The 230686-nt window shown below is 60.6% G+C and carries 208 protein-coding genes and 10 tRNA genes (2 of these 218 running past the window's edge); 76 read left to right on the top strand and 142 right to left on the bottom strand.

What is annotated here, in order from left to right; all coding sequences use genetic code 11:
• Both AC07NR_RS02980 and AC07NR_RS02985 read left to right on the top strand, forming a co-directional pair.
• Window positions 1-698, top strand: partial view of a putative RNA methyltransferase gene (locus tag AC07NR_RS02980; RefSeq protein WP_495077766.1) — the 3' portion only. The gene continues 112 nt to the left of window position 1, outside the view; the window shows 698 of its 810 coding nt (coding positions 113-810); its start codon lies off the left edge, out of view; its stop codon occupies window positions 696-698.
• Between the two features lie 76 nt (window positions 699-774).
• Entirely contained in the window at window positions 775-1152 is a 378-nt protein-coding gene (locus AC07NR_RS02985) for a hypothetical protein (protein ID WP_114881564.1), read from the top strand.
• Between the two features lie 57 nt (window positions 1153-1209).
• Here the strand turns inward: AC07NR_RS02985 and AC07NR_RS02990 are convergent, their stop codons facing one another.
• Complete coding sequence (locus AC07NR_RS02990; protein ID WP_007954750.1) at window positions 1210-1419, bottom strand: cold shock domain-containing protein; 210 nt, start codon at window positions 1417-1419, stop codon at window positions 1210-1212.
• A 237-nt stretch (window positions 1420-1656) separates the two neighbouring features.
• Between AC07NR_RS02990 and plsB the strand changes: the two genes are divergently transcribed.
• From plsB to AC07NR_RS03010, 4 genes are all read left to right on the top strand, one after another.
• Window positions 1657-4155 carry a glycerol-3-phosphate 1-O-acyltransferase PlsB gene (gene plsB / locus AC07NR_RS02995; protein ID WP_495077767.1) on the top strand — a complete coding sequence of 833 codons (2499 nt, stop codon included), beginning with the start codon at window positions 1657-1659 and terminating at the stop codon, window positions 4153-4155.
• Between the two features lie 92 nt (window positions 4156-4247).
• Window positions 4248-4934, top strand: a complete 687-nt coding sequence (locus AC07NR_RS03000) for a hypothetical protein (protein ID WP_495077768.1) — start codon at window positions 4248-4250, stop codon at window positions 4932-4934.
• A gap of 45 nt (window positions 4935-4979) precedes the next feature.
• A complete protein-coding gene (locus AC07NR_RS03005) occupies window positions 4980-5378 on the top strand; it encodes a YbaY family lipoprotein (RefSeq protein ID WP_085697316.1) in 399 nt (132 codons plus the stop codon).
• A 25-nt stretch (window positions 5379-5403) separates the two neighbouring features.
• Complete coding sequence (locus AC07NR_RS03010; RefSeq protein ID WP_495077769.1) at window positions 5404-6093, top strand: DUF4197 domain-containing protein; 690 nt, start codon at window positions 5404-5406, stop codon at window positions 6091-6093.
• Here the strand turns inward: AC07NR_RS03010 and AC07NR_RS03015 are convergent.
• From AC07NR_RS03015 to AC07NR_RS03025, 3 genes are all read right to left on the bottom strand, one after another.
• Complete coding sequence (locus tag AC07NR_RS03015) at window positions 6090-7481, bottom strand: Fic family protein (RefSeq protein WP_495077770.1); 1392 nt, start codon at window positions 7479-7481, stop codon at window positions 6090-6092. The genes AC07NR_RS03010 and AC07NR_RS03015 overlap by 4 nt on opposite strands.
• 480 nt (window positions 7482-7961) lie before the next feature.
• The gene (locus AC07NR_RS03020; protein WP_495077771.1) at window positions 7962-11030 is read right to left on the bottom strand and encodes an efflux RND transporter permease subunit; all 3069 of its coding nucleotides are present in this window, start codon (window positions 11028-11030) and stop codon (window positions 7962-7964) included.
• 6 nt (window positions 11031-11036) lie between these two features.
• Window positions 11037-12137: an efflux RND transporter periplasmic adaptor subunit gene (locus AC07NR_RS03025; RefSeq protein WP_248738190.1), complete on the bottom strand. Its 1101-nt coding sequence runs from the start codon at window positions 12135-12137 to the stop codon at window positions 11037-11039.
• 94 nt (window positions 12138-12231) lie between these two features.
• Here AC07NR_RS03025 and AC07NR_RS03030 point away from each other — a divergent pair, with 94 nt between their 5' ends.
• On the top strand, window positions 12232-12867 hold the full coding sequence (locus AC07NR_RS03030) for a TetR/AcrR family transcriptional regulator (RefSeq protein ID WP_114881558.1): 636 nt from the start codon (window positions 12232-12234) through the stop codon (window positions 12865-12867).
• A 45-nt stretch (window positions 12868-12912) separates the two neighbouring features.
• On the opposite strand, the gene AC07NR_RS03035 is transcribed toward AC07NR_RS03030, so the two are convergent.
• Window positions 12913-13695 (bottom strand): class I SAM-dependent methyltransferase, encoded by a 783-nt coding sequence (locus tag AC07NR_RS03035; RefSeq protein WP_114881557.1) that lies wholly within the window; start codon window positions 13693-13695, stop codon window positions 12913-12915.
• Window positions 13696-13788: 93 nt separating this feature from the next.
• Here AC07NR_RS03035 and AC07NR_RS03040 point away from each other — a divergent pair, with 93 nt between their 5' ends.
• A complete protein-coding gene (locus AC07NR_RS03040; protein ID WP_495077772.1) occupies window positions 13789-14403 on the top strand; it encodes an energy transducer TonB in 615 nt (204 codons plus the stop codon).
• Window positions 14404-14415: 12 nt separating this feature from the next.
• Here AC07NR_RS03040 and AC07NR_RS03045 read toward each other — a convergent pair whose 3' ends face one another.
• From AC07NR_RS03045 to ppc, 6 genes are all read right to left on the bottom strand, one after another.
• Window positions 14416-15252: an isocitrate lyase/PEP mutase family protein gene (locus AC07NR_RS03045; RefSeq protein WP_495077773.1), complete on the bottom strand. Its 837-nt coding sequence runs from the start codon at window positions 15250-15252 to the stop codon at window positions 14416-14418.
• Window positions 15253-15281: 29 nt separating this feature from the next.
• Window positions 15282-16142, bottom strand: coding sequence for a DUF72 domain-containing protein (locus tag AC07NR_RS03050; protein WP_432218729.1), 861 nt, complete (start codon window positions 16140-16142; stop codon window positions 15282-15284).
• Window positions 16142-16450 carry a hypothetical protein gene (locus AC07NR_RS03055; RefSeq protein WP_085712814.1) on the bottom strand — a complete coding sequence of 103 codons (309 nt, stop codon included), beginning with the start codon at window positions 16448-16450 and terminating at the stop codon, window positions 16142-16144. Before AC07NR_RS03055 ends, AC07NR_RS03050 begins: the two co-directional genes overlap by 1 nt.
• Window positions 16451-16623: 173 nt before the next feature.
• Window positions 16624-17298, bottom strand: coding sequence for a tRNA (adenosine(37)-N6)-threonylcarbamoyltransferase complex dimerization subunit type 1 TsaB (gene tsaB, locus AC07NR_RS03060; protein ID WP_192552959.1), 675 nt, complete (start codon window positions 17296-17298; stop codon window positions 16624-16626).
• A gap of 93 nt (window positions 17299-17391) precedes the next feature.
• Window positions 17392-18039, bottom strand: a complete 648-nt coding sequence (gene adk / locus AC07NR_RS03065) for an adenylate kinase (RefSeq protein ID WP_085712812.1) — start codon at window positions 18037-18039, stop codon at window positions 17392-17394.
• 300 nt (window positions 18040-18339) lie between these two features.
• Window positions 18340-20970 (bottom strand): phosphoenolpyruvate carboxylase, encoded by a 2631-nt coding sequence (ppc, locus tag AC07NR_RS03070; RefSeq protein WP_495077774.1) that lies wholly within the window; start codon window positions 20968-20970, stop codon window positions 18340-18342.
• 213 nt (window positions 20971-21183) lie between these two features.
• Here ppc and AC07NR_RS03075 point away from each other — a divergent pair, with 213 nt between their 5' ends.
• The 3 genes from AC07NR_RS03075 (at window position 21184) to lptF (ending at window position 23144) form a co-directional block, all read left to right on the top strand.
• Entirely contained in the window at window positions 21184-21528 is a 345-nt protein-coding gene (locus AC07NR_RS03075; RefSeq protein WP_085688799.1) for a pilin assembly protein, read from the top strand.
• Between the two features lie 367 nt (window positions 21529-21895).
• A complete protein-coding gene (locus AC07NR_RS03080) occupies window positions 21896-22300 on the top strand; it encodes a DUF4398 domain-containing protein (RefSeq protein ID WP_085697302.1) in 405 nt (134 codons plus the stop codon).
• Window positions 22301-22355: 55 nt separating this feature from the next.
• Complete coding sequence (gene lptF / locus AC07NR_RS03085) at window positions 22356-23144, top strand: lipotoxin F family OmpA-related lipoprotein LptF (protein WP_085712811.1); 789 nt, start codon at window positions 22356-22358, stop codon at window positions 23142-23144.
• Window positions 23145-23209: 65 nt separating this feature from the next.
• On the opposite strand, the gene AC07NR_RS03090 is transcribed toward lptF, so the two are convergent.
• From AC07NR_RS03090 to AC07NR_RS03155, 14 genes are all read right to left on the bottom strand, one after another.
• A complete protein-coding gene (locus AC07NR_RS03090) occupies window positions 23210-23539 on the bottom strand; it encodes a PA3694 family proteiin (protein ID WP_119427141.1) in 330 nt (109 codons plus the stop codon).
• Window positions 23536-24441 (bottom strand): alpha/beta hydrolase, encoded by a 906-nt coding sequence (locus tag AC07NR_RS03095; protein WP_495077775.1) that lies wholly within the window; start codon window positions 24439-24441, stop codon window positions 23536-23538. Before AC07NR_RS03095 ends, AC07NR_RS03090 begins: the two co-directional genes overlap by 4 nt.
• A gap of 58 nt (window positions 24442-24499) precedes the next feature.
• Window positions 24500-25777 carry a flavohemoglobin expression-modulating QEGLA motif protein gene (locus AC07NR_RS03100; RefSeq protein WP_085712808.1) on the bottom strand — a complete coding sequence of 426 codons (1278 nt, stop codon included), beginning with the start codon at window positions 25775-25777 and terminating at the stop codon, window positions 24500-24502.
• A 33-nt stretch (window positions 25778-25810) separates the two neighbouring features.
• Complete coding sequence (locus AC07NR_RS03105) at window positions 25811-26365, bottom strand: hypothetical protein (RefSeq protein WP_495077776.1); 555 nt, start codon at window positions 26363-26365, stop codon at window positions 25811-25813.
• Between the two features lie 46 nt (window positions 26366-26411).
• Window positions 26412-27116, bottom strand: a complete 705-nt coding sequence (locus tag AC07NR_RS03110; protein WP_011332647.1) for a TetR/AcrR family transcriptional regulator — start codon at window positions 27114-27116, stop codon at window positions 26412-26414.
• Window positions 27117-27234: 118 nt separating this feature from the next.
• Window positions 27235-28734, bottom strand: coding sequence for a lysine--tRNA ligase (gene lysS, locus AC07NR_RS03115; RefSeq protein WP_248738196.1), 1500 nt, complete (start codon window positions 28732-28734; stop codon window positions 27235-27237).
• A gap of 69 nt (window positions 28735-28803) precedes the next feature.
• Window positions 28804-29899, bottom strand: a protein-coding gene (gene prfB / locus AC07NR_RS03120) for a peptide chain release factor 2 (protein WP_102621447.1) whose coding sequence is annotated in 2 segments (ribosomal slippage) — window positions 28804-29826 and window positions 29828-29899 — 1095 coding nt in all. Because the reading frame shifts where the segments join, the coding sequence is not laid out codon by codon here.
• A gap of 106 nt (window positions 29900-30005) precedes the next feature.
• Window positions 30006-31007 carry a response regulator gene (locus AC07NR_RS03125; RefSeq protein WP_085712805.1) on the bottom strand — a complete coding sequence of 334 codons (1002 nt, stop codon included), beginning with the start codon at window positions 31005-31007 and terminating at the stop codon, window positions 30006-30008.
• 48 nt (window positions 31008-31055) lie between these two features.
• Complete coding sequence (locus AC07NR_RS03130; RefSeq protein WP_495077777.1) at window positions 31056-32066, bottom strand: chemotaxis response regulator protein-glutamate methylesterase; 1011 nt, start codon at window positions 32064-32066, stop codon at window positions 31056-31058.
• Window positions 32063-34354, bottom strand: coding sequence for a hybrid sensor histidine kinase/response regulator (locus tag AC07NR_RS03135; protein WP_495077778.1), 2292 nt, complete (start codon window positions 34352-34354; stop codon window positions 32063-32065). Before AC07NR_RS03135 ends, AC07NR_RS03130 begins: the two co-directional genes overlap by 4 nt.
• On the bottom strand, window positions 34351-35034 hold the full coding sequence (locus AC07NR_RS03140) for a chemotaxis protein CheW (RefSeq protein WP_248738199.1): 684 nt from the start codon (window positions 35032-35034) through the stop codon (window positions 34351-34353). The genes AC07NR_RS03135 and AC07NR_RS03140 overlap by 4 nt, the downstream gene beginning before the upstream one ends.
• The gene (locus AC07NR_RS03145; protein WP_495077779.1) at window positions 35031-36308 is read right to left on the bottom strand and encodes a CheR family methyltransferase; all 1278 of its coding nucleotides are present in this window, start codon (window positions 36306-36308) and stop codon (window positions 35031-35033) included. Before AC07NR_RS03145 ends, AC07NR_RS03140 begins: the two co-directional genes overlap by 4 nt.
• Window positions 36305-36841, bottom strand: coding sequence for a chemotaxis protein CheW (locus AC07NR_RS03150; RefSeq protein WP_248738201.1), 537 nt, complete (start codon window positions 36839-36841; stop codon window positions 36305-36307). Before AC07NR_RS03150 ends, AC07NR_RS03145 begins: the two co-directional genes overlap by 4 nt.
• Window positions 36841-38463, bottom strand: coding sequence for a methyl-accepting chemotaxis protein (locus AC07NR_RS03155; RefSeq protein WP_085712799.1), 1623 nt, complete (start codon window positions 38461-38463; stop codon window positions 36841-36843). Before AC07NR_RS03155 ends, AC07NR_RS03150 begins: the two co-directional genes overlap by 1 nt.
• 528 nt (window positions 38464-38991) lie before the next feature.
• Here AC07NR_RS03155 and AC07NR_RS03160 point away from each other — a divergent pair.
• The 8 genes from AC07NR_RS03160 (at window position 38992) to AC07NR_RS03195 (ending at window position 49527) form a co-directional block, all read left to right on the top strand.
• Entirely contained in the window at window positions 38992-39507 is a 516-nt protein-coding gene (locus AC07NR_RS03160; protein WP_007949952.1) for an Hcp family type VI secretion system effector, read from the top strand.
• A gap of 128 nt (window positions 39508-39635) precedes the next feature.
• Window positions 39636-41678, top strand: a complete 2043-nt coding sequence (locus AC07NR_RS03165) for a type VI secretion system Vgr family protein (RefSeq protein WP_495077780.1) — start codon at window positions 39636-39638, stop codon at window positions 41676-41678.
• Window positions 41666-42034, top strand: a complete 369-nt coding sequence (locus AC07NR_RS03170) for a hypothetical protein (protein WP_495077781.1) — start codon at window positions 41666-41668, stop codon at window positions 42032-42034. Before AC07NR_RS03165 ends, AC07NR_RS03170 begins: the two co-directional genes overlap by 13 nt.
• A gap of 24 nt (window positions 42035-42058) precedes the next feature.
• A complete protein-coding gene (locus tag AC07NR_RS03175) occupies window positions 42059-42796 on the top strand; it encodes a DUF4123 domain-containing protein (protein ID WP_423205322.1) in 738 nt (245 codons plus the stop codon).
• A complete protein-coding gene (locus tag AC07NR_RS03180; protein WP_495077782.1) occupies window positions 42796-47451 on the top strand; it encodes a polymorphic toxin type 47 domain-containing protein in 4656 nt (1551 codons plus the stop codon). The genes AC07NR_RS03175 and AC07NR_RS03180 overlap by 1 nt, the downstream gene beginning before the upstream one ends.
• Window positions 47448-47852 (top strand): hypothetical protein, encoded by a 405-nt coding sequence (locus AC07NR_RS03185; protein ID WP_248738883.1) that lies wholly within the window; start codon window positions 47448-47450, stop codon window positions 47850-47852. Before AC07NR_RS03180 ends, AC07NR_RS03185 begins: the two co-directional genes overlap by 4 nt.
• A 135-nt stretch (window positions 47853-47987) precedes the next feature.
• Window positions 47988-48344: a hypothetical protein gene (locus AC07NR_RS03190; protein WP_248738882.1), complete on the top strand. Its 357-nt coding sequence runs from the start codon at window positions 47988-47990 to the stop codon at window positions 48342-48344.
• 157 nt (window positions 48345-48501) lie between these two features.
• On the top strand, window positions 48502-49527 hold the full coding sequence (locus AC07NR_RS03195) for a hypothetical protein (protein WP_248738881.1): 1026 nt from the start codon (window positions 48502-48504) through the stop codon (window positions 49525-49527).
• Between the two features lie 45 nt (window positions 49528-49572).
• Here AC07NR_RS03195 and AC07NR_RS03200 read toward each other — a convergent pair whose 3' ends face one another.
• The gene (locus AC07NR_RS03200) at window positions 49573-50547 is read right to left on the bottom strand and encodes a tetratricopeptide repeat protein (RefSeq protein WP_248738880.1); all 975 of its coding nucleotides are present in this window, start codon (window positions 50545-50547) and stop codon (window positions 49573-49575) included.
• Between the two features lie 55 nt (window positions 50548-50602).
• Window positions 50603-51421, bottom strand: coding sequence for a VanW family protein (locus AC07NR_RS03205; protein ID WP_305835366.1), 819 nt, complete (start codon window positions 51419-51421; stop codon window positions 50603-50605).
• Between the two features lie 243 nt (window positions 51422-51664).
• Here AC07NR_RS03205 and AC07NR_RS03210 point away from each other — a divergent pair, with 243 nt between their 5' ends.
• Entirely contained in the window at window positions 51665-52486 is an 822-nt protein-coding gene (locus tag AC07NR_RS03210; RefSeq protein ID WP_423205320.1) for a glycosyltransferase family 2 protein, read from the top strand.
• A gap of 327 nt (window positions 52487-52813) precedes the next feature.
• Here AC07NR_RS03210 and AC07NR_RS03215 read toward each other — a convergent pair whose 3' ends face one another.
• From AC07NR_RS03215 to AC07NR_RS03235, 5 genes are all read right to left on the bottom strand, one after another.
• Window positions 52814-53392 (bottom strand): hypothetical protein, encoded by a 579-nt coding sequence (locus AC07NR_RS03215; RefSeq protein WP_119429866.1) that lies wholly within the window; start codon window positions 53390-53392, stop codon window positions 52814-52816.
• 105 nt (window positions 53393-53497) lie between these two features.
• Complete coding sequence (locus AC07NR_RS03220) at window positions 53498-54565, bottom strand: lipocalin-like domain-containing protein (protein ID WP_495077783.1); 1068 nt, start codon at window positions 54563-54565, stop codon at window positions 53498-53500.
• Window positions 54555-57026: an FtsX-like permease family protein gene (locus AC07NR_RS03225; protein WP_495077784.1), complete on the bottom strand. Its 2472-nt coding sequence runs from the start codon at window positions 57024-57026 to the stop codon at window positions 54555-54557. Before AC07NR_RS03225 ends, AC07NR_RS03220 begins: the two co-directional genes overlap by 11 nt.
• Window positions 57023-57676: an ABC transporter ATP-binding protein gene (locus AC07NR_RS03230; RefSeq protein WP_495077785.1), complete on the bottom strand. Its 654-nt coding sequence runs from the start codon at window positions 57674-57676 to the stop codon at window positions 57023-57025. Before AC07NR_RS03230 ends, AC07NR_RS03225 begins: the two co-directional genes overlap by 4 nt.
• Window positions 57677-57726: 50 nt before the next feature.
• Entirely contained in the window at window positions 57727-59424 is a 1698-nt protein-coding gene (locus AC07NR_RS03235; RefSeq protein WP_495077786.1) for a sulfatase-like hydrolase/transferase, read from the bottom strand.
• 391 nt (window positions 59425-59815) lie between these two features.
• Here AC07NR_RS03235 and AC07NR_RS03240 point away from each other — a divergent pair, with 391 nt between their 5' ends.
• From AC07NR_RS03240 to AC07NR_RS03320, 17 genes are all read left to right on the top strand, one after another.
• The gene (locus tag AC07NR_RS03240) at window positions 59816-61168 is read left to right on the top strand and encodes a UDP-glucose dehydrogenase family protein (protein ID WP_085712113.1); all 1353 of its coding nucleotides are present in this window, start codon (window positions 59816-59818) and stop codon (window positions 61166-61168) included.
• A complete protein-coding gene (locus AC07NR_RS03245; protein ID WP_495077787.1) occupies window positions 61165-62202 on the top strand; it encodes an NAD-dependent epimerase/dehydratase family protein in 1038 nt (345 codons plus the stop codon). Before AC07NR_RS03240 ends, AC07NR_RS03245 begins: the two co-directional genes overlap by 4 nt.
• A gap of 18 nt (window positions 62203-62220) precedes the next feature.
• On the top strand, window positions 62221-62967 hold the full coding sequence (locus AC07NR_RS03250; RefSeq protein WP_085712111.1) for a sugar transferase: 747 nt from the start codon (window positions 62221-62223) through the stop codon (window positions 62965-62967).
• Window positions 62967-63614, top strand: coding sequence for a CpsD/CapB family tyrosine-protein kinase (locus AC07NR_RS03255; RefSeq protein WP_085712110.1), 648 nt, complete (start codon window positions 62967-62969; stop codon window positions 63612-63614). The genes AC07NR_RS03250 and AC07NR_RS03255 overlap by 1 nt, the downstream gene beginning before the upstream one ends.
• 20 nt (window positions 63615-63634) lie before the next feature.
• Entirely contained in the window at window positions 63635-64660 is a 1026-nt protein-coding gene (locus tag AC07NR_RS03260; RefSeq protein WP_085733202.1) for a polysaccharide biosynthesis/export family protein, read from the top strand.
• A 17-nt stretch (window positions 64661-64677) separates the two neighbouring features.
• A complete protein-coding gene (locus AC07NR_RS03265) occupies window positions 64678-66270 on the top strand; it encodes a GumC family protein (protein ID WP_192553237.1) in 1593 nt (530 codons plus the stop codon).
• The gene (locus AC07NR_RS03270; protein WP_495077942.1) at window positions 66255-67361 is read left to right on the top strand and encodes a glycosyltransferase family 4 protein; all 1107 of its coding nucleotides are present in this window, start codon (window positions 66255-66257) and stop codon (window positions 67359-67361) included. Before AC07NR_RS03265 ends, AC07NR_RS03270 begins: the two co-directional genes overlap by 16 nt.
• The gene (locus AC07NR_RS03275) at window positions 67358-68728 is read left to right on the top strand and encodes an O-antigen ligase family protein (RefSeq protein ID WP_305835351.1); all 1371 of its coding nucleotides are present in this window, start codon (window positions 67358-67360) and stop codon (window positions 68726-68728) included. Before AC07NR_RS03270 ends, AC07NR_RS03275 begins: the two co-directional genes overlap by 4 nt.
• A complete protein-coding gene (locus tag AC07NR_RS03280; protein WP_495077788.1) occupies window positions 68725-69693 on the top strand; it encodes a glycosyltransferase in 969 nt (322 codons plus the stop codon). Before AC07NR_RS03275 ends, AC07NR_RS03280 begins: the two co-directional genes overlap by 4 nt.
• Window positions 69686-70822 carry a glycosyltransferase gene (locus tag AC07NR_RS03285; RefSeq protein ID WP_495077789.1) on the top strand — a complete coding sequence of 379 codons (1137 nt, stop codon included), beginning with the start codon at window positions 69686-69688 and terminating at the stop codon, window positions 70820-70822. Before AC07NR_RS03280 ends, AC07NR_RS03285 begins: the two co-directional genes overlap by 8 nt.
• 13 nt (window positions 70823-70835) lie before the next feature.
• Entirely contained in the window at window positions 70836-71837 is a 1002-nt protein-coding gene (locus tag AC07NR_RS03290; protein WP_423205315.1) for a polysaccharide deacetylase family protein, read from the top strand.
• Window positions 71834-73141, top strand: a complete 1308-nt coding sequence (locus AC07NR_RS03295) for a lipopolysaccharide biosynthesis protein (RefSeq protein ID WP_495077790.1) — start codon at window positions 71834-71836, stop codon at window positions 73139-73141. The genes AC07NR_RS03290 and AC07NR_RS03295 overlap by 4 nt, the downstream gene beginning before the upstream one ends.
• Window positions 73138-75057, top strand: coding sequence for a hypothetical protein (locus AC07NR_RS03300; protein ID WP_495077791.1), 1920 nt, complete (start codon window positions 73138-73140; stop codon window positions 75055-75057). Before AC07NR_RS03295 ends, AC07NR_RS03300 begins: the two co-directional genes overlap by 4 nt.
• Before the next feature lie 71 nt (window positions 75058-75128).
• Complete coding sequence (locus tag AC07NR_RS03305) at window positions 75129-75818, top strand: GNAT family N-acetyltransferase (protein WP_085712100.1); 690 nt, start codon at window positions 75129-75131, stop codon at window positions 75816-75818.
• 4 nt (window positions 75819-75822) lie between these two features.
• Entirely contained in the window at window positions 75823-77010 is a 1188-nt protein-coding gene (locus tag AC07NR_RS03310; protein WP_495077792.1) for a GNAT family N-acetyltransferase, read from the top strand.
• Complete coding sequence (locus AC07NR_RS03315; RefSeq protein ID WP_495077793.1) at window positions 76982-77773, top strand: ChbG/HpnK family deacetylase; 792 nt, start codon at window positions 76982-76984, stop codon at window positions 77771-77773. Before AC07NR_RS03310 ends, AC07NR_RS03315 begins: the two co-directional genes overlap by 29 nt.
• A gap of 115 nt (window positions 77774-77888) precedes the next feature.
• On the top strand, window positions 77889-78581 hold the full coding sequence (locus tag AC07NR_RS03320; protein WP_305835344.1) for a GNAT family N-acetyltransferase: 693 nt from the start codon (window positions 77889-77891) through the stop codon (window positions 78579-78581).
• Window positions 78582-78630: 49 nt separating this feature from the next.
• Here the strand turns inward: AC07NR_RS03320 and AC07NR_RS03325 are convergent, their stop codons facing one another.
• Window positions 78631-79437, bottom strand: coding sequence for a class I SAM-dependent methyltransferase (locus tag AC07NR_RS03325; RefSeq protein ID WP_495077794.1), 807 nt, complete (start codon window positions 79435-79437; stop codon window positions 78631-78633).
• A 137-nt stretch (window positions 79438-79574) separates the two neighbouring features.
• Between AC07NR_RS03325 and AC07NR_RS03330 the strand changes: the two genes are divergently transcribed.
• On the top strand, window positions 79575-79943 hold the full coding sequence (locus tag AC07NR_RS03330; protein WP_495077795.1) for a hypothetical protein: 369 nt from the start codon (window positions 79575-79577) through the stop codon (window positions 79941-79943).
• Here AC07NR_RS03330 and AC07NR_RS03335 read toward each other — a convergent pair.
• The 5 genes from AC07NR_RS03335 to AC07NR_RS03355 all read right to left on the bottom strand — a co-directional run bounded on the left by AC07NR_RS03335 (window position 79934) and on the right by AC07NR_RS03355 (window position 88435).
• Window positions 79934-81364, bottom strand: a complete 1431-nt coding sequence (locus tag AC07NR_RS03335) for a sigma-54-dependent transcriptional regulator (protein WP_119429847.1) — start codon at window positions 81362-81364, stop codon at window positions 79934-79936. The two genes, AC07NR_RS03330 and AC07NR_RS03335, sit on opposite strands and share 10 nt — an antisense overlap.
• Window positions 81333-82826: a sensor histidine kinase gene (locus tag AC07NR_RS03340; protein ID WP_495077796.1), complete on the bottom strand. Its 1494-nt coding sequence runs from the start codon at window positions 82824-82826 to the stop codon at window positions 81333-81335. The genes AC07NR_RS03335 and AC07NR_RS03340 overlap by 32 nt, the downstream gene beginning before the upstream one ends.
• A gap of 106 nt (window positions 82827-82932) precedes the next feature.
• Entirely contained in the window at window positions 82933-84003 is a 1071-nt protein-coding gene (locus AC07NR_RS03345) for an SCO family protein (protein ID WP_495077797.1), read from the bottom strand.
• A gap of 17 nt (window positions 84004-84020) precedes the next feature.
• Window positions 84021-86828, bottom strand: coding sequence for a multicopper oxidase domain-containing protein (locus AC07NR_RS03350; RefSeq protein WP_495077798.1), 2808 nt, complete (start codon window positions 86826-86828; stop codon window positions 84021-84023).
• Window positions 86829-86986: 158 nt separating this feature from the next.
• Window positions 86987-88435: a sensor histidine kinase gene (locus AC07NR_RS03355; RefSeq protein ID WP_423205306.1), complete on the bottom strand. Its 1449-nt coding sequence runs from the start codon at window positions 88433-88435 to the stop codon at window positions 86987-86989.
• Between the two features lie 323 nt (window positions 88436-88758).
• On the opposite strand from AC07NR_RS03355, the gene AC07NR_RS03360 reads away from it, so the two are divergent.
• From AC07NR_RS03360 to AC07NR_RS03385, 6 genes are all read left to right on the top strand, one after another.
• Window positions 88759-90105, top strand: a complete 1347-nt coding sequence (locus AC07NR_RS03360; protein WP_495077799.1) for a hypothetical protein — start codon at window positions 88759-88761, stop codon at window positions 90103-90105.
• A 35-nt stretch (window positions 90106-90140) separates the two neighbouring features.
• A complete protein-coding gene (locus AC07NR_RS03365; protein ID WP_495077800.1) occupies window positions 90141-92375 on the top strand; it encodes an Ig-like domain-containing protein in 2235 nt (744 codons plus the stop codon).
• 69 nt (window positions 92376-92444) lie between these two features.
• A complete protein-coding gene (locus tag AC07NR_RS03370; protein ID WP_248738852.1) occupies window positions 92445-92906 on the top strand; it encodes a curlin in 462 nt (153 codons plus the stop codon).
• Window positions 92907-92932: 26 nt separating this feature from the next.
• Entirely contained in the window at window positions 92933-94384 is a 1452-nt protein-coding gene (locus tag AC07NR_RS03375) for a curlin (protein ID WP_495077801.1), read from the top strand.
• A gap of 270 nt (window positions 94385-94654) precedes the next feature.
• Window positions 94655-94861, top strand: coding sequence for a type II toxin-antitoxin system RelB family antitoxin (gene relB / locus AC07NR_RS03380; RefSeq protein WP_134826193.1), 207 nt, complete (start codon window positions 94655-94657; stop codon window positions 94859-94861).
• On the top strand, window positions 94851-95135 hold the full coding sequence (locus tag AC07NR_RS03385) for a type II toxin-antitoxin system RelE/ParE family toxin (RefSeq protein ID WP_423205300.1): 285 nt from the start codon (window positions 94851-94853) through the stop codon (window positions 95133-95135). Before relB (AC07NR_RS03380) ends, AC07NR_RS03385 begins: the two co-directional genes overlap by 11 nt.
• 73 nt (window positions 95136-95208) lie before the next feature.
• Here the strand turns inward: AC07NR_RS03385 and AC07NR_RS03390 are convergent, their stop codons facing one another.
• The 23 genes from AC07NR_RS03390 to AC07NR_RS03500 all read right to left on the bottom strand — a co-directional run bounded on the left by AC07NR_RS03390 (window position 95209) and on the right by AC07NR_RS03500 (window position 119171).
• The gene (locus AC07NR_RS03390; protein ID WP_495077802.1) at window positions 95209-95427 is read right to left on the bottom strand and encodes a hypothetical protein; all 219 of its coding nucleotides are present in this window, start codon (window positions 95425-95427) and stop codon (window positions 95209-95211) included.
• A 94-nt stretch (window positions 95428-95521) separates the two neighbouring features.
• Complete coding sequence (gene relB, locus AC07NR_RS03395) at window positions 95522-95713, bottom strand: type II toxin-antitoxin system RelB family antitoxin (RefSeq protein WP_495077803.1); 192 nt, start codon at window positions 95711-95713, stop codon at window positions 95522-95524.
• Window positions 95714-95951: 238 nt separating this feature from the next.
• The gene (locus AC07NR_RS03400) at window positions 95952-96335 is read right to left on the bottom strand and encodes a DUF6124 family protein (RefSeq protein ID WP_495077804.1); all 384 of its coding nucleotides are present in this window, start codon (window positions 96333-96335) and stop codon (window positions 95952-95954) included.
• Between the two features lie 773 nt (window positions 96336-97108).
• Window positions 97109-97969: a CsgG/HfaB family protein gene (locus tag AC07NR_RS03405; RefSeq protein ID WP_273537123.1), complete on the bottom strand. Its 861-nt coding sequence runs from the start codon at window positions 97967-97969 to the stop codon at window positions 97109-97111.
• A gap of 29 nt (window positions 97970-97998) precedes the next feature.
• Entirely contained in the window at window positions 97999-98430 is a 432-nt protein-coding gene (locus AC07NR_RS03410; RefSeq protein ID WP_495077805.1) for a curli assembly protein CsgF, read from the bottom strand.
• Window positions 98427-98819, bottom strand: coding sequence for a curli production assembly/transport protein CsgE (gene csgE, locus AC07NR_RS03415; protein ID WP_495077806.1), 393 nt, complete (start codon window positions 98817-98819; stop codon window positions 98427-98429). Before csgE ends, AC07NR_RS03410 begins: the two co-directional genes overlap by 4 nt.
• On the bottom strand, window positions 98816-99367 hold the full coding sequence (locus tag AC07NR_RS03420; RefSeq protein ID WP_495077807.1) for a type II secretion system protein: 552 nt from the start codon (window positions 99365-99367) through the stop codon (window positions 98816-98818). Before AC07NR_RS03420 ends, csgE begins: the two co-directional genes overlap by 4 nt.
• Window positions 99342-99716 (bottom strand): type II secretion system protein, encoded by a 375-nt coding sequence (locus AC07NR_RS03425; protein WP_096821322.1) that lies wholly within the window; start codon window positions 99714-99716, stop codon window positions 99342-99344. Before AC07NR_RS03425 ends, AC07NR_RS03420 begins: the two co-directional genes overlap by 26 nt.
• A 5-nt stretch (window positions 99717-99721) precedes the next feature.
• Window positions 99722-100195, bottom strand: a complete 474-nt coding sequence (locus tag AC07NR_RS03430) for a type II secretion system protein (protein ID WP_085712076.1) — start codon at window positions 100193-100195, stop codon at window positions 99722-99724.
• Window positions 100196-100197: 2 nt separating this feature from the next.
• Complete coding sequence (locus tag AC07NR_RS03435) at window positions 100198-102045, bottom strand: secretin GspD/PilQ domain-containing protein (RefSeq protein ID WP_495077808.1); 1848 nt, start codon at window positions 102043-102045, stop codon at window positions 100198-100200.
• Entirely contained in the window at window positions 102042-102560 is a 519-nt protein-coding gene (locus AC07NR_RS03440; protein WP_495077809.1) for a hypothetical protein, read from the bottom strand. The genes AC07NR_RS03435 and AC07NR_RS03440 overlap by 4 nt, the downstream gene beginning before the upstream one ends.
• A complete protein-coding gene (locus AC07NR_RS03445) occupies window positions 102560-103108 on the bottom strand; it encodes a GspMb/PilO family protein (RefSeq protein ID WP_248738840.1) in 549 nt (182 codons plus the stop codon). Before AC07NR_RS03445 ends, AC07NR_RS03440 begins: the two co-directional genes overlap by 1 nt.
• Window positions 103095-103640: a PilN domain-containing protein gene (locus AC07NR_RS03450; protein WP_248738839.1), complete on the bottom strand. Its 546-nt coding sequence runs from the start codon at window positions 103638-103640 to the stop codon at window positions 103095-103097. Before AC07NR_RS03450 ends, AC07NR_RS03445 begins: the two co-directional genes overlap by 14 nt.
• A gap of 1 nt (window position 103641) precedes the next feature.
• A complete protein-coding gene (locus tag AC07NR_RS03455) occupies window positions 103642-104445 on the bottom strand; it encodes a hypothetical protein (RefSeq protein WP_495077810.1) in 804 nt (267 codons plus the stop codon).
• Window positions 104426-106132: a GspE/PulE family protein gene (locus AC07NR_RS03460; RefSeq protein WP_495077811.1), complete on the bottom strand. Its 1707-nt coding sequence runs from the start codon at window positions 106130-106132 to the stop codon at window positions 104426-104428. The genes AC07NR_RS03455 and AC07NR_RS03460 overlap by 20 nt, the downstream gene beginning before the upstream one ends.
• A gap of 83 nt (window positions 106133-106215) precedes the next feature.
• Window positions 106216-106749, bottom strand: a complete 534-nt coding sequence (locus tag AC07NR_RS03465; protein ID WP_248744534.1) for a response regulator — start codon at window positions 106747-106749, stop codon at window positions 106216-106218.
• A 235-nt stretch (window positions 106750-106984) separates the two neighbouring features.
• Window positions 106985-107746: a SurA N-terminal domain-containing protein gene (locus AC07NR_RS03470; RefSeq protein ID WP_495077812.1), complete on the bottom strand. Its 762-nt coding sequence runs from the start codon at window positions 107744-107746 to the stop codon at window positions 106985-106987.
• A gap of 15 nt (window positions 107747-107761) precedes the next feature.
• Window positions 107762-109312 (bottom strand): ABC transporter substrate-binding protein, encoded by a 1551-nt coding sequence (locus tag AC07NR_RS03475; RefSeq protein WP_495077813.1) that lies wholly within the window; start codon window positions 109310-109312, stop codon window positions 107762-107764.
• A 9-nt stretch (window positions 109313-109321) separates the two neighbouring features.
• Window positions 109322-109942, bottom strand: a complete 621-nt coding sequence (locus AC07NR_RS03480) for an SCO family protein (protein ID WP_495077814.1) — start codon at window positions 109940-109942, stop codon at window positions 109322-109324.
• On the bottom strand, window positions 109939-110589 hold the full coding sequence (locus tag AC07NR_RS03485) for an SCO family protein (protein ID WP_495077815.1): 651 nt from the start codon (window positions 110587-110589) through the stop codon (window positions 109939-109941). Before AC07NR_RS03485 ends, AC07NR_RS03480 begins: the two co-directional genes overlap by 4 nt.
• A gap of 13 nt (window positions 110590-110602) precedes the next feature.
• A complete protein-coding gene (locus tag AC07NR_RS03490; RefSeq protein ID WP_495077816.1) occupies window positions 110603-112510 on the bottom strand; it encodes a YncE family protein in 1908 nt (635 codons plus the stop codon).
• Between the two features lie 27 nt (window positions 112511-112537).
• On the bottom strand, window positions 112538-118357 hold the full coding sequence (gene mnxG / locus AC07NR_RS03495) for a manganese-oxidizing multicopper oxidase MnxG (protein WP_495077817.1): 5820 nt from the start codon (window positions 118355-118357) through the stop codon (window positions 112538-112540).
• 202 nt (window positions 118358-118559) lie between these two features.
• The gene (locus tag AC07NR_RS03500) at window positions 118560-119171 is read right to left on the bottom strand and encodes a lytic transglycosylase domain-containing protein (protein ID WP_305835311.1); all 612 of its coding nucleotides are present in this window, start codon (window positions 119169-119171) and stop codon (window positions 118560-118562) included.
• A gap of 201 nt (window positions 119172-119372) precedes the next feature.
• Here AC07NR_RS03500 and gspG point away from each other — a divergent pair, with 201 nt between their 5' ends.
• The 3 genes from gspG to AC07NR_RS03515 all read left to right on the top strand — a co-directional run bounded on the left by gspG (window position 119373) and on the right by AC07NR_RS03515 (window position 121626).
• A complete protein-coding gene (gene gspG / locus AC07NR_RS03505) occupies window positions 119373-119801 on the top strand; it encodes a type II secretion system major pseudopilin GspG (RefSeq protein ID WP_085712061.1) in 429 nt (142 codons plus the stop codon).
• Window positions 119802-119815: 14 nt separating this feature from the next.
• The gene (locus AC07NR_RS03510; protein WP_495077818.1) at window positions 119816-121003 is read left to right on the top strand and encodes a type II secretion system F family protein; all 1188 of its coding nucleotides are present in this window, start codon (window positions 119816-119818) and stop codon (window positions 121001-121003) included.
• Between the two features lie 77 nt (window positions 121004-121080).
• Complete coding sequence (locus AC07NR_RS03515; protein ID WP_305835309.1) at window positions 121081-121626, top strand: hypothetical protein; 546 nt, start codon at window positions 121081-121083, stop codon at window positions 121624-121626.
• A 128-nt stretch (window positions 121627-121754) separates the two neighbouring features.
• Here the strand turns inward: AC07NR_RS03515 and AC07NR_RS03520 are convergent, their stop codons facing one another.
• Complete coding sequence (locus AC07NR_RS03520; RefSeq protein WP_134826162.1) at window positions 121755-122654, bottom strand: LysR family transcriptional regulator; 900 nt, start codon at window positions 122652-122654, stop codon at window positions 121755-121757.
• 162 nt (window positions 122655-122816) lie between these two features.
• Here AC07NR_RS03520 and AC07NR_RS03525 point away from each other — a divergent pair, with 162 nt between their 5' ends.
• Both AC07NR_RS03525 and AC07NR_RS03530 read left to right on the top strand, forming a co-directional pair.
• Window positions 122817-123833 carry an alpha/beta hydrolase gene (locus AC07NR_RS03525; protein ID WP_085712057.1) on the top strand — a complete coding sequence of 339 codons (1017 nt, stop codon included), beginning with the start codon at window positions 122817-122819 and terminating at the stop codon, window positions 123831-123833.
• Between the two features lie 63 nt (window positions 123834-123896).
• On the top strand, window positions 123897-125324 hold the full coding sequence (locus AC07NR_RS03530) for a mechanosensitive ion channel domain-containing protein (RefSeq protein ID WP_495077819.1): 1428 nt from the start codon (window positions 123897-123899) through the stop codon (window positions 125322-125324).
• 58 nt (window positions 125325-125382) lie between these two features.
• Here the strand turns inward: AC07NR_RS03530 and ycaC (AC07NR_RS03535) are convergent, their stop codons facing one another.
• The 6 genes from ycaC (AC07NR_RS03535) to AC07NR_RS03560 form a co-directional block, all read right to left on the bottom strand.
• Window positions 125383-126009 (bottom strand): isochorismate family cysteine hydrolase YcaC, encoded by a 627-nt coding sequence (ycaC, locus tag AC07NR_RS03535; protein WP_495077820.1) that lies wholly within the window; start codon window positions 126007-126009, stop codon window positions 125383-125385.
• A 66-nt stretch (window positions 126010-126075) separates the two neighbouring features.
• Window positions 126076-127914: an amidohydrolase gene (locus AC07NR_RS03540; RefSeq protein ID WP_085747770.1), complete on the bottom strand. Its 1839-nt coding sequence runs from the start codon at window positions 127912-127914 to the stop codon at window positions 126076-126078.
• 45 nt (window positions 127915-127959) lie between these two features.
• Window positions 127960-128586, bottom strand: a complete 627-nt coding sequence (locus tag AC07NR_RS03545) for an antibiotic biosynthesis monooxygenase (RefSeq protein ID WP_305835305.1) — start codon at window positions 128584-128586, stop codon at window positions 127960-127962.
• Window positions 128579-128995, bottom strand: a complete 417-nt coding sequence (locus AC07NR_RS03550) for a DoxX family protein (protein WP_495077821.1) — start codon at window positions 128993-128995, stop codon at window positions 128579-128581. Before AC07NR_RS03550 ends, AC07NR_RS03545 begins: the two co-directional genes overlap by 8 nt.
• A gap of 184 nt (window positions 128996-129179) precedes the next feature.
• A complete protein-coding gene (locus AC07NR_RS03555; protein ID WP_495077822.1) occupies window positions 129180-130928 on the bottom strand; it encodes a hypothetical protein in 1749 nt (582 codons plus the stop codon).
• Between the two features lie 125 nt (window positions 130929-131053).
• Window positions 131054-131977: a LysR family transcriptional regulator gene (locus AC07NR_RS03560; RefSeq protein WP_248738821.1), complete on the bottom strand. Its 924-nt coding sequence runs from the start codon at window positions 131975-131977 to the stop codon at window positions 131054-131056.
• A gap of 210 nt (window positions 131978-132187) precedes the next feature.
• On the opposite strand from AC07NR_RS03560, the gene AC07NR_RS03565 reads away from it, so the two are divergent.
• On the top strand, window positions 132188-132589 hold the full coding sequence (locus AC07NR_RS03565; protein ID WP_085712050.1) for a helix-turn-helix domain-containing protein: 402 nt from the start codon (window positions 132188-132190) through the stop codon (window positions 132587-132589).
• Window positions 132590-132596: 7 nt separating this feature from the next.
• On the opposite strand, the gene AC07NR_RS03570 is transcribed toward AC07NR_RS03565, so the two are convergent.
• On the bottom strand, window positions 132597-133166 hold the full coding sequence (locus AC07NR_RS03570) for a flavodoxin family protein (protein ID WP_495077823.1): 570 nt from the start codon (window positions 133164-133166) through the stop codon (window positions 132597-132599).
• 333 nt (window positions 133167-133499) lie between these two features.
• Here AC07NR_RS03570 and AC07NR_RS03575 point away from each other — a divergent pair, with 333 nt between their 5' ends.
• Window positions 133500-136286: an ATP-binding protein gene (locus tag AC07NR_RS03575; RefSeq protein WP_495077824.1), complete on the top strand. Its 2787-nt coding sequence runs from the start codon at window positions 133500-133502 to the stop codon at window positions 136284-136286.
• Here AC07NR_RS03575 and AC07NR_RS03580 read toward each other — a convergent pair.
• Both AC07NR_RS03580 and AC07NR_RS03585 read right to left on the bottom strand, forming a co-directional pair.
• Window positions 136248-137720 (bottom strand): ATP-binding protein, encoded by a 1473-nt coding sequence (locus tag AC07NR_RS03580; RefSeq protein WP_495077825.1) that lies wholly within the window; start codon window positions 137718-137720, stop codon window positions 136248-136250. The two genes, AC07NR_RS03575 and AC07NR_RS03580, sit on opposite strands and share 39 nt — an antisense overlap.
• Window positions 137721-137810: 90 nt before the next feature.
• Window positions 137811-138761, bottom strand: a complete 951-nt coding sequence (locus tag AC07NR_RS03585; RefSeq protein WP_495077826.1) for a GlxA family transcriptional regulator — start codon at window positions 138759-138761, stop codon at window positions 137811-137813.
• Window positions 138762-138974: 213 nt separating this feature from the next.
• Between AC07NR_RS03585 and AC07NR_RS03590 the strand changes: the two genes are divergently transcribed.
• Window positions 138975-139697, top strand: coding sequence for a pirin family protein (locus AC07NR_RS03590; RefSeq protein WP_305835296.1), 723 nt, complete (start codon window positions 138975-138977; stop codon window positions 139695-139697).
• A gap of 53 nt (window positions 139698-139750) precedes the next feature.
• Here the strand turns inward: AC07NR_RS03590 and AC07NR_RS03595 are convergent, their stop codons facing one another.
• Both AC07NR_RS03595 and AC07NR_RS03600 read right to left on the bottom strand, forming a co-directional pair.
• Window positions 139751-140437 (bottom strand): hypothetical protein, encoded by a 687-nt coding sequence (locus AC07NR_RS03595; RefSeq protein ID WP_495077827.1) that lies wholly within the window; start codon window positions 140435-140437, stop codon window positions 139751-139753.
• Between the two features lie 249 nt (window positions 140438-140686).
• A complete protein-coding gene (locus AC07NR_RS03600) occupies window positions 140687-141562 on the bottom strand; it encodes a LysR family transcriptional regulator (RefSeq protein ID WP_495077828.1) in 876 nt (291 codons plus the stop codon).
• A gap of 134 nt (window positions 141563-141696) precedes the next feature.
• Here AC07NR_RS03600 and AC07NR_RS03605 point away from each other — a divergent pair, with 134 nt between their 5' ends.
• The 3 genes from AC07NR_RS03605 to AC07NR_RS03615 all read left to right on the top strand — a co-directional run bounded on the left by AC07NR_RS03605 (window position 141697) and on the right by AC07NR_RS03615 (window position 144315).
• Entirely contained in the window at window positions 141697-142695 is a 999-nt protein-coding gene (locus tag AC07NR_RS03605; protein ID WP_495077829.1) for an NAD(P)H-quinone oxidoreductase, read from the top strand.
• 112 nt (window positions 142696-142807) lie between these two features.
• Entirely contained in the window at window positions 142808-143752 is a 945-nt protein-coding gene (locus AC07NR_RS03610; RefSeq protein ID WP_495077830.1) for an alpha/beta hydrolase, read from the top strand.
• Window positions 143753-143901: 149 nt separating this feature from the next.
• Window positions 143902-144315 (top strand): VOC family protein, encoded by a 414-nt coding sequence (locus AC07NR_RS03615; RefSeq protein ID WP_495077831.1) that lies wholly within the window; start codon window positions 143902-143904, stop codon window positions 144313-144315.
• 56 nt (window positions 144316-144371) lie between these two features.
• Here AC07NR_RS03615 and AC07NR_RS03620 read toward each other — a convergent pair whose 3' ends face one another.
• Window positions 144372-144701, bottom strand: coding sequence for a hypothetical protein (locus AC07NR_RS03620; RefSeq protein ID WP_248738811.1), 330 nt, complete (start codon window positions 144699-144701; stop codon window positions 144372-144374).
• A 400-nt stretch (window positions 144702-145101) separates the two neighbouring features.
• Between AC07NR_RS03620 and AC07NR_RS03625 the strand changes: the two genes are divergently transcribed.
• Window positions 145102-146547 (top strand): hypothetical protein, encoded by a 1446-nt coding sequence (locus AC07NR_RS03625; protein ID WP_423205275.1) that lies wholly within the window; start codon window positions 145102-145104, stop codon window positions 146545-146547.
• 410 nt (window positions 146548-146957) lie between these two features.
• Here the strand turns inward: AC07NR_RS03625 and AC07NR_RS03630 are convergent.
• The 9 genes from AC07NR_RS03630 to thrS form a co-directional block, all read right to left on the bottom strand.
• Window positions 146958-147034, bottom strand: a tRNA-Pro gene (locus AC07NR_RS03630).
• An 89-nt stretch (window positions 147035-147123) separates the two neighbouring features.
• Complete coding sequence (locus AC07NR_RS03635; protein WP_003179985.1) at window positions 147124-147480, bottom strand: MerR family transcriptional regulator; 357 nt, start codon at window positions 147478-147480, stop codon at window positions 147124-147126.
• Window positions 147461-147763, bottom strand: a complete 303-nt coding sequence (gene ihfA, locus AC07NR_RS03640) for an integration host factor subunit alpha (RefSeq protein ID WP_002553164.1) — start codon at window positions 147761-147763, stop codon at window positions 147461-147463. Before ihfA ends, AC07NR_RS03635 begins: the two co-directional genes overlap by 20 nt.
• 3 nt (window positions 147764-147766) lie before the next feature.
• Window positions 147767-150145: a phenylalanine--tRNA ligase subunit beta gene (gene pheT / locus AC07NR_RS03645; RefSeq protein ID WP_495077832.1), complete on the bottom strand. Its 2379-nt coding sequence runs from the start codon at window positions 150143-150145 to the stop codon at window positions 147767-147769.
• A 26-nt stretch (window positions 150146-150171) separates the two neighbouring features.
• Window positions 150172-151188, bottom strand: coding sequence for a phenylalanine--tRNA ligase subunit alpha (gene pheS, locus AC07NR_RS03650; protein WP_085732504.1), 1017 nt, complete (start codon window positions 151186-151188; stop codon window positions 150172-150174).
• Between the two features lie 109 nt (window positions 151189-151297).
• Window positions 151298-151654 (bottom strand): 50S ribosomal protein L20, encoded by a 357-nt coding sequence (rplT, locus tag AC07NR_RS03655; protein WP_007913489.1) that lies wholly within the window; start codon window positions 151652-151654, stop codon window positions 151298-151300.
• A 30-nt stretch (window positions 151655-151684) separates the two neighbouring features.
• A complete protein-coding gene (gene rpmI / locus AC07NR_RS03660) occupies window positions 151685-151879 on the bottom strand; it encodes a 50S ribosomal protein L35 (RefSeq protein WP_002553160.1) in 195 nt (64 codons plus the stop codon).
• Window positions 151880-151939: 60 nt separating this feature from the next.
• On the bottom strand, window positions 151940-152491 hold the full coding sequence (gene infC, locus AC07NR_RS03665; RefSeq protein WP_170929631.1) for a translation initiation factor IF-3: 552 nt from the start codon (window positions 152489-152491) through the stop codon (window positions 151940-151942).
• Window positions 152491-154413 (bottom strand): threonine--tRNA ligase, encoded by a 1923-nt coding sequence (thrS, locus tag AC07NR_RS03670; protein WP_495077833.1) that lies wholly within the window; start codon window positions 154411-154413, stop codon window positions 152491-152493. Before thrS ends, infC begins: the two co-directional genes overlap by 1 nt.
• A 371-nt stretch (window positions 154414-154784) precedes the next feature.
• On the opposite strand from thrS, the gene AC07NR_RS03675 reads away from it, so the two are divergent.
• Together AC07NR_RS03675 and AC07NR_RS03680 are read left to right on the top strand one after the other, a co-directional pair.
• Window positions 154785-155084 carry a hypothetical protein gene (locus tag AC07NR_RS03675; RefSeq protein ID WP_495077834.1) on the top strand — a complete coding sequence of 100 codons (300 nt, stop codon included), beginning with the start codon at window positions 154785-154787 and terminating at the stop codon, window positions 155082-155084.
• Between the two features lie 292 nt (window positions 155085-155376).
• Window positions 155377-155589: a cold-shock protein gene (locus AC07NR_RS03680; RefSeq protein ID WP_003179963.1), complete on the top strand. Its 213-nt coding sequence runs from the start codon at window positions 155377-155379 to the stop codon at window positions 155587-155589.
• A gap of 72 nt (window positions 155590-155661) precedes the next feature.
• Here the strand turns inward: AC07NR_RS03680 and AC07NR_RS03685 are convergent, their stop codons facing one another.
• Window positions 155662-155979, bottom strand: coding sequence for an I78 family peptidase inhibitor (locus AC07NR_RS03685; protein WP_134826099.1), 318 nt, complete (start codon window positions 155977-155979; stop codon window positions 155662-155664).
• Between the two features lie 166 nt (window positions 155980-156145).
• Window positions 156146-156451 (bottom strand): hypothetical protein, encoded by a 306-nt coding sequence (locus tag AC07NR_RS03690; protein ID WP_305835286.1) that lies wholly within the window; start codon window positions 156449-156451, stop codon window positions 156146-156148.
• Window positions 156452-156582: 131 nt separating this feature from the next.
• Here AC07NR_RS03690 and AC07NR_RS03695 point away from each other — a divergent pair, with 131 nt between their 5' ends.
• Window positions 156583-156795: a hypothetical protein gene (locus AC07NR_RS03695; protein WP_085712027.1), complete on the top strand. Its 213-nt coding sequence runs from the start codon at window positions 156583-156585 to the stop codon at window positions 156793-156795.
• A gap of 36 nt (window positions 156796-156831) precedes the next feature.
• On the opposite strand, the gene AC07NR_RS03700 is transcribed toward AC07NR_RS03695, so the two are convergent.
• The 8 genes from AC07NR_RS03700 to AC07NR_RS03735 form a co-directional block, all read right to left on the bottom strand.
• On the bottom strand, window positions 156832-157860 hold the full coding sequence (locus tag AC07NR_RS03700) for a nucleoside hydrolase (RefSeq protein ID WP_248738807.1): 1029 nt from the start codon (window positions 157858-157860) through the stop codon (window positions 156832-156834).
• Between the two features lie 46 nt (window positions 157861-157906).
• On the bottom strand, window positions 157907-158311 hold the full coding sequence (gene rbsD / locus AC07NR_RS03705; RefSeq protein WP_248738806.1) for a D-ribose pyranase: 405 nt from the start codon (window positions 158309-158311) through the stop codon (window positions 157907-157909).
• The gene (gene rbsK, locus AC07NR_RS03710) at window positions 158308-159225 is read right to left on the bottom strand and encodes a ribokinase (RefSeq protein WP_495077835.1); all 918 of its coding nucleotides are present in this window, start codon (window positions 159223-159225) and stop codon (window positions 158308-158310) included. The genes rbsD and rbsK overlap by 4 nt, the downstream gene beginning before the upstream one ends.
• A 24-nt stretch (window positions 159226-159249) precedes the next feature.
• Window positions 159250-160269 carry a LacI family DNA-binding transcriptional regulator gene (locus tag AC07NR_RS03715; protein WP_114882125.1) on the bottom strand — a complete coding sequence of 340 codons (1020 nt, stop codon included), beginning with the start codon at window positions 160267-160269 and terminating at the stop codon, window positions 159250-159252.
• A 3-nt stretch (window positions 160270-160272) separates the two neighbouring features.
• Entirely contained in the window at window positions 160273-161250 is a 978-nt protein-coding gene (locus AC07NR_RS03720) for an ABC transporter permease (RefSeq protein ID WP_025111208.1), read from the bottom strand.
• On the bottom strand, window positions 161247-162800 hold the full coding sequence (locus AC07NR_RS03725; protein WP_495077836.1) for a sugar ABC transporter ATP-binding protein: 1554 nt from the start codon (window positions 162798-162800) through the stop codon (window positions 161247-161249). The genes AC07NR_RS03720 and AC07NR_RS03725 overlap by 4 nt, the downstream gene beginning before the upstream one ends.
• A gap of 56 nt (window positions 162801-162856) precedes the next feature.
• Entirely contained in the window at window positions 162857-163816 is a 960-nt protein-coding gene (locus tag AC07NR_RS03730) for a sugar ABC transporter substrate-binding protein (protein ID WP_495077837.1), read from the bottom strand.
• A 200-nt stretch (window positions 163817-164016) separates the two neighbouring features.
• Window positions 164017-164466 (bottom strand): hypothetical protein, encoded by a 450-nt coding sequence (locus tag AC07NR_RS03735; protein WP_085712020.1) that lies wholly within the window; start codon window positions 164464-164466, stop codon window positions 164017-164019.
• Between the two features lie 348 nt (window positions 164467-164814).
• Between AC07NR_RS03735 and AC07NR_RS03740 the strand changes: the two genes are divergently transcribed.
• From AC07NR_RS03740 to AC07NR_RS03750, 3 genes are all read left to right on the top strand, one after another.
• Window positions 164815-165903, top strand: a complete 1089-nt coding sequence (locus AC07NR_RS03740; RefSeq protein WP_248738803.1) for an asparaginase — start codon at window positions 164815-164817, stop codon at window positions 165901-165903.
• Window positions 165904-166083: 180 nt separating this feature from the next.
• Window positions 166084-166374, top strand: coding sequence for a DUF1654 domain-containing protein (locus AC07NR_RS03745; RefSeq protein ID WP_119427440.1), 291 nt, complete (start codon window positions 166084-166086; stop codon window positions 166372-166374).
• Window positions 166375-166378: 4 nt separating this feature from the next.
• Entirely contained in the window at window positions 166379-167068 is a 690-nt protein-coding gene (locus AC07NR_RS03750; RefSeq protein WP_085712017.1) for an endonuclease, read from the top strand.
• Window positions 167069-167122: 54 nt separating this feature from the next.
• Here AC07NR_RS03750 and AC07NR_RS03755 read toward each other — a convergent pair whose 3' ends face one another.
• A complete protein-coding gene (locus AC07NR_RS03755) occupies window positions 167123-168034 on the bottom strand; it encodes a siderophore-interacting protein (protein WP_495077838.1) in 912 nt (303 codons plus the stop codon).
• An 87-nt stretch (window positions 168035-168121) separates the two neighbouring features.
• Window positions 168122-168490: an SPOR domain-containing protein gene (locus AC07NR_RS03760; RefSeq protein WP_423205270.1), complete on the bottom strand. Its 369-nt coding sequence runs from the start codon at window positions 168488-168490 to the stop codon at window positions 168122-168124.
• A gap of 250 nt (window positions 168491-168740) precedes the next feature.
• Here AC07NR_RS03760 and csrA point away from each other — a divergent pair, with 250 nt between their 5' ends.
• Window positions 168741-168935 (top strand): carbon storage regulator CsrA, encoded by a 195-nt coding sequence (gene csrA, locus AC07NR_RS03765; RefSeq protein ID WP_003179932.1) that lies wholly within the window; start codon window positions 168741-168743, stop codon window positions 168933-168935.
• A gap of 216 nt (window positions 168936-169151) precedes the next feature.
• Here csrA and AC07NR_RS03770 read toward each other — a convergent pair whose 3' ends face one another.
• The 3 genes from AC07NR_RS03770 to AC07NR_RS03780 all read right to left on the bottom strand — a co-directional run bounded on the left by AC07NR_RS03770 (window position 169152) and on the right by AC07NR_RS03780 (window position 170522).
• Window positions 169152-169607 (bottom strand): DUF2214 family protein, encoded by a 456-nt coding sequence (locus AC07NR_RS03770; protein ID WP_495077839.1) that lies wholly within the window; start codon window positions 169605-169607, stop codon window positions 169152-169154.
• 318 nt (window positions 169608-169925) lie between these two features.
• On the bottom strand, window positions 169926-170153 hold the full coding sequence (locus tag AC07NR_RS03775) for a hypothetical protein (RefSeq protein ID WP_305835278.1): 228 nt from the start codon (window positions 170151-170153) through the stop codon (window positions 169926-169928).
• Window positions 170154-170445: 292 nt separating this feature from the next.
• A tRNA-Val gene (locus AC07NR_RS03780) sits at window positions 170446-170522 on the bottom strand.
• Window positions 170523-170706: 184 nt separating this feature from the next.
• Here AC07NR_RS03780 and AC07NR_RS03785 point away from each other — a divergent pair.
• Complete coding sequence (locus AC07NR_RS03785; protein ID WP_495077840.1) at window positions 170707-171990, top strand: NAD(P)/FAD-dependent oxidoreductase; 1284 nt, start codon at window positions 170707-170709, stop codon at window positions 171988-171990.
• A gap of 51 nt (window positions 171991-172041) precedes the next feature.
• Here the strand turns inward: AC07NR_RS03785 and AC07NR_RS03790 are convergent, their stop codons facing one another.
• The 23 genes from AC07NR_RS03790 to leuC all read right to left on the bottom strand — a co-directional run bounded on the left by AC07NR_RS03790 (window position 172042) and on the right by leuC (window position 196808).
• The gene (locus AC07NR_RS03790; protein WP_495077841.1) at window positions 172042-173013 is read right to left on the bottom strand and encodes an XdhC family protein; all 972 of its coding nucleotides are present in this window, start codon (window positions 173011-173013) and stop codon (window positions 172042-172044) included.
• Between the two features lie 2 nt (window positions 173014-173015).
• Entirely contained in the window at window positions 173016-174251 is a 1236-nt protein-coding gene (locus AC07NR_RS03795; RefSeq protein WP_495077842.1) for a c-type cytochrome, read from the bottom strand.
• 2 nt (window positions 174252-174253) lie between these two features.
• Window positions 174254-174793 carry a (2Fe-2S)-binding protein gene (locus AC07NR_RS03800; RefSeq protein WP_495077843.1) on the bottom strand — a complete coding sequence of 180 codons (540 nt, stop codon included), beginning with the start codon at window positions 174791-174793 and terminating at the stop codon, window positions 174254-174256.
• Window positions 174786-177617, bottom strand: coding sequence for a xanthine dehydrogenase family protein molybdopterin-binding subunit (locus tag AC07NR_RS03805; protein WP_134826081.1), 2832 nt, complete (start codon window positions 177615-177617; stop codon window positions 174786-174788). The genes AC07NR_RS03800 and AC07NR_RS03805 overlap by 8 nt, the downstream gene beginning before the upstream one ends.
• 410 nt (window positions 177618-178027) lie before the next feature.
• Window positions 178028-178104, bottom strand: a tRNA-Asp gene (locus AC07NR_RS03810).
• A gap of 93 nt (window positions 178105-178197) precedes the next feature.
• A tRNA-Asp gene (locus AC07NR_RS03815) sits at window positions 178198-178274 on the bottom strand.
• A gap of 54 nt (window positions 178275-178328) precedes the next feature.
• Window positions 178329-178404: transfer RNA gene (locus tag AC07NR_RS03820), tRNA-Val, on the bottom strand.
• A gap of 90 nt (window positions 178405-178494) precedes the next feature.
• Window positions 178495-179271, bottom strand: a complete 777-nt coding sequence (locus AC07NR_RS03825; protein ID WP_085712008.1) for an SDR family oxidoreductase — start codon at window positions 179269-179271, stop codon at window positions 178495-178497.
• On the bottom strand, window positions 179268-180479 hold the full coding sequence (locus tag AC07NR_RS03830; protein WP_085712007.1) for an O-succinylhomoserine sulfhydrylase: 1212 nt from the start codon (window positions 180477-180479) through the stop codon (window positions 179268-179270). Before AC07NR_RS03830 ends, AC07NR_RS03825 begins: the two co-directional genes overlap by 4 nt.
• 80 nt (window positions 180480-180559) lie before the next feature.
• Window positions 180560-182065, bottom strand: a complete 1506-nt coding sequence (gene purF / locus AC07NR_RS03835) for an amidophosphoribosyltransferase (protein WP_007956466.1) — start codon at window positions 182063-182065, stop codon at window positions 180560-180562.
• 41 nt (window positions 182066-182106) lie between these two features.
• Entirely contained in the window at window positions 182107-182667 is a 561-nt protein-coding gene (locus AC07NR_RS03840) for a CvpA family protein (RefSeq protein WP_007956464.1), read from the bottom strand.
• A 98-nt stretch (window positions 182668-182765) separates the two neighbouring features.
• Window positions 182766-183428, bottom strand: a complete 663-nt coding sequence (locus AC07NR_RS03845; protein WP_495077844.1) for an SPOR domain-containing protein — start codon at window positions 183426-183428, stop codon at window positions 182766-182768.
• Window positions 183412-184719 carry a bifunctional tetrahydrofolate synthase/dihydrofolate synthase gene (gene folC, locus AC07NR_RS03850; RefSeq protein WP_265811776.1) on the bottom strand — a complete coding sequence of 436 codons (1308 nt, stop codon included), beginning with the start codon at window positions 184717-184719 and terminating at the stop codon, window positions 183412-183414. Before folC ends, AC07NR_RS03845 begins: the two co-directional genes overlap by 17 nt.
• Window positions 184716-185636 (bottom strand): acetyl-CoA carboxylase, carboxyltransferase subunit beta, encoded by a 921-nt coding sequence (gene accD / locus AC07NR_RS03855; protein ID WP_248738792.1) that lies wholly within the window; start codon window positions 185634-185636, stop codon window positions 184716-184718. The genes folC and accD overlap by 4 nt, the downstream gene beginning before the upstream one ends.
• A gap of 191 nt (window positions 185637-185827) precedes the next feature.
• Window positions 185828-186442, bottom strand: a complete 615-nt coding sequence (locus AC07NR_RS03860) for a phosphoribosylanthranilate isomerase (RefSeq protein ID WP_495077845.1) — start codon at window positions 186440-186442, stop codon at window positions 185828-185830.
• Between the two features lie 64 nt (window positions 186443-186506).
• Entirely contained in the window at window positions 186507-187331 is an 825-nt protein-coding gene (gene truA / locus AC07NR_RS03865; RefSeq protein WP_085712002.1) for a tRNA pseudouridine(38-40) synthase TruA, read from the bottom strand.
• A gap of 151 nt (window positions 187332-187482) precedes the next feature.
• Window positions 187483-190146, bottom strand: coding sequence for a motility hub landmark protein FimV (locus tag AC07NR_RS03870; protein ID WP_495077846.1), 2664 nt, complete (start codon window positions 190144-190146; stop codon window positions 187483-187485).
• Window positions 190147-190355: 209 nt separating this feature from the next.
• On the bottom strand, window positions 190356-191366 hold the full coding sequence (locus tag AC07NR_RS03875; protein WP_495077847.1) for an aspartate-semialdehyde dehydrogenase: 1011 nt from the start codon (window positions 191364-191366) through the stop codon (window positions 190356-190358).
• A gap of 112 nt (window positions 191367-191478) precedes the next feature.
• On the bottom strand, window positions 191479-192591 hold the full coding sequence (asd, locus tag AC07NR_RS03880) for an aspartate-semialdehyde dehydrogenase (RefSeq protein ID WP_011333354.1): 1113 nt from the start codon (window positions 192589-192591) through the stop codon (window positions 191479-191481).
• Between the two features lie 66 nt (window positions 192592-192657).
• Window positions 192658-193740: a 3-isopropylmalate dehydrogenase gene (leuB, locus tag AC07NR_RS03885; protein ID WP_248744596.1), complete on the bottom strand. Its 1083-nt coding sequence runs from the start codon at window positions 193738-193740 to the stop codon at window positions 192658-192660.
• Window positions 193741-193809: 69 nt separating this feature from the next.
• On the bottom strand, window positions 193810-194577 hold the full coding sequence (locus AC07NR_RS03890; RefSeq protein ID WP_115077206.1) for a class I SAM-dependent methyltransferase: 768 nt from the start codon (window positions 194575-194577) through the stop codon (window positions 193810-193812).
• A 155-nt stretch (window positions 194578-194732) separates the two neighbouring features.
• Complete coding sequence (gene leuD, locus AC07NR_RS03895; RefSeq protein WP_007956446.1) at window positions 194733-195377, bottom strand: 3-isopropylmalate dehydratase small subunit; 645 nt, start codon at window positions 195375-195377, stop codon at window positions 194733-194735.
• A gap of 12 nt (window positions 195378-195389) precedes the next feature.
• Window positions 195390-196808 carry a 3-isopropylmalate dehydratase large subunit gene (gene leuC, locus AC07NR_RS03900; RefSeq protein WP_085711997.1) on the bottom strand — a complete coding sequence of 473 codons (1419 nt, stop codon included), beginning with the start codon at window positions 196806-196808 and terminating at the stop codon, window positions 195390-195392.
• 140 nt (window positions 196809-196948) lie between these two features.
• Between leuC and AC07NR_RS03905 the strand changes: the two genes are divergently transcribed.
• Window positions 196949-197839 carry a LysR family transcriptional regulator gene (locus AC07NR_RS03905; protein ID WP_085711996.1) on the top strand — a complete coding sequence of 297 codons (891 nt, stop codon included), beginning with the start codon at window positions 196949-196951 and terminating at the stop codon, window positions 197837-197839.
• Between the two features lie 68 nt (window positions 197840-197907).
• A complete protein-coding gene (locus AC07NR_RS03910) occupies window positions 197908-201186 on the top strand; it encodes a PAS domain S-box protein (protein ID WP_085711995.1) in 3279 nt (1092 codons plus the stop codon).
• 46 nt (window positions 201187-201232) lie between these two features.
• On the opposite strand, the gene AC07NR_RS03915 is transcribed toward AC07NR_RS03910, so the two are convergent.
• The 10 genes from AC07NR_RS03915 to gltX all read right to left on the bottom strand — a co-directional run bounded on the left by AC07NR_RS03915 (window position 201233) and on the right by gltX (window position 207083).
• On the bottom strand, window positions 201233-201676 hold the full coding sequence (locus tag AC07NR_RS03915; RefSeq protein ID WP_114882100.1) for an Hsp20 family protein: 444 nt from the start codon (window positions 201674-201676) through the stop codon (window positions 201233-201235).
• A gap of 120 nt (window positions 201677-201796) precedes the next feature.
• Window positions 201797-202756: a tRNA dihydrouridine synthase gene (locus tag AC07NR_RS03920; protein ID WP_495077848.1), complete on the bottom strand. Its 960-nt coding sequence runs from the start codon at window positions 202754-202756 to the stop codon at window positions 201797-201799.
• Between the two features lie 35 nt (window positions 202757-202791).
• A complete protein-coding gene (locus tag AC07NR_RS03925; RefSeq protein WP_495077849.1) occupies window positions 202792-203253 on the bottom strand; it encodes an acyl-CoA thioesterase in 462 nt (153 codons plus the stop codon).
• A 47-nt stretch (window positions 203254-203300) separates the two neighbouring features.
• The gene (locus AC07NR_RS03930; protein WP_085732470.1) at window positions 203301-204134 is read right to left on the bottom strand and encodes an alpha/beta fold hydrolase; all 834 of its coding nucleotides are present in this window, start codon (window positions 204132-204134) and stop codon (window positions 203301-203303) included.
• Window positions 204135-204164: 30 nt separating this feature from the next.
• The gene (locus AC07NR_RS03935) at window positions 204165-204704 is read right to left on the bottom strand and encodes a TetR/AcrR family transcriptional regulator (protein ID WP_007956432.1); all 540 of its coding nucleotides are present in this window, start codon (window positions 204702-204704) and stop codon (window positions 204165-204167) included.
• 181 nt (window positions 204705-204885) lie between these two features.
• Window positions 204886-204961 (bottom strand) — tRNA-Glu (locus AC07NR_RS03940).
• Between the two features lie 78 nt (window positions 204962-205039).
• A tRNA-Ala gene (locus AC07NR_RS03945) sits at window positions 205040-205115 on the bottom strand.
• Between the two features lie 53 nt (window positions 205116-205168).
• Window positions 205169-205244, bottom strand: a tRNA-Glu gene (locus AC07NR_RS03950).
• A gap of 79 nt (window positions 205245-205323) precedes the next feature.
• Window positions 205324-205399 (bottom strand) — tRNA-Ala (locus AC07NR_RS03955).
• Window positions 205400-205601: 202 nt separating this feature from the next.
• Window positions 205602-207083: a glutamate--tRNA ligase gene (gene gltX / locus AC07NR_RS03960; protein ID WP_305835264.1), complete on the bottom strand. Its 1482-nt coding sequence runs from the start codon at window positions 207081-207083 to the stop codon at window positions 205602-205604.
• Between the two features lie 230 nt (window positions 207084-207313).
• Between gltX and AC07NR_RS03965 the strand changes: the two genes are divergently transcribed.
• Both AC07NR_RS03965 and AC07NR_RS03970 read left to right on the top strand, forming a co-directional pair.
• Entirely contained in the window at window positions 207314-208363 is a 1050-nt protein-coding gene (locus AC07NR_RS03965) for an HlyD family secretion protein (protein WP_119427460.1), read from the top strand.
• The gene (locus AC07NR_RS03970) at window positions 208353-209903 is read left to right on the top strand and encodes an MDR family MFS transporter (RefSeq protein WP_495077850.1); all 1551 of its coding nucleotides are present in this window, start codon (window positions 208353-208355) and stop codon (window positions 209901-209903) included. The genes AC07NR_RS03965 and AC07NR_RS03970 overlap by 11 nt, the downstream gene beginning before the upstream one ends.
• Before the next feature lie 41 nt (window positions 209904-209944).
• Here AC07NR_RS03970 and uvrB read toward each other — a convergent pair whose 3' ends face one another.
• A complete protein-coding gene (gene uvrB / locus AC07NR_RS03975; RefSeq protein ID WP_248738786.1) occupies window positions 209945-211960 on the bottom strand; it encodes an excinuclease ABC subunit UvrB in 2016 nt (671 codons plus the stop codon).
• A gap of 336 nt (window positions 211961-212296) precedes the next feature.
• On the opposite strand from uvrB, the gene AC07NR_RS03980 reads away from it, so the two are divergent.
• The 3 genes from AC07NR_RS03980 to AC07NR_RS03990 all read left to right on the top strand — a co-directional run bounded on the left by AC07NR_RS03980 (window position 212297) and on the right by AC07NR_RS03990 (window position 213951).
• Complete coding sequence (locus AC07NR_RS03980) at window positions 212297-213493, top strand: amino acid aminotransferase (RefSeq protein ID WP_495077851.1); 1197 nt, start codon at window positions 212297-212299, stop codon at window positions 213491-213493.
• 111 nt (window positions 213494-213604) lie between these two features.
• Window positions 213605-213805 (top strand): hypothetical protein, encoded by a 201-nt coding sequence (locus AC07NR_RS03985; RefSeq protein WP_065257405.1) that lies wholly within the window; start codon window positions 213605-213607, stop codon window positions 213803-213805.
• Window positions 213806-213875: 70 nt separating this feature from the next.
• A tRNA-Asn gene (locus AC07NR_RS03990) sits at window positions 213876-213951 on the top strand.
• A 123-nt stretch (window positions 213952-214074) separates the two neighbouring features.
• Here AC07NR_RS03990 and AC07NR_RS03995 read toward each other — a convergent pair.
• Window positions 214075-215595, bottom strand: a complete 1521-nt coding sequence (locus AC07NR_RS03995) for a nucleobase:cation symporter-2 family protein (protein ID WP_085711984.1) — start codon at window positions 215593-215595, stop codon at window positions 214075-214077.
• Between the two features lie 254 nt (window positions 215596-215849).
• On the opposite strand from AC07NR_RS03995, the gene AC07NR_RS04000 reads away from it, so the two are divergent.
• The gene (locus AC07NR_RS04000) at window positions 215850-216134 is read left to right on the top strand and encodes a BrnT family toxin (protein WP_495077852.1); all 285 of its coding nucleotides are present in this window, start codon (window positions 215850-215852) and stop codon (window positions 216132-216134) included.
• 3 nt (window positions 216135-216137) lie between these two features.
• A complete protein-coding gene (locus AC07NR_RS04005) occupies window positions 216138-216467 on the top strand; it encodes a BrnA antitoxin family protein (RefSeq protein WP_495077853.1) in 330 nt (109 codons plus the stop codon).
• 3 nt (window positions 216468-216470) lie between these two features.
• On the opposite strand, the gene AC07NR_RS04010 is transcribed toward AC07NR_RS04005, so the two are convergent.
• On the bottom strand, window positions 216471-217298 hold the full coding sequence (locus AC07NR_RS04010) for an arylamine N-acetyltransferase family protein (RefSeq protein WP_248738783.1): 828 nt from the start codon (window positions 217296-217298) through the stop codon (window positions 216471-216473).
• Window positions 217299-217481: 183 nt separating this feature from the next.
• Between AC07NR_RS04010 and AC07NR_RS04015 the strand changes: the two genes are divergently transcribed.
• On the top strand, window positions 217482-218069 hold the full coding sequence (locus AC07NR_RS04015) for a GNAT family N-acetyltransferase (RefSeq protein ID WP_495077854.1): 588 nt from the start codon (window positions 217482-217484) through the stop codon (window positions 218067-218069).
• Between the two features lie 6 nt (window positions 218070-218075).
• On the opposite strand, the gene AC07NR_RS04020 is transcribed toward AC07NR_RS04015, so the two are convergent.
• The 3 genes from AC07NR_RS04020 to AC07NR_RS04030 all read right to left on the bottom strand — a co-directional run bounded on the left by AC07NR_RS04020 (window position 218076) and on the right by AC07NR_RS04030 (window position 221321).
• Entirely contained in the window at window positions 218076-219518 is a 1443-nt protein-coding gene (locus tag AC07NR_RS04020) for a mechanosensitive ion channel family protein (RefSeq protein ID WP_085711979.1), read from the bottom strand.
• A 150-nt stretch (window positions 219519-219668) separates the two neighbouring features.
• On the bottom strand, window positions 219669-220295 hold the full coding sequence (gene ycaC / locus AC07NR_RS04025; RefSeq protein ID WP_096821173.1) for an isochorismate family cysteine hydrolase YcaC: 627 nt from the start codon (window positions 220293-220295) through the stop codon (window positions 219669-219671).
• 159 nt (window positions 220296-220454) lie between these two features.
• Window positions 220455-221321: a pirin family protein gene (locus AC07NR_RS04030; protein WP_495077855.1), complete on the bottom strand. Its 867-nt coding sequence runs from the start codon at window positions 221319-221321 to the stop codon at window positions 220455-220457.
• 104 nt (window positions 221322-221425) lie between these two features.
• Here AC07NR_RS04030 and AC07NR_RS04035 point away from each other — a divergent pair, with 104 nt between their 5' ends.
• Both AC07NR_RS04035 and dkgB read left to right on the top strand, forming a co-directional pair.
• Complete coding sequence (locus AC07NR_RS04035; protein WP_495077856.1) at window positions 221426-222334, top strand: LysR substrate-binding domain-containing protein; 909 nt, start codon at window positions 221426-221428, stop codon at window positions 222332-222334.
• Window positions 222335-222450: 116 nt separating this feature from the next.
• A complete protein-coding gene (gene dkgB, locus AC07NR_RS04040) occupies window positions 222451-223254 on the top strand; it encodes a 2,5-didehydrogluconate reductase DkgB (protein ID WP_305835262.1) in 804 nt (267 codons plus the stop codon).
• A gap of 4 nt (window positions 223255-223258) precedes the next feature.
• Here the strand turns inward: dkgB and AC07NR_RS04045 are convergent, their stop codons facing one another.
• The 5 genes from AC07NR_RS04045 to mgtA all read right to left on the bottom strand — a co-directional run.
• Window positions 223259-226480: an ATP-binding protein gene (locus AC07NR_RS04045; RefSeq protein ID WP_495077857.1), complete on the bottom strand. Its 3222-nt coding sequence runs from the start codon at window positions 226478-226480 to the stop codon at window positions 223259-223261.
• Between the two features lie 11 nt (window positions 226481-226491).
• Complete coding sequence (locus AC07NR_RS04050) at window positions 226492-227118, bottom strand: response regulator transcription factor (protein ID WP_248738777.1); 627 nt, start codon at window positions 227116-227118, stop codon at window positions 226492-226494.
• A 155-nt stretch (window positions 227119-227273) separates the two neighbouring features.
• On the bottom strand, window positions 227274-227693 hold the full coding sequence (locus AC07NR_RS04055; protein WP_248738776.1) for a chemotaxis protein CheY: 420 nt from the start codon (window positions 227691-227693) through the stop codon (window positions 227274-227276).
• A gap of 145 nt (window positions 227694-227838) precedes the next feature.
• Entirely contained in the window at window positions 227839-228555 is a 717-nt protein-coding gene (locus AC07NR_RS04060) for an MgtC/SapB family protein (protein WP_085711975.1), read from the bottom strand.
• A gap of 54 nt (window positions 228556-228609) precedes the next feature.
• Window positions 228610-230686, bottom strand: partial view of a magnesium-translocating P-type ATPase gene (gene mgtA / locus AC07NR_RS04065; RefSeq protein WP_248738775.1) — the 3' portion only. Its footprint extends 623 nt past the window's final position; 2077 of the gene's 2700 nt are visible here — the last part of the coding sequence; the start codon falls outside the window, past its right edge; its stop codon occupies window positions 228610-228612.

Below are 230686 nucleotides of genomic sequence, written 5' to 3' on the forward strand. Positions count from 1 at the left end.
CGGTGCAGCACAAGAACAGCCGCGATCCCGGCGACAACCAGGCGATGGTCGAGGCCCGCCGCGACTTTCTGAACGCCGGGCATTACGCGCCGGTGGCCAAGCGTCTGGCGGAACTGGCGGCCAGTTATGCGCCGGCCCGCTGGGTCGATATCGGTTGTGGCGAGGGCTACTACACCGCGCAGATCGCCGAGGCCTTGCCGGACGCTGACGGTTACGCACTGGACATTTCGAAGGAAGCGGTCAAGCGCGCCTGCAAACGCAATCCTTCGCTGACGTGGTTGATTGCGAGCATGGCCCGTGTGCCATTGGCTTCCGGCAGCTGCCAGTTTCTGGCCAGTGTCTTCAGCCCGCTGGACTGGGAAGAGGCCAAGCGCCTGCTCAGCGTTGGTGGCGGTCTGATGAAAGTCGGCCCGACCAGCGGCCACCTGATGGAACTGCGCGAACGCCTGTACGACGAAGTGCGCGAATACACCGACGACAAGCACCTGGCCCTGGTGCCGGAAGGCATGACGCTGGCCCACAGCGAAACCCTGGAATTCAAGCTGACGCTGGACAAGCCCGAGGATCGCGCCAACCTGCTGGCGATGACGCCCCACGGCTGGCGCGCGAGTGCCGAGCGCCGCGCGGCGGTGATCGAGCAGGCCGAGCCGTTCGTGACCACCGTGTCGATGCGCTACGATTATTTCGTTCTTCAATAACTTTTGGACTCGGGCAAGCAGCCCGGGACCGGCTAAATCCGCGAATGGATTTTTCAGACCCGCAGTGAGGATATCCATGCGCCAACCGGACATCGAGATTTACCTGAAAGACGCCGACGTCGACCACAAGGCCATTTCCGCCTGGCTGGGCGCCGCCCTCGGCCCGTGCAGCGACTGGGTACAGAAAGGTCAGACCTACAAGTGCAAGGCCGGCAATATCCCGGTGACCTGGCTGCCGAAAGCCGTGGGCAAGTGGAACAGCCTGTACCTGGAAAGCGACCAGACGCCATGGGATGACGATATCGCCTGTGCCCGTGCAGCGTTTGCCGCGCTGAACGTCGAAGTGCGCTGCGCGCCGGGGACGTGGATCGAGGAAGAAGGTGAGGAAACGGCGGACCGCTGGATCCGGATCAGCGCCGATGGTGAAGAAGAGATCACCTGGAAAACTGCCTGACGCTGAACACTCCCGCGCTCTGTGCCCCACGGTGGACGCAGAACGCGGGAACGATCGTTACAGGCCTACAACATCCTCAGCCTGCAAGCCCTTCTGCCCTTCCACCACCGCGTATTCAACCTGCTGACCCTCGGTCAGCGAACGGTGGCCTTCGCCGCGGATCGCGCGGTAGTGCACGAACACGTCCACCCCGTCTTCGCGCTGAATGAAGCCGTAGCCCTTGGCATCGTTGAACCACTTCACGTTGCCGGTTTCACGTGTTGCCATCTGTTCATACTCCTTTTTTATTATTGAACAGGCTTTTCGCAGGAAAGCCTTTGCGGAACGTCAGCCTGCGTCCGACGTCCATAAGAGGGCCCCGGCGACAGACCGCCGAGTATATGACAGGCGGCAAAACTCTCAACAGGAGATTACTTCGCCGCTTTTTTGCCGATTTTCCATGAATCCGGCACACTATCGACCGCCCGAGCAAACGCTCGGTTTATCCACTCACGCAGAAGCCGTATGACCCGTTCCCCGTTCCGCCGTCTTGTGTTTGGCACCTTGCGCCGACTGTTGTATCTCTGGGTCCGCTCCGAGACGATCAACCAGTCGTCGTTCACCCTCAACCTCGACCGCAGTCGTCCGGTGTTCTACGTCCTGCAAAACCCATCGCTGACTGATCTGGCGGTGGTCGACACCGAGTGCACCAAGGCCGGTCTGCCGCGCCCGGTGCTGCCGGTGTCAGTGGGTTCGCTGATCGAACCGGCGGCGTTCTTCTATCTGACGCCGGACCCGGACTGGCTCGGCCGTCAGGACAAGCGCGGCGCACCGCCGACCCTGACCCGACTGGTCAGCGCCCTCAGCCAGAATGCCGCCGAGGACGCACAGATCATTCCGGTCAGCGTGTTCTGGGGCCAGTCGCCGGACAGCGAGAACAGCCCGTGGAAACTGCTGTTCGCCGACAGCTGGGCCGTCACCGGGCGCCTGCGTCGGCTGCTGAGCATCATGATTCTGGGTCGCAAGACTCGCGTGCAATTCTCCGCGCCGATCCACCTGCGCGAGCTGATCGAACACAACAAGGGCCACGAGCGCACCGTGCGCATGGCCCAGCGGATCCTGCGGGTGCACTTCCGCAACCTCAAGGCTGCAGTGATCGGCCCGGACATCTCCCACCGCCGCAACCTGGTCAAAGGTCTGCTCAACCAGCCACTGGTCAAGCAAGCGATCCTCGACGAAGCCGAGCGCGAAAACATCTCCCCGGAAAAAGCCAAGGCCCAGGCCCTGCGCTACGGCAACGAAATCGCCTCGGACTACACCTACACCGCGATCCGTTTTCTGGAAGTGGTGCTGAGCTGGTTCTGGAACAAGATCTACGACGGAATCAAGGTCAACCACATCGAAGGCGTGCAGAAGGTCGCCCAGGGTCACGAAGTGATCTACGTGCCGTGCCACCGCAGCCACATCGACTACCTGCTGCTGTCGTACTTGCTGTTTCGCAACGGCCTGACCCCTCCGCACATTGCGGCCGGGATCAACCTCAACATGCCGGTGATCGGCAGTCTGCTGCGTCGTGGCGGCGCGTTCTTCATGCGCCGCACCTTCAAGGGCAATCCGCTGTACACCTCGGTCTTCAACGAATACCTGCACACCCTGTTCACCAAAGGTTTCCCGGTCGAATACTTCGTCGAGGGCGGTCGCTCGCGTACCGGGCGCATGCTGCAACCGAAAACCGGGATGCTCGCGATCACCATGCGCAGCTTCCTGCGCTCGTCGCGGATGCCGATCGTGTTCGTGCCGGTGTACATCGGTTACGAACGCGTACTCGAAGGTCGTACCTACCTCGGCGAACTGCGTGGTGCGAGCAAGAAGAAAGAATCGATCTTCGACATCTTCAAAGTCATCGGCGCGCTCAAGCAGCGCTTCGGCCAGGTGGCGGTGAACTTCGGCGAGCCGATCAAACTGGCAGAATTCCTCGACAGCGAGCAGCCGGGTTGGCGCCAGCAGGAGCTGGGCCCGCAATTCAAACCGGCGTGGCTCAACGAAACCACCAATCGCCTCGGCGAGAAAGTCGCGCAGCATCTCAATGAAGCGGCGGCGATCAACCCGGTGAATCTGGTGGCGCTGGCGCTGCTGTCCACCACTCGTCTGGCACTGGATGACCGGGCCATGGCGCGGGTGCTGGATCTGTATCTGGCGCTGTTGCGCAAGGTCCCGTACTCGCCGCACACCACCCTGCCGGAAGGTGATGGCCGGGTGTTGATCGAACACGTGAAGGACATGGATCTGCTGTCCGAGCAGAACGATGCACTGGGCAAGATTCTGTATCTGGACGAGCAGAATGCCGTCCTGATGACCTACTACCGCAACAACGTGCTGCACATCTTCGCCCTGCCGGCGCTGCTGGCGAGTTTCTTCCAGAGCACTTCGCGCATGAGCCGCGAGCAGATCCTGCGCTACACCCGAGCGCTGTATCCGTATCTGCAGGCGGAGCTGTTCATCCGTTGGAGCCTGGACGAACTGGATGCGGTGATCGATCAGTGGCTGGAGGCTTTCGTCGAACAGGGCCTGCTGCGTTTCGAGAAAGACGTCTACCTGCGCCCGGCGCCGAGCTCACGGCATTTCGTGCTGCTGACCCTGCTGTCGAAGAGCATCGCCCAGACCCTGCAGCGCTTCTACATGACCGTGTCGTTGTTGCTCAACGCCGGCCAGAACACCATCAGCGCCGAAGAACTGGAAGACCTGTGCACAGTCATGGCCCAGCGCCTGTCGATCCTGCATGGCCTGAACGCACCGGAGTTCTTCGACAAGAGCCTGTTCCGCCACTTCATCCAGACGATGCTCGATCTGGATGTGCTGCGTCGTGACGAAGCAGGGAAGTTGAGCTATCACGAACTGCTCGGCGAACTGGCCGAAGGCGCAGCCAAACGGGTGTTGCCGGCGGAGATTCGTTTGTCGATTCGTCAGGTGGCGTTGCATCGCAGTGAAGATGCAGCGGAAACAGCAACGGCTCCAGACATCTGAAACTTGAGGACAACTAACCGGAAGACCGGATCGTTTTCCGGTTAGTTGTTTTATGAATTAATGGGCTCTTTTTAATCGATAAGGAAATCGAGATGAGCCTGTTAAACGAGTCTCTTCAAAACATCACCGTAACGTTTAGCCTTCCAGCAGAATTCAGTGCCCCTCTCGACGGAGATAATGAAACCGTTGTAGACGTTCAAGTGATCAATACCCGGCAACCGTTAAGCATCAAACACTGGAAACATCCCTCCATTGTCGACGGCCAGTGGAATTTCAGTTTTCCCCATCGATATAGCGATGTGAGCATCAAATACCGCGTCACCATCCAGCTGTTTCATAACGGGCAGCCCTTGTTGCTGGAACAGGATCACTTCGTCATTGTTCATCAGGCGCCCCATCGGCAGACGCTGCATCTGAGTCCGATCGGTTACTTGTACGTTGAAGTGCAGGAACCCGAAATGATTCCCCCCGAACAGGCAATCACCATCAGCCTGCATGAAAACGAAAGTCCCGGTGTCGAACTGGCGCGCGTTTCTCACGATGAGGAAACGGCCACTTCGTTTTATCTTGAATATGATCCGGAGCATGTGGTGCCGGGCAAACGCTATGCACTTACCGGCATAGAAAACAGATACCACCAACGGCTTTCTGTATTTCCTGAAGCTATCGAACTTGTACCAGCGACACGTCCGGCCCGATCGCGCCTGTTGCGGGTAATCGATCAGTGGCTGAATGAACCGTTACGTTTGTTCACTGACTCATTATCCAAAATCCGCTAGATTTCCTTGGGCGCCCCTCTGGCGCCCAAGTCTTTTGAGGTCCCCATGAAAAAACTTTCTCTTCTCGCCGCCGCCACCTTGTTGAGCGCCTGCCAGTCCACCACACCGAGCGGTAAAGCGAGCCTGGACGGCGAAGTGTTCTACCTGCAACGCATCGCCCTGCCGCCAAGCGCGACCTTGAGTGTGAGCCTGCAGGACGTTTCGCTGGCCGATGCGCCGGCCGTCGTGCTCGACGAACAGAAAGGCCCGATCAAGGGACAAGTGCCGCTGCCGTTCCATTTGAGCTACGATCCGGCCCAGGTCAAACCCGGCCACCGCTACTCGGTCAGCGCACGCATCGAGGTCAACGGCGAGCTGATGTTCATCACCACCGAAAACCATGCCGTGCAGCTTGATGGCAAGGATCCGCAGCCGCTGAAGATCCGCGTCGACGCCGCCCGCTAACGCTCTTATGAACAAGGAAGCCTTGATGCTCCGCCCTACCCTCCGCTTCGCCGGCCTGTGCGCGGGCCTGATGATCTCCGCCAGCGCCATGGCCCTATCCCTCAGCGACCTGTCGCAAGGCGACGCTACCGGCGGCCTCAAGGACGCCCTGACCCAGGGTGCGCAACTGGCCGTCAAACAACTCGGCACCCCTGGCGGCTTCAGCAATAACCCGGACGTGAAAATCGAACTGCCGGGCAAACTCGGCAAAGTCGCCGGCAAGATGAAAGCGTTCGGCATGGGCGCCCAGGTCGATGAACTGGAAACCGCCATGAACAAGGCCGCGGAAACCGCCGTGACCCAGGCCCAGCCGATCCTGGTCGACGCCGTGAAGAAAATGAGCGTGGCCGACGCCAAAGGCATCCTCAGCGGCGGCAACGACTCCGCCACCCAATACCTGGACAAATCCAGCCGCGAACAAATCCGCGTCAAGTTCCTGCCGATCGTCAAACAGGCGACCGACAAGGTAGGCGTGGCGCAGAAGTACAACTCCTTCGCCGGCCAGGCTGCGACACTGGGCGTGGTCGACGCGAAGAGCGCGAACATCGAAAGCTACGTCACCGAACAAGCGCTGAACGGCCTGTTCGAGATGATCGGCAAACAGGAAGAAACCATCCGCAAAAACCCGGCCGCTGCGGCGACGAGTCTGGCGAAGAAGGTGTTTGGCAGCCTCTAGGCCAACGCTGCACGGGAGCGAGACAACTCGCTCCCGTCCTTCAATACACTGGCTGGACTGCGTAAAAAGAACACCCACTCGCTGCCCATTTTCCTTTTCTCGAAGACCTGCAATTCGACCAGCCCATTCAGGGCCGACATCGCGGTGCTGCAAGAACAACCCAAGTGTTCCCTCACGTTGCTCGCCGTAAACTCCTTCGCCACTCCGCTCTTGGCCACCTGATACAGCGCCCGCTGCCTTGGCGTCAGCCGCTCGAAAAAACCCGACGCCATCAGCCAGCGCTCAAAGTCTTCCGTGTACGCCAGGCTTTTGCGGTAGACATCCGTGAAGCGACTGACCGCACGCTGAATCACCGAACACTGAAACTCGATGAAATACGTCAGATCCAGTTCATCAGCCTCGCTATGCAAATACGACCGCCCGTACTTCACCGGCGCATTGCGCAGCAAAGGACTGATCGCAATGTAGCGAAATGCCGAAAACTCGTGCTTGAACATGAACCAGTAGAACAACGCCCTCGCAACCCGTCCGTTGCCATCGCGAAACGGATGTTCGTAGCCCAGAGAAAAATGCAGCGTGATCGCCTTGATCAACGGGTGCAGGTAGTCCCTTTCTTGAGGTGAACCGAGTGGCTGATTGATCCAGCGTACGAGCCTCTGCAAACGCATCACCAGCCCGATAGCGGGCGGCGGTGTATGCACCGTGTTGCCCTCGCCATCCTGTACCACCACGTCATCGTTCGTCCTGAAAAAACCGGGACTGTATTGCGCGTCATCGATCCCCTCGACACCCACCCGATGCATTGCCGCGATCAAGTCGACGCTCAAGGGTTGGTAACGGTTTTCCCAGGCGAAATTCATCATCCTGTAATTGCCCATGACCATGCGCTCATCCGGCGTGCGCGGCTGCCGTTGATACTTGAGCATGTCCTTGGCAACTCGCGTGGTGGTGGCCGCACCTTCCAACTGGCTGCTGGCGATCACTTCGTCTTCGATCAGATCATTGAGCAAATAACTGAAATGCGACCGTTCGCCAATCTGCCCGGTCATGCATTCCAGCGAAGCGGAAGTCGTCTGCAGATCGACGGCCGAAAGGGTTTTCCGTGCCGAGGGTGTCAGCAAATACTTGCCCCACTGCGGCGGCTCACCCAATGGCAGGAGATTGATGTACTGCGCAGCCCTCGCCCTCTTCACCAGCGCCCAACACAAACGAGCGTCCAGCCCCGGCGCCCAGCGATAGCGCAAATCCTCGAAAGGCAAGTAACGCCCCCGATCATCGAGAGGCTTGAGCAGCGCCAGATAATCCACCAGATACTGCTTGTGCGGCGCCTGCGCCAACAAGTCGAACACCGGATCGGACCGTCCTTTCAATACTGGCGGCTTCTTCACAAAAAACCTCTCGATCACTCAAAAAAACAGAGAACCGAGTACAACACCCCAGACCAGACGGCCTCAATATCAGAAAATTCTGAAAAAGCTGTAAGAGACACCGCAGCCCATAGCCACTCAAACACGATGAGCGTTAGCTCGAGTAAAGCTTTTGACGCGCCGGCCCCATCGGCAGGCTGAGTGGAGGGATTTATCCGGGGGTAGGCGCGAAGCGCCGTTCGACGAAGTCGAACACATCGAGAGGAGGTGCAGCGAAGCAAACCGGAGGCGATGCCCCCGGATGAATCCCGTAACGAAGGAACACCGAGCCAAAGCGAGGTGCCGTACGCCGGGGCCCAGACCTTTGGTTCCTTTGGGGCGTTTGCCAAAGGGACTCGCCGTAAGGGCGAAACCGCCAGCCGCAACACCCGCAGAAACGGATATACACCCAAAACCCAAGAGCCTGGCCGGCCCGAAGGCCGCCACGCTCACCAAACCAAATCAAGCCTCCTTACGCACCCGGAACCAGGCCGCATACAACGCCGGCAAAAACAAAAGCGTCAAAGCCGTAGCCACAATCAACCCCCCCATGATCGCCACTGCCATCGGCCCGAAAAACACACTGCGCGACAACGGAATCATCGCCAGCACCGCCGCCAGCGCGGTCAGCACAATCGGCCGGAACCGCCGCACAGTCGCCTCGATGATCGCCTGCCAGGGCTTGAGCCCCGCCGCGATATCCTGCTCGATCTGATCCACCAGAATCACCGAGTTGCGCATGATCATCCCCGACAGCGCGATCGTCCCGAGCATCGCCACAAACCCGAACGGCTGACGGAACACCAACAGAAACAGCGTCACCCCGATCAACCCCAGCGGCGCCGTCAGAAACACCATCGCCGTACGCGAGAAACTGCGCAGCTGCACCATCAGCAACGTCAGCACCACGACAATGAACATCGGCACACCGGCATTCACCGACTTCTGCCCGCGCTCGGAATCCTCGACGGTGCCGCCGACGTCCAGCAGATAACCGTCAGGCAATTCGGCACGGATCGGATCGAGGGTCGGCTGGATCTGTTTCACCAGCGTTGCCGGTTGCTCCTTGCCATAGATATCGGCCCGCACCGTCACGGTCGGCAGTCGATTGCGATGCCAGATGATGCCTTCCTCGAAGCCATATTCCAGCGTGGCAATCTGCGACAGCGCAACGCTGCGACCGTTGTCGGTAGGCACCGCCAGACTCGGCAGCAGCGACAGTTCGGTACGCTCATGCACGGTGCCGCGCAGGAGGATTTCGATCAACTCGTTGTCTTCGCGGTACTGGCTGACACTGGAACCGGTCAGTGAACTCTGGAGGAATTTCGCCAGGTTCGCCGTGCTCACCCCCAGCGCCCGGGCGCGGTCCTGATCGATGTTCAGGTACACGACCTTGCTCGGTTCTTCCCAGTCCAGATGCACGTTCACCACATGCGGATTCTCGCGCACCTTGGCCGCGACTTTGCGTGCCAATGCGCGGACTTCTTCGATGTGTTCACCGGTGACGCGGAACTGCACCGGATAGCCGACCGGCGGGCCGTTCTCCAGTCGCGTGACCCGCGAGCGCAGGGCCGGGAATTGTTCGTTGAGGGTATCGATCAGCCAGGTGCGCAGGGCTTCCCGTTCCTCGATGGCTTTCGCCAATACCACGAACTGGGCAAAGCTCGCCGCCGGCAGTTGTTGATCCAGCGGCAGATAGAAACGCGGCGAGCCGGTGCCGACGTAGGCCACGTAATTGTCGATGCCGGCGTGATCCTTGAGCATCGCCTCCAGTCGTTTGACCTCGCCGGTGGTGTTGGCCAGCGACGCGCCTTCCGCCAGTTTCAGGTCAACCATCAGTTCCAGCCGGTTGGAGGCCGGGAAGAACTGCTGCGGGACGAACTTGAACAGCATCACCGAGGCGACGAACAGCCCCACCGTCAGCACGATCACTGTCTTGCGCCGACGCACGCACCACTCCACCAGACGTCGAACCCGCTGATAAAACGGTGTGGCATAAGGGTCCGGCTGACCGTCACCACTGCCGTGTTTGGCCGCGTGAATTTTCGCCAGGTCCGGCAGGAGTTTTTCCCCGAGGTACGGCACAAACATCACCGCCGCCACCCATGAAGCGAGCAACGCGATGGTGACGACCTGGAAGATCGAGCGGGTGTATTCACCGGTGCCGGACTGCGCGGTGGCAATCGGCAGGAAGCCTGCGGCGGTGATCAGCGTACCGGTGAGCATCGGGAACGCGGTGCTGGTCCAGGCGTAACTGGCCGCCTTGATCCGGTCAAAGCCCTGCTCCATTTTGATCGCCATCATTTCCACGGCGATGATCGCGTCATCCACCAGCAAGCCCAGCGCCAGCACCAGAGCACCGAGGGAAATCTTGTGCAGCCCGATGCCGAGGTAATACATGCAGGCGAAGGTCATCGCCAGCACCAGCGGAATGGTCAATGCCACCACCATGCCGGTGCGCACGCCAAGGGAGAAGAAGCTCACCAGCAACACGATGGCCAGCGCTTCGACCAACACCTGGACGAACTCGCCGACGCCACTTTTCACCGCCGCCGGCTGATCGGACACCTTGCGCAACTGCATGCCGGCCGGCAGGTTTTTCTGGATGCGGGAGAACTCGACTTCCAGCGCCTTGCCCAGCACCAGAATGTCACCGCCGTCCTTCATCGCCACCGCAAGCCCGATGGCGTCTTCGCCCATGAAGCGCATGCGCGGCGCCGGCGGGTCGTTGAAACCGCGCCGTACATCGGCGACATCCGAGATGCGGAACGTACGATCACCGACCCGGATCGGGAAGTTTCGGATCTCGTCGACTGTCTGAAAATTCCCCGAGACCCGTAGCTGCAATCGTTCGCTGCCGGTTTCGAAGAAGCCGGCGGTGGACACCGCGTTTTGCTCTTCCAGCGCCTGCTGGACTGCCGCCAGCGGCAAGCCGAGGGTGGCGAGTTTGACGTTGGACAGCTCGACCCAGATCTTCTCGTCCTGCAGCCCGAGCAAGTCGACCTTGCCCACGTCCTTGACCCGTTGCAGCTGGATCTGGATGCGGTCGGCGTAATCCTTGAGCACGGCGTAGTCGAAACCGTCGCCGGTCAGGGCGTAGATATTGCCGAACGTGGTGCCGAATTCATCGTTGAAGAATGGCCCCTGAATGCCCGGCGGCAAAGTCTGACGGATATCGCCGACCTTCTTGCGCACCTGATACCAGAGGTCCGGAATCTCGACCGAATGCATCGAGTCGCGGGCGATGAAGGTGACCTGTGATTCACCGGGACGGGAGAACGAAACGATGCGTTCGTACTCGCCGGTTTCCATCAGCTTCTTTTCGATGCGCTCGGTGACCTGGCGCGAGACTTCCTGCGCCGTGGCGCCGGGCCAGCGGGTCTGGATGACCATGGCCTTGAAGGTGAACGGCGGGTCTTCGCTCTGTCCGAGTTTGGTGTAGGACAAGGCGCCGACGATGGCCAGCAAAAGCATCAGGAACAGTACGATCTGGCGATTACGCAGCGCCCATTCGGAAAGGTTGAAGCGCATCGGGACTTACTCCTTGTCCGCCAGATTGACCACACGGTTGGAGCGATCCACGGGACGCACCTGCTGCCCTTCCAGCAGCACATGCACGCCGGCGGCCACGACCCAGTCGCTGGCGTTGAGGCCTTCGAGCACCGGCACGGTTTTCTCGCCGAACGGGCCGATGCGCACGGGCGTCTTTTTCAAGGTGTTGTTGGCGCTGACGACCCAGACGTAGGTCGCGCCGTTTTCGGCGGTCAGGGCCGAGAGTGGCACCGACAGCGGGATCACGTCGGCGGTCTGGACGAACACCCGGGCGCTCTGGCCGAGTTCGACAGGCACGTTGCCGGCGGTGAAGGCGATGCGGGCGGCGAAGGTTCGGGATTTCGGATCGGCCGCTGGCGAGAGCTCACGGATTTTGCCGGCGAAGCGCTGGTTCGGTTGCGTCCACAGCTCCACGGAAACAGGCTGGCCAACCTTGAAGCGGCCGAAGCTTTGCTCCGGGAGGCTGATCAGCACTTCGCGTTCGCCATCGGTGGCGAGGGTGAATACGGTCTGCCCGGCGGCGACCACTTGCCCGACTTCCACCGAACGCTTGGCTACCACGCCATCCTGAGGCGCACGCAGCACGGCGTAACTGGCCTGGTTGGTCGAGACGTTGAATTCGGCTTTGATCTGCTTGAGACGCGCCTCTCCGGAGCGGTAGAGGTTTTCGGCATTGTCGTAGGCCGAGCGGCTGACCATCTGCCGCTCCATCAGGGTCTTGTAGCGGTCACGCTCGGCGCGCACCAGATTCAGATTGGCTTCGGCGGCGGTGACCTGAGCGCGGGTGGCTTCCAGTTGCAGGCGTACGTCCTGCGGGTCGAGTTCGGCCAGGGGTTGATCGGCCTTCACGCGCTGGCCTTCCTCGACCAGTCGTCGGCTGACTTTGCCGCCGATGCGGAACGCCAGATCCGGTTCGTAGCGGGCGCGAACCTCGCCCGGATAACTTTCCATTGCCTGCGCCGAAGGCTCTGGCTGCACCACCATGGCCGGTCGCACGCTGACTGGCGTCACCTCTTCCTTACCACACGCCGACAATAAAAACGCCAGAGTGACTGGCACCGCAAAGGACAACGCATGGCGGAACATGGTGAAGGACCTTTCGCTAAGGAGGCTTGGAATAATTATACTGGCCGGTATGTTATTAATAGCAAACTCACCAGTCCAGTATTAAAAGCGAAGAATGTCGAACAATCTTTCAGCTCCAAACGGCCCCGGCCGCCCGAAGGATCCGGCCAAGCGCCAGGCGATTCTCGAAGCGGCGAAAATCCTGTTCCTGAGTCACGGCTATGCCAACACCAGCATGGACGCGGTGGCCGCCGAGGCTGGCGTGTCGAAGCTGACGGTCTACAGCCATTTCAATGACAAGGAGACGCTGTTTTCCGCCGCCGTCGTGGCCAAATGCGAGGAGCAATTGCCGCCGCTGTTCTTCGAATTGCCGGACGGCATCGCGGTGGAAAATGTGTTGCTGAACATTGCCAGAGGCTTTCACCACCTGATCAACAGCGATGAATCGGTGAACCTGCATCGCCTGATCATGGCGCTGGGCAGTCAGGATCCGAAGCTGTCGCTGATCTTCTTCGAGGCCGGCCCGCAGCGCATGGTGCAAGGCATGGAGCGGCTTCTGCGGCGGATCGATGAGACTGGCGCGCTGCGTATCGACAACCCGCACAACGCCGCCGAACACTTCTTCTGCCTGATCAAGGGCGCGGGGAATTTCCGGTTGCTGTATGGCTGCGGTGAACCACTGACCGGCGAGGCGGCGGAAAGCCATGTGCAGGAAGTGGTCGAGCTGTTCATGCGTGCCTATCGCCCCTGAAAACAAAAATCCCACGCCATGCGTGGGATTTTCTTATGAGCCGGCTCAGGGCTTGAGCGCTTTCTTCGGGTAGATGTCATAGCGGCTGGATTTGCCATCCAGCGCATGGCTCGGCTTCGGCCCTTCGATGCACGGCGCCTTGCGCGGGCGCTTGACCACCACCCGGTGCGTGGCCAGCGCCAACGCGGCTTCCAGCAGGGCCGGTGCATCCGGATCGTCGCCCACCAGCGGGCGGAACAGGCGCATTTCCTTCTTCACCAGTGCGGTTTTCTCACGGTGCGGGAACATCGGGTCGAGGTAGATCACCTGCGGCGGCTCGCCTTCCCAGTTGCGCATCACGTCGATGGAGTTGCCCTTGAGCAGTGTCATCCGCGCCACGATCGGTGCCACGTCGAAATCTTCCGCCGCGCGGGCCAGACCATCCTCCAGCAACGCGCCAATCAATGGCTGGCGCTCGATCAGGCTCATCTCGCAGCCCAGGCTCGCCAGCACGAACGCATCCTTCCCGAGCCCCGCCGTGGCATCCAGCACCCGCGGACGCACGCCTTGGGCGATACCGACCGCCTTGGCGATCATCTGCCCGCTGCCACCGCCGTACAACCGGCGATGGGCCGCGCCGCCCTCGACGAAATCGACCCGCACCGGCCCCGGCGCATCCGGCCCCAGCTGTTGCAGCTGCAAGCCCTGCTCGCCGACCTGCAAGGCAAACTCGCCGTCGGCCACCTGCAACGGCAGATTCAGGCGCTGCGCCCACTGCTCGGCCTGCGCTTCGAACGTCGGGCCGAGGGCTTCGACATGGATGCGGCAGGCCGCAGGTTGCTCAATCATGGAAAACACGCTCAAAAAAGTTAAGGATCGGCAAAAACCGCCGATAACCCAATCAACGCGCATTTTGCCAGAGCTGAGCGTCGACCGAAAAAAATGTCAGGCATTCTTCCCACATCGATCGGCTACATTTCGCCCACAGGCGATTTCAGCCGTCATAACACTCAAGCATTGGGCGGCGTCAGCCACCTGTGGCAGGATTTCTTTGCCCAGGCACTGGCCGAACAATCGAGTGATGTAGTGCCGGCCTGTGGCACTTTCCCACCGGTCGATCTGGAAAGCCCTGAAGAACCGACTATCGGCAGCGAGCTGCACGCCCACATCATCGACCAGCGCGAATGCGATGTAGTGGAAACCCAGGTACGTCCGCCCGAGCCGTTGTTCCTGCCGATTGCCGAAATCGACATGACCCTGGCCGAGCCGTACCCACCGTTCCCGCCGGAAGACATCAAGACTCAGCAAAAGCAGCAGGATTTCGACAGCAGCTGGGTTCGCCCGATCGTGGTCAACAACGGCCAGCCGATTCCGGAGCCGGGCCCTGCCCCGCAGAAAAAGCCGCTGTACCTGCCGATTGCCGAGTTCGACCTGGATCTGCTGCAGCCTTACCCGCCGTTCCCGCCGGAAGAGATCGTCGAGCAGCAGAAAGCCCTGGACTTCGATAACGGCTGGGTACGCCCGATCGTTCAGCAGAACCTGCGTATCGCCGCCTGATTCCGCCCTGCTTCAGCCCTTGAAAAACTGATTGGCCTTCGCGTACGGCATCGAACGCGAGGTGAAACCGAACGTGCCCGACTGCTGGATTTCTTCCGCAGCCCGGAAGAACTCGCCAAACGCCGCCAGCGCCAGCGCCGAACCGGTACTGATGCGCTTCACACCCATTTCCTCCAGTTGCTGCACGGTCAGCTTCAGGCCACCGGACATCAATACGTTGACCGGTTTCGGCGCCACCGCTCGCACCACCGCCAACACCTCTTCAGCCGTCCTCAGACCCGGAGCATAGAGCACGTCGGCGCCCGCTTCGGCGAACGCCTGCAAACGGCGAATGGTGTCGTTGATGTCCGGATTGCCGTGCAGGTAGTTTTCCGCACGGGCCGTCAGGGTGAAGGGAAACGGTAAGGTTCGAACAGTGGCAACGGCGGCTTCGATCCGTGCCACGGCGTGTTCGAAACAGTAGATCGGTGCATCCGGCCGGCCAGTGGCATCTTCGATGGAGCCACCCACGGCGCCCGCCTCGGCGGCGCGCAGCAGGCTTTGCGCCGATTCAGCAGGATCATCGGCAAAACCGTTTTCCAGATCCACCGCCACCGGCAAGTCCGTGGCTGCAGCAATTGCCCGGACGTTGTCCAGAGTCTGTTCAAGCCCCAAAGCGCCATCGGGCTTGCCCTGGGAAAACGCATAACCGGCACTGGTGGTCGCCAGCGCCTGATAACCCAGGCTGGCAAGCATCTTCGCGGAACCGGCATCCCACGGATTGGGAATCACGAAAATCCCGGGACGTTCATGCAGGGCTTTGAAGGCTTCGGCTTTACGGACTTGTTCTTTGCGGGCTTGGGCGTCCATCGGCAGGCTCCTGGGCAGAAAAAACCGCCTCAGAGCAGGCCAAGTTGCTCGGCGGCGGGTTCTCTGTATAGCTCAGGCAGCGATGGCAGGCCAGGCAAACGTTGCATCAGCTGTGCATGGAATCGCTGCGCGAGTTTGGCCGCCAGGATGTTATCGGCGGTATGCAGGAAGATGTACGGCGTGCGGCCCTCTTCGATCCACTCGGCGATTTTCGCCACCCAAGGCACCAGGAACGGGTCGTTGGCTTCAAGCTCGGGATGGCCGATGAAGCGCACCTGCGGGAATTGGGTGAACGCTGCCGGACGGGTCGGCACGCGAGGTTTTTTCGATTGGGCGTGGATCACCGAAGACTCGGTGGACAGGCAACTGAACAACGCGCGCGGATCGAGGCAGATGCGCTCCACGCCGCGATCCAGCAACAGGCGATTGAGCAGGCGTTCACTCTCGCCTTTGGCGAAGAACTGTTCGTGTCGCACTTCCACCGCCAGCGGTCGATCAAACGCGTCGATGAAGGCTGCGAGCTCTGGCAAGCGTTGCGGGGTAAAGCTTTTCGAGAGTTGCAGCCACAGCGGAGACACGCGCTCACCGAGGGGACTGAGTAACTGGATGAAGGTTTCGGCAGCAGTCAGTTGATCGCGCAGGTCACCGCCGTGGCTGATGTCGCCGGGGAATTTGGCGGTGAAACGAAAGTGCTCGGGCATGACCTCGGCCCAACGCGCCACGGTGGCCGGCGAAGGGCTGGCGTAGAAAGTCGTGTTGCCTTCCACGGCGTTGAACACTTGAGAATAGAGACCGAGGAAATCGGAGGTCTTGGCGTCTACCGGATACAGATACTCGCGCCAGGCGTTTTCACTCCAGGACGGGCAACCGAGGTAGTAAGGCAGATCCATCAGATGTACAGGTCGAGGCCCAGCACGTCTGCGTCCCAATCGACAAAACCGGCGGTGCTCAGGTAGCTGGCCAGGGCCATGGCCACGCTTTTCTTCATCGCACGGTGATAAATCATGTCTTGTTGGCGGGCGGGCAGATTGCTCAGGCGTTGCGCAGAGGCCTTGGCGGCGCGGGCAGCCAGTTGCGCTTCGGTGGGGAATTCCAGCTCGCCTTCAATATCCTCGACGGATTCATCCAGCGCCGGATTGCCTTTGCGAGGCTTGCGCTTGATGGGGTAGGAATGAGTGGAAACGCCGTCTATACGCATAAAGTCATGCTCGGTATCGATGATGGCAATTTAGCGGCACCTGACCGACTTAGCAAATCGCCGAGTGATAACTAGAACACATAAAAGACAAAAGGTTTAAAGCGCGGGGTTGGAAACGGACGATTGGCAGGCATTGGCATGACCCTGCGGCGAATGCCACAGGGTCGAAATCATCAGCGGGCTTTCGGCGTGGCGACTTTATCGCGCAGGTAAACCGGCTGGGCGTCGTCGGCCGGAATCGACTCGCCACGTTCCCAGGCGAATCGCGCCAGCGTCAGCAGGTCTTCGGCGTGAGGCAGCATGCCCGCATCGGAACCGCTCAGGTTGACAGCGATGCGCTCGCCGTAGCCCCAACCGGTGCCGGCACCGAACCAGTCGCCAGCCGCATCGTCCGGCAGCGCGGCGACTTCCGGCGGCAGCACCGCTTCGGTGCCGACCAGACGCATCTCGCCTGCCGTCTCGCGATAGCAGCCCCAATACACTTCATCCATGCGTGCATCGATGGCTGCCGCGACCTGGCTCACGCCGTGTTCGCGATAAGCGCGTTGCGCCAGTACCGCGAGGTTCGACACCGGCAACACCGGACGATCCAGCGCGAACGCCAGGCCTTGCACTACGCCGATGGCGATGCGCACACCGGTGAACGCGCCCGGGCCGCGACCGAAGGCAATCGCGTCCACCGCTTGCAGCGTGGTGCCGGCGTCGGCCAGCAATTGCTGGATCATCGGCAGCAGTTTCTGCGCGTGCAGGCGCGGGATCACCTCGTAATGGCTCGTGACCTTGCCGTCATGCAGCAAGGCAACGGAGCAAGCTTCAGTCGCGGTGTCCAGGGCCAGCAAGGTGCTCATCGATGTGTCCGTAAATCAGGTGGGGAAAAGTGCGCCAGTATAAACAACTACGGCCCGCAAGCGGGCCGTGGATGATGCAGCGGATCAGGTTTTTCAGCTCAGCGCTTCAAGAACCTTGGCGGTGATCGCTTCAACCGAACCGACACCCGGGATGTGGCTGTACTTCGGCTTGCCGTTGGCAGCCGACAGCTTTTGGTAGAAGTCCACCAGCGGCTTGGTCTGCGAATGGTAGACCGACAGGCGATGACGCACGGTTTCTTCGGTGTCGTCCTTGCGCTGCACCAGTTCTTCACCGGTGATGTCGTCTTTGCCGGCAATCTTCGGCGGGTTGTAGACGATGTGGTACACGCGGCCGCTGGCCTCGTGAACGCGACGGCCAGCGATGCGCTGAACGATTTCTTCGTCTTCAACGGCGATTTCAACCACGGCATCCAGCTCGACACCGGCAGTCACCAGCGCTTCAGCCTGAGGAATGGTGCGCGGGAAACCGTCGAACAGGAAACCGTTGGCGCAGTCAGCCTGAGCGATGCGGTCTTTTACCAGTGCGATGATCAGGTCATCCGACACCAGGCCGCCGGCATCCATGATGCTCTTGGCCTTGATGCCCAGTTCGGTGCCGGCCTTGACCGCAGCACGCAGCATGTCGCCGGTGGAGATTTGCGGAATGCCGAATTTCTCGGTGATGAACTTAGCCTGAGTACCTTTACCGGCCCCGGGAGCTCCCAGCAGAATGACGCGCATTAGATGTGCTCCTCAATTTTTTTATAAAAAGCTTTTGCAAAACAACGGATTCGCCTCATGGGGCGAAATCCTGGAAATAGGGTCGTGACCGCCCAAACGGCCAGAGGCTGACCAAGATACACAGCAGGCTGCGCCCACACAAGACGCCAAAAGTCGGAGAAACCGGCGCCTGCCGCGACCTTGCGACGCGGTTCCCCAAGTCGCAACCCCATCATTAACTGTCGCTTGCCCGCATTTTTCCCACGTCCGATAAACGGCACCCGAGGTTTGCCCCGGGTGCCCCGCCCCACGCAGAAAACCTTAGCCGGTATTTCGCAAACCGGCGGCAATCCCCGCCACAGACACCAGCAACGCCTGTTCTACCGGGCTGTCCTGCTCGACGTTCGGCTGCCGCGAACGCGCCAGCAGTTCGGCCTGCAATAGATGCAGCGGGTCGAGATAGGTGTTGCGCAGGCGGATGAATTCCAGGGTGTCCGGGCTATGTGCCAGCAGTTGCGACTGACCGGTCAGACCGAGGACCACGGAACATGCCTGCGACAATAGGTCGCGTAAGTGCACACCCAAAGGTAACAAGTCCGACTCAACCAGTCGCTCGTCGTAGGACAGCGCAATGTCGGCGTCGGCCTTGGCCAGGACCATTTCCAGCATGTCGATGCGAGTTCGGAAAAACGGCCACTGCTCGCGCATCTGCCCCAGCAGCTCGCCTTCGCCGCGCTCCAGCGCCTTGCTCAGCGCGGTTTCCCAACCGAGCCACGCTGGCAGCATCAAACGCGTCTGGGTCCAGCCGAAGATCCACGGAATCGCCCGCAGACTTTCGATGCCACCGGCGCGACGCTTGGCCGGACGGCTGCCCAACGGCAAACGTCCCAGCTCCTGCTCGGGTGTCGACTGGCGGAAATACTCGACGAATTGCGGATTTTCCCGCACCACCGCGCGGTAGGCAGCCACACCGTCGGCGGCCAATTCGTCCATCAGATGCCGCCACTCCGGCGTCGGTGGCGGCGGTGGCAGCAAGGTCGCTTCGAGCACCGCAGCCAGATACAGATTGAGATTCTGCTCGGCGATGTCCGGCAGGCCGAATTTGAATCGAATCATTTCCCCCTGCTCGGTGGTGCGGAAGCGTCCGGCCACCGAACCCGGCGGCTGCGACAGAATCGCCGCGTGTGCCGGGCCGCCGCCACGGCCCACGGTGCCACCGCGACCGTGGAACAGCAGCAGTTCGACTTGCTGCTCGCGGCAGATTTCCACCAACCGCTCCTGAGCCCGGTATTGCGCCCAGGCCGCTGCAGTGGTGCCGGCGTCCTTGGCCGAGTCGGAATAACCGATCATCACTTCCTGCGGGCCTTGCAGACGTGCGCGGTAACCCGGCAGCAGCAACAGACGTTCGATCACCGGGCCGGCGTTGTCGAGGTCGGCCAGGGTTTCGAACAGCGGCACTACGCGCATCGGCCGCAGCACACCAGAGTCCTTCAACAGCAGTTGCACCGCGAGGACATCGGAGGCGGCACCGGCCATGGAGATCACATAGGAACCCAGCGAAGCCCCCGGTGCGGCGGCGATTTCCTTGCAGGTGGCGAGCACTTCGGCAGTGTCCGCCGAAGGTTTGAAATGCGCCGGCAGCAGCGGCCGACGGTTTTGCAGTTCGCGGGTCAGGAAGCTGATGCGCTGTTCTTCGTCCCAGTCTTCATAGCGACCGAGGCCGAGGTAATCGGTGATTTCGGTCATGGCCGCGCTGTGTCGCGACGAGTCCTGGCGTACATCGAGGCGCACCAGGAACAGGCCGAAGGTCACGGCACGACGCAGACAATCGAGCAACGGTCCGTCGGCGATCACGCCCATGCCGCACTCGTGCAGCGAGTGGTAGCACAGCTCCAGCGGATCAAGCAGATCGCGATTGTTGTGCAGCACATCGGCCGGTGCCGGGGTGGTTGCGGTCAGCGATGCATGAGCCCAGTTGCGCGTGGCGCGCAGGCGTTCGCGCAATTGCTTGAGCACCGCGCGATAGGGTTCGGCGCTGTCGCCGGCCTTGGCCTTGAGCGCCTCGCTGGCCTGCTGCATCGACAGTTCGGCGGCCAGGTGATCGACATCACGCAGGTAAAGATCCGCCGCCATCCAGCGCGCCAGCAGCAATACTTCGCGAGTCACCGCAGCGGTGACATTCGGGTTGCCGTCGCGGTCGCCGCCCATCCACGAAGCGAAGCGGATCGGCGCGGCTTCCAGCGGCAATCGCAGGCCTGTGGCCGCAAACAGTGCCTGATCGGCCTTGCGCATATGGTTGGGAATCGCCTGCCACAGCGAGTGTTCGATCACCGCAAAACCCCACTTGGCTTCGTCCACCGGGGTCGGTCGGGTGCGGCGGATTTCTTCGGTGTGCCAGGCTTCGGCGATCAGGCGTTGCAGGGTGTTGTGGATCTGCTCGCGCTCGGCGCTGGTCAGGTCTCGGTGATCCTGAGCGGCCAGTTGCGCAGCAATCGCGTCGTACTTCTGGATCAGCGTGCGCCGGGCCACTTCGGTCGGGTGCGCGGTCAGCACCAGTTCGATTTCCAGTCGTGACAATTGCCGGGCGAGGGAGTCCGCGCTGTGCCCTTCTTCACGCAGTCGGGCGAGCAATTCCGGCAGCACCCGGGATTCGAACGGCGCGGCCTGCGACTCTTCGCGGCGATGAATGAGCTGGTACTGCTCGGCGATGTTCGCCAGGTTGAGAAACTGGTTGAACGCCCGCGCCACCGGGAGCAATTCGTCTTCGCTCAACTGATTGAGGCTGGCGCTGAGTTCGGCGTCCATCGAGCCGCGTCGGTCGGCCTTGGCGCCCTTGCGAATCTGCTCGATCTTGTCGAGAAACGCCTCGCCGTACTGGTCACGGATGGTGTTGCCCAACAGCTCACCGAGCAGGTGAACGTCTTCGCGCAAGCGTGCATCAATATCGGTCATCAGCATCTCTCCAGCAGTAATCGGTGACGGATCGCAAGTGAGTGGATGAACAGAGAGTGCCGCTCTGCAACGCTTCTTACAAGCAGACGACGAAGGGACTTTAAACCTTGCGCCCTGAAGCTAGTCTCAACAGTAAGCCCCACAACGGCTGCCGCCGCCTGACGGCGGACACTCACCCAGACCTGCCACGAGCAGGTACGACATGAGGTCATCATGAAAATCCGTGAACTCGCCCAGCATTGGGAAGAAACCGCCAAGGGTCGCCTGACCGACACCGGCTACACGATTCATCTGGATGTGGAGGCCGCCGCGCGCCTGGCGGCGATTGCCGAGATGTACCCCAAACGGCATGCCGAAGAACTGCTCGGCGAATTGATCGGCGCGGCGCTTGAAGAGTTCGAGGCGAGCCTGCCGTATGTGAAAGGCTCGACCGTGGTTGCCACCGATGAAGAAGGCGATCCGCTGTATGAAGACGTCGGCCCGACACCGCGTTTTCTCGCGTTGTCGCGGCGGCATCTACACGATTTGTCGACCGCAGCCGGCAAGCAAAAACACTGACACAACATAAATCGAAACGTGGGAGCGAGCTTGCTCGCGAAAGCGGTTTGTCAGGCACTGTAGTGGTGACTGATCCGACGCTATCGCGAGCAAGCTCGCTCCCACATTGACTGTATTCAAATTCAAAAATCACACGCCTTATTACCCCCGCGCGTACCACTCTCCCCCGCCAAAGTTCCCGGTTTAGAGCCCTGTCCATTCGGTCAGAATATTTTTTGGCGATGAGCCATCTTTTCTGAACTTTTAAAAAAAGCCTTCGGTCGGAACAGGTAACCACGCCTGGAACGAGCGTTTCAAAACGCACTTGCACATGACGGTTGCGGCTCCGCTACCAGGATGGATTTCGAAGCTTCCAAGGAGTTAACCAATGGAGTTGAAGACCATGAAGACCCAAACCTCGTTCTCCCACCTGCGCGGTCTGAAACTGGCCGCCCTGGCCATCGGCACCAGCTTCGTGCTGGCCGGTTGCGCCGGCAATCCACCGACCGAGCAATACGCGGTGACTCAATCGGCCGTGAACAGCGCGGTCAGCGCCGGCGGTACCGAGTTCGCCGCCGTGGAAATGAAGCAGGCGCAGGACAAGCTCAAACAAGCCGAAATCGCCATGCACGACAAAAAGTATGACGAGGCTCGCACGCTGGCCGAGCAAGCCGAGTGGGATGCCCGTGTTGCCGAACGCAAGGCTCAGGCGATGAAAGCCGAACAGGCTGTAAAGGATTCCCAGAAAGGTGTTCAGGAACTGCGTCAGGAAAGTCAGCGCACCGTGCAGTAAGCGCGCATCCCGACCGCAAGGCTGAATCTCTTATCGATAGAAAGGACGAACGATTATGCGTAAACAACTGATGATCCCCGCTCTCCTGGCCGCAAGCGTTGCCCTGGCTGCCTGCTCGACGCCGCCGAACCCGAACCTGGAACAGGCCCGCACCAACTACGCCGGCCTGCAGGCCAACCCGCAGGCGAGCAAAGTGGCGGCACTGGAAACCAAGGACGCCAGCGATTACCTGGACAAGGCTGACAAGGCCTATCTGGACAAGGAAAACGCGGCCAAGGTCGACCAACTGGCCTACCTGACCAACCAGCGCGTGGAAGTGGCCAAGCAGACCATCGCCCTGCGCACCGCTGAAAACAACCTGAAGAACGCCGCTGCCCAACGTGCCCAGGCGCGTCTGGATGCCCGCGATCAGCAGATCAAACAGCTGCAGGACAGCCTCAACGCCAAGCAGACCGATCGCGGTACGCTGGTGACTTTCGGTGACGTGCTGTTCGCCACCAACAAGGCCGACCTGAAATCCAGCGGTCTGGTGAACATCAACAAACTGGCGCAATTCCTCCAGGAAAACCCGGACCGCAAGGTGATCGTCGAGGGCTACACCGACAGCACCGGCGCCGCTTCGTACAACCAGTCGCTGTCCGAGCGTCGTGCAACCTCGGTGCAGGTTGCGCTGATCAAGATGGGCGTCGATCCGTCGCGCATCGTGGTACAGGGCTACGGCAAGGAATACCCGGTCGCGGATAACGGCAGCGTCTCGGGCCGTGCGATGAACCGTCGGGTGGAAGTGACCATTTCCAACGACAACCAGCCGGTGATGCCGCGCTCGGCAGTCAGCTCGAACTAAGCCCCACGCCGCAACGAAAAAGCCCCGCCTGAGTTGATCAGGCGGGGCTTTTATTTGTCCCGGGTTTACTCTTCCAGTTTCTGCGGGGTTTCCTGCCCCATGCAGCGCACAGCCTTTTTCTGCGCGTTGATCAGCACCCCGGTCAGGCCTTTCTGTTCGGTGTCGAACAGCACCAGCACGCCATCGATGCACTGCGCCACTTGCGGCGCCGGGTCCAGAGAGACCTTGTAGTCTTCGCCGGGAATGGTCTTGAGCATGGTGAATTCGTTGAGCAGCAACGCATCCTCGGGTTTGGCGAAGTGCAGGTAGCCGTAGTACCACAGGGCGCCGACGGTGCCGAGGATGCTGCAGATACCGGTGATGATCAGCGGGATGGCGTTGCGTTCTTCACTCATTGCGGACTCTCGTTTTCGGAATTCGGAGGTTGCGGGTAATTCGGGACTTCGCCGAGGCGGCGCAGGCCGTTGAAATGCTCGGGATCGTCGAGGTAACGCAGCATGACCTGGCGCCACACCGGATCTCCGAAGGTCTGCACATGGCCACCGCGAGTCAATTGCAGGACCCGGGGCGGCGGCGCAGCTTGATACAGGCGGATGCCGTTGGAAAGAGGCACCAGCGGATCGTCGATGCTGTGGAAGATCAGTTTCGGTACGCCTTTGAGCTGCGGCATCGAGTTGATCGCGCTGTCGCTGTCGGGCACCAGCCACGACAGCGGTACCTGGAATGGCCAGGTCATCCACGATGTGCTGAGGGCGTATTGACCGACGCTGCGGTAACTGGCCGGAACCCCGTCGAGCACAAAGGCCTTGAGCCGTTTTTGTCTTTCCGGATGTTGCACCAGCCAATGCACCGCCATCGAGCCGCCGAGACTCTGGCCGAGCAGGATCAGCGGTTTGCCTTTGACTTCCGGCGCGTTGTCCAGCCAGGCAAATGCGGCGTCGATGTCCTGATAGATCGCCGGCAGGCTCGGCTTGCCTTCGGACAGTCCGTAACCGCGATAGTCCACCAACAGCACCTGATAGCCGTTTTTCGGCAACCACCAACTGCCGCCCAGGTGCATCGGCAGGTTGCCGCCGTTACCGTGCAGGTGCAGCACCGTGCCTTTGACCTCGACACCGGGTTTCGCCGGTAGCCACCAGGCGTTCAGCTTGAGGCCGTCGGCGGTGGTCAGGGTGACGGTGCGGTATTCGAGTTTGGCCTTTTCCGGGGTGAATATCTGGCCCGGCTCGGGGTAGAACAGCAAAGAGCTGCAACCGCCGAGGGTCACGAGCAGGCAGAGGATGCCGAGGATTCTCATCCGGTGAAACCTCGCAAGGTTTGGATTCCCGCGCTCAGCGCGGGAATGATCAATGGGCCTACAGGATGTTGGAGTAATCGGCCTCGATCCGGTCCAGACTCAAGTGATTGAGGAAGTTGGAGAAGCACATCCACGCCGACAACGCATTCATGTCACGGAACTGGTCCGGCAGGTACTTCGGCGGCACCACCAGGCCTTCATCCACCAGTTGCCGCAGGGTTCGCATGTCCTCCAGCGTGGTCTTGCCGCAGAACAACAGCGGGACCTGCTCGAGCTTGCCCTTGCGCACGGCCAACTGAATGTAGTTGTAAACCATGATGAAGCCCTTGAGGTAGGACAAGTCTTTGGTGAATGGCAGACCGGTCGGCGTCGATCCACGGAAAACCCGACTGGCGTTGCCGTAGCTTTCCGCCATCTCGAAGCCCTGCTCGCGGAAGAACTCGAAAATCTGCAGGAAGTCCGCGCCCTCCTCCACCATATGAATGGCGCGAGTGCGGTTGGTCAGCTTGCGCAGGCGGCTCGGGTAGGAGGCGAAGGTGATGATTTCCATCAGGATCGCCAGGCCTTCCTGAGTCACGGTCGACGAGGGCGGGCCCTTGGACAGGAAGGTGCAGATCGGCTGGTTCAAACCGTTGAGCGTGGTGCCGACGTGCACCAGACCTTCGTGGACTTCCAGCGCGCGCACGTCGCGGTCGTTGAACATCGCGTCGGTGCGGATCTTGATGTAGTCGGCGCCCGCCGCCGCGTCGGCGACGATGCCGTCGGACTCGAACACGCGGATGGTTTCCTCGGCCTCGCCGAACACCTTGTTCAGGCGGGTCTGCAGCAAGTGCACGGCGTCCTTGGCGGTGAGGATCTTCGGTTCGTCCTTCAGGTCGCCACGGCCGTCGATGTTGTTCAGGTAGTCCGACATCATCAGGCCGAGGTCGGCCAGGGTCGGGTCACCGGCGTGAAACGCATCGGACGCAGCGCCATACAGTTCCTGGGAAATCAGGCCGAAATCTTCGGTGCCGCGCGCTTCGAGCATGCGCACCACCATCCGGTATTCCTTGCACATGCGCCGCATGATCTGGCCGACCGGGTTGAACTGTCCGAGCTGGCGGGTGATGTCCCGTTCGATGTTCTGGAACTCCAGCTTGACCTTGCTCGAATCGAAGGACAGCGGCCGGTTGAGGTAGTAGTCGCGATCCACCGCCGGCAATTCCTTGCCCTTGGCCTTGAGGAAACCCTTGCGGATGTTCTCGTCCCACTTGACTGCGTCAAGGACGCGAATCGGCGTCTGCGCCAGCACAATGCGATCGGACAGCGTGCGTATCGTCTGCTGGTAATCGTCCACCCGAAACTCCTGTAGAAAACGTGACGAACTGAATTATTTGGCCTTGGCCTGATGCTGGTAGCGCGCCGCTTCGACGAAAACGTCCGAGTTGGCCGGGTCGTCGAGGTAAGCAAAGACCTTTTCCAGCGGACTGTCGACTTGCACGCCCTGACCGTCATCGGTCGGGAAGCCCTGGCCGTCGAGGCTTTTCTGCGCAATGGCCTGGTTGATCTGATCGAGATCGAGGTTGTAAATCACCAGTTCATGTTTGTCGGTGATCTCGAAACCGGCGATGGTGAAGTGCCCGCCATATTGCGCCGGCACCTTCGCCGACAGGTACCAGCGGTTGCCATGACGCGACACGGTGAACGGGTAGGCTTCCCGCTCATGGGGACGGGCCTTGAACCAGGTGACCGCCTGATAGCGGTCATTGCCCAGGCGCGTGAGTTCCAGGTTCATCGGCTCGCCCCAGGCATTGGTGCTCGCCCATTCGCCGAGCAGGCCTCTGGGCGCCGGCTCACGGGCGGGCAGCGGATCCTTGAAGGTCACCAGACAACCGCTGAGCAGCAGGAACGACAGCGCGATCAACGCGCCACGCCAGGCTTTCATTCAACACTCCCTATGAACCGAACTCGCCACCGGACCTGTGGGAGCGTTACACCGACGCAAGCACCAGATGCATATAGCGCGTCAGAATGCCGAGCATGTCCTCTTCGGCCAAAGGCTCGGCGTCGTTGAGCAGGCCCTGATATTCCATCCGTCCGATAATCGCCGTCAACACCTTGGCATCCTGCTGCGGCTCGCGGGAGCCCAGCACCTGGAACAACTGGCAGGTGCCCTGCAACAGAATCTGCTGATGGGAACGCACCAGTTCCGCCAGACGCGGATTGAGCAACGCCTCCTGGCGGAACGCCTGTTCGGCCATCAAATGCTCGCGGCGGTTGACCAGTTGCCGGTGCACGTAGTCGGCCATCAGCCGGGCAATGTCATCCGCCAGTTGCGAACGCGACTCCGGGCTGCCGTCGCCGCTGACAACCATTTCCCGCAGCAAACCTTCGTTGTTGATCCACAGCTTGGCCATGTAGGCCGCGCTGCGTTCGACGTATTGGGCAAAGGTATCGGTGAGCAGGTCATCGATGTCCTTGAAGTAATAGGTGGTGGCCGACAACGGCACACCGGCCTCGGCCGCCACCGCACGATGGCGCACGGCGCGCACGCCGTCGCGCACGACAATGCGCATCGCCGCATCGAGAATGTCCTGCCGACGCTGCTCGCTGCCCTGTCGGCTGGCCTTGCGGCCCTGGTACTGAACACTTTCAGCGACCGCAGTGGCGATACCCGCTGCACCCTCTTGAGCCATTGCACCGATCACGACAGGACTTCCTCTGTTGTTTTTTTCAAAAGTAACCATTTGATACGTTTGTACCAGACAGGCAATAAAAAGCCGCCCATTTCAGGCGGCTTTTTTATTGAAACACTTACGCTTGCGGCCGCATGTGCGGGAACAGGATCACGTCGCGGATCGACGGCGAGTTGGTCAGCAACATCACCAGACGGTCGATACCGATACCTTCACCGGCCGTTGGCGGCATGCCGTACTCCAGCGCGCGAACGAAGTCGGCGTCGTAGTGCATGGCTTCGTCGTCGCCGGCGTCCTTGTCGGCCACCTGCGCCATGAAGCGCTCGGCCTGGTCTTCCGCGTCGTTCAGCTCGGAGTAGGCGTTGGCGATTTCACGGCCGCCGATGAACAGCTCGAAACGGTCGGTGACGTTCGGGTTGTCGTCGTTGCGACGGGCCAGCGGCGACACTTCGAACGGGTACTGGGTAATGAAGTGCGGCTGTTCCAGCTTGTGCTCGACCAGCTCTTCGAAAATCATCACCTGCAGCTTGCCCAGACCTTCAAAGCCCAGCACCTTGGCGCCGGCCTTCTTGGCGATGTCGCGAGCCTTGTCGATGTCGTTCAGGTCATCGGCGGTCAGCTCAGGGTTGTACTTGAGGATCGAGTCGAACACCGACAGGCGCACGAACGGCTCGCCGAAGTGGAACACCTTGTCGCCGTACGGCACGTCGGTGCTGCCCAGAACCAGCTGCGCCAGTTCGCGGAACAGTTCTTCGGTCAGGTCCATGTTGTCTTCGTAGTCGGCGTAAGCCTGGTAGAACTCCAACATGGTGAATTCAGGGTTGTGACGAGTCGAAACGCCTTCGTTACGGAAGTTGCGGTTGATCTCGAACACTTTTTCGAAGCCACCAACCACCAGACGCTTCAGGTACAGCTCCGGCGCGATACGCAGGAACATTTCCATGTCCAGCGCGTTGTGGTGGGTTTCGAACGGCTTGGCCGCAGCGCCGCCAGGAATGGTCTGCAGCATCGGCGTTTCGACTTCGAGGAAGTCGCGCTTCATCAGGAAGCTGCGGATGTGCGCGATCACTTGCGAACGCACGCGGAAGGTCTGGCGCACGTCTTCGTTGACGATCAGGTCAACGTAGCGCTGACGGTAGCGCTGTTCGGTGTCGGTCAGGCCGTGGTGCTTGTCCGGCAGCGGGCGCAGGGATTTGGTCAGCAGGCGCACGCTGGTCATCTCGACGTACAGGTCGCCCTTGCCGGAACGGGCCAGGGTGCCTTCGGCGGCGATGATGTCGCCCATGTCCCAGGTTTTCACCGCGGCCAGGGTTTCTTCGGACAGGGTCTTGCGGTTGACGTAGACCTGGATGCGACCGGTCATGTCCTGGATCACCATGAACGAGCCACGGTTGAGCATGATGCGACCTGCAACCTTGACCGGGATCGCAGCCTCTGCCAGCTCTTCCTTGGTCTTGTCCGCGTACTGTTTCTGCAGTGCTTCGCAGTAGTTGTCGCGGCGGAAGTCGTTCGGGAAGGCATTGCCCTTGGCGCGCTCGGCAGCAAGCTTTTCCTTGCGCAGGGCGATCAGGGAGTTTTCTTCCTGTTGCAGGGCCTGGTCGAGTTGTTGGTCGCTCATGTCTTTAAATATTCCATCACAGGTTCGTTGCCCCCGCCGATGGCGGGGGACTTGAGGTCGGGTGAAAGCTTACAGCCCCGATTTCAGGCTGGCTTCCAGGTATTCGTCGATATCGCCGTCGAGCACCTTGTCGCAGTCGCTGCGTTCAATGTTGGTACGCAGATCCTTGATCCGCGAGGCATCGAGCACGTACGAACGGATCTGGTGACCCCAGCCGATGTCCGACTTGGTATCTTCCAGCGCCTGGGACGCCGCGTTGCGCTTCTGCATTTCCTGCTCGTACAACTTGGCCCGCAGCATTTTCATGGCGGTGTCCTTGTTGGCGTGCTGGGAACGTTCGTTCTGGCAGCTGACCACGGTGTTGGTCGGTACGTGGGTGATACGTACGGCCGAGTCGGTGGTGTTTACGTGCTGACCACCGGCACCGGAGGAACGATAGGTGTCGATCCGCAGGTCTGCCGGGTTGATTTCGATTTCCACCTTGTCATCGATCTCTGGCGAGACGAAAACAGCGGAGAACGAGGTGTGGCGACGGTTGCCGGAATCGAACGGGCTCTTGCGCACCAGACGGTGCACGCCGATCTCGGTACGCAGCCAGCCAAAGGCGTATTCGCCCTTGATGTGCACGGTGGCACCCTTGATCCCGGCGACTTCACCGGCCGACAGCTCCATGATGGTCGCGTCGAAACCGCGTTTGTCGGCCCAGCGCAGGTACATGCGCAGCAGGATGTTGGCCCAGTCCTGGGCTTCGGTGCCGCCGGAACCGGCCTGGATGTCCAGGTAGGCGTTGTTCGGGTCCATCTCGTGGCTGAACATACGGCGGAATTCGAGCTTGGACAGGGACTCTTCGAGACCTTGAAGGACTTCGACGACGTCGTTGACCGCGCCCTCGTCGTTCTCTTCAACGGCCATGTCCAGCAGCTCGCGGCAATCGGCCAGGCCACCGTTCAGTTCGTCGAGGGTGTCGACGATCTGCGCCAGCGCAGCGCGCTCGCGGCCCAGTTCCTGGGCGTATTCAGGTTTGTTCCAGACTGCAGGATCTTCAAGCTCGCGATTGACTTCGATCAGACGCTCATGCTTTTGATCGTAGTCAAAGATACCCCCGAATAGTTTCGGAGCGCTCGGACAGGTCCTTGATGGTGTTCAGGATCGGGTTGATTTCCATGACGGGCAGCACTCGTTGGCGAACTTTTGAAAGCCGGCGAGTATAACGTAATCAAGCTGTCACGGCAGCCCGTCTGGCGGCTCTCGACGCGAATGAACCCGATGGTTCACTCGATCCCCACCTGGTTGCGCCCGTTGTTCTTCGCCAGATACAGGCCACGGTCCGCCGCCGAGATCAGCAACCGGCAGTCGCTGCCCGCCTCCGGCACCATGGTCGCCAGGCCGATGCTGATGGTCAGGCTCGCCCCTTCGGCCGGCGCATTGTGCGGAATCTTCAGCGCCGCCACAGTCTGACGCAGCTTCTCCGCTACCAGCCGCGCCCCGCCCGGCGAGGTGTTGGGCAGCACGAGCGCAAATTCTTCGCCGCCATAACGCGCCGGCAGATCGGACGGCCGGGCGCTGGCCTCGCGGATCGCCGTGGCGACCTTGCGCAGGGCCTCGTCGCCTTCGACGTGGCCGAAGGTGTCGTTGTAGGACTTGAAGTAATCGACGTCGATCATCAGCAACGACAACTGACTCTGGTCACGTAGCGAGCGGCGCCATTCCAGCTCCAGGTACTCGTCGAAATGCCGGCGGTTGGACAGCCCGGTCAGGCCATCGGAGTTCATCAGGCGTTGCAGCACCAGGTTGGTGTCGAGCAATTGCTGCTGGCTGACCCGCAAGGCGCGATAGGCCGCGTCCCGTTGCAGCAGGGTCATGTAGGAGCGCGAGTGATAACGGATGCGCGCCACCAGTTCGATGTTGTCCGGCAGTTTCACCAGGTAATCGTTGGCCCCGGCGGAAAACGCCGCGCTCTTGATCAGCGGATCTTCCTTGGTCGACAGCACGATGATCGGAATGTCCTTGGTCGCCGGGTGATTGCGGTATTCGCGCACCAGGCTCAGGCCGTCGAGGCCGGGCATCACCAGATCCTGCAGGATCACGGTCGGCTTGATCCGCACGGCGTGGGCCACGGCCTGATGCGGGTCGGAGCAGAAGTGAAAGTCGATGTTCTCTTCATTCGACAGCCCGCGGCGCACGGCTTCGCCGATCATCGCCTGATCGTCCACCAACAACACCATGGCGGCGTTCTCGTCGGTTTTGATGTCATCGATCTGTAAGTCATTCATGGGCGGTCACCTGAGTGCTGCGGGGGCCTGGATTGCGGAGTAATGCGTTCATTTGGGGAAAATCTCCAGCAATCGTGGCGCTATCTTTTCCAGTGGACGGATTTCTACGGCTGCATCGATGGCCGCGGCGGCCTTGGGCATGCCGTACACCGCACTGCTTTGCTGATCCTGCGCGATGGTCAGGTAACCCTGTTGGCGCATGAGCTTAAGCCCTTGAGCCCCGTCGCGTCCCATCCCGGTCAATAAAACCCCTACTGCGTCACCGTTCCAGTAATTGGCGACGCTTTCGAAAAACACGTCGATCGAGGGGCGGTAGATCTCGTTGACCGGCTCGGCGGTGTAAGCCAACGTGCCGTTCTTGAGCAACCGGATGTGATGGTTGGTGCCGGCCAGCAACACCGCGCCGGCCTGCGGCGGCTCGCCCTCCCGGGCCAGACGCACGTCGAGGCCGCTGGCGCTGGCCAGCCATTCGGCCATGCCGGCGGCGAACACCTGATCGACATGCTGCACCAGCACGATGGCCGCAGAAAAGTTGCGTGGCAGGCCTTTGAGCAAGACCTCCAGCGCCGCCGGCCCACCGGCTGACGAGCCGATCGCCACCAGCCGCTGGCACGACCCGGAACTGCGCGGCGTTGTCTGGGCCGGGCGGGCGCGAGCGGTTTTCTCGCCGATCAGCCAGCCGATATTCAGAATCTTGCGCAACAGTGGCGCGGCCGCCTGCTGGGCATTGCCGGCGCCGAGGGCCGGGGTGTCGACCACGTCCAGCGCACCATGGCCCATGGCTTCGAACACCCGGTGCACGTTCTGCTGGCGGTCGACGGTGACGATGACAATCGCGCAGGGGCTCTCGGCCATGATGCGGCGGGTGGCCTCGACGCCATCCATCACCGGCATGATCAGGTCCATCAGGATCAGGTCCGGGGTGTTCTCCGCGCACAGGCGCACCGCTTCGGCGCCGTTGTTGGCGATCCACACCACCTGATGCGCCGGCTCGAAGGCCAGCGCCCGGCGCAGGGCCTCCACCGCCAGGGGCATGTCGTTGACGATTGCGATCTTCATGCCCGCGCTCCTCCGATGAGCTCAACCACTGCGTCGAGCAGGGCATCGTCATGAAAACTGGCCTTTGCCAGATAATAGTCCGCCCCGGCATCCAGTCCACGGCGACGATCTTCTTCGCGATCCTTGTAGGACACCACCATCACCGGCAGCGATTGCAGGCGATTGTCGCGGCGCAGCAGCGTCACCAGTTCAATGCCGTCCATGCGTGGCATGTCGATGTCGGTGATCAGCAGATCGAAATCCTCGGAGCGCAAGGCGTTCCAGCCGTCCATGCCGTCTACCGCGACAGCGACGTCATAGCCGCGATTAAGCAGCAGCTTGCGTTGCAGTTCGCGCACGGTGAGCGAATCATCGACCACCAGAATCCGTTTGCGCGCGGCTTCTGCGGCCTGATTGCCATGGCGGGCGATGCGTTCCAGACGCCCGGTGTTCAGCAACTTGTCCACCGAGCGCAGCATGTCTTCGACGTCGACGATCAACACCACCGAACCATCGTCGAGCAAGGCCCCGGCGGAAATGTCCTGTACCTTGCCCAGCCGCTCGTCCAGCGGCAGCACCACCAGCGTGCGCTCGCCGATGAAGCGTTCAACCGCAACGCCGTAGATCGCATCGCGCTCGCGGATCACCACGACCTTGAGCGTGTCGCCGCTGTTCTGGCTCGCCGGGCGCTGCAGCAACTGACTGGCCGCAACCAGCCCCACATGCCGGCCCTCGTGCCAGAAGTGCTGGCGCCCTTCGACCTGCACGATGTCGTCCGGCGCCAGATCGCACATGCGCTCGATGTGCGCCAGCGGGAACGCGTAGGCCTCGTCGCCGACTTCCACCACCAGACTGCGCACCACCGACAGGGTCAGCGGTACCTCGAGATGGAAGCGACTGCCCTCACCCGCCGTCTGTTCCAGCACCACCGCACCGCGCAACTGGCGGACCATGTGCTGAACGGCATCGAGGCCGACGCCCCGACCGGACACCTCGGTGACCTTGTCCCGCAGACTGAAACCCGGCAGGAACAGGAACGTCAGCAGTTCTTCTTCGCTCAACTGAGCGGCGGTTTCCGCCGGCGACAACTGGCGTTCGACGATGCTGCGGCGGACTTTTTCCAGATCCACACCGTTGCCGTCATCACTCAACTCCAGCACCAGCAGTCCGGCCTGGTGTGAGGCACGCAGTCGGATCAGCCCTTCCTCGGGCTTGCCTTTTAGCAGACGTTCTTCCGGTGTTTCGATGCCGTGATCGACCGCGTTACGCAGCAGATGGGTCAGCGGCGCTTCGAGTTTCTCCAGTACATCGCGATCGACCTGGGTTTTCTCGCCCTCGATCTCCAGCCGCACCTGTTTGCCGAGGCTGCGACCGAGGTCGCGCACCATCCGCACCTGGCCGGACAGCACATCGGCGAATGGCCGCATGCGGCAGGCCAGCGCGGTGTCGTAGAGCACTTGCGCGCGCTGACTCGCTTGCCAGGCAAACTCGTCGAGTTCGGCGTTTTTCTCCGCCAGCAATTGTTGGGATTCCGCGAGCAGTCGCCGCGCATCTTCCAGCGCCTCTTGAGCTTCGAGGCTCAGGGCATGCTCCTTGAGATGCACGTTGAGACTTTCCAGCGCCCGCAGGCCGTTGTTCTGCATGCGTTTGAGGCGCTGCATCGTGGCCAGGTGCGGTTTGAGACGCTGGGTTTCCACCAGGGATTTGCTCGACAGATCGAGCAGGCTGTTCAGGCGTTCGGCGGTGACCCGCAGCACCCGCTCGCCACCTTCTGTGGTGCGTTTGCTCTTGCGCGGCGCAGGCTCCGGCTCGGCCACCTCGACGGGGATTTCAACGGGCGTTGGCTCAACCACTGGCGGCTGAAGCTGCAACTCGGCCATCGGTGGTGCGCTCGGAGCGGTGGCCACCACGGCCGGCGCCGCCGGATCGAGCAAACCGCCCATCAATGCTACGTAAGCCTCGATGTCCGCGGGTTGCGGACCATTGGCCGGGGTGGCGATGCGCATCAGCAAATCGGTGCCCTGCAACAGCGCGTCGATATGCTCCGGGCGCAGGAACAGCCGCCCTTCCTGCGCACTGACCAGACAATCTTCCATTACGTGAGCAACGCTGACGCCGCTGTCGATGCCGACAATCCGCGCCGCGCCTTTCAACGAGTGTGCCGCCCGCATGCACGACTCAAGCTGATCGGCCTGGGTCGGATTGCGTTCCAGCGCCAGCAGCCCGGCACTCAGGACCTGGGTCTGGGCTTCGGCTTCGAGGCTGAACAGCTCCAGCAGGGAGGCGTCGCGCATTTGCTCGGGGGTCATGTGAGGCTCCGGGACACGGCGGACAACAGCTGTTCTTCATCCAGCCAACGCAGGCTGCGACCTTTGAAAGGCAACACGCCTCGGGTGTATTTGGCACTGGCCTGCGCCCCGGAACGCGACGCGGCATCGAGAATTCGTTCGTCGATGGCGTGAATTCCGTCGACTTCGTCCACCGGCACCACCACCGGCCCGCCCTGGGCCGCGATGATCAGCATGCGCGGCATGATCCGCGCGCCGGTCGCCGGGGCGGCGTTACCGTCAAGATCGAGCAGTTCGACCAGCGACAGGCACGCCACCAGCGCCCCGCGCACGTTCGCCACGCCGAGCAAGGCCCGGGAGCGCTGGTGCGGCAAGGAGTGAATCGCCTGCAACGGTGCGACTTCCACCAGACTGCGAGTGGCCAGTCCGAGCCATTCCTCGCCAAGACGGAACATCAGCAGCGAACGGGTTTTCAGCTCGGTTTCAACCTGGCTCGCCACCGGATCGCGCTCGTCCTGCTGCAACGCATAACGGTCGAGCAGGCGCGTGGCGGCGGCGGAATACACCGAGCAATTGCGGCAATGAATGTGTTCTTCCAGCAGCGGGCAAGACTTGTCGCCGTGGATGCCGATGCGGTTCCAGCAATCGTCGATGGCCCGGGCGTCTTCGTGGGTGACGTTCAAGGTGTCGGACGGGATCATCGTTTACGCTCACTGTCGGCGGTGCGGCCGCTGCGGGCGGCGCGCTCCTGCAATCGTCTGGCACCGGCCGTGTCACCCTGGGCCTGCAGCAGCGCGGCCAGGTGCATCAGGGCTTCGGGGTGTTGCGGTTCGAGGTACAAGGCTTTGCGATAGTAGCTCTGGGCTTCGAGAGCAGAACCGGCGACATCACTGAGCAGCCCGAGCCAGTAGAACACCTGAGCCACCGGCTCATGACTGCGCAAATACTGTTCGCACGCGGCCCGGGCCTCGGCGCTTTTGCCTTCATTGGCCAGGGCGGCAATGTTGGCCAGCAGGGTCGCCGCGTCGGGATTCGTGCTTTTGGCGGTGGCGGGCAACGGCGTCACAGCGGCAAACGGACGATTGCGCACCGGCGGCGGTGGCGTGCTGCGCACCGGTTGGCGCACGGGTAACGGGGACGGGAGAGCGACCGGCATCGGCAGCGGTTCGGGCTGCGGATCGCTGTGGCGACTGAACGCGAAAGACTGCGGAATCCCGATCGAGCGCATGCCCAGCCGCCCGAGCAGACTGCCCTCGGCGGGGCCGATAAACAGCACGCCGTCGACATGGGTCAGGCGCTTGAGCACGGCGAATACCTGCTGCTGGGTCGGCTGATCGAAATAGATCAACAGGTTGCGGCAGAACACGAAATCGAACGGTGGTTCGTTGACCAGCAATGACGGATCGAGCACGTTGCCGACCTGCAGGCGGACTTGCTCGCGGACGATTTCATTCACCCGATAACCTTCGTTCTCGGCGAAAAAATGCCGCTCGCGAAAGTCCAGTTCCTGGCCGCGAAACGAGTTCTTGCCGTACAACGCCCGCCGCGCCTTCTCCACCGACAGGGGGCTGACATCCATGCCGTCGACCTTGAACTGATGGGGCTTGAGGCCCGCATCGAGCAACGCCATGGCAATCGAATAGGGTTCTTCACCGGTGGAGCACGGCAGGCTGAGAATGCGCAGCGCCCGCATGTTGTTCAGCTCGGCCAGGCGTTTGCGCGCCAGTTTGCCCAGGGTGGCGAAGGATTCCGGGTAACGGAAAAACCAGGTCTCCGGGACGATTACCGCCTCGATCAACGCCTGCTGTTCGTCCCGCGAGCCTTGCAGCGTTTGCCAATATTCATCGGCCGTGACCATTTGCGCCAGGATGATGCGCTGGCGCACCGCCCGCTCGATGATTGCCGGCCCTACCGAAGCGACGTCGAGCCCGATGCGTTCCTTGAGGAAATCGAAGAAGCGCTGGTCACTGCTCATGGCAGATCCTCAAGCCGCGCCGGATCCAGCGGCGGCGTCGGGAACAGCAGCGGGCGCACCGTATCGTCGAGCAAATCGTTGACCCGCACCCATTGCACCAGGCCCCGGGCGTCTTCACGCACCGGACCGAGGTACGGCGCCTGACGATTGTCGAGGCCGTAGGGCTGGAATTCATCCGGGTTGCAACGCAGGGTGTCGGTGGCCTGTTCGAGGATCAGCCCGAGCCATTGCGAGGGTTGTGAATCGTCGGCGCGGTAATGCACCAGCACCAGTCGCGTGCTGGTGCGCGCTTCGGCAGGCTGGCCGAACGTCAGGGCGCTGAGGTCGATCACCGGCACCACCGAACCGCGATAGGCGAACACCCCCGCCACCCAGTGCGGCGCCCGGGCAATCGGCTTCAGCGGCAGGCGCGGCAGCACTTCCGCCACCTCCGTGGCACGCAGAGCGTAGCGTTCGTTGCCGATGCGAAACAGCAGGAACAACGTCTGCTTCGCCACCGGTGCAGCGCTGCGTTTGGCGATGATTTCGCTCATCAGACTTTGAATCGCGAAACGCCGCTGCGCAGGCCCACGGCCACCTGGCTCAGTTCGTCGATGGCGAAACTGGCCTGACGCAACGACTCGACGGTCTGGCTGCTGGCATCACCCAGCTGCACCAGCGCGTGGTTGATCTGCTCGGCACCGGTAGCCTGGGCCTGCATGCCTTCGTTGACCATCAACACCCGCGGCGCCAGCGCCTGCACCTGATGGATGATCTGCGACAGCTGCTCGCCGACCTGCTGCACCTCAGCCATGCCGCGACGCACTTCCTCGGAGAACTTGTCCATGCCCATCACCCCGGCGGACACCGCCGACTGGATCTCGCGGACCATCTGTTCGATGTCATACGTGGCAACAGCGGTCTGATCCGCCAGACGCCGCACTTCGGTGGCGACCACGGCAAAACCGCGACCGTATTCGCCGGCCTTCTCCGCTTCGATCGCGGCGTTCAGGGACAACAGGTTGGTCTGGTCAGCGACCTTGACGATGGTCACGACGACCTGATTGATGTTGCCGGCCTTCTCGTTGAGGATCGCCAGTTTGGCGTTGACCAGATCCGCCGCGCCCATCACCGAGTGCATGGTGTCTTCCATGCGTGCCAGGCCTTGCTGCCCGGAACCGGCGAGCACCGAAGCCTGATCGGCAGCGGTGGAGACTTCGGTCATGGTGCGCACCAGGTCACGGGAGGTCGCCGCAATCTCGCGGGACGTCGCACCGATTTCGGTGGTGGTGGCGGCGGTTTCTGTGGCGGTAGCCTGCTGTTGTTTGGAGGTGGCGGCGATCTCGGTCACCGACGTGGTGACCTGCACCGACGAGCGCTGGGCCTGAGACACCAGCGAGGTGAGCTCGGTCATCATGTCGTTGAAGCCGGTTTCCACGGCGTTGAATTCGTCCTTGCGGCCCAGGTTCAGGCGCGAACTCAGATCGCCGGTGCGCATGGTGTCGAGAATCCGCACGAGCAGGTTCATCGGGGCCATGATCGCGCGCATCAGCAGAAGACCGCACAGACCGGCGGCCAGCACGGCCACCAGCAGGGAGATGCCCATGCTGACTTTCGCCGCCGCGACCGCGTCGTCGATGTTGTTCATGGCTTCATCGGCAACGGCCTTGTTTTCGCGAATGATGTCGTTGAGTTTCATGCGGCCGGCCGTCCAGGCCGGGGTCAGTTGTTCATTGAACAACTTCGCGGCCGCGTCCTCCTGGTTGCGCACATGCAGGTCGAGCACCTGCGCCTGAATCTTGTTGTAGTTGAGCACGTCCTGCTTGAACACGGTGTACTCGGCCCGGTCCTCGGCAGTGGTGACGGTGCTTTCGTAGTTGCCCATCTGCTCGTTGAGACGCGCTTCGAAAGACTTGAAGTCCGCCGCGTCTTCGGCACTGATGCCCTGGCCTTTTTTCAGGCCCAGCAACTCCTGGGTCTGCAGATAGCTGTCGACCCAGGCACTGCGAATCATCGAGCTGAAATACACCCCCGGCACCGCGTCCTGACGCACGCTCTGTTCGCCGGCTTCGATCTTCAACAACCGTGAATACGAGACGACCACCATCAACAGCATGATGGCGATAATCACCGCAAAGCTCGCCAAAATGCGTTGGCGCAACGTCCAGTTCTTCACAGTCAGTCCTCGGGGCCAGATCGAAATTGCGGGGGAGTATAGCTGAGGGCGGTGTTTCATTTATAAGACGGTTTGCCGCGCTCGCGCCGCCCGAGCGTAAACGTGACGGGCTCTGGATAAGGACTTTCAAGGAATCGCAGGGCAACGTGCCAGTGGCGCAATGGCAAAAAGGGGCGATGGATTGGCCATTTCTGCAACGGAGAGGTCTGGCACCGACATAGCCATGTGCCATGGTGCGCAACTTCTTGCGCACTTGTTTCGCAAAATCGCCGCTTGATTCCTCTACAGCCCCCGGGTTCCGTCGCCTGTAGCCAAGTGCGCAACTTCTTGCACACCACTGCGCAAGAAGTTGCGCACTTTTGGCCTTAAATTGGCATGAAACATCTTGAAACATGCACTAAACAGCAGTTTCACCCCCGTATCACGGAGACTTTGGAAAACCTGGCACGGTCCTTGATATAGCTTTGGCACCCACCGGGCGATTTCGCCTCCCGGGCACCCTAACTTTATCCGCAAGGAGCACCTCCCATGGCAACACCAGCGTACATGTCGGTTACCGGCGAAAAACAAGGCCTGATCACTGCCGGCGCCTTCACCGCCGACTCCGTTGGCAACACCTATCAGGAAGGCCACGAAGACCAGGTCATGGTTCAGGCTTTCACCCACGACGTGATCATCCCGCGTGACCCGCAATCCGGTCAGCCAACCGGTCAGCGCGTGCACAAGCCAGTCGTGATCACCAAGGTCTACGACAAGGCTTCGCCTCTGCTGCAAGCAGCACTGACTTCCGGCGAGCGCATGAGCGAAATCGTTATCCAGTGGTACCGCACTTCGGCTCAAGGCACCCAAGAGCACTACTACACCACCAAACTGGAAGACGCGATCATCGTCGCCATCAACAACAAAATGCACAACTGCCAGGATCCAGGCAACGCGCACTTCACCCACCTGGAAGAAGTGCAGTTCACCTACCGCAAAATCACCTGGACCCACGAAGTATCCGGTACTTCGGGTTCCGATGACTGGCGTGCTCCAGTCGTTTAATTACGGCTGATCGTTTCAAGCATCGGCCAGCTCTGCTGGTCGATGTTGTTTACGCCCCTCCAGAATTTCGCGCGCGCTGACCGGTCTTGCGGTCGACGGGCGCCGCTGTACAGCACGAGGAACAAGGGATGTTCGCGCCGGCCAATGAAACCCACTTTGCCCTGACCATCGAAGGGCTTTCCGCCGATTTCCAGGTGTTTACCCTCACCGGTCGGGAAGCCATCAGCCAGCCGTTTGCCTTCGAGGTGGAGCTGGTCAGTGAGCAGCCGTCGCTGGACCTCGAAACCCTGCTGCACAAGCCGGCCTTCCTGCAGCTGTCGCCCGACGGCAGCGGCATCCACGGCCTGATCGACCGCGCCGCGCAGGGCGATTCCGGCAAGCGCCTGACGCGCTACTCCGTGACCCTGCGCCCGCAGCTTTCGTACCTGGCGCACCGGATCAACCAGCGGATCTTCCAGAACCTCAGCGTGCCGAAAATCATCGGCAAGGTCCTCGAAGAACACGGCATCCAGGGCAACGCCTACGAATTCCAGACCGGTTCGATCTACCCCGAGCGTATCTACTGCGTGCAGTACGACGAATCGGACCTGCATTTCATCCAGCGCCTGTGCGAAGAAGAAGGCATTCACTACCACTTCCAGCACAGCGTTTCCGCGCACAAACTGGTGTTCGGCGATGACCAGACGGTGTTCCACAAACTGGCGCCGGTGGCCTATCAGCAGGACTCCGGCATGGTCGCCAGCGACCCGGTGATCAAGCGCTTCGACCTGCGCCTGGAAACCCGCACCAGCCGCACCACCCGCCGCGACTACGACTTCGAAAAACCGCGGATCACCCTCGAAAGCGAAAACCGTGGCGACGCCCTGCCCGACCTCGAGGACTACGACTACCCCGGCCGTTTCGTCGACCGCGAGCGCGGCAAGCACCTGGCCAAACGCGCCCTCGAACGCCATCGCAGCGACTTCCAGCTCGCCGAGGGCAAGAGCGACCAGCCGTTGCTGGTCAGCGGCCATTTCCTCGCGCTGAAGGAACACCCGAAAGCCAAGTGGAACGACCTCTGGCTACTCACCGAAGTCCACCACGAAGGCAAGCAGCCGCAGGTGCTGGAAGAGTCCGTCACCAGTGACACCACGGCGCTGAAAGACGATTTCCATCAGGGCTACCGCAACCGCTTCCAGGCCACCCCGTGGGACGTGCCGAACCGCCCGCCCCTGCGCCACCCGAAACCGCGCATCCTCGGCAGCCAGAGCGCCGTGGTCACCGGCCCGCAAGGCCAGGAAATCCACTGCGACGAATACGGCCGCGTCAAAGTGCAGTTCCACTGGGATCGCGACGGCCTGGCCGACGACAAGACCAGTTGCTGGCTGCGCGTGTCGTCAGCCTGGGCCGGCGCCCAGTACGGCGGCATCGCCATCCCGCGCATCGGCATGGAAGTGCTGGTGACCTTCCTCGAAGGCGACCCCGACCAGCCGCTGATCAGCGGCTGCCTGTACCACAAGGAAAACACCGTCCCCTACGCGCTGCCGGCGAACAAGACGCGCACCACCTTGAAGACCCTGAGCTCGATGGGCGGTGGCGGCTTCAACGAACTGCGCATCGAAGACAAGAAAGGCCAGGAACAGATCTTCCTCCACGCCCAGCGCGACTGGGACGAGAACATCGAACACGACCAGAAAATCCGCGTCGGCAACGAACGCCACGACGTCGTGGAAAAGAATAGCTACACCGAATTCAAGGCCGAAGAACACCACACCGTCTACGAAGACCGCAAAGTCGAAGCCCGCGCCAACGACCACCTGACCGTGGGCGTGAACCAGCACATCAAGATCGGCACCGGGCAATTCATCGACGCCGGGCAGGAAATTCACCTGAGCAGCGGCATGAAAGTGGTGCTGGAGGCCGGGGCCGAACTGACGTTGGTCGGCGGTGGCAGCTTCATCAAGATCGATGGCGGCGGCGTGACCATGAGTGGGCCGGCAATCAATATCAACTCCGGTGGTGGACCGGGGAGCGGCACGGGGGCGGCGCCGTTGATGCCGGGCGTGCTGAAACAGGCGGATGCCGATAAGGCGGGCGCTGTGCTGACGCCGGCGCAGATCAATACCCTCAAGCGTAATGCACCGTTTTGTGAAGAGTGTGAGAAGTGTAAGGCGGGTGCATGCACGATCTGACTGTCGAGAGATTCGCATGGGCAAACTCAATGCGAGTTTTTGCAGCCTGCTTGCTGAGTGTCTTGCTGAATCAACCAATGACTGCTTCCGCCGCCGAGGCTCGCAGCACCGTACCCGACGACGTATCCAGCTACGTAATCAAGAGAAACAACTGTGACTCGCTTCGCGGTGATATTCCCGAGCAAGACCCGGCCGACCCTGACAACATTCACCGGCTCGCCAGCGAAGCGAACACATACTGCAAAGGCACAGATCAGCAACTGAAGCAGTTGAAAGAAAAATACGCAGAAAACGAAAGCGTGCTGAAAAGGCTTTCGGGTTACGAAGAACACATAGAAGCGGATATGAGCCAATAGGCTCACCCATCAAGGACGGTTGTTGTGGCATCTGAAAAAATCACCCCCCAGGCCTGGCTCTCCGCGCACCCGCTCAAGGCGAACGAACGCCTGTACCTGATCGTCAGCGCCGCCAGCGATGCCGACGCGCTGAAGACCTTGTATCAGAGCGAACCGTCCGTCCAGGCCATTCCCGTCTGGGGCGGAACGCCCTACTCCACCTGGCAACCGGTGATGCCTTACGTCGCCGAACTCAAGGCCAACTCGGCTTTCCTGCCCTGGATCACCGAAACCGACGCCCTCGACTGGGGTTGGCTGGCGGTCTCCCGCTCCGAACCCAACGAAGTTTTCGAACACCTGCGCAGCCTGACCCAGGTGAAAATGCCGGACGGGACCGAAGTGTTTTTCCGGTTCTGGGATGGGCGGCATATCTATCCGATTCTTGATGGGTTGGGTGAGAGCGCTGGGGAGGTGCTGCCGGTGTTTGAGCGGTATCTGATCAATGGCCGCAGCCTGGAAGTCGGACCGAGGGTGGTGCCGAAGGTGAAGGAGTGGCCGTGGTGGGAGGTGCCGAAGAGGTTGCTGGATCAGTTGGCGAAAGAGGATCACACGACGCTGGTCGGCAACTTGATGCAATGGCTCGAAGAAGCACGCCCGGACCTCTACAGCGCATGGCCCGAGAACAACCTGAAACTGAAAATCACCCGTTTCGTGCGTCGCCCGGATGCTCCGGACAACCTTAAAGAAGCACTGTTAAACCACCTGATTCTGGAGCAAGGCTGATGGATCGCGTTGCCTTTGTTGACAACCAACTGAACACCTTCAAGGACAGTTTGAAGCTGTATCAGGAACAGACCAAGACCTGGTACGCGAGAGCCGCCGACAAGGCCAGTCGGGCAGCCGACCTGCCTTCCCTTTTGGGCATGGAGCGAGTGATCAAGGTTGGCAACACCAGTAAGTCGGTGAGCATGACCGACGGCGACTTCTCTTCGAACGTGGCTCAATGCCCGTTGAAGGGACCGCTGCTGATCGAAAGTAAATTCGAATCGGTTTATGACATTCCCATCGGCGATATCGAAGTCGAGATCGTCGCAGTGGAAGGTGGTGCAGTCAGCAAGGTCAAACTCGATCAGCAAGGCAAGGCCAGCTGGACCGGCGGAATTCCCGGCAAGTTCTACAAAATCCGTGTTCACAACGAAGTGACGCCTGCGCAGATCGACGCTCTGTTCAGCTCCTACAGCGGCGTAACAGCAGACCTTGAAGGTTTCCTGCGCAAGGAGTGGGCCGGGTTCAAGCCGCAATGGTCGAATCTGTCGGCTTCGGGCACAGCGATGGCGATCGGCAACGGAATTCTTGAGGGTGGCTGGGAAGCGATCAAAGGCGTGTGGGATGGCATCAGTCTGGTGCTCGACATTCTGCAAGACCCCAAGAAATTTGCAAAAGATCTCGGTGCCGGCGTCCAGGACCTGATCAAAGTCGCCGAAAGTTCGCCAGACATCATGAAAAAAGCCATGTTGCTGGCCAGCGACGAAGCCGCTTTGTTCCTGCTGGTACGCAGTGCCGTGATCTGGTTGGCAGGCTTGCCGCCAATGAAAATGGCCGGCGACGTTGCGAAGATGACCACGGCCATTGTCGTCGGCATCGCGATCGACATCGTGATTGGCGTGGTCCTGACCATTGCGGCTGAAGGCACAGGGGTTATCTACCTCGCCGCCCGACTGAAGAAGTACGGTGAGCTTGTCATCAATGCTGTCACCAGCTTCGTGAAGTCGCTGTTCAAAATCATCAATGGCTTTATGGAGTATGTCGCGAAGTACACCGCTGTTGCGGCGCGTGGGGTGACAGCCAAGGTGAGGAACGGCGTCTCTCAGCTGCGCTTCGACGGGAAAAAGAACGCAAAACTGGGTAATGGCAAAGTCGGTGACGACGCTTCCAAACAGGCAAAGTCGCCCGCGGAAAAAAGTGCAGAGCCGGCCTCGGGGACATGCACCAACGGATGCCCGGTTTCGATGGTCACCGGCGAAGAGCTGCTGACGCTGACAGATGGCCAACTTGACGGCTTACTGCCGTTTGAATGGACACGCCTGTACAGAACCAGCGCCGTGGAAATCGACTGTGGCCTGGGCTACGGTTGGAGTCACGCTCTTGCCCACCGCATCGAAATCGTGGGCGATGAGGTCGTTTGGACCGACCACGAAAACCGCTCAACACCGTTCCCGCTTCCAAGCGAGCAACGCCCGGCGATCACTAACAGCCTCTCGCGTGCAGCCATTTTCCTCGGCGATGACCCGTCCGAATTGGTACTGGCCCAAGCAGGCAAACGCCCATCGTTCTACCACTTCCGCTTCAACAGCAAAGGCGCAACCCTGATCGCCATCAGCGACAGCTATGGCAATCGCCTGCACGTCACACGGGACATCCACGGGCGCATCAAACGCCTCGACAACGGCGCAGGTCGTGCCCTGCTTTTACGCTACGACCGCAAACATATTGTGGCTGTGGACTATCAGCAGTTTCTACCGGCGGACAATCTTGAGGATGCCTGGAACACCGTCCAGACGCTGTTCACCTACACCTATGACGCGCAACACCGGTTGATTGAAGCAAAGAACGCCTCAGGGGAAGCCGAGCGTTATAGCTACAACGATCAACACGTGATTCTGGAGCGGCAACTGGCCGGCGGCGCGAGCTTCTTCTGGGAGTGGGAGAACGAAGGCAAACTGGCTCGATGCATCCACCACTGGGCAAACTTCTCGCAGATGGACGCGCGCTACGCCTGGGATGACAAAGGCAGCGTGACCGTTACCAACGCCGATGGCAGCGAAGAGGTTTACACCCACGACGATCAGGCGCGATTGATCAGCAAGATCGATCCGGATGGTGCCGAGCATCTCAAGGCCTATAACGACAAAGGCCAATTGGTCGCGGAAAAAGATCCGCTCGGCGCCGTGACCGAATACCGGTACGACGACAACGGATTGATGACCGCCGTCATCCCTCCTGAAGATGAAGCCACCACGTACGAATACAGCAACGGATTCGTCAGCGATGTTCACCGTGGCAAAGCCAGCTGGAAGTATCAACGCAACAGACAGGGTGATGTCACTCAGCAAATCGACCCGGATGGAAATTCGACGTTCTACAGCTACGACCGTCAAGGACGTCTGCTGGAGATCCGTCACCCGGATGGCAGCCGCCACCAACTGGGCTGGAACAACCTCGGTCAATTGCTTGAGGAACGCCTGCCCGATGGTGGTCAACGCAAATACCGCTACGATGCGTTGGGCCGGCAAATAACTCGGCAAGAAGAATCAGGTGCCATCACCCAATATCAGTGGGATACCGCCAACCGCCTCGCACAAATTATCTTGCCGGGCGGCGCAACGCGCGCGTTCACCTATAACGCCTACGGCAATGTCACTGCCGAACGCGACGAACTCGGCCGCGTCACCCGTTACGAATACGCCGATAAACTGCACCTCGTCAGCCGTCGCATCAACCCGGATGGCAGCCAGCTGCGTTACCGCTACGACAACTCGCGCCTGTTGCTGACCGAGATCGAAAACGAGCGCGGCGAGCATTACCACCTCGACTACTTCCCGAATGGCCTGATCCAACAGGAAACCGGCTTCGATGGTCGTCGCACCGCATACGAATACGACCTCAACGGCCAATTGCTGAAGAAAACCGAATTCGGTGAAGACGATAGCGAGTTGGTAACTGAGTACCAACGCGACACCGCAGGCCGGTTGCTGGTGAAGACCCTTCCCGACGGCGAAGAAATTCACTACAGCTACGACGCCCTCGGCCGCCTGGTCAACGTCGACGACGGACACTGGCCACTCGCCTACGAATACGACCTACAAGACCGCCTCGTCACCGAACACCAGGGCTGGGGCACCTTGCGTTATGAGTACGACAGCGTCGGCCAGCTCAAGCACTGTCGCTTGCCCGATGGCAGCAAACTCGACTACCGCCACCAACCCGGCGGTATGCTCAGCGGCATCGACCTCAACGGTTCGCGTCTGACGACTCACCAGTTCAGCGGTGGTCGCGAACAGCAACGGCAGCAAGGCCTGTTGCTCAGCCAATATCAATATGACGAACAGGGCCGCTTGCAGGCCCACAGCGTCAGCCAGCGCGACAAAAACCTTTTCCAGCGCCGCTACAACTACGACGCAAACGGCAACCTCGCCGGAATCGACGACAGCCGCAAAGGCAGCCGCAGCTATCACTACGACCCGCTCGATCGCTTGATCAGCGTGCGTGGCGCGACACCGGAAAGCTTCGCCCACGACCCGGCCGGTAACTTGCTCGGCCAGAACAACGAAGGCACAGCCAACCTCGCCAACGTCAAAGGCAACCGCCTGCTGATGCAAGGCGACCGCCATTACGACTATGACGCCTATGGCAACCTGATCCGCGAGCGCCGTGGCGCCGGACAAAATCTCGTCACCGAATACCGTTACGACTGCCAGCATCGACTGATCGGCGCGAGCCTTCCGGGTGGCAGCACCGCGTCCTACAAGTACGATGCTTTCGGTCGCCGCATCGAGAAAACCGTCGATGGCCAAACCACCGAGTTTCTGTGGCAAGGCGAACGCCTGATCGCCGAAAGCGGCGACAACCGTTATCGCACCTACATCTACGAACCCGGCAGCTTCCGCCCGCTGGCCATGCTCGACGGCGAAGGCCCGCGCAAGGCAACGCCGTTCTACTACCAGCTCGACCATCTGGGCACACCGCAGGAACTCACTGACTACAGCGGCGAAATCATGTGGTCCGCGAAGTACCGCGCCTACGGCAACCTCGCAGCACTGGATGTCAGTGAAATCGACAATCCGTTGCGATTCCAGGGTCAGTACTTTGATGCCGAGACAGGGTTACATTACAACCGGCACCGCTACTACAATCCGGGGACTGGGCGTTTTCTGACTCCGGATCCGATCAAGCTTGCGGGTGGACTGAATAACTACCAGTACGTGCCTAACCCTACGGGATGGGTGGATCCTCTCGGCCTAGCTAGTGGACCAACAAATTGCCCACAGCCAGTTCCAGGCGGAACATGGAAATTCAACTCTGAAGTTGACTTAGACTGGAGAGGAACTCCGGGCACCTCTTATCAGCAAATGCATAAAGGACTGGACGAAGCATTTACTAGAACTGGTGTGCCGAAAAACGAATTTACAGTAACAAAATGGGGAAAAGATCAGTATGGAAAGTCCTACCCCACAGAATGGCGTGTACTAGAAGGCAAAAACAAAGGGGCAGAAGTAAACATAGATGATCCTCGTCTTGTTCCTTCCACTGATGGTCCTGCAGACCCCCATGTTGGATACCAGACGCCGGGGAAACGCGGTACTGGCGGCGCAGTTAGAGGACACATCTTATTAGAATCAGTGCCTGTATCACGCGCGAGAATTGGAGACCCGCAATGAACTACCTAGAAAAAGAAATAGACTCTGTCTTAGAAGAGCAAAAACTAGCAAATAAAAAACTAAGCGAAACTGAACTAGCCAACCTAATCAACGATTTAACGATCGCATTCTTCTCCTCCCCAGCGAAGAAGCTGGACCCATATTTTTTGAAAAACACCGAAAAAAATCATGATCCTGAATTTTGGAAAAAAGTTGACACCATAGACGACCTTGAATATCCCACTATAATAGTTCACGACAACAAAGCTCACGCTTGGAAACTAGAGTCTTCTACTGACCTCAAAGCGTTGCTACTCGAAACAACTGGCTTCCCATTCTGGATAATAGGTGAAAATTTTAAAACCTTGACATACATGGATGACCACGACTGCGTACACATCAGCAAAAAAACAAACAAATAACCCCCCCAAAATAAAATAAAAAGGAAGAGTAAAAAAGGACAGACTTATTTTTCGACGAAGAAAATAAATCTGTCCCCTTTCAATTACGATAACGGCCTACCTAAAATATCATTTCCGAAATATGAAAAATTAAAAATGAAACTAGAGCCGACACTTGACATAATTCCATCGCTACTATTCCCTTTCGACATAAATAGCGATCAAGATGAAACCGTAGAAAACCTAATTGCAAAAACCGACATAAATAATGATGATGAGCTAACACACCTATTTAACACCCTGATCAAGCCTGAGTTTACAAAACGCATCATAAGCGAGCAGCAATGGTATATCGATACACTGACATTCTTTTTAAATAAAAATGAAAAATTTAATCGCGTATTTTCCGAAATCACGACGTACTTCTCTGAGGAGCCCATTGATAAGCGCCATTTCATGTCGGTCCTTCTTGAATGCTTGAAAAATACAAAACTTCATAACAAGCCAGACTAAAGGGGAAAGATCTGTTTTTCGCTGAAAAAATAAATCCGCCCCCTTTTAATCTTTATTTCTAAAAATCATTTTATTACAAAATTTGACAGATTTATTTCTCCTGACACCAGTAACACTAAACATCAACCCGGGTTTAACCACCACAAAGGACTGTCTTTTGACAAATCTAACACGCCCCCTAACCCTATTTCTCGCACTGTTTTTTTCAGTTAACGCAACTGCCCTGTCTCTACACTCAGAGAACCGTTCCGACGGTACAGTTGCTTTACTACTGACAAATGATCCCTCTTCGCCAAGCCTCCCGAAACTCAACGATGATCCGGCGATCCGTTCCGCATTAGTTGATTTCCTCGGTTATTCAACGGGCAGCTATACAAACGACAACACAATGATCGTGCAACAGGTTCTCGAATCGCTGGATTCAGAACTTTCATCTTTTGACGAAGGAGTTCCTGCCGGAAAAACCATGATCACGGCGATGAACGACGGGAACAACGGTCTCGAGCGGGCTGCATTGCTGCTGGATGAAAAGGGTCAGCTGGTTGCGGTCGGACTGGTAAACGGACACTGCACAGTAAAATCCCGAGAAGAAGCGTTGACCTGCAATGATCTGCCGGACACGGTGTTGACTATTTTCCAACCCAAAGGCTCGAAAAAAGATGATGCCGCTTCTCTTGTAACCTGGAGCAAACAGTTACCGCCCATGCTGGCCATCCGCGCCGAAAGTGATGACCCGGAAACACGGGCCAGTGCGCAGAAAATTGCGACTGTCGAATATGTTTCTACAGATCCGGAAAAAGGGGCGTGGACCACCTCGCAACTTCCCGCCGACTTCCCCAAACCCATGCTCTCGATGCTTCCTCAACGGGCTCACTTGATCGGAGCCGGAGCACATGGCGAATTCACGACACCCGGCATGGAAGGCACGCCCATGGAGGGTGACTGGGATGAGATGGCTGGCCGGCCTAAACACGAGTTCGAGGTGATCCTGCGTACCTATACCGACTACGCAAGCGTACTGGACTTCTACAAGCTGCAGGCCAAAAACGCCGAGATCAGCGGCAATGACAAAAAAGCACTGGTCGAAGGTTATATCGGTGGCGGGACCTACAAAGTGGAAATACGCAACAAGGAAAAAGAAGGCACCGTAATAACACTCTCAGCCTGGAAACAGGAAGTCTGATGACTAACAAGGGGCGCCCCCTGTCGCCCCTTGTCGCTTACCACTTCAAAGGCTGTTTAACGCCTCCTCTGCCCCTGGAGCCGAGCGTTCAACTGCCTTGAGCATCCAGAATTTCGCCTTGGCTTTGCTCTTGGTCAAACCACCTCTGCCTTGTGCGTACATGTTTCCCAACGCCAATTGGGCTTTGCCATATCCGGCATCGGCCGCCTTGCGATAGAGACTGGCAGCCTCGCGTTCATTGCGCTTCGCTCCACGGCCCTGTTCGAACATCCGAGCCATTTCATACTGGGCGTATTCATTTCCCTGAGCCGCCGACTTGCCAAACCAATCGAAGGCACTGGCTTCATCCTTTTCGACACCACGTCCTTCAGCCAGGACTTCTGCAAAATCAAACTGCCCAGAAGCATTCCCCGTCTCGGCAAACTTACGGAACCATTTGGCTGCCGCTACGTCATCCTGTGGAACCCCATCCCCTTCTTGGTAGATCATCGCCAATAGCATGTAGGCATCGGGATAACCGCCCTCGGCGGACTGGTTGTAGTAGGCCATAGCCTTGTCCATATCCTTGAGATTTTTTATCGAGCGGCCACCACGATGATAAATCTGCGCCAGATGGAATTGCGCTTTCGCATTGCCCTGCTCCGCAGCTTTCAGACTCCAGTAAACCCCGGCGTCTTCACCTTCTACACTCCAGTCCGAACTCAGTTCGTAGGCGAGTTCGGCTTGTGCCTCGGCATTTCCCTGTTCTGCAGGTTTGCGAAACCACTCTTCAGGCATGCCGGGCGAGAATTGCTCTACCACCCCGCAAAGGTTCTGCTGAATGGCTTTGCCAAATTCCAGTTGTGCTTGCAGATCACCCTTTACCGCGTCTTCGTGCAAGCGCTCCGAGTTAGGCGAACAGACCCCACCCTTCATCGCGTCGTACAGCGCTCGCGGTTCCTGTGCCCATGTGTTGCCTGTGCTGAACAGAGTAAAAAGCACCACACCGACCGGGATGAAAGTCTTGAAACAGCGGTTCATTGAAACGTCCTTGTGAATCGATAAAATTGAAAAAAACAACAACCAGCCAATAGATTTACGTCACCTCAAAAGCGCCTTCCCCCACCTCATACTTAACCACCACCCGATTCCCATACAACCTCCCCCTCTCCACCAAAGCCCCCACCTGCCCCTTCTCCCGCACCTCCCGCCAAATCTCATTCTCCCGAAACACCCTTCCCCCCTCCCGCACAAACTTATGCCCCAACTCAAACACGTGATACCGAAACTCCCGCTCCCGATCACACAACAACTCCCCCTCCAGTTGCGTCTCCCCGACCTTCAACTTCAGCTGAAAGCTCCGATCCGTCGGGTTGTGCAGCACCAGGTCAATGTAGTTGTAGAAGATCGCCGCGCCGGAGCCGAACGGCAGGACGCGGCCGTCGTCCGGGAAGGGGTCGAAGCTGTGGTTGGCGCGTTCGATGACGACCAGGGGTGAGTGAATGGCCATCCAGTGGATGAGGTTGCTGAGTTGGCAGATGCCGCCGCCGATGCCGGTGCGGGCCTGGCCGAAGGACAGTTCCATGCCTTCGACGTAGCCGCGTTGGCGGGTCGGGCGGCCGACGAGGCGGCAGAAGGAGAAATACTCGCCGGGGGCGATGGTGACGCCGTCGATGGCGGCGACGGCGAGTTTGAGGTTGATGACTTTGTTGTGTTGCAGCGCCAGGTCGGAGTCGCCGAGTTTGCGGATCAGTTTTGAGGTGTGTTTGAGGTAGCGATACGGCAAGCGCTCAGGCGTCGCGGCAGGTCGTGCGTAGCGTTTGCTCGAGCAGTGCCAGGCGATGTGGCGGAACAGTCTTTTTTGCCACACGCGCAGCCAGTAGAGGGCCGGGTGGTAGAGGGAAAGTGGTTTCATCCGTGGCGAACGGCGCGGGCCGTTATCTTCCTTGATCTGAAAAGGGCGGCGCATCTTACCGTGGAATATCGCCGTGTGCGCTGCTCGCGCAGGCGTCGCAAGCCGTTACAAGTCGGCCGACGCCGAGCGTTTCGAAATTAAGTTTGAACTAAGGTTGCGTCCCTACCATCCGGGCCACAAAGCAGCGGGTGCGAGCGTTGATTGCCGCACACAAAGCCATTCCATTCGATGTGAGCCCGGATCATGAGAGAGTTTGATTTCCCCTCGGCACAACAGCCCGCGTTCAGTCTTGTATTGGTCAATTACAAAACCCCGGAAATAACCCGGATGTGCCTGGAGTTTCTCCAGGAATACGTCAAGGAACAGCAGATTCCGGTGTGGGTGGTGGACAACGATTCTGCCGACGAAAGCCTGGCTTACTTGCGCTCTCTGGACTGGATCAACTTGATCGAGCGCCCTTCCCCTTGCAAAGAAGCCGGGCATATTGCCCACGGCAAGGCACTCGATCTGGCACTTGAAAAGGTTGAAACCGATTACCTGTTTTTACTGCACACCGATACTTTCGTATTCGACAACACTGTCTTTTCAATGATGATGAAAGAGTGCATGCAATCTTTGGATACAGCAGCCGTCGGTTGTGTCGAACAGCTGGACCGGGGTGTTTTAAGAGACACCTGGCGCTTGTCTTCGCGTTACTTCAAACACTACTTCCGGCGGGCCAAACTGCAGTTGGGCCTGCGCTCCCGGGAGCCAAAACCCTACCGGGAAACCCACCTGAAAAGCTTCTGCACCTTGTGGAATGCACGGTTGATCAAGGCTCATGGCCTGTATTTCTCGATGGATGACCGGGTCCCGGGATACACGCTGCAGGATCGATTAAGCAGCCTTGGTTACGGCATCAGATTTCTTTCGCCGCGGACGATCTTCCGCTACCTGGATCACATCCAGGCCGGCACCGTGGCGGCTGCTGGTGGCTACGCGAAAAACCACCGCCGCACCACCATGTATCAGCAAACACTCAAGCGTATTCAGATGCAGCAAGGCATGCGGCCTGCCAAATCCTGAGAACAATAAAAAGGGCGACTTCACAGTCGCCCTTTTTTTATCCGAATTCTTTAGTCCTCTCTCCGGAGGAGGTGTCCGCCCAGTGTAATGGCCTGGCAATCCATGCACCGGTAAAGAGCCCTGACACTGGGCGAACGGGAAGGATTTTAATGGAAGTTGGCGGATATGTCGTGCTAATTGAGGATGAAATTTATGTACTAAAACGTTAACGGATATTGATCACCGATATTTCCCGAGAAACTTTCAGAATTATCGGATCCGATCATTTTATATGACTGTTCTCATACCACTACTTGTACAAGAACAGTCACGCTGTAGAGTTAATACTCAGCTTTCATGTTCACTGGTCACTTTTAATACATCGGTGTAAGTGACCACGACACTCTGCCCGATTTTCAGATCTTTGAGTTTGGCTTGGATTTCAGGCTTTTCGACATTGAGGGTTTTCGACTGGCCCGAAGGGTTTTCCAGGGTGACCTGGTTTTTCTTCAAATCAATTCTGGTGATTTTCAATTGCACCTGAATCTGGCGGAATGCCTCGCCGCCAGGGTTGCTGCTGCCCACGGCGTTGCGCAGCTCGCCGGTACGCTCGGTGGAGCCAGGCAGACCTTTATCCACGTCGGTGTCCAGGAAAGCCGCCACGGATCGGGTGACTTGAATGTCGACCTTGTCTCCAACCTTCAGGTTGGCGAGGTTTTTCGCCTTGTCGCTGAGCTGAACATGCACCTGGCGACCTTCTTCACCTTCAAGGACAACCTGATGATTGGCCGGATCAACCGCCAGTACTTTGGTGGTGACCTGATCCTTCTCGACAGTCGCCGACAAAGGAATATCGGCCGCGAACGCCGTGGAGGCAGACAGGACAGTGGCGAGTGCAATGGCGTGCGACAGTGATTGAAGCTTCATAAGCGGTACGTTCCCTGTGATGGATGGCAGCACACGGCACATTCGGCGCCGTGCGTGCCAAGGAGCATAGACGCTGATCCGCCGTCGCTCTTGGCACAGGGTGAATCAGTACCCGGTCATCTCCAGATAACCGCGCCCGCCCTGACTGCCGCTCAACCGTACCGGCCCTTCCCAGTAGGGAATGCGCAACCCCATCCAGGCGCTTGGATTGATTGCATCGAGGGTGATTTGCAGACTCTTTTCCGGAATCCCGATCGACCAGCGCACCGGCATCGAACGGCCAGCGACCTTCGCGGTGTCCTGCGGCGTCAGTTTGATCTGCCCGGAGTGCAGCGTTTCAGTCTGGCCATCGGTGCCAATCCAGGTGCCGGTCAAGTACGGCGCCCCTTCCTTCTGGCGCATGCGATAAAGCATCACGTGCGCGCCGTCATCCAGATGCAGGGAGAACCAGTCCCAACCGGTCTGGTTGGCGGTGAGCGGCTGGCTGCTCCATTCGCGGTCGAGCCAGGCCGGACCGTTGACGGTGTAGGTCTTACCGTCGATTTGCAGGGTGCCGCTGGCCTGAAAAAACGGCTGGCTGTAGTAATACGAGGCCTGGCCCTGTTCGGATTTCTGACTGAAACCGTGATCACCTTGCAGCACCAGCGGACGGCTGGACGTCAGCCGTAGTTGGTAGCTGAAGTTTTTGTCCTTTGCGCTGAGCTGCATGTCGCCCAGCGGATCGCTCGCCTGACTGACGAAGCGCCAGTCATCGATCCACGCCTCGAACGGCACCGCACTCACCCCCGCCTGCCCGACGCCGCCACGGGCATACCGCTCGGCGGCGTGATGAACGCTGGCCGAGGTCACCGCCGCATGACCGAGCCAGATCGTTTGATTGGCCCAGCCCGGTTGCTCCGGCGATGGGTTCAGGGCGCTGCGGAACAACGTCCACTGCACACCGAAATCATTATCCTGGGCGTCCTTGAGATTGGCGGTCACGTACCACCACTCGATGCGAAAACCGTCATGGGCGCCATGATCCGCCGGAAAGCTGAACACCCGCCCCGGCACCACCGGCGTGAAGGCCTGCGCCTGAGCGCCCATCCCGGCGAAACCTTTCTGTTCCGGCGCCGGTTTGTCGCAGCCACTGAGCAACAGCGCCAGGCACACCACGGCGAAGTTAATCCTCATGGGCAAACGTCCTCAGCAAGTCCGCCGGTTGCGTGCGGTACAGCGAATACAGCGGCCACGCCGAAGCCAGCAACGTCGCCAGCAAGGCCAGCCCGGTCAGTTGCAGCAACTGCAACGGAAACACCCGCAACGGCAGGCGCCAGCCAAAGGCCTGCACGTTGATCACCGCATCCAGACACCACGCCAGCCCGATGCCCAACGGCAAGGCCAGCACCAGCGTCAGTACCGCCAGCAGCCAGGTCTGGCCGAGGTTGAGCAGCATCAATTGCCGTCGCGTCACACCCAAGGCCCACAACGGCGCCAATTGGCCGAGACGGCTCTGGCTCTGGGTCAGCAGACTGATAAACAGCGCCACACCGGCAACCGCCAGCGTCAGGCTGTTGAGCGCTGCCGTCGCGGCGAAGGTCCGCTCAAAAACCTGCACCGACCAGCCCTTGAGCCGCGCCTGATCGACGATGCGGCTGTCGTCGAGCTGGAAGCGTGCCTGCAAGGCACTGAGCAATGCCGGAATCTTTGCCGGTTCGATCCGCAGGTTGAAACGGTTCGGCGTCAGTTGCGGCCAACTGCGCAACAGGTGATTGCTGTTGACCAGCACATGCCCCTTGGGATTGCCGTAGTCGGCGTAGATCCCGACGATGCGCGGCGACCATGACAGGCCCGGCGTTGGAATCGTCAGGTGATCCCCCGGCCGCACCTTGAGCCGGCGCGCGAGTTGCTCGCTGAGCATCACTGCGTCGTCCGTGGCCAGCAAAGCCCACGGATCGTTGCCCCGGGCTTCGAGCAGCGGCCAGTGCTGGCGATAGTGCGGATGGTCGATGATGCCGAACACCTCCGTCGGCCAGCCTTGCAGCGTCACCGAAACCTGCCAGTTGGGCAGGATCGCCGTGACACTCGGCTGTTGCTTGAGCCAGCTGTACAGCTCGCGGGCCTGGGCCGGGTTGCTCGGGTTCAGATACAGCTCGGCAGTGAGCCGTTGTTCGAGCCAGTCATTGAAGGTCTGGCGGAAACCGGCGGTCATGCTGCCGGCGCCGATGTTGGCCGCCATCGCCAGCAGCAACGCCATCAATGCCAGACTCAGTGCCGGAAGTTGCTGTCGGCAATCGGCGAGAAACCACTGCCCCAGCACCGAACGAATGCGCCCGAGCAAACCGTTCAACAGCGCACTGAGCACCACCGGCAGCGCCAGCGCAGCGCCGAGCAACAACCCGCCCATCAACACGAAACCACTGGCCAGACTGTCACCCAACACCAACGCGATCAACGCAATCGCCGCAAACACCCCGGCCACCCAGCCCTGACGACGCAACCAGCGCGCATGCTGTTCATGCCAGGCTTGCGGATCGGCCACCGCCAGCAACGGCAGGCGCGCCGCCCGCAGCAGACTGTTGGCCCCGGCCAGCAACGCGCCGAGCAGGCTCAAGCCGATGCCGCTGAACCACCACCAGGGACTCAGGCGCAACTGCCCCGCCACTTCCGCGCCGTACAACCCGCGCAGGCTGGCGGCGACATCCGGCAGCAGCACACTGGCCAGCCAGTAGCCGCTGACGACACCGAAAAGTCCGCCGATCAACGCCAACGCACCGAGTTCGACGATCAGGCAAGCGATCAGCATTCGCGCACTGACACCGCAGGCGCGCAACGTGCGCAGCAGCCCGCGACGCTGCTCCAGTGCCAGACCGATGGCGGCATGCACGATGAACAGGCCGACGACAAACGAGAGAAAACCAAGCGCATCGAGGTTGAGGTGAAAGCTTTCGGTCAGCCGCGCCAGATTGTTTTCTTCGCCGCTGCTTTTGAGCTGCAACTGGCCTTTGAACGCCGCCGGCATGTCGGCGTGAAAATCCTTGGGCAACAGCAGCCGCGACAGTTGATCGGGTTGTTCGAGCACACGTTGAGCGACACCGATGTCCACCAGCAGTACGCCGGGCGCCATGTCCTTTTGCGCCAACAGCGGCGGCAACGTCTGACCGGTTTCGGTTTGCGGTGTCGCGCCCTCGGTCAGATTCAACGCTTGCAAGGTGTCGGGGGAAATCCAGGTGCTGCCCGGCGGGCTGAAGAACTCGACGATGCGCTCGATCGGCATCGCCTGCCCCGCCACCGCGCTGTCAGCCGGCAGCGACACTGGCTCGATGCCCATCAATTGCAGGCGCTGGGACTCATGGCCCTTGAGGATCAAACGCCCTTGCAACATCGGCGAAACCGGCCAGCCTTGCCGACGCAGATCGACAAACCATTGCTGGGAAAACGTCGCACCGTTCGGCGTGCTCAGGCTGGCCTGGGGTTCGCCGCCGATCATCTGGCTGGCGCGGGCGTAACTGTCCCGTGCCTGACTGTTGAGTGCTTCGACACCGGTTAACAGACTGGTAGCCAGCCACAACCCGGTAAGCACGCTGAAGAACTGCACCGGGTGTCGCCGCCAGTGACTGAGCAACGCGATCAGCGTTTGCCGGAAAACCCTCACGTCAGTCGACCGCTGGACAGCACCACCCGCTCTGCCAGTCGCGCGGCCACGCGCTGACTGTGGGTGACCATCAGCAACGTGGTCGGCGTGTCGTCGAGCAACTCCAGCAACAGCCGCAGCACCTCGTCGCTGGTCACTTCGTCGAGGCTGCCGGTGGGTTCGTCGGCCAGCAACAACTTGGGCCGCGAGGCCAACGCCCGGCCGAGCGCGACCCGTTGCTGCTGGCCGCCGGAAAGTTGTTCGGGATAACGCTTGAGCAGTTCGCTCAGGCCAAGACGCTGCACCAGATGGTTCTGCCAGCGCGGGTCATGACGCCCGGCAAGTCGCGCCTGAAACGCCAGGTTGTCTTCGATGCGCAGGCTGCCGATCAGGTTGTACTGCTGGAACACCAGACCGATTTCCGTGCGCCGCCAGTTGGCCAGTTGCGCTTCGCTCATTGCGTCGAGTCGATGTTCGCCGCTGAGGATGCTGCCGCTGTCGACTTTATCCAGGCCGGCGATCAGGTGCAGCAGCGTGCTTTTGCCACTGCCCGACTCGCCCATCAGCGCCAGACTGCTGCCGGGTTCGAGCGTCAGGTCGATGCCTTGCAACACAGGCAACGGGCCTTGCGGGGTGAGGTAGCTTTTGAAGACGTTTTGAACCTGCAGCATGCCGCCATCCGATCGTTGCGTGTTGGGCAAGGATAGCGGATACCGATGGGTTACTGTCCTGCGGCCACACTCGTCGGCGCCTCACCCGGCGTGACGATGCTGTTCAGGTCGATGTGTTTCCACTCGGGCTTGGCCCCCAACCGCGCATTGAATCGGTAGTTGAAGGTGAAGTCGTCCGTCGTCGGCACGCTCAGCGGCTTGCCGTAGACCGACTCGATCCCCGCCAGGTCGTAGCCCATCAACTGCAGCAGGGTCGGGAAGATGTTGTAGTGACTGGAGCGATCCTTGTTCGCCGCCAGTTGGGCCGACCAGTCGAGGGTGTGCAACTGATCGCCCTGGATCACCACCAGCGGCACCAGTCCTTCTTCTTCCACCGGGTCGCCGCCGCAATGGGTGTTGAGCCCCGGGTTGCCACGCTCGTGCAGGTCCTGACCGTGGTCCGAGGTGTAGATCAGCAGCGCGTTGTTCAGGTTGGCCTGGGCAAACACCCGCGAGAAAAACTCGCCGACATTCCACAGCACGGTGTTCTTGTAGGCGTTGCGGTACAGCACCCAGTCATCCGGCTGGCCGTTGAAACCGTCGCGCTTGCCGGTATCGGCGATTTCGGTGAACTGGCCGCGCGGCAAGGTCGGGCGGTAGGCCATGAAGGCATCCGGATATTTGTCGTGGACCGGAAAATGCGCTCCGACCTTGTTGATCACCACCAGCTCGGGCTTGTCGTCGTTGAGCAGTTCGATCAGCTTGGCAGCGGCGGCCATGTCGCGGTCGCGGACGCTGGTCTGGTCGAATTGCACGAATTCGTCGATGTCCTTTTTCTCGGTGTCGGTCATCAGGTTCTGCAGGTTGCCGCCGGTGCGCTGGGCGTCGATGTACACGGTGCGCAGGCCGGCCTTTTTCGCGTATTGCCAGATCGACGGCAGCGTGCTGTTGATGCGCATGTAATCGGCGCGGGTGCCGCCGTAACGCAGAGTGACGTTGGTGTCGGCGCTGCAATTGGCAATGGACGCCGCATAGCCGTAATTGAAAATGTCGACGCCGGGATGCGCCTGCTTGAGGTTGCTGTGTACGCCGAACGGCGCGTTGATGTCCAGGTAGTTGCCGGAAATGCTTTCGTCGATGATCAGCACGATGTCATGGCCGACCGCCGGGCCATTGCGCGCCAGGGTCACCGGCTCACGGGGGCCGACAGTGTTGTGCAACGCCTCGTAGCCAAACAGGTTGAGGTAGGCCAGCGGCGTGTACATGATCGGCAAGCCCCGCGCCCCTTCCCCGGCCCGCACGAACAGCACGGCGCTGAGCAGCAGCACCCCCAGCACCGGCGCCGCGACTCGTAGCGCATTGGGAACCGGGATCGAATGACGCGGCCGCAGGCCGATGCCGATCAACAGCAAAAGACCGTTGAGCACCCCGTGGACGATCGCATCCCGATACTGGTACGCCGCCTCCTGGATGAAGCCACCCGAATAAACCAGAGAGACAAAACTGCTGTACGTCAGGTAATCGGCAGTGACCCGGGTATAGACATCAAAGAACACCGCCGAAATAAACATCGCCAATGCGAACAAGTGCCGAATGAAAGTCTGCCTTATATACGCCGTTAGTAGTAATGCGAAAGTCAGCGCCAAAAACATCGCGCCAAAAAGCAGTACTGCCGGACCGATACCCATGGCGTTTAAACGTTCAAGGTAATAATCGGAATAAAGCAATAGATAAATAACTAAAAGCAGTTCTTTCAAATATCGAAACATGGCGGTTCCGGGGCGCTGCCGACGGGGCACGGTCAATGAATTGTCGGTCAATTTCTGACACTAGCACCGCGCTATCAAAGCGCAAGAATTGTCGGACTTTTGCCAAAAGCGTCAAAAAAACATTGACTCATTACTGACACACCCAAGTCTCTACAGCCCTTGAATTTTGCGGCCTACGACCGTTTATCGTTTTCTTTGAATTGTGAAAAACATGTCAAGGACGGGACAAATCCAGATGCAGCAAGTACTTGATGGCTAATAGCCCCCAAAAACGGGGGTGTTATACACATGCAACATGTCATTTTGCTGACACGCTTTTCCCACCCTGCGCTATACCCCTTTTGACAGTTCCAATTCGATCTTCCTCCACCGTCTTACGAGGCACGCCAATATGGACGTGAGCGTATTTGGTACGGGCTATGTTGGCCTGATACAAGCTGCGGCACTTGCCGATGTCGGACATCGAGTACTGTGTGTCGATATAGACCCGAACAAAATTAAACAACTGCAACAGGCAGTACCGCCTATCAGTGAACCGGGTCTGTCGGCAACTTTGGAAGAAAACATCAAGGCCGGGCGTTTGCTGTTCACCACCCAGGCCAGCGATGCCGTTGAACACGCCGAACTGATCTTCATCGCCGTGGGTACACCGGCTGACGAAGACGGTTCCGCCGACCTCAGCCACGTGCTCAACGTGGCACGGCAGATCGCAAGCTTCATGGAGGCCGATCGCACCCTGATCATCAAGTCCACGGTGCCGGTCGGCACGGCGGATCAGGTACTCGACACCGCCAACAACGAATTGCGCCGGCGCGGCAAAAGCGGCCTGAACGTGCGGATCGTGTCCAACCCGGAATTCCTCAAGGAGGGCAGCGCCCTCGCCGACTGCATGCGCCCGGACCGGATCATCGTCGGCACACTGGACCCCGAGGCCCGGGAGCAGTTGAGCGAGCTGTATGCACCGTTCTGCCGCAACCACGAAAAACTGATGTTCATGGACAACCGCAGCGCCGAGCTGACCAAGTATGCGGCCAACGCGATGCTCGCCACCCGCATCAGCTTCATGAACGAACTGGCCAATCTCACCGAGCTGCTGGGCGCCGACATCGAAGCCGTGCGCAAGGGCATCGGCTCCGATCCGCGCATCGGCTATCACTTCATCTACCCCGGCTGCGGCTTCGGTGGCTCGTGCTTTCCCAAGGATCTGCGCGCCCTGCTGCACACCGCCGAGCACAACGGCATGCCGCTGAAATTGCTGCGCAGTGTCACCGACGTCAACGATACGCAGCGGCACATCCTGTTCAGCAAACTGAAGGCGCAGTTCCCGCAGGGCCTGGCCGGCAAGTCCATCGCCGTCTGGGGTCTGGCGTTCAAACCCAACACCGATGACATGCGCGAAGCCCCCAGCCGTTATCTGATGGATGCGTTGTGGGCCGAAGGCGCCAGCGTCCAGGCCTATGATCCGGAAGCCATGTCCGAATGCCGGCGCATCTACGGCTACCGCGATGACCTGCACCTGTGTGCCACCCGCGACGACACCCTGGAAGACGCCGACGCACTGGTGATCTGCACCGAGTGGAAGAACTTTCGTGTAGTGGACTTCGAACTGCTGGCCGACAAGCTGCGCTCGAAGGTGATCATCGACGGACGCAACCTCTACAACCCGGAACAAGTGGCCGCCGCCGGCCTGCACTACAGCGGCATCGGCCTGCGGCATATCGCGCCTGACGGGTTGCGGTCATGAAAATCCTCGTCACCGGTGCGGCCGGGTTCATTGGCGCTCATTGCGTGTTGCGGTTGATGCGCGACGGGCATCAGGTCGTCGGCCTGGACAATTTCAACGCCTATTACGACCCGCAGCTCAAGCATGACCGCGTGCGCTGGGTCCGCGGTCAGGTCGGCGACTTCCAGATCGCCAGAGTCGATCTGGCCGATGCCGCCGCCGTCGATGCGCTGTTTGTCCGCGAGTGCCCGCAAGTGGTGATCCATTTGGCGGCGCAGGCCGGGGTGCGTTATTCGCTGGAAAATCCACAGGCCTATCTGAACAGCAATCTGAGTGGTTTCCTGAACATTCTGGAAAGCTGCCGGCACCACCCGGTCGAGCACCTGATCTATGCCTCGTCGAGCTCGGTGTACGGCGCCAACCAGCACACGCCGTACACGGTGCATGACGACGTCAATCACCCGTTGTCGCTGTACGCCGCGACCAAAAAAGCCAATGAGCTGATGGCCCACAGCTACAGCTATCTGTTCGGCATTCCCTGCACCGGGCTGCGCTTTTTCACGGTTTACGGGCCCTGGGGCCGGCCGGACATGTCACCGATCCAGTTCGCCCGGGCCATCACCGAAGGCCTGCCGCTGAAGCTGTTCAACTACGGCCTGCACCAGCGCGATTTCACCTACATCGACGACATTGTCGAGAGCATCGCCCGCCTGACGACGCACCCACCGCATACCCATCCGGAATGGGACCGTGAACACCCCGACGCGGGCAGCAGCATGGCGCCTTGGTGCCTGTTCAACATCGGCGGCCACCATCCGGTGGAGCTGAAAACCTACCTGGCCCTGATGGAAAAACACCTCGGTCAGAAAGCCATTGTCGAGCTGCTGCCCCTGCAACCGGGCGACGTGCTCAACACCTGTGCCGACACCGACGATCTGGCCCAGGCCACCGGGTTCCAGCCCCGGATAGAGCTGGATGAAGGCCTAGGGCGGTTCATCGCCTGGTATCGCGATTACTACCCGACTGCCTGTCGCCCACGCGCCGTTCGCGGCTGAACACCAGCGGAGGACTCCATGACTGGACATGAGAAAGGTGTACCGATCCAACATCTGGTTCGTGACAAACGCATGGATCCGGAACATCGAATGCGCCTCGACGCGGCCATCCACCGTCAGGGGCAAGGCTGGGTGACCGGGCGCGAGGGTGGCCGGCCATGGCAGCTGTCGCGCACCAACCGGGTGCTGGCCTGCTTCGGCGCGCTGGTGATTCTGGTGATGATTTCGCCGCTGCTGATCGGTCTGGCACTCGCCATCAAGTTCACCAGCAAAGGCCCGGTGATGTTCGTGCAGAAACGCACCGGCTATCGCGGCCGCAAGTTCGGCATGTACAAATTTCGCACCATGGTCGCCAACGCCGAAGAACTGAAAGAGTCGCTGCGCCACCTCAACAAACACGGTGCCGACGCCATCGACTTCAAGATCGACCAGGACCCGCGCATCACCCGGATCGGCGGTTTCCTGCGGCGCACCAGCCTCGACGAACTGCCCAACCTGATCAATGTGGTGACCGGCGACATGCGCCTGGTCGGCCCTCGCCCGACCTCGTTCAACGCCTACCGCTACAAGGACAAGCACCTCGCCCGTCTGGCGATCTACCCCGGCATGACCGGCCTGTGGCAGATCTCCGGGCGCAGCAATATCGACTTCGACCAGCGCGTTGAGTTGGACCTCAGCTACATCGCCGAGCAGAGCCTGTTGCTTGATTTGAAGATCCTGTTGAAAACCCCTTTCAAAGTATTCAGCGGCCACGGAGCAAGCTAATGGACGGTTCAACCAACAAAAGCCTGAGCATTGCCAGCCCCAGCGAGTCGAACCTGACCTCGACCGTGCTGGACCTGGATCTGCGGATCCTGTTCCTGACCGCCGCCAACCCCGGCGCCGGCACCACCACCAGCGCCCTGGCCATGGCCAGTCAACTGGCGCAAATGAGCAGCGGACTGGTGCTGTATGTCGATGCCAGCCAATCGGCGAACAACCTCACCCAGCAACTGAACCTGGGCAAGGAACGCGGCCTGCGCGACCTGCTGTTCAACCCGGACAACCCGCCGCTGTTGCAGGACTGCGTGGTGCAGGTGTCCAGCCTGCCCTTCCACGTACTGCCCAACGGCCGGCCGATCCGCACCATGGACATGCTCACCGCCGAACGCCTGAGCCCGCTGCTCGACCAGTTGGGCAGCCAGTACCGCTTCGTGGTGATTGACGGCGACGCCGTGTACTCCGCCGCCGACACCCTGGTGCTCAGCACCCAGGCCGACGGCGTGGTGTTCGTGGTCCGGGCCGAGGACACCCGCTGGGAAGTCGCCCAGGCTGCGGTGCAACGGCTGACCCAGGCCGGGGCGAAAGTGGTCGGCAGCGTGTTCAACCGGCGCAAGTACTACATGCCCAAATGGCTGTACAAAAACCTGTAAGCAACGCGAGGGATGACGCAATGAACGCCAAGATACTGGTTCTGCTGATGCTGCCGCTTGCAGGTTGCTCCAGCAACTCCGAAACCCAGACCATGCCGGTGAATATCCTCACCGCCACCCCGGCCAACGCCCAGGCCACCGACATGCCGAAGGTCGAGCAGACCCTGCGCCCGCAGGATGTGCTGGACGTGATCTTCCACATCAGCACCAGCGGCTCGGACGCCTACCGCGTGCAGTCGGGTGACCAGATCGGCCTGAACTTCACCGCGGCCAGCCAGCTCAACGGCAACCAACTGGTACTGCCGGACGGCACCATCAATCTGCCGGGTGCCAACACTTCGGTGAAAATCGCCGGGCTGACCAGCGATGAGGCCCGGGATGAAATCCAGCGCGCCTATCAGCGCAAACAGTTGTTCCAGCCCAACCGCAATCAGCTGACCGTGCAGATCATCAGTCCGCTGACCAACGAGCAGAACCTGAAAAGCGCCCTCAACCACCCGGCCACCGGCATGAGCCGCGAGATCACCGTGGGCACTGACGGCTATGCGAGCTTCCCGGAAATCGGTGCCGTGCCGCTGCAAGGCATGACCGTCAATCAACTGGAAACCTTCCTCAACAAACGCTATGCGCAACTGCCGGGAAGGATGACCGTGGACGTGCTGCTCAAGTCCACCGCCGGCAACGAGATCTATGTGCTGGGTGAAGTCGGTCAGCCGGGTTCCTATCCGATCCGCCGGCCGGTTTCTGTGCTCGAAGCACTGACGCTGGCCCGAGGTACCAACGTCAAGGCGCGTCTGGACTCGGTGATGATCATGCGGCGCAACGGCAATCAAGTGCAGGCCGTGCGCTACGACGTCGAGAAAGCGCTGGCCGGCGACGCCTCGCAGATTGCCTACCTGCAACCGGACGACATGCTCTACGTGCCGAAGACCAAACTGGCGAGTGCCGGTGATCTGGCACGGCAACTGGCCGACGTGGTGCTGTTCCAGGGCGTGGGGTTCAGCTTCGGCTACCGCGTCGACAACAAGGGCAGCAACAACAACTGACTCTCGGGTGACCTGACATGAATCCAAAGGAAAACTACCTGCATGAGTTCTTCAGGATCTTCTTCGCCAACAAACGGCTGGTGAAGCGTGTCTTCCTGATCTTTGCAGTGATCGCGCTGGTGCTGCCGATGGTGCTCAAACAGAGCTTCGATATCACCGCCCAGGTGATCGTGCAGTCGAAAAAACTCTCCCAGGGCGACGCCACCACGTCGCTGACCGTGGACAACGCCACCTTCATTCCGCCGTCACTGGCGGACATGGAAACCGAGAGCAATATCCTGCGTTCGCCAGCACTGATTCGTCAGACCATCAGTGAACTGCGGGACAAGGGTGAATACACCCCGCCCCCCGGAATGTTCGCCAAACTGATCGGCGATCCGTTCCGGCGCTACATCACCTCGCCGCTGCGCCAGTACCTGATCAACCCGCTGCGCAACGTGCTGGGGCTGGAAACCGATCCGGTGCGTGACACCGTGCTCGACGGGCTGACGCAACAGGCCATCGACAGCCTGAAGATCGAAACCCTGCCCGGCTCCAACGTGATCTCGATCGTCTACAGCTTCCCGGATCCGCATCAGGGCACGACCTTCGTTGCCGCCCTGCTGCAGAACTATCTGGTCAGCCGTCAGGCGTTGCAATCGATCGACCTGCCGCAGTCTTTCTACGAGACCAAGAAGCACCTGTATCAAGTGCGCCTCGATGGTCTGGAAGCCAATCGCCAGGCCTTGCTCGAACGCGTCGGCGCAGCGGATCCGAAGGAAGAAATCACCTTCCGCCTGAACGCGATCAACACCGAAGAACAGGCGCTGAACCTGTATCAGGATCGCCTGCTGCAAAGCCAGCGCTGGCTGGAATACCTGAAAACCAGCCTGGCCGCCGCCAGTAACAACAAGCTCAATGACTACACCTTCCCCTACACCTTCACCACCACCGTCGACAACGTGGCGTTCGAAGACCGGGAGATCAAGCAACTGGGCGAGCAACTGACCACCCAGGTCAGCCGCTACATGAACGATCTGGCGGTGTTCCAGCCCGGCAGCGAGCCGATGCTGTTGACCCGCGAACAGATCGCCCGCACCCGCCAGCAGTTCCTCAAAGTGGTGAGCAACCGCATTCAGGAACGCACCAACGATCTGGCGGTGGTGCAACAGGTGATCGATCAGAAGACGGCGCGCATCGCCGAGTTCAAGTCGCGCATCCATGACCTGCAGCAGACCCAAAGCAAACTGCGGCAGATGGACACCGAAATCGATGCCCTGCACGCCGCGTTCTCGACCTACGCCCAGCGCTTTGCCGAAAGCAGCACCACCCGCGCGCTGAACGACGACCTGTCGAACGCCCGGGTCTTGAGCCCGCCGTTCGAACCGACCGAAGCGGCGTTCCCCAAACCGTTGCTGATCATTCCGTTCGGTCTGTTCACCGGCCTGCTGCTGGCGATTGCCCTGGTCTACGTGCGTGAGTTCTTCGATCACCGCTTCAAACACCCGGCGCAAATCAGCCACGAGCTGGGCGTACCGGTGCTGCTGGTGATCAACGATCAGAGCACCCAACCGGGCAATCCGCACAAGAACTGGACCGTGCCAAGCTTCGTGCACTGGGTGCGCAATTGAACACGCCGTCCTCCCCGAACGCCGCGCTGCCGATCATTCATTTGCTCAGCAGCGGCGGCTTCTATGGGGCCGAGCGGATGTTGCTGGATCATTGCCTGGCGACACCGGGGCAGCATCAGGTGCTGTTTCTCGATGCGCCAGCGCAGCTGATCGAGCGCTTTCGCGAGGCTGGCGTCGATGCGCAAGGGTGCGCCGGGCTCGGCGCACTGCTCGGGCATCTGCGCCAGCGCCGGGCGGAGCGTCCGTTGATCAACACCCACAATTTCAAGGGCCTGTTGTTCGGCTGGGTGGGCGCTTCGCTGTTGCGTCTGCCGCTGGTGATCACGCAACACGGTTTTACTCCGCGCAGCCGCAAGCAGAAGTTCTACACCTGGCTCAGCCTGCAACTGTGCCGCACGGCCTCGGTGGACCGGGTGGTGTGCGTGGCCGAAAGCATCGCGGTGTTGCACCGCCAGGCCAGCGTGCGAGCGGAGAAGCTGCAAGTGATCCCCAACGGCCTGCCGGCAGCAGTCGCCCAGCAAACGCTGCAAACCGAAAATCCGCGCTGGCTCGCCGGTTATGTCGGCCGGCTGAGCAGCGAGAAAGGCCCGGACCTGTTCCTCGACGCCCTGATCCCGCTGTGTCATCAGCACCCGCAGCTCGACGCAGTGATGCTCGGTGACGGCCCGGAACGCGAGGCGTTGCAGGCGCGGATCGACGCCGCCGGGTTGCAGCAGCGCATTCGCCTGCCGGGTTATCAGACCGACATGCGCCACTGGTGGCAGCGACTCGACGCGCTGGTGATCAGTTCGCGCACCGAAGGCACACCGATGATTTTGCTCGAGGCCATGCAGACCGGGGTGCCGGTGGTGGCCTTTGCGGTCGGCGGGATTCCCGATGTGCTGGAACACCGGCACAACGGCCTGCTCGCCGCGCCGACCGACAGTACCGCCCTGGGCCGTCAGCTCGATACGCTGCTGAGCGACAGCGGGCTGGCGCGCCGGCTGCGGGATAACGCAAAACGCACGCAACAGGACCGCTACGACCTCAAGGCCCTGGCCGAACGCTGGTCGCAGCTGTATATCCGCACGGCACGGGAGGCACGCGCATGATTTTCCCGCTCTCGATCGTCAGCTTGCTGGGTCTGGTCTGCATCGCCTTGCTGGCCAGCCCCTGGCCCTATCTTGCGCCGGGCGCAGTGCTCGGTCTGGTGGGGTTCGCCGTGCTCTACCGCAAGCCGACCTGGGGTCTGCTCGGCATCGCCGCGCTGGTGCCGTTCGAGGGTTTCTTCAAGGACAGCTCGCTGTCGGGCAGCAAGCTGATCGGCGCGTCGCTGGCAGTGATCCTGATGCTGCAGCTGGCGATGCATCAGATCCCGGCGGAACGCCTGCGCAGCAATATCTGGCGTTACCTGATCTGGTTCATGGTTCTGTACTTTCTGAGCCTGCTCAACACCGATGACATGGGCATGTCCCTCGGTCATCTGCGTGAACTCAGCGTCGGTCTGATTCTGTTCGTCATCACCTTGCTGATCGGTCGCGAATTGAACCTCGACCTATTCGCCCGCCTGGTGACACTGGCCGTCAGCGCCACCTGCGCGATGGCGATGTTTTCGACCAAATTTCAGGATCAGGGCCGCGCTGCCGGTCTGCTCGAAGACCCGAACGCCTTCGCCATGCTGATCGCCTTCGCCGTGCCGCTGGGCCTGCTGCTGATCATTCGCAGCCCGAACCTGTTGCACCGGTTGTTCTGGGGCGGTTGCTGTCTGCTGCTGCTCGGCGGCATGACCAAGACCGAATCGCGCTCCGGACTGGTGGTGCTGGCGCTGAGTCTGGTGATCGGTTGCTGGCACTACCGCGCGCAACTGACACGCATCCGTCCCCGGCACCTGGGTTTCGCCATGCTCGGTATGGCAATCGTGATTCCGCTGGCGATCTATGCGATGCCAGCCGGCTATCTGGCGCGTATCCAGTCGCTGAGCGTGCTCAGTGCCGGCGCCCGTGGCCACGATGACGAATCCCTGGGCCGCCGCGCTTCCTACATCGTGGTCGGCAGCCAGATGATCCGCGAGAACCCGTTGCTCGGCTCCGGCCCCGGCACCTTCCCTCTGCATTACGCCACCACCGGGTACGCCAAGGCGTTTTCCGCCAACCGCAAGATCGGTGACCTGTACCGCCGGGCGCACAACACCTACCTGGAAATCTTCAGCGAACTGGGGATTCCCGCCGGGCTGCTGTTCGTCGGCATGCTCGGGCTTGGCCTGTACAACCTGATCCGCGCACGCCGCGCCTGGATGCAGCGCCGCGACTGGGAGCAGGCCGACATGATGACCCACCTGGGGGTGGGTTTCCTGTCGCTGACCCTGTTTCTGATGTTCCTCAGTGCACCGAACCAGAAGTACGTGTGGATCATGCTCGCGCTCACCAGCGTCCTGCGCCTGAAGGCCGAGCAAGCACCGTTGGTGGAGACCAGGACATGAGCCGGATCAGTGTCGTCATCCCGATGTACAACGAGGGCCGCCACATCGGCCGCACCCTGCTGGCGGCGCAGAAAGCCGCCCATGCGGCCAATGTCGAGTGCGAACTGATCGTGGTCGATAACGGCTCCAGCGACGAGGGCCCGCAGATCGCCCGCCAGTTCGGCGCAAAAGTGCTGGTGGTGCCGGGTGTGTTGATCGGCGCCCTGCGCAATCGCGGCACCGCCGTCGCCACCGGTGACTGGCTGGCGTTCATCGACGCCGACATCGAAATGCCCGAAGACTGGCTCACCGGGCTGTTCGCCCTCGAAGCCGAGGGCCACGCCGATGTGTTCGGGCTGGACCTGCACACCCCCGCCTCTGCACCGTGGTACGCCGTGGCCTGGCAACGCCGCACCCTGCGCCCGACCAGCCACACCGCCCATGCCGTGGACTGGTTGCCCAGCTCCAACCTGCTGATGCATCGGCGCTGGTTCGACAAGGTCGGCGGGTTCAACGAATCCCTGCGCACCGGCGAAGACAAGGAGTTCACCCTGCGCCAGAGCGAACAGGGCGCGCGGCTGCTGTCGGTCAACGAATCCGTGGCCCTGCACTGGGGCTACGAAATGAACTGGCGCGAATGGATGGGCAAGGAAATGTGGCGTCAGGGCAGTCATCTGCAACTGCTCCGCACCCACGGTTTCAGTTTGCGCCTGTTGCGTTTTCCACTGTTGTCGCTGGCGGCGTGGCTGCTGGATCTGCTGGCGATTTCCGCGCTGCTCAACGGTTTTCCTCATCACGCCGCGGTCATGGTGTTCATGACCACTATCCCGGCGCTGGTGCTCAGCATCCGTCAGAGTCGCCGCCAGCACGATCTGCACCTGACCCTGCAACTGTGGGGGCTGCATTGGGTGCGCCTGCACCTGGCCGGCGCGGCGTTCATTCTCAGTCTGTGTCATTGGAACGCCAGGAGGCCTGCCCGTGGCTGAGTTCATTTTCTGGATGTGCCTGTTGCTGCCGGTGTACGCCTACGTTGGCTACCCGTTGCTGCTGACGCTGCTCGCTCCGCTGTTTCCGGCGTGGCGTCACAGCCCGGCGCCGCCGCTGAATATCAGCATCGTGATCGCCGCGCACAACGAGGCGCGGCATATCGAACACAAGCTGCGCTCGCTGCTGTCCCAGGATTATCAGCCGGCCACCCTGCAAATCATTCTGGCCAGCGACGGTTCCAGCGACGACACCGTGGCTTGCGCGCACAAGGTCGTCGACCCACGGATCACCGTGCTCGACCTGCCGCGTCAGGGCAAGGCGGCGACACTCAATGCCGGCGTGGCCCTGGCCACGGGCGACATTCTGGTGTTCACCGATGCCGACAACCAGTGGTCGCGGGAAACCCTCGGCTACCTGCTCGCGCCCCTGAGCGATCCGCAGGTCGGCGCCTGTGCCGGGCACATGGTGATCCCGGTCACCGGCGGTGGCTTGAGTGTCGGTGACAGCCTCTATCGGAATTACGAAGGCTGGCTGCGCCGGGTCGAGAACCGCACCGGCTGCATGGTCTCCGCCGACGGCGCCCTGCTCGCCCTGCGCCGGGAACTGTTCGAAAACGTACCGGCGGAAGTCAACGACGACTTCTTCATCAGCACCTGCGCCCCGGTGAAATTCAAACGCATCGTCTACGTGCCTGAAGCGCAAGTGATCGACCACGGCGTCGATGAAGCGGACAAACAGTTTCGCCGGCGCCAGCGGGTCACCGTCGGCGGTCTGCAAAGCCTGGCCCAGCGGAGCGAGCTGCTCAATCCGCTCAAGCACGGGCTGTATTCGATTGCGTTGATCAGCCACAAATTGATCCGGCGGCTGGCGCCGATCCTGTTGCTGCCGCTGCTGCTGAGCAATTTCTGGCTGTGGGATGACCACGGTTTCTATCGCCTGAGTCTGATCGCGCAACTGATCGGCTACGCCATCGCGATTGCCGGTCTGCTGGATTCGCAACACCGCTTACCCAAACCGTTCCGCCTTGCGGCATTCCTGCTGGTGACATTGGCGGGTATGAGCATCGGCCTGTGGCAGTTCCTGCGCGGCCAGCGTTACGCCCAGTGGAACCCTGACCAAAACCGTTGAGAGGGCTCAAGCCATGGCGATCAAACAACTGATAAAACGCACCAGTGGCTGGCTCTATCTCAACTCGCCCGTGGGACGAAACCAGTTGCACGGCGCCGGGGTGATCCTGATGTTGCACCGGGTGCTGTCCAACGATCGCGCCGCCGACCTGCCGCATCGCAACGAACTGTGCGTCGGCCCGAAAGCCTTCGAGCATTTGCTGGTGTGGCTGCGCAGGCATTTCGATTGCGTACCGCTGATGGAAATCCTCCAACCCAACGCCCTGCGCCGCGAGCGCCCGCAAGTGGCGCTGACCTTCGATGACGGCTGGCGCGACAACGCGGCCAACGCCTTTCCGCTGCTGCAAAAGCATCAGGTGCCGGCGAGCATTTTCCTCTCCACCGATTTCATCGGCAGCCGTCAGCGCTTCTGGTGGGAAAGCATCGGTGAAACCCTGTGGGGCAGCCACGGTGAAAAACCGCGCATGCACCTGATCGACTGCCTGCAGGCGCTCCACCATCCATTGCCGGTGCTGATGGACGACATCGATGTGGATCGTCGTAGCCTGACGTTGCTGCACTATCTGCAAAGCTTGAAGAACACCGACCCTTCGATCCTCGAACGCCTGACCAACGAATGCCCGCCAGAGTCACTGCCCCAGGCGCTGGACTGGCATCAGGTGCGGGCGATGGAGGCTTCGGGACTGGTGCGTTTCGGCCCTCACGGTGCCAGCCACGCGATCCTCACCCAGCTCGACGATGTGCGCCTGAGCGAAGAAATCAGCCGCAGCCGCGACGCCCTGAACAACGGCTGCAACCGGCCATTGCCGGTGTACTGCTACCCCAACGGCGACAACGACGCGCGAGTTCGCGAACAGATTGCCAGCCACGATTATCCGTTCGCCCTCGGCACCGGCACCGGGATCTATCGCGGCGCCGGCGATCCGCTGAACCTGCCGCGCTTCGGCGTCAGTCAACGCACGGCGCGCAACCCCGAGCTGCTGTCGTGGCGGATCTTTCGCGGGACGCGACCATGAGTCGAAGCAGTTACCTCAAGCATCTGGCGCTGAGCATGGGCACCAAACTGGCGATGATCGCCCTGCGCCTGCTGAGGAATGTGTTGCTGGCGCGGATCCTCGGCCCCAGCGAGCGCGGCTTGTTTGCCCTGCTCAGCACCCTGCCCGACCTGATCAGCGCGGCCACCAGCGGTGGCTTGAACTCCGCCGTCGGTTACCAGGCTGCCAAGCAACGGCCGATGGGTTTGCTGCTGGCTCAGGTGCTGGTCTTCGGTTGCTTGCTGGCGGGGTTGTTGACCTTGCTGGTGGTGGCGCTGGTGCGCGAGTTCGGCAGTGAACTGGACGTGACCGTGCAACTGGGCCTGCTGGCGTGGCTGTTGCTGTTGGCGGTGCCGTTGACCGTGCTCAAGAGCGGCCTGCTGACGTTGCACAATGCGTCCGGCGGCGTGGTCGCGTTCAATGCCTTGCGTCTGGTGGAATCCCTGGCACCACTGCTGCTGTTTCTCGCGCTGTTCTGGATGTGGAAGGAAGCGGCACTGGAAGCGGCGCTGATCAGCTGGCTGGCCGGGATCAGTCTGGTGGTGCTGGCCGGTTGGGTATGGCTCAAGCGCGCGCAGCCGTTGCAGCTGCAATGGGACCGCGCCAGCCAGAACGAACTGCTGCGCTACAGCGCCCGCAGCCATCCGGACCTGTTGTTCCAGCAAGTCATCCTGCGTTCCGACTACCTGTTCATCGGCGCCCTGCTCGGCAGTGCCGCGCTCGGTCATTACGCCATGGCCAGCGCAGCGGCCGAACTGCTGCTCATCGTCCCGGAAGCGGTGACCACGCCGCTGATGAAACGCCTGCTGCAACAGGACGAAGGCATGGACAAGGTCACCCCGCTGGCCCTGCGCCTGACGGCCACGGTAATGCTCGGCGCCTGCCTGACCATGGCGGTAATCGGCGAATGGCTGATCGTCACCCTGTTCGGCGTCGCCTATCAGCCGGCGTATCCGGCGCTGCTGGCGTTGCTGCCCGGTCTGTTGGGCCTGTGCTACGCGAGCATTCTGCGGCTCGACCTGCTGGGCAAGAATCGCCCCGGCACCGTATCGCTGCTGATGGGCCTCGGTGCCCTGCTCAACCTGGCACTGAACGTGGTGCTGATCCCGACTTACGGGATTGTCGGCGCCGCAGCGGCATCGTCGATTGCCTATCTGGCGGTGACCGTCGCGATGCTGGTGTTGTATTGCCGGTTGAGCGGCGTGCCGTTCTGGCAAACCCTGATCATCCTGCCCGCCGACATCGCGCCGATGTGGCTGATGCTGCAACGTCGGAAGGCTGCATGAAACGCCTGGCCCTGCTGCTCGGTCTCGGCCTGTCGCTGGACGCCTTCGCGGCGTCGATGCGCTGGGGCGACATTCGTGACGGCAGCCTGTACCTGCAAGCGGATCGCCCCGACACCGTGACCGTGCGCTGGGCGCCGGCGTGGCAGGCGGACGCCAACGAAGAGCACCTGTACCTGCTCGACGGCCAGGGCAAATTACAGGGCGAGCGGTTCATCAAGGCCAGCGAAACCCGTGGCAGCCAGAGCTGGCCGTTGGCGCCGGGCGCGGCGAGTTATCAGCTGGAAATCCCCGGCTACAGCTTTCGTAATTACCGGGTCGAGCACGACGAAAATACGGTCGCGTTGTTCGCCCCGGCCAAGGTGCATTTCAGCGCTGAGACTCGTGACGGCGATGAGCTGTTTTTCAAGACTGCACCGGGTGAACACGCGGTGCTCGCAGGCAAGTTCCACGGTGGCGTCAGCGCTTTGCAAGCGCAGCGGGTCAGCGATGGACAACAGCTTTCACTGGCGCTGAAACCCTATCGCGCCTATTGGCAATTCGATCAGGTCGCGCTGCCGGTCAGTGACCGTGAGCAAGTCTGGCGCCTGCGTCTGCAAGGCAGCGGTAAAGCGGCGTTCTGGCTCGACGGCACGGCCAATCTGTTCGCACAGAACCCGCAGCAGCTCAAACCGCTGCGCGAGGACGACGGCCAGACCCGCCTGACCCTGCACGACAAAGTCCTCGGCCGCACGCCGGACCTGGGCATCGCCCTGCCCTACGTGATGCCGCCGCCCGCCAGCCATGCCGCCCTCGATGCGCTGAAACCGACGGCCGCCAGTTACTACAGCTTCGTCGACGTGACGGCGAAGAAGCCGCAGTTCGAAGATGCGTTTCGCCAGGTCTATCAGGACCGTTTCGGCATTCGTCAGGACATCACTTTGCTCGCCGGCAGCCAGCGTCAGGCCGACCTGCGCGCCGACGTGCAAAGCAACGGCGGCCTCGACGCCTGGCTGGCGAGCACTCGGTTGCTTGGCGGCAAAGGCACGCACTACATCGGCTTTGCCGACGAGCCCAACCTCAATTATTCGAGCTACGAGCAGTACCGTTCGATCTTCACCAGCATGGCCCGCCAGGTGCGCAGCGATCCGGCCAACGCCCGGGCCGGTGTGCGCATCGCGATGCCGGCCAGTTCGCGGCTGGTGAACGGCCCGTTCGCCGACAACGCCGCGAACAAACGCGGCATCGACTGGGCCCGGCGCCTGCTGGGCGAATCTGCCGATCAGGTCGATGCACTGGCCTGGCATGAATGGATGATCCGCGACCTGCTCGCCACCCGCGTGTACCGCGACAGCGTGCGCCGCGCCGCCGATCTGGTGGGCCTCGATGCCAAGGGCCAGCCGCGCAAGGTCTTGCTGCTGGATCAGACCAATCTGTCCAGCGGATCGAGCCTGAGCCCCTACGATCAGGAAACCCATTACACCTCGCTGTGGTGGGCCTCGGTGGTGATCAACGCCTCCCAGGACGGCTTGCTGACCATGCTCAACTGGTTCCAGGCCGCCGATGAGCCGGAATATCCGAAAGGCATGTTGCGCGTCTCGGCGGATGAACAGCACTTCGAACTCAAACCCGTGGGCCTGGCCCAGCAGTTCATCCAGCAACACTGGCTGCACAAGGTGCTGTGGCTGGAAAACGATGCCTTCGAAGTCGATGTGCTGGCCATGGCCGGCGACGATCAGCGCGGCTTGCTGGGTGTGAACAAGGGCACGCGGTTGCAGCGTGTTGATCTGGCGGGGGCCAAGTGCCCGTTGAACAACGGCGCCCTGCGCTACTTCGGCGCCGACAACCGCAGCCGCGACGCGCCGTACCGTTGTCAGGACGGGCGCGTGCGCTTCGAGTTGCCGGGGCAGACCCTGTTTTCCCTGAGCTGGCGCACTTGATGAACCGCCCGTTGATGTCCTGCCGCGCAGGCCACTTTCCGCGCGATGCCACGTCATCAGGAGTAACGACCATGAACGTTGTGACAAAAATCAGCGAACACATCAAACAAAAAGGCCTGCGTGCCACGCTGGCCAAGGTGTGGAAACACTACGTATTTTCCCATCAGGAACTGCTGTGGATGGAGCGCGACCTCGTCAGCCCGGTGCCGCCCCACAGCCTCAAACCGTATCCGCCGCTGCGGGTGGTGAAGATCACCCCGGACAACGCCAGCGCCTTCGCCCGCTATTTCGGTGACCGCGTCGGCACCATGGCGGAGCTGGCCAACGAAGGTCACACCGGGCACATGCACCTCGACGATCACGGCGATGCAGTGGCCTTCATCTGGGGCAGCGCCCGGGACTATTTCGACCGTCACTATTACGGCTGCATGTTCCCGGTGAAACCCGGTGAGTTCTTCGAGTTCGGCGGTGAGCTGACCCGTTCCTATTGGGGCACCGAACTGTCGGTGGACCTGCAACTGGAACTGTGGAAAGCCATGGCCGCCCAGGGCTGCGACAAGGTCGTGGATGTCTGCGAATTCCACAACATCCCGGCGCTCAAGCTGCACCTGCGCATGGGCTACACCGAGCAGGGACGGATCATGAACGTGTACACCCTGTTCGCCCGCTGGCGCTTCTACCGCGAAACCCGCTACAGCGGCTCGCGTCTGGATGCGTTGCGCAAACCGTCCCGTCCCTCCGTCACAGCAACGGCGACCTGAGCCTATGGCGCGATTCGAATGGCGCACCTCGTTGTGCGCCCCTGACTTCCCGGCAGCGGCTTATGAAGCGCTGCGCCTGCGGGTGACGGATCACACGCCGTTCAACAGCCTCGGCTGGTTGATCGCGGCAGAGCAGACACTCGACACGAACGAGCATCTGCACATTCTGCTGGGCTGGGAAGCGGACGAATTGCGCCTGTGCCTGCCGCTGGTGGCCGGCCGTGAACGCTTTGGCGGGATACCGTTTGCCGTGGTGCATCACCTCGGTTATCCGCTGGCGGATCGTCTCGCGCTGCTGTCTGTGTTGACGGCCGAGGACATGCGCCAGGCGCTGCTGTTGATTCGCCAGCACATGCCCCACGCCTTGCTGCAACTCAACGAACTGTCGGAGCCTGCGGGCGAGGAAAGTGTCCTCACGCAATGGATGGCCCGCAGCTCCAACGCCGAACGACGCCTGAGCTGTCGGGTGCCGGTGCACCTGATCAGCGACGCCGATCATCAGGAAGTCTCCGGCGATCCGCGCTACAAGCTGCGCCGCGCGCGCAAACGGATTGCCGCCTGTGGCGCGGTGGTGCGGCGAATCACGCCCGATGCCCTGACCATGGGCCCGCTGTTGCAAGCCATCCGCGAAGTCGAAGCGGTCAGCTGGAAAGGCGACGAAGGCGTCGGCATCTTCGCCACCGAACGCAGCCGACGCTGCATCGAAAACGCTTTCACTGCCCTCGCCGCCCAGGGTCTGGTGCGCGTCGTCACGCTGGAGCTGGACGGCCGCTGCATCAGCTACCGGCTCGGTCTGCTCGAACAGGGTCGGCTTTACGATTACAACCTCGCCTTCCTGCCGCAATACGCCGACCTGGGCAGCGGTCGGGTGTTGCTGGAGGAATGGATACGCTGGGGGCTGGATGACCATTGGAGCTGGATCGATGCCTCGCGGGTCAGCCTGGAAAACTCCAGCCATCAATTGCACGAACGCATGACCGGACAACTGGAGCACTGGCGCTGGAGCTTCTACTCCTGGCGGCCGAGCGGTGTTTTGCTGGGGCTGGGATTACGGCTCTGGCAGCGACTCAAGCCGAAGCTGCAACAGTGGCGGGCCAGACAGGCAACCACCAAACCCGCAGCTCTTGTGAAACCGGCAACCCACCCCACCACGGAGGGCGAACATGCCTCGCCAAGTCATAGTCAACGCTGACGATTTCGGCCTGAGCCCGAACGAAAACGCGGTGATCTTCAGTGCGTTCCAGGCCGGGGTCATCAGTTCCGCCACGGCCATGGCCAACATGCCGGCCTTCGAAGCCGCCTGTGCGATGGCTCGTCATCACATGCTGGAAGGTCGGGTCGGCCTGCACTTCAACCTGACGTATGGCCGGCCATTGAGCCAGAGGATTCTCGCCCGTCCCACCTTCTGCGACAGCCACGGGGTTTTCGATCTGAGCCTTGCGCGGCACAGTCTGTGGCTGGGTCGTGAAGATCGTGAAGCGGTGCAGGAAGAATTGCAGGCGCAGTGGCAACGTTGTGTCGATCACGGCGTGCGCCCGAGCCATATCGATTCACATCAGCACGTGCACAACATCTGGCCGATCGGCGAGATCGTCGCGCGCTTCGCCGCACACCAGGGTGTACCGGTGCGACTGGCGCGCAACCTGGGACAGAACCTCAGCCTGCCGAAGCGCCTGTTCAAGGGTTTGCTCAACCGTCGTCTGCAAGGGTTGGCCGGTGCGACGGCGGACTATGTGTGCACCCCGGTGGACCTGCGCAACGAGCCTGCGCCGACCGACGGTGTGCTGGAAATCGTCGCCCACCCGAATCAGCTCGGGGCCGATTTCGGTGATGCTTATCTACAACCCGGAGAGTCCCTGAGTCGCGTGCTAGAGCGCCGGCTGCCGGGGGTTCCACGGGTTTCCTACGCCGACTTGAACAAGGATTTTCTACGCGGTGCCGCGGCACTCGACTGAGTTACACAACTGGCAACACTTTCGAAGATGGCACTTTGAAATGTACTTGCCAGCTTGATCTATACCCACAAAAGCCAACTACAAAAACACCCGGGCTTCGGCCACGGAGGGCATCATGAGCGTCATCGAAAAGCTGCGCGAACGCATCAAGCAAAAAGGCCTGGGCCGCACGTTTTCCACCTTGTGGAAACGCTACGTGTTCTTCCACTGGGAACTGCTGTGGATGGAGCGCGACCTGATCAGCCCGGTGCCGCCACACAAGCTGCGCCCTTACGAAGGCCTGCGCAAAGTCGACATCACGCCACAGAATGCCGGCGCGTTCGGCAAACATTTCGGTGACCGTGTGCAGACCATGGCCGAACTCGCCAGCGAAGGCCACACCGGGCACATGTACCTGGACGCCGACGGCCACGCCGTGGCCTTCATCTGGGGCAGCATCCGGGATTATCACGACCGTCACTATTACGGCTGCAACTTCCCGGTCCAGCCCGGCGAGTTCTTCGAATTCGGCGGCGAAATGACCCGCGCCTATTTTGGCAGCAGCCTGTCGGTGGACGTACAAGTCACCCTCTGGCAAGCCATGGCCGCCCAGGGTTGCCACAAGGTGGTGGACGTCTGCGAAACCCACAACATCCCGGCGCTGAAGCTGCACATCCGTATGGGCTATCACGAACAGGGCCGCGTCACCCACGTCTATGGATTGTTTGGAAAGTGGCGGTTCTTCCGCGAGACGCGTTATGAGGGTTCGAGACTGGAACCGTTGCGCAAACCGGGGCGGCCGGTGGTGACGGCGGCTGCGCAGGCCTGAAATGAAGAAGGCGGCCATTCGGCCGCCTTCGTGACGCTCAATTCGGACTTCAGTTTTTCACCCCCACCCACGTAAAACACATCGGCATCTGCGCCTCGCGGTTCAGGTACTGGTCATACGCCTCTTCCCGGTTCGAATGCGGGTATTCCTTGAAGTGCGCGATGTTCAGCCCGGCGTCGAGGGCGGCGGTGAAGATGGCGCCGAGGTTGTGCACGAACCAGTACGACGGCGCGACCTGTTGCTCGACCTTGCCGACGTAGACGATCGGTTCCTGCTGCACGAACGGCTCCTGGCGAAAGTACGAGGTCGCGAGGCGAAACGGATCTTCGGCGTCGGGATCGACCATTTCCAGGAACGGGTGGGTCTCGTAGATCACCAGTTTCCCGCCCGGTTTCAGGGTCGAGGCGACATGGCGGAAGAATTCGCCGATGTCAGGCATCCAGTTGAGGACGCCGATGGTGATCAGCGCCACGTCGAAGCGACCACGCAGTGATTCGGGAAGGTGGTGAATATCGGCTTCGATGAATTCGGCCGTGTGCGGCGAACGGCTGTTCAGCACACGGGCCTGTTCAAGAAATGCCGCCGACTGATCGACCCCGACGACACTGCGCGCCCCCAGCGCGAACAGCGAGAGGCTCTCGCGGCCGTTGTTGCAGCACAGTTGCACGACGTCTTTTCCGTCGACGCCAACCTGCTCCAGCAACCCGCGCAGGGTTTCGTCGAGGCAGGAGAAACCGGTCTGGGTGACCTCGCTCAGCAAGGCCTTCCACTCGGGCGATTCCTGATGGTGACGGGCCGAATCGTTCCACGCCTGACGATTGCTTTCGATGGCGTTCTTGTTGTTTGGCACTTCCATGGCGCACTCCGCACGATGCTCTTGATTGAGCGGCCCGAGTCTAGTTGAGCGCGATGATCCAGGTTGTTGCGAACTTGTAAGCCAACGGGCGGCTATAGTTAATAGCCTTGGGGAAAACCGCTTCCACAGGTGCCGCCATGCAAACGCTCAACCGGCTGCTGTTATCCGTCTGTCTGCTCGCCGCCACCCAGGCGCAAGCCCTCGACAGCAACTTCAATTACTACGGGGCCGACCAGCCCTTTGCCCACCCTGCTCCGCCGGCGCTGAATGCACAACCACCGCGAGCGTTCGATGACACGCCGCCTCAGGATTTTATCGTCATCCCGGATCACCACGTGTTCCATGACTCACAGCTGCCGACCGTGGCCGATGCGACGGTGCGGGTGTTTATCCGCACCTACGATGCCGAGCGCGGCATCTACGTCAATGACGAGGTGCTGGACCCGACGTGCCTGCTGGAGTGCCTGAGCCCGCCGAACCCACGAACCAGTGCGGTTTACCACTGACGCTTGTCCGGGCGCGCCAGACCGAGTTTCTCGATGCGATAGCGCAGCATGTCGCGGCTCAGGCCCAGCAAGCGGGCGGACTTGGTGACGTTCCAGTCGGTCTTGTCGAGCATCTTGCGCACCATGTCGCGCTCGACTTCCGGCAGGTTCATCGACTCGGTGTTGCTCGCCGGACGCGGCTCGAAGTGCGGCACCTCGTGATGTTGATGCAGCGACGGTTCGTCCACCAGGCTCATGCACACGTTCAACTGGTGCGCGGCGATGGTGTCGCTCGGTGCCAGCAGCACGGTCTGCTCAAGCATGTTGCGCAGTTCGCGCACGTTGCCCGGCCAGGTGTAATTGAGCAGCAACTCTTCGGCTTGCTGGCTGAAATGCAGGTTCGGCTTGCCGTAGCGCTTGCCGTGGCTGGCGAGAAAATGCCGGGCCAGCAGCAGCGCGTCGTCGCCCCGGGCATACAGGCGCGGCACCTTGATCGAGATGATCCGCAGGCGGAAGAACAGGTCGCGGCGGAACTTGCCCTGCTGGACCATTTGTTCGAGGTTGCAGTTGGTGGCGCTGATCACCCGCAGATTGACCTTGCGCTCCTTCACCGAGCCGACCCGGCGAATGGTGCGGTCTTCCAGCAGCTTGAGCAGTTTGGCCTGCAGCACCAGATCCATCTCGCCGATTTCATCGAGGAACAGCGTGCCGCCGTCCGCCGCTTCCACCAGCCCGACGCGGCGGTCCTTGGCATCGGTGAACGCACCTTTCTCATGACCGAACAGCTCCGATTCCACCAGGTTGGCGGGGATCGAAGCGCAGTTGAATTCAATGAACGGGCCTTTGCTGCGTACGCCATCGAAATGCAGCGCACGGGCCACCAGCTCCTTGCCGGTGCCGGTCTCGCCTTCCACCAGCACCGGCGGCAGGTCACCACCGGTCATGCGCCGTTCGGCTTCGAGCAACTGGCCGATGGTGTTCTTCAGATGCAGCATCGGCTCTGACTCGCCGATCAGCGCCTGCACCCCGGACTTTTGCGCCTCGCGCTCCTGATAGAACGACAGCGTGCGCTCCATGCGTTCGGTGGCCAGGGCCTTGTCCAGCAACAGTTTGAGTTCCGGCAGCGCGACCGGTTTGGTGACGTAATGAAAGGCGCCCTCCTTCATCGCGACCACCGCGTCTTCGACGTTGCCGTAACCGGTCATCATGATCACTTTCAGATCCGGCGCGCTGATGCGCAGCTTCTGGATCAGGTCGTGACCGCTCATGCCCGGCAGCGAGTTGTCGGTCAGCACGATGTCCGGCATGAAGCTTTCCAGTTGCCCCAGCGCGTCTTCAGCCGAGTGGCAAACCGTCACCTCGAAGTCTTTGCGCTCCAGGTAGGTCTGAATATTGTCGGCCAACAGTTCGTCATCCTCGACCAGCAGAATGCTGTGTTCCATATTCCCCTCCCGATGCCACTTTAAAGTTGAGACTGACGCGGGTTCCTTCCTGCTCGCGGCTGGTCAGCACGACCGAACCCTGAAAACGCTCCATGATTCTTTTGACCAGTGCCAGGCCAACCCCGAGGCCGCCCTGCTTGGTGGTGAAAAAGGGTTTGAACACCAATTGTTGTTGCTGCGCGTTCATGCCTTTGCCGGTGTCACCCACCGTCATGCAGACCTGGCCGGCGTGGGGGGCATCAATCTCGACACTCAGCACGCCGCCCTTCGGCATGGCTTCCAGTGCGTTGGCAAACAGGCTATTGAGAATCTGCGTCAGCAGCACCTTGTGGCTGACCACCGGCGGGCAGTCCTGCAGGTTGAATCGCACCTCGACACCGTTGCGCCGTATCAGCGCCTCGAACGCTCCGAGGGAATCTTCCACGGCGGCGCGCAGTTCCAGCGCCTCGCCGTCGTCACTCATCGGCCGCAGTGAAACCAGCAACTCCCGGACCCAGCGCGACATGCGGTCCACCTGACTGATGATGTCGCCGATGTTGCGCTGGGCGCTCTGGCTGGCCACTTCCTGAGCCAGTTCGGCACTGGAGCGAATGGTTGCCAGCGGATTGCGCAGGCTGTGGGCCACCGCCGAGGACATCTCGCCCAGGGCGACAAAGGTTTCGTTGCTGATCAGTTGCTGTTGCTGGCTGTGCAGCAGGGTCGAGGCTCGCCGCACGATCCAGAACAGGCCCAGGTAAATCGCCGCCCCGCCGAGAATCGTCGCCGCCCAGATCGAGGCAAACCCGCGGTCGATACGATCTACCAGATCCGCCGGCTCCTTGTAGATCTCGACCATGGCGATGACTTTGCTTTTATCGGCGTTGAACATCGGGATGTAGTTCTCGATGAACAGGTATTTGGGTTCACGGGAGAGTTTCTGCTCGGGTTTCTCGTCGTCGATCTTGTGATAGCTGGAAGACACCGGCACTTTCATTTCGAACGATTCGTCCAGTTCGTCATCGTCCTCGAACTTGACGCCAATGAGTTCCGGGTTGGTCGACCAGATCACCGAGCGATCCAGGGCATAGACCGTCGCCAGCAGCACATCCGGCAGGTGTTCGACGTGATCGAGAAACTCGGCCCGGGCCGCGCCGTGGGCCATCGGATCGACATCGGGAAAGTTTTCGTCCTGACGCGGGTCGAGCATTTCACCCATGGTGCGCAGCGGCGTGATGCCGGCATGGCGCATTTCCGCATCGCCGATGGCCTGGACGAATTGCGCAGTGAGCAGCGCATCGCGCTCGACGCTTTCAGTGACCACGAAGCGCGTGGAGATATAACCCAGCCCCAGCGCCACGGCGGCAATGATGAAAAAACTGGCCAGCGAGAACCAGCGCAGCAGATTGAACTGCGCGCCCCAACCCTTGATGGCGGCCGCCGCGACGTTTGGCGCCGGTGTTTGTTGTTCTTCCAGTCGTTGCATGGGGGTGCCCTGGCGTTTTTTTTGTATCGAACCGGTTACAGCCACCTCACGAGTGAGTGTAGGTGGCTATCACCGCAATACAGGACTCAAAGTCGCTATTTGGTCGCTAGCGCATACGGCTCACCGTTTCGCTGCTCGCGGCCGCACGGGTTGGCGTCAACACCCCGTCAGCCAAGGGCTGCGCGGTCGGGTGCTGGCGCTCGGTTTCATCGCGCAGAAAGTCGATGATCGACTGCGCCGACTGTTCGTCGAGGCGCAGGTTGGGCATCGGGATCCGCTCGTATCGTTCGAACAGTTGCAGTGCGATCGGGTCTTTTTCTGCCAGTACCCGATCCGGCTCACGGATCCAGCGGTTGAGCCAGGCCGGGTCACGCTGGCGGGTCACGCCGATCAGGTCCGGGCCGATGTTGCGCATGCCGATGCCTTCACCGTCCTGCGGGCCGAGGCTGTGGCAGGAGGCGCAACGGGTGCGGAACAGTTCTTCACCGTTGCTCGGCGGGCGAATTTCCGGCGCATTGGCGTAGCTTTCTTCGATACTCGGCTGCTTCCAGTTCTGCAGGGTGTTGGCCAGTTGATCGGCGAGGATCCACGGGTTCTCGAACGGCGAGGCCTTCATCCAGCGCCCGGTGCTCTGGTTACCGACGATCAGGCTCAGGTTGTGATCCTTGGTGCGGCCGTTGTCGACGCCCTCGATGAACAGCCCGAGTTTCTTGCGCAGGTCGGTGACGTCTTCGAATTCGCCGGTGAGGAATTTCCAGCCGGGGCCGACCTTGAAGCGTTGTGAATAGGCCTTGAGGACCTCGGGTGTGTCGCTCAGCGGATCGATGCTGATCGAGTAGAAAAAGATGTCCTGGCCGACCCGGTCCCCCAGCAGTTTCTGCACCTGGCGCAGGCGTGCGGTTTCCAGTGGGCAGGAGTCGCTGCAGGAGGTGAAGATGAAGTTGATCACCACCACCTTGTCCTTGATCAGGTCATCGAAAAAGCGCACCTGCTTGCCGTCCTGATCGGTCAGCAGGGTGTTGGGGAAATACTCGCCACCCCACGGGGTGGCGGATTCGCTGGCGCCTTCGGGCAGCGCTTGATGGGCGATGAGCACCTGACTGCCCAGCAGGCAGGTGACCAGCACCAGGATCAAGTGCATGCCCAGGGCGCGGGAGCGCGGCGTTGGTCGGGTCATGTCGGCTCCCTCCCTGCTCATTTCTTCACGGTCACTTGCGGGCCGAAGCCATCGCCAGTGCGGAAGGTCGGCAGCGCGGCGGAGTTGACGTAGCGCACGCCATCCCAGCTCGGCAGCGGTGTCGGCATCAACTGCAGTTGCCCGGGTTTCTCGAGGTCCCAACGCAGCAGCATCGAGTTGTCCTCATGCTGGGTGTTGTGACAGTGCTCCATGTAGGTCCCGGCAAACTCGCGGAAGTTGATCGCCATTTCCACGCTGTCCAGCCCGTCGGCTTCGGAGCCGATGCGATAGACATCCTTGCGTGCCCATTTTTCCCATTCAGGCGGGGCCTTGCCGCCACGGCTGAGGATGATCCCTTCCTCGAAGTGCACGTGCACCGGATGGCTCCAGCCCTTGCCGCCAAGTTTGATGTTCCACACTTCCAGGGTGCCGAACCCGGCGGTGCCGGCATCGGTCGGGCCGCTGGCCAGTTTGGTTGACGCGTTCAACCGGCGCGGGTCCATGTGGAAGCCGAAGCCGCCATCGGTCTTGACCGTCCACGGTGCTTCATCGGTGCCGTCGCTGCGGCCGAATGTGAAAGTCCGGTGACGGGCGTTGGCCAACAGCGCCTTGTCGGCGGCGTTGTCGCGGTGGATCTTCAACGGGATCATCACCATGCCTTCAGCCTTGCCCGGTTTGGCCGGTTCGTAGGCTGCCGGGTCCATGGCCAGGTCCTGGCCGGTAAAAGGCTTGACGTTGAGCTGCAAGACCTTGCCCACCGCCGGATCGCCCTTGTCCCATTGCGGGCCTTTGCTGGTCTGCTTGATCACCGCCAAGTACTTCTCGGAGAGCACGTCGGACAACGAGATCGTCTCTTTCGGGCCTTTGCCGTCGTCCTGGGCCTGGAGGTTGACGAAGAACAGCTTGTCGCCGGGCTTGATGCCGTTTTTCGAGAAGTTGACGATGATGTCGAACCGCTCGGCGATGCCCTGGGTCGGCAGGATCGCGTTGTGGTTCTGTTTGTCACCGTCGGCATCCAGATCCATCGAGCCGTCGAACGGCACGCTGTGCTCCATGATGTTGCCGTCGTTGGCAATCATGTGGAACGGCACGCGGCTGTAGGAAACGCCGGAGTTCTTCGGCCCCTGGAATTCACCGCCGGTGCCTTTGATTTCCCGCACCAGAGCGAGTTTGAAGTAGCGCGAGACCGAACCGTTGAGGATGCGGAACCGATAACTGCGGGCGCGCACGTCGAGGGTCGGTTTCCACTGCCAGTTGACCAGCACCTGATCGCCGATGAAGCCGTCGGTGTTGAACGGGTTGAACCACAACTGGCCTTCCTGATCCCAGGCCTTGTCGGCGAACACCAGGTTGACGTCATAGTCGCGGTTACCCCACGGCAAGGCGCTGCCGCTGGGGAAACGCAGGTTGACCCCGTCGTTCACCGATTCGTTGCCGCGATCCAGGGCGCTGTAGTAGTTCATCATCGCCGCGTTGCCCTTGTAGACGTTCTGCGCGGTGAAATCGAGCATGTGGTCGTGGAACCAGTGGGTGCTCATGGTTTCGCGCCAGTCGCCACGGATCTTGATGGTGCCGTGGTCGCAGGTCTTCTTCGCAGGCTGCAGGTCGTTGACCCACAGGGTTTCCCCCGGCGCGCACGGGAACGCTGCGCGCGGATCTTCAGCCTTGGTGTTGATGCTGTCGTAACCGGCGAGCTGGATCGGCCAGCGATAGTCGTAGTACTGGCCGGGGAAGAAAAACGCGTTGGCATAGCCGTCGCTTTCCGCCGGTGCGTGGCCGTTGTGTTCGTGGGTGGTGATGGTGTGCAGACCGAAACCACGGTTGGCCGACGGATCGATCGGCAGGCCGTTGTAGTGACGCATCATCACCGGTTGGCCGTAGCGCACCATCAGCAGTTTCGGCGGCAGCGTGCCGTCGAAGGTCCACACCGAGTTGTGGTTCTGCACCGGCATCGCCGGGTGGAAACGTGCATCGACACCCTTGGCGGTGCCATCCGTCGCCGGCACGCCGGCGACGTTGTGGTACAGACCGCCGGGGCCGAATTCGCCGACGGCATAACCGTGCATCTGCCGGCTGTCACGCAGGCCGCCGTTCACACGCGCACCGGTCTGCACGGTCTTGTAGGCGACTTGCGGGTAAAACTCGTTCCAGCGCTGGTGCGCCCAGCCTTTTCCCGGCGGCCGGCCTTCGGCGGACGAACCGATGTGGCGGTTGAGGAACAGCTCGATCTGCGACTGCCACGGGTTGCGGTCGACGACGTTGGAGAACTGACTCGGGAACGGTGTCAGGCCCGGTTGGCGCAGGAACGCATCCAGCGCGGTGCCGGGTGGTGCGCTGCGGGCGACACTGCTCGGGTCCTGGGCCGGAGCCGGACCGATGGCCGCAGGCGGAAAACCCAGCGGCGCAGCCGGAGTGGTCGGGTCGAGTTTTTCCGGGCCGAACTCTTCGAACAGGACGATTTGCTGGGTGAACGGCTGAGCGCCAAACAGCGGGCTCGGCTTGCCGTTGGTGGGGTAGTTGAAACTGGTCTGCACGGTGGGTGGCAGGATGTTTTCCGAACGCGTGGTGTTGCGCGTGCCTTTCACCCCGTCGGGCAGATCGAAGGAATCTTCGTTGGCCTCGGGCATGGTCAGGATGGCGTTGAGGGCCGCCGGTTCATCCGCCGGCTCGTCGTAATACGCGGACGGGTCGGAGGCTTCCGGCTGGTTTTCGTCGTCGATCGGGCTCGCTCGGACCCCGGCCATATTGCCCAGAGCCAACATCAGAAAGACGCTCAACGGCGTCAGCAGAAACAGCTTTTTGGGGTCACGCGTTGTTCTGTCCATCACCAGCCGCCTCATCTAAGGAAGGGGTGATGGTGTTTTGCAATTAGCTCGCCAAAGTATTAATCCCCGTTGAAACAAGCTGTTACAGGCGCTATTGGATTCCCCACTCCCCGGTGACCGGGGCCTGACACCCGCTCCTGGGGAAAAGTTCACCCCATTTACTGGATGAGCTGAAACGCCAGACGAACGGTGGTGCCCTCGCCTTCGCGGCTGTCCAGGGTCACCCCGCCGCCGAAACGTTCCATGATCCGTTTGACCAGCACCAGCCCTACGCCGAGGCCGCCCTGCTTGGTGGTGAAAAACGGCCGGAACGCCATGCTGCGCTGTTCTTCGTTCATGCCTTTGCCGGTGTCACTGAGCATGACGCTGACGCCGCCGTTGTTTGTGGGTTCGAGGGTAATGGTCAACGTGCCGCCCTTGTCCATGGCCTCCAGTGCGTTGGCCAGCAGGCTGTTGAGGATCTGCGTGAGCTGCACCGGCTGGCTCAGCACCATCGGCGTCTGCTGCGGGTGAAACACCACGTGCACCGCGTTTTTGGCGATCTGTTGTTCGAACGCCACCAGACTTTCGTGCAACGCCGCCACCAGGTTCACTGGCTCCGGTTCGTCGTTGAGCGGTCGCAGCGACTGCAGCAGTTCGCGCACCCACTTCGACATGCGATCGACCTGACCGATGATGTCCTTGATGTTCTTCTGCGCCGGCCCCGCGTCGAATTCCAGGGCCAGCTCGGCGCTGGAACGGATGGTCGCCAGCGGGTTGCGCAGGCTGTGCGCCACCGCCGAGGACATCTCGCCCAGTGCGACAAAGGTTTCATTGGCAATCAGTTGCTTCTGCTGCACCGCCAGCAGGATCGCCGCCCGCCTCACGATCCAGTACAGCCCCAGATAAATCAGCCCGCCGCCCAGCGCGGTAGCCAGCCAGATCAGCGTCAGACCGCGCTCCATGCGGGCGATCAGGTCCTTGGGTTCCTTGTAGATCTCGACCATCGCGGTGACGTTCTTGCCGTCGGCGTCGAACAGCGGAATGTAGTTCTCGATGAAGATGTAATCCGGCGGCACCACGAATTTCTGCTCTTCACGGCCCTTGTCGACGTTGTGATAACTGGCCGACACCGGAATTTTCTCGTTGAACGCGCGATCGAGGTCTTCGTCGGCATGGATACGGGTGTTGACCAGTGCGGGGTTGGTCGACCAGATCACCAGTCGATCCGGTGCGTAAACGTTGGCGAGGATCACGTCCGGCAGATGCTCGATGTGATCGAGAAATTCGCCCCGGGCGCTGGCCCGGGCCGCCGGGTCGACGTCGGGAAAGTCCCGGTCCTGGCGCGGGTCCAGCAAGTCGCCCATGGTGCGGATATTGGGAATCGAAACGTGGCGAACCTCAGCCGAAGCGATGGCCTGAATGAACTGCGCCGTCAGCAAGGCATCACGCTGCACACTTTCTTCGATCACGAAACGCGTCGACACCGTGCCAAGCGCCACGGCTACCGTACCGATCACCGCCATGCTGATCAACGAAAACCAGCGCAGCAGATTGAACGGCTGCTTGCGCGAGCCCAGCCGCAGGCTGCTCTCCTCGACCGGTAGCGATTTTGACTGCATGTTCATGGCGGCGACTTCCCGATACGTCCCTATAGGGTTATAGCCCACGGTTGGGTGATTGCCCGGATGCGGGGGGTGAACGGCCCCACGATCACAAATCCGCAAATCCGCAAATCCGCAAATCCGCTTTGCCGATGGATCCCCACAATCCCCAATGCTGGGGACTGTCGCCCGATGGCAGCGCTGCAAAAAATCCCCACCTTCTCTCGCCAACCTTTGCACCACGGGCCTTTGCGGCCCGTTGCCCGGCCGTTGGTATGGAAGTTGTAAAGCCCCTCTGCAACTGACCCACCCCCAAGGGGCAGGCACTTCGATAGAGGGATTAACTCATGCACCCTTTACTGTCCAAAACCGCGACCGTCCTGGTCGTGAGCGCCCTGGCCCAGGGCATGGCCCAGGCCGCTCTGTTCGCCGTCGATCCCGGACCCTATGCCCCGGCGACCGGCGGATTTGCCAGCTGGTATCAGGACACCCACGGACGCACCCTGGACCTGTGCCTGTCCAAAGCGCTCAGTTCGCGGGTGCCGAGCACGCCCGGCGCGCCTTCGTACATGTGCTCGCTGATCCCTGCGCCCGGCGTGTTCGACGACACCCAGCCGATTGTCTTCCCGGGCAATTTTCCCGACGAAGCGTTCTGGTTCACCGCCGACGGCACCGTGGTCGATGCAGCCCGGGGCATCAATCTGTCCTACGGCTCGGCCGTGGAAGCGGCGTTCAGTGGTGGCGATCCGGTGGAAGGCGACCAGATCAGCTTCGCCCGCATCCGCATCCGGGTCGATGTGCCCACCGCCGGTACTTATGTGATCACTCACCCATATGGCGTCGAAGTATTCAACGTCGACACCCCCGGTCGTCGCGCGATCAACATGACCCGCGACATCGGCATCGGCAGCCCGAAAACCTACGACGGCGCGCTCAAGGGGGACGTCGGGCCGTTCCTGCGCAGCGTCAACGGGCCCTACACCGAAACCAATCCGGTGAGCGGCGGCGCCGAACAGTTCGTCGGCGACCCGAACCTTGAAGAAGCGGTGACCGGCAGCCCGTTCAACACCAACTACCTGCGCATCGAAGGCCCCGGCGGGATCGACCTGCGTACCACGGTGTTTGCGGTTTCCGGCAAGTTGTCGACGGTGGTTCGACCCACGCCGTTGATCACCGAGCGCAGTACCTATTCGCGCAAACCCGGCGACAGCGCCCCGGTGGCCCAACAAGACGTGTTCGTCAAAGCCCCGCCCGCCCCGGCCACCGTCGCGGTCACCAGCAGCACACCGGTGCTCAACCTCAAGGAGGCCGACAGCACCGGCAGCTGGTACGCGCAATCGCAGGTCAATCCAACCCTGCCGGCCACCTTGCAAGTGACCGCCGACAACCACCTGGCTATCGCCACCAGTTCGCCGACCACCCTGCCCATGGCCTTGACCGACCTGGTGGTGATCCAGCGCGCCGAGTACAGCCTGAGTTCCGGGCAACTGACCGTGGTGGCCTCGACCAGTGACGAAACTTCGCCACCGGTGCTCACCGCCACCTCCGGCACCGGCGCCGCCATTGGAGCCCTCGGCGGTGACGGTGCAGTGAAAACCCTGGCCACCGGGATCTCGCCGATTCCGCCGGCCAGGGTCCGGGTGACGTCGTCCAACGGCGGCAGCGATACCGAAGAAGTGGTCATCGTGCAATGAACGCTCACATGCCCAGATCCGCATCAGGAGGCATCATGAACAAGTGGCCACGCTTCGCGCTCAACGCGCTCGGGCTGACAATCTCGCTGACCGGCAGTGCGTTCGCGCAACTGGCCGCCGTCGATCCCGGCCCCTACACCTTCGCCACCGGGAAATTCCCGATGTGGTACCAGGACAACAACCTGCTGTCGATGGAGCTGTGCCAGTCGCGCGCCGCCAGCTCGCGAGTGCCGGCTGCCACCCCGCCGGCGTACATGTGCACCCTGCTGCCGGAGCCGGGGATTTTCGACGATACGCTGCCGATGGTCTTCCCCGACAACTGGCCGCCGGAAGCCTTCTGGTTCCTGGCGGAAACCAACATCCCCAACAACGGCGCCGGTTTCGGAATGGACGCTTACGTCGCCGGGATCGAAGCGGCATTCGCCTCGGGAAACCCGGTGGACGGTGATCAGCAGAGCTTTGCGCGGATCCGTATCCGGGTGAACGTGCCCGTGGCCGGCACCTACACCATCACCCACCCGTACGGTGTCGAAACGGTCACCGTCACCACGCCAGGCCGGCGGGCAATCAACATCACCAAGGACGTCGGCATCGGCGCCCCGGGTAACTTCAGCGGTGCGCTCAACGGCGCCATCGGGCCGTTCCTGCGCAGCATCAACGGGCCCTACACCGAGGTGAATCCGGACACCGGCAACATCGAAACCTTCGTCGGTGACCCGAACCTCACCGAAGCGGTGACCGGCAGTCCGTTCAACACCAACTTCGTGCGGATCGACGGTCCCTCAGGCGCAGGCTCGATTCAGACCACCCTGTTCACCGTCGCCGGCAAGGTCCTCGACAACCGTCAGCAAACACAGGTCGCCCTTGATCGCGCCACCTATCGCCGGACGTCGGCCGGCGTGCGTACCGAAGTGTTCGCCAAGGCTGACAGCAGCTCGACCCTGTGCTTCCGCGAAACGTTGGCGCTGCTGCCCGGCCCACCGAAGACGCCGTGCCAGACCAGCCTGTTGGGTGACAACAACGGCCTGTTCTTCGGCCAGCGTCTGGGTAACGGCACGCTGCCGTCGGTGGTGGTCGTGACCGCGACCAACCCGGCCGGGACGACGCGCCCGACCTCGGTCTCTGCCAAGCTCACCGACGTTGTGAAAATCCAGACCGCGCGCTACAGCTGGGCCAATCACAGCCTGCTGATCGAAGCCACGTCGACCGATGAAGTCGCCGTGCCGGACATGGTCGCCCAAGGCTACGGTCGCCTGTCGAAGACCGGCACCCTGCAAAAAATCACTGTCGCCGACCTGACCCAGCCACCGGCTACTGTCACGGTCAAATCCGCCGCCGGCGGCAGCGACACCGAGCCGGTGGTAGTTGTCGGCAACGCGCCGGACACCGGTGAAAACCAGGCGCCGCTGTCCGTCGCCGACACCGGCAGCACCAGCTTCGGCGTGCCGATCACCCTCAACGTGCTGGCCAACGACAACGACCCGGACGGCAACGTACCGCTGACCATCACCGCGCTGACTCAACCGCCAGCCGGCCAGGGCACCGTGGCCCTGAACGGCACCACGTCGGTGGTCTACACCCCTCCAGCCGTGGTCAACGCACCGCTGACCACGACCTTCACCTACAAGGCTCAGGACAGCAAAGGCCTGGCCTCGGTGAACCCGGCCACGGTGACCATCAGCGTTGCACCGAACCGGCCACCGACCGCCGTTGCCGACAGCGTCGCAACGCTGGGCGTGGCGATCCCGATCAACGTCCTGGCCAACGACACCGATCCGGAAGGCAACGTGCCGCTGGGCGTCGCCAGCCTGACCCAGCCGCCGGCAGGACGTGGCACGGTCAGCACCGACGGCACGGTGATCACCTACACCCCACCGGCCACCGTGACCACCGCGTTCACCACGACCTTCACCTACATCGCCCGGGACAGCTTCGGCGCCCTGTCGACGCCGGCCACGGTCACTGTGCAAGTGTCGCCACGACCAGCAGCGGAAACCTTCACGATCACCACCTCGACCGTGCAGGCCCGTTCCGGCAACCGCTTCAACTGGGACTTCGCCGGCACCTCCTCGGTGACCACCGGCAACACCATCACCGTGCAGGTCACCACCCCGACCGGGCTGGTCACCCTCGGCACGACGACGGTACCGGTCACCGGACGCTGGCGGCTGACGCTGAACAACACGACGGTGGTGCCATCGGCCAACCCGACCGCCACGATTCGCTCGTCCCAGGGCACCGTTCGCACCATCTCGGTGACCACGCTGTAAGGCTGCGCCCCGCCTGCTTTCGGGTTGGCGGGGCAACGCTCGACGCTTAACGCCACACAGGACAACGCCATGAACACGCCGACCGCCGCCCTGCTTTGCCTGCTCGCCCTGTGCGGCAGTGCGGGCGTGCGCGCCGACGACCTGATGGACAACGACGACCTGGCGCCCTCCGCCGACCTTGGTGAACTGCCGCCCCCAGTGGGCCAGCAAGCCCTGATCGACCAGAACGGCCAGGCCAACCTCGCCCTGCTCTCGCAGAACGGTCAGTCGCTGCTTGGAAAGATCGTGCAATCGGGCAGCAATCAGGAAGCGTACATCCTGCAACAAGGCAGCGACCTGATGGCCTTGATCACGCAAAACGGTTCCGGCAACGCCGCATCGATCACCCAGAACGGCAGCCACAACCGCGCGCAGATTTCGCAAAACGGCAACAACAACGACGCCAGCATCGAGCAGGCCGGCACGGGGCTGCAAAGCGCCGTGACCCAGTCGGGCAACGGCATGAGCGTTTCGGTCAAGCAATATCGCTAAGCACTGCAATCATCGGAGAGTTCATCATGTTCAAACTGACGCCCCTCACCGCCGCCATCCTGGTCATGATCAGTGCCCAGGCCATGGCCGACGACAGCCTGTCCACCCAGAGCCAGGTCGGCACTGCCAACATCGCCGATGTAAAGCAGACCCAGGCCCCGTTCAGCAGCGCCACCCAGACCCAACTGGGCCAGGGCAACGACGCCGCCGCCGTGCAAGACCATGCCAGCAGCGTCATCACCCAGGACGCGGTCGGCGACTACAACGCCGCCTATGCCGAACAACTTTACGAAGACAACGGCACCATCACCCAGCAACAGACCGGCGCCTTCAACACCACCCACGCCAGCCAGTCGCTGGGCTTCGGCTCACCCAACACCGCCCTGCAACAGCAGCAAGGCACCGGCAACTTCTCGTTCGTCTACCAGGACTCGCAAAACGGCAGCGAAGGCAAGACCTTCCAGTTCGGCGACAGCAACGAAGCCAACATCGAGCAACTGTACGAAGGCAGCGGCAACAGCTCGGTGATCACCCAATACGGCACCGCCAACTACGGCACCGCCGAACAGGTCACCCACAACGGCGGGCAGATCGGCATCAACCAGGCCGGCGAAAACAACTACGGCTACGGCGACCAGCGCAACGGCACCGGCGGCAACATCACCATCAACCAGTTCGGCAACCTCAACGGCACCGAGATCTGGCAGGACTCGCAACTGGCCAGCCAGGCCACCGTCAACCAGTTCGGCGACAGCAACGAAACCGTGGTCGACCAGAGCTACGGCGAAAACAACACCGCCGCCGTCACCCAGGTCGGCAACACCAACGCCATCTACGCCGACCAGTTCGAGTCGGTCAATTCGACCCTGGCGCTGTATCAAGTCGGCAACGGCAACGTGCACTACACCTACCAGAGCGGCGACGGCCACACACTCAACGCCACCTCCGTGGGCAACGACAACAAGGTCTACGCCAGCAACTGGAAAGGCCCGCAACACGGTGGCCAGTTCGGCAGCAACCAGCGCGCCACAGTCAATCAGGCCGGCAACGGCAACATCGCCAGCTTCACCCAGGACGGCGTCGGCCACGTCATGACCACTCACCAGACCGGGACCGGCAACAAAACCACAGTCAGTCAGGCCGATTCCTACAACGAGCTGTACTTCGACCAGAACGGCAGCGACAACATCCTGATCTCCGACCAACGCGGCACCACCAACCTGGCCCAAGGCACCTCGAACGGCTCGGGCAACAGCACCGAATTCGACCAGTCCGGCACCGGCAACCAGGCCTACACCGCGCAGCTGTATGGCAGCGACAACATGATCACGGTCAAACAAGCTGACACCATGAACGTGGCGTACGTGACCCAGGGCGGGACCGGGAACATTGCCAATGTGGATCAGAGCGGGATGACTCAGACGGCGAATATTCAACAGTTCGGGTCGGCTAACCAGGCGACGGTTTTGCAGCAGTAGGTGTTGGGTGTTGGAAAACCGCGACCTGTTGAGGGTCGCGGTTTTTTTTGCGCTGACGCTTGAGTGGCGTCCTACGGAAAACGGAACGTTTTCAGAAATTCGAGGAGTTTTCTGACGAATTCTGGCGGTTGGCCGTCGGAAGTGCAGGCTCTAGGATTTGCCGGGACAACTTGATCCCCACGGAGCTCGGCCTACATGCAATTCATCCAGACAGCGACGACAGCCACACCGTTACCGAATAGACTTCCAGGCACCAAACCCGGAGGTTCCATGATCGACCCGTCTTTGATCGACCCACTGTGCCCGGTTGTTTCGGATCTTGCTCCTGAGGAACAGGCTGCGAGTTATGACCGTTGGTTTCGGGCCGAAGTACAGGCCTCTCTCGATGATCCGCGTCCGAGTATTCCCCATGAGCAAGTGATGGAGGAAATAAACGCCTTGATGGAATCAATGCGCAAAAGCGCGGATGCAGATTAAGTGGCGACCCAAGGCTAGGGTCGAACTCTCGAAAATACTGAAGTACATTGGCGAGCGAAATTTTGTAGCGGCGACTGCACTTCACAAGTCCGTCGTAAAAACTACATCTTCACTTTCCTGGCATCCACACCTGTATCGAAAAGGTCGTTCTCCCGGTACTCGGGAGATTGTTGTAAGCCCGAACTATCTCGTCGTTTATCAAGTGGCGGACCACATTGAGATTGTGAGCATCTTGCACGCGCGTCAGGAATACCCTAGACGCGACCTCAATTAAGATCGCTTACTCGTCCCAACACAAGAAACCGTGCTTCCCGTGGAGGTACGGTTTTTTTTATCTCAGTACTCAGTTAACTGAGATGAAATATGCGACTTATAGCGGCTCGAGCCTTCTTGCCGTCTGCCTCGTAAAGCCCCTGCAACAAAGCCTGATCAGTTAACCGATGGAGGCGAAAATGGTTGTAGAGGGCTTGTCCCAATCGCTGGTTATCAAAAAAACCCATTTCCCACAGGCCCAAAAATTCTGCATAGGCTGCGCTGTCGATTTCCAGTGGTGGTGAACGGTCCATGCACTCCTCAAAAATAGTCAGTCGTCAGGAAGCCTTAGAGTAGCCAAAATCGGCATCGCGCTTTTCTACTTTTCGCATTGCCACCGGAAAGCACTTACCCCGCCTCATGTTTTCTTCGTTTTTCCTCCATCAGGGCCAACATTTCAACCATCACCTGCTCATTCGGAATGCTGGGTCGTGGGTCATCGATTGAAGCCTGTACTTTGGCACGCAACCAGCGGTCGTAGCTGGCGGCCTGCTCTTCGCTTTCGAAATCTGAAACGATTGTGGAGATCAGGGGATCCATGGTGACTCCAATTTAAATGTGAAGAACGCGACCTCGTTCTTGGGGTCGCGTTCTTTTTTGTTTCTGAAGCTTCTCAAGCTATTGGGGAGTATCTAATGGTCTCTCCGGACGGATCAAAGAACCGACCCAATCCAGCACTGTTTGATGGTCAATTACCCGATCTGCATCCACATCGTCCATTGCCTCTGAGGTAAGTCGACTATGTTCTGATTCGAAGGGGCTTGGTTTCTGTATCGAGCTATTCATCGTTCAGCTCGACGTGATCCAAGGCCTGATTCACGGCCAGCTCACTCAGCATGAGGATCTGCGCGATACCCAGCGCGGTCTTGCGGTGGGCGGGGTCGAGGGCGGCGGCGAAGTTGTTGAGCATTTCGCTGGCGGAGCCCAGGGACTCGCAGGCGTTGGCGAGCAGGGATTCGGTGTTGTAGGCCGGGTTGGCGAGGTACATCGGGGCGGGTTCGTTGACGCTGCCCATGATGTGGGCGCCGGGGCAAAGGTAATGGTCCAGGGCGCGTTCGGCGGCTTCGTGGAGTTTTTTCGAGTTGATGGAGGTGTATGGGGAGGTTGGGTCGGTTTCGAGACTGGCTTGGTTTTCGGGTGGGTTGGGTGTTGGTTTTTTCATGGTTATTTCGTCCTCATTGATGGTTGCAGCCGGCCCAATCGACTTCCAGGAAGAATGGGTGGCAGCTGTACGCGGGCTGGAAATCCGGGGAGAACGCGACCCGGCAGACATAAATGTCTCCCGCGCACAGCCGCCATAACAGCGTGCACACAATGAAGGTGCGCAAGCATACGTTATGAAAAGCGATTTCGCTTTCTCGCACATCCGGGTTTCCAGACCCGATCGCTGAATTGGCAGCGACCAAAACAGGCTAGAGCCCGCGCTTCCGACGGACAACCTGAAAACCTTGTGGGAAGGATCGTTAAAACAGACACAACTTTTAAACATTCAAGAATGGAACGCGGAGCGTCCCGGGCTGCATTCCCACGCGGAGCGTGGGAACGATCAAAGCAAAAGCAATCCGCTTTCCGCTTCTCACCACTCAACACAATGAGCGTTAGCTCGAGTACCGCTCTTGACGTGCTGGCCCCATCGGAAGGCTGAGTGGAGGGATTTATCCGGGGGTGGGAGCGCAGCGACCGTTCGACGAAGTCGAACACATCGAGAGGAGGTGCAGCGAAGCAAACCGGAGGCGATGCCCCCCGGATGAATCCCGGAGCGAAGGAACCCCGAGCCCCAGCGAGGGGCCGAACGCCGGGGCCCAGACCTTTGGTTACTTTGGGGCGTTTGCCAAAGTGACCCGCTGTAAGAGCGGAACCGCCAGTCGCAACACCCAAAAAAACGGATATACACACAACCCCAAAAGAACCTGGTCGGCCCAAAGGCCGCCAAGTTCACTCCGCCTCAGGATCCACCTTGTTCTGAGTCAAATACCGATTCAAGGTCTCATCCCCCGCAGGCGAAGAATTATCCCCAGCAACCTGCCACAACCGCCGCTCAATCCCCTGCGCCAGCAAATGCCCCACCGCCGCCTCGATCGCCGACAGCACACACAACTGAGCCGGTTCATTGGTCGTGTACCCCGCCTCCGCCTCGAGCAACTTCTTGAACTCGATAAACTTGAACACCCCGGCACTGCGCGCCACCGAGTAAATCGTCTTGCTGGTCATCACATTCGCCAACACCTGCCCGCTACGAACATCCACCGCGCGCAAATTCACGGTCACCTGATCCACCCGATACTCCCGGGACAGATCGATCCCCAGATACCGCGCCCCTTCCCCACCGCTGCGCACATTGGTGTCATAAGCGATGATCCCGCCCTCGAGCATCATGTTCGCCGCCTGCAACGGCGGCAGCTCGGCCTGGATATTCACCGGCGTATTCGGCTTCTTCTGCGAGGCACGAATGATCTTGCGTTCGGTCAGCAGGTTCTGCAGCCCTTCCCGCTCCAGCACCACAAACCAGCCGCTGGCCTGCAAGGCATCCATCAACATCGACGCCGCGCCCTGGGTGACGCTGGTCGAAAACGAACTCGCCGGCGTCGGTTTGTACTGCCCGGTCTGGTCACGGAAGCCGTACACCACCGCCATCAAGCGGCCCTTGGGCCGAGGCATTTTCAGCAAGTCGTAGTAGGTCGAGGCCCTGGGGGTCAGGGTCGGAGTGTCGGTGTCCTGCTCGGCCGACATCGGCTCGCGCAGACCACACCCTTGCAATGCTGCCAACATCAGCCCTAGCGCTATTATTTTTTTCATGTCCTGCACTCCCCGGAACCGTCATCCCGTCATGGGTTGAGGCCGTTCACCTTGATTTCAGAAACCTCGCCGCTCGCTCGGTCGGTCACTTCAATCGAGAGTGCCCCCGAGTCGTCGACGACGTTGACGATAAAAGCGTCGGTGGACAGGCTCCCCGTGTTGCCGGTGGAGATGTTGTCCAGCAGTTGCCCTAGCAACCGCGACTGCAATTGACTGGTGAAACGTTCGAGCGCCGAAGTGCCGGCCACCGTCGTGCGTTTCTTGAGGTCTGGATCGTCGAAATCGTTTTGCGCCTGGGCGTTGTTGAGCAACCAGGTGCCGTTGAGCGGGTTGCCGCCGAACGACGGGTTGACCGGCGTGTAGACCAGTTCAGTGGCCTGGACGGCGGCGGCGCTGGCAAGCCCGATCAACAACCCCGGAATCCAGAATCCGCGGCGCCGTGAGAACGTTGTCGTGTTCATAGTTCGTCCTTCTCAAGGTCGGTGGTGTCCTGCAACAGGGCTTCCAGCTTGCGCCGGACGACCTCCAGGCGAACCGAGTCGGCGGCCTCGTAGGCCTCGTCCTTCAGTTCTACGGTGTTCGGCGGCAGGAAGCGCCGATACACCAGGCGTTGCTGATATTCCACGGTCACCAGGCTGCCCCAGCGCGCGTCGGGACGCTCGCGCACCACCAGGTTGAAATCCATCGGGCTGGTGTCGCGCAGGCGTTCGCTGAACGAGTAGTAAAAGTTGTGGCCGATGTGCGAGATCGTGTCGTCGACGATGAAGCCCATCATTTCGTCTTCCTCGGCGGCGCTGGCGCAGCACGCCACGGCCGCGAGGATCAACGCGCACCACCATTGGCGGCTCATGGCTGCAATGCCTGCGGCAGGGCCGACTGGCCTTTGACCGGGGACCCGTTGCCAGGGCCGGTGCCATCGAGGAAGGCCTTTTCAGCCACGAACTGCCAGTCCGAATAACGCTGCATGCCTTCGAAATCCGACCATTGCGACGGGAAGTCCGCCTGCTTCAACGGCACCTCGGTGGACGGGCTGTTGAGACCAGTGATGCGTCCATCGAAGCCCCGTTGCAGCGCCCATTCACCGCCGCCAATCGGGTCCGGATAGAGCTGGCGCAGGTGATGCCGTGGCTCAGGAAAACGTTCGTCCTGCAGCAGGTCAGCCAGTTCTTTCGGGTACTGCGCCAGCCCCGGCGAACTACGGTAGTAGCTGCGCAGCGCCTGGGCATATTGAGTGCCGACCCACAGCAGTTGCTTCTCGCGGTCGCGGCGCGACACGGTCGACCACAACTCACCGGCACTGGCCAGGCCCATGCCCATGATCACTATCAGGAACAGCACGCCCAGGTAGGTGAACCCACCCTGCTCCACGCGCTTACCACTCGGAATACTGGCTGCCATCACGCGCCCTCCCGGTAGCACCGCTCTTGATATCCGCCACGCCGCCCGCCACACCTTCCGGCGGCGCGACGAGCACCCACTGGTCATTGCGCTCGGTGATCGGGTCCAGTGGCGCATTGCGCAGGTAACGCTGTTCGACCAGTTGCTCGATGGAATCGGGATAACGCCCGGTGTCGCCGTAGTAATGATCCAGCGCCTCGCGCATGGCCGACAGGCTCTGGTGCAACGTGGTCTCTTTCGAGGCCTCAAGGCTGTTGAAATAGCGCGGCAAGGCGATGGTCATCAGGGTCGCGATGATCGCCATCACCACCATCAGTTCGAGCAAGGTAAAACCCTTTTCCCGGCGCATGAGAGTCACCACTCGCGGTAAGCGATGCCGTTGAGGCCACGGCCCCTGGCGTGGGAGTAGACGTCGAACACGTCTTCGCCATCGCGCGGGTTCTGGGCTGAACTGTCGTAGGCCCGCAGGCCCCAACCGCCGTTGTCGTCACGCTTGGCCGGCACCAGCGGATCGCGGGGTATCCGGCGCAGAAAGTAGAACTTGGCACCCTTGGCGCTGCGCACGTCGCGCACGCCTTCGACCAGCACTTTAAGATTCGGCGGGTAGCCGCTGCTGTTCAGCGATTTCTCGATGTAGCCGGCATCGAAGGCACGCTTGTAGGCGTCGATGCCATCGCGAATCTGATACAGCGCCGTGCGCAGTTCCTGCTCCTTGCCACGCCGTACCAGGGTCTCGGTCAGCGGCGCGGCCATGCCGGCCAGCAGGCCGATCAGGGCTAGCGTCACCACGACTTCGATCAAGGTAAAACCGCGTTGGGAGGCGTTCATGATCAAGGCTTCTCGACGGTGACACGGGTGGTTGCCACGGCGGCATCACCGATGGCGCGAGGCTGCGCGGCAGGTGCCGGCATCACGAAGTTCTGCGAGCGATCCGGTGCCTGGATGTGCATGCTGGTTTCGGTGCCGGTCGGGAACTCCATGTCCGACGGGCTCTGGTACGGCAGGTTGCGCACGATCCGTGGGGTGATCGACAGCACCAGTTCTGATTTGCCGATGGTGTCCTTGTTGCTGCCGAACAAACGGCCCAGACCGGGAATGTCGCCGAGGCCCGGAATCTTGTTGCCAGTGGCGCCATGGTCGTTGCGTACCAGACCGGCAAGGATCTGCGTTTCACCGTCGTGCAGGCGCAGCGAGGTCTGCGCGTTGCGGGTATCGACCTGCACCGGGATCGTGCCCTGACGGGTCGGTTCCAGCGGCGTGGCGTTACTCACTTCCAGGGCGATCTTGATCGCCACTTCGTTGTTCAGGTGCACGGTCGGGGTCACTTCAAGCTTCAGACCGACATCCAGATACGTGACGCTTTCGGTGATCACCGGCCCTTGCGTGGACGGCACCGAGGTGGCGCTGATGATCGGCACGCGCTGCCCGATGTGAATGCGCGCCTGCTCACGGTTGCTGACGCGAATCACCGGGCTGGCGAGGGTGTTGATGTCGTTGTCCTGTGCGTTGATCTTGGCCTGCGGCGATGGCCCGATCGAGATGCGGTCGGAGTTGATGCCCTTGAGCTGGCCCAGCAGCGTGACGGGCGAACCGTCGCTGTTAAGCACGCCGAAGGTGCTCGGCCATTGCAGACCCAGATCGAGAATGCGCTGGGTGGCAACCTCCATCACTTCCACTTCCAGCACCACTTCGGGGTTTGACTGATCCTGGGATTGCAGGAGCTTCTCGGCCATGCGGATTGCGTCTTCGGTGTCGCGCATGGTCAGGGTGTTCAGGCGCTCATCGACGAACACGTCGCGGGTCTTGAGCATGGTCTTGATCATGTTCAGCGCGGTGTTGGCATCGATGCTGGTCAGGTAGAAGGTGCGCATCACGAGCTCTTGATAGTCCTTGAGCTTCTGCGGCGAGTCCGGGTAGATCAGCAAGGTGTTTTCGTTCACCACTTTCTGGTGCAGCTGATTCTGTTGCAGCAGCAAGGCCACCGCGTCTTCGATGCGCACGTCACGTACGAAGATCGTGGCTTTCATGTCCGGGCGCAGGTCCTTGTCGAAGATGAAATTCAACCCGGCGACCTGCGACAGCACTTCGAAAATGGTCTTGAGGTTGGCGTCGCGAAATTCCAGGGTCACCGGGCGATCGAGCCGGGTGCGCAGCTGCGGGTACTGGATCACGTTGCGGCTCTGCACCAGGCGGATGTTGCCTTGCAGCTCCAGCGCGCCGTCGTTTTTCGGGTCGAGTTCGAGGATCTGTTTGACCTGGCGGTCGGCACCATAGATGTCGCCCCGGCGCAGGTCGCCACGGGCCAGCTCAAGTTTCTCGTCCATGCTGCGCAGGTAGTCGAGCTGACGCAGGGCATCCTGGGCGCGACGGTTGTTCGGCTCGATGGTCAGCACCCGGCTGTAGGCCAGGCGTGCGTTGGCGAAATCGCGGCGGGCGCGGTCGGTGTCGCCGGAAGTCAGCAACGCGGTGATCGCCTTGGCCCGGCCGCTGTTGAGCAGCAGGTGCAGCTCGGTGTCGCGAGGATTTTCCCGCAAGCCTTCCTGGATCCGGGCCAGGCCCGCCTCGTACTGGCCCTGATCGATCAGGTCGGAAGCCTCCTTGTTGGCGACCTGTGCGGTGCTGCACGCGGCCAGCCCGGCGCACAGGCCAAGGCTCATCAGCAAACGGGATCTGTTCATTGCGTACTCCCCACAGACAAGGTCTGCGACAAATGCAGAGGCAGGTAGACCAGGCTCAGTTCCAGCTCGGAAATGCCGGTGATCTTCCAGGTGTCGTCGATCACATCCCCATTGCGCACGACGTAGATTTTTTCGCCGACCTGCAAAAACACTTGCAGGTCGCTGCGGTCATGCAGGCGGCCGACGAACTGGAACGGCACCGGTGGCAGGCTCGGGGCTTGCACCACCGGGGTCAGGTTGACGGGTTGTTCGGTGACGCTGGCCAGGGTCGGCGCAGCCTTCCAGGATTTGGCGGCGAACAGGTCGCCCGCCGGGCTCAAGTCCTTGATCGGGGCTGCGCCTGCCTTGGCGCTGCTGGCCGGCAAGGCGCCACGGGCGGTGGCTTTGGCCGTGGTCGAGACGGCGACGTCAGGAGCGTCCGCGTCGTCGCCCGGCGAAAAATATTCGGGCAACCAGGCCAGCGCCGCCGCCACGCCGAAGAACGCCACCCACCCTGTTACGCGCTTGGTGTTCATCACGACCTCGACAGGTAAAGGGTCATACGGATCCGGCCGTTGAGGTCGGTGTCGGCGATCTTCTTGCGTTGAAACTCGACGTCTTCCACTACTACCGCCGGCAACTGGCCGAGCAACGCATGCAGGAAGCGGCGCAGTTGCGGGTAGCTGCCGCGCACCGGCAGCAGGATCTGGTAGCGCGCCAGATGAGTCTTGGGATCGACGCCGAGGGCGTATTCGCCGCGCGCCAGGGTGATGTGTTCCTGCGCCGCCAACGCGTAGATGCGGTCGATGGCGACGGTGGCTTGCGGCTGGGCCGGCAGCTTGTTGCGAAAATCATCGAGCTGACGTTGCGGCACCACCGGCGGCGCAATGCTGCCGTCCTCGACCTTGGCCAGGTACTCGGTGGCCTCCTGGGTCTGCTGGCTGAGCTGTTGCAGCGACTGCCAGCCCGGCAGCAAACCGCCGAGCGCCCAGGCGACGCTGATCAGCAGCAGCGCCGACCCGGCCAGGCCTGGAACGCCGAGGCCCTGCAGGTATTCGTGGACGATCAGTCTAGGGATTCGCATCGCCCATCTCCCAGGTTGCCGACAGGTTGAACTGAACCGGTTGCTCCGGCGATTTGACGACGATTTCGTGGCTCAGCAGCGACACGTCGGACAGCTCGTCACTGGCCTCCAGCCGTTTGTGGAAATCCAGCATCGCTTGCAGATCCCGCGCCTCGGCGCTGATCCGCACCTGCCCTTTGCGCGCATCCGGGGTCAGGGTCAGCAAGGCGATGTCATCACGGGGCATGGCTTCGAGCATGGCGAACAGGCGTTCCCAGGGGCGGCGCAACTGCTGCGAGACCTTGCGCATTTCGGCGAGGTTCTGCGCCTGCTCACGGGTTTCCGCCGGGCTCAAGGTTGTTTTGGCGCCGCTGTCGCCGGTGAGCTGGCGCTGGGTGTGCTGCAAGTGACCTTGCTGCTGTTCGGCCTGATCGCCCAGGTGCTGCTGGACGCCGAAGCACACCAGCGCAAGGAACACACCGCCGCCGAGCAGGCTCCAGCCCAACGGGCCGGAACGCGGACGGGGCTGGAAATCGAGGTTCAAGGCGCGCATCTCAGGCCACCGCCCGGGACATGACGTACAAGGCGTCACGCACGGTCATCGAGTCGTCTTCGAGGGTGCGCAGGTGCACCCCCGCCACATCCGGTTGCGCATCGAGGCGCGCCGGGGCGTGCAGATAAACGTTGAACGCACGTTCGCTGGTAGAGGCTTGCAGTTGCCGTTCGCGACCGATCAGCGCGTTCAATGCCGCATCGCTGTCGCTGCCGCCCACCGAACGTACCGATGCCCAGCGCCCTTCCCTTGCCAGCAGCAACACGCTGCGTTGCGGCTCGGCGACCACGAACAGGAAGTCGCCGGCGTCGAGGCTTTTGTCGAAGCGGTTGAAGGCGCTCATCAGGTACGGTTGCACCGAACGCAGACGCAGGTTGCGACCGCTGACCAAGGAGCGCAGACGTTCCAGCAGATCCTGCGGCAAGGCGCTGGCGATCCGATCGTGACCGGCGGGCTCGGCGGATAGCACCAGGCTCCAGGGCTGGGTCGGCACGCCGAACAGGTCTTCGAAACACAGTTGGGCGAAGCCGCGCAGTTCTTCAGGGCTGCTGATCTGCTCGCTCCACGGCACCAGGCAGAAACGGCTGAAATGCCCGGAGATCACCACGCTCAGTTCCGAGCCTGCACGGGCGTGTTCGCCGAGCAGACGGTCGAGGGTGTCCAGCGCCACCGCGTAACTGTGGAAGCCTTCATCGATGTAACCGACGCTGCCCAGCCACAGGGTTTCGTTGCCCCGGCGCTGGCCGAGGCCGACACCGCTGGCGCCGAGCACGGCGACAAATTGATCACGCGATAAAAGTGACACGATTGATCTCCTCCAGCGTGGTCCGACCGTGCTCCACCAGCTCCAGCGCCGATTCGCGCAACAGACGCAAACCACGAGAACAGGCCAGGGCCTTGATCCGGGTGATGGGTTGGCGCTCGACGATCATCTGCCGCAGTTCGTCGTCCAGGTGCAGCAGCTCGGCAATTGCCGTACGCCCGCGATAACCGCTGCCCCGGCAGTGGCCGCAGCCCTTGCCGTGGACGAAGTGGTAATGGCCGACCCTGTGCGGGTCGAGGCCGGAGGCACGCAGTTCCTCGTCGCTCGGAGTAGCCGGTGCGCTGCAGTGGCTGCACACCAGGCGGATCAGGCGCTGGGCGAGAATCGCGTTGAGCGCCGAGACCAGGCTGTAGGGGTCGATTTCCATTTGGGTGAAGCGGCCAATCACGTCGAACACGTTGTTGGCGTGGATGGTGGTGAACACGAGGTGCCCGGTGAGCGCCGATTGCACGGCGATCTGTGCGGTGTCCGGGTCGCGGATTTCGCCGACCATGATCTTGTCCGGGTCGTGGCGCAGGATCGAGCGCAGGCCACGGGCGAAGGTCAGGCCTTTTTTCTCGTTGACCGGAATTTGCAGCACGCCGGGCAGCTGATATTCCACCGGGTCTTCGATGGTGATGATCTTGTCCACGCCGTGGTTGATCTCGGTGATCATCGCGTACAGCGTGGTGGTCTTGCCGCTGCCGGTGGGGCCGGTCACCAGCACCATGCCGTAGGGTTCGGCAGCCAGGCGACGCAACTGGCGCAGGGTTTCGTCTTCAAAGCCCAGCGCTTGCAGCTGCACGCCGCAAACCTTGTCGGCCAGGTCCTGTTTGTCCAGCACCCGCAGCACCGCGTCTTCGCCGAAGATGCTCGGCATGATCGATACCCGGAAGTCGATCTGCCGGCCACTGATGCCGATCTTGAAGCGACCGTCCTGGGGCACGCGTTTTTCGCCGATATCCAGCTCGGCCATGACCTTGACCCGCGAGATCACCTGCTCGGCGAACTCGCTGCCCTGGATCTTGCTGATGTTGTTGAGCACGCCGTCGATCCGGTACTTGATCACCAGACCGTTGCCGGTGGTGCCGAGGTGGATGTCGCTGGCGTGCATTTTCAGTGCGTCGTAGAGGGTCGAGTTGACCAGTTTCACCACCACGCTTGAGTCTTCGCTGATGCTGGTCAGCGACAGGCTTTGCAGGGTGTCGACCTCGCTGCCGGCGTCGGCCTGGGCGTTGAGCGATTCGACGGCGTGGAAGCTTTCTTCATGGCGGGCCAGATAGGCCTTGAGGTCGTCGGCGTGCACCAGATAGAGCGGCGCGCCGTGCAGGCATTCGTCGATCCAGGCCAGGCGCGAGGTGTCGAAGGGGTCGGCGAACACACCGATGACTTCGTCGTTGTGCCGCAGCAGGATGAATTCACGTTTGAGGCATTGTGCGAGGGTGACTCGGTCGAACACCGGGGTCGCCTGGAACAGCGTGTCGGTGTCGAGCACCGGGTAATGCAGGGTGGCGCCGAGGCTGGCAATGAACGGCATCGGCGCCAGTTCGCAAAGGACATTGAGTGCGTCGAGCACCCGTTCCCCGCAAGTGCCGGCCCGCGCCCGGGCCTGGGCCAGTTGTTCACTGGAGAAGCGTGTCGGGGCACACGCAGGCTGCAACGCATCGACGACAACGGACAGACGTTCCATGGCTTGCTCTCCAACACCCGGGGCTTGAGGCCCTGACGGCGCGGGAGGCGAGTTCGGCGAGTGCCGGAACGTCTATCGCGCCATTACTCCCCGGTGAGCATTTGATCGTCGTCCGGTGCCATGACCTCCGACCGGTTTCGTCGGCGGTCCGCCAGCACCCAACTGCCATCGTACAACTGCAACGGGAAGCTCTCGGTCCTGCTCTGGCGTCGTTCGACGAAGCCTTCGGATGGGCTCGCACCGGGTTTCGCTTCGCGCTGGATCCCCAGAAGGTCGCAGACAGCTCGGGCCAGTTCCGCCAAGGGAAACGGTTTGAACAGGATGTGACTGACCCCCAGTTGCCGCGCCCGCTCACAGACTTCAGCGGTCGGGTGACCCGTTATCAGCACGAAATGACACGTCCTGTTCTGGCGGACCGCGTCGAGCACCTCGAACCCTTCCATATCGGGCAAGCGGTAATCGAACACCAGCACGTCGGGAGCGAAGGTCTCGGCCTGGCCGATTCCGTCTGCGCCGTCATGTGCAATCCGGACGTCCAGCCCTTGCGCCGACAGATAATCCTGAAGGTTCTGTGCAAGCAGCAGTTCGTCTTCGACAACCAGTACTTTGTTAACCAAGGTGAACTCCTTGCAGCTACAAATCCGGCCTCTTCACATCAACTGCCCGAACCTGCTGGAGTGCGCCTCACAAGAGGTAACGCACACTTCATGCCAGGCCGAGTGCCGGTAAATTTTGGTCTTCATGTCCTTGAATTTGATGACAATGCCCGCTCGTCCCGGTCCCCCGTTCCCCAGAAACGGGGAAGCACCTGAATGGGCATCGAAGCCATTCCCCACTATTGGGGGGGAACCTTCAATCGTCGTCAATTCGTTCGATCCTGTTCTGCGCCCGCAATTGCGCGAGCACCTGGCGACGAGCCAGGGCCTGTTGCTGTCGGGCACGCTGTACCCGGACTGTTGCAAGCCCCTGCACCTCTGGGACATCGGCTGCCTCCAAGTGGTTCGGCAAATAAATCAAATGCCAGCCGAATGGCGAGCGCACGGCATCGCTGGCGAACGTTGCGCCCTCGACCACGGAGGCGCGCATCTGCATCAAGCGTAGACGCGCCGCCGCGTCTGTGGCGGCATCGGCACCCGGCGCCACGCGAACCAGCAGATGCCGGGCCTGCAAGGTGTTTGCGCGGATCAACGCGGCGAACATCTGCTGCGCCGCCAGTTCGCGACGGGTGTACTCGGTGAACGAGGCCTCGTCGAACCCCGCATCCTGCAAGCGCCGCATAAACTTGTCGCTACCACCGATGGCGACGCGGATCTGCGAAACCTGTTGCTGCACCGCTTGATCATCGACCTTCAGGCCACGTTTTTGCGCCTCCTGCCACAGCAGTTCCTTGTCGATCAGCGTGTCCAGCGCGGCCTGGCGCAGCTGTTTATAGGCCTTGGGACTGCGGATGCTCGCGACGGCGCGGCCCCGGTCTTCCAGGTATTCGGCGAAAAACCGTTCCAGACGATACTCGGAAATCACCTCGCCGTTGACCCGCGCCGCCACCGGTTCCGTATTGGCGAACGCGATCGGCAACCAGCATGCCAGCAGCCACAACACGCTTTTGAGCTTCATGATCAAGGCCTCCGTTCAGGGGCTCGCGAGAATCGGTTTGTAGGGCGCAACCAGATAGAAACGCTGATCGGGCAAATCCACGGTGACCACATGCGCCCCGCTCAGGCCCGATCGTCGCCCGGGGCCGAAGCTGAGGCGCGGGGTCAGGCCGGTGTCGAAGTCGTGCAGGCTTTCGAGGGCCGTCACCATTTTTTCGCGGCTGGCGTCGCGCCCGGCCTGCTTCATGGCTTCGCTGAACAGCAGCATCGAGGCGTAGGCGCCGACTTGCAGCACCGCATGCTGCGCGCCGAGGCCCTGATGTTCGCGCAGCAGGGTCAGGGCCATGCGCCCGGCCTGGGTCCAGTCGCTGGGCACAAAGGGATAGGCCAGGAAGACGCGCCGGGAAAAGCCCTCGGGCACTTGCATCAAATCACCCGCCACCTGGCCCGACGTCGCGAACAGATACGGCACTTGCCCGGCATGCTGCAGCCCCGCCGCCAGCTGACTGAAACCGCTGCCGCTGCCCAGGTAGAACACCGAACGCGAGCCCAGCGGCAAGCTGTCCGCCGCCGGGTCGTAGGCCTGTAGCCGGACCTTTTGCCAGCCGTGATCCTGCAAGTACTGCCCCAGCGCCTGTGCGGCCTGCACCTGGGTCGGGTCGTCGGGATAAGCGATCAGCGTCGGTCCTTGCAGCACTTTCAGGCTGGCGGTGGCGTAATCGGCCAGGGCGATCAACTGCTCGCGCAATCCCGGCAGCGGTTCGAAAATCTGCGCACTGGCCTGCACCGAACCCATCAAGGACAGCGGCCCGATCAGGGGCAGACCGGCCTCTTCCAGGCGCGGTGCCAATTCGTTGTCCAGCGCCGGAGCCAGCGGAGCAATCAGCGCGAAGACCTTTTCCTCGTCGATCAGCCGTTGCAGGGCCTGTTCGGCGCTGGCGCGATCCGGCCCTGGATCGACCACGGTCAGGCGCAACTGCCGGCCATGAATGCCACCGGCCTGATTGATCCGCGCCACGCTGCCGTTGAGCACCGCCGCGACGGTGGCGCCCTCCTCGGCCAGCGGCCCCTGGCTCGGCAGCAAGGTGCCCAGGTGCAAGGTCTGGTCATCGAGCCCCGGATCGCGATCGTCGGCCAGTCGCTTGAGATAAGCGGTGAGGTTGCGCTGATCCTTCATCGACAGCAGAAAGCGCGGCATGCTCGGGTCGAGCCGATTGTTGCCGGAGTCACGCCCCTCCTGAATCACCCGCGCCAGGCTGCTGTCGGTGTACGCCGGGTAGCTGCGCCCGTTGATCTGCTGCTGACCGTGGGTGCTGGTCAGCCGCGACCAGTTCAACTCCGGCGGACGCACCCCGCCTTCGGGTCGGCCGAGACCGTCGGCGCCGTGGCAGTTGGCGCACGGCAGGCTCGTGGCCGGCAGCAACACGTCCGCCGCGCCGACCCGCGCCATGATCGCCTCGCCGCTGGCCGACTGGCCTTCGCGGTACAGGCGCTTGCCGGCGCTTTCTTCATCGGTCAGCGGCAACGCAGCCGCGCCGAGGCTGACGCCAGCGAGCAGAATCAGGGCGAGGACGCGGTCGACTTTCATGGTGCGGACTCAGCGATCGGCCACGGGCATTGTCAGCAACTGCAAGCGCTGGGCAATGGCGGCGGCCGGGGCATCGGGACGGATCTTGCTCCAGCGTTTGTTGGCGACATCGCCGACGATCAACTGGGTCGAGTGCTGCTCCGGCGTCGGCACGATCTGGCCGATGCGACCGAGCACCAGATCCATCTGCGCCTCGTCGCCGGTAAGGAAAAGCCAGTGAGGGTCATCGGCGCCCTGCTTCAAGGTGTAAGCCTTGAGCACCGCCGGCGTGTCGCGCAGCGGATCACTGGTAAGGGAAATGAAGGTGACGCCTTCGGCCTTGTCGCCCAGCAGCTCGCGGACTTCCTTGAGCTTGCGCGTGATCAGCGGACAGGCGTCGTTGCAACTGGTGAAAATGACGTTGAGCAGCACCACACGGTTTTGCAGGGCGTCACTGTAGAAGCGCTGAGTGTTGCCGTGCTGATCCAGCAACGGCGTGTCGGTGAACCAGGTTTTTGCGTCGTGGGTGCCTGTGGCCGGCGCGGCGGCAACCGTTGCCGGGGCCTCGGGCGCATGGCCTTCGTGGGCGAATGCCACCGTGCTGAAAATACAGAAGCAAATCATCAGGGTGACCCAGTCGAGCATTCTCATGGCTGTTGCTCCATGGCAATCGCGGTGTGTCTGGCGTGGGTGCGCAGGCCGCTGAGTTTTTCCACTTCCTTGGCCAGCAGCGCCGGGTCGGTGAAACCGTAGTAGCGCATCCAGTGGCGGCTGTTGCCGTCACCGACGAGGATCAGCGGCTGGTGATTCTTGAAGTCACCGCTGAAACTGCCGAGCCCCTTGAGGGTGGCGTTGATCGATTGCGGCGTCCCCGTCAGCCAGCTCCAGCCCGGCCCGCGCTGGAAAGAGCGGGCATAATCCTGCAAACGTTTCGGGTCGTCGCGCTGCGGGTCGATGCTGATCGACACCAATTGCACTTCGCCGCCGACCCGCGAACCCAGCTGTTTCTGCACCTTGCCCATGATCGACGAGACCACCGGGCAAACCGTGGTGCAGCTGGTGTAGATGAAACTCATGACGACGATTTTGTTGTGCACCAGATCCTGTTCCAGGCGCACGGTCTTGCCGTTCTGGTCGAGCAGCGGCACGTCGACGAATTTGACCTGGGTGTGTTCCTGGGTGCTGGCGGCCGGCGCCTTGTGCCCCGCGTGTTCGTCCGCCGAATGGGCTCGGGCCTGATGAATGCCGGCGGCCAACAGACACAGGGTCAGCAGGCCGGATAATGTGAATCGGTTCATGGCGTTGTCCTCGTCACTGAGTCTGGCCGGGCAGCACCCGGACACTGGCAAAGGTCTTGTCGTCGAAACCGGCGCCCAGCGATGCCGCGCGCACATGCAGGTACCAGGCGCCGCTGCGGTCCAGGGTCACCGGGGCTTCGTACACACCGTCGGCGACTTCCAGCGCCGCCACTTCACGGGGCCGCGACGTCGGCGCGAGGAAGTAGCGCAACTGCACGTCTTTCACGCCCGTGCGCTGCACCTTCTGTTTGCCTTCGACGATGCGGAACCGCACCACGTACGGGTCATTGAGCGCCACGGCAGCCTTGCCCGGCAGGAACTCGACTGTCGGCGGCCCGACGTGTTTTTCAGCCGCGCCGTCGGACTCCACCTGCGCGCTGAAGCAATGAATGATGTTCGGCTGGTTGAGCAGGAACGCCACGTCGAAACGCCCCGCCGCCGGCAGTTTCACCCGGGCGCTGTACAGCCCCGGCGACACCTCGCGCAGGCTGCGGTCGACCACCATGGCCGCACGTGCGACCTGCCCGCGATTGGGGTAACCGGACATCGGCGCGTTCATGCCTTCGGCGTAGAAATAGGTGGTGTTGTCCACCGGGTTGACCACGAACACCGCGTTGTCGTCCCGCGACACGGCGAGGCTCGACGCCAGCGGCAGATCCCCGGCCAGCCGCGGCGGCTGCGGCCCGGCCTCGAAACCCTGGCTGATCGGCTGCCGCCCTTCGCCGAGTGAGGCGAGGTTGATCATGGTGACCTTGGGCGACGCCAGCCCGCGCACGTAGGCGTAGGCCTTGGTGAACACCACTTGCCAGGGTTCGGCCGAGACGTCCAGATCATGGATCGCTGAGTCAGTGGCCGCATCGATGACCGTGGCGCGATTCTCTACCGTATTCAGCACCACGCCGAAGCGGCCATCGGCACTGAAGCCCATCGGGCCGAGGCCCTGTTGCAGTTTGATCACCCGCCGCACGGCGCGGCTGTTGCTGTCGATCACCGTGACGGTGCCGTCCTTGCCATCGGCTACATACACCGCGCCGGACAGCGGCGAGTACGCCACCGACAACGGGCTGGAGCCGGTTTTGACCTGTTGCAGCAGGCTCAGGCTGGCGATGTCGATGACGCTCAACGTACCGTCGTCGCGGTTGCTGATGAAGGCGAAGCGGCTGTCCTTGCTGAAAGTGATTTCGTGGTGGCCGCGGCCGGTCGCCAGATGCTTCAGCGGTTTCAGACTTTGGGCATCAATCACCGTGACACCGGACTCTTCACCTTTGCTCGCGTTGTTGCCGACCCACAGCAGACGTTCGTCCGGTTGCAGCGCGACCCGCACCGGTTGGCTGCCGGCGGCCACCGAGTCGAGCACCTTGAATTGCTCGCTGTCGATCACCGCCACTTCCCCGGCTGCCGGCATCGACACGAACACGCGTTTGTTGTCCCTGGGCGTGGCCCAGTCCATCGGCGGTTGCTTGAGTTCGATCCGCGCCAGGGTGCTGGTGATGCCGCCGACCGACACCGAAGGATCGATCACCGAAACGCTGGCATCGCGGTTCATCACCAGCAGAAAGTAGCTGTTGAGATCGAGTAGCGGCCGCGCGCCGATGTTGGATTTGAGGAACGTCCCGACCCGGGATTTGCAGCTCTTGTCGCGGCCCTGGGCCTGGTCGGCGGCAACGGTTTCCGGATCGATCCAGGCCCCCGGCGCCACCCCGGACAGCGGCTGGCCGGAGGCGCCTTCGGTGACGCGGAACTGCACGTCGGCGAACTCGCCTTCACGCAGTTTGCCGTCGCGGGCCAGCGGTTGCAGGTTGAACGTGATGGACACGCCGTCGCGGGTCAGCGTCTGCCCCAGGGCAATCTCGCCGAACGTGAGCAGCGCACCTGCGATGGTCAGCAGACACACGCCGATGATGTTGATGATCCTGTTCATGTCGCTCTCCCCTCGACTGCATTTCCGCTATTGGCCCTGAGGTGCCGGCTCGGGCTCATTGGTCACCCGCAACAATCCCCACAACCCCGCTGTGTTGCCGAACGAGGCGTTGTCGCGGAACAGGTAGTCCCCCGCTATCGCGTTGGCCCCGCCGGCGCTTGGCAACATGAAGCTGAAGTGCGCCGCCGGCAGCACGCTCTCCCGGGCGCCGATGTACATCGACATCGGGTTGTAGCCGAACTTCACCGAGCCCACGCCGGGGGTGTTCATCGGGTAGCCGCCGACATCGCTCTTCTCCGACTGGAACGGATTGACCGACCACAGATGCCCGTCGAGCTGGAAGGTCGAACCACGGCTGCCACCGGTAGGCATCAGAATGTGGGTGCGGAACGGTTGCCCCGGTTTGGCGTAGAACACCGGAGTCTGCGGATCACCGCCGACCAGCGCGTTGCTGTAGGCCATGTGCGCGTTGGGCACGTCGCCGTAACCGTGGCCGTCGGCGCGGCCGAACGGTGCGTCCGGTGCCAGGCCGAAGCGGTACCACATCGGTTCAGCCTTGTAGTTGATGGCCATGCCGGCGTTGTCCTTCGGATCGTTCGGTACGCCCATGCCTTCGGAGGCGATGCCTTCGACTGGCCGGCCATTGGCCCAGCGCAGGTTCAGCGCACGCTGCCAGACCATCGCAAAGTCGCGATAGGCCGTCTGCCCCGCCGCCGTCACCGTGGCGCTGACCTTGCGTGCATCGTCGACCCAGGTGGCGCCCACCGGCAGGATGCTCATCGCCCCACCGAGGCCTTTTTGCGGTTGCTTGATCACGTCCGCCGGGGTGAAGTTGAGGCCGCCGAACTCCACCGCCGTGGCGTTGATGTTGTCGACGTTGCGCCCCAATTGCGTGATCGGTTTGCCTTCGCGCTCCAGGTGCCCGGCGTAGTACTGATAGGTACGGGTCGGATACGCACCGGTGCTGCCGACACGCGGCGGCACGGTCTGGATCGGGTTGGCGCCGACGTTCACCCCATCGGATTTGGTGATGTCGTAGGCCAGCAATTGTGCGTGCAGTCCGACATGGCTGGACGGCCGCAGCAGGTTGTTGTTGAAGGTGGTCGAGCCGTCGCCACCGTTGCGGTCACGTTTGACCAGCCCCTGCAGGATTGCGGTCTGCGCCAGGTCCGGCATCACGCTCGGCAAGCGGTTTTCCAGGGTGATGTTGATGCAGTCCCCGGCAGCGGCGCGCAGCACCAGCGGCTCGACGGGAATGCCGGGTTTGAGCTTGCCCGTGGCCGGATCGAGATCCGCCTTGCGCACATACAGGATCGCCGTCGGGTCATGGATCGGCCCGCTCTGACCGCCGATGGTGAGGGTTTCGCCATCCTCGGGATCGGTCACCGTCACCTGCGGAATGCTCACCGGCCGCGAGTTGAACACCAGCGTGCCGCCGGCCGGATTCAACGGCCCGCCAACGTGCTGGCCGAGCCCGGCCGAGTCACCGATGGTCAGCCCCAGCGGGTTGCGCAGGATGTCGTTGGCCAGCGCCGCGACGATTTCATAATTGCGCTGCACGGTGGGCCGGGTGCCGATGCCGTTGGGGTTGGCGCTGATCCGTGGGCAACTGCCTTCGAACGCCACGGTGTTGCGCATGCCGGTGGGTTTCGGGTTGTTCGGCAGCGCGAACAGGTCGTTGCGTTGCGCGGTGTAGTTGCGCATCACGCCCCAGATGCCGTTCCAGTAGCCTTCGATCGAAGCGTCCATCGAGTACAGATAATCCCCGGTGGTCGCGGCCGAACTCGACAGCATCGACACCGGCGCAATGAAGCCCATCTGCTCGGAGATCCCGACCATCTGCGAAGCGCGCCAGCCGGAGTTGGAACTGTTGCCGAACCCGGAACCGCTCTGCAGCCACTTCACGCCGTGCAGGGTGACGTTGTGCTCTTCCTCGTGGCCGCCGGCATGCACCCGCAGCCGCACGTTGTCGCCGGTGTAGGTGCGCAGCATCGGCGTGAACGGATCGCCCGGTTCGGCGCCGCCCTTGTTGATGTGCGGCGGGAACAGCGTGGTGCCACCGGTAGGTCCGGTGGCCGAACTGATCTGGTTCGGCGCCAGGTTCAGCGCCGGGATCGCCCGATCGGTTCGGCTCTGCATGGCGTACGCCAGGTCACCGCCGAGGCCGTCGGCCTGCATGCCGCGCTTGCCGTCCGGGCCGACCTTGTTCGGGTCGAACACCCGCAGGCCCAGCGGTTCGTTACGGTAGTTGACGACGAACATGCCCGGATCATCCACGGAAATCGCCTGCGGGCATGGCCGGCTCGGGCAGCCCGGTTTGATCCCGCCGCGCGCCTCGACCACCGCTTCGAGCAGGTTGCCGGCGTTGTTGCGCACCGGCGGGTTGATCGCGAAGCGGAAGCTGTCGGCCGTGGCCGGGAATGCTTGGGCATTGGGGATGCCGTTCGGTCCGGCGCCCACGTAAACCCCGGCTTCATAGGCGTGCTGGAAATCGCTGTATTCGAGGAAGAACTCGCGGAAGCTGTCATTCAAACCGTCGCCGTCGAGGTCGCCGGTGTTGATCACCGCTTGCCACGACGTCGGCCCGCCATCCTGCCGTGCGCCGCTGTACAGAGACTCGCCGGTTTCGGCGTGGAACCAGGTGGAACCGGCCGGTTCAGCCAGCACCGTGGCGTAGAGGCCGATCTGTTGGTGGGTCGATGGGCCGAGGTGGTCGTGGGTGAAGATCGTGCCCAGGCCGCGATCCACGCCTTTGCTGTTGATCACCGGATCGACGAACCAGCGCTGCATCGCCGTGCGCGCACCCATCCAGTCGCTGCGACCGTACTGGCCGAAGAACGGATGCGCCTTGGCTTTCGGGCAGGCCGGAGTGCCGTCTCGCGGGTCGGTGCCGGCGCACTGGTTGAACTCGCGAATCGCGTGCACACGTTCCTGCACGGCGCCGGGGGAAAGCACACCGTCCTCGTAGTTCCAGCCGTTGGAGGAACCGTCCGCCGCCGTCAGGTCCCACTTCGGCAGGTGAATGTGCTGTCCGATCACGTCGGTCGGGGTGCGCACCTGATAGTCGTCCATCTCGTAGACGGCCGGCACCAGGTTGGTTTGCTGGTATTGCACGCAGTCGAAGGTGTTCATGCGCATCACCAGCGGCTCGGGCGGACGCTGCTTGGTGATCACCGGCCAGGCGTCTTCCCACAGCGCGAGGATGCGGGCTTGCGGGAAGTGATAACCGACCTTGTTGTACACCGCGTCGAACTGGATGTTGGCGGCTTTGTAGACACGTGGCCGGTCGGCGGTGAACGTCGAGGCGCCGACGAAGGACATGCCGTCGATGCGCTCGCCGCTGTTGAATTCGCCGGTGCCGGCGCTGCTGGTCAGGCGCTTTTGCCGGTCGTCCATGCACGGTTCGTAATACGGCGCGCCGGCAATCGGCAGAGCACCGTTGGTGCGGAAAGCCTTGGCCACAATCTGATTGCCGGGCAGCAAGGCAAAACTTGGGTGATCCTTTTTCGCGTGGAACGCCATCGCTGCCTGTTCGACTTCGGTGCCTTCTTCCGGCAGATAAATCGGCTTGGCGCGGGTGACTGCCTTGGAAAAGTCCAGTGACGTGGTCACGGTGAGCGCTTCGCCGCCAGCAGACTTTCCGTCCAGTGCATGACGCGGCAAACCACCGTCCCAGCCGCCGGATTGAGTCGGATCAAGGTTGGCCCACAACGCCTTGCCGCTGGCTTTGAGCGATTGCGCGGTGGCGGCGTCGAGCATGTCCAGCGGTGGGGTCGGCGGACGTTGCCCGACCGAACTCTCCATGCCGCCGATCCAGAACGGATAGCCGGGATTTTTCAGGCTGCCGTCAGCGTTGCGGTTGGCTTCGCTGCGATCCACCAGGGCCAGTGAACCAACAGCCTGGTTGCCAGCGTTGCCGCCGTGGTGATCGTCGTCGCCCTCTTCTTCGTCATCGTCGTCATCGTTGCCGGCGACCATCGTTTCGCCGATTTTCGGCACCACGACGACTTTGCCCGGCATCGGCGCCATGGCTTTGCCCGGCAGCGGCACCACCGCCGGAATGGGCGTACCGGCGATGATTTCGCCATCCGGCAAGGCGCGGGCGCCCGCAGCAGGTTTGCCGCTGCGCAGGGCATAAGGCTCGCTGTGGAAACCGTCGGCACCTTGCTCGGAAACCTCAAGTCTGGTGCCCTCTTCAAACACATCGTGCACCCGCCACATGGCCCACATGCCCTGAGCGAAGTGCGGATAAAAGTGGCAGTGGTAGATCGCATCGCCCGCCACCCGGTTGCGGTTGCCCGAGCCGCCATTGGCGATTTCATAGGTGTAACCGGCGCCCGGGCCGATGCCCTGGGCGTCGACGTAATCGGAGTTGTCATCGTTGGGGTTGAACAGCCACTGGTGGCCGTGCAGGTGGAAGATATGGTGTTCGTACCCGTTGTGGGTGTTGCGGAATTTGACGAAGTCACCGATGTAGCTGTGGGCGACGTTCGACGGCTCCGACGGATACAGCGCCATCGTCGCTTTGACGCCGACCTGATCGGCACGTGGCGTCTGGCCGGGGGCGATGTTCTCAAGCCCGGTGTTGGCCGGCACGTCCACCAGCATCGCCACGTCGCCGACGGTGTGCGAGCTGAGGAAGAATTCTTCGTAGGCGCAGGACAGGCAATCGTGCATCGGCCCCACGCCCAGACGGTTGGCGATCACTTCGGCGCCCATGCCGCCGGCCCCGTAATTGATCATGAACGAATCGCGGGTCGGCTCCAGCACATGGCCCATCACCGGGTCGGCGAAGTACGCCGGGAACGCCTGGGTGACGGCGGTTTCGTCCTGGAACTGCGCGGCGAAATCACGGAATGGCTCCAGCCGGTTGGGCAGCGCCGGGTTGCGTTTGCCCACAGACTCCAGCGGATAAGTGATCGACGGAAAGCTGCCGTCGGGGTTGCTGCCCATGACGATGGCATCGCTTTCGCTGGAGATGATTTCACTGCCGTCGACCATGCTGATGATCGGCGACCCGGCCTTGCCTTCGCGCAGCCACGGCTCGCGCTGCGGATAGCGGGCCTGGTAATCGACGATGGGGTGTCCGGCGGGAGTACGGCCAGTGCTGGCCAGGCGCATTTCTTCTTCGGTGAGGGTGTTGCGGTAAGTGCGGCCGCCCTTGGGCACGACCACCACCTGGGCAAACAGGCCATTGGCATTGTTGCCGGCCGCGCCCTCCCCGCCGAACGTCGCGCCACGACTACTGACATCGAACGCCCCTTCGCGCTCGGCGTACGACAGATAGGAACGGCTGGCACCGGGGGCGACCAGACTGTTGGCGTTGCGCCCGGTGAACGAGGCGATGTCGTCGATGCTGTTCACCGCTTGCAGGCCGTTGACCTGGAAGCCGACATGCCGGTCGGCAACTTGCTCGTCGGCCTTGAAGGCTTCGCCGACGTTGGCGTTTTCCGCTTCGCCCTCGGGCTCGGCGTGATGATTGGGGTTGGCCTGATACGCCAGCAAGTTTTGCAGGTTGATGGTCAGGCAATCCCCCGCCGCCACGCGCAGCACCAGTGGCCGTGGACGCTTGTCCGGGCGCAGCGAGACTTTGCCCGGCACCGCCGAACCGCCCTGGGCCAGTGACCGGTCATGGTCATCGACCACGTCGCGACGCAGGGCGAACATCATGCCGTTGACGTTCTGCGCGCCGAGGCGGTTGAACATCAGCGGCTGATCGAAGGCCACGACGTTGGCCACCAGATTGCGTTCGCAGCGCACGGCGGCGCTGGCCAGTTCGACGCTGAGCATCGAGGCCAGCAACAGCAGCCAGTTCAACAGGGACGGTGCGTGGTGAATGCCAACCATGATCGGAAACCTCGTAGTGGGTGCTCACAGGGAATGATTCTCGACAAACCCGCTGGAGCAATCCGCATGCCACAAAAAATTTCATTACTGCTCAGTCAGTTACACAAGCCACTTGAGAATCCGGGGAAAATTCCCCACCCGATTCCCCGTTTTTCCGACCCGGCGGATTTGCCCCGAAAGTGGGGAAAACCGGGTTGAAGGTTTACAACGGCGCGTCCGCCGCCAGCCCCTGCAAACGCCGGTACTGGCGCAGGACGCTGGGCACATAACGCTGGGTTTCGGCGAACGGCGGAATCACCCTGCCACGGCTGAGCACCGCGTCGGGGCCGGCGTTATAGGCCGCCACGGCCAGGGCGATGTCGTTGTCGAACAGGGTCATCAGCCGCTTCAGATACCGGGCCCCGCCCTGGATGTTGGCGCGGGGGTCGTAGACGTCGGTCACCCCCAGCTCCCGGGCGGTGTCGGGCATCAGTTGCATCAGCCCGCCGGCGCCTTTGGGCGATGTCGCGCCGGGGTTGTAGTTCGACTCGGCGTTGATCACCGCGTGCAGCAGCGCTTCGGGCAAGTGATTGGCTGCAGCGGCGGCCGACACCAGCTCGGCGTAAGGCTGATTGGCGATCAACTGCGGTTGTTGATCGAGGCTGACCACGGGCATTTGCGCCTCGTGTATCACCCGTTCATAGGTGCGTCCGGGGCGGTGGACGTTGGACAGCACATAGCTGCCCTTGGCGTCCACGGAGACAAACACATCGGCTTCGGCGATGCCGGTCAGCAGCATGCAGCCAAGCAGTCCTGCGCAGATTGGATTGAGCATTGGGCCTCCCCTGACAGGCCCGAAAAATTGGGGGAAATGCCCCACTGACCTGTCGTGATTCAGCCGTACGCAAGCACTGTGCCGACTCTTCAGAGGCCCGTATTTCAAGGGCTTCAGCCCACACGCGGGATTTATCGGGGGCTGAGCATGGCAATTGCATAGGCCCTGGGGCGACTCGGCTGCCACTCACCGGAGGTCATCATGAAGCTGCATGTTCGTCCGCGCGCCCAACGGGGTTTCACCTTGCTCGAATTGCTCGTGGTGCTGGTGGTGCTCGGCCTGCTGGCCGGGATCGTCGCGCCCAAATATTTCGCCCAGCTGGGGCGCTCCGAAGTGAAGGTCGCCAAGGCGCAGATCGAAGGCCTGAGCAAGGCGTTGGACTTGTATCGGCTGGAAGTCGGCCACTACCCATCTACCGAACAAGGCTTGCAGGCACTGGTGACCGCACCGAGCGACGAAGCGAAATGGACTGGCCCGTACTTGCAGAAAAAACTCCCGCAGGACCCGTGGGGCCGCAACTACACCTACCGCTACCCCGGCGAAAACGCCGAGTACGACCTGCTATCGATGGGCAAGGACGGCCAACCCGGCGGCGAAGGCGAAAACGCCGAAATCACCAACTGGCAATGAGCGGAGCACCGGGCATGCGTTTTCATTTGAAGGCAGTGGGCAAGGCCGGCGTTGTGTCGCTGAACATCGAGGCACCCGGTCACAGCGAAGCGCGGCGCATCGCCGAGGATCAAGGTCTGCGCGTGGTCAGCCTGCACGCCGAGCGGCACTGGCGTTCGTTACGTCTGAGCAAACGCGAGACCTTCAACCTGGTGCTGTTCAGCCAGGAACTGACCACGCTGCTCAATGCCGGCCTGCCGTTGATCGATGCACTGGAAAGCCTGGCGGAAAAGGAAACCGCTCCCGCTGCCCGCAAAACCCTGAGCGAGCTGGTGCGGCTGCTGTATGAGGGCAAGTCGTTCTCCCAGGCACTGGCCCAGTTGTCGGCGGTCTTCCCGCCGCTGTACGTGGCGCTGGTACAGTCCAGCGAGAAAACCGGCGCGGTTGGCGATGCGCTGGGGCGTTATGTCAGCTATCGCCAGCGCATGGACGAGGTGCGGCAGAAGATCGTCAGCGCCTCGATCTACCCGTTGCTGTTGCTGGTGGTCGGCGGTGGCGTGGTGCTGTTTCTGATGGGCTACGTGGTGCCGCGCTTCAGTCTGGTGTTCGAAGGACTGGGCTCGAACCTGCCGTGGCTGTCGCAGATGCTGATGAGCAGCGGCATGTTCCTGCACGCCCATCAGGCTGAGTTTTTCGGGATTCTGGCGGCGATCATCACCGCCCTCGCCGTGTTGCAGAAACAACCGGCGTTTCGTCGAGGGCTGGATCGGCTGGTGGAAAAACTGCCCGCCGTGCACCAACGGATCTTCATGTATGAGCTGGCGCGGTTTTATCGCTCGCTGGGGATTCTGCTGCAAGGCGGGATTCCGCTGGTGACGGCCATGGGCATGGTGCGCGGACTGCTCACCGTGGCCTCGCGGGCACGTTTGGACCAGGCCTGCGAACGAGTGCGCGAAGGACAGTCATTGTCCACTGCGCTGGAGCTCAATCGGCTGGTGACGCCCGTATCCCTGCGCCTGCTGCGCGCCGGCGAGCAGTCCGGCAACCTCGGGCAAATGATGGAACGCAGCGCCGATTTCTACGACGAGGAAATCAGCCGCTGGATCGAGTGGTTCGTGCGGCTGTTCGAACCGCTGCTGATGACCTTCATCGGCCTGTTGATCGGGGTCATCGTGATCCTGATGTACATCCCGATCTTCGAACTCGCTTCGAGCATCCACTGACCTCGGGAACGGGTCGGATCACACGCAAACAAGGCACATCCACGTTCCCAATCAAGACAACAAAGACGGAGAACGATATGCACATTCAAAAGCTCATGCTCGCAATGGCCATCGGCGCAGTCCTGTCGGCGTCCACCGTATTGATCCCGGACAACCTGTCAGGGGTGTCCAGCGTTCAGGCCAAGGAAGGTGGAAGTGGGGGTGGAGGAAGCGGTGGTGGCGGAGGCGGCGGGAGTGGTGGTGGAGGCGGAAATGGCGGTGGCGGCGGTGGCAACGGAGGCGGTGGTAGCGGTGGCGGAAATGGGGGCAATGGCGGAGGCCATGGTGGTAGCGGCAGTGGTGGCAACAGTGGCAATGGCGGTGGTGGAAACAGTGGCCACAGCGGCAGCGACCATGGTTCGGGCCATACCGGTGACAGCGCCTCTTCAGGACGTAATGGCGCCCATGCCGAACCCGGCGACGATCATGGTGTTCATCGGGCCGGAGAGGTCGGGGATGACCATGGGGTCCATCGCGCAGGCGAGGTCGGTGACGATCATGGCGTACACCGCGCTGGCGAGATCGGTGATGATCGCGGCGTACATGTCGGCGGCGAGCCGGGCGATGACAAGCGCGCCAACTGACTTGAACTGAAATCACCAAGCCCCCTGTGGGAGCTGGCTTGCCAGCGATAGGGCCCGGTCAGATAAAGCTTCACTGCCTGACCCACCGCTATCGCGGGCAAGCCCGCTCCCACAATGTTTTGTAGCGCCTACAAAACGCCTTTTGTCTGATCCAGCCGCTCACGCAAAAACTCGATCAACGCCTGCACCGGCCGCGACGCCTGGCGGTGCTGCGGGTACACCGCCGACAGAATCAACGGCTCCGGACGCAAATCATCCAGCACCGGCACCAGCCGTCCGTCCTTCAGCGCCGCGCCGACTATGAACGTCGGCAGATAAGTGATCCCCATCCCCGCCACCGCTGCATCCCGCAGCAACTCACCGTTGTTGACCCGCATCCGCCCGGTGACATTCACCAACTGCGGCTTGCCCTGCCCCGCGTTGAACCGCCACTGCACCGAACGCCCGTGGCCGTAGGGCAGGCAGTCATGGCTGAGCAGGTCCTCTGGCTTGACCGGTGTGCCGCGCTCGGCCAGATATGCAGGGCTGGCGCAGTACACCCGCTCGATGGCGGCGATGCGTCGGGCGATCAGCGTCGAGTCTTCCAGCACGCCGATGCGCAACGCCAGGTCGTAACCCTCGCCGAGCAAGTCCACCGGCCGGTCACTCAGATCGACCTCCACCGTCACCTCGCGATAACGCTGCAGGAACAACGGCAGCAGACACCCCAGATGCGCCACCGCGAACGACAGCGGCGCGCTCACACGAATCGTCCCGCGCGGTTCGGCGGTCTGCCCGGCGATGCCCTGCTCCACCTGTTCGACTTCGCTTAACAGCCGCAGCGCCGATTCGTAATAGCTCTGGCCCAGCGGTGTCACGTCCAGGCGCCGGGTCGAGCGGTTGAGCAAACGCACGCCGAGGCGCTCCTCCAGTTGCATCAACCGACGGCTGACGAACTGCTTGGACAGGCCCAATTGATCGGCCGCCGCCGTGAAGCTGCCGGAGTCCATCACCTGGCAAAAAATACGCATGTCTTCGAACGGGTTCATTGTCACTCTCTGGTTGACAGTTAAACGCTTTATAGCCGCTTTTTCACTTTCCGGCACCTCATTAATCTGTGCTCACGGTGTTGCTGAGGCCTGAAGCCCAGCGCCACAGCAGCCCGATCCCAAGGCCTACAAAAACTCAAACGACTTAAAAAGGAATTACACATGAACATCAAGAAAACCCTCGCCGCTTCCCTCCTCGCCCTGTCCATCGGCAACGCATTCGCCGCCGAAGGCACTGGCGTCGAACACAACACCCAGGCCTTCCTCGATGCCCTCGCCGCCGGCGGTGGCAAACCGCTGGAGCAACTGAGCCCGAAAGACGCCCGTGCGGTGCTGACCGGCGCCCAGGCATCGGTGAAGGTTGACCTGTCCGGTGTTGAAGTCAGCGACAAGGCAATCAAGGTCGATGGCCAGACGATCAACCTGAAAGTGGTGCGCCCGGCCAAGGTCAAGGGCGAGCTGCCGGTGTTCATGTTCTTCCACGGTGGCGGCTGGGTGCTGGGCGATTTCCCGACACACCAACGCTTGATTCGTGATCTGGTGGTGGGTTCTGGTGCGGTCGCGGTGTATGTCGATTACACGCCGTCGCCGGAAGCGCAGTACCCGACCGCGATCAATCAGGCTTACGCCGCAACGAAATGGGTGGCGGAGCACGGCAAGGACATCGGCGTCGACGGCAAGCGCCTGGCGGTGGCCGGCAACAGCGTCGGCGGCAACATGGCGGCGGTCGTGGCACTGATGGCCAAGGAACAGAAAACCCCGGCCCTGCGCTTCCAGTTGCTGATGTGGCCGGTGACCAATGCCGGGTTCGATAACGGCTCGTACCAGCAGTTCGCCGAGGGCCACTTCCTGACCAAAGGCATGATGCAGTGGTTCTGGGACAACTACACCACCAACCCGGCCGAGCGCGCGCAGATCCATGCCTCGCCGCTCAATGCCAGCGCCGAACAGCTCAAGGGCCTGCCCGCCGCGCTGGTGCAGACCGCCGAGTTCGACGTGCTGCGTGACGAAGGCGAAGGCTACGCCCGCCACCTCGACGCCGCCGGTGTACCCGTGACCTCGGTGCGCTACAACGGGATGATTCACGACTTCGGCCTGCTCAACCCGCTCAACGGGATTCCAGAAGTGAAAGCCGCCGTGCGCCAGGCTGCGGCGGAACTGAAGACCCACCTGAACTGAGTGCAACCCCTCGCCACACCTTCGGGTGTGGCGTTTTCTTTTGTGCCCGCCGGAGTTCATCCCATGAGCCTTTTTTCTGCCCACCTGCTGTCCTGGAGTGCCCTGCTGCTGGTGCTCGACGCCCTGCTCTGGCATCTCGTCCCGTTCAAGCACCGTGCGCAACGGGTCGGTGTGCGGCTGGTGCTGTTTCTGGCCTTCAGCGCACTGATCATCAATGCCGGCGTCAGTCCGTTGCAGGCGCCGGTGTTTGCCGATGATCAGGTGGCGCAACTGGGCGCAACGGCGCTGGGAATTTTCTGGTGGCTGTACGCCGCACGGGCATTGACCGAAGTGATCGGTCTGATCCTGATGCGTCGCATCGGCCACAGCGGTCGTTTGTTGCAGGACGTGATCGGTGCGCTGGTGTTTCTGGCGGCCATCGTCGCGGCGGCCGGTTACGTGCTGGATCTGCCGGTCAAAGGCCTGCTCGCCACCTCCGGGGTATTCGCCATCGTAGTCGGTCTGGCGCTGCAAAGCACCTTGGCCGACGTGTTCTCGGGCATCGTGCTCAACACCACCAAGCCGTATCAGGTGGACGATTTTGTGGTGATCGACGGCGTCGAAGGCAAGGTGCTCGACATCGACTGGCGCGCCACGCACCTGCTGACCAGCGCCGGGACCCTGGCCGTGGTGCCGAACTCGGTGGCGGCCAAGGCCAAGATCGTCAACCTCAGCCGCCCGAACAACCTGCACGGCGTGTCGATCAGCATCAAGGTGCCGAACCACATCCGCCCGCGCCGGGTGCTCGACGCCCTCGACCGCACGCTGCAAGGCAGCAGCAGTCTGTTGCTGTCGCCTGCGCCGAAAGCGCTGCTGAAAGAGGCCGGCGAAGAAATGTCTGAATACGTGGCCAGCGGTTTTATCGCCGAACTGGGCAAGAAAGGCGAAGTGCGCAATCAACTGTTCGACCTCGCCCACCGCCATCTCGAAGCCGCCGGCATCTCGCGGCACCCGGATGGCGTGATCGAACCTTCGACCCGCGCCCGCGCCTTGCTCGATGAAGTGAAAATCTTCCGCTCGCTCAGCCATGAAGAACGCGATAGCCTCGCCGAATCGATGGTCGCGCAGCAGTACAGCGCCGGGCAGGTGGTGCTCGGTCTGGAGGAAGTCCCCGACAGCCTGTTCGTGATCGCCACCGGCGTGGTCAGCGCCAGCGTGCCGGACGGCAATGGTTTCACCGAGGCCGGGCGCATGGGACCGAGTGAAGTCATGGGTGAACAGAGCATTCTGGCGGATACACCGTCGCAGGCGACGTTCACCGCGCTGACGTCTTCGATCATTTATCGCCTCGACAAGAACCTGACCCGTCAGTGCATGGAACAGCGCAGCGAAGTCGGCCAGGCATTGAACAAATTGCAGGCGGTAAGGCAGCAGAACAGTCGGCTGGCGTTGATGGCCAAGCCTGTGCCGGTTCGCAAGGGTGGATTTCTGGGGTGGTTGCAAAAGCGTTGAACCCCTTTTGGCAGACAAAAAAATGCCCGCTCTTCAGCGGGCATTTTTCTTCAACCCATTACTTGGCAGTGAACTTGGTGTAGCTGTTGATCAGGTTGCGGTAGTTCGGCAGGCGATTCGACAGCAGATTCGCCAAACCTTCCATGTCGTTGCGCCAGTCGCCCTGCAGCTCGCAAGCCACGGAAAACCAGTTCAACAACTGAGCACCGGCCGCCGACATGCGCGCCCACGCTGCTTGCTGCACGGTTTCGTTGAAGGTGCCGGACGAGTCGGTCACCACAAACACTTCAAAACCTTCAGCCAGCGCCGACAGGGTCGGGAACGCCACGCAGACGTCAGTCACCACACCGGCGATGATCAGTTGCTTGCGGCCGGTGGCCTTGATGGCCTTGACGAAGTCTTCGTTGTCCCAGGCGTTGATCTGGCCTGGACGCTGAATGAACGGCGCGTCCGGGAATTGCTCGCGCAGTTCAGGCACGATCGGGCCGTTCGGGCCGCTGTCGAAGCTGGTGGTGAGGATGGTTGGCAGCTTGAAGAACTTGGCGATGTCGCCCAGGGCCAGCACGTTGTTCTTGAACTCGTTCGGCGAGAAATCCTGCACCAGCGAGATCAGACCGGTCTGGTGGTCGACCAGCAGCACCACGGCGTCGTCTTTGTTCAGGCGTTTGTAAGGAACGTTGCTCATGTGAAACTCCTCGGGGATGGGTGATGCGGCAAGCGCCGGCCACGAAGACCGGCGCCGTTTACGGGATCAGAAAGCGAAGCAGGAACAACCGAATGCGCCCCAGAAACCGGCGAAGTCGCTGACCGGCGCATTCGACATCCGGGCTTTTTCATGGCTGTGGGTATGCACCGCGCACGGGCCGCTGCACTGGTGCACCTGGGCCTGCAATGGCGAATTCGGGCGCCAGTGGCCAGGGACCTTGACCACCGGCGACCAGTCCGGCAGTACCGGCAAGGCGCGCGGGCCGAGGTCTTCGAAGTCGCCGGCGGAGTAAACGATCTTGCCGCCGACCACGGTCAGTACCGACTCGATCCACTTGATCGCTTCTTCTTCGACGTGGAAGAAGTCCGCGCTCAGTGCCGCCAGATCCGCCAGTTGCCCGACCTTGATCTGGCCCTTCTTGCCCTGCTCGGACGAGAACCAGGCGCTGCCGTGGGTGAACAGTTCCAGCGCAGTGGTGCGTGGCAAGCCCTCTTCGTACAGCGCCAGACCCCCGACGGTGCGACCGCTGACCATCCAGTACAGCGAAGTCCACGGGTTGTAGCTCGATACCCGCGTGGCATCGGTACCCGCGCCGACCGGCACGCCTTCGGCGAGCATGCGTTTGATCGGTGGCGTGGCTTCGGCAGCCTGTTTGCCATAGCGATCGACGAAGTATTCGCCCTGAAACGCCATGCGGTCCTGAATCGCGATGCCGCCGCCCAGCGCTTTCACTCGCTCGATGTTCTGCGGGGTGATGGTTTCGGCGTGGTCGAAGAACCACGGCAAGCCGTTGAACGGGATGTCGCGGTTGACCTTCTCGAACACATCCAGCATGCGGCTGATCGATTCGTTATAGGTGGCGTGCAGACGGAACGGCCAGCGCTGCTCGACCAGGTGGCGCACCACCGGCTCCAGTTCCTGTTCCATGGTTTGCGGCAGGTCCGGGCGCGGTTCGAGGAAGTCTTCGAAATCCGCCGCCGAGAACACCAGCATTTCCCCGGCGCCGTTGTGGCGCAGGAAGTCATCGCCCTGATGCAACTTGACGCTGCCGGTCCAGTTCTGGAAATCGGTCAGCTCTTCTTTGGGCTTCTGGGTGAACAGGTTGTAGGCGATACGCACGGTCAACTGGTCGTCTTTGGCCAGTTGTTCGATCACCTGATAATCGTCCGGGTAGTTCTGGAAACCACCGCCGGCATCGATGGCGCTGGTCAGGCCGAGACGATTGAGCTCGCGCATGAACTGACGGGTCGAGTTGACCTGATATTCCAGCGGCAGCTTCGGCCCCTTGGCCAGCGTCGAGTACAGAATCATTGCGTTCGGCCGCGCCACCAGCATGCCGGTCGGATTGCCGTTGGCATCCCGCACGATCTCGCCACCCGGCGGGTTCGGCGTGTCGCGGGTGTAGCCGGCGACGCGCAATGCGGCGCGGTTGAGCAAGGCGCGGTCATACAGGTGCAGGATGAACACCGGAGTGTCCGGCGCGGCCTGGTTGATTTCTTCGAGGGTCGGCATGCGTTTTTCGGCGAACTGGAATTCGTTCCAGCCACCCACCACGCGCACCCATTGCGGCGTTGGCGTGCGGTCAGCCTGATCCTTGAGCATGCGCAGTGCGTCGGCCAGGGACGGCACGCCTTCCCAACGCAGTTCGAGGTTGTAGTTCAAGCCGCCACGAATCAGGTGCAGGTGCGAGTCGTTGAGGCCGGGGATCACGCAGCGGCCCTTGAGATCGACCACCTGGGTGCCGGCGCCGCGCAAGGCCATGGCCTGCGTATCGTTGCCGACGACGACAAAGCGTCCGTCCTTGATCGCCACGGCGCTGGCGAGGGGTTTTTCGCGGTCTACCGTATGAAATTGGCCATTGAACAGAATCAGATCGGCGTTCATCGCAGTTCCTTCGAGATAAGTGAAACGAAGCCAGTACCCGCCACTTCAGCGCGGCGGATTGGCGTTGGATTCCAGGTGTTCATGGGACTGACCGGCCGCCAGCCATGGCGCGAACAAGCGGGTGGCGGCCGGCATGCAGACGTAGACCACCGACACCACGATGGTCAGGGTGATCAGGAACGTGGCGACCACATAGTTGGAGAGAAACCCGTTGAGCTTGAGCAGCGGTCCCCAGATCAACGGCACCAGCAAGGTGTGTGGCAGGATCACGAAAAGTGAGACCACTGCCTGCTTCCAGCGTGGTGGTGGCGTGGCAGCGTCGACCAGTGGCGTGAACCAGAACTCGTTGGCCGCATTGACCTCGGTCTGGTCGCCGTCGGCAAGCATCGGTACAGCTTCTTCGATCAGCGCCTGACGCTGCGGAGAATCCAGCCAGCGTTGCATCGCTTCGGTCGAGCAATAACGCAGCACGCAGGTGAACAGTGCGAGGCCACCCTGCTTGCTGCGCATCACGTCCACGCCCAGGTGCCCTTCTTCACGCCCCGCCACGCTGACGATATTGCGCAGCCAGGCTTCGTACGGCTGTTCGAAGCCGGCCTTGACCCGGTGCTTGACGATCAGCGTCACGGTTTCTTCGGTTCCCGGTTTTCTCAGGGACTGGGTATCAGGCATAACGAAGCACTCCGGGCAAACGGGCATTGAGCGCCAGCCGTCCGGGCCCGGCGATCAGAACAGTGGTGAAGAGGATCAACAGCAACCAGCCGAACTGCCCTTCGGCCACACTCCATTGCGGATGCACGACGAGCAGCGCCACCAGCAGCACAAACAGAATAGGCAAGCACGCCAATCTCACCAGTAACCCGGCGACGATCAGCAGCGGACAGAGGACTTCGGCGAAGATCGCCAGAATCAGCGTGAGGTGGGCACCGAGGTGGAACGGGTCTTCGATCAGTTGCAGCTGTGCAGTGAAATCCAGCAGCTTGGGCAAGCCGTGGACAAACAGCAGAAACAACCCGCCGGAGACCCGCAGGAACAGCAGGCCGAGGTCTTGCGCCTGGTCATTGCGTTGTACAGCGTTCATGGGCCCATCCTTGATCAATCATTGCAGGCAATGGTGCAACGATTGATCGGGGGGAAATTGGATGGGTGTGCTCTCTTGGTCCAAAAACGCTTTCGGTGATCGTTCCCACGCTCTGCGTGGGAATGCAGCCCGGGATGCTCCGCGTCCCAACCGTTAAAGCCGAAGAACTTATTGCCTCCTCCGGTCAACGCGTGTCTACGATGGTGTACCGACGCGGCTCGAAAACCGTGACGGATATCGAATCCGGCACTTGGTCCGTTCTCACTGAGAACATGATGCTCAACAATGTCCCGACCCCGAGCGACAGCAGATAGTCGAGCGGGAGTCTGAACGTGTAGCCTCGATTCAAGACCCAGGCCTGATGAACCGAATTGCGATCGGGTGTCCAGATACTTCGATTGTTAACGCCGCCGTTGGCTGAAAAGCCCATCAGGGTGAGTTCCAGTCGTTGACCTCTCGCCATGTGTATCCAGTTGCCGAACGTCAGATTCGCTCCGGACACGAGGTCCTTCTTGTCCAGTTCGAGAGTGCCTTTGGCCTCGTCGATCACGGGGGATATGAGCAAGTTCTTAGGGATCGGCAGCACGGATAGCGCCAAGGGTTGCAATTGCACCGCCGGTGCACCGCCGCGTACGTAGGAGGCGGTGGCTTCAACGGTTTTACCGATGCTGAAGGCTACCAGAGAGACAGGCGCCGATAGTTCTCTGGGCGTGGCCCCCACGGCAACCGGCAGCGAAGTATACGACCCCGCCGCTGGCGTACCCGGCGCCGCGATCCAGCGCACGCTGACCAGGTCGGCAGGCTGGCTCAGATAATCGAGGACAAATGTCAGCGCCGCAGTCGCTGCAGCCGGATTCAAATCGGTGTTGCCGGTTGATTCCTTGATCCGCACTTCGCGGTTTTCCAGAACGTTGATCGTCCAGGGTCTGGAGACCCCTCCAGCGGCGTACCGACCTGTGAAGACGTGAAGACCCGTGGTCAATCCTCCGACCGAGCGTTCCCACGCCCCTGCAATCACCGGAGCCGTTCCAAGCCGAGTTTCCCCATCAAAAACAATCACTGGCTCTGTAGCTGCGCCGGACAAGGTGATGCGGGTGGATAGCGTTTCACCTTGATCGTCGACGTCCCGACCGTCCGGATCAACGCTCCGCTCGATCCTTGGCGCGCTCGTGGGGTCCGTCAGGACGATGTAGTTTCGGTGGGCAAAGGGTTGGGCAAGCGCGGGATCCTGACTGCCTTGCAACCCGACCATCAATATCAGGCTCAATACGCTGCCGTGCTTGAGACTCCGCAGGTCCGTGGCGGGATGAACCGTCTCGTAGTAGCCGAAACGATTGAACTCATCCGCAATCACATTTCCCGGTGGGCTCCAGTATGGCCGGTCAAAAACGCTGTTGTCGGCATTGACGCCAAGTAGACGCGACCAGAGAAATTGCCCCCTGGCACCTAGCGTCCACGCGTTGATCCGCAGTGTGAAGCTGCCCAAACCATCAAGATTCAGAAACCGACCTTCACCACGCCGATCGGCCTCGGTAACCAAAGCCCTGGGCAGATCGCGTTGCGCCAGCGTCAAGACATACAGCACCAGTGGATCGGAGGTCACCGGGGCAGTGCTGCCTTTGGTGATCGTGTAGGTCAGGGTCACCGTCCTGCCCAGATTGAAGGTTGTCAGCGTGAACGGCAGTCGAATCAGCAGTGGCCGAACGGTGCCGACGCTGATTGCAGGGGTGGTATGCGAGCCATTACTCCCTGCGGCCGGGTCGCCGCTAAACGTCACACTCACACTGTCGCCGGATTGCAGCGACGGGTCCGTCACCTCGACCGTCAGTGTGTTACGCACATTCTGCGGGTCGAGCAGGAATGTGCTCGGGTTTTCCTGAATGGTCGGAGGCGGTGGAGCGGCGGCATTTGCGTTAGGGCTGTTGGCGGTCATCGTTCTGTCCCGGTGCGCGTGTGACATGGCCCTCGAAAGGCATTGGATCAATCACACACCCACACACGGGCCAGCGCTACTGTCAGAACTTACAGGTGGCGCGATATTCCGGACAAACGGCGCACTTACACCGCCGGAATATCCAGCGACACCGACATGAACTGACTGATCCGCGACCGCAGCCACTTCTCCGCCGGATCGTTGTCATGCACCCCGCTCCACGCCATCGACAGTTGCGCCGCATCAATCGGGAACGGTGGATCTTCAGCCCGCAACGCACACCCTTCGACCAACGCACACGCGGCGTAATCCGGCACGGTGGCGATCATCTCGGTGCCCGCCAGCAGTGCGCGCAAGCCACTGAACTGCGGCACCCCGAGCACCACCCGGCGGCTGCGGCCGACCTTGGCCAGGTCCACGTCGATGTTGCCGCTCAGGTCACCCGAGAACGACACCATCGCATGCGGCCGCTCGCAGTATTCGTCAAGGGTCAGAGGGCCCGGACGGTCATCACCGCGCAAGACCTTGCAGGGAATGTCGCGCAGTTTCTTGCGCTTGGCGTTGGCCGGCAGATCGGTGGTGTAGCTCACGCCGACGGAGATTTCCCCGGACGCCAGCAATGTCGGCATCAATAGATAGTTGGCTCGGCGCACCACAACCACGATCCCCGGTGCCTCTTCCTGCAACTGGCGCAATAGCGGCGGGAACAGACCGAACTCCGCGTCATCCGACAGACCGATGCGGAACACGTCGCAACTGGTGGCCGGGTCGAATTCCTTGGCCCGGCTGACCGCACCGGAAATCACGTCCATCGCCGGTTGCAGCTCCTGAAGAATCGCCAGCGCCCGCGCCGTCGGCTCCATGCCGCGACCGTTGCGCAGCAGCAATGGATCGTCGAACAGATCGCGCAAGCGGCCCAGTGCCGCGCTCACCGCCGGTTGGCCCATGAACAGTTTTTCGGCGACGCGGGTCAGGTTCTTTTCGAACATCAGGGCTTCGAAAATCACCAGCAGGTTCATGTCGACGCGGCGCAGATCGTTTCGGTTCATGGGCGTGTTTTCCTTTTGGGCCAGGCGCAAGTGCTACGCACTTTACTTGATCGGCGGCCATTCGAAATCAGCTTTGGCGGCGGAATTAACAACGTTTAACTCGTCAGCTTCCGCCCCTCGCCAAACAATGAATTCCTCTGCGCAGCGTTGTTTTATTGACCTTAGGGAAAGCGCTGACCGTGCCTTCCCCCCTCGACACGGACATTGGCCATGGCTCACTCACAGCAAACCGTCGCCCTCGCCCCTGCCAGCGAACCCCGCAAAACCAGCACCGGCGGCCTCAGCCCGCAGCGCGAGCGGCTGGTGAAACAACTCATCCTCGAACGCCTCGGCGACAGCCTTGAAGTCACCGAGCTGGCGAGTGCCTGTTCACTCTCTCGCAGTCATTTTTCCCGGGCGTTCAAGTGCAGCACCGGGCTCTCGCCACAAGACTGGATCCGCACCCAGCGGATCGCCCGGGCCAAGCTGTTGATCCAGCACACCAACCACAGCCTCACGCAGATCAGCCTGGAATGCGGCTTCTGCGATCAGGCGCACTTCTGTCACATTTTCACCCGCAGCGAAGGAATCAATCCGTTTGCGTGGCGTTGCCAGGTCATGAAAAACCGCTGAGGCGCTTTCATTCCGGCGCCATACGCTGAGCCAGTCGTGCTACCCGCTCGCCCAGGTGCGCGGCGGTCAACTGGTCTTCCAGCGGAGGGGCTTGTTCGGGCGGTTGCTCGACGCAAGATTGGGACATGGCGCCGAGGGAGCTACCGAGGCGATTCAACTGGCCGTCAAAAGCACCTTCGCGTGCACGCGCCGGCAACAGATCGAGCCCGACCCAGATCATCGAATGCTGGGCAGCGAACACGGCCATTTGCAGCAGGGTATTGAGCTTGTCGCCACACAGGCTGCCGGAATTGGTGAAGCCCGCCGCGAGTTTGTTGCGCCACGGCCGGGCAAGGTAGAAAGATGCCGTGGACTCCATGAACTGCTTGAACGCCGCCGAAGCGCTGCCCATGTAGGTCGGCGCGCCGAAGATGATGGCGTCGGCGCGGTGCAGGTCATCCCAGCGGGTTTCCACGTCTTCCACTGCCAGCAACAGGCAGGTGCTGCCCACGTGGCGCTCCACACCCTGGGCCACAGCCTGGGCCATGACGCGGGTGTGCCCGTAGCCACTGTGATAGACCACCACTACCTTGCTCATCGCAGCGTCCTCCGGACGTATGCACTCCATTGCCTTGGAGTTTTGGCTCTGGAACGGGCGCGGACGAGTTAATCGTTGTTAATTTTTCCCGGCTGTCGGCCGAGCGGGCACAGGTTCCGGCCTTTAAATACAGTGGTGACGGCACTGGAAGCCGAGCGATGCCCAAATGTGGGTCTTGCACGCACGTTGCGCTGGCGACAAATCCTGAGGAATATGCCCGGATACTGCGGATTAGAAGGCTTGCGTGACCCTCGAGTCGCTCTCCGCCCTGTCCGTCACGGATTCTTCACCCCGGCGGATCAGGATCATAAAAAACGTCGAAGGAGTGAGCGGTTGAGTCTTTCCCCGAATCAGGCCATCGGTTTCGGCCCCTATCGGATCCACCCCGGCCAGCGGCTGGTGCTTGAAGGCGACCAGCCTTTGCGCCTGGGTCGGCGCGCCATGGACATTCTGCTGATCCTGCTGGCCAACGCCGGCGAGGTGGTGAGCAAGCAGCAATTGATCGCCGGAGTCTGGCCGGACAGCGTGGTGGAAGACATCAATCTGCGGGTGCACATGGCGGCGCTGCGCAAGGCCCTCGGCGACGGTCAGGCCGGGCAGCGCTACATCGTCACGGTGGCGCAACGCGGATACAGCTTCGTCGCGCCGGTCCTGCTGCAATCCATCGAACAACGTCCCGCCGCCGCCAACCCGGGCCGGCACAACCTGCCGCTGCGCCGCACGCGGATGATCGGGCGCCAGTCGGTGGTCGACAGCCTGATGGCGCAACTGCCTCGCCAGCGCTGCATCACCCTGGTCGGCCCCGGCGGCATCGGCAAGACCACCGTGGCCCTGCGCGTCGCCGAACAGTTGATCGGCCGCTACCGCGACGGCATCCGTCTGCTGGATCTGGCGCCGCTCAACGATCCGGGCTCGATCTGCCCGCACCTCGCCGCCCTGCTGGATCTTTCACTGCACGACAATGAACCGATGGCTTGTCTGATCAACAGCCTGCGCGAGCGGCAGCTGCTGTTGGTGATCGATAACTGCGAGCACTTGATCGACGCCGTGGCGCTGCTCGGCGAAAGCATTCTGCGCGGCGCGCCGCAGGTACACATCCTGGCCACCAGCCGCGAAAGCCTGCGTGCTGAGGGCGAGTACGTACAACGTCTGGAATCCCTCGACTGCCCGCCGCCGATTGCGGTGCTCGACCGTGATCAGGCGATGGGGTTTTCCGCACTGCAACTGTTCGTCGAACGGGCGATGGCCGCCCACGAACACTTCGAACCGGACAATGCCGACCTGCCCTTGATCATCGAAATCTGTCGGCGGCTGGATGGCATCCCGCTGGCGCTGGAACTGGCGGCCGCGCAGGTGGCGAGCCTTGGGCTGGACGGTTTGCTGAGTCAGCTTCAGGGGCGCTTGCCGACCGGCAATCAGACTCATCTCGGTCGGCATGAAACCCTGCGGGCCACGCTGGACTGGAGCTTCAACCTGCTCAACGGCTGCGAACAGACCGGCCTGCGCCGACTGGGTGTGTTTCGTGGTGCTTTCACGCTGGAGTCTGCGGCGGCGGTCATCGTGGGTCAGCATATCGAGCCGGGCGAAGTGTTCGCCTCGATCACGCAACTGGTCGCCAAGTCGCTGCTTAACGTCGAGGTCGGCGATGAGGAGGTGTTTTATCGCCTGCTCGATACCACCCGCCGCTATGCCCTGGAAAAACTCGAACAGGCGGCCGAGCTCGGCGAAACCCGCGAACGTCATGCCGAACGCTGCCTGGCGCTGATGCATCAGGCCCAGGCCGATTGGGAGAACACGCCGACCGCCGTCTGGATCGAGCGCTACGCCCGAGGCCTCGAAGACCTTCGAGCGGCGCTGGAGTGGACGCTGAACGATGAAGGCTCGCGTCCTCTCGGCGTGCGGCTGACGGCGACGTCGGCGCCGTTGTGGCAGGAATTGTCCCTGCTCAAGGAGTACGGCGTGCATGTGCGCCGGGCACTTGAATTGCTGGAGTCCTCCGTAGAATCTTGCCCGCGGCTGGAAATCGCCTTGAAACTGGCCCTTGGCAGCGCCTGCTATCACACCTGGGGCGGCACACCGGAAACCATCGAAGCCTTCGTCAGCGCCCGACGGCTGGCGCAACAGCACGACGACATGGCCGGGCAATTGCGCGCCGTGTCGGGACACATGGCGGTCAATCTCAGTTGCGGCCATTACCGCATGGCGCTGGAGCAAAGCGAACAATTCGAAAGCCTCGGCCTGCATGGCGATGCGCAGTTGTCCTTGAGTACCCATCGTTTGCGGGTGCTCGCGTTGCATTACGCCGGCGATCAGCATCAGGCGCGGATCCACGCCGAACAGGTGATCCAGCGCATGGCCCACAGCGGCCACCTCAACCGTTTCACCCACGGTTTCGGCGTGCAATACGATCAGAGCGTCGCCTCGCTGACCGTTCTCGCCCGGGTGTTATGGCTGCAAGGTTTTCCCGAGCAGGCCTGGCGTACCGCACGCCAGGCACTGGACATCGCGGTGCAGATCAACCATGGCACCTCGATCTGCTACACCCTGGCCCTTGCCTCGTGCCTGATCGCCCATTACAACGGTGACGTGCAGAACGCCCGCGCACTGCTGCAACTGTTGCTGGAACAGGCACAGAAGCATTCGGTGCTGTTGTTCTACACGTGGGCGCGGCACTATGCGCAAGTGATCGATGCCGATAGAGCCCCTGCAATTGCGCCTGCCGATAGCGGTCTGGTCAGGGAAATCATGGTCACGCTGGATCCGGGTTTCGTTGATGACGCCTTGCTGGAGCGGGCACAGAGCGGCGCGGCCGGCTGGAGCACGGCGGAGATTTTGCGGGCCAGGGCCGAGCGATTGCTGGCCGCTGAATCGCCCTGTCATCACACGGTCGAAAGCGCCTTGCAGCAGTCCCTTGCGATTGCGCGGACGCAAGGCGCCCTGGCCTGGGAACTGCGCAGTGCGACGTCGCTGGCCCGGTTGTGGCAACGTCAGTCGCGCTATGCTGAGGCGCTTGAATTGCTGACACCAATCTACCAGCGCTTCACCGAAGGCTACGCCACCCCGGACTTGCGCAAAGTGAGTTTACTGCTCGACGAATTGCGCGGTCAGTCTGCCGCTTGAGGCTGGCCGGGTGCGGCCCAGGTAACGCGCGTGCCGACGCTCGACATCATTCAGTTCGCCGCCCTGTTCCAGCCGTTCGCGGGCATAGCGGCGCGTGGTGTTGAGCATTCGATAGCGCAGTGTTCCGCTGGATCGATCCACTGTCAGCAACGACTTGGCCGCCAACTGTTCAACCACTGCCACCAGCATCGAAGGTGGCAGTTGCGCGCAACTGATCACGCCGATGGCGGCATCCAGGGTGAACGCCATTTTGAATACCGACAAGCGTTGCAGCACACGCTGCTCCTGCACGCTCAAGCGCTGATAGCTCCAGTCCAGCGCGGCACACATCGACTGATGGCGTGGCACGGCGGTCCGACGGCCGTGACTCAAGACTTGCAGACTGTGGTCCAGTTGCGCCTGCATGCCGACCAACGCCAGTGCATCGATCTGCGCCGCTGCCAGTTCGATCGCCAGCGGCAGGCCGTCGAGCCGGCGACAGACATCGCGCACGGTTTCCAGATCCTGTTCACGCAAATGGAAGCCGTGCTGACGCGCACGGGCACGACTGACAAACAGCTGCACTGCCGAGTAACCCATGACCTCGTCGACGCTGTTGAGCGCCGAGGCTTTGGGAACGGTCAGGGGCGACATTGGCTGCAGGACTTCCAGACCAAGACGCAACGGCTCGCGGCTGGTGGTCAGGATCGACAGACGGGGCGCGGCGTCGAGCAGAGTTTGCAGCAGGCTCCGGCAGGCTCCGTGCAAGTGCTCGCAGTTGTCCAGCACCAGCAAGGCGTGGCGCGCTGCCAGTGTGGCGAAATCGATGTCGAGGGTTTTCAGCAGGTGATCGAGAAGCGGGACGTCTTCGTCGATCAGCGACAGATCCACCTGCCACACGCCATCACGAAAATGTTGCAACAGCAGTTCCGCTGCGCGCAGTGCCACGGTGCTTTTGCCGACGCCGGCAGGCCCCGTCACCGTTATCAGTCGGGACAGCGGCAGTTGCCGCACCAGACCGCCGACCAGCGAATCACGACCCGTAACAGGGGTCAGCCGTGCGGGCAGATTATGCTGTGGCACTTGCAGGCTTTCGAACACCACTTGCGCGACGCTGTCACCCTGCACCGGCGCAACGAAGCTATACCCGCATTGCGGCACGTTGACGATGTAGCGCTGCCCGCTCTCGCCATCGCCGAGGGCCCGGCGCAACGCCGCGATGTGCACCCGCAGATTGATCTCTTCGACCACCGAGTTCGGCCACACCAGCGCGATCAATTGCTCTTTGCTGACCACCCGCCCGGCCCGCTCGACCAGCACTTGCAGAATGTCCAGCGCACGACCACCCATGCGCAGTTGCCGATCCCCTTCGAGGATCAGCCGTTGGCGCAAGTGGAACGCGTACGGCCCGAAACGCAGGACCGACGCCGAACTCAATTCGTCGAGGCTGTTCATGTCCGTTATCTTGGCAGGCCGCGATGACGGTACAACCACCACACGGGGCCCGGCACGGACATCCGGATGCCCGTAACGGACAAAACCGCTCTAGCTGAACTGTTCGCGGTACTGGGCCGGGGTCAGCCCGAGCTTTTCGCCGAACAGAAAACGCATATGCCGCACGCTGCCGAAACCGCTTTTGTAGGCGATGGTCTTCAACGGCAGATCGCTGGTTTCCAGCAGATTGCGCGCGCAATCGATGCGTGCACTCTGCAGGAATTCCATGGGCGTCATGTTGACCTCGCGGGCGAACACCCGGGCGAAATGGCGAGCGCTCATGTTCGCAAGGCTTGCCATGCGTTCGATGGTGAAGCTTTCTTCAAGGTGTTCCAGAACGTGATTCTGTACCCGGGTGATGGGGGTTTCCTGGGGCGAAACTGCCGCCATCAACGGACTGAATTGCGCCTGTCCGCCCTGACGCTTCATCACCACCAGCAGCACTTTGGCCACGTCCTGAGCGAGCTTTTTGCCATGATCGCGGGCTACCACCGCCAGCGCCAGATCGATACCGGCGGTGACGCCACCAGAGGTGATCAGGTTGCGATCCTCGACAAAAATCTGGTCGGTGGCGACATCCGCCTTCGGAAAACCCTTGATCAAGCGTTCGGTGTAATTCCAGTGGGTGGTCACGCGATAACCGTCGAGCAATCCAGCGTAACCCAGTACAAAAGCCCCCGTGCAAATCGAGCCGTAGCGCTCGGCACGCCCTACCGCGCCTTGCAACCAGGCCAGCAGGGGCGGATATTTTTCGTTGTAGGCCCCGGGGCCGCCCGGCACCAGCAGCAGGTCATAGCGATCGCCGGCTTCGTCGATATGCCGGTCGGTATGCACCAGCACGCCGTTGGAAGCACGCAGCGGCCCGCGTTCAGTCCCCAGGAGCGTCAGTTGATAGTGGTCGTCCGGCTTCAGATACCGGTTGGCAACCGAAAACACTTCCAGCGGTCCGGCCATATCGAGCAGTAGAAACTCGGGAAACAACACCATTGCCACGGTTTTCATGAGCAGACATCACTGGAATCAATGAAAGGTTATAAGTTGCCGCATTATGGCCAAGTACAACGCAAACGTAGAAAAAGAATGCGTGAACTGACGCACATTACTGTCAACTCTGAGGGGACAGTATTTCAATTTTCACCTACTTATTGCACATCAGAGTAACCAGTAACCTTCTCCTCACTCGGACGAATCAACGTCCTGAAAGGAGATTTCATCATGCTGACCCTTCGCAAAGCTTCCGACCGTGGTCTGGCCAATCATGGCTGGTTGAAGTCGTTCCACACCTTTTCTTTCGCCAGTTATCGCGACCCGCGTGAGCAGGGTTTCTCCGACCTGCTGGTGATCAACGATGACCGTGTCGCAGCCGGCAAAGGCTTCGGCCAGCACCCGCACCGCGACATGGAGATTTTCTCCTATGTGCTCGAAGGCGCGCTGGAACACAAGGACACCCTTGGCACCGGTTCGGTCATCCGCCCCGGAGACGTGCAACTGATGAGCGCCGGCAGTGGCGTGGCCCACAGCGAGTTCAACCACTCGGCCAGCAAGCCTGTGCACTTCCTGCAGATCTGGATCGTGCCGGACGTGAGCGGCGCAAAACCGCGTTATCAACAGGAACACTTCAGCGAACAGAAAAAACGCGGTCGCCTGCAACTGATCATCTCGCCCGAAGGCAGCCACGGCTCGCTCAAGGTACGCCAGGATGCACGCGTATATGCCGGACTGTTCGATGGCCAGGAAAGCGCCACGCTCGAACTGCCTGCAAACCGCTATGCCTACGTGCACGTTGCTCGCGGCAGTGTTGAACTGAACGGCGTGCAGTTGAAGGAAGGCGATGGCGTACGGGTTCGCGAAGAACAGGCGCTGACCTTGAGCAATGGCCAGGATGCCGAAGTATTGGTGTTTGATCTGCGGCCACAGGAGTTGCCGGAAATGCCGTGAGGCAGTCCGGGTTTCATCGAGCAAAAAAAACGGCCTTCGTTGAAGGCCGTTTTTCATTCTGCGGACAAGTTCGTCGAAACTGCCGGTACGGGATTTCCAGCCTCCTTCACCGACTGGACCATTGCCAGGGTGGTCTGCATCGTCACAAGCACATTTGACTGATTCGCGTAGTAGGAGCCTACAAGGATGGCAACCATCCCCAGAAAATGAACGGTAGTCGCCGCCCAGTAGTTCGCCTTGATTGTCGAGACCATTCTCATTGACTCGTCTAACCGCTCCATAGCCCGATCCGAGCGAGCCGCCATGGACGCATAACGCGCATCACGCTCAAGGTGAGCCTTTTCCTGCTCCAGACGGAGTTTCTCCTGTGACTTCTCGCGCTCCTGCCAGGCCTTTCTGGATTCTTCTTCTCTTTCCAGTCGAGCTTTTTCCCTCTCCTGCCGAATCTCCTCCAGATGCCGCTCCCTGGCCAGACGCACTTTTTCCTGAGCCTTGTCTCGCTTCAGCCAATCGTCTTGCCGAACCTTCTCTTCCTTCAGCCAATCCTCTTGTCGAGCCTTCTCTTGCTCCAGCCGCACATTTTCCTGGATGCACTCCTGCTCAAGCCGTGCCCTGTCTCGCTCGGCCTGCTCGATGAGAAACCCATCGATTTTCGCGGACATCGATTCGATCCGTGCATCGATTCTGGTCTCGATGATCTCGATTCTGGCGCTGAATTCGTCTCGCGTTATGTAGTTCATAGACTCCGCACTGTCCGTATGGCCGGCCGTGTCACCTGTTTGAAATTGGCTGAATTCCCTTGCAATCAACTCCGCACCTCTGACGTTTATCAATACTTCCCTGATTGATGACCTTGGAGTGCTTTGCCTGCTCGCCCAAGGTTTGAGAAACGATAGAACTCGGGCAAAAAACTGACAAGACAGCGGATTCTGGCGCGGATGTAGGCAATGTCGCCGGGTTACGTAGCCGTCCTACACGGCCCGAATGAGCTATTCATTTTCCAGCGCAAACGCCTCGACAATCTGCTCGATCACCGCCCTCACCCGCGCCGTATGGCGCAAATCCGCATGGGTCACCAGCCACACCTCATAGGGAAGCAGTCGCGTGCGGTCCGGCCAGAGCCTGACCAGGCCATCGCGCTCTCCCATGTATATCGGGATTTCTCCTACACCCAGACCGGCCGCAATCGAGCGTCGTATCAACAGGCTGGAATTCAGGCTTGCGACAATACGCCCGCAACTCACAGGCTCGCCTGCCAGGGTGATCTCCTTGTTGCCTTGCAGGTACGGTTGGTAGACCACCAGATCGTGGCCCTCGAACGCGGTGCCTGGCGTTGGCACGCCATGAACATCCACATAGGCCTGCGAGGCGAACAACCCCACAGGCCAGCGCGCCAGGCGCCGGGCGATCAGGTCAGGGTTTTCCGGTCGGGCGTTGCGTACGGCAATGTCAGCTTCGCGCTTGGCCAGGTTAAGCATCTGCGTGGAGGCGCCCAATTGCACACGCACGTCAGGGTGTTGCCCATGCAAGCGCGCGATGGCCGGGATCAGGAAGTCGATGGCCAGCGAATCTGTGGTGCTGACCCGCACGTTTCCGGTAGGGCGATCGTCCAGCCCCTGGATCTGTCGCTCCAGCTCCAGCGCTGAATGCTCCATTTTCTCGACCGCCTTGAGGGCCGCTTCGCCCATTGCAGTCAGTGCATATCCCTCTGACGTCCGCAGGAACAACATGGCATTCAGCGACTTTTCCAGCGCCGCAATACGCCGCCCGACCGTGGCCTGGTCTACCCTCAATACTCGCGCAGCACCGCGCAACGTCGACTCGCGGCAGACCGCCAGAAACACCCGTGCATCATCCCAGTTCATGCTGTCCTCTCACGATGCAGAATCGCATCACCAGCAAGCAAAATCGCTGCATTTATGCAGCCACGATAGCCGATATGCTGGACGTCATGAACCTTTCACGGGGCCAAACGCCCCAAAGCACGACAGGAACCGACATGACTTTGCCCACCGAAATGACCCGAATCGAAATAACCGAACCTGGTGCTCCCGACGTTCTGCAACCACGTCGTGTGCCGCTGCCAGTCGTCGCGCAGGGCGAGCTGCTGATTCGCGTGCACGCTGCCGGCATCAATCGGCCGGACGCTTTGCAACGCGCGGGCAAGTACCCGATGAGACCCGGCATGAACCCGATTCCCGGCCTGGAAGTGGCTGGAGAAGTCGTGGCGCTGGGTGCTGGTGTCAGCACTTTTGCCGTGGGCGACAGGGTTTGCGCGCTGACCAATGGTGGAGGTTATGCCGAATACTGCACCGTTCCGGCGGGCCAGACTCTGCCGATCCCCGACGGAATAGATTGGGTCAAGGCTGCGGCGATTCCCGAAACCTTTTTCACCGTATGGGCCAACCTGTTCGGCCTCGGTGGCGCAAGCCGTGGGCAGCGGGTGTTGATTCACGGCGGCACCAGCGGCATCGGTACTACCGCATTGATGTTGTGCCGTGAATTCGGTATCGAGACCTTCGCCACCGCCGGGAGCACCGATAAATGCGCGACGATCCGCGATCTCGGCGGCGAACCGATCAATTATCGCGAGCAGGATTTCGCTGCCGTGATTGCCGAAAAAACCAACGGCCAGGGCGTCAATGTAATCCTCGACATCATGGGTGGTTCGTATCTGAATGCCAACCTCAGCGCCCTGGCAATGGATGGCCGTGTGGTGATGTTGGGTTTCCTTGGCGGTGCCCGTGCCAACGATGTCGACCTGCTGACCATTCTCGGCAAACGGGCCGTGGTCACCGGTTCCTTGTTGCGCGCTCGCACTTCTGCGGAAAAGGCTGCCATCGCCGATCAATTACGCGAACATGTCTGGCCGGCATTGGCCGCCGGGCGTTGCCTGCCGATCATCGACAAGGTTTACCCGCTCACCGACGCGGCCCGGGCCCACGCGCACATGGAGGCAGGCGATCACATCGGCAAAATCGTGCTGGACGTGGCATGAGTCACAGCATCGTTTTGTAAAGATTGCTGGTGGGCGACGGTCGAAATTGTCACGCGGGAATCAAGGCATCTGGTAAAAAGCCTTCTTTGTCCGTGCTGTGGTGAAACCGTCCATGTTCCTTGCCTTCATGACCCGACTCCGACGCCGTCGACTGGCGTTCGCCTGCATGGCCGCCCTGATCATCGGCCTGCCGACGAGTTGCGCCGTACTGGAGCACACCGAACGCAAGCTGCTGTTTCGCATCGAACCGGGCACAGCCGGCTGGTATCACGGTTTGCCCGGCAGCGTTCAGGAACTGGATCTGAAGCCCAAAAGCTTCAAGGCCGGGCAGAACATTCATGCCTGGTGGTGGCCGGCGGAGCGGGCCAATGCTCCGGCCATTCTCTATCTGCATGGCGTGCGCTGGAACCTGACCGGGCAGCTGTTTCGCATCGAGCAGCTACGCGCGGCGGGCTATTCGGTCCTGGCCATCGACTATCGTGGTTTTGGCCAGAGTCACGGCGATCTGCCGTCGGAAAGCACGGTCTATGAGGACGCTCGGGTAGCATGGGAACGTTTCCAGCAGTTGCAGCCCGACCCGAACAAACGCCTTATCTACGGACATTCCCTGGGGGGTGCAGTTGCCATTGACCTGGCCGCTGAACTGGGCCGGGACGCCAACCGAAACCACACGCCACTGCCGGTTCGTGGCCTGGTCATCGAATCGACCTTTACGTCATTGGCGGATGTGGCTGCTGCCGTGGCCAATACTTCCCTCCCCGTTCGCTGGCTGCTGTCGCAGAAGTTCGACTCCATAGACAAAATCGCCGACATCCATATGCCGTTGCTGGTGGTGCACGGTCTGGCGGATACATTTGTGCCGTCGCGATTCAGCGAGCAGCTGTTCGCAGCCGCCAACCAACCGAAACGTCTGTTGCTGATTCCCGGCGCAACCCACAACAACAGCATGGCACTGGGTGGGCAGAATTATCGCAAGGCCATAGACGCCTTGATGCAGACACGACCTGCCGCACGCGTGGCGGGCGCGACGCTCAATCACGGCCCAGGCGATTCCTGAGAACGGAGGCCGTCGGTCATTTCGAGGAAAATAATTGCAGCAATCGCTGGCAATTCCTTGATCTGACGCTTTGCTGGATGGGGTCAAACCCTCGTGGCTACGACACACCCGGTCGCGCCACGCTTCACTGCCTGTTCGGGAGCACTTTCATGAAAATCAATCCGTACCTTATTTTCAACGGCGATTGTCGCGCGGCCTTCACGTTCTACGAGCAAGCCTTGCAAGGCAAGCTCGAAGCGATGATGACCTTTGGCGAAACACCGGCCGCAGAACATGTACCGAAAGAGCATCACAACCTGATCATCCATACCTGCCTGAAAGTCGGCGATCAGATGTTGATGGCCTCGGACACCACACCTGACCGTCCGACCCAGGGCATGAGCGGTTGCTCGATCTCCTTGAATGTCGACAACATCGCCGAAGCTGAAAGAGTGTTCAACGCTCTGGCCAAAGACGGGCGAGTCGATATGCCGCTGGACGCCACATTCTGGGCCGCTCGCTTTGGCATGCTGGTGGATCGGTTCGGGGTGTCATGGATGGTCAACTGCGAAAGCGACAAGTAATGCGTGGAATGTCCAGTACATGAAAAAGCCCGACCTCTTGAGGTCGGGCTTTTTGTTTATCGCTGCGCCAGTTCATGCCTCACGCACTGCTCGTAATAGGTTTGCTTGACGGCTGCAGGCTTGAGCCGTGAGGTGCTGTTGTAGGTTTGCTCGGTGATGCCCATCGCAGTCATGCGCATCCACGGTTGTTGAAACCTGCGTACCTGCAGGCGCTTGCGGGCGCCATACAGGGAAATCCCCGACAGCTTCGATTGCTGCGCACCGGCCGCGATGTCCGACCCCCAGGTACAAGCAAAACGATGACTCTTGCTTAACTCCCTCGCTTCGGCTCCAAGGGTGAACAGAGCCAGGGAAAGCGTCGCAACGGTGATGACAGTCGTCCGCATATAGCCAGCCTAACCTTTTGAAAAAAAGCGAGTTTGCCGTCACTGAAAACATTCGGGGGCCAGCAATTTGCCGCCTGATGGTTCATTTCGAGCCCATCGCCGGCCTCACTGTCGTCGAGCTCAGCCCGTCCACTCGATGGCGGGCAATCATTCAATGCAGCCGAAACAACCAAAACGAATGGTGTAGAATCTTTCGGAAAATAAATGAGATGGCTCTGAAAACTCATGGAAAGGACTGAACTGCTCAGCGCAGGTCATTTGATTGACGTGATTACTCTCTTTATCCACACATCGAAAATCAGTAGAAAACGGCAAGAATTTCCATTAACGCTGAATAAAAACACTTACAAACAATAGCCCAAACCGCCTTCCATCAAATCTTACAAGCACACGGTATTATATGACCCAAATGGAATACAGCCTGGCCACAAAGGAAAGCGGTATCGCCAACCTGCTCCATCGGCATCAAAAACTGGCAGCTTTCATTGTAACTACACTGTTCTTCATAGCCTTGCACAAGGTAAAGGGTGTTTCAGTATTTCCTTGGGATGCGGGCACCTATTGGAAGCTTAGTGCCGCCGACTTTCTTTTCGACTTCCCAAAGGATATAAGAGGTTATTTCTACCCCGCCCTATTGACGCCGGCCAGATTCCTCTCCGACACATTCAACGTCTTGGGCTATTTCCCCTATAGAATTATGTCTTCGGTGATATACGCCTATTTTTTCACCGTATTGCTTCCGGAATTCTATTTGCAACTATTCGGGGGGAAGGCTACCTTCCAGCGCCGTCTGATTACACCGATTCTGGTGTCGCTATTGTTCCCCGGGATCATCATTTACACACTGAGCGACCTGCCTGCCCTGGCCTTGATGGTTAGCGCGTCGGTTTGCGTTATTTCATCCGCCAACAAGGCGACGGGTTTTAAACAGTGCGCATTACTTGCATTCGCCGGCCTGATGGCTTACGGCGCCTATAACACCAGAACCATTTATCTTTTTCCGGCGATTCTGCTAACGCTCGCCATATCGCTGGTTGTTTATAACAAGCACTCGAAGCGTATCAGACTACTCGCAACCGTTATCTTTCTCTGCGGAGCCTCCATCGCAAGCATACCGCAAGTGATTGCCAATCATAAAAACCATGATTCATTCTCTCCATTAGTCATCACTACATCCCCCTACAACCGATCGTTATTCGCCAGTCAGCTCCTCTGGGGAATAACAATGCAGCGCTATGAAACGTCCATCGACGAGACATCACCCGGACCTGCTGTGTTTTACATGGACAAAGCCGGAGAGCAGCTTTTCATCGATAACAAAATCGGTTCCGGACCTTTTGAAGTCAGTACGTACTTCAAGTTGCTTTTGCAAAACCCAGTGGATTTTGCAGGGATTTATGGCAGGCATATCGTAAGCGGTCTGGATCTGCGTGATGGCGAAGTTTATACCGTAGGGCATCCGGGAAAACGAACATCGCTGGCACTGTTCAACTATTTGGTTCTGTTCTCAGGCTTACTCGTAATGACACTGGCCATTGCCACTCAGCGGGTAAAAGCCGAGCAGAAATTCAAGAGTGCTTTTTGGGCCTTACTGATTTTGCTGCCGGTCCTTGCCATTATTCCTGGTGCTATCGAAACTCGCTTCTTCCTTGCTCTGCATCTTGCAATCTATTGCTGCCTGGCCTTTACCACCGAACCTGAATCAATAAAAGCCCTGCTCCGCCGGCACTGGCTGTTGATTATTATGGCGCTGGTAGTGTCTGCAACTCTGTTCTTTTCCATATCGACGACCACGATGGCAAGCCCGCAATACACCTACTCCAGCCTCTACCTGGGGCAGTGGTAGTCATCAACCAGGATAAACAACAATGCGTGAAAACTACCTCCATTGAGGAGGTAGTTCCACCAGCAGCGGGAGCTTTTTAGAGCGATCACTGTAGGCATGGCAAATGCCCTTGGTGAACATTGATGGGAAAAGGAACACAAGCCACCCGTCCCTTCTAGGGTTCAGCCCTTAAGAGTTCACCTCTCAAGCCCCTATGGCAGTAGGCATCGCGCAGCGAACAAGGCACTGCCTGGCGGCATAAGAGCCACTGTACTCTCTAGAACCTTCGTTTAAGGCAGCGAACAACGTGTCGGCAATTGAGGAGAGGGTCTGCACTGACCCACTTGAGGAGAAAACGGGATGCCCCCGCAAAAGTCCCTGCGCATGAAAAAGCCCAACTCGCTAAAGTTGGGCTAAGTCATTGAAAAATATGGTCGGGACGGAGTGATTCGAACACTCGACCCCTAGCACCCCATGCTAGTGCGCTACCGGACTGCGCTACGCCCCGACTAGGCGTGAAACTCGCTCCTCATCTCGAGGAGCGCTCAAGAATATATCGCAAGCTTTTGAAAACTGGAAGTATTTAAAAGCAGGAAATTATTTCTTGAGGACCACCAGAACATCTTCGAGCTCGGCGATCATCTGGCGGATCATTTGCTTGTATTGGGTTGTATCGTCTTTGGCTTCATCACCGGACAGGCGCAGACGCGCACCGCCGATGGTGAACCCTTGATCGTAAAGGAGCGCGCGGATCTGCCGGATCATCAGCACGTCCTGTCGCTGATAATACCGGCGGTTTCCGCGGCGTTTGACGGGGTTGAGCTGAGGAAACTCCTGCTCCCAGTAGCGCAGCACGTGCGGCTTTACCGCACACAGCTCGCTGACTTCACCAATGGTGAAGTAGCGTTTGCCCGGGATGACGGGTAGTTCGTCGTTATGACTTGGTTCCAGCATAAGCCTCAACTCGGGCCTTCAACTTCTGCCCTGGACGAAAGGTGACCACACGGCGAGCCGTGATCGGGATTTCTTCCCCCGTTTTCGGGTTGCGGCCAGGCCGCTGGCGTTTGTCCCGAAGGTCGAAATTGCCGAAACCCGACAATTTGACCTGCTCGTTGTCTTCAAGAGCGTGCCTGATTTCCTCGAAAAACAGTTCGACCAATTCCTTGGCTTCCCGCTTGTTCAGGCCCAGCTCTTCATACAGACGTTCCGCCATCTCAGCTTTCGTCAAAGCCCCCATACGTCACTTCCTTAACGTGGCGTTCAACCTTTGTTCGAGCGAGGTGAGGATATTTTGCGTCGTCGAATTCACCTCATCGTCATTAAGAGTGCGCGATGGATGCTGCCAGGTCAAGCCGACTGCAAGGCTTTTTCTATCAGGATCAATACCTTTACCCTGATACACGTCAAATAGCCTGAGGTCTGTCAGCCATTCGCCTGCATTTTCACGGATTACGTCCAGTACAGCCGAGGCCGCTACGTCTTTGTGCGCAATCAGTGCAAGGTCACGACGCACTTCAGGAAAGCGCGACAACTCGTGGAATTTAGGCATTTTGCCCAGAGCGACTTCAGCCAGAACCAGCTCGAAGACGAAGACCGGACGGTCGAGCCCCAAGGATTTCGACAATTCAGGGTGAATCGCACCGATAAAGCCGACTTCACGCCCTTCACGCTCGATGCGCGCGGTTTGACCCGGGTGCAGCGCCGGGTGTTTGCCCGGGGTGAAAGTGAACGAATCCAGCGCACCGGCAAAACCCAGCACAGCCTCAACGTCAGCCTTGACGTCGAAGAAGTCGACGGTATCACGACCTTGTGCCCAGCCTTCCGGCAGACGGCTACCGCAGACGACACCGGCCAGCATCGGCTCTTGCTTCAGACCTTCCAGTTGGCCGACGAAACGCAGGCCACTCTCGAACAGACGGACACGATCCTGCTGACGGTTGAGGTTGTGCTGCAGCGCCTTGACCAGACCCGGCCACAGCGACGAACGCATGGCTGCCATGTCATTGGAGATCGGGTTCGCCAACAGCAGTGGCTCAACCCCCGGGTTGAACAGCTCGAACTGTTTTGGATCGATGAAGCTGTAAGTGATCGCTTCCTGATAACCACGAGCGACCAGCAGACGACGCAGTTCCGGCAGATCGCTGCGCGCTTCAGCCTTGGCTTGCGGCGCCAGACGAGCTTGCGGGTAACGAACAGGCAGACGGTTGTAACCGTACAGACGCGCCAGCTCTTCGATCAGATCGACTTCCAGGCTGATATCGAAGCGATGGCTCGGCACTTCTACGCGCCATTGCCCTGCCCCGTCGGCGGAAACCTTCAGACCCAAAGCGTTGAGCAGACGCTCGACTTCGGCCGAATCCATTTCCATGCCCAGCATCTGGGTGATGCGCTGAGCACGCAGAGTGATCGGCGCGATCGACGGCAAGTGCTGCTCGCTGACGGTTTCGATGATCGGGCCGGCTTCGCCACCGGTGATTTCCAGCAGCAGGCCAGTGGCGCGCTCCATGGCTTCACGGGCCAGTTGCCAGTCCACACCACGCTCGTAGCGGTGCGAAGCATCAGTGTGCAGACCGTAGGAGCGAGCCTTGCCCGCCACAGCGATCTGGTCGAAGAACGCACTTTCAAGGAATACGTCGCGAGTAGTCGCGGATACACCGCTGTGCTCGCCACCCATCACGCCGGCAATGGCCAGAGCGCGAGTGTGGTCGGCGATCACCAGCGTATCGCTACGCAGGCTGACTTCCTGACCGTCGAGCAGAACGAGCTTCTCGCCCTCTTCCGCCATGCGTACACGAATGCCGCCATTGATTTCCGCGAGGTCGAAAGCGTGCAGCGGCTGACCCAGTTCGAGCATCACGTAGTTGGTGATGTCGACGGCGGCGTCGATGCTGCGCACTTCGGCACGACGCAGACGCTCTACCATCCACAGAGGCGTAGGCTTGGACAGGTCAACGTTGCGGATGACACGACCCAGGTAGCGCGGGCACGCTGCAGGCGCCAGGACTTCCACTGAGCGCACTTCGTCGTGTACAGCCGGAACGGTCATTACCACCGGACGAGTGACTGGAGTGTCGTACAACGCACCCACTTCACGCGCCAGACCGGCCAGGGACAGGCAGTCGCCGCGGTTCGGGGTCAGGTCGACCTCGATGCTGGCGTCTTCCAGATCCAGATAAACGCGGAAATCTTCGCCCACCGGCGCATCGGCCGGCAGTTCCATCAGACCGTCATTGCCTTCACCGACCTGCAGCTCGGATTGCGAGCACAGCATGCCGTTGGACTCGACGCCACGCAGCTTGGCTTTCTTGATCTTGAAGTCGCCCGGCAGCTCGGCTCCGATCATGGCGAACGGAATCTTCAGGCCCGGACGCACATTTGGCGCACCGCACACGACCTGGAAGGTTTCCGCACCATTGCTCACCTGGCACACACGCAACTTGTCGGCGTCAGGGTGTTGCTCGGTACTCAGAACCTCGCCCACCACTACACCAATGAATGCACCGGCGGCCGGCGTAACGCTATCGACCTCAAGACCGGCCATCGACAGACGGGCAACCAGCTCGTCGCGATTTACCTGCGGGCTGACCCAGCCACGCAGCCATTGTTCACTGAATTTCATCCTGCTCTCCTAAGAATTCGTTACGACTAGCGAAATTGCGCGAGGAACCGCAAGTCGTTGTCGAAGAACAGACGCAAGTCGTTCACGCCGTAACGCAGCATGGCCAGACGCTCGACGCCCATGCCGAAGGCAAAGCCCGAGAACTCTTCCGGATCGATGCCGGACATGCGCAGCACATTCGGGTGAACCATGCCGCAGCCCATGACTTCCAGCCAGCCGGTCTGCTTGCAGACACGGCAGCCTTTACCGCTGCACATCACGCATTCCATGTCGACTTCCGCGGATGGCTCGGTGAACGGGAAGTAGGAAGGACGGAAACGTACCGCCAGTTCTTTTTCGAAGAACACCCGCAGGAACTCTTCGATAGTGCCTTTCAGGTCGGCGAAATTGATGTCGCGATCGACCAGCAGGCCTTCGACCTGGTGGAACATCGGCGAGTGAGTGATATCGGAGTCGCTGCGGTACACACGGCCTGGGCAGACGATGCGGATCGGCGGCTGCTGCGATTCCATGGTGCGGACCTGTACCGGCGAGGTATGGGTGCGCAACAGCATGTTCGCGTTGAAATAGAAGGTGTCGTGCATCGACCGGGCCGGGTGATGGCCTGGGATGTTGAGCGCCTCGAAGTTGTGATAATCGTCTTCGACCTCAGGGCCTTCGGCAATGCCGTAGCCGATGTGGGTGAAGAACTGTTCGATGCGTTCCAGAGTCCGGGTTACCGGATGCAGACCACCGGAGGTCTGGCCACGGCCCGGCAGGGTTACGTCAATGGATTCGGCGGACAGTTTGGCAGCCAGTTCGGCCTCTTCAAACAGCGCCATGCGCGCATTGAGAACGCCTGTGACACGTTCCTTGGCAACGTTGATCAGGGCGCCGACCTGCGGACGCTCTTCTGCCGGCAAATTCCCCAGGGTCTTCATCACCTGAGTCAATTCACCCTTTTTGCCAAGGTATTGAACCCGGATTTGCTCCAGGGCATTGATATCTTCAGCGCTTTGCACAGCCTCTAGTGCTTGAGAGACCAGCGCATCCAGGTTTTCCATGTACAGACTCCAGATACAAAATAGGGGAAGAGCTTGAAGGCTCTTCCCCTATTTATGACGTTTACCACCTGACCCCACAGAGGTGAGGCCGGGTGACTGTCGGGGGTACTTAAGCCAAGGTGGCTTTAGCTTTCTCGACAATCGCGGCAAACACCGCTTTTTCGTTCACTGCCAGATCAGCCAGAACCTTACGGTCGATCTCGATGGACGCTTTTTTCAGGCCAGCGATGAAACGGCTGTAGGACAGACCGTTAACACGAGCACCAGCGTTGATACGAGCGATCCACAGAGCGCGGAACTGACGTTTTTTCTGACGACGGTCACGGTAGGCGTATTGGCCTGCCTTGATTACCGCTTGCTTGGCAACACGGAATACGCGCGAGCGAGCGCCGTAGTAGCCTTTAGCAAGTTTCAGAATTTTTTTGTGACGTTTACGGGCAATGACGCCACGCTTTACACGAGCCATGAGTTACTTCCTCTATTCTTGATCCAAAAATTAACGAAGGCGCAGCATGCGCTCGACTTTTGCCACGTCAGACGGATGCAGCAAGCTGCTACCGCGCAGTTGACGCTTACGCTTGGTCGACATTTTGGTCAGGATGTGGCTCTTGAAAGCGTGCTTGTGCTTGATACCGTTAGCAGTTTTCAGAAACCGCTTAGCAGCACCACTTTTGGTTTTCATCTTTGGCATGTTCGGATACTCCGCATTCAGTTGATAAACATAATCAGAAGGCCTGCCGTGCCCTGTTGATTACTTCTTCTTTTTCGGGGCGATGACCATGATCAGCTGGCGTCCTTCCATCTTAGGATGCTGTTCGACCGAACCGTACTCGAGCAGGTCTTGTTCAACCCGCTTGAGGAGTTCCATCCCCAGCTCCTGGTGGGCCATCTCACGGCCGCGGAATCGCAAGGATACCTTGGCCCTGTCCCCGTCACTCAGGAAACGTACCAGGTTGCGCAGTTTTACCTGGTAATCCCCTTCCTCCGTCCCTGGACGAAACTTGATTTCTTTTACCTGAATCTGCTTCTGGTTCTTCTTCGCCGCAGCAATCTGCTTCTTCTTTTCGAAGATCGACTTGCCGTAGTCCATCACACGGCAAACCGGTGGGACTGCGTCTGCAGAGATTTCTACCAGATCAAGCTTTGCTTCTTCAGCGATACGAAGCGCTTCATCAATCGAGACGATGCCAATCTGCTCGCCGTCAGCGCCAATTAACCGAACCTCGCGTGCCGAGATATTCTCGTTGATCGGGGCTTTCGGTGCAGTTCGTTTATCTTGTCTCATTTCACGCTTAATAATAATTACTCCGAATCTGGGCGACCACGCCGGGAAACCGCTTGCGCGAGAAACTCAGCGAACTGGGCGACGGGCATCGAGCCCAGGTCAGCACCTTCACGAGTACGCACAGCGACAGTCTGCATCTCGACTTCCTTATCCCCAATAACCAAGAGATATGGAACCTTGAGCAAAGTATGCTCGCGGATTTTAAAGCCGATCTTTTCATTTCTCAAGTCAGACTTGGCACGAAACCCGCTTTCGTTGAGAGTTTTTTCGACCTGAGCAACAAAATCTGCCTGTTTATCAGTGATATTCATGATCACTGCCTGGGTTGGCGCCAGCCACGCAGGGAATGCACCTTCGTAGTGCTCGATCAGAATCCCGACGAAACGCTCGAACGAACCGAGGATCGCACGGTGCAACATGACCGGATGCTTGCGGCTGTTGTCTTCGGAGACGTATTCGGCACCAAGACGCACTGGCAGGTTGAAATCGAGCTGCAAAGTACCACATTGCCACACGCGACCGAGGCAGTCTCTCAGCGAGAATTCAATCTTCGGACCATAGAAAGCGCCCTCACCCGGCTGCAGATCGTACGGAAGGCCCGCGCTATCAAGGGCCGCGGCCAAGGCTGCTTCGGCGCGATCCCACAGTTCGTCGGAACCAACGCGTTTTTCCGGACGAGTGGACAGTTTCATTTCGACGTCGGTGAAGCCGAAGTCGCGGTAAACATCCATGGTCAGCTTGATGAACGCAGCGGATTCGGCCTGCATCTGCTCTTCGGTGCAGAAAATGTGGGCGTCGTCCTGAGTGAATGCACGCACGCGCATGATGCCGTGCAGCGCACCCGACGGCTCGTTACGGTGACAGGCACCGAACTCGGCCAGACGCATCGGCAGCTCGCGGTAGCTCTTCAGACCCTGGTTGAACACTTGCACGTGGCAAGGGCAGTTCATCGGCTTGATCGCGTAGTCGCGGCTTTCCGACTCGGTGGTGAACATGTTTTCGGCGTAGTTGGCCCAGTGCCCGGACTTTTCCCACAGGCTACGGTCAACGACTTGCGGCGTCTTGATTTCGAGATAGCCGTTGTCACGCTGCACCTTGCGCATGTACTGCTCGAGTACCTGGTACAGAGTCCAGCCATTCGGGTGCCAGAACACCATGCCCGGCGCTTCTTCCTGGGTGTGGAACAGGCCCAGGCGCTTGCCGATCTTGCGGTGATCGCGCTTTTCAGCTTCTTCGATTCGCTGGATATACGCTGCCAGCTGCTTCTTGTCAGCCCATGCGGTGCCGTAAACGCGCTGCAATTGCTCGTTCTTGGCATCACCGCGCCAGTAGGCGCCGGACAGCTTGGTCAACTTGAAGGATTTCAGGAAGCGAGTGTTCGGCACGTGCGGACCGCGGCACATGTCGACATATTCTTCGTGATAGTACAGGCCCATGGCCTGCTCGTTCGGCATGTCCTCGACCAGGCGCAGCTTGTAGTCTTCGCCACGGGCCTTGAACACTTCGATCACCTCGGCACGCGGAGTGACCTTCTTGATAACGTCGTATTCGGTGTCGATCAGCTGTTGCATGCGCTGTTCGATGGCGGCCATATCGTCCGGAGTGAAAGGACGCTCGAAGGCGATGTCGTAATAGAAGCCTTCGTCAATGACCGGACCGATGACCATTTTGGCCGTCGGGTACAACTGCTTGACCGCGTGGCCAACCAGGTGGGCGCAAGAGTGGCGAATGATCTCCAGCCCCTCTTCATCCTTTGGCGTGATGATTTGCAGCGTTGCGTCGCTGTCGATGATGTCGCTGGCGTCGACCAGCTTGCCGTTCACCTTGCCGGCCAGGGTGGCCTTGGCCAGGCCTGCACCGATGGATGCGGCGACCTCGGCTACGGAAACCGGGTGATCGAATGAACGTTGACTGCCGTCGGGAAGAGTAATAGTTGGCATGGCGCCTCCTCTCCTAGTGGTGACCCCTACCAAAGGTCACGTGGGTTGGGATGAGCCAGTACAAGATCCGATCCAGGCCATTCAATGACGAACGCCTGCCTTACAGCGGCAGGAGCCTTGCGGCCAACCGGAAAACCGAACCAGAGTGACTGGGATTCAAATCAGAGTATTCGCACGTCGCCGCTGCCGGGACTGAAGGTCATCCGGAGCCTGCGAACGCCCGAGTCGGCCATGCTAGCACAGATGAACGGTCACACACGCACTCTGGTTTTACCGGCAGGCAAATCGTCTGTTTTGTGCCAGAGTGATGAACTTGATCGGCCACTCAGCCATCAGATAACAAGACATCGACCCACAAGGAGCATCCTCGCATGCGTCTGAACACCCTATTCGCCGCAGTCGTCCCTCTAGTTCTGCTGTTGCCGCTGAGCGCGCAGGCTGCCTGGCCGAAAGGCGTCAAAGAGCAATACATGAACGACTGCACAAAAGCGGCCAGCCAAAGCGTCAACCCGACGGTGGCCAAGCAGCACTGCACCTGCGGTGCCGACGTCCTGGAGAAGAAATTCACCTCTCAGGAAATCGCTCAACTGATGGACAAGAACACCCCGCCGAGCGGTGAGCTGGGTCAACGCGCGCTGAAGGAAATCTCGGTTTGCCGAGTGCAGAAATAATACCTGGCGAACGGTTTTACGGGCATTCGGAGAGCAAAAAAAGGCCAGAATGCCCCTGAATCCGATATTTTATGCAGGTTTTATAGCTTTTTTTACACCCCGCCGATTTGGCTGAAAGCCTCTGAAACCGGGGGTTACAGACATTCAAACTGTCGAAGCGTCTGCAATATGAAAGCAAACAGCACGTCCGGGGGGCTACCAAAGCGAACATTTCGACTATGATACCCCGGTGTGCCCAGTTGGCCTGAGCAGCACAGTACTACTGAAAATATATGTTTCTTGGAGATACACCATGTCTAATCGCCAAACCGGCACCGTTAAATGGTTCAACGATGAAAAAGGCTTCGGCTTCATCACTCCTCAAGGTGGCGGTGACGACCTGTTCGTACACTTCAAAGCTATCGAATCCGACGGTTTCAAAAGCCTGAAAGAAGGCCAGACCGTTTCCTTCGTGGCTGAGAAAGGCCAAAAGGGTATGCAAGCTGCACAAGTTCGCCCAGAGTAATTTCCCGGCGCACTAAAAAAACCCCGTCCATGTGACGGGGTTTTTTATGCGCGTGACAAAAGTCTGTACAACTCAGCCACAGCTGGCCCGGGTGACCACCAGATTATTGTCGGTATTGAGATTCAGCCGATCAGACCGGTACTCAAGGGTGATCATGTCGTCAGGCTTGAGGAACCGGGCGTTCTGCGCGCCGGCCTTTTTGCGCGCCTGCTCCAGCAATTCCGGCGAAGCCTTTTTGCCGACGGCGAACTCCGCAGCGGTTGCCTCGCAACGACTGTGACCGGTTTCGGTCGCCACAGGATCCTTCTGCGACTCGCTGGAGGTGGTAGTGCAGCCAGCCAGCATGGCAACCGCCATCAGAGTACCCAGTGACGCGAGCTTCCAAGGCATGAAGCCTCCTTTTTTCAATAGTTGAGCGAACATTGTGCGACCGCCAATACAGCGTTTGGTTTCATGACCTGCGCCACTCCCCTGCCCCACGATCAGAAAAACGGCGAGTTTGCCTCAGCAACGCCTGATACTTCTTCACACAATCGTCACTGAATATGACCAGTGCTCAGTAGACATCGATGTAGTCAAAGGGCGGATTCGGCCAGTTGTCCTTGAGCGCATTGAAGATCTGCATTACCCAGACCTCGTCGCTGGCCGCAACGTTGCCCACATAACCCGAGCCCTTGGCCCAGGTCTCCAGGCGAAACGACAAGCCTTCGATATCCTGGCCACCCGTGACCCCCGAAGAGATATACGCAATGCCGCCCTTGGTCACGCGTAACTGGGTGTGCTCATCGTCACTGGCCGATGCCAGCATCAGACGCACGGCGTCCAGCGACAGGCCGCCGGGGGAATTCAAATCGATTTGCACAGCGCAGGTCCTTGGTCATTTCGAAGACGACCAAGTGTCGCATAGCCCTGCGCTCATGCCTAAGTCGCAGTGCCAAACACCGGACAAAGTGGTTAACTCAAGACTCCAGTCCCGAACCTTCCGAGCTCATCATGACGACCGTAAGCATCTCAGCCGACATCAAGGCCCACTGGCCACAAGGCCATAGCTCTTACAGTCCGGGCAGCCCGGAGGAATTGGCATTGATCAGCATCGACCTGCTGGTCAAGACACTGGGAACACAAGCCGCGCAATCATTTATTGCCCAGCTGTTCGAGAAGTATCCGGATGACTTCAAGGGCACATCGGACATCGAGAAAGAATAATTAAGGCCCGCAGGCTGGCACCTGCGGGCCTGTTGCTTACTTCAGACGCTTCAGGCGTTCGGTCAACAGATCGAAGAAGCCCTGAGCATCACCGTTTTCCACCCAGAAGGCATTTTTCGGGGCTTTCAGGCCGTCATACCAGTCGACGATGGTCTGCCCGAAGGTCGGACCTTCACGGCTATCAACCACCACGTTCACCGAACGACCGGTGAACAGTTCTGGTTTGAGCAGGTAAGCCACGACCGTGGCGTCATGCACCGGACCACCCGGAATGCCGTAGTGTTCCATATCGCCCTTGATGTACTCGTTGAGGATATCGCCGACAATCTTGCTCGCGTTGTTGTTCAGCGCCGCGATCTGTTTCAGGCGTGCATCACTGGTGAGAATCTTGTGGGTTACATCCAGCGGCAGGTAAGTCAGCTTCACGCCGCTTTTGAGCACGACTTCAGCCGCTTGCGGATCCGCGTACAGGTTGAATTCGGCCACTGGCGTGATATTGCCACCGTTGAAGTGCGCGCCCCCCATGACGACCACTTCCTTGATGCCCTGAACGATCTCCGGCTCCTGAATCAGTGCCAGCGCCAGGTTGGTTTGCGGCCCCAGCATGGCAATGGTGATGCTGTGTGGCTTGGCTTTTTTCAGGGTGTCGATCAGGTAGTTGACCGCATTGCCTTCAGCCAGGCCTTTTTTCGGCTCATGCACGGTGACACCCGACAGGCCTTCCTTGCCATGGATGTTCTCGGCGTAGATCGGTGTGCGCATCAACGGCTTCGGTGCGCCGGCATAAACCGGCACTTCTTCACGACCGGCCCACTCGCGGGCCAGTCGCGCATTGCGTGATGTCTTGTCGAGACGCACGTTGCCAGCCACGGTGGTCAGCGCGCGAATGTTCAGCTCCTCCGGCGATGCCAGAGCAAACAACAGGGCCACCACATCATCGGCACCCGGATCGGTATCGATGATCAGATCGATCTTTTCCGCCGCCTGGGCGCCGGTCGCGGTTATCACGGACAAAAGCAGCAGGCTCCGGATCAGTTGGTGAATTTTTTGAGCATAGCGGTGCATGGCGCATTCCTTGTGCATTTGAAATCAGAAAAGGGACTGAGCCCCGTTAAAACGTTACCCCGGCCACCAGCACGATGTTGCAGTACGGCTGACATTCGCCTGTACGGACAATCGCTCGTGCTTGTCGGCTGAGAGCCTTGAATTGTTCATGACTGAGCAGATCGCGCCGCCCCAGTGCACCTTCTTCATTCAATGCATCCAGCGAAGCCAGCGCAGTGGGTTGCTTGTCGAAGATTTCCTGGGCGAGCACATGGCTTTCCACCTGCATTTCGCTGAGCACGATCTTCAGGGTGCTGACGAAATCCGGAACACCTTGGGTCAGCGCGAGATCGATCAACTCGACACCCGGTGGTACGGGCAAGCCGGCATCACCGATCACGACGATGTCGCCATGACCGAGGGAGGCAATCAGCCGAGACAGGGCGATATTGAGCAATGGAGTCTTTTTCATGCGGGTTTGAACGCCTGTACGTCGGATGATGTGGGAATGGACGGCTGGGCACCCGCACGAGTAACAGACAGCGCCGCGGCTATCTGACCAAAACGAATGGCCTCGACCTCGGTTTTGCCAACGGCCAGCGCCGCTGCGAAACCGCCAACGAAGGTGTCCCCGGCAGCCGTGGTATCAACTGCTTTCACTTTGGGCGCAGGGAAATGCTGGTAACCCGAGCCGTTGGCGAACAACGCACCCTGAGCACCCAGCGTGACGATCACGTTGCCGGCGCCCATGGAAATGAGTCGTGCAGCTGCTTTTTCAGCGCTTTCCAGCGAGTCCACCGGCAAACCGCTGAGGGCTGCGGCTTCGCTTTCATTGGGAATCAGGTAGTCGATGGAAGCAAACCAGTCCACCGGCAATGGACGGCTGGCCGGGGCCGGATTCAGGATGACCGTCTTGCCCAGTTCACGACCGCGCCTGAGCGCATGACCGACGGTGGCATCGGGAATTTCCAGCTGACAAATGATCACATCCGCTGCCTGCAAGACCGCGTCGAACTGGTCGATCACCGCAGGCGACATCGAACCGTTGGCTCCGGCAACGATGACGATAGCGTTCTGACTGTTGTCATCGACCACAATCAGCGCTACGCCACTGGAGTCCTCGACCACGCTGACCGCCTGGCAATCGATGTGCTCGACCAGCAATGCCTCGCGCAATTGCACGCCGTAGTCGTCATTGCCGACACAGCCGACCATCGACACCTGAGCGCCCAGCCGGGCGGCGGCCACCGCCTGGTTGGCACCCTTGCCACCTGACACAGTCGCGAACGAATGACCGATCAGTGTCTCGCCACCCCGGGGCAAACGAGGTGCCCGGGTGACCAGGTCCATGTTCAGACTGCCTATTACCACTACATTTGCAGGCATACATCACTACTCATCAATTCGGTTTCAGCGATATTCGGTAAACACGCCAGCCAGCGGCGCAGTCGACTCTCGCAAGACAATACTCGGGGTCACGATCCGCTGATCCGTAGCCAGATCCGGGGTAGCAATTCTTCGCAGCAACACTTCCGCCGCCATCTCGCCCAACTGCAGGATCGATTGCCCCACAGTGGTCAGCGCCGGGTACACGTAACGGCTCATCTGGATATCGTCGAAGCCGATCACCGACAACTGCGCAGGTACGCGCACATTGCGCTCGGCGGCGGCGCGCAGCACACCGATGCCGATCATGTCGTTGCCGGCAAAGATTGCACTGGGGGGATTGCCCTCAAGCAAAACCGCCGCTGCGTTGTAACCGCCAGTGCTGGTGAAATCGCTTTCCAGCATCCGCGATGGCGGTACTTCAATACCGGCCTCTTTCAAGGCGCGGCAAAATCCCGCCTGACGCATTTGCGCAACACTGGTGCTCGCCGGACCACCAATCGTGGCGATATCGCGATGGCCGAGTTCGATCAGGTGCCTCGTTGCCAGATAGGCGCCATATTCATGGTCGATGCGCACGAGATCGGCGTCCACACCCTCCAGCCCCCGGTCAACGATGACCATCGGTGTCTTGACTCCGGCCAGACCTTGTACCAGGCCACTGTCACCGCCAGCGGAGGCGACAATCAAGCCATCGATACGTTTCTCCAGCAGCACCCGAAGGTAGCTGCGCTGCTTTTCCGGATTGTCGTCGGAGTTGCAGAGAATTACGCAGTAGCCATTACGCTCACAATAATCCTCGATCCCCCGCGCCAGTTCGGCAAAGTACGGGTTGAGACTGTTGGGCACCAGCAAGCCAATGGTGGCAGTGGTCTTGGCCTTCAGCGATCGGGCGACGGCGCTTGGCACGTAGTCGAGGCTCTTGATCGCCGCCTCGACTTTCAGCCGCACTTCCTGGCTCACCGGCCGGGTGTTATTCACAACATGGGAGACGGTCGTGTAGGAAATTCCCGCAAGCGCCGCCACATCCTTGATTGTCGCCATGTCTCAGCCCCGCCGGCTTGCGCGTTGGCTGCGATACGTATCGAGCACTACCGCGATGACGATCACTGCGCCGGTGATGATGCGCTTGGTCGGCTCGGTTGCGCCGATCTGCGCCAGACCGGCCGCCAGGACGGAGATGATCAAGACCCCGAAGAACGTACTGATGACCGAACCACGGCCGCCCATCAGGCTGGTGCCGCCGATCACTACCGCAGCAATCACTTGCAGCTCAAGGCCTGAGCCGGCATTCGGATCGGCAGCTTCCAGGCGGGAAATCTGGAACAGCGCCGCGATACCGGCCAGCAGCCCCATCAGGCTGAACACCAGAATCTTGTAGGGCTTGGGATTGATGCCCGCCAGCCGCACTGCTTCCTCGTTGGTGCCGATGCCGATCAGGTAGCGACCGAACACGGTCCGGGTCAACACCGCTTGAGCAATGAAAATCACCAGCAAGGCGATGATGAACGACGGCGAAATACCAAAAGCGATCGGGTTCGACAGCCACGCAAATGAATCACCGATGTAAGCGGTACGCGAACCGGTCATCTGATAGGCCAGGCCCCGGGCCATTTCCAGCACACCAAGCGAAACGATGAACGACGGAATTCGCCACGCAACCGTGATCGAGCCGGTCACCGTGCCGGCCAGTGCCGCCACTGCCATGCCGAGCAGTGCGGCCGGCAGAACGCTCCAGCCCCAGCCCAGGATCGCCACGCTGACGGTCGATGCTGCGAGCGCCAGCACCGAACCCACCGACAGGTCGATCCCGCCGATGATCAGCACGAAGGTCATGCCCACCGCCAACACCATCAGGTCGGGGATCTGGTTGGCCAGGGTGCTGAAAGTGTTGTACGACAGGAAGTGGCTGCTCATGACCGAGAACAGCGCAACCATTGCCAGCAGGGCACCGGCCAGGCCCAGGTAAGTGCCCAGACCGTAGAAGTTGCCACTACGTTTACCGGCAGAAGATGCAGTTTTCATGGGAGATCCCTAGGCGCTGCTTCGTTGAGCAACGCATCACGTTTTTGGTAGCCGGCGAACGCGGCGGCAAGCAAGTCATCCTGGGTCCAGCTGTCACGCTCGAACGTGTCGATCAGACGCCCCGCCGACAGCACCCCGATGCGGTCGCAGATCAGCATCAGCTCGCGCAGGTCGCTGGAGACCACCACCAGCGCCTTGCCCTGCCGGGTCAGCTCACCGAGCAGGTTATAAATGTCGAACTTGGCACCGACGTCGATACCACGAGTGGGCTCATCGAACAGCAACACCGAACAGTCGCGCTCCAGCCAGCGGCCGATCACCACCTTCTGCTGGTTGCCGCCGGACAATTCGGATACGAGTTGAGTCGGGCTCGAACTGCGGATGCGCATGGCATCGATCTGCCGTTTGGCCAGAGAGGTTTCGTCACCATTGTTGACGAAACCACCGCTGGAAATTTCCGGCATATTGCCCAGGGCAATGTTGGCGCTGATCGACTGGCTCAGCAGCAGGCCCTCACCCTTTCGGTCTTCAGTGATCAGGGCGATGCCGTTACGCACAGCGTCGACCGGCGAGCGGATACTCACCACTTGCGCCGGTGAACCGAGGGCAACGCTGCCGCTGTCGGCGAGATCGGCGCCGAAGATCAGGCGCAGCAGTTCCGTGCGCCCTGCCCCGATCAATCCGGAAATGCCAAAAATCTCACCGGCACGCACTTCGAAGGACACGTCGCGAACCTTGTCGGAACGAGTGAGGCCTTTCACCGTCAACGCAGGAGCACCGATATTACGCGGGCCCATGTCCATGTGTTCACCCAGCTCGCGGCCGACCATCAGGGTGACCAGTTGCTCGCTGTTGTAGTTGGCCATCGGCTCGACGCAAACAAGATTGCCGTCACGCAGCACGGCAATGCGCTGTGCGACTCGGGCCAGCTCTTCGAGGCGGTGGGAGATGTAAATGATCGCAACGCCGCGCGCCTGCAGCCGGGCGATCTGCTCGAAGAGCATTTCGACTTCGCGAGCGGTGAGCATCGCGGTCGGCTCGTCGAGAATCAGCACATGGCAATCGCCGATCAGGTTGCGCGCGATCTCGACCATTTGCTGGTGACCGATACCCAGTTCACCGACCAGTGTGTCCGGGTCAATGGCATCCAGGCCGACCTGAGCCATGGCTTCGATGGCAGCCTTGCGCAGCTGTTTGCGACTGATCCAGCCACCGTTGCTTGGCAGGTTGTCGAGAAACAGGTTTTCCGCCACCGAAAGGGTCGGCAACAGATTGAGTTCTTGCATGACCATGCGCACGCCAAGCTCTTCGGCCTGGGTACGGCTGCCAGGGCGGTATTCCTTGCCCTGGAACTGCATCTGCCCGGTGGTCGGGGTCACCAGTCCACCGATGATTTTCGACAGGGTACTTTTACCGGCACCGTTCTCGCCGGTCAGTGCCAGCACTTCACCGCGCATCAGCGTCAAGTCGATGCCGGTGAGCACCGGCTGCGCATAGGTCTTACCGATACCGCTGACCGAGAGGACAGCGTTCGGGGCGGAAACTGACATAAAAAACTCTCCATGCGCTCGCCCGGACGGACGAGCGCCGTTGTGTCGCCGAAGGACTACTTTTTGGTGACCAGCTCGACCGGGGTTTCGATGACGCCGTTGGCGCCACTGTCGACTTTCTCGCCCTTGATGATTTTCAGCGCGGTCTCGATACCGAATACCGCCTGTTTGGCAGCGAACTGGTCAGCCGTAGCGAGTACGCGACCATCCTGCAGCATCGGCTTGATGGCGTTGATGTTGTCGTAACCGACCACTTGTACGTGCCCGGCCTTGCCGGCCGCACGCACAGCGGAAACAGCGCCGACCGCCATGCTGTCGTTACCGGCCAGCAACGCCTTGACGTCCGGGTACTCGCTGAGAATCGACGCGGCTACCTTGTTGCCCTTGTCGATTTCCCAATCGCCGGACTGCAGGGAAACGACCTTGATCTGCGCGGCTTCCATCGCATCCTTGAAGCCAGCGGTACGCTGCTGGGCGTTGGTCGTTGTGGAAACGCCCTCGATGATGCCGACTTCGTCACCGGCCTTCAGTTGCTTGGCCAGGTACTCGCCCACCAGACGTGCGCCCTTGCGGTTATCCGGGCCTACGAATGGTACGGAGATGTTCTTGCTTTTGATGACGGTGGGATCGAGCTGGTTGTCGATGTTGATCACGGTGATGCCGGCGTCGACGGCTTTCTTGATCACCGGCACCATGGCCTTGGAGTCAGAAGGCGCGATGACCAGTGCGTTGACCTTCGCCAGAATCATCTGCTCGACGATGCGGGTCTGGCCTGCCGTGTCGGTTTCGTCCTTGATCCCGTTGGAGATCAGGTCGAAATCGGCGGAGTGCTCTTTCTGGTAAGCCTTGGCGCCGTCTTCCATGGTGAGGAAGAATTCGTTGGCCAAAGACTTCATGACCAGTGCGACCTTGGGTTTTTCGGGGGACTCGGCGAAAGCCGAAGAGACAGGCAGTGCGGCGGACGCGGCAGCCAGCATGGCGACAGCGAGAAGACGTCCAGCGAATGGCAGCTTCATGGGTTCACTCCGATCTTATGATTATTGTGAGCAACGCTTGCGCTGGCGTAAGCTTCATCGGCATCTTCCTGACAACAGGGCCTCGGAAATGCCGCGCAAACGTTTGCGTAGACCGAACTATGCGAATCCTGCCCACGTTTGTCAACAATCAGAATCGGTATTGATTGTAGGGCGAATCCGCAGATTCGCCCCTTGAGTGCTCAAGCCGTAGTGTTGACCACGTTACCGGCGGAAGAACCTTTCGACATTTCCTTGACCAGCGCAGCGGACACTTCCAGCAGCGCACCGCTGGTTTCGGCGATCTCGCCCTGAACGGCCATGACCGCCTGCGACTTCGCTTCCGGAGTCGGATAGCTCGCAGCTTGTGCCGCAGCCAGTCGTTGCTGCTGCTCCTGCAATTGTTTCTGTAATTCCTGCATCCGCTTCAGCAGCATCTTGACGGTGACACTCAGGTTATCGCCACCCCCTTCAGTCTTGCTGTCTTCTTGCGCGGGACCGCCGGTCCTGACCTGATTGCTCTCTGGCTTTTCTGCGCCCAGCGCTTCGGTAGAAGCGTCCGCTTGCGCATCACTCATCGCGTTGATCGTAGCTGCGGTTTTGCCGCCGATGGTGACGGCACCGGGGTTGGAAAAACCGATCGTCAGTGACATGTGAACTCCCTCAATTCCAGTTTCCTTCATCACCCATCGGCCTGCGGGAAGCTTTCTTTAGCAGAGAATGCAAATCCGGCAACCTCACTTGTCCTGCAAAAGATGTAGTCCTTTTCGGAGAGCCGAACACGAAAGCCTCCAATGTTCGGAATACCGGATAAACGATTCAGCCCAGGACTCGCCAATCAATAAAATATTGATATAAATCATCAGGTTAAACATTTCTCTAACGCAAAGTACGGCTGGTACAGATCCTGCTCCCTCCCTGCACCCCTGGCATTCAGATCGGCCCGGGGCGCATCTAGATGAACCTGCATCAGCACCGTCTCACTACTAGAGAGAAAAATAATGAAATCTGCTTTCAAGACATTGGTTCCGGGCGCTTTGGCCCTAATGCTGCTCCTGCCCTCCGCCCTTCAGGCAAAAGAAGTCGAAACCCAGACCAAACTGGCCAACGTGGTGGTGCTCGCTACAGGCGGCACCATTGCCGGCGCCGGCGCCAGTGCGGCCAACAGCGCTACCTATCAGGCCGCCAAGGTCGGAATCGAGCAATTGATCGCCGGCATTCCCGAGCTGAGCAAACTGGCGAACGTGCGTGGCGAGCAAGTCATGCAGATCGCGTCGGAAAGCATCACCAATGAAAACCTGCTGCAACTGGGTCGCCGCGTCTCCGAGCTGGCCGACAGCAAAGACGTCGATGGCATCGTCATCACCCACGGCACCGACACCCTGGAAGAAACCGCTTACTTCCTGAACCTGGTGGAAAAAACCGACAAGCCGATCATCGTTGTCGGCTCAATGCGCCCAGGCACCGCCATGTCGGCGGACGGCATGCTCAATCTGTACAACGCCGTCGCCGTCGCCAGCAGCAAAGAGGCCCACGGCAAAGGTGTTCTGGTGACCATGAATGATGAAATCCAGTCCGGCCGCGATGTCAGCAAAATGATCAACATCAAGACCGAAGCGTTCAAGAGCCCATGGGGCCCGCTGGGCATGGTGGTCGAAGGCAAATCCTATTGGTTCCGCTTGCCAGCCAAGCGCCACACCATGGATTCGGAATTTGATATCAAGAACATCAAGAGCCTTCCTGACGTAGAAATCGCCTATTCCTACGGCAATGTCGGCGACACCGCCTACAAAGCCCTGGCCCAGTCCGGCGCCAAAGCCATCATCCACGCCGGCACCGGCAATGGCTCGGTGTCTTCCAGTGTCGTCCCGGCCCTTCAGGCCCTGCGCAAGGATGGCGTTCAGATCATTCGCTCTTCCCACGTCAATGCCGGCGGCTTCGTACTGCGTAACGCCGAACAACCTGACGACAAATACGACTGGGTCGTGGCTCACGACCTGAACCCGCAAAAGGCACGCATCCTGGCGATGGTCGCCCTGACCAAAACCAATGACAGCAAAGAGCTGCAACGGATGTTCTGGGAGTACTGATTCACCCTCGCCCGGCCGGATCTCGGCCGGGCACTCGCCTCACCACTCGCCCTCCTGGCGGGTGGTGCAATTACCTACACCGCCCCCTGCTTCTTTCCTGCACAAAAAATTCGGATGAGCCACATCAAAACCGGAAAACCGCTGTCAGAGGATTTTCTTGATTTTTAAGCAGTTGCGAAAATGCCTACAGTTAAATACTGTATGCACGTACAGCTTAATAAGGATAACCTCGTGGCCACTTCCTCTGATGCTCCCGATGCCTACGAACGCATGGGCATGCGCGTTCAAAAGATCATCAACTCCCCCACCGCACAAAAAGCCAAAGCCGCTCTGATCTTCCGTCTTCCGGATGAACCGATCGATGAGTGGGAGCGCCTGCTGGAAGAGATCGACGAGAACGACAACGTCACCCTCGCCTATCGAGACGATGGTGGTGTGCAGATTTTCTGGGTTGTACCGAAGGAAGATTGACTCAATGATTGTCCGTTTTTTTGCTTTGCTTTTACTGTTCATTTCCCTGGGTGCCCAGGCTGGCGCACCCCGCACATTCACCGAGGCCAAGAAGGTCGCCTGGAAGCTGTACGCACCACAATCCACCGAGTTTTATTGCGGGTGCAAATACACGGGAAACAAGGTCGACCTGGCTGCTTGCGGTTATGTACCGCGTAAAAATGCCAAGCGCGCCGCACGCATTGAATGGGAGCACATTGTCCCGGCCTGGGAGTTCGGCCATCAGCGCCAGTGCTGGCAGGAAGGCGGACGCAAGAATTGCACGCGCTATGACCCGAGCTACCAGAAAGCCGAAGCCGACCTGCACAACCTGGTACCGAGCATCGGCGAGGTCAACGGTGATCGCAGCAACTTCAGCTATGGCTGGCTACCGGTCGAAAAGGGTCAATATGGCTCCTGCCTGACCCAGGTCGACTTCAAGGCGAAGAAGGTCATGCCCCGCCCTTCGATTCGCGGCATGATCGCCCGCACCTATTTCTACATGAGCAAACAATACGGCCTGCGCCTGTCGAAGCAGGATCGCCAACTGTATGAAGCGTGGGACAAGACGTACCCGGTGCAAGACTGGGAGCGTCAGCGCAATCAAAGCGTGGCGTGCGTGATGGGGCGCGGCAATGAGTTTGTCGGGCCGGTGAACATGAAGGCCTGCGGCTGATCGACCGCGCAAAAGAAAAGGCCTCGCGCTTCAAGCTCGAGGCCTTTTTTGTGGTCAGCTGCCGGGCTTGTTGTATCGCCAGTAGCCCATCAGATTGAGCGCATCTCGCGGGATACCGCGCTCCTTGATCAGGTATCGGCGCAAATTCATGACCGCCGCAGACTCACCGGCAATCCAGCCATAGAAACCGTCAGTGGCGGTTTCGGCGATTTCCCAGAGGATCTCCTGATCGATATCGACGTCGGCCAGTTCTACTGCTTGATTGATCGTCGATGCGTCGACAGGTAGCGCAGCCTTTCGCACCGCCGCTACCATCAGCGTCCCGGCAACCGCCGCTCCCTCCTGCTCTCGAATCAACCACTGTACCGATAGACCGGGCCAGTCCGGAATCTCGAGCATGTCCTGTGCACTGTCGACCTCAAAGAACGCCTGGGTCCGGGGCGGCTCTACCAGTGCGGCCAGCTCCTCGATAATCCCCATCGCAGCGGGCAATGCCGTTGAGTCGGCGACCAACAAGAGTTGTTGAAGGGTTTGCGGCGGCTTCCATTCAAAACCACCCGCCTCCTCGGCCGAAAACCGGCTATCGGGTGCCAGAATCTGCATCGACTCGCCCGGCTGCGCTCGAAGAGCCCAGCGAGAAGCCGGCCCGGTTTCGCCATGCAGTACAAAGTCGATGTCGACTTCGCCCCGATCGGCACGCAAGTGGCGAATGGTGTAGGTGCGCATCGCCGGGCGTCGATTCGCCAGCATCGAGCGAAAACGGGCGTACCAACCCTCACCCTGAGAGAGCCGGGCTGGCGAACCGTCCGCGGCCGGGAAAAACAGTTTGACGCGCTGATCAGGCGCCCAGGTTGCCATCTCGGCAACAGCCTCGCTGGCGAGGGTAATCCGCATGAGGTGCGGACTCAGCTGATGCTTGTGTCGTAAAACAACATCGAACAATTTGTAGGGACTGACGGAGGCCATGCGGAGCTCCTTCTGGGAATCGTCGGTGACGCTTTTAAAAACGAATCACACCGGACACCCTTTAGTCAGCTCCGCTGAAAGGAATGTTTACTGTGCTGCGGTACGCTCGATCACCAGCGTCTCGATGTTCTGTTTTTTCGCCTTGATCAGCGCCGCATTCACATCAGCCTGTTTCGCTTCGGCTTCGGCTTTGGAATTGAATGGCCCCAGCAGGATCCGGGTCTTTCCGCTGGCATCCTTGATGACATTGGCGATAAACGCATGCTCGATCAACCAGCCACTCAGATCACTGACGGCCTGAGGTGTTTCGCCCCGCACCTCCAGATCCCACTGCGGCCCGGAAACGACTGCCGGCGCTGCCACCGCTACCGATTTTGGCTTTTGAGCATCCACACTCTTGCCTTCACCACATCCCGCCAATGCCAGTGCTGCGACCAACCAGACCAATTTGCGCACAACGCTTCCCTCTGAATTCTCGAAAGGGGGATCTTAACATTCGCGAATACTTTCAGAGCCCAGCAAAATGGGCACAAAACTACGAGATTGATGATTGCCGCACCTGTATAGTTACGCGCTGGGAATTAATGCCACATCTGCGCGTCAGAAAGAGGCACCCAAACCGTGAGACTTCGCACTAATCTATACGTACCACCGACCTCTGCACTGTCTGAATCAGGTGCCCTACAAAGCAATCAAGGAGAAGACCATGCTGATACTCACCCGCAAAGTCGGTGAAAGCATAAACATTGGTGATGACATTACGATCACCATCCTCGGCGTAAGCGGCCAACAGGTTCGCATCGGCATCAACGCTCCAAAGAACGTTGCCGTACACCGCGAAGAGATTTACCAGCGCATTCAGGCTGGCCTGACCGCACCGGACAAGCCACAAACCCCCTGAGCCCTTTCGCAGTCAGTAGCCAGTCTGTTCACCTTCGCGTAATGACTGGCTAAAGATCCGAGCGCCGTATTGCCATCCCCCCACCTCATTGGTGACGGCGCAGGCTATTTCTCCTCCTGCTGCAATTCCCTCCCCCTTCTTCGCCATCGATACTAACCATCATTTCAATGGCTGGCTGTCGGACGTTTCCGAATCAAAGCCGGGAATTGCGCTCACCTAGCCGAACGTCACCCCACGCGCCATCCCGGTGGCCGCTATCACCATCAGAACCAGCAACAACGCCTCAGCATGACTGATTCGTGCAAACATCTTTGCTCGCCTTGTCTTGAGGGGATTTCCCCGCGCTAGGCCAATACGCCATTTGATCAACGTGATCATCGGCGCAAGCTCCAGCAGCAGAATCAGCACAAACAGCTTCATCTTCAAATGGAACAGCGGCTGATGCAGATAGTAATCGGTGCCCTTTTCGTAACCGCCAAAGGCTCGCATACCGCCCGTCACCAGCAGCACCAGCGCAGATATCCCCCATAGATTGTCAGCGAGCAAAACCCGCCTTACCTCACCCGCCCCGGCAGCCAGGCGACTGAACGCCGTTCCGCGCGTCAGCACGGCCCAGAAACCCAAGGCAAATGCCAGCAAGTGAACCGCAGCCAGAAACCAATGAACCAGCATTGATGAACTCCCGTCAGACTGAGATGAAAATCGGCAAGACAGTAGTAGTCGAAAAAATATGGACTTGCCCGATGCCCACCTGAAAGGCAGCGCTGGCTGAGAAAGTCGACGGGACGAATGCGTGAGGAGAGGTAAATCGCAGGCAAAAAAAATCCCAAGCAGCTGATGGAAGCTTGGGATTTAAAAATGCATAAACCGTGGTGGTGAACGCGGGGCGGATATTACTGATTTTCTCAGTGTGTAACAACGTATTTTTGATAACCGGTTGGTTCAATAAAATCGTAAGCCTTTCAATATCCAGCCTATTTATGTAGAGGCCTACTTTTTACCCAGATGATCCTCCAGAAATTGTTCACTGAACGGCTGACTAGGATTCGCCAGCCTATGCTTGATGACTGCCCACGCTCGCTTGCGGAGAACATCAAGCCCTTCATCCGTGGGAGGAAGTTGCCCATTGAAATATTCATCGACCATAGCGAGCAACTCATCCTGCCGCGGCCTTTGCTCAATCAGCTCAAGAGCTGAAGCGCCGAGTTCCTTGTCCACCCTCAATCTCCACCAATAGAAACAAGCGACCTTTTTAAACCAGATCACTTGACACTTCTGTAGGAGTTTTCTGTTTTTGGCTGGGAACGACTCTCAAAAAACTAAATATATTTTCTGGCCATTTTCAGCTCACCCACTCAGGCCCATTAAATGAGGCCTGGAATTTCAAATACCGACCAAGGTGAGCGCCAAACCGACGTCTGGAGATAGGGGGTTTAAAATGACACGGAAAACAAAAAGGGCCCACCTTTCGGTGAGCCCTTCCAGACCGCCCAGCAGAGCGGATTTTGTTTGGTAGGCGCGATTGGACTCGAACCAACGACCCCCACCATGTCAAGGTGGTGCTCTAACCAACTGAGCTACGTGCCTGCTGTGAGGCGGCATTCTACGGAATTCCGGAGGGGTGTCAACACCTTTTTTTCACCTAACCCTATGAATATGCAAAATATTTAATTTCAGCCCTCCGCAAGAAGATTTTCCGGTGGCTGGCGGAGGTTTTTCAACTCGGGTAGGATCGTCGCACTCGTAAAATATATTAAACAGAGGCTGCAGGATGGCGAACACCCCTTACCCAGAGTCTTATTACGCTGCGTCGGCCAACGCCGTACCACCACGCCCTGCCCTGCAGGATGACGTGGAGACGGATGTCTGTGTGATAGGCGCTGGTTATACGGGACTTTCCTCGGCCCTGTTCCTGCTGGAGAACGGCTTTCGCGTGACCGTGCTGGAAGCCGCCAAAGTCGGCTTCGGCGCCTCGGGACGCAACGGCGGGCAAATCGTCAACAGCTACAGCCGTGACATCGACGTAATCGAACGCAGTGTCGGCCCTAAGCAAGCTCAGTTGCTCGGGCAGATGGCGTTCGAGGGCGGCCGGATCATTCGTGAGCGAGTCGCCAAATATGATATCCAGTGCGATTTGAAGGACGGCGGCGTATTCGCGGCCCTGTCGGCCAAGCAGATGGGCCACCTGGAATCACAGAAGCGCCTATGGGAGCGTTTCGGACACACTCAGCTCGAGCTGCTGGATCAGCGCCGTATCCGTGAAGTGGTCGCCTGCGATCAGTATGTCGGTGGCATGCTCGACATGAGCGGCGGTCACATCCACCCGCTGAATCTGGCACTTGGCGAAGCCGCTGCCGTGGAATCCCTGGGCGGCACCATCTATGAACAGTCCCCGGCCGTGCGCATCGAACGCGGCGCCAACCCGGTCGTGCATACACCAAAGGGCAAGGTCAGGGCCAAATTCATTATCGTTGCCGGCAACGCCTACTTGGGCAATCTGGTGCCGGAACTCGCGGCCAAATCGATGCCGTGCGGCACTCAGGTCATCACCACCGAACCGCTCGGCGATGAACTGGCAAAATCCCTGCTACCACAGGACTACTGCGTCGAGGACTGTAACTACTTGCTCGACTACTACCGCCTCACCGGCGACAAACGCCTGATCTTCGGCGGCGGCGTGGTGTACGGCGCGCGGGATCCGGCAAACATCGAAGCGATAATCCGCCCGAAATTGCTCAAGGCTTTCCCGCAACTCAAGGACGTGAAAATCGACTACGCCTGGACCGGCAATTTCCTGCTGACCCTGTCGCGCCTGCCTCAGGTCGGGCGCCTGGGCGACAACATCTATTATTCCCAAGGGTGCAGCGGCCACGGCGTGACCTACACGCATCTGGCCGGCAAGGTCTTGGCTGAAGCGCTGCGTGGCCAGGCCGAGCGCTTCGATGCGTTTGCCGACCTGCCGCACTACCCGTTCCCCGGCGGGCAATTGCTGCGCACGCCGTTTGCTGCACTGGGCGCGTGGTACTACGGGCTGCGCGACAAGCTCGGTTTCTGACGCGCAAAAAAAGGGCCGCTGAAAAGCGGCCCTTTTTACATTCAGCATCAATCACAGCTGATCCCGCGCAATCCCGCTGCGAATCCGCAGAATATCCGCGAGCACGGCCAAAGCGATTTCCGACGGTGTCTTGCTGCCAAGGTTAAGGCCGATCGGCGCATGAATCCGCGCCAGCTCGCCCTCACCCAAGCCACCAATCCGCCGCAACCGCTCGAAGCGCTTCTGTGACGTCTGCAGCGAACCCATCACGCCGATGTAGAACGCCTCAGTGCGAACAGCCTCCATCATCGCCAGATCGTCGATACGCGGATCGTGGGTCAACGCCACCACCGCCGTATCACGGTGACAGCCGCCATCAGCAATGAACACCGATGGCAGTTGCCGGCGAATCTCGACGCCATTGAGCACCACGCCCTCCAGCACTTCATCACGCGGGTCGCAGAGAATCACTTCAAAGCCGAGACCGACCGCGAACTCCGCACAGGCCTGCGCCACACTGGAATACCCCGCCAGCAGCAAACGCTGGGCGGCACCAATGCGGATCCGCACGCGATCGATTTCACGCTCGATCCGCGCACCCTGCTCACGATCCGCAAACAGGCTGCGCGCGCCCGTGGCCAGATCGACCTCGCGAATCAACCGGCGCTGCCCCAGCAACGCCGATTCGAGTTCACGCAGGTGCGCCTGGACATCGCAGTCGGCGTCAAATTTCTCTACCAGTACATCGAGAATGCCGCCACAGGGCAGGCTGACCCGCGAACGCGGATCGTCACCTTCGCCATAACGCACGACATTGATTGCATCGAGAAACGCACCTTCGGCGACGCGTTCGAGAAAATCTTCCTCGACGCAACCACCGGACAGCGACCCGATCCACTGCCCGTCATCGTTCACCGCCAACAGCGAACCCGGTGCGCGCGGCGCCGAGCCGTAGGTCGTCAGCACGGTGCAAAGCCAGATGCGCTGCCCCGCCGTCGACCATTCCAGCGCCCGACGCACAACCTGCAGATCGAGATGCTGCATGATCAGTGCGCCTTGTGCTCGATGGACGGGGCGTCAGCCTGCAGCTTCTGCACATCGCCCACCGCCAGCTCAGCAGATTGACCGCCCCAACCCTGACGCAGGTAGTTCAGCAGATCGGTCAGTTGTTCGGCACTGAGCTTGTCGGCAAAACCCGGCATCGGCTGCATGTGTTCGAATCCGGCGAATTTCTGTTCGCCGATACCGTCCTCGATCACTCGAACCAGATTGCGCGGATCTTCCAGGCGCAGCGTGGTATTGCCGCGCATGGCTACCGCGATGTGCGGCTTGCCCTCGCCACCGGCCGCGTGACAGCCGGCGCAGACGTTCAAGTATTCCTGACGGCCGCGTTGGGCACTGGCACTGAGTTTCTCCACCGGAACGTCGGTCAGCTCTTTCGCTGCCGGCGGCTTGTCGCCGAGCAGGAAGGTTGCCATCGCTGCCAGATCCGGATCATTCAGGCCCTGGGTGCTGTTGTGGAACACCGGGAACATTTCGTTGAACATCGTGCCCTGGGCACTCATGCCGTGCTTGAGGAACGTGCTCAGGTCCTGCTGATTCCAGCCGCGCGCCGCCAGATCAGTGGCCAGCAGGCTTGGTGCCAGGTAGCCGTTGAGGATGCCGCCGGTCAGGCGCTTGTCCAGTTGCATCGCGCCCGGCAAGCCGCGTGGCGTGTGGCATTCGCCGCAGTGACCCAGCACTTCGACCATGTACTGGCCGCGCTTCCAGGCGTCGCTTTTGCCTTCGGCCGGCTCCAGCTTCAAGGCTTTGCCGTACATCATGTTCCAGCCGATCAGACCCGGACGCACGTTGAACGGGAAGCTCAGGCTCGTCACCGGCGCGGCGCGCTCGATCGGTTCGATGGTTTTCAGATACGCGTGAATCGCATCCGAATCCGCACGCGGCATCAAGTGATACGAGGTGTATGGCATCGCCGGGTACAGATTGGCGCCGTCACGACGCTTGCCCTCGGTGAGCGCAGCGAAGAATTCGTCATCGCTGTACAGGCCGATGCCGTGCTCTTTGCTCGGGGTGATGTTGGTGCCGTAGATCGTGCCGAATGGCGACACGATCGGCAGGCCACCGGCAAACGGTGCGCCGCCCGGCGCTGTGTGGCAAGCCATGCAGTCGGCGGCGCGGGCGAGGTATTCGCCGCGTTTGACCTGATCATCCGCATGAGCCGCCAGAACAGGCACGGCAAACCCGACCGCCAGGGTCAGGCGGGTCAATAAACGCTTCATGCTTAACCCTCCTTGACCAGGCCGAGATCGGTCAGCACGTTGCGGGTGGCGTTGTAGTAACGCACGTACCCGGTGCAACGGCAGATGTGATGGCCGAGGCTGTCCTCGATGACTTGCTCCAGTTTGCTTTTGACGATCGGCTGGCGTTGCAGCTTTTCAACCAGCACGGTCGCTGCATTGACGAAGCCCGGTGCGCAGTAGCTGCACTGGAAAGCAAATTCATCAACGAAACGCTGCTGGATCGGGTTCAGCTCGGAGACCTGTCCCTGCTCGTCACGCTTGGCATGGCCTTCGATGGTGCGGACTTTCTTGCCCTCGAAGTAATGCGCGCCGGTGATACAGGTACGCACTTCTTCGCTGGTGCCGTCCGGGTTGTCGACGATCACCACACAGGCGTGGCAGATGCCCTGGCCGCAGCCCAGACGCGAGCCAGTGAGGTTCTTGTATTCGTGCAGGTAATCGATCATCGGCAGGTCATCAGGGATGTCCACCGGGCCGACGGATTGACCGTTGAGGGTCAGTTGAAGCGGACGGTTAGCCATTGAGGGCCTCCTTGATGCGCGCAGCAGTGATTGGAAGATCGCGGACACGTTTGCCAATGGCGTGGGCCACGGCGTTACCGATGGCGCCGACCACCGGGATCATCACCACTTCGGCGATGCCTTTGGACGGGTCGCTTGGCGACAGCGGCGGCAGGATTTCCGACGTCTGCTTCCACACCGCCACGTGGCGCGCCATCGGCAGGCGATAACGGTTGAAGTTCCAGTCACCCTCCCCCGGCCCGCCTTCGTACAGCGGCATCTCTTCCATCAAGGCGTGACCGATGCCCATGGCAATCCCGCCTTCGAGCTGGCCACGAACCAGTTCTTCGACCAGCACCCGACCGCACTCCAGCCACGAGTGATGGTTAAGCACTTCAACTTCTGCCGAACCTTTGTTGACCTTCAACTCGACCAGCGTCGCCACCGGGCTGTAGTAGGTCACGGCGGCGTTGTTCAGCTGAACTACCGGATAGGCGATGTTCTGCCGATCCAGCAGGTGGAAACCGTCGCTGGTCATCTGCGCTTTCTTGGCTTTCGGGGCGCCGTCACCGTACTTCACGGCCAACCCGTCCAGCGGCAGACGCTCGCGCACGCCGTCGATGCTGTATTCGGCTTCTGCCCAGCTCCAGCGGTTGAAGCCGTGAACTGTGGCAGCCGTGACCAGACCACGCTCGTGAGCACGTTTGGCCAGTTCTTCGAAAGTCAGTGGCTGCATGCCGTTGGCAGTCAGTTTGCCGTCGACCCAATGCGCATCTTCACGACGCACCACGTAAGGGTTGGCCTGGCCGCCGTACGGGCCCTGACGCCAGATCTCCAGCGCCGCCGGCCACAAGCCGTGGTTGAACAGCACGCGCGCCGCTTCACGGGTGGCGTGGCTGAAGTAGTAGGCGGAGTTGGTTGCCGACGAGGCCGACGCCAGCTTGCCGACCCAGCGCGGGTTGCGCAGGAAGTTGTCCTGCTCGGCCTGGCTCATGATGTAAGGGTTGCCGGCGGTGACCAGCTGCATTTCCTTCCATTCGGTTTCGCCGGTCTTCACGTCGTGCGCCGGGCTGCCGAGGAAATCGGCGACCACCAGGGCTTGCGAAGTCGACATGCCCGTGCCGATTTCGATCCCGATGTGACGCAGGGAGATACGCCCTTCGGCGGTGAACTCGATGCTGGCCATCGGCGCTTCGGAACCGGTGCCGAAGTCTTTCTGGCAAATGGCGAAACCGACGCCATACCAGTTGTCCGGATCCGCCGCTTCACGCTGTTTCTTGATCGCGTCGCGGTTCTTCCAGACTTCGTGCAGCGAAGCCTTGTCGAGAATCTCGTGCAGACGCAGCGCACCGGCCGGGATCGCGCCCTGGGTGTTTTTCATCCCCGAACGCAGCGCGTTCTTGCGGCGCAGATCAATGGCGTCGACACCGAGGCGATCGGCGATTTCATCGACCATCATTTCGGTGGAAGCCATGCTCTGCAACGTGCCGTAGCCACGCATCGAACCCGCTTCAACCCCACGGGAGTGGTAGGCGGTAACTTGCAGGTCGTTCTGCGGCATGTAGTAAATCGACTGAGCTGCCGTTGCGCCAACCGCAGCCACCGAAGGGCTGTAGTTGATCCGACCGCCGCCATCGACGCTCATCTCGGCACGGAAAATCTTGAAGCTGTGATCGGTCTTGTCCACTGCCAACTGGTAGCGGATGTCGAACGGGTGACGCTTGATGCCGCTCTGGAACTGCTCGTAGCGGTCGTTGGCCAGGCGAATCGGCACACCTGCGCCGTACAACGCTGCCAGGGCCGCGTAGTAGACGAAAATGTTGTGGTCCTTGGAACCGTAACCGACGGTGTAGCCCGGGTGCATGTTCAGGTTGGCCAGGCCGAAGCGCGACGGCGAGATCATCTTCGCGGTCTCGGTGGCGGCTTCCAGGGGGCACTGGGTGGCGACGACGAAATGCAGCGTCTTGGTCGCAGGGTCATACCAGCCGTTACCGTTGTCCGGCTCCATCGCAGCCGGTTCGATCGACGGGGTCTTGTAGCGCTCGTCGAACACCAGCCAGTTATCCGGCGGAGTGTCGATCTCTTTCTTCATGCGGTCGGCGTAGAACAGGCCGCGCTCGGTCAGGTTGCCGTGCAGATTCGGCTGGGAATTCCACACCGGGCGACGGTTCTTCAGCATCGGGAACAGGATCGAGTCCTTGAGGCTGGCGAACTCGTCTTCATCCGCCGAGGTCGGACCACCGACACGCACGTAGCGGAAGCTGCCATAGGGATCGCCTTCGTAGAACGGCACTTTTGCACCGTAACGAATCGCTTTGTCATTGAATTTGAGTTTGTTCTTGGCCTGACGGAAACGCTCGAAATCGTTCCAGATCAGGATGGCCACCGGGTGGCCGATGAACATCGGTACTTTGCCTTCGGGCAACAATGGATCCGGAGCGTGCTCTTCCGGGAAGACGATGCCGTCCTTGTCCAGGTCGGCCGCGGTGACGATGCGGTCAGGCTGCAGATCGGCGCCGAGCCACGACAGGTCATAGCCGTCGTAGATGCGGTCGGCCTTGATGGTTTTCAGCAACATGGCATGGCCTTGCTGCTGGGGCCAGCCCGGCATGTCCTTGGAACGGATGTCGCGGGCAAACACTTTGCTGCCGCAGACCTTGGACAAGGCATCGTTACGCTGGCGCGCCTTGCCGTTGTTGCCGAGCCACTGCTCGGACGGCACGGTCACGCTGTTTTCCATCAAGGCAGCCAGCGCCTGACTGCTGAGCGGCGTGAGCGTAACGCTCACGCCCGCCACCAGCCCGCCCTGAAGGAACGAGCGCCGGGATATTTCACGGTTGGACATGGATCATCCTCTGGGCGGTTATGGATCCGCCCTTCTGGTTATCTACTGGGAATCTCGAGTCTTGCAGAAGCCCTTTTTGGCTAAACAAAGGGCGTGATGACAGTGCAAAGCTGACCGAAAGGTTAACTTTAAAGGTTTCTGCGCTCGCAGCAAACAACCAGTTACAAAAATCTGACTAAAGAATCAAAAATCAATGTGGCATTGCATCGCAGCGACCCGATGACGCAGAGGATATTGCCGCGCGGACTGCTTGCATTCGTCGCGAGGCAACAGAGGAGGAATTTGGGGAAAGGTCAAATTTCAGACACAAAAAACCCCGGTCTTTCGACCAGGGTCTTTGCTATCGATTCCGAATCAACCAACAGTTGCTTTCGGTGTTTCAAGGCGTTCAGTGGTCCTTGAAACAGATATGGCGCAGCGGACGGGACTCGAACCCGCGACCCCCGGCGTGACAGGCCGGTATTCTAACCGACTGAACTACCGCTGCGTATCGCTTTGAGCTGATGCTCAAGTAACTCGTTTGACTGAAAGCTTCGGTGCTTTTCAATCGCGAACCAGACGGTGTCTGACTCGTTAAATATGGCGCAGCGGACGGGACTCGAACCCGCGACCCCCGGCGTGACAGGCCGGTATTCTAACCGACTGAACTACCGCTGCGCGTCGGTGGAGGCACTTTCAGCCTACCTCTTGCTTTCGCAAGTATCTCGGGAGTGGTGGGTGATGACGGGATCGAACCGCCGACATTCTGCTTGTAAGGCAGACGCTCTCCCAGCTGAGCTAATCACCCGTTTGCATCTCCGAGGCCGCGAAATTTACGCAGGTAGCGAACCTAAGTCAATAGCAGGATTGAAGTTTTTCTCAAAAAGACAAAAACATGTCATTCCGAGTAGATCATCTTCTTGGTCATACCGCCGTCGACCACGAATTCCTGCCCCGTCACAAACCCGGCATTCTTCGACAGCAGCCATGCCACCATCGCCGCCACATCCTCGACCGTCCCTACCCTGCCCGCCGGATGCTGGGCATGATCGGTATCGGTCAGCGGTTCGGCACGCCGTGCAGAGGGATCCCGCGCATCGATCCAGCCCGGACTGACCGCATTGACCCGAATCTCCGGCCCGAGGCTGATTGCCAGCGCATGAGTCAACGCCAGCAAGCCGCCCTTGCTCGCCGCATAGGCTTCTGTATCAGGCTCTGACTGCGCTGCCCGGGTCGAGGCCAGATTGACGATCGCCCCATTGTGCGCCCGCAGATACGGCGCACAATGCTTGGCCAGCAGCATCGGCCCGCTGAGATTCACCGCCAGCACCCGGTTCCAGTAGGCCAGATCCAGGCTTTCCAGAGTGATGTTGTGCGGATCGGCCACCGCCGCGTTACACACCAACGCATCCAGACGACCGAACTGCCCCAGCACTTCCGCGACGCCGAGCGCCACCTGGCTTTCATCCGCCACGTCCATGGCGATAAACCAGGCATTTTCACCCAGCACTTTCGCCACCTTGGAACCACGCGCCCGATCCAGGTCCGTCAGCACCACTTGCCAGCCTTCGCTGATCAGCCACGCTGCGATCCCCAGACCGATGCCGCGAGCGGCACCCGTGACCAGCGCAACGCGGCCATGGGTGCCCGTATTTGGCGTGGACAACTCGATCACAACGCCGCCAGACCGCGCGCCAGGTCGGCTTGCAGGTCAGCGACGTCTTCCAGACCGACCGCGATGCGGATCAGGCTGTCACGAATCCCCGCTGCTTCACGCTCCTGCGGCGCCAGACGGCCGTGTGACGTAGTGCTCGGGTGAGTGATGGTGGTTTTGCTGTCACCCAGGTTGGCAGTGATCGAAATCAAACGGGTCGCGTCGATAAAGCGCCAGGCGCCCTCTTTGCCACCCTTGACCTCGAAGCTGACGACCGCGCCAAAGCCCTTCTGCTGACGCTGGGCCAGCTCATGCTGCGGATGGCTCTTGAGACCGGCGTAATGCACTTTCTCGATGCCATCCTGCTGCTCCAGCCACTCAGCCAACTGCTGGGCGTTGGCACAGTGCGCCTTCATCCGCAGATTCAGGGTTTCCAGACCCTTCAGGAAGATCCAGGCGTTGAACGGGCTCAGGGTCGGCCCGGCAGTCCGCAGGAAGCCGACGATTTCTTTCATCTGCTCGCCACGACCGGCCACCACGCCACCCATGCAACGGCCCTGGCCATCGATGAACTTGGTGGCCGAGTGCACAACGATGTCTGCACCGAGCTTCAGCGGCTGCTGCAACGCAGGCGTGCAGAAGCAGTTGTCGACCACCAGCATCGCACCCTTGGCGTGTGCGATTTCCGACAGCGCGGTGATGTCCACCAGTTCAGCCAGCGGATTGGACGGCGACTCGACGAACAGCAACTTGGTGTTGGACTTGATCGCCGCATCCCAGGCCGACAGATCCGCCAGCGGCACGTAGTCGACCTCCACGCCGAAGCGCTTGAAGTACTTCTCGAACAGACTGATGGTCGAACCGAACACACTGCGCGACACCAGCACATGATCGCCGGCGCTGCACAGGCTCATCACCACCGCCATGATTGCGGCCATGCCCGTCGCCGTGGCTACGGCCTGCTCGGCGCCTTCCAGCGCGGCAATGCGCTCTTCGAACGAGCGAACGGTCGGATTGGTGTAACGCGAGTAAACGTTGCCAGGCACCTCCCCGGCAAACCGTGCAGCGGCGTCGGCGGCTGTACGGAACACGTAGCTGGAAGTGAAGAACATCGGATCACCGTGCTCGCCTTCCGGCGTACGGTGCTGACCGGCACGTACGGCCAGGGTATCGAACGCTACGCCTTCGAGGTCGCTGTCCAGCCGACCGGCATCCCATTCCTGACTCATGCTGTCACTCCTTGCCCTGTTCTCGATAAATAAAAGTCTTTTGCCAGATACAAAACCGGCCCCTAAGGGCCGGTTGAAACTCAGTTGTTGTACAGATCGATGATCGCACTGACCGCCTGGGTCTTGACCTTCGAGGCATCGTTGCGTGCCTGTTCGATCTTGTTCAGGTAAGCCTCGTCGACGTCGCCGGTGACGTACTTGCCGTCGAACACTGCGCAGTCGAAGTTTTCGATCTTGATCTTGCCGCCGCCGACCGCTTCGATCAAGTCAGGCAGGTCCTGATAGATCAGCCAGTCAGCGCCGATCAGGTCAGCGACATCCTGAGTCGAACGATTGTGCGCGATCAGCTCGTGAGCGCTCGGCATGTCGATGCCGTACACGTTCGGGAAGCGCACAGCCGGAGCGGCCGAGCAGAAGTAGACGTTTTTCGCGCCGGCTTCGCGAGCCATCTGGATGATCTGCTTGCAGGTGGTGCCGCGAACGATCGAGTCGTCCACCAGCATCACGTTCTTGCCGCGGAACTCCAGCTCGATGGCGTTGAGCTTCTGGCGTACCGATTTCTTGCGCGCGGCCTGGCCGGGCATGATGAAGGTACGGCCGATGTAACGGTTCTTGACGAAGCCTTCGCGGAATTTCACGCCCAGGTGGTTGGCCAGCTCCAGCGCAGCAGTGCGGCTGGTGTCCGGGATCGGAATAACTACGTCGATGTCGTGCTCTGGACGCTCGCGCAGGATCTTCTCGGCCAGTTTCTCGCCCATGCGCAGACGGGCCTTGTAGACCGAAACGCCGTCGATGATCGAATCCGGACGCGCCAGGTAGACGTGTTCGAAAATGCACGGGGTCAAGGACGGGTTGGTCGCGCACTGACGGGTGTGCAGCTTGCCGTCTTCAGTGATGTAGACCGCTTCGCCCGGCGCCAGGTCGCGAATCAGGGTGAAGCCGAGCACGTCCAGCGAAACGCTTTCGGACGCGATCATGTACTCGACGCCTTCGTCGGTGTGACGCTGGCCGAACACGATCGGGCGGATGCCGTGCGGATCACGGAAGCCGACGATGCCGTAACCGGTCACCATCGCCACGACTGCGTAGCCACCGACGCAACGGTTGTGCACGTCGGTCACGGCAGCAAACACGTCTTCCTCGGTCGGCTGCAGCTTGCCGCGTTGGGCCAGTTCGTGGGCGAACACGTTGAGCAACACTTCCGAGTCGGAACTGGTGTTGACGTGACGCAGATCGGATTCGTAGATCTCTTTGGCCAACTGCTCAACGTTGGTCAGGTTGCCGTTGTGCGCCAGGGTGATGCCGTACGGCGAGTTGACGTAGAACGGCTGGGCCTCGGCCGACGTCGAGCTGCCGGCAGTCGGGTAACGGACGTGACCGATACCCATGTGGCCTACCAGACGCTGCATGTGACGCTGCTGGAACACGTCACGCACCAGGCCATTGTCCTTGCGCAAGAACAACCGGCCATCATGGCTGGTCACGATACCGGCAGCGTCCTGGCCGCGGTGCTGGAGCACGGTTAGCGCGTCATACAGCGCCTGATTGACGTTCGACTTACCGACGATACCGACGATGCCACACATGCGACGCAACCCCTACTTAATGGATCTGAACTGAACAACACTCACTGAGGCGTTTTGGCCGACGGCAAGAGTTGCTCCTTGAACGGAATATCAGCGGGTACGCTGATTCCGCTGGCAAGCCACTGACTGCTCCACCCGAGTATCAGGTTCTTGGACCAGTCGGCGACCAATAGAAACTTTGGCACGAGCTGTGATTCTTTCCACCACCCGTCCTGCTGTACCGGCCCCAGGCTCAACAGCCCGACCGCCACGACCACCAGCAACACGCCACGCGCAGCGCCGAAGGCCATGCCGAGGAATCGATCGGTCCCGGACAACCCGGTGACGCGAACCAACTCGCCGATAAGATAATTGATCATTGCGCCCACGATCAGTGTGGCGACAAACATGATGGCACAGCCCGTGATCACACGAGCCGATGGAGTTTGAATGTATCCGGCGAGGTACTCGGACAGTGAGCCACCGAACATCCAGGCAACCGCTCCTGCGATGATCCAGGTCACCAGCGATAGTGCTTCCTTGACGAAGCCGCGGCTCAAACTGATCAAAGCGGAGATGGCGATGATTGCAACGATCGCCCAGTCAACCCAGGTAAATGGCACAGTGCAGCCTACAGACGGATAAGGCGGCGCATTTTAGCAGAGCGCATGGCTGTCGGTAAGCTGCGATTGTCAGTGCATTTCAATCGAGGTGATAGTTTTCAGCCACGCTCGGGCTGGAAGCGCACCACAAACCCCTTGAGGTTCTGCTGGCGGCTCAGCAGATCGCGCAAACGATCGGCTTCGGCGCGCTCGATCAGCGGACCGACAAACACCCGATTCTTGCCATCGGCGGAGCGGATGTAAGCGTTGTAGCCCTGACTGCGCAGGGTTTTCTGCAGGCTTTCGGCGCTGGCGCGGCTCGACAGACTGGCCAGTTGCACCGACCAGCTTACCGACAGGCCATTGGCATCGACGCGGCTCTGGGTGGTATCCGGCTTGGCCGACAGCGCAGCGATCGGCTGGGCCGGGGCTGCAGCAGGCTTGGTCACTGGAGCAGGTGCCGGAGCAACCGCAACCGGTTTGGCGACCGGGGCCGGAGCTGGAGCTGCAGGCGCTATCGGTGCCGCTGGCGCCGTTTGCTCGGCGACTTCGTAATCGCTCGGCACTGGTTCCTGAGGCAGAACCTGTGGCTCAGGCACGGCCACTGTCTCCATCTGGATCTGCGCCACGGCAGGGGCCTGCGGTGCAGCCGGCGCCTCGACGGTCACCTGACGCTGTTCGTCCTGACGGGAAAACAGCATCGGCAGGAAAATCACCGCCAGCGCCACCAGCACCAGGGCACCGACCATGCGCTGCTTGTACGCTTTATCCAGCAAAGCCATTTGCCGCTTCCTCCGTGGAGCGCCGGGCCAGCCATTCAAGGGCCTCGGCGACACAATAAAATGATCCGAACAGCAAGATCTCGTCGTCGCTGGTGGCCACTGCACACTGCCCTTCCAGAGCGGCCGCCACGCTGTCATAAGACGTGACCGATGCACCAAGGTTCTGCAATGCAACATTCAATTCAGCCACCGGACGCGCTCGCGGCGAATCCAGTGGTGCCACCGCCCAATGCTGGACGCTGGCATTCAACTCACCGACCACCCCATCCAGATCCTTGTCCGCCAACAGGCCGAACACCGCCAGGCGCTTGCCGACCGGCGGGCGAGCCGCCAGACGCCGGGCCAGATACTCCGCCGCGTGCGGGTTATGACCGACATCCAGCAACAGGTTCAGGCGCTTGCCGTTCCATTCGAACGAGCGACGATCCAGACGACCGACCACGCGAGTTGCCTGCAAGGCCGCAACAATCTGTTGAGCCTCCCAAGGCAGACCCAGCAGCAGATAAGCCTGCAACGCCAGCGCAGCGTTTTCCATCGGCAGATCGAGCAGTGGCAAATCCCGTAGCTCGACGACCTGACCGTCAGCATCAGTGCCGCGCCACTGCCAGAATTGATCAGTGATGCCGAGATCGAAATCCCGCCCTCGCAGGAAGAACGGGCAAGCAAGCTCGCGCGCCTTGTCCAGCAAAGGTTGTGGAGGATTCAGATCGCCGCACAGCGCAGGTTTGCCCTGACGGAAAATCCCGGCCTTCTCGAAAGCCACGGACTCACGGGTATTGCCCAGGTAATCGGCATGATCGACACCAATGCTGGTGACCAGCGCGATGTCGGCATCGACCACGTTGACCGTGTCCAGACGCCCGCCCAGACCGACTTCCAGCACCACCGCATCAAGCCCGGCCTGCTGAAACAGCCAGAACGCCGCCAGGGTGCCCATTTCGAAGTAAGTCAGGGACGTCTCGCCACGCCCGGCCTCGACCGCCGCGAAGGCTTCGCACAGCTGTGCATCAGTGGCTTCGACGCCATTGAGCTGCACCCGCTCGTTGTAACGCAGCAGGTGCGGGGAATTGTACACACCAACGCTCAGGCCCTGCGCCCGCAGCAGCGAAGCCACGAAAGCGCAGGTCGAACCCTTGCCGTTGGTGCCGGTGACCGTAATCACCCGAGGCGCCGGCTGGCCCAGCCCCATGCGGGACGCTACCTGTTGCGAACGCTCCAGCCCCATGTCGATGGCCGAGGGATGCAACTGCTCGAGGTAGGCGAGCCACTCGCCAAGGGTGCGCTCGGTCATACGTTGGCAGGCACCGGCGGAACGACGATCGGCTCGATCGGCGCGGCAACGAAGGTCGGCGTCGGCTGGCCGGTCAGTTGCGCCAGCAGGTTGCCCAGACGTGGACGCAGCTCGCGGCGGTCGATGATCAGGTCGATTGCGCCGTGTTCCAGCAGGAACTCGCTGCGCTGGAAGCCTTCCGGCAGTTTTTCACGAACGGTCTGCTCGATCACGCGCGGACCGGCGAAGCCGATCAGGGCTTTCGGCTCGCCGACGATCACGTCGCCCAGCATCGCCAGACTGGCGGAAACGCCGCCGTAGACCGGGTCGGTCAGTACGGAGATGAACGGAATGCCTTCTTCACGCAGACGTGCCAGCACAGCCGAGGTTTTGGCCATCTGCATCAGCGAGATCAGGGCTTCCTGCATCCGCGCGCCACCGGAGGCGGAGAAGCAGACCATCGGGCAACGGTTTTCCAGGGCGTAGTTGGCGGCGCGCACGAAGCGCTCACCGACGATGGCGCCCATGGAGCCGCCCATGAAGCTGAATTCGAACGCCGAAACCACGACAGGCATGCCCAGCAGGGTGCCACTCATGGAAACCAGTGCGTCTTTCTCGCCGGTCTGCTTCTGGGCAGCCACCAGACGATCCTTGTACTTCTTGCCGTCGCGGAATTTCAGACGGTCAACCGGCTCCAGGTCGGCACCCAGCTCAACACGGCCTTCGGCATCCAGAAAGATGTCGATGCGCGCACGTGCGCCGATACGCATGTGGTGGTTGCATTTAGGGCAAACGTCCAGGGTCTTTTCCAGCTCCGGACGATACAGCACGGCCTCGCAGGACGGGCATTTGTGCCACAGGCCTTCAGGCACCGAGCTCTTCTTGACCTCCGAACGCATGATCGAAGGGATCAGCTTGTCTACCAACCAGTTGCTCATGCTTTCTTTCTCCAGTACCGGCGGCCCGAACGCTCTGGTTCGCGGCCCCGCGTATGCCCTTCAGCTAAATTCATGTGTGGCGATGATCGATGGGCTGCCGGGTCAGCGGAACTGACCTGCGTACAACCCGAAAAGACCCTCAGCCTCTTTTCTACAGAGCTGTGGACGGCGGCAGTCTGCCAGCCGTCACATCAACGTACGGCGTTGATGAACGCCCGAATCTTTGCGTGATCCTTGATGCCCTTGCTCGCCTCTACCCCACCACTGACGTCCACGGCGTATGGCCGCACCCGGGCAATGGCGTCAGCGACGTTCTCCGGGGTCAGGCCGCCGGCCAGAATCAGCGGCTTGCTCAAACCCTGCGGAATCAATGACCAGTCAAACGCCTCGCCGGTTCCGCCAGGCACACCTTCGACGTAGGTATCGAGCAGCACACCACTGGCGCTCGGGTAGGCATCGCAGGCGGCGGCGATGTCATCGCCGGCCTTGACCCGCAGGGCCTTGATATATGGCCGGTGCCAGCCTTCGCACTCGGCAGCGGTCTCGTCGCCATGAAATTGCAGCAGATCCAGCGACACGGCATCGAGGATTTCGCCAAGCTCGCAGCGACTGGCATTGACGAACAGTCCCACTGTGGTCACGAACGGCGGCAACGCAGCGATGATCGCCCGCGCCTGCTGCACCGTAACCGCACGTGGACTTTTAGCGTAGAACACGAACCCGATGGCATCGGCCCCGGCCTCGACGGCTGCCAACGCATCTTCCATGCGGGTAATCCCGCAAATCTTGCTGCGAACGGCCGACATGTCGATAAAAACCTCAAGGCAAATCCGGGAAAGTCCCGGATGGTAACAAATGCATTCGAGGGCGTCAGCCGTCAAGTTCCGAGAAACCCGTAAGGAAATGTGGCCCGATGAAACGCTCGGGCAACGGGAACTCGTCGTGGTACTCGACCTGTACCAGATACAGCCCGAACGGATGCGCCGTGACCCCGCCGGAGCGACGCTCGCGACTTTCCAGCACTTCTTTCATCCACTCCGGCGGCCGCTCGCCAGCACCGATTGTCATCAGCACCCCGGCGATATTGCGCACCATATGGTGCAGGAAGGCGTTGGCGCGGATATCCAGCACGATCATTTTGCCGTGACGGGTCACGCGCAGATGATGCATCTGCTTGATCGGTGACTTGGCCTGACACTGACCGGCACGAAAGGCGCTGAAATCATGGGTACCAATGAGGTACTGCGCGGCTTCAGCCATGCGCTCCACGTCCAGCGGACGATGATTCCAGGTGATTTCTTCATTGAGATGCGCCGGACGGATCTGATCGTTGTAGATCACGTAGCGATAGCGCCGGGCAATGGCCTTGAACCGCGCATGAAAGTGCGCAGGCATGACCTTCGCCCAACTGACACTGATGTCGTGGGGCAGATTGATGTTGGCGCCCATGACCCAGGCTTTCAGTGAGCGGTCGACCTGGGTGTCGAAATGCACGACCTGCCCACAGGCATGCACACCGGCGTCGGTGCGCCCGGCGCATTGCAGCGAGATCGGCGAATTGGCGACCTTCGACAAGGCTTTTTCCAGGGTTTCCTGCACGGTGAGCACACCCGTGGACTGGCGCTGCCAGCCGCTGTAGCGCGAACCCTTGTACTCAACGCCCAGGGCGACGCGAAAAAAGCCTTCGGGGGCCATTTCGGCGGCCGGGTTATCTATGTTTGCCAAGTCGGTACAGCCTGCTGATCTACAAAGGCGGGCATTATAAGGCGGCGCACCGGGGATACCAGACCCAAACAAAAACGGCAGCCTCGATGGGCTGCCGTTTTGTTTACTGCCGAACGCTGGCTCAGGCCAGGTGCGAAAGCATTTCCTTCGCTTCGCTCTTCTGCTTGTCATCACCCTCGCTGAGCACTTCGTTGAGGATGTCGCGCGCGCCGTCGTTGTCGCCCATGTCGATGTAGGCCTGGGCCAGATCGAGTTTGGTGGCGGCTTCGTCGGTACCGGCGAGGAAGTCGAAGTCCTCGTCGTTCAGATCACCGCCCAACGCTGCGTCGGCTTCGGTGAAGCTCGGCTCGTTGATGCTGCTCGACAGGCGATCCAGCTCGGCATTGACGTCGTCCAGCTCGGCGGTGAAGGCATCCGGTTCAGCCGGGGTCGCATCCATCTCGTCGGCCAGGGACAGGTCGAAATCGGCTGGCAGCTCCAGATCATCCAGCGGCGCTTCAGCCACCACTGGCGGCTCGACCGGCGGCAGATCCTTCACGCTCTCGTCGAGATCCAGCAGGAAATCGTCGTCATCCAGTTCAACCGGCACAGGCGCAGGATCAGCCCCGAGATCCAGGTCCAGATCGAAGTCAGACAGGTCGTCGAGGTTTTCCTTGATTTCGGTCTGCTGCTGCAGCACCGACTCGAAGCTCAGGTCGTCATCGGCCGGGAATTCGTCCAGCTCGACCGGCGCTTCAGGTTCGACAGCAGCCACAGGAGCCACAGGTTCCACCGGCTTGATGTTGTCGAGATCATCCAGGCTCAGGTCAAAAGCGCTGTCCAGATCGTCGTCCGCCTTGGCGACAGGCGCTTCTGGCTCATCAAGCAGCAGTTCCTTGACGTAATCCTCGTCCAGCTCGGCCGCAATGGCCGCTGCCGCCAGACCCGCAGCCGCAACGACCGCCATGGCCGGGAAGCGGCTTTTCAGCTCTTCGACCTTGGCGAAGTTGTCGCCATTGGCGACCAGTTGGCGTTCCTGGCCGACGAAGGCATCACGATCACCTTGGCGACCGTAGACTTCCATCAACTTCAGACGCAGGTCACTGCGCTGCGGCTCCAGGCTGACGCCCTCCTCCAGCAACGCTGCCGCCTGATTCAGACGACCGCCATCGATGTGCGACTGTGCCTTGTCCAGCACGTCATCGGAGCGCTCGGCTGCCGGGGCTACCAGCGGCGCGGCGATCGGCTCGGCCATCACCACCGGAGCCACCACAGGGGCAGGTGCCGGAGTTGGGGCCGGGGCCGGAGCCGGTGCTGGCGTGAGCTTGACGCTTGCCGCCGGCACTTCCAGGCCTTCGAAGCTGTCTTCCGGCAGATCGAGCTCTGGCGAGAACGACTGCTCTTCCAGGGCGCGGGCCATGCGCAGGTGTTTCTCGGCTTCCTGTTGCGCCTTGCGGCGACGGGCCAGCAGCAACAGCAGAAGCAGGAACACCACCGCGCCACCACCGACCAGACCCAGCAGGATCGGGTTGGTCAGCAGCTCGTTGAAGGTCTTGTCTTCGTCAGCAGCAGGCTTCGGCTCGACCACTGGTTCAACCGGTGCCGGTGCGGCGGCTTCGGGCGCAGGTGCGGCAGGTGCAGCCTCGGCCGGAGTCGCCGGTGGAGTCGCAGCCAGTTCCGCAGTAATGGCCGGAACCGGCGCAACGGCTGGCGCAGCCGCATCAGCTGCCGGCGCCGGAGCAGTGCCCGGACCTTCAGCCTGCATTTTCGCCAGTTGATTGTTCTTCAGCTCGATCAGGCGTTGCAGTTTGTCCAGCTGGCTTTGCAGATCAGCCATGCGGCTTTTCAGCTCTGCATTGTCACGACGGGTGGTGTCGAGGCTTTCCTGAGTTACTGCCAGTTTGTTGCTCAGGGCCTTGGCATCACCGGCCGGGCCCTTGCCACGAGCCTTGCCGCTTTCGGCGGAAACGAGGCTCAGGTTGTCCTTGGCATTCTGTGCAGCACCGGCATTGGCGCGGCCACGCTTGGTGGCATCGAGCTGTTGCTGACCGGTGCCTGGCTTGGCCACGTAACGACGACCCTGACGCCAGGCCTCGTTCTGCGCGGCCACTTCGGCAATCGCCTTCGACTGCGGCAGCGCAGTGCTTTGCACCTGATCCGGCAGGCGCAGCACCTGGCCGGTTTTCAGGCGGTTGATGTTGCCGTCGATGAATGCATCAGGGTTCAGAGCCTGAATCGCCAGCATGGTCTGCTGGATCGAACCGCCAGTGCGCGCCTTGGCTGCGATTTCCCACAGGGTGTCGCGCGGCGTGGTGGTGTGGCTCGGATGCGTGGCGCCGGTAGTGGGTGCGGTGATCGTCTGCGACGGCGCCGGTTGCGCAGCGGCATCGGCGGTCTGCGGCGAGAATTTCGATGGGTCCAGCAATACGCTGTAATCGCGCAGCAGGCGACCGTTCGGCCACATCACCTGCACGAGGAATTTCACCATCGGTTCCGACAGCGGCTTGCTCGAGGTTACGCGCAGCACGCTTTTGCCGCTGGCGTTGAGCACCGGGGTGAAGGTCAGATCATTGAGGAACGCCTGGCGATCGACGCCGGCCTTGGCAAAATCTTCCGGCGAGGCCAGGCTCGGCACCACTTCGGCAGCGGTGAGATCCTTGACATCGAGCAACTCGATTTCCGCCACCAGCGGCTGGTTCAGGGTCGACTTCAGGGTCAGCTCCCCGAGCCCGAGGGCATGCGCCATACCGGAGGACAGCGCCGAGGCGGCCGCTATTGCTAACACCAGTTTGCGAACTTGAACCATAGCCTCTTCCTTTGTTTGAACGTTCCTCGGCGAGCGAGAAGATGTTGATTGTCGCTGCCGTAAGGCATTGCGCGCGACGACGACAGCATGCCGCGCGCGATCATTTCTTTGATGCCCCGGAAAGTCCCGGAGGGTATTACGTCATCAAGCGCTCTGGCCAAGCATAGCGCCCGGCTAGAATCAGTCGACAAATTGTTGCCAAGTATCTTTTACAGCAGGTCTTTTATCAACAACTCGGCCACTTGCACCGCGTTGAGTGCCGCGCCTTTGCGTACGTTATCTGACGTCAGCCACAGATTAAGTTCCGACGGCTCGTCAACACCGGCGCGCACCCGCCCGACATAGACCACGTCCTGCCCCACCGCGTCACCGACAGCGGTCGGGTAATCGCCGGCCTCTACCAGCTCGATCCCCTCGGCGTCTTCAAGCGCGGCATTGACCTTTTCCAGGTCGACCGCGTTCGTTGACTGCAAGGTCACGCTAAAGCTATCGCCAAAAAACACCGGGGCTTGAACGCAAGTTGCGGAAATCTTTAATGAAGGTTTGGCCAGCACCTGACGCAGCTCGCGCACCAGACGTTTTTCCAGCAGGGTGTGGCCGTGCGCATCCGGCGTACCGACCTGAGCCAACAGGTTGAACGCCATCTGCCGATCGAAGAATGTCGGCTCCAGCGGACGCATGTTCAGCAGCTCCGTCGTCTGACGAGCCAGCTCGGCAACCGCCTCACGGCCCTGGGCGGAAACGGCCAGATTGGCGGTGACATGCACATATTGCAGATCGACCAGATCGAGCAACGGCGCCAGCACCACGGCCAGCGTAGTGGCCGACGGGCTCGGGCTGCTGACCTGGAACGGCACTTTCAAACCGGCCAGCAAATCGGCATTGGCCTCAGGCACCACTTGCGGTGCCTGATCCGCCGGCAAGGCGCCGGACAGATCGACCAGCGAGCAACCCGCCGCATGGGCGCGAGCCGCGTAGCTCAGGGTGATCGCCGGGCCGGCGGCAAAGAACGCCAGCTTGACCTTGCTGAAATCGAACTCGTCGACTTCGCGCACGCGCACGTTCTTGTTGCGAAACAGCACCGAGCTGCCGGCGGATTCGCTGCTGGCCAGCAGGTGCAGGTTGCCGACCGGGAAGTCGCGTTCCTCGAGAATCTGCACAAGGGTTTCGCCGACAATACCGGTGGCGCCGATCACGGCAATATCAATGGGCTGGCTCATGGTGCGACCTCTGGTGGAACGGGGGGAGCGGCACTTTACCGGGTGGCTGCCAGACAGGCAAAAAAAACCCGCGCCTCTTGCAAGGCACGGGTTCTTTCATGGCTTCAAGCGATCAACGCTCCAGCAGGATCCGCAGCATGCGACGCAGCGGTTCGGCCGCGCCCCACAACAGCTGGTCGCCGACGGTGAACGCGCCAACGAACTGAGAACCCATGTTCAGCTTGCGCAGACGACCGACCGGTACATTCAGGGTGCCGGTAACTTTCGTCGGGCTCAGCTCCTGCATGCTGATTTCACGGTTGTTCGGCACCAGCTTGACCCAAGGGTTGTGCTGGCTGATCAGCCCTTCGATGTCGGCGATCGGCACGTCTTTGTTCAGCTTGATGGTCAGCGCCTGGCTGTGGCAGCGCATGGCGCCGATGCGCACGCAGATGCCGTCGACCGGGATCGGGCTCTTGAAGCGGCCGAGGATCTTGTTGGTCTCGGCCTGGGCCTTCCACTCTTCGCGGCTCTGGCCGTTCGGCAGTTCCTTGTCGATCCAAGGGATCAGGCTGCCGGCCAGCGGTACGCCGAAGTTTTCGGTCGGGTACGCATCGCTGCGCATGGCTTCGGCCACACGACGGTCGATGTCGAGGATCGCGCTGGCCGGGTCGGCCAGTTGATCGGCGACAGCGGCGTGGGTCGCGCCCATCTGCTTGATCAGTTCACGCATGTTCTGCGCGCCGGCACCGGAGGCCGCCTGATAGGTCATGGCGCTCATCCACTCGACCAGACCGGCCTCGAACAGACCGCCCAGGCCCATCAGCATCAGGCTGACGGTGCAGTTGCCGCCGATGTAGTTCTTGGTGCCCGCATCGAGCTGCTGGTCGATGACCTTGCGGTTGACCGGGTCGAGGATGATGACGGCGTCGTCGTTCATCCGCAGGCTCGAGGCCGCATCGATCCAGTAACCCTGCCAGCCGGCTTCGCGCAGCTTCGGGAACACTTCACTGGTGTAGTCGCCGCCCTGGCAGGTCAGGATCACGTCGAGGGTCTTCAGCTCTTCAATGCTGTAAGCGTCCTTGAGCGGAGCAATGTCCTTGCCCACGGACGGGCCTTGGCCACCGACATTGGAAGTGGTGAAAAACACCGGCTCGATAAGATCGAAATCCTGCTCTTCCAGCATCCGCTGCATGAGCACGGAACCGACCATGCCGCGCCAACCGATCAGACCTACACGTTTCATCGCAACTACACCTTCTTGAAAAGTGGGCCGCTGCTTTGTATTGAATTTCGCAGCGGGCCCGAGAGATTACAGATTCCGCAGCGCGGCGACTACTGCGTCACCCATTTCCTGCGTACCGACTTTAGTGCAACCGGTCGAAAAGATGTCGCCGGTGCGCAGGCCTTGATCCAGCACCACGCTGACCGCTTTCTCGATGGCATCCGCGGCTTCGTGCAGATTGAAGCTGTAACGCAGCATCATTGACACCGACAGAATGGTTGCCAGCGGGTTGGCGATGCCTTTGCCCGCGATGTCCGGTGCCGAACCGTGACAAGGCTCGTACATGCCCTTGTTGTTGGCATCCAGCGAGGCCGACGGCAGCATGCCGATGGAGCCGGTGAGCATCGACGCTTCGTCGGACAGGATGTCGCCGAACATGTTGTCGGTGACGATCACGTCGAACTGCTTCGGTGCGCGCACCAGTTGCATGGCGGCGTTGTCGACGTACATGTGGCTCAGTTCGACTTCAGGGTAATCCTTGGCCACCTGCTCGACCACTTCACGCCACAACTGGCTGGACGCCAATACGTTGGCCTTGTCCACCGAGCACAGCTTCTTGCCACGAACCATGGCCATGTCGAAACCGACACGGGCGATGCGGCGGATTTCGCTTTCGCTGTACGGCAGCGTGTCGTAGGACTGACGCTCGCCGTTTTCCAGGGTACGGGTGCCGCGCGGCGCGCCGAAATAGATGCCACCAGTCAGCTCGCGGACGATCAGGATGTCCAGGCCGGAAACGATTTCCGGCTTCAGGCTCGAGGCATCGGCCAGTTGCGGGTACAGGATCGCCGGACGCAGGTTGCCGAACAGGCCCAGTTGCGCACGGATTTTCAGCAGGCCGCGCTCAGGGCGGATGTCACGCTCGATGGCGTCCCATTTCGGGCCGCCCACGGCGCCCAGCAGCACAGCGTCGGCGGCGCGGGCACGGTCGAGGGTTTCATCGGCCAGCGGCACGCCGTGCTTGTCGATGGCGGCGCCACCGATCACGTCATGGCTCAGCTCGAAGCCCAGGCTGTACTTGTCGTTGGCCAGCTCCAGCACCTTGACCGCTTCGGCCATGATTTCCGGACCAATACCGTCGCCTGGGAGAATCAGAATCTGCTTGCTCATGCTTTCCTCGTGTCTTCAGTCGGTGCGCCATCGACTGGCGCGCCCGGAAAAATGCTTGTCGTTCTAAATTTATTTCTCGGCCCAGAGCACCAGTACATCTGTACTGAACGAACCATCGGCCTCAATCTCAAAATATTCGCGCACTTCGTTGCCCATCGATTGCTGCAACTGTCGGATCGCGGCACGCATCACTTCAGGCGTGCGCATGCGCTCGACCCAGCTGTTGTACTCCAGACGCAGGCGCTGACGCGTGGTGCTGCGGGTGTGCAGACCGGCCTCGCTGACCTGACGCAGCCACTCACCGGCAGAATAATCGCGCACATGGCTGGTGTCGCGCAGCACTTCGACGCTCTGCAGATACGTGTCGAACAGCGGACTGCCCGGAGACAGCACATCAATGAACGCCGCCACGCCACCCGGTTTCAGCACCCGACGCACTTCGCGCAGGGCCACGCCGAGGTCGCTCCAATGGTGCGCCGAATAGCGGCTGAACACGAAGTCGAACTCACCATCGGCGAACGGCAGGCGCTCGGCGGCACCATTGACCGTGGAAACGTTGCTCAAACCACGATCAACCGCAGCGGCAGCCACCACATCGAGCATCTGCTGCGACAGGTCGTAGGCCACCACTTCCTTCACCAGCGGGGCGACGTGAAAACTCACGTGCCCTGCGCCGCACCCCAGGTCCAGCACCCGAGCCTCGCCCTGCCCCGCCAGCTCAGCCTGTAGCAGCGCAAATTCAGTGCCTTGAGCGTGAACGGCGCTGCTCAGGTAGGCGGCGGCCTGTTCACCGAATTGCTTCTGTACAACCTGACTGTGCTGGGCGGTGCTGGTCATGGGGACTTCCTTTTGGGCTGGAGTCTTGTGTTGCTTTTGCGGGCCTCATCGCTGGCAAGCCAGCTCCCACAGATTTCGTGAACACCGCGAATTACTGTGGGAGCGGGCTTGCCCGCGAAGAGGCCAGCCCTGACGGCATCAATCTCAAATCTTGCTCAGGCGTCGCGGAACAACCACGGCTGGCTCGCACGATGCTTGGCTTCAAATGCCGCAATCGCATCGCCGTCCTGCAAGGTCAGGCCGATGTCGTCCAGGCCGTTGAGCAGGCAGTGTTTGCGGAATGCATCGATCTCGAAGCGATAGACCTTGCCGTTCGGGCTGGTCACGGTCTGTTCGTGCAGATCGATCTGCAACTGATAGCCCGGCGCGGCCTCGACCTGCTTGAACAACTCGTCAACTTCCGCATCGCTCAAGATGATCGGCAGCAAGCCGTTCTTGAAGCTGTTGTTGAAGAAGATGTCGGCGTAGCTCGGCGCAATGATGCTGCGGAAACCGTATTCTTCCAGCGCCCACGGCGCGTGCTCACGGCTGGAGCCGCAACCGAAGTTCTCGCGGGCCAGCAACACGCTGGCGCCTTGATAACGCTCGGCGTTGAGCACGAATTCCTTGTTCAGCGGGCGCTTGGAGTTGTCCTGATACGGCTGGCCGACATCCAGATAACGCCACTCATCGAACAGGTTCGGGCCGAAACCGGTGCGCTTGATCGACTTCAAGAATTGCTTCGGGATGATCTGGTCGGTATCGACGTTGGCACGATCCAGAGGCGCGACAAGACCAGTGTGCTGGGTAAAAGCTTTCATGCTGCGCTCCTTTCAGATCAATTCACGAACGTCGATGAAACGACCGTTCACCGCCGCCGCAGCGGCCATGGCCGGGCTGACGAGGTGGGTACGGCCACCGGCGCCCTGACGGCCTTCGAAGTTACGGTTGGACGTCGAGGCGCAATGCTCGCCGGACTCCAAACGGTCCGGGTTCATCGCCAGGCACATCGAGCAACCCGGCTCGCGCCATTCGAAACCGGCTTCGAGGAAGATCTTGTCCAGACCTTCGGCCTCGGCCTGCGCCTTCACCAGACCCGAGCCCGGCACCACGATGGCCTGCTTGATGGTCGACGCGACCTTGCGGCCCTTGGCGATCACCGCAGCAGCGCGCAAGTCTTCGATGCGCGAGTTGGTGCAGGAACCGATGAATACGCGGTCGAGCTGGATGTCGGTGATCGCCTGATTGGCGGTCAGCCCCATGTATTTCAAGGCGCGGACGATCGAGTCGCGCTTGACCAGATCCATCTCCTTGGCCGGGTCCGGCACGTTCTGATCAACGGCCAACACCATTTCCGGCGAAGTGCCCCAGCTGACTTGCGGCTTGATCTGCGCAGCGTCGAGCTCGACCACGGTGTCGAAATGCGCATCAGCGTCGGACACCAGGTCTTTCCAGGATTCAACCGCCAGATCCCACTCGGCGCCTTTCGGTGCGAACGGACGACCCTTGACGTAATCCACAGTCTTCTGGTCCGCCGCCACCAGGCCCACACGGGCGCCGGCTTCGATGGACATGTTGCAGATGGTCATGCGGCCTTCGATGGACAGATCGCGGATCGCGCTGCCGGCGAACTCGATGGCATGGCCGTTACCGCCGGCGGTGCCGATCTTGCCGATAACGGCGAGAACGATGTCCTTGGCGGTCACGCCGAACGGCAACTGGCCTTCGACGCGCACCAGCATGTTTTTCATTTTCTTGGCGACCAGGCACTGGGTGGCGAGCACGTGCTCGACCTCGGAAGTGCCGATACCGTGAGCCAACGCGCCAAACGCGCCGTGGGTCGAGGTGTGGGAGTCGCCGCAGACCACGGTCATGCCCGGCAAGGTCGCGCCCTGCTCCGGGCTGATCACGTGGACGATGCCCTGGCGCACGTCGTTCATCTTGAATTCGACGATGCCGTATTCATCGCAGTTGTCGTCGAGGGTCTGAACCTGCAAACGCGAGACCTGGTCGGCAATGGCGCTGATGCCGCCCTTGCGTTCCGGGGTGGTCGGTACGTTGTGGTCCGGGGTCGCGATGTTGGCATCGATGCGCCACGGCTTGCGCCCGGCCAGACGCAGGCCTTCAAAGGCTTGCGGCGAGGTCACTTCGTGGATGATGTGACGATCGATATAGATCAGCGCCGAACCATCGTCGCGCTGCTTGACCAAATGCGAATCCCAGAGCTTGTCGTAGAGCGTTTTGCCGGCCATCAGACGTTTCCTCATCAGCTTGTTTCTATGCCCTGGGCTTATCAATAACCCTTTGGCTTGTGAGGCCGATCCTATGGGGTTAGATTGAATAACTCAAATTCATATTTTTTATGCTTTGGATAACCAACTGGAATACAAACATGGATCTGGCCAACCTCAATGCTTTTATCGCGATTGCCGAGTCCGGGAGCTTCTCGGGCGCCGGTGAACGCCTGCACCTGACGCAACCGGCGATCAGCAAACGTATCGCCGGGCTGGAGCAGCAATTGAATGTGCGGCTGTTCGACCGGCTGGGCCGTGAAGTGGGCCTGACCGAGGCCGGCCGGGCACTTCTGCCGCGGGCTTATCAGATTCTCAACGTGCTGGATGACACGCGCCGCGCCCTGACCAACCTCACCGGCGAAGTCACCGGCCGTCTGACCCTGGCCACCAGTCACCACATCGGCCTGCACCGTTTGCCGCCCCTGCTGAGGGAATACACCCGCCGCTACCCACAGGTGGCGCTGGATATTCAGTTCCTCGATTCGGAAGTGGCTTACGAGGAAATTCTCCATGGCCGCGCAGAACTGGCGGTCATCACCCTGGCGCCGGAGCCACATACGCTGGTCAAGGCCACACCGGTCTGGGATGACCCGCTGGATTTCGTGGTCGCCCCGGAACACACATTGATCAGCAACGGCGCTGTCACATTGGCGGACATTGCCGGCCATCCGGCAGTTTTCCCCGGCGGCAACACCTTTACCCACCATATTGTCCAACGTCTGTTCGAGGCTCAGGGCCTGACGCCGAACATCGCCATGAGCACTAACTATCTGGAAACCATCAAGATGATGGTGTCGATCGGCCTGGCCTGGAGCGTTTTGCCGCGCACCATGCTCGATGAACAGGTGGCGCGCATACCTTTGCCGGGCATACAGCTCAGTCGCCAGCTAGGCTATATCCTGCACACCGAACGGACGCTGTCGAATGCTGCACGGGCGTTTATGGCCCTGCTGGACGCGCAAATCGATCTGCCAGGGACTCTCGGCTGACTTGTGCTACTCCTATAGAGCTGCCGTCCCTGTGCCTAACGCCCAAATCAGCTCAAGGCCCCTTAACAATGCCGAAATCTGTTGACCGTATTCCGCCGATGCCGCGTATTCAGGCCATTGATCCACGGCGTTCCGAACAGAGCTGGGAGAGCGCGCCGCAATTGCTCGCGGCGCTCAACGGCGCCCGCCTCGGCGCCTGGTATTGGGATATCGAGCGCGGGCAGATCAGTTGGTCGCGGGGCACCCAGGCCCTGTTCGGCTTCGATCCACGGCAGCCGCTGCCCGAAGATCTGGAATACCTTGACCTGTTGCCGCCGGAAGACCGGGCGAAAACCATTCGCGCCTTCCACGCGGTGATTGCCGGCGCGCCGCTGGAACAGGCGATGCACCACCGTATTCGCTGGCCCGACGGCAGCCTGCACTGGCTGGAGATCAATGGCAGCCTGCTGCCGGACAAACATGGCCGCCCCCGAATGATCGGGGTGATCCGTGAAATCACCCACCAGCGGCAACGGGAACAGGCGCTCAGCAGCTCGGAGAAACGTTTCGCCACACTATTTCACCTGTGCCCGAACATGGTGCTGTTGACCCGCCAGGAAGACGGCCTGATCAGCGAGGCCAACCAGTATTTCGAAAGCCTGTTCGGCTGGCCGGTGCAGAGCGCCATCGGGCGCACCACCCTGGAGCTGGGCCTGTGGGTGCATCCCGAGCAACGGGCGGAGCTGGTCAAGAAGACCAAGGCCAAGGGCGAACTGATCAGCATGGAGGTGCAGTTCCGCGCCAGCAATGGCCAGGTTCACGACGGCATTCTCAGCGCACAGAAAGTCGAACTTGAGGGCCAGCCTTATCTGTTGAGCACCTTTCTCGACACCACCGAACGCAAAGCCGCCGAACACGCCCTCAAGGACAGCCAGGAGCGCCTCGATCTGGCACTGGACTCGGCGCAGCTCGGCACATGGGACTGGCACATTCCCAGCGGCATGCTTTACGGCTCGGCCCGGGCCGCGCAATTGCATGGGCTGGAGCCGATTCCGTTTCATGAATCGTTCGACGAATTCTTCGAAGGTGTACCCGGCGAAGAGCGTGACAGCATGCGCGACGCCTACCGCAGCCTGCGCGAAGGCCCGGCGGGCAACTATCAGCTGACGTACCGCGTGCAACTGCCGGACGGCAGTTCGCGCTATCTGGAAAGCCGTGCCCGCCTCTATCGCGACGAAAACGGCGCGCCGCTGCGCATGGCCGGCACCTTGCTCGATATTACCGATCAAGTCGAGCGCGAACAGCGCCTCGTGGCTTCCGAAGAGAAATTCGCCACCCTGTTCCAGGTCAGCCCCGACCCGATCTGCGTGACCCGCCAGGAAACCGGGGAATTCATCGAAATCAACTCCAGTTTCACCCAGACTTTCGGCTGGAGCGCCACCGACGTGATCGGCCATACCGCCGAAGAAATCGGCCTGTGGGATGCGTCGGCGAAAAGCCTGCAACGCATCGAGCGGGTGATCCGCGAACAGGGCCTGAGCAATGTCGCGATCATCGTCCAGCACAAGGACGGCCAATCGCTGACCTGTGTGATTTCCAGTCGCCAGATCAGCGTCGGCAACCAGCCGTGTATCGTCACCACGCTGCGTGACATCACCCAGCAACAGCGCTCGGAAGCAGCGCTCAAGGCCAGTGAAGAGAAGTTCGCCAAGGCATTTCACTCGAGCCCCGACGCGATCACCATCACCGAACGCGACACCGGGCGTTATCTGGAGGTCAACGATGGTTTCTGTCGCCTGACTGGCTACCGTGCGGATGAAGTGGTGGGCAAGACCGTGTATCAGGTCGGCATCTGGGCCGAGGAAAAACAGCGCTCGGGGTTGCTCGCCGAGCTACAGATCAAGGGCCGTGTGCATCATCAGGAAATGCTCGGGCGCAACAAGCGCGGGGAATTGCTGACGGTGGAAGTCTCGGTCGAGCCGATCACCCTCAACGAAATCGCCTGCCTGTTGATGACCGCCCGGGACGTCAGCCTGCTGAAGAACGCCGAAGCGCAGATCCGCCATCTGGCCTATCACGATCCGCTGACCAACCTGCCCAACCGCGCATTGCTGATGGATCGCCTGAGCCAGCAGATCGCCCTGCTCAAGCGCCACAATTTGCGCGGCGCGCTGCTTTTTCTCGATCTGGATCACTTCAAGCACATCAACGACTCGCTCGGCCATCCGGTTGGCGACACGGTGCTGAAAATCATCACCGCGCGCCTCGAAGCCAGTGTGCGCATGGAAGACACCGTGGCGCGGCTTGGTGGCGATGAATTTGTGGTGTTGCTCAGCGGCCTGGAAGGTACGCGCAACGAGGTCAGCGTTCAGGTGCGGGAACTGGCCGACACCATCCGCGAATTGCTGTCGGAGCCGATGTTCCTCGACGGCCAGCGCCTGCAAGTGACGCCGAGCATCGGCGTGGCGCTGATTCCCGATCATGGCTCGACCCCGACCGACCTGCTCAAACGTGCAGACATCGCGCTGTACCGGGCCAAGGATTCCGGGCGCAACACCACGCAGATGTACCACAACACCATGCAGAAAGCGGCCAGCGAACGGCTGCGCATGGAGACCGATTTGCGCCTGGCGCTGTCCCGTGGCGAATTCAACGTGCATTTCCAGCCGCAAGTGGACGCCCGGGACAACCGCATCATCGGCGCCGAAGCGCTGGTGCGCTGGAATCACCCGGAACTTGGCGCGCAATCGCCGACCGAGTTCATCAAGGTCCTGGAAGACAGCGGGCTGATCCTCGAGGTCGGCACCTGGATCCTCGATGAGGCCTGCGATGCCTTCAAGCAATTGATCGCCGACGGCTTGATCGATCCGCTGGCGTTCAGCCTGTGCGTGAACATCAGTCCCCGGCAGTTCCGCCAGAACGACTTCGTCGAACGCATCGAACACAGCATGACCAGCCATGGCCTGCCCTGCTCGCTGCTGAAACTGGAAATCACCGAAGGCATCGTGATCCAGAACCTGGAAGACACCATCAGCAAGATGCGCCGCCTGAAAAAGCTCGGCGTGAGCTTCGCCATGGACGATTTCGGCACCGGTTATTCATCGCTGACTTACCTCAAGCGCCTGCCGGTGGACACCCTGAAGATCGATCAGTCCTTCATCCGCGACGCCACCAGCGACCCCAACGACGCCGAGATCATCCGCGCCATCGTCGCAATGGCCCGCAGCCTGGAACTGGAGGTGATCGCAGAAGGCGTGGAAACCCCCGAACAACTGGCGTTCCTGCAAGGGCTGGGCTGCCATTTGTATCAGGGGTATCTGCACAGTCGGCCGGTGGCGCTGGAGGTGTTGAAAGGCTTGCTGGTTTGACAGGCACAAAAAAGGGCGCCTTTCGGCGCCCTTCTTGTCGGTCGGCTTATTGCAGAGCCGGCTTCTGCGCCCCGTTGATCGGGATGCGTTTGGCTTTCGCTTCTTCCGGGATCACGCGCAATAGATCGATGCTCAGCAGGCCGTTGCTCAGGCCGGCGGCCTTGATCTCGATGTGATCGGCCAGACGGAAGGACAGCTTGAATGCACGCTGGGCGATGCCCTGGTGCAGGAAAGTGACGCCTTCGTTCGCGTCACGCTTGCCGCCACTGATGGTCAGCACGCCTTTCTCGACTTGCAGCTCCAGGTCTTCTTCCTGGAAACCGGCCGCCGCCACGACGATGCGATATTGATCGTCACCGTGTTTTTCGACGTTGTAAGGCGGATAGCTGCTGCCTGGCTCGTTGCGCAGGGCGGTTTCGAACAAGTCGTTGAAACGGTCGAAACCTACCGAGGAACGGAACAGTGGCGCGAGGGAAAATGCAGTACTCATGGTTCAAATCTCCTGAAAACAATCAGCAAGGTTTTTTGTCTCCGCGACCCGAATTCGGCATCGCGTACCCCTTAGATAGGGACCTGCGTTTTGTTTTCAAGAGATTATTCGAAGATTTTTTCAAGCCGCTTCGGCGACCGGCAAGCCCAGCAAGCGCGAGACCTGATCCGGCTCGGTCTCACGCCGAAGCACGGTAAACAGCTCGGTGGCCTCGGAGTAGTTGCGGGTCAGCATCGCCAGCCATTGCTTGAGGCGGCCCGGCGATTGGCGTGGCGTCATCTGCGCCTTGGCTTGCAGCCAGAAGTCCTGGATCAGCGGCATCAGCTCGCTCCAGGTCATCTCGACCACTTCTTCGCCGGCACGGGCGGCGGCGATCTGCTTGGCCAGATCGGGACGCGAAACCAGACCGCGACCGAGCATGATGTCCTCGACACCGCTGATTTCCCGGCAACGGCGCCAGTCTTCGACGCTCCAGATGTCTCCGTTGGCGAACACCGGCACCTTGACCACATCCTGTACACGTGGAATCCACTCCCAATGGGCCGGCGGCTTGTAGCCGTCCATCTTGGTCCGGGCGTGAACCACGATATGCTCGGCGCCACCCTCGGCCAGCGCCGTGGCGCAGACCAGCGAGCCGTCCGGGCTGTCGAAACCCAGGCGCATCTTGGCGGTGACCGGGATGTGCGCCGGCACCGCACGTCGCACGTGTTCGACGATCTGGTTGAGCAGTTCCGGCTCCTTGAGCAGCACCGCACCGCCACGGGATTTGTTGACGGTTTTCGCCGGGCAGCCGAAGTTCAGATCGATCACTTCGGAACCCAATTCGCAGGCCAGCGCAGCGTTTTCCGCCAGGCACACCGGGTCGGAACCCAGCAACTGTACGCGCAGCGGCACGCCGGAAGCGGTGCGGGCACCGTTGAGCAGTTCAGGGCCGAACTTGTGGAAATAGGCCGGAGTCAGCAACTGGTCGTTGACGCGGATGAACTCGGTCACGCACCAGTCAATACCGCCGACACGGGTCAGGACATCGCGCAGGATGTCGTCGACCAACCCTTCCATCGGCGCCAGAGCAATTTGCATGGGAAACACACACTCAAGGAAAAACGTGCGGCAGTTTACTGGGTTTCGCGGGTTAAACCCATGTCCGCTGTCTGGATGGCCGGACCGTAACCTTCAATGAACTCGGCGGGCATGCGCTTGGGCTTGCCGGTGGACAGTTCGATGCAGACGAAGGTGGTCTGGGCGCGCAGCAGCGTGGTGTTGTCGCTGGGGCGGATCAACTGGAAGTGACGGGTCATTTTCAGGCGCTGATCCCAATCGACGATCCAGGTCGCCAATTGCAGTTCGTCACCTTCGTAGGCGGCCGCCAGATAATCGATTTCGTGCCGCACCACCGCCATCGCCCGATCCAGACGCCGGTACTCGACCAGATCCAGACCCAGCCGCTGCGAGTGACGCCAGGCGCAGCGCTCAAGCCAGGAGACGTACACCGCGTTGTTCGCGTGTCCCAGGCCGTCGATGTCCTCGGCGCCCACGTGCAGATCAATGGTAAACGGCGTTGCCCGATCCCAGCCCATGCCCTACTCCCGGTCAAATGATTCAACCGGGGCAGTGTAACGGATGACTACGCCGATTGCCGCGCCTGAAGGCTGCGACCGGCCAGCAGTGATAACACGCCATCAATCACCCGAGGGTCGGCCAGCACGCGCTGGTGACCGCCGGCCTCCAGGCGCAGCAGTCGGCTGTCGAACCAGGATTCGTGGATCAGTTGGGATTCCTTGACCGAGACGAAGGTGTCGTCTTCGGCATGCACGATCAGGCCTGGCATATCCAGTTGATAGTGAGCGACATCGAGGGTTGCGGCGCGCATGCCGACGTCCTGTTCGACCTGGCGAATGAAGGCAGAACGAGCTCTCGGTGGCATGCCAACGTAGCGGGCAAAGCCGCGCAATACGCCCAGAATGCGAGCCGGCGCGGCAATGCTGACCAGGGTTTCGGTGCGCAGGCCCAGTTGCACGGCGAGCATGGCGCTGGCGCCGCCCATGGAGTGGCCGATCACGGCTTGCAGCGGAGGCAATTCAGCGGCGGCTTCGAGCATCGCGCGGGCGAACAATACGACGTTGGCTTCGCGCCCCGGCGAACGCCCGTGGGCCGGGCCGTCGAGCGCGACAACGGTGTAACCGGATTCGACCAGCGCGGTAATCAACGCGGCAAACTGGGTCGGCCGCCCTTCCCAACCGTGCATCAGCAGAACCGTCGGACCTTGCCCCCAACGCAGTGCCGAGAGGCCGAAACGCAACGTGATCCGCTCGGATTTAGCCAGCAGCGGCAATTCCCAATCCCGTGGCGCATTCGCGCGAGGGGTCATGAATGCCAGCCGCATTTTGCTTGCCACCAGTTTCGGTGCAAACCAGCCCAAGGTGCCATTAACGCCGCGAACCCACTTCAACGTGCTCATCGCTCTCTCCTCAGGCTTGCTGCCTTCAGGTCAACGCACCGCCGATTTGGCAGCGCGCAGCAATCGATCGGACAAATCACCAGGCCCCAACGCCCTTGAGAGCGCCAGGCCACCCACCATCAGGGCCACGTCGGCCAACGCTTTATCAATGTCTTCAGGGCTTGAAGCCAACTGCGCGATCATCAGTTCCAGGTGCTCGTTCAGCGCTATGCGAAATTCTTCCGGCAACCGCCCAAGCTCGCCGATGGAAGCCGGAATCGGGCAGGCCGAGTCACTGGAATCACGGTGCTTGCGCGACAGGTAGAACGCGGCCACCAGAGCGCGACGCTCTTCGCCGGTCAACTCAGAGTCCATGTCGGCAATCAGGTCCCGGCGGCGACCCAGCAACTGCTTGAACGCTTCAAGCATCATTGCGTCCTTGCTTTCGAAGTGCGCATAGAAGCCACCGACTGTCAGGCCGGCGGCGCCCATCACTTCACCCACGCTCGGCTCGGCCGGGCCACGCTGGATCAGAGCGGCGCTGGCAGCCTTGAGGATGCGTTCGCGGGTTTGAGCTTTTTTGTCGTTCATCGTTGCCTCCGAATATTACGATTAGAATATTATTCTCATAATAATATTCTGCAAGTCGAAAATATGACCGCTGGTCTGAAGCACAGTTTAAGGAAAAAGGAGATTTGGCCAAACGCCAGACAAACAAAAGGGCCATTCAATAATTGAATGACCCTTATAAATCCCGCAAGGCGGGTAATCGTGGCGTCCCCTAGGGGACTCGAACCCCTGTTACCGCCGTGAAAGGGCGGTGTCCTAGGCCACTAGACGAAGGGGACACAAACCTTCTATACAACTGATCAGTGCTGAGTGCTGATCGATTCAAGGCCGGTGTGGCCAGACCTTGAACTGTAAATTGGTGGAGCTAAGCGGGATCGAACCGCTGACCTCCTGCATGCCATGCAGGCGCTCTCCCAGCTGAGCTATAGCCCCGGATTTTTCGCCTCGCGGCGGAGCGACTACTTGTAACATCGCTTCTGTAAAACTGGCGTCCCCTAGGGGACTCGAACCCCTGTTACCGCCGTGAAAGGGCGGTGTCCTAGGCCACTAGACGAAGGGGACGCAAACCCTTCTATACAACTGATCAACGCTGAGTGTTGATCGCTTCGAAGCCGGTGTGGCCAGGCTTCGAAGTGTAAATTGGTGGAGCTAGACGGGATCGAACCGTCGACCTCTTGCATGCCATGCAAGCGCTCTCCCAGCTGAGCTATAGCCCCTCATCGTTGATGTCATCGCTGAGGACGGGGCGAATCTTAAGGGCGTATCGAAAGCCTGTCAAACTTATTTTTGAAAAATTTCAAAATTTTTTGTCGGCATAACAATCACTTACCGCCCTCCCCCCGTAAATTCGGGGGAAAACGCCGAAGGACGGGATCAAAAAATCCTGGCCTGCGGCGCGTCCTGCAGAGACAAACGCAATCAGGCGATAGCGCCCAACAGCTTTTCCCACTCTTTGTTTTCTTTCTTCGACACGCCGCCCAGCAGGTCAATCGCCTGGCGCAGACGGAAACGGGTCAGGTCCGGCCCGAGGATTTCCATCGCATCGAGCACCGACACCGAGCTCGCCTGACCGGTGATCGCCGCAAACATCAACGGCATCGCATCACGCAGCTTCAGCTCGAGAGATTCGACCACCGCCTGAATCGTCGCGGTGATGCTGTCCTTCTCCCACTGACGCAGGCTTTCCAGTTTCCACAGGATCAACTGCATCAGTTGACGAACCTGATCACCCGAGAGCTTTTTCGAATCGAACAGCTTGGCATCCGGATTGACGCCACCGGCGAAGAAGAAACCGGCCAGCGGTGCAACCTGACTGAAGGTTTCGACACGGCCCTGAACGTGCGGCGCGATCTTCATCATGTATTCGGAGTTGAACGCCCACTTCTGTACGCGAGCGGCGAACTCTTCCACCGGCAGGTCACGCAACCACTGGCCGTTGAGCCACGAGAGTTTCTCGATGTCAAAAATCGGCCCGCCCAGCGATACGCGCTTGAGGTCGAAGTTGTCGACCATCTCCTGCAGCGAGAACTTCTCGCGCTCATCCGGCATCGACCAGCCCATACGGCCCAGGTAGTTGAGCATCGCTTCCGGCATGAAGCCCATGCGCTCGTAGAACGTCACCGAGGTCGGGTTCTTGCGCTTGGACAGCTTGCTCTTGTCCGGGTTACGCAGCAGCGGCATGTAGCACAGCTCCGGTTGTTCCCAGCCGAAGTATTCGTAGAGCAGGATCAGCTTCGGCGCCGATGGCAGCCATTCTTCACCGCGCAGCACGTGGGTGATGCCCATCAGATGGTCGTCGACCACGTTGGCCAGGAAGTACGTCGGCAGACCGTCGGTCTTCATCAGTACTTGCATGTCCATGCGATCCCACGGGATCTCGACATCGCCACGCAGCATGTCCGGCACGACGCAGACGCCTTCGGTCGGCACTTTCATCCGGATCACGTGGGGTTCGCCGGCAGCCAGACGGCGCGCGACTTCTTCCTTGGACAGCAACAGCGCACGGCCGTCGTAGCGCGGGGTTTCGCCGCGCGCCATCTGCTCGGCGCGCATCTGGTCCAGTTCTTCAGCGGTGCAGAAGCACGGGAAAGCGTGGCCCATGTCGACCAGTTGCTGGCAGTACTTCTGATAGATGTCGCCGCGTTCGCTCTGACGATACGGACCGTGCGGGCCGCCGACGTCCGGGCCTTCGCTCCAGTCGATGCCGAGCCAGCGCAGAGCGTCGAAAATCTGCTGTTCGGACTCGCGGGTCGAACGCAGTTGATCGGTGTCTTCAATGCGCAGGATGAACTCACCGCCGTGCTGCTTGGCAAAGCAGTAGTTGAACAATGCGATGTAAGCGGTACCTACGTGGGGATCCCCGGTAGGCGATGGCGCGATGCGAGTGCGGACGGTGGTCATGGCATGTCTCGAAAAGAATGAAAAGCAAAGAACAATCAAGCGGCGAATGGTAACAGGCGACACCCGCCCCGCTCCAGCGGGCAGGGCATTTAAGCCAATTTTGCGTCTGTAACGCCCGTAGGCCGTGGTGAATGGCTGAATATCAGCAGACGGCATTTACCGTTCATCGGCTGTATGCCAGATTCGCCTGCTGATAACTTTCCTTACAATTCCTCGACTACAGTTTGCCCATGCCTGCCCAACTCAAGCGTCGCCTGTTCATTTTCCTGCTGCTCGTCCTGCTGATTGCCGGGGGCTTTTTCGCTCATTGGTTTTTCAAGGGGCGCTTTTATGAAAGCACCGACAACGCCTATGTCCAGGGTGAAATCACCCGCGTGTCGAGCCAGTTGAGCGCGCGCATCGACGAAGTCCTGGTGCAGGACAACCAGCACGTCGAAAAAGGCCAGTTGCTGGTGCGTCTCGAAGGCGACGACTTCCGCCTCGCCGTCGATCGCGCCAATGCCGCCCTCGCCACCCGTGAAGCCGAGCGCCTGCAGGCCCAGAGCAAACTGACCCAACAATCCAGCCTGATCGCCGCCAGCGAAGCGCAAGTGGCAACCACGCAAGCGACACTGGGCCGTTCGCAAATCGATCTGTCCCGCGCAGAAGCCCTGCGCAAACCCGGCTTCGTTTCCGAGGAACGGGTCACCACCCTCTCCGCCGACAACCACATCGCCCGCTCGCAAGTGGCCAAGGCCCAGGCCGATGCGCAGAGCCAGCGCCAGCAGGTCAGCGCACTGAATGCCGAGATCAAGCGCCTTGATGCGCAGATCGCCAACGCCCGCGCCGACCTCGCCCAGGCCGAACTGAACTTGACCCGCAGCGAAATCCACGCACCGATCAGCGGCCTGGTCGGCCAGCGCGCCGCCCGCAATGGGCAGATTGTTCAGGCCGGCGCGTACCTGCTGTCGATCGTTCCGGACGAAGACATTTGGGTGCAGGCCAACTTCAAGGAAACCCAGATCGGCCACATGCAGCCGGGGCAGAAGGCCGAACTGGTCTTCGACGCTTACGGCGATACGCCGATCGAAGCCCGGGTCGACAGCCTGTTCGCGGCTTCCGGCGCGCAGTTCAGCCTGTTGCCACCGGACAATGCCACCGGCAACTTCACCAAAGTCGTACAGCGGATTCCGGTCAAACTGACTTTCAAGGCCGATAACCCGCTGCACGGCAAGATCCGTCCGGGCATGTCGGTCACCGCCACCGTGAATATCAAAGACGCACCAGACAATGGCCGGTGATCAACTGATCCGCCCGGTCGGCGAACCGACCCAACGGGACTGGATCGCGGTGATGAGCGTCATGCTCGGCGCCTTCATGGCGGTGCTCGATATCCAGATCACCAACTCGTCACTCAAGGACATTCAGGGCGCCCTGTCGGCGACCCTGGAAGAAGGCTCGTGGATTTCCACCTCGTACCTTGTGGCGGAAATCATCATGATCCCGCTGACCGCGTGGCTGGTGCAGTTGCTTTCAGCGCGAAGACTGGCGGTGTGGGTCTCGCTGGGGTTTCTGATTTCGTCGTTGCTGTGTTCGATGGCCTGGAGCCTCGACAGCATGATCGTGTTTCGCGCCATGCAGGGCTTCACTGGCGGTGCGCTGATTCCGCTGGCATTCACCCTGACCCTGATCAAACTCCCCGAACACCACCGCGCCAAAGGCATGGCGATGTTCGCCATGACTGCCACCTTCGCGCCGTCCATCGGCCCCACCCTCGGTGGCTGGCTCACGGAAAACTGGGGCTGGGAGTACATCTTCTATATCAACATCCCGCCGGGGCTGATCATGATCGCCGGGCTGATGTACGGACTCGAGAAGAAAGAAGCCCATTGGGAGCTGCTGAAAAGCACCGATTACACCGGCATACTCACCCTGGGCATCGGCCTTGGTTGCCTGCAGGTGTTTCTTGAAGAAGGCCATCGCAAGGACTGGCTGGAATCGAGCCTGATCGTGACGCTGGGCAGCATCGCCCTGCTAAGCCTGATCACCTTCGTGATCGTGCAGATCTCCAAGCCCAACCCGCTGATCAACCTCGGCATCCTGCGCAATCGCAACTTTGGGCTGTCGAGCATTTCCAGCCTGGGCATGGGCGTCGGGCTGTACGGCTCGATCTATCTGTTGCCGCTGTATCTGGCGCAGATCCAGAACTACAACGCCTTGCAGATCGGCGAAGTGATCATGTGGATGGGTGTGCCGCAGCTGTTCCTGATTCCGCTGGTGCCGAAGCTGATGAAATTCGTCTCGCCCAAATGGCTGTGCACTTTGGGATTCGGACTGTTCGGGCTGGCGAGTTTCTCATCCGGCGTGCTCAACCCGGACTTTGCCGGGCCGCAGTTCAACCAGATCCAGATCATCCGCGCCCTCGGCCAGCCGCTGATCATGGTGACCATTTCGCTGATCGCCACGGCTTATATCCTGCCGCAGGATGCGGGTTCGGCGTCGAGCCTGTTCAACATCCTGCGCAACCTCGGCGGCGCCATCGGCATCGCCCTGCTCGCGACGTTACTGGATGCACGCACCAAGACCTACTTCGATTACCTGCGTGAAGCAGTGGTGCCGACCAACCCGCAGGTGGCCGAACGACTGGCGTCGATGACCGATCGCTTCGGCAGTGACACGGCGGCGCTGGGGAAATTGAGTGACATCGTCCATCAGCAGGCGCTGATCATGGCCTACAACGATGCGTTTCATTTTGTCGGGATTGCGCTGGGGATCAGCATGTTGGCGATCTTGCTGACCAAGAAGCTGCCCGCCGGCCTGAAGGCCGGCGAGGCTCATTAACCTTGACTGATCGTTCGCATGCTCCGCGTGGGAACGATCAGTCAGACTGCCAATAGCCGCTCGCGCATTTTCGCAATCTCGTCGCGCATCTGCGCCGCCGCTTCGAACTCCAGGTCGCGGGCCAACTGGTACATCTTCTCTTCCAGTTGGCGGATGCGCTTGGTGATCTCGCTCGGCGAGCGCAATTCGGCTTCGTACTTGGCATTTTCTTCGGCGGCCTTGGCCATGCCTTTGCGCTTCTTGCTGCGCGAACCAGGCACGGTGGCGCCTTCCATGATGTCGGCGACGTCCTTGAACACGCCCTTCGGCGTAATGCCATTAGCCAGGTTGAAGGCGATCTGCTTGTCGCGACGGCGCTCGGTCTCGCCGATAGCACGCTCCATCGAACCGGTGATGCGATCCGCGTAGAGAATCGCCCGGCCATTGAGGTTACGTGCCGCACGGCCAATGGTCTGGATCAATGAGCGTTCGGAACGCAGAAAGCCTTCCTTGTCCGCATCGAGAATCGCCACCAGTGACACTTCCGGCATGTCCAGGCCTTCACGCAGCAGGTTGATCCCCACCAGTACATCGAACGTGCCCAAACGCAGGTCGCGGATGATTTCGACCCGCTCGACCGTGTCGATGTCCGAGTGCAGATAACGCACACGGACGCCGTGATCAGCCAGGTAATCGGTCAGGTCTTCGGCCATGCGCTTGGTCAGCGTGGTGACCAGTACTCGCTCCTCCACTGCCACACGCTTGGTGATTTCCGAAAGCAGATCGTCAACCTGAGTCAGCGCCGGACGCACTTCAACCTGCGGGTCAACCAGTCCGGTCGGGCGCACAACCTGTTCGATCACTCGTCCGGCATGTTCGGCTTCATAGTTGCCGGGCGTGGCCGAGACGAAAATCGTCTGCGGGCTCACCCCTTCCCACTCGTCGAAACGCATCGGCCGGTTGTCCAGCGCCGATGGCAGACGGAAGCCGTATTCCACCAGCGTTTCTTTACGCGAACGGTCGCCCTTATACATCGCGCCAACCTGCGGCACGCTGACGTGGGACTCGTCGATCACCAGCAACGCATCGGCCGGCAGGTAATCGTAGAGGGTTGGCGGAGCCGCGCCGGCCGGGCGTCCGGACAGGTAGCGCGAGTAGTTTTCGATGCCGTTGCAGTAACCGAGCTCGAGGATCATCTCCAGGTCGAACCGGGTACGTTGCTCCAGACGCTGGGCTTCGACCAGTTTGTTGTTGTTACGCAGGTATTCCAGACGTTCCTGCAGCTCGACCTTGATCCCTTCGATGGCGTCGAGCAGGGTTTCCCGGGGCGTCACGTAGTGGCTTTTCGGGTAGAAGGTGAAGCGCGGAAGCTTGCGGATGACTTCGCCGGTCAGCGGGTCGAACGCGGAAATGCTCTCCACTTCGTCATCGAACAGCTCGATACGGATCGCTTCGAGGTCGGATTCGGCCGGATAGATGTCGATCACATCGCCGCGCACGCGGAACGTGGCACGGGCGAAATCCATGTCGTTGCGGGTGTATTGCAAGTCGGCCAGACGCCGCACCAGCGCACGCTGATCGAGCTTGTCGCCGCGATCGACGTGCAACACCATTTTCAAATAGGTTTCCGGGCTGCCCAGACCGTAGATGCACGACACCGTGGTGACGATGATCGCGTCCTTGCGCTCGAGCAATGCCTTGGTTGCCGACAGGCGCATCTGCTCGATGTGGTCGTTGATCGACGCATCCTTCTCGATGAAGGTGTCGGACGACGGCACATAGGCTTCCGGCTGGTAGTAGTCGTAGTAGGAAACGAAGTATTCGACGGCGTTGTTCGGGAAGAACGACTTGAATTCGCCGTAAAGCTGCGCGGCCAGGGTCTTGTTCGGCGCCAGCACCAGGGTCGGACGCTGCACCTGGGCAATCACGTTGGCGATGCTGAAGGTCTTGCCCGAACCGGTCACACCGAGCAGGGTCTGGTGCGCCAGCCCGGCCTCAATGCCCTCGACCATCTGGCGAATGGCTTCAGGCTGATCGCCGGCAGGGTCGAATCGGGTGACGAGCTGGAATTCAGACATAAACACCTCTGGAATCGCGACGCCGGCGACAAAACGCAGCACCACGAGAAAGACCGCAAACGACCGATGTCGCGCAAGGAAAAACGAAGATTGTGCTGAATGTGGAGCCGATTGCCTCGCCTTTCAAGGCAAACGTCCTACATCCGGTAAAGTCTCCGACAAGTCCATTCGACTAACGGTCGAGAAATAATCGGAAAAACTTACCTGAAAACCCGATTCGCCTGTCGCCATTGATCGATGGTGGCCTCTATACTAGCTCCCCGTTTGTGCACCGCTCTAGTGCATTCGGCTGGAGCGCCACACGTCCCTCCACTCTCCATTAGAGCTGCCGTAAAAATGAGCCTGTTCTCCGCTGTCGAAATGGCACCCCGCGATCCAATCCTGGGCCTCAACGAAGCATTCAACGCCGATACCCGGACCAACAAGGTCAACCTCGGGGTGGGTGTGTACTGCAACGAAGAGGGGCGAATTCCACTCCTGCGCGCCGTTATCGAAGCCGAAACCATTCGCGCTGCTCAGCATGCCTCCCGTGGCTATCTGCCAATCGACGGCATCGCGGCCTACGACCAGGCTGTGCAAAAGCTGCTGTTCGGCAATGATTCGCCACTGCTGGCCGCTGGCCGCGTGGTCACCACTCAGGCCGTCGGCGGGACCGGCGCACTGAAAATCGGTGCCGACTTCCTCAATCAACTGCTGCCGAATGCCGTTGTGGCGATCAGCGACCCGAGCTGGGAAAACCACCGTGCGCTGTTCGAAACCGCCGGTTTCCCGGTGCAGAACTACCGCTACTACGACGCCGCCACCCACGACGTGAACCGTGCCGGCCTGCTCGAAGACCTCAACGCCCTGCCGAACGGCTCGATCATCGTGCTGCACGCTTGCTGCCACAACCCGACCGGCGTCGACCTGAGCCCGGCGGACTGGAACAACGTGCTGGAAGCGGTCAAGGCCAAAGGTCACGTGCCGTTCCTCGACATGGCTTACCAGGGTTTCGGTGACGGCATCGCCGAAGACGCCGCTGCCGTGCGTCTGTTCGCCGAGTCCGGCCTGACCTTCTTCGTGTCGAGCTCGTTCTCCAAGTCGTTCTCGCTGTACGGCGAGCGCGTCGGCGCGCTGTCGATCGTCAGCGAATCGAAAGAAGAAAGCGCCCGCGTTCTGTCGCAGGTCAAGCGCGTGATCCGCACCAACTACTCCAACCCGCCGACTCACGGCGCAAGCGTTGTCGCCGCTGTGCTGAACAGCCCGGAACTGCGCGCTCAGTGGGAAGCCGAACTGGCCGAAATGCGCCTGCGCATTCGCGGCATGCGCGAGCAGATGGTTGCTCTGCTGGCGAAGAAAGCTCCGCAGCGTGACTTCAGCTTCGTCGGTCGTCAGCGTGGCATGTTCTCCTACTCCGGCCTGACCACCGAGCAGGTTCACCGCCTGCGCAACGAGTTCGGCATCTACGCCCTGGACACCGGCCGCATCTGCGTCGCCGCGCTGAACCAGAGCAACATCGAAGCCGTGACGGACGCCATCGTTCAGGTCATCTGATCCGGCGCTGCACTGAAAACGGGAAGCTTTCGGGCTTCCCGTTTTTATTTGTCTGAAGAAAAGCCGCAACACCCACTAGACTGCAAACAGACGCTATCTCAGAGAACCGACATGAAAAACGATGACCTGCGCGCCGATCGCGATGAGCTGGACTACTATCCGCCCCGCACCTCGGGCAAACGCGAAAAGAGCCTGGTACTGCAAGTGGCGGCCGGCGTGTTTCTCGGCGGCCTGGCCCTTTGGCTGGTGCAACTGGCGGCCACAGCGTTGTACGCAAAACTGCTGATGGGGACCTTTACATTCGGTGGCTGAAAACCGTTCAGCAAAAAAATATCCGGCAAAGCTTGACTAGTCTTTTTAAATCAGTAACATACGCACCAATTCCGCAATAGCTCAGTTGGTAGAGCAAGTGACTGTTAATCACTGGGTCCCTGGTTCGAGTCCAGGTTGTGGAGCCAAATACAGAGCCCCTGAATCGAAAGATTCAGGGGCTTTTTTGTGGGCGCTGAGAAAGTCAGCACCATAAAAAGGGCCGATCAGTTTCACAACTGATCGGCCCTTTTCTGTTTCAGAAACAGCGGTCAGACGTGCTCGCTGCTCTTGGCATGCACTTTCGGTGCGCCATGACCGTGATCCGAATCCGGATCGATCACCGGCACTTCATTGCCATCGCAGTCATGCAGCTTGCCGTCGCTGAAGTAGTCCCCTTCACGCAGCGCCGCCAGATCCCGATAACGCAGGGTCCGCTCTTCTGCCGCCGCGAACACCGACTGCTGATCCGAGTTACCCGCCGTGAAGTGGTTGAACGCCAGGTTCAGCAGGATCGCCATGATCGCCGACGAACTGATGCCCGAATGGAAAATGGTCGCGAACCAGCTCGGGAAGTGATCGTAGAAGTTCGGCGCGGCAATCGGGATCATGCCGAAACCGATTGAGGTCGCAACGATGATCAGGTTGACGTTGTTGCGGTAATCCACCTTGGACAGCGTGCGGATGCCGCTCGCCGCCACGGTGCCGAACAGCACGATACCCGCGCCGCCCAGTACCGACGTAGGCACCGCCGCAATCACCCGGCCCATGAACGGCAGCAAGCCGAGGATCACCAGAAAGATACCGCCGGTGGCCACCACATAACGGCTCTTGATTCCGGTCACCGCCACCAGCCCGACGTTCTGGGCGAAGGCGCTCTGGGTGAACGAACCGAAGATCGGCGCAAACATGCTCGACAGCATGTCCGCCCGCAGGCCGTTACCCAGACGTTTGGAGTCGACCTTGGTGCCGATGATTTCACCGACCGCCAGGATGTCCGCCGAGGTTTCCACCAGCGTCACCATGACCACGATGCACATCGACAGGATCGCAGCGAAGTGGAAGGTCGGCATGCCGAAATGGAACGGTGTCGGGAAGCCGAACATCGGCCCTTGGGTAACGCTGGAGAAATCCGCCATGCCAAGGAACACCGCCAGTACCGTGCCGATCACCATCGCCAACAGGATCGACAGACGCGAGATGGTCGAGCTGCCGACCTTGCTCAGCAGCAGCACCAGCACCAGCGTGACCGCCGCCAGACCGATGTTCTGCATGCTGCCGAAGTCCGGAGCATGACTGTTGCCACCCATGGCCCAGCGTGCGGCCACCGGCATCAGCGTCAGGCCGATGGTGGTGATCACGATGCCGGTAACCAGCGGTGGAAAGAACTTGGTGATGCGCGAGAACACCGGCGTGATCAGCAAACCGATCAACGACGCGGCAATCACCGCCCCGAGCACCGACTGAAAGCCACCCTCCCCGCCGCTGCTGACAATCGCCACCATAGTCGCGACACCGGAGAACGACACACCCTGCACCAGCGGCAACTGACATCCGAAAAACGGTAGACCCAGGGTTTGCAGCAACGTGGCCAGCCCCCCCGCAAACAATGAAGCAGCAATCAACAGACCAATGTCCGCCGGCGACAACCCGGCAGCCTGACCGATGATCAGAGGCACCGCGACGATACCGCCATACATGGTCAGAACATGTTGCAGGCCGTAAGCCATATTCGCGCCGACCCCGAGGTTTTCGTCCTCGGGCCGTTGGTGTGAAACATGGGGCGTTTTCATGGTGGGGGGTTCCCTGGTTTTTGTTATGCGCACACTGTATTCAATAGTCGTGACAAATGTCCATAGAGTTGTATACAACTTATCAGTCACATTATGGATAGGTAGCCACCCAACCTTCTATCCCGCTGCTTCCATCCCCCACAAATCCGGCAACACATCGTTAACTGGCCCCGCGTCTTATCCACCTAGGCTGAAGTGTTCATGGCGACCGACGGCGCGGTCGCACTCTTTTTTATACATATAAAGTATGCATAATGAAGTCATTCAAGATTCAGTTCGACAAAAGCAAGAATGCTGCCAACAAACTCAAGCACAGAGGGATCAGCCTCGCCGAGGCCGAACCGGTCTTCCACGACGAACGAGCGTTGACCATTGAAGACAACGATCATGACGAGCAACGCTGGATCACACTCGGCACCGACGCCAAGGGACGTTTGCTGGTCGTTGTTTACAGCTATCGGGAGCCGAATATTGTTCGAATCATTTCCGCGCGCAGCGCAACACCCAGCGAGCGACGCCATTATTTTCCGGAGACTTGATCAATGAAGGATGAATACGATTTCACCCAGGGAAAACGAGGCGCCGTCGCCTCCAACAAGGGCAAGACCCGCATCACCATCATGCTCGATGACGCAGTCATCGAGGCCGCGCGGGAAGTCGCAGAAAGCGAGGGTTATGGCTATCAGACGGTAATCAACAACACCCTGCGCCACGCACTGCTTAACAGCAGTGCCACAGCCAATGAACTCGAGCAGTCCAGCGGACAATTCAAGAAAGGCATCACCGCCACCGACCTCAAGAGCCTTGAGAAAAAACTGTCGGCGGCCGTTAACGAAATCCGGCGGGTACTGGAGCCGGATGCCAAACCTTAGACTTCAGGCCGGCTGGATCAAGCGCGCCAGCGCCAGACGTGCACCGGGCTGGTGCGGCAAGCGCAGACCGAACTCCCGTTCCAGCAATTCAATCAGTTCGTCGACATCCGTCACTTCACGCCGCTCGCTCTCGGCGCCGATGCGGTGGATCGCGAAACTGCCATTATTCAACGTGCGTCGCCAGCCGTCGCCCGTACGCGCGACCATCAGGCGCTGGGCGAACGGTGAGTCCGGATGGGTCGAGACGTACCAGTTGCCAAGGGTGTAATCGATGTCTTCCTGGCGTTGCAGGTCGAACAGGTACATCGGCCGCCATTCGCCGGCGACTCTGGCCCGCAGCATGTAGCCATCGGCTTGTACTTCGATGCGATACGGCTCGTGCGGCGTGGATTGCTCGGCTTCGGTATCGAGCACCAGCGGCGCGGTCGGCACCATGCCGCCGAAGCCGACATCGGTGATATAGCGCACGCCGTCGAGGGTCACCAGGCTCAAACGATGAGTGCGTGCCGTCCAGCTGCCTTCAGGCTGATTCATGACCACACGCCCGCTGATGCCTCGCGCATCGAAACCGAGCTCCAGCAACAAGGCCAGAAACAGATTATTGAGTTCGTAGCAGTAACCCCCACGGGCATCCTCCAGAACCTTGCGCTGGATCGACGGCAGATCGATCAGTACAGGTTCGCCGCTGAGCGTCGAAAGATTCTCGAAGGGAAAGGCACCGGTATGACGCAACTGCAACAGACGCAGGGTCTCAAGGGTCGGTGCCGGGGGCGTGTCGAACCCCAACCGTTGCAGATACTGTTTCAGATTCGTCAGGCGTGGCTCGCTCATTGCTCGGTCCTTAGGCATGGAGACGCGGATCGTTCCGCTGATGGTCGCCATGTATACGGGATCCGGGCATCGAATCGACAATTGATTTCACCAATCGGCCTTGGCGCCTGAACCGGCGGTTGCAACGACGCTGCCCGATGCGGCGTAATAAGACCTCGCCCGAACCACCGAGAGCCACGCCCCATGCACATCACACTGCAAGGCCAGGGCATCGTCCTGCGCCCCCTGCAATATTCCGATGCCGACGCCCTGCTCCACGCCGCCGCGGACGGCGAACTGTGGAATCTCACCGTCACCGTGGTGCCGTCGGCGAGCACTGTCGACAGCTATCTGAAAAAGGCCCTAGACGGGCGTGAGGCAGGCACAGTCATGCCGTTTGCGATCGTGTTGAAGGAAACCGGCGAGGTGATCGGCTCGACCCGTTTCTGGAAGATAGATCCGCTCAATCGCAAACTGGAGATCGGCAGCAGCTGGATCTCGGCACGCTTCCAGAAAACCTTCGTCAACACCGAAGCCAAGTACCTGATGCTGCGTCACGCCTTCGAGGTGCTCGATTGCGTGCGCGTGCAATTCACCACCGACGAAAATAACCAGAAATCACGCCATGCGATCCTGCGTCTGGGCGCGCAGCAGGAAGGCATCGTGCGTCACGAGCGGATCATGCCCGACGGCCGCAAGCGCAACTCGGTGCGTTTCAGCATCATTGATGATGAATGGCCAGAGGTGCGCTTGAACCTCGAACAGAAACTCGCCAGATACGAACGCCGCTGATCCGGCTCAGGCGCGATGGCGCAACCACTGCAGGAAGCCTCTTTTCGGCACGGCTACCGGCGTTTCCTGAGTCAGCGCCTGCGCCTTGAGCAGGCGGAAATCGAGCAGCGCCTTCATTGCATCGTTGATGTCATGACGGGCATCCAGGCAAGGCTTGAGATACGACTTCTCGATGCGGTACAGGGCGCAGAACGTCTTGGCGGAAAAGTCGGCCGGCAACGAGGTATCGGAAAGGATCCCGGCCTCGCCGATCACTTCCCCCGGCCCCATACGCCCTGATTCGAACGGTACGCCGTGCCGGTTCAACGTCACCGAAACCACGCCGGACTCGATGATGAACAGATGGTCACTGACCTCGCCACCCGCCAGAATGATCTCGCCGGCACGGAAGGTTTGCAGGGCCATGTTCTGGCTGAAGGTCTCTTTTTCTTCCTGACGCAGGGTGGAGAAAATCGGCGAGCTGTCGAGCAGCGCCCGTGGCCGTGAGAGATGAGCCGGCGCGGCGGGTTCATCACTCGACAGCAGATTGACTCCGGACGCTTGCAGATGCCGGTAAGCCAGATCGAACAACTGATTGCGCACCGCACGCTTCTCGCTCATCGACGCCACGAAACCACTGATTTCATATTCCGCGCCGGCACTGCTCGAACTCTTCAACGCGACGCTTGGCGCCGGGTTGTCCAGCAATGGGCGACAGCCTTGCATCGCCCGCTCCAGGGCGTCGATCACCGAATTCGGCCGGGCATGGGGGCTGACCTGCACACTGACGGCAACACCGAACATGTTGCTCGGGCGACTGAAGTTGATGATCTTGGCCTTGGCCGCCAGTGAGTTGGGAATCACTGCCATGCTGCCCTGAGAAGTCTGCAGGCGCGTGGCGCGCCAGTCGATGTCGGTGACCCGCCCTTCCGTGCCGTCGATGGAAATCCAGTCATCGAGTTGATAGGGCTTGGTGGTGTTCAGGACGATCCCGGAGAACACATCGCTCAATGTGCTCTGCAACGCCAGACCGACGATGATCGCCAGTGCTCCGGACGTGGCCAGCACGCCCTTGACCGGCAGGTCCAGCACATAGGCCAGCGCCGCAATGATGGCGATCAGGAAAATCACCGCGCCGAGCAGATCCTGCAGCAGCCGCCCGGTGTGGCCGACCCGCTGCATCATCACCGCGCCGATCAACACCGTCAGCGTGCGTGCGCCGAACAGCCACCAGCCGATCTGCAACCCGGTCGCCGCCAGATGCAGCGGCACGTTGTCGGCCCAGGGCGCCGGCTCCATCGGATTGAGACCTTCGTTGAACAGCAGCACGCTGAACAGGCTGAAAATCAGCACCCGCACCAGCAGCTTCCATTCGCTGCCGTGGGAACTGATCAGGCGCCACAGGCCCAGGTCGAGCAGGATCAGGATCAACGCGCAGAACAACGGATGTTCAGTCAGCAGTGACAGCATCAAACAACTCCGACAGAGGTCAATCGCGAGAAGATCGCACAGATTGGGCTTAGTGTAGGAGCAATTGATTTGGCGGGATGAGTGCTATTTGGCGGGTGCCGAAAAAACCTGTGGGAGACAACGTGTTCCCACAGGTTTTCATGGGGTTGATTACTTGCCGCTGGTCAGCGTGCTGTAACTGGTCATCAGGTTGCGGTAGTCCGGGATGTGGTTGGAGAACAACGTGCCCAGCCCTTCGATATCGTTGCGCCAGTCACGGTGCAACTCGCAGGCCAGACCGAACCAGGTCATCAATTGAGCGCCGGCGCTGGACATACGGTTCCATGCCGATTCACGGGTCAGTTCATTGAACGTGCCGGAGGCGTCGGTCACCACGAATACATCAAACCCTTCTTCAAGGGCCGACAGCGCCGGGAATGCCACACACACTTCCGTCACCACGCCGGCAATGATCAGCTGTTTCTTGCCGGTAGCCTTGATCGCCTTGACGAAGTCCTCGTTGTCCCAGGCATTGATCTGGCCGGGACGGGCAATGTACGGCGCCTCGGGGAACAACGCCTTGAGCTCGGGCACCAGCGGGCCGTTGGGGCCGGTTTCGAAACTGGTGGTCAGGATCGTCGGCAGCTTGAAGTACTTGGCCAGGTCGGCCAGCGCCAGCACGTTGTTTTTGAACCGGTCAGGCTCGATGTCGCGCACCAGCGACAACAGCCCGGCCTGATGGTCGACCAGCAGAACGGCGGCGTTGTTCTTGTCCAGACGTTTGTATTGAGTGCTCATTGCAGTAATCCTCGCGTGTTGTCGATCTCGACGAAATGTCGAGGTCTCGGGTCAGCGCCGGGAATCCAGCGTTTTCTCTTTCTTTTGGGCAGCAGCCATCCCTGGCCTTCGAACCGGCCTACGCATCCTGTGTAGAGCGGGGTGTGGAAGCGCGGCGTGTCAGCCGTGCATGCGGCCGAAGCGGCCGGACTGGAAGTCGGCGAATGCCTGGTGGATTTCCTGCTCGGTGTTCATCACGAACGGACCGTGGCCGACGATGGGTTCGTCGATCGGCTCGCCGCTGAGCAGCAACACCACCGCATCTTCGCTGGCCTCAAGTGTCAGTTGCCGGCCGTCACGCTCGAACAGCGCCAACTGGCCCTGACGCACCGACTCCAGGCCGTTGACCTGCACCGAACCGCGCAACAGCACCAACGCGGTGTTGCGGCCCTCGTGCAGATCCAGCGTCAGCAACTTGCCGGCATTCAGGCGCAGATCCCACACATCGATAGGCGTGAAAGTACGGGACGGGCCTTTGTGGCCGTCGAACTCACCGGCGATCAGACGCAGGCTACCCGCGCCATCCTTGAGTGCGATGGTCGGAATGTCACCATCCAGAATGGTCTGGTAACCGGGCACCGCCATTTTGTCCTTGGCGGGCAGGTTGACCCACAGCTGCACCATTTCCAGATTGCCGCCGGTTCTGGCGAAGTTGTCCGAGTGAAACTCCTCATGCAGGATCCCGGACGCAGCGGTCATCCACTGCACATCGCCCGGGCCGATGGTGCCGCCGGCACCGGTGGAGTCGCGGTGCTGCACTTCGCCCTCGTAAACGATAGTCACGGTTTCGAACCCGCGGTGCGGATGCTGACCAACGCCACGTCGCTCGGTGGTCGGGGTGAATTGCGCAGGCCCGGCGTGATCCAGTAGCAGGAACGGGCTGATGTGCTTGCCCAGGTTGTCGTAGGAAAACAGCGTGCGAACCGGGAAACCATCGCCGACCCAATGGCCGCGAGGGCTGGTGTAGATACCGATGATGTTTTTCATGGTTGCCTCCAATCGGGTGAATGACGCGATGGATTAAGCTTAAATCCATGACCATTGATGGACTAGACTGCAAAAATCAGCCTTAGCGTTCTATATGGAGAACGATGGTGGAAGACCTCAACACCCTCTATTACTTCACTCAAGTGGTGGAGCATCGTGGCTTTGCCGCCGCTGGTCGTGCGCTGGACATCCCCAAATCGAAACTCAGCCGACGCATCTCGGAGCTCGAAGAACGCCTTGGTGTACGCCTGCTGCACCGCACCAGCCGGCATTGCTCGCTGACCGAAATCGGCCAGGCCTACTACCAGCGCTGCCTGGCGATGCGGGTCGAGGCCGAGAGCGCCGCCGAGCTGATCGAGCGCAATCGCTCCGAACCTCAGGGGCTGGTACGCCTGAGCTGCCCGACGGCGCTGCTCAATTCCTGGGTCGGGCCGATGCTCACCCGCTACATGCTCAAGTATCCGCTGGTCGAAGTGTTCATCGAGAGTACGAACCGCCGGGTCGACCTGCTGCACGAAGGTTTCGACATTGCGCTGCGCGTGCGTTTTCCACCACTGGAAAACACCGACATGGTGATGAAGGTGCTGGGTAACAGCACTCAGTCAGTGGTAGGTAGCCCGATGTTTGCCGAGCGCTTGTCGTCACCGCCCTCGCCGGCCGATCTTAATGGTTTGCCGAGCCTGCATTGGGGTGCGGCGCAACGTGAGTATGAATGGGAACTGCTCGGCCCGAACGGCGCTTCGGCACAGGTCCGGCACAGGCCAAGGCTGGTCACTGATGACCTGATCGCCCTGCGTCAGGCGGTAATTGCCGGGGTCGGCGTTGCGCATCTGCCGAGTGTGGTCGTGCGCGAAGACATCGCGGCAGGACGCGTGGTGGAGTTGATTCCGGGCTGGGCACCGAAATGCGGGATCGTGCACGCGATCTTTCCTTCGCGCCGGGGACTACTGCCGTCAGTGCGCACCTTGATCGATTTTCTGGGTGAAGAATTTGCTCACAGCGACATCGCTTGAGACCTGCGATTGATTCGTGACTTCCGGTCAACAGTACTTTGCCCCGACAGTGGTTTTTCTCATGGAAGCAGCAGCGGATACTCCCGTCCATTCCCACTGCAATCCTGGAGTTCTAGATGTCTGTTCCCGCTTTCGGTCTTGGTACGTTTCGCTTGCAAGGTCAGGTGGTCATCGATTCGGTGAGCACCGCCCTTGAGCTGGGTTACCGGGTCATCGACACTGCGCAAATCTACGAGAACGAAGCCGAGGTCGGCCAGGCTATCGCCGCCAGCGGCATCCCTCGCGACGAATTGTTCATCACCAGCAAGATCTGGATCGCCAACTTCGCCAAAGACCGTCTGATCGAAAGCCTCAAGGAAAGCCTGCAAAAGCTGCAGACCGACTACCTCGACCTGACGCTGATCCACTGGCCGTCGCCGGAAGATCAGGTGCCGGTGGAAGTATTCATGGGCGCCCTGCTGGAGGCCAAACGCCTGGGCCTGACCCGACAGATCGGTGTGTCCAACTTCACCATCGACCTGATGAAGCAAGCCATTGCAGCGGTGGGTGCAGAAAATATCGCCACCAACCAGATCGAGCTGCACCCGTACCTGCAAAACCGCAAGGTCGTGGAATTTGCCCAGAGCCAGGGCATCCAGATCACCTCGTACATGACCCTGGCCTATGGCGAAGTGCTGAAGGATCCATTGATTGTCGACATCGCCCAGCGTCTGCAAGCCACCCCGGCGCAGGTCACTCTGGCGTGGGCGATGCAATCGGGTTACGCGGTGATTCCGTCGTCGACCAAGCGCGCCAATCTGCAAAGCAACCTCGGCGCCACCGCGCTGACGCTGAGCGACGCCGATATGGCGCTGATCGACACACTGGAGCGCGGCCATCGCCTGACCAGCCCCCAAGGCATCGCGCCGCAGTGGGACTGACCACTCAGGCCTGAAGTTGCTGCGCGAGGTCGTGCATGGCCACGCGCAGCAATTCGATTGCAACGTTCAATGCGTCCTCAGGCTCTTCGTCCCCGCAGGCCTGTTCGAGTACCCGGCACGCCGAAACCACGCGCTCGGCACCGATCACATGCGCCCCGCCTGTAATGTGATGTGCCAGATCCTTCAGGCCTGCACGATCACCTTCCCGCCCGGATTTCTCCAGACGCTCCAGATCGCTGCGCAGACTGCTCAACACCTCCTCACGCAACTGCCCGATCAGCGGGTTGTCCGCTCCCGCCAGTTGCAACAGCGAGCTCAGATCGAAACCGGGCAATATCTGCTCCTCCGCTCCTGCGACCTTTATTTCGTCGGGTTCTGCGGCCATCAGCGCCAGATTCAGTTCCCGCAGCAAAACCGGTTTGAACAGGCAGTCGTCCATTCCGGCTGCCAGGCATCGCTGTTTTTCCTCCAGCTGTGCATTGGCGGTATACCCCAGAATTCGACAAGGCACCCTGCCTGCTGCCGTCTCTTCTTCGCGAATCGTTCGCGCCAGGTCATAACCGTTGAGCCCGGGCAGGTTGATGTCAGTGATCAGTGCATCGAAAGATTGACCGCGCCACAGATCCAGCGCCTGTTCACTACTCCCGATATCGACAAAGTGGTGCCCGAGCTCGCTCAACTGCCGACACAGCAGCAGACGATTCACCGGATGGTCGTCCACCACCAGTACATCCAGCGACCTCGCTGCCATCACCGTTGGAGTCGCAACGTTCTCATGGCCGGATGACTCCAGCACGGGCAGCTCCAGGCGCAGCATGACTTGTGTGCCTCGTCCGGGTTCGCTGGTCATCCATAAGTCGCCGCCCATCATCCGACACAGGCTGCGGCTGATCACCAGCCCCAGACCAGAACCGCTGCGGGCCGACATCGGCTGGCTGCCGACCTGCACAAAGGGGCTGAACAGGCGTTGCTGATCTTCGGCGCTGATGCCCCGTCCGCTGTCGTCGATGACAACACCGATTTCCAGCAGCCCGTCCGATACGGCGAACACTTGCAGTCGCAGGCTCACATCGCCTTCGTCGGTAAACTTGATCGCATTGCTCAGCAGATTCGACAACACCTGCTTGAAACGCAGGGCGTCGAGCATCACCTCGACATTGCTGCGTTCATCCAGCTCGACATGCCACGACAACTGCTTCTGGCGCGCCACTCCTTCGAAAATCCGACACACCGACAACACCGACTCACGTAGATGGGTGCGTTCGGGAGCCAGCGACAGATGACCGGATTCGATGCGTGCGATATCGAGAATATCGCCGATCAGTGCCAGCAGTTGCTGCCCCGCCGTGGATGCCACCTGAATGGCCGCGCGGTCGGTCACGCCTTCATCGGCATGCTTGAGCGCCAGTTCGAGCATGCCCAGCAAGGCATTCATGGGCGTACGGATTTCGTGACTCATGACTGCCAGAAAGGTGCTCTTGGCCCGGTTGGCGTCATCCGCCGCGTCCTTGGCTTCCTGCAGTTGAAGCAGCCATTGTTGGCGCTGGCGAATCTGCCAGCGCTGAAAGGCAATCCAGCCCAGCGCCAGCAGCAACAGCCCGGACGCAACGGTGAATCCAAGCAGGATCTCCCGTCGATGGCGCTGCCAGTAACTGTCATCGGCAACAGCGTCACGGCCCCAGCGCTCGACCAGATCGTCGAGTTCCTTCGGGGCAATGCTCAGCAGCGCCTTGTTCAGAATCGAATGCAAGACCACCGCATCCGGTGCAGTGGCCAACGCAATCCGGGCGGGCTGGTCCCCCACCGTACCGACTATCCGGGTACGCCCCCGGTACTGACGGGAAATCAGATAGCGCGCCACCATCAACGAACTCAGCGTGGCATCGGCCTGCCCGCTGACAATCGCTTCCATCCCGGCTGCCGGGCTTGGTACTTCGACCAATCTGAGCTGCGGTACTCGCTCCAGCAGGTAATCGCGCAACGGGTGACCGCGATAGATCGCCAACCGTTTACCGGCCATGTCGTCCAGGGTTCTCACGCCCGACGCCGATACTCCGCTGACCAGCACGAACGGATTGTTCAGATAGGCCCGGGAGAAACGCATTTCGAGTTCACGCTCGCTGCTGGGTGTCACCACGGGCAGCAGATCAAGTTCACCGGCCTTCAATTGTTCGATCTGTCGGTCCAGTGACTGCCCCCGTACGATCTCGAACTTCAGGCCGCTGCGCTGACTGATCAGGCTCAACAACTGCGCCGTGAGCCCCTGCACTTTTCCCTCGGCATCAAAGAACGTCAACGGGGCGAAATCCTCGATCGCACCGACACGTACGCTCGGATGCCGGGCGAGCCACGCCTGTTCACTGTCGCTGAGACTTACCCGTGCTTGTCCGGTCATGTCCGCCCGCCCGGCACTCCAGCGCAGCTCCATGGCCAGGCGCTGCTCCATGGGAATGGCCAGCAAGGCCTTGTCGACCAGTCGTTTCAAGCGTGTGTTGCTGCGAGTCAGGGCAAAGGCGAACGGGTTGGCGTCGAGACCCGAGGGGCCGGCCAGTTGCAGATCGTTGTGGAAGTTGATGTTGATCAGATAGCTGGCGCTGATGAAATCGCCGAGGTACAGATCATCCCGTCCGAATGCCACGGCGCCGAGGGCATCGAGAATCGAGCGATAACGCTGCAAAGTGGCTTGCGGGTAAGCCTTCTGGATGGTCGAGGCCGGCAGGTAGTCATCCACCATGGCGATGCGCTTGCCTGCCAGATCATCGGGCAACGGTTCGTCGAGCCGGGTCACCCACATCGGCTGATCTTCGGCATAGGCGCGAGACAGCATCAGCTCGGGATCGGCAATCTCATAGTTGTTCGAGGTGCCCAGCAAGTCCAGTTCGCCAGCCTTGAGCGCAGCCATGGCGCTTTCGCGGTCGGGGTAGCACCAGACCTCGATCCGGACATTCAGCACCTGTGCGATCGCGTCGGCGTATTCGGCCGTGAGGCCTTCCAGTTCATGCCGGTTGCGGGTCAATTCAAAAGGAGGATAGTCCGGCCCGGAAGCGCCGATGCGCAATACCGGGTGTGCCCGGAGCCACTGGCGATCCTGCTCGTCGAGGCGTACCTGCACGCCTTCCAGCCGGGTGCGGGAGATGATTTCCAGTTTTTGCACAGCCCCGGATGCCTGCACAGCGTTTGCCAAAAGGAAGATCATCAGAAGAATGCATCGCAGCGGCCTCATCATCGGGCAGGCTCTCAAAGCAGATGGTTGCGTCTGGCGAACTCACGCAACACCACCTGTGAGCTGACCCCGAGCTTGAGCATCAGGCGAGTCTTGTAGGTACTGATGGTTTTGTGGCTCAGGTTCATCTCCCGAGCGATGTCCTTGTTGGGCTTGCCATGCGCCAATTGCACGAGAATGTGTAACTCGCGATTGGACAATCCTTCGATTTGCTGCCGCTCGTCACTGTGCACACCGGAGTGCCCTGCGTTGACCTCAGGCAATTCCTGAAAATAGCTGTAACCCGAACGGACTGCCTTGATCGCACTCTGCAACTGCTGCAACTCGGCAGACTTGGCCACAAAAGCCATTGCACCTGCACGTCGGCAACGCACCAGGTAGCTGTTCGGATCGGCCGATGAAAAAATCACGACTTTGCAGACCAGCCCGAGGGCGTTGATCCGGTCCAGCACTTCAAGACCGCCCATTCCCTTGAGCTTCAAATCGAGCACGATCAATGTCGGCGCGTGGGCACGGATCATCGGCACCACGTCGACGCCACTCGAAGCGACATGAATCGGTTTATAGCCCAACGACTCCAGAACTATTCTGACGGCCTCGGCTACCACCGGGTGATCATCGACGACCAATGCTGAATCCATGACCACTCCCGGGCGAATACATGTCGATGACGCCACCGATCCTGCATGAACGGGACTACTGGTAGCTGCGCTACGACTGTTACACGGGACGCAAGTCGAAACACCTGTCAGACCTGACAGTTGCGCCATCGGCCGATCTGTGATCTGGCGCTCCATCACGCGAGGGATTTTGCCGGGCACATACGCGATGAACGCTCACGGGAAGCCTCGGCCGACGCCATCAACTGTGTGATGGCGCTCATTGAGGGCAGCGCTTCGTTACAGGTGGTGATCTTCGGCCGAAAGTATCCGGGAACAGCCGATGAGTTCAGCGCTTCGCCATAGACCAGTGCATGCCGGACCTGCGCCAGATCGAACAGAAATCCGTGCAGATCCGGTATTCCACCTGCCAGTTGAGAGTCGGTCACCAGCACATCGAACGGCTCGCAGCCGTAATCGATCAGTGACAGCAGTTCGGTGAAGTTCTGCACCGGTGCGATGCGGTAGTAATCGAGGGCATTGAACATCCGCTCGATCTTCATTCGGTGAAAATGCCGGGTGTCGGCGATCAAAATGCGCAAGGTTTTGTCGGCCATCGTGGAAGTCCCGCCAGTCGCTTCAAGTGGCGGCAAGACTACCCAAGCATCGAGGCATACTCTGTAGGACTATTCCGAAAATAACCGTCACTCATCCGGATTGACGGCCACCCATGCCAATGCCGGAAGATGGGCGTTCGCCTGGTTACTCCGTGGTACTCGGACTCCAGAACGCCTGTACCACCAGGTTCGACGTTGAAATCCGCTTCACCAGTGCGTCCAGTTCATCGCCGTCCACCGATGTCGTTGCGAGCGTGGCTTCGATCTCGATTTCGTCGGCACCGAAGGCGTGCACATCGACGTCACTGGCCGGGTAGTTGCTGCGTTCGAGCTCGGCTTCAAGCAAGGCGAACACGGCGGTCTGCTGCGAGCGCCGGGCAATCACATAGACGATGTTGGTGACTTCCGCCGAAACCACATCCAGCGGCTGGCGGTTGATGTTGTTGACGATCGGCCGCAGCAAGGTATTGGCGGCGAGCACGAACAAGGTGCCGAGCACCGCTTCGGCCAGCAGGTCGGCACCGGCACAGGCGCCCACCGCTGCCGAAGTCCAGAGTGTGGCGGCGGTATTGAGACCGCGCACGTTACCCTCTTCGCGCATGATCACACCGGCACCGAGAAAGCCGATCCCGGACACCACGTAGGCGACCACTCGGACCGCGCCTTCAGCACCGCCAAGACGGTTGGCCATGTCGACGAAAATCGCCGCGCCGACCGCCACCAGCACGTTGGTGCGCAAGCCCGCCGTGCGTTGCCGGTACTGGCGCTCGAAACCGATCAGGCCGCCGAGAATGAACGCCGCGCTGAGGCTGACCAGAGTATCGAGCAGCGAATCGAGGTTGATGTTGTTGATGGCTTGCATGTTGAACTCCTTGAAACCGCCCCCCTTGCTCCCACAAGGGGGGAATCATTCCTGTTACTGCCAGCCGAAGCGGCGAATGTAGAAGCCTTTCACGGCCTGGGTCAGTGCCATGTACGCCAGCAGGATCACCGGCAGGAACACGAAGTACATCGACGGCAGCGCCTGCAGTTTGAAGTAGTGTGCCAGCGGCCCCATCGGCAGGAAGATGCCCACGGCCATGATGATTCCGGTCATCACCAGCAGCGGCATGGCCGCGCGGCTTTGCAGGAACGGAATCTTCGGCGTGCGGATCATGTGCACGATCAGCGTCTGGGTCAGCAGCCCCACCACGAACCAGCCGGACTGGAACAGGGTCTGGTGATCCGGGGTGTTGGCATCGAACACGTACCACATCAAGGCGAACGTTGTGATGTCAAAGATCGAACTGATCGGACCGAAGAACAGCATGAAGCGCCCCACATCCCCCGGCTGCCAGCGTTGCGGCTGTTTCAGCATTTCGTCGTCGACGTTGTCGAACGGGATCGCGATCTGCGAAATGTCATACAGCAGGTTCTGCACCAGCAGGTGCATCGGCAGCATCGGCAGGAACGGAATGAACGCACTGGCCACCAGTACCGAGAACACGTTGCCGAAGTTCGAGCTGGCGGTCATCTTGATGTACTTGAGCATATTGGCGAAGGTCCGGCGCCCTTCCAGCACGCCCTCCTCCAATACCATCAGGCTCTTTTCCAGCAGGATGATGTCGGCCGCTTCCTTGGCGATGTCCACCGCGCTGTCCACGGAAATACCGATATCTGCGGTGCGCAGCGCTGGCGCGTCATTGATGCCGTCGCCCATGAACCCGACCACGTGGCCGTTACCCTTGAGGATGCGCACGATGCGTTCCTTGTGGGTCGGCGTCAGCTTGGCGAACACGTTGGTGGTCTCCACCGCCACCGCCAGTTCCGCGTCGCTCATGCGTTCGATGTCGTTGCCCATCAGCAGGCCTTGCTGAGCCAGGCCCACTTCGCGGCAGATCTTGGCGGTCACCAACTCGTTATCGCCGGTCAGTACTTTTACCGCAACGCCATGCTCGGCCAGCGCCTTGAGTGCCGGTGCGGTGCTTTCCTTCGGTGGGTCGAGGAATGCCACATAACCGATCAGTGTCAGTTCCTGCTCGTCGCCCAGGCTGTAAGTGTCGCGACCTTCAGGCATCGACCGTGCCGCCACCGCTACCACGCGCAAGCCTTCAGCGTTGAATGCTGCTGTTACCTGACGAATTCTCGCCAGCAATTCATCGCTCAAGGCTTCGTCGACTTCACCGTGACGAACCCGGGTGCACACCGACAACACTTCTTCCACCGCGCCTTTGCAGATCAACTGATGCGGTTGGCCGTGTCCTTCGACCACCACCGACATGCGCCGGCGATTGAAATCGAACGGGATCTCGTCGACCTTGCGATACGCCGTGCCGACCTTCAGTTCACGGTGGACCTCCACGTGTTCCAGTACCGCCACGTCGAGCAGGTTTTTCAGGCCGGTCTGGTAGTAGCTGTTCAGATAGGCCATTTCCAGCACGTCATCAGAGTCCTCACCCCAGACGTCGACATTGCGCGCCAGGAAGATTTTGTCCTGGGTCAACGTGCCGGTCTTGTCGGTGCACAGCACGTCCATGGCGCCGAAGTTCTGGATCGCGTCCAGGCGTTTGACGATGACTTTCTTGCGCGACAGGAACACCGCGCCCTTGGCCAGAGTCGAGGTGACGATCATCGGCAGCATTTCCGGGGTCAGGCCCACGGCGATCGACAATGCGAACAGCAGCGCTTCGGTCCAGTCACCCTTGGTGAAACCGTTGATGAACAACACCAGCGGCGCCATGACGAACATGAAACGGATCAACAGCCAGCTGACTTTGTTCACCCCTTGCTGGAACGAAGTCACCGCCCGATCGGTTGCCCCGACCCGCAGCGCCAGCGCACCGAAATAGGTGCTGTTGCCGGTGGTGAGAATCACCGCCACCGCTGTCCCGGACACCACGTTGGTGCCCATGAACAGGATGTTTTCCAGCTCCAGCGGGTTGCGCGTATCGCGATCCGCCTGGCGGGGGAATTTCTCTACCGGCATCGATTCGCCGGTCATCGCCGCCTGGCTG

It is taken from the genome of Pseudomonas sp. GW821-FHT09C09 (assembly GCF_059418105.1).

Excerpts from the sequence above, each read along its gene's own strand:
- AC07NR_RS02985 (WP_114881564.1), top strand. The coding sequence starts at position 775 with ATGCGCCAACCGGACATCGAGATTTACCTGAAAGACGCCGACGTCGAC.
- AC07NR_RS02990 (WP_007954750.1), bottom strand. The coding sequence starts at position 1,419 with ATGGCAACACGTGAAACCGGCAACGTGAAGTGGTTCAACGATGCCAAG.
- plsB (WP_495077767.1), top strand. The coding sequence starts at position 1,657 with ATGACCCGTTCCCCGTTCCGCCGTCTTGTGTTTGGCACCTTGCGCCGA.
- AC07NR_RS03000 (WP_495077768.1), top strand. The coding sequence starts at position 4,248 with ATGAGCCTGTTAAACGAGTCTCTTCAAAACATCACCGTAACGTTTAGC.
- AC07NR_RS03005 (WP_085697316.1), top strand. The coding sequence starts at position 4,980 with ATGAAAAAACTTTCTCTTCTCGCCGCCGCCACCTTGTTGAGCGCCTGC.
- AC07NR_RS03010 (WP_495077769.1), top strand. The coding sequence starts at position 5,404 with ATGCTCCGCCCTACCCTCCGCTTCGCCGGCCTGTGCGCGGGCCTGATG.
- AC07NR_RS03020 (WP_495077771.1), bottom strand. The coding sequence starts at position 11,030 with ATGCGCTTCAACCTTTCCGAATGGGCGCTGCGTAATCGCCAGATCGTA.
- AC07NR_RS03025 (WP_248738190.1), bottom strand. The coding sequence starts at position 12,137 with ATGTTCCGCCATGCGTTGTCCTTTGCGGTGCCAGTCACTCTGGCGTTT.
- AC07NR_RS03030 (WP_114881558.1), top strand. The coding sequence starts at position 12,232 with ATGTCGAACAATCTTTCAGCTCCAAACGGCCCCGGCCGCCCGAAGGAT.
- AC07NR_RS03035 (WP_114881557.1), bottom strand. The coding sequence starts at position 13,695 with ATGATTGAGCAACCTGCGGCCTGCCGCATCCATGTCGAAGCCCTCGGC.
- AC07NR_RS03040 (WP_495077772.1), top strand. The coding sequence starts at position 13,789 with ATGTCAGGCATTCTTCCCACATCGATCGGCTACATTTCGCCCACAGGC.
- AC07NR_RS03045 (WP_495077773.1), bottom strand. The coding sequence starts at position 15,252 with ATGGACGCCCAAGCCCGCAAAGAACAAGTCCGTAAAGCCGAAGCCTTC.
- AC07NR_RS03050 (WP_432218729.1), bottom strand. The coding sequence starts at position 16,142 with ATGGATCTGCCTTACTACCTCGGTTGCCCGTCCTGGAGTGAAAACGCC.
- AC07NR_RS03055 (WP_085712814.1), bottom strand. The coding sequence starts at position 16,450 with ATGCGTATAGACGGCGTTTCCACTCATTCCTACCCCATCAAGCGCAAG.
- tsaB (WP_192552959.1), bottom strand. The coding sequence starts at position 17,298 with ATGAGCACCTTGCTGGCCCTGGACACCGCGACTGAAGCTTGCTCCGTT.
- adk (WP_085712812.1), bottom strand. The coding sequence starts at position 18,039 with ATGCGCGTCATTCTGCTGGGAGCTCCCGGGGCCGGTAAAGGTACTCAG.
- ppc (WP_495077774.1), bottom strand. The coding sequence starts at position 20,970 with ATGACCGATATTGATGCACGCTTGCGCGAAGACGTTCACCTGCTCGGT.
- AC07NR_RS03075 (WP_085688799.1), top strand. The coding sequence starts at position 21,184 with ATGAAAATCCGTGAACTCGCCCAGCATTGGGAAGAAACCGCCAAGGGT.
- AC07NR_RS03080 (WP_085697302.1), top strand. The coding sequence starts at position 21,896 with ATGGAGTTGAAGACCATGAAGACCCAAACCTCGTTCTCCCACCTGCGC.
- lptF (WP_085712811.1), top strand. The coding sequence starts at position 22,356 with ATGCGTAAACAACTGATGATCCCCGCTCTCCTGGCCGCAAGCGTTGCC.
- AC07NR_RS03090 (WP_119427141.1), bottom strand. The coding sequence starts at position 23,539 with ATGAGTGAAGAACGCAACGCCATCCCGCTGATCATCACCGGTATCTGC.
- AC07NR_RS03095 (WP_495077775.1), bottom strand. The coding sequence starts at position 24,441 with ATGAGAATCCTCGGCATCCTCTGCCTGCTCGTGACCCTCGGCGGTTGC.
- AC07NR_RS03105 (WP_495077776.1), bottom strand. The coding sequence starts at position 26,365 with ATGAAAGCCTGGCGTGGCGCGTTGATCGCGCTGTCGTTCCTGCTGCTC.
- AC07NR_RS03110 (WP_011332647.1), bottom strand. The coding sequence starts at position 27,116 with ATGGCTCAAGAGGGTGCAGCGGGTATCGCCACTGCGGTCGCTGAAAGT.
- lysS (WP_248738196.1), bottom strand. The coding sequence starts at position 28,734 with ATGAGCGACCAACAACTCGACCAGGCCCTGCAACAGGAAGAAAACTCC.
- AC07NR_RS03125 (WP_085712805.1), bottom strand. The coding sequence starts at position 31,007 with ATGAATGACTTACAGATCGATGACATCAAAACCGACGAGAACGCCGCC.
- AC07NR_RS03130 (WP_495077777.1), bottom strand. The coding sequence starts at position 32,066 with ATGAAGATCGCAATCGTCAACGACATGCCCCTGGCGGTGGAGGCCCTG.
- AC07NR_RS03135 (WP_495077778.1), bottom strand. The coding sequence starts at position 34,354 with ATGACCCCCGAGCAAATGCGCGACGCCTCCCTGCTGGAGCTGTTCAGC.
- AC07NR_RS03140 (WP_248738199.1), bottom strand. The coding sequence starts at position 35,034 with ATGATCCCGTCCGACACCTTGAACGTCACCCACGAAGACGCCCGGGCC.
- AC07NR_RS03145 (WP_495077779.1), bottom strand. The coding sequence starts at position 36,308 with ATGAGCAGTGACCAGCGCTTCTTCGATTTCCTCAAGGAACGCATCGGG.
- AC07NR_RS03150 (WP_248738201.1), bottom strand. The coding sequence starts at position 36,841 with ATGAGCGAAATCATCGCCAAACGCAGCGCTGCACCGGTGGCGAAGCAG.
- AC07NR_RS03160 (WP_007949952.1), top strand. The coding sequence starts at position 38,992 with ATGGCAACACCAGCGTACATGTCGGTTACCGGCGAAAAACAAGGCCTG.
- AC07NR_RS03165 (WP_495077780.1), top strand. The coding sequence starts at position 39,636 with ATGTTCGCGCCGGCCAATGAAACCCACTTTGCCCTGACCATCGAAGGG.
- AC07NR_RS03170 (WP_495077781.1), top strand. The coding sequence starts at position 41,666 with ATGCACGATCTGACTGTCGAGAGATTCGCATGGGCAAACTCAATGCGA.
- AC07NR_RS03180 (WP_495077782.1), top strand. The coding sequence starts at position 42,796 with ATGGATCGCGTTGCCTTTGTTGACAACCAACTGAACACCTTCAAGGAC.
- AC07NR_RS03185 (WP_248738883.1), top strand. The coding sequence starts at position 47,448 with ATGAACTACCTAGAAAAAGAAATAGACTCTGTCTTAGAAGAGCAAAAA.
- AC07NR_RS03190 (WP_248738882.1), top strand. The coding sequence starts at position 47,988 with ATGAAACTAGAGCCGACACTTGACATAATTCCATCGCTACTATTCCCT.
- AC07NR_RS03200 (WP_248738880.1), bottom strand. The coding sequence starts at position 50,547 with ATGAACCGCTGTTTCAAGACTTTCATCCCGGTCGGTGTGGTGCTTTTT.
- AC07NR_RS03205 (WP_305835366.1), bottom strand. The coding sequence starts at position 51,421 with ATGAAACCACTTTCCCTCTACCACCCGGCCCTCTACTGGCTGCGCGTG.
- AC07NR_RS03210 (WP_423205320.1), top strand. The coding sequence starts at position 51,665 with ATGAGAGAGTTTGATTTCCCCTCGGCACAACAGCCCGCGTTCAGTCTT.
- AC07NR_RS03215 (WP_119429866.1), bottom strand. The coding sequence starts at position 53,392 with ATGAAGCTTCAATCACTGTCGCACGCCATTGCACTCGCCACTGTCCTG.
- AC07NR_RS03220 (WP_495077783.1), bottom strand. The coding sequence starts at position 54,565 with ATGAGGATTAACTTCGCCGTGGTGTGCCTGGCGCTGTTGCTCAGTGGC.
- AC07NR_RS03230 (WP_495077785.1), bottom strand. The coding sequence starts at position 57,676 with ATGCTGCAGGTTCAAAACGTCTTCAAAAGCTACCTCACCCCGCAAGGC.
- AC07NR_RS03235 (WP_495077786.1), bottom strand. The coding sequence starts at position 59,424 with ATGTTTCGATATTTGAAAGAACTGCTTTTAGTTATTTATCTATTGCTT.
- AC07NR_RS03240 (WP_085712113.1), top strand. The coding sequence starts at position 59,816 with ATGGACGTGAGCGTATTTGGTACGGGCTATGTTGGCCTGATACAAGCT.
- AC07NR_RS03245 (WP_495077787.1), top strand. The coding sequence starts at position 61,165 with ATGAAAATCCTCGTCACCGGTGCGGCCGGGTTCATTGGCGCTCATTGC.
- AC07NR_RS03250 (WP_085712111.1), top strand. The coding sequence starts at position 62,221 with ATGACTGGACATGAGAAAGGTGTACCGATCCAACATCTGGTTCGTGAC.
- AC07NR_RS03255 (WP_085712110.1), top strand. The coding sequence starts at position 62,967 with ATGGACGGTTCAACCAACAAAAGCCTGAGCATTGCCAGCCCCAGCGAG.
- AC07NR_RS03260 (WP_085733202.1), top strand. The coding sequence starts at position 63,635 with ATGAACGCCAAGATACTGGTTCTGCTGATGCTGCCGCTTGCAGGTTGC.
- AC07NR_RS03265 (WP_192553237.1), top strand. The coding sequence starts at position 64,678 with ATGAATCCAAAGGAAAACTACCTGCATGAGTTCTTCAGGATCTTCTTC.
- AC07NR_RS03275 (WP_305835351.1), top strand. The coding sequence starts at position 67,358 with ATGATTTTCCCGCTCTCGATCGTCAGCTTGCTGGGTCTGGTCTGCATC.
- AC07NR_RS03280 (WP_495077788.1), top strand. The coding sequence starts at position 68,725 with ATGAGCCGGATCAGTGTCGTCATCCCGATGTACAACGAGGGCCGCCAC.
- AC07NR_RS03290 (WP_423205315.1), top strand. The coding sequence starts at position 70,836 with ATGGCGATCAAACAACTGATAAAACGCACCAGTGGCTGGCTCTATCTC.
- AC07NR_RS03295 (WP_495077790.1), top strand. The coding sequence starts at position 71,834 with ATGAGTCGAAGCAGTTACCTCAAGCATCTGGCGCTGAGCATGGGCACC.
- AC07NR_RS03300 (WP_495077791.1), top strand. The coding sequence starts at position 73,138 with ATGAAACGCCTGGCCCTGCTGCTCGGTCTCGGCCTGTCGCTGGACGCC.
- AC07NR_RS03305 (WP_085712100.1), top strand. The coding sequence starts at position 75,129 with ATGAACGTTGTGACAAAAATCAGCGAACACATCAAACAAAAAGGCCTG.
- AC07NR_RS03310 (WP_495077792.1), top strand. The coding sequence starts at position 75,823 with ATGGCGCGATTCGAATGGCGCACCTCGTTGTGCGCCCCTGACTTCCCG.
- AC07NR_RS03315 (WP_495077793.1), top strand. The coding sequence starts at position 76,982 with ATGCCTCGCCAAGTCATAGTCAACGCTGACGATTTCGGCCTGAGCCCG.
- AC07NR_RS03320 (WP_305835344.1), top strand. The coding sequence starts at position 77,889 with ATGAGCGTCATCGAAAAGCTGCGCGAACGCATCAAGCAAAAAGGCCTG.
- AC07NR_RS03325 (WP_495077794.1), bottom strand. The coding sequence starts at position 79,437 with ATGGAAGTGCCAAACAACAAGAACGCCATCGAAAGCAATCGTCAGGCG.
- AC07NR_RS03330 (WP_495077795.1), top strand. The coding sequence starts at position 79,575 with ATGCAAACGCTCAACCGGCTGCTGTTATCCGTCTGTCTGCTCGCCGCC.
- AC07NR_RS03335 (WP_119429847.1), bottom strand. The coding sequence starts at position 81,364 with ATGGAACACAGCATTCTGCTGGTCGAGGATGACGAACTGTTGGCCGAC.
- AC07NR_RS03340 (WP_495077796.1), bottom strand. The coding sequence starts at position 82,826 with ATGCAACGACTGGAAGAACAACAAACACCGGCGCCAAACGTCGCGGCG.
- AC07NR_RS03345 (WP_495077797.1), bottom strand. The coding sequence starts at position 84,003 with ATGACCCGACCAACGCCGCGCTCCCGCGCCCTGGGCATGCACTTGATC.
- AC07NR_RS03350 (WP_495077798.1), bottom strand. The coding sequence starts at position 86,828 with ATGGACAGAACAACGCGTGACCCCAAAAAGCTGTTTCTGCTGACGCCG.
- AC07NR_RS03355 (WP_423205306.1), bottom strand. The coding sequence starts at position 88,435 with ATGAACATGCAGTCAAAATCGCTACCGGTCGAGGAGAGCAGCCTGCGG.
- AC07NR_RS03360 (WP_495077799.1), top strand. The coding sequence starts at position 88,759 with ATGCACCCTTTACTGTCCAAAACCGCGACCGTCCTGGTCGTGAGCGCC.
- AC07NR_RS03365 (WP_495077800.1), top strand. The coding sequence starts at position 90,141 with ATGAACAAGTGGCCACGCTTCGCGCTCAACGCGCTCGGGCTGACAATC.
- AC07NR_RS03370 (WP_248738852.1), top strand. The coding sequence starts at position 92,445 with ATGAACACGCCGACCGCCGCCCTGCTTTGCCTGCTCGCCCTGTGCGGC.
- AC07NR_RS03375 (WP_495077801.1), top strand. The coding sequence starts at position 92,933 with ATGTTCAAACTGACGCCCCTCACCGCCGCCATCCTGGTCATGATCAGT.
- relB (WP_134826193.1), top strand. The coding sequence starts at position 94,655 with ATGATCGACCCGTCTTTGATCGACCCACTGTGCCCGGTTGTTTCGGAT.
- AC07NR_RS03385 (WP_423205300.1), top strand. The coding sequence starts at position 94,851 with ATGCAGATTAAGTGGCGACCCAAGGCTAGGGTCGAACTCTCGAAAATA.
- AC07NR_RS03390 (WP_495077802.1), bottom strand. The coding sequence starts at position 95,427 with ATGGACCGTTCACCACCACTGGAAATCGACAGCGCAGCCTATGCAGAA.
- relB (WP_495077803.1), bottom strand. The coding sequence starts at position 95,713 with ATGGATCCCCTGATCTCCACAATCGTTTCAGATTTCGAAAGCGAAGAG.
- AC07NR_RS03400 (WP_495077804.1), bottom strand. The coding sequence starts at position 96,335 with ATGAAAAAACCAACACCCAACCCACCCGAAAACCAAGCCAGTCTCGAA.
- AC07NR_RS03405 (WP_273537123.1), bottom strand. The coding sequence starts at position 97,969 with ATGAAAAAAATAATAGCGCTAGGGCTGATGTTGGCAGCATTGCAAGGG.
- AC07NR_RS03410 (WP_495077805.1), bottom strand. The coding sequence starts at position 98,430 with ATGAACACGACAACGTTCTCACGGCGCCGCGGATTCTGGATTCCGGGG.
- csgE (WP_495077806.1), bottom strand. The coding sequence starts at position 98,819 with ATGAGCCGCCAATGGTGGTGCGCGTTGATCCTCGCGGCCGTGGCGTGC.
- AC07NR_RS03420 (WP_495077807.1), bottom strand. The coding sequence starts at position 99,367 with ATGGCAGCCAGTATTCCGAGTGGTAAGCGCGTGGAGCAGGGTGGGTTC.
- AC07NR_RS03425 (WP_096821322.1), bottom strand. The coding sequence starts at position 99,716 with ATGCGCCGGGAAAAGGGTTTTACCTTGCTCGAACTGATGGTGGTGATG.
- AC07NR_RS03430 (WP_085712076.1), bottom strand. The coding sequence starts at position 100,195 with ATGAACGCCTCCCAACGCGGTTTTACCTTGATCGAAGTCGTGGTGACG.
- AC07NR_RS03435 (WP_495077808.1), bottom strand. The coding sequence starts at position 102,045 with ATGAACAGATCCCGTTTGCTGATGAGCCTTGGCCTGTGCGCCGGGCTG.
- AC07NR_RS03440 (WP_495077809.1), bottom strand. The coding sequence starts at position 102,560 with ATGAACACCAAGCGCGTAACAGGGTGGGTGGCGTTCTTCGGCGTGGCG.
- AC07NR_RS03445 (WP_248738840.1), bottom strand. The coding sequence starts at position 103,108 with ATGCGAATCCCTAGACTGATCGTCCACGAATACCTGCAGGGCCTCGGC.
- AC07NR_RS03450 (WP_248738839.1), bottom strand. The coding sequence starts at position 103,640 with ATGCGCGCCTTGAACCTCGATTTCCAGCCCCGTCCGCGTTCCGGCCCG.
- AC07NR_RS03460 (WP_495077811.1), bottom strand. The coding sequence starts at position 106,132 with ATGGAACGTCTGTCCGTTGTCGTCGATGCGTTGCAGCCTGCGTGTGCC.
- AC07NR_RS03470 (WP_495077812.1), bottom strand. The coding sequence starts at position 107,746 with ATGAAGCTCAAAAGCGTGTTGTGGCTGCTGGCATGCTGGTTGCCGATC.
- AC07NR_RS03475 (WP_495077813.1), bottom strand. The coding sequence starts at position 109,312 with ATGAAAGTCGACCGCGTCCTCGCCCTGATTCTGCTCGCTGGCGTCAGC.
- AC07NR_RS03480 (WP_495077814.1), bottom strand. The coding sequence starts at position 109,942 with ATGAGAATGCTCGACTGGGTCACCCTGATGATTTGCTTCTGTATTTTC.
- AC07NR_RS03485 (WP_495077815.1), bottom strand. The coding sequence starts at position 110,589 with ATGAACCGATTCACATTATCCGGCCTGCTGACCCTGTGTCTGTTGGCC.
- AC07NR_RS03490 (WP_495077816.1), bottom strand. The coding sequence starts at position 112,510 with ATGAACAGGATCATCAACATCATCGGCGTGTGTCTGCTGACCATCGCA.
- mnxG (WP_495077817.1), bottom strand. The coding sequence starts at position 118,357 with ATGGTTGGCATTCACCACGCACCGTCCCTGTTGAACTGGCTGCTGTTG.
- AC07NR_RS03500 (WP_305835311.1), bottom strand. The coding sequence starts at position 119,171 with ATGCTCAATCCAATCTGCGCAGGACTGCTTGGCTGCATGCTGCTGACC.
- gspG (WP_085712061.1), top strand. The coding sequence starts at position 119,373 with ATGAAGCTGCATGTTCGTCCGCGCGCCCAACGGGGTTTCACCTTGCTC.
- AC07NR_RS03510 (WP_495077818.1), top strand. The coding sequence starts at position 119,816 with ATGCGTTTTCATTTGAAGGCAGTGGGCAAGGCCGGCGTTGTGTCGCTG.
- AC07NR_RS03515 (WP_305835309.1), top strand. The coding sequence starts at position 121,081 with ATGCACATTCAAAAGCTCATGCTCGCAATGGCCATCGGCGCAGTCCTG.
- AC07NR_RS03520 (WP_134826162.1), bottom strand. The coding sequence starts at position 122,654 with ATGAACCCGTTCGAAGACATGCGTATTTTTTGCCAGGTGATGGACTCC.
- AC07NR_RS03525 (WP_085712057.1), top strand. The coding sequence starts at position 122,817 with ATGAACATCAAGAAAACCCTCGCCGCTTCCCTCCTCGCCCTGTCCATC.
- AC07NR_RS03530 (WP_495077819.1), top strand. The coding sequence starts at position 123,897 with ATGAGCCTTTTTTCTGCCCACCTGCTGTCCTGGAGTGCCCTGCTGCTG.
- ycaC (WP_495077820.1), bottom strand. The coding sequence starts at position 126,009 with ATGAGCAACGTTCCTTACAAACGCCTGAACAAAGACGACGCCGTGGTG.
- AC07NR_RS03540 (WP_085747770.1), bottom strand. The coding sequence starts at position 127,914 with ATGAACGCCGATCTGATTCTGTTCAATGGCCAATTTCATACGGTAGAC.
- AC07NR_RS03545 (WP_305835305.1), bottom strand. The coding sequence starts at position 128,586 with ATGCCTGATACCCAGTCCCTGAGAAAACCGGGAACCGAAGAAACCGTG.
- AC07NR_RS03550 (WP_495077821.1), bottom strand. The coding sequence starts at position 128,995 with ATGAACGCTGTACAACGCAATGACCAGGCGCAAGACCTCGGCCTGCTG.
- AC07NR_RS03555 (WP_495077822.1), bottom strand. The coding sequence starts at position 130,928 with ATGACCGCCAACAGCCCTAACGCAAATGCCGCCGCTCCACCGCCTCCG.
- AC07NR_RS03560 (WP_248738821.1), bottom strand. The coding sequence starts at position 131,977 with ATGAACCGAAACGATCTGCGCCGCGTCGACATGAACCTGCTGGTGATT.
- AC07NR_RS03565 (WP_085712050.1), top strand. The coding sequence starts at position 132,188 with ATGGCTCACTCACAGCAAACCGTCGCCCTCGCCCCTGCCAGCGAACCC.
- AC07NR_RS03570 (WP_495077823.1), bottom strand. The coding sequence starts at position 133,166 with ATGAGCAAGGTAGTGGTGGTCTATCACAGTGGCTACGGGCACACCCGC.
- AC07NR_RS03580 (WP_495077825.1), bottom strand. The coding sequence starts at position 137,720 with ATGAACAGCCTCGACGAATTGAGTTCGGCGTCGGTCCTGCGTTTCGGG.
- AC07NR_RS03585 (WP_495077826.1), bottom strand. The coding sequence starts at position 138,761 with ATGAAAACCGTGGCAATGGTGTTGTTTCCCGAGTTTCTACTGCTCGAT.
- AC07NR_RS03590 (WP_305835296.1), top strand. The coding sequence starts at position 138,975 with ATGCTGACCCTTCGCAAAGCTTCCGACCGTGGTCTGGCCAATCATGGC.
- AC07NR_RS03595 (WP_495077827.1), bottom strand. The coding sequence starts at position 140,437 with ATGAACTACATAACGCGAGACGAATTCAGCGCCAGAATCGAGATCATC.
- AC07NR_RS03600 (WP_495077828.1), bottom strand. The coding sequence starts at position 141,562 with ATGAACTGGGATGATGCACGGGTGTTTCTGGCGGTCTGCCGCGAGTCG.
- AC07NR_RS03605 (WP_495077829.1), top strand. The coding sequence starts at position 141,697 with ATGACTTTGCCCACCGAAATGACCCGAATCGAAATAACCGAACCTGGT.
- AC07NR_RS03610 (WP_495077830.1), top strand. The coding sequence starts at position 142,808 with ATGTTCCTTGCCTTCATGACCCGACTCCGACGCCGTCGACTGGCGTTC.
- AC07NR_RS03615 (WP_495077831.1), top strand. The coding sequence starts at position 143,902 with ATGAAAATCAATCCGTACCTTATTTTCAACGGCGATTGTCGCGCGGCC.
- AC07NR_RS03620 (WP_248738811.1), bottom strand. The coding sequence starts at position 144,701 with ATGCGGACGACTGTCATCACCGTTGCGACGCTTTCCCTGGCTCTGTTC.
- AC07NR_RS03625 (WP_423205275.1), top strand. The coding sequence starts at position 145,102 with ATGACCCAAATGGAATACAGCCTGGCCACAAAGGAAAGCGGTATCGCC.
- AC07NR_RS03635 (WP_003179985.1), bottom strand. The coding sequence starts at position 147,480 with ATGCTGGAACCAAGTCATAACGACGAACTACCCGTCATCCCGGGCAAA.
- ihfA (WP_002553164.1), bottom strand. The coding sequence starts at position 147,763 with ATGGGGGCTTTGACGAAAGCTGAGATGGCGGAACGTCTGTATGAAGAG.
- pheT (WP_495077832.1), bottom strand. The coding sequence starts at position 150,145 with ATGAAATTCAGTGAACAATGGCTGCGTGGCTGGGTCAGCCCGCAGGTA.
- pheS (WP_085732504.1), bottom strand. The coding sequence starts at position 151,188 with ATGGAAAACCTGGATGCGCTGGTCTCTCAAGCACTAGAGGCTGTGCAA.
- rplT (WP_007913489.1), bottom strand. The coding sequence starts at position 151,654 with ATGGCTCGTGTAAAGCGTGGCGTCATTGCCCGTAAACGTCACAAAAAA.
- rpmI (WP_002553160.1), bottom strand. The coding sequence starts at position 151,879 with ATGCCAAAGATGAAAACCAAAAGTGGTGCTGCTAAGCGGTTTCTGAAA.
- thrS (WP_495077833.1), bottom strand. The coding sequence starts at position 154,413 with ATGCCAACTATTACTCTTCCCGACGGCAGTCAACGTTCATTCGATCAC.
- AC07NR_RS03675 (WP_495077834.1), top strand. The coding sequence starts at position 154,785 with ATGCGTCTGAACACCCTATTCGCCGCAGTCGTCCCTCTAGTTCTGCTG.
- AC07NR_RS03680 (WP_003179963.1), top strand. The coding sequence starts at position 155,377 with ATGTCTAATCGCCAAACCGGCACCGTTAAATGGTTCAACGATGAAAAA.
- AC07NR_RS03685 (WP_134826099.1), bottom strand. The coding sequence starts at position 155,979 with ATGCCTTGGAAGCTCGCGTCACTGGGTACTCTGATGGCGGTTGCCATG.
- AC07NR_RS03695 (WP_085712027.1), top strand. The coding sequence starts at position 156,583 with ATGACGACCGTAAGCATCTCAGCCGACATCAAGGCCCACTGGCCACAA.
- AC07NR_RS03700 (WP_248738807.1), bottom strand. The coding sequence starts at position 157,860 with ATGCACCGCTATGCTCAAAAAATTCACCAACTGATCCGGAGCCTGCTG.
- rbsD (WP_248738806.1), bottom strand. The coding sequence starts at position 158,311 with ATGAAAAAGACTCCATTGCTCAATATCGCCCTGTCTCGGCTGATTGCC.
- rbsK (WP_495077835.1), bottom strand. The coding sequence starts at position 159,225 with ATGCCTGCAAATGTAGTGGTAATAGGCAGTCTGAACATGGACCTGGTC.
- AC07NR_RS03715 (WP_114882125.1), bottom strand. The coding sequence starts at position 160,269 with ATGGCGACAATCAAGGATGTGGCGGCGCTTGCGGGAATTTCCTACACG.
- AC07NR_RS03720 (WP_025111208.1), bottom strand. The coding sequence starts at position 161,250 with ATGAAAACTGCATCTTCTGCCGGTAAACGTAGTGGCAACTTCTACGGT.
- AC07NR_RS03725 (WP_495077836.1), bottom strand. The coding sequence starts at position 162,800 with ATGTCAGTTTCCGCCCCGAACGCTGTCCTCTCGGTCAGCGGTATCGGT.
- AC07NR_RS03730 (WP_495077837.1), bottom strand. The coding sequence starts at position 163,816 with ATGAAGCTGCCATTCGCTGGACGTCTTCTCGCTGTCGCCATGCTGGCT.
- AC07NR_RS03735 (WP_085712020.1), bottom strand. The coding sequence starts at position 164,466 with ATGTCACTGACGATCGGTTTTTCCAACCCCGGTGCCGTCACCATCGGC.
- AC07NR_RS03740 (WP_248738803.1), top strand. The coding sequence starts at position 164,815 with ATGAAATCTGCTTTCAAGACATTGGTTCCGGGCGCTTTGGCCCTAATG.
- AC07NR_RS03745 (WP_119427440.1), top strand. The coding sequence starts at position 166,084 with ATGCCTACAGTTAAATACTGTATGCACGTACAGCTTAATAAGGATAAC.
- AC07NR_RS03750 (WP_085712017.1), top strand. The coding sequence starts at position 166,379 with ATGATTGTCCGTTTTTTTGCTTTGCTTTTACTGTTCATTTCCCTGGGT.
- AC07NR_RS03755 (WP_495077838.1), bottom strand. The coding sequence starts at position 168,034 with ATGGCCTCCGTCAGTCCCTACAAATTGTTCGATGTTGTTTTACGACAC.
- csrA (WP_003179932.1), top strand. The coding sequence starts at position 168,741 with ATGCTGATACTCACCCGCAAAGTCGGTGAAAGCATAAACATTGGTGAT.
- AC07NR_RS03770 (WP_495077839.1), bottom strand. The coding sequence starts at position 169,607 with ATGCTGGTTCATTGGTTTCTGGCTGCGGTTCACTTGCTGGCATTTGCC.
- AC07NR_RS03785 (WP_495077840.1), top strand. The coding sequence starts at position 170,707 with ATGGCGAACACCCCTTACCCAGAGTCTTATTACGCTGCGTCGGCCAAC.
- AC07NR_RS03790 (WP_495077841.1), bottom strand. The coding sequence starts at position 173,013 with ATGCAGCATCTCGATCTGCAGGTTGTGCGTCGGGCGCTGGAATGGTCG.
- AC07NR_RS03795 (WP_495077842.1), bottom strand. The coding sequence starts at position 174,251 with ATGAAGCGTTTATTGACCCGCCTGACCCTGGCGGTCGGGTTTGCCGTG.
- AC07NR_RS03800 (WP_495077843.1), bottom strand. The coding sequence starts at position 174,793 with ATGGCTAACCGTCCGCTTCAACTGACCCTCAACGGTCAATCCGTCGGC.
- AC07NR_RS03805 (WP_134826081.1), bottom strand. The coding sequence starts at position 177,617 with ATGTCCAACCGTGAAATATCCCGGCGCTCGTTCCTTCAGGGCGGGCTG.
- AC07NR_RS03830 (WP_085712007.1), bottom strand. The coding sequence starts at position 180,479 with ATGAGTCAGGAATGGGATGCCGGTCGGCTGGACAGCGACCTCGAAGGC.
- purF (WP_007956466.1), bottom strand. The coding sequence starts at position 182,065 with ATGTGTGGCATCGTCGGTATCGTCGGTAAGTCGAACGTCAATCAGGCG.
- AC07NR_RS03845 (WP_495077844.1), bottom strand. The coding sequence starts at position 183,428 with ATGGCTTTGCTGGATAAAGCGTACAAGCAGCGCATGGTCGGTGCCCTG.
- folC (WP_265811776.1), bottom strand. The coding sequence starts at position 184,719 with ATGACCGAGCGCACCCTTGGCGAGTGGCTCGCCTACCTCGAGCAGTTG.
- accD (WP_248738792.1), bottom strand. The coding sequence starts at position 185,636 with ATGAGCAACTGGTTGGTAGACAAGCTGATCCCTTCGATCATGCGTTCG.
- AC07NR_RS03860 (WP_495077845.1), bottom strand. The coding sequence starts at position 186,442 with ATGTCGGCCGTTCGCAGCAAGATTTGCGGGATTACCCGCATGGAAGAT.
- truA (WP_085712002.1), bottom strand. The coding sequence starts at position 187,331 with ATGGCCCCCGAAGGCTTTTTTCGCGTCGCCCTGGGCGTTGAGTACAAG.
- AC07NR_RS03870 (WP_495077846.1), bottom strand. The coding sequence starts at position 190,146 with ATGGTTCAAGTTCGCAAACTGGTGTTAGCAATAGCGGCCGCCTCGGCG.
- AC07NR_RS03875 (WP_495077847.1), bottom strand. The coding sequence starts at position 191,366 with ATGAGCCAGCCCATTGATATTGCCGTGATCGGCGCCACCGGTATTGTC.
- asd (WP_011333354.1), bottom strand. The coding sequence starts at position 192,591 with ATGAAACGTGTAGGTCTGATCGGTTGGCGCGGCATGGTCGGTTCCGTG.
- leuB (WP_248744596.1), bottom strand. The coding sequence starts at position 193,740 with ATGAGCAAGCAGATTCTGATTCTCCCAGGCGACGGTATTGGTCCGGAA.
- AC07NR_RS03890 (WP_115077206.1), bottom strand. The coding sequence starts at position 194,577 with ATGACCAGCACCGCCCAGCACAGTCAGGTTGTACAGAAGCAATTCGGT.
- leuD (WP_007956446.1), bottom strand. The coding sequence starts at position 195,377 with ATGAAAGCTTTTACCCAGCACACTGGTCTTGTCGCGCCTCTGGATCGT.
- leuC (WP_085711997.1), bottom strand. The coding sequence starts at position 196,808 with ATGGCCGGCAAAACGCTCTACGACAAGCTCTGGGATTCGCATTTGGTC.
- AC07NR_RS03905 (WP_085711996.1), top strand. The coding sequence starts at position 196,949 with ATGGATCTGGCCAACCTCAATGCTTTTATCGCGATTGCCGAGTCCGGG.
- AC07NR_RS03910 (WP_085711995.1), top strand. The coding sequence starts at position 197,908 with ATGCCGAAATCTGTTGACCGTATTCCGCCGATGCCGCGTATTCAGGCC.
- AC07NR_RS03915 (WP_114882100.1), bottom strand. The coding sequence starts at position 201,676 with ATGAGTACTGCATTTTCCCTCGCGCCACTGTTCCGTTCCTCGGTAGGT.
- AC07NR_RS03920 (WP_495077848.1), bottom strand. The coding sequence starts at position 202,756 with ATGCAAATTGCTCTGGCGCCGATGGAAGGGTTGGTCGACGACATCCTG.
- AC07NR_RS03925 (WP_495077849.1), bottom strand. The coding sequence starts at position 203,253 with ATGGGCTGGGATCGGGCAACGCCGTTTACCATTGATCTGCACGTGGGC.
- AC07NR_RS03930 (WP_085732470.1), bottom strand. The coding sequence starts at position 204,134 with ATGAGCACGTTGAAGTGGGTTCGCGGCGTTAATGGCACCTTGGGCTGG.
- AC07NR_RS03935 (WP_007956432.1), bottom strand. The coding sequence starts at position 204,704 with ATGAACGACAAAAAAGCTCAAACCCGCGAACGCATCCTCAAGGCTGCC.
- gltX (WP_305835264.1), bottom strand. The coding sequence starts at position 207,083 with ATGACCACCGTCCGCACTCGCATCGCGCCATCGCCTACCGGGGATCCC.
- AC07NR_RS03965 (WP_119427460.1), top strand. The coding sequence starts at position 207,314 with ATGCCTGCCCAACTCAAGCGTCGCCTGTTCATTTTCCTGCTGCTCGTC.
- AC07NR_RS03970 (WP_495077850.1), top strand. The coding sequence starts at position 208,353 with ATGGCCGGTGATCAACTGATCCGCCCGGTCGGCGAACCGACCCAACGG.
- uvrB (WP_248738786.1), bottom strand. The coding sequence starts at position 211,960 with ATGTCTGAATTCCAGCTCGTCACCCGATTCGACCCTGCCGGCGATCAG.
- AC07NR_RS03980 (WP_495077851.1), top strand. The coding sequence starts at position 212,297 with ATGAGCCTGTTCTCCGCTGTCGAAATGGCACCCCGCGATCCAATCCTG.
- AC07NR_RS03985 (WP_065257405.1), top strand. The coding sequence starts at position 213,605 with ATGAAAAACGATGACCTGCGCGCCGATCGCGATGAGCTGGACTACTAT.
- AC07NR_RS03995 (WP_085711984.1), bottom strand. The coding sequence starts at position 215,595 with ATGAAAACGCCCCATGTTTCACACCAACGGCCCGAGGACGAAAACCTC.
- AC07NR_RS04000 (WP_495077852.1), top strand. The coding sequence starts at position 215,850 with ATGAAGTCATTCAAGATTCAGTTCGACAAAAGCAAGAATGCTGCCAAC.
- AC07NR_RS04005 (WP_495077853.1), top strand. The coding sequence starts at position 216,138 with ATGAAGGATGAATACGATTTCACCCAGGGAAAACGAGGCGCCGTCGCC.
- AC07NR_RS04010 (WP_248738783.1), bottom strand. The coding sequence starts at position 217,298 with ATGAGCGAGCCACGCCTGACGAATCTGAAACAGTATCTGCAACGGTTG.
- AC07NR_RS04015 (WP_495077854.1), top strand. The coding sequence starts at position 217,482 with ATGCACATCACACTGCAAGGCCAGGGCATCGTCCTGCGCCCCCTGCAA.
- AC07NR_RS04020 (WP_085711979.1), bottom strand. The coding sequence starts at position 219,518 with ATGCTGTCACTGCTGACTGAACATCCGTTGTTCTGCGCGTTGATCCTG.
- ycaC (WP_096821173.1), bottom strand. The coding sequence starts at position 220,295 with ATGAGCACTCAATACAAACGTCTGGACAAGAACAACGCCGCCGTTCTG.
- AC07NR_RS04030 (WP_495077855.1), bottom strand. The coding sequence starts at position 221,321 with ATGAAAAACATCATCGGTATCTACACCAGCCCTCGCGGCCATTGGGTC.
- AC07NR_RS04035 (WP_495077856.1), top strand. The coding sequence starts at position 221,426 with ATGGTGGAAGACCTCAACACCCTCTATTACTTCACTCAAGTGGTGGAG.
- dkgB (WP_305835262.1), top strand. The coding sequence starts at position 222,451 with ATGTCTGTTCCCGCTTTCGGTCTTGGTACGTTTCGCTTGCAAGGTCAG.
- AC07NR_RS04045 (WP_495077857.1), bottom strand. The coding sequence starts at position 226,480 with ATGATGAGGCCGCTGCGATGCATTCTTCTGATGATCTTCCTTTTGGCA.
- AC07NR_RS04050 (WP_248738777.1), bottom strand. The coding sequence starts at position 227,118 with ATGGATTCAGCATTGGTCGTCGATGATCACCCGGTGGTAGCCGAGGCC.
- AC07NR_RS04055 (WP_248738776.1), bottom strand. The coding sequence starts at position 227,693 with ATGGCCGACAAAACCTTGCGCATTTTGATCGCCGACACCCGGCATTTT.
- AC07NR_RS04060 (WP_085711975.1), bottom strand. The coding sequence starts at position 228,555 with ATGCAAGCCATCAACAACATCAACCTCGATTCGCTGCTCGATACTCTG.